The sequence below is a fragment of the Syntrophaceae bacterium genome, assembly GCA_013177795.1.
Lineage (GTDB): Bacteria > Desulfobacterota > Syntrophia > Syntrophales > UBA2192 > UBA2192.
This window is the reverse complement of record JABLXY010000001.1, coordinates 1-230,686: the sequence shown is the minus strand read 5'-3', so window position 1 is coordinate 230,686 and position 230,686 is coordinate 1. Positions and strand designations below refer to the sequence as shown.

201 protein-coding genes, 2 pseudogenes and 1 riboswitch (1 of these 204 cut by a window edge) are annotated in these 230,686 nt (G+C 60.7%); of the genes and pseudogenes, 64 read left to right on the top strand and 139 right to left on the bottom strand.

Annotated features, from left to right (window positions below):
* The 17 genes from pssA to HPY67_00935 all read right to left on the bottom strand — a co-directional run.
* Nucleotides 1–634, bottom strand: the 5' portion of a protein-coding gene (gene pssA / locus HPY67_01015; GenBank protein ID NPV03306.1) for a CDP-diacylglycerol--serine O-phosphatidyltransferase. Its footprint begins 206 nt before the window's first position; 634 of the gene's 840 nt are visible here — the first part of the coding sequence; the start codon lies at nt 632–634; the stop codon falls past the left edge of the window.
* Nucleotides 634–1,275 (bottom strand): phosphatidylserine decarboxylase family protein, encoded by a 642-nt coding sequence (locus HPY67_01010; protein NPV03305.1) that lies wholly within the window; start codon nt 1,273–1,275, stop codon nt 634–636. The genes pssA and HPY67_01010 overlap by 1 nt, the downstream gene beginning before the upstream one ends.
* Nucleotides 1,276–1,296: 21 nt before the next feature.
* Nucleotides 1,297–1,524 (bottom strand): DUF465 domain-containing protein, encoded by a 228-nt coding sequence (locus tag HPY67_01005; protein ID NPV03304.1) that lies wholly within the window; start codon nt 1,522–1,524, stop codon nt 1,297–1,299.
* Nucleotides 1,525–1,623: 99 nt separating this feature from the next.
* Nucleotides 1,624–2,316 (bottom strand): tRNA (adenosine(37)-N6)-threonylcarbamoyltransferase complex dimerization subunit type 1 TsaB, encoded by a 693-nt coding sequence (gene tsaB, locus HPY67_01000; GenBank protein ID NPV03303.1) that lies wholly within the window; start codon nt 2,314–2,316, stop codon nt 1,624–1,626.
* A 9-nt stretch (nt 2,317–2,325) separates the two neighbouring features.
* Nucleotides 2,326–3,390 (bottom strand): RIP metalloprotease RseP, encoded by a 1,065-nt coding sequence (rseP, locus tag HPY67_00995; protein ID NPV03302.1) that lies wholly within the window; start codon nt 3,388–3,390, stop codon nt 2,326–2,328.
* A 7-nt stretch (nt 3,391–3,397) separates the two neighbouring features.
* Entirely contained in the window at nt 3,398–4,561 is a 1,164-nt protein-coding gene (locus HPY67_00990) for a 1-deoxy-D-xylulose-5-phosphate reductoisomerase (protein ID NPV03301.1), read from the bottom strand.
* A complete protein-coding gene (locus HPY67_00985; GenBank protein NPV03300.1) occupies nt 4,558–5,367 on the bottom strand; it encodes a phosphatidate cytidylyltransferase in 810 nt (269 codons plus the stop codon). Before HPY67_00985 ends, HPY67_00990 begins: the two co-directional genes overlap by 4 nt.
* Nucleotides 5,364–6,107, bottom strand: a complete 744-nt coding sequence (locus tag HPY67_00980; GenBank protein NPV03299.1) for an isoprenyl transferase — start codon at nt 6,105–6,107, stop codon at nt 5,364–5,366. Before HPY67_00980 ends, HPY67_00985 begins: the two co-directional genes overlap by 4 nt.
* Before the next feature lie 216 nt (nt 6,108–6,323).
* Nucleotides 6,324–6,881 (bottom strand): ribosome recycling factor, encoded by a 558-nt coding sequence (gene frr / locus HPY67_00975; GenBank protein ID NPV03298.1) that lies wholly within the window; start codon nt 6,879–6,881, stop codon nt 6,324–6,326.
* Nucleotides 6,882–6,891: 10 nt separating this feature from the next.
* Entirely contained in the window at nt 6,892–7,617 is a 726-nt protein-coding gene (locus tag HPY67_00970; protein ID NPV03297.1) for a UMP kinase, read from the bottom strand.
* A gap of 43 nt (nt 7,618–7,660) precedes the next feature.
* Nucleotides 7,661–8,278 (bottom strand): translation elongation factor Ts, encoded by a 618-nt coding sequence (gene tsf, locus HPY67_00965; protein NPV03296.1) that lies wholly within the window; start codon nt 8,276–8,278, stop codon nt 7,661–7,663.
* A gap of 45 nt (nt 8,279–8,323) precedes the next feature.
* On the bottom strand, nt 8,324–9,130 hold the full coding sequence (rpsB, locus tag HPY67_00960) for a 30S ribosomal protein S2 (protein NPV03295.1): 807 nt from the start codon (nt 9,128–9,130) through the stop codon (nt 8,324–8,326).
* Nucleotides 9,131–9,362: 232 nt separating this feature from the next.
* Complete coding sequence (argJ, locus tag HPY67_00955; protein ID NPV03294.1) at nt 9,363–10,556, bottom strand: bifunctional glutamate N-acetyltransferase/amino-acid acetyltransferase ArgJ; 1,194 nt, start codon at nt 10,554–10,556, stop codon at nt 9,363–9,365.
* A gap of 209 nt (nt 10,557–10,765) precedes the next feature.
* Nucleotides 10,766–13,288 carry a preprotein translocase subunit SecA gene (gene secA, locus HPY67_00950; GenBank protein NPV03293.1) on the bottom strand — a complete coding sequence of 841 codons (2,523 nt, stop codon included), beginning with the start codon at nt 13,286–13,288 and terminating at the stop codon, nt 10,766–10,768.
* Between the two features lie 76 nt (nt 13,289–13,364).
* Nucleotides 13,365–14,282 carry a peptidoglycan DD-metalloendopeptidase family protein gene (locus HPY67_00945; protein ID NPV03292.1) on the bottom strand — a complete coding sequence of 306 codons (918 nt, stop codon included), beginning with the start codon at nt 14,280–14,282 and terminating at the stop codon, nt 13,365–13,367.
* A gap of 281 nt (nt 14,283–14,563) precedes the next feature.
* Nucleotides 14,564–16,555, bottom strand: coding sequence for a biotin/lipoyl-binding protein (locus HPY67_00940; GenBank protein ID NPV03291.1), 1,992 nt, complete (start codon nt 16,553–16,555; stop codon nt 14,564–14,566).
* Between the two features lie 132 nt (nt 16,556–16,687).
* A complete protein-coding gene (locus HPY67_00935) occupies nt 16,688–18,157 on the bottom strand; it encodes an acetyl-CoA carboxylase biotin carboxylase subunit (protein NPV03290.1) in 1,470 nt (489 codons plus the stop codon).
* A gap of 206 nt (nt 18,158–18,363) precedes the next feature.
* Between HPY67_00935 and fusA the strand changes: the two genes are divergently transcribed.
* Nucleotides 18,364–20,451 (top strand): elongation factor G, encoded by a 2,088-nt coding sequence (gene fusA, locus HPY67_00930; protein ID NPV03289.1) that lies wholly within the window; start codon nt 18,364–18,366, stop codon nt 20,449–20,451.
* Entirely contained in the window at nt 20,451–20,936 is a 486-nt protein-coding gene (locus HPY67_00925) for a MogA/MoaB family molybdenum cofactor biosynthesis protein (protein ID NPV03288.1), read from the top strand. The genes fusA and HPY67_00925 overlap by 1 nt, the downstream gene beginning before the upstream one ends.
* A gap of 71 nt (nt 20,937–21,007) precedes the next feature.
* Here HPY67_00925 and HPY67_00920 read toward each other — a convergent pair whose 3' ends face one another.
* The 4 genes from HPY67_00920 to HPY67_00905 are packed head-to-tail and all read right to left on the bottom strand — an operon-like array spanning nt 21,008 to nt 22,870.
* Complete coding sequence (locus HPY67_00920) at nt 21,008–21,520, bottom strand: hypothetical protein (GenBank protein NPV03287.1); 513 nt, start codon at nt 21,518–21,520, stop codon at nt 21,008–21,010.
* A gap of 31 nt (nt 21,521–21,551) precedes the next feature.
* Entirely contained in the window at nt 21,552–21,869 is a 318-nt protein-coding gene (locus HPY67_00915; protein ID NPV03286.1) for a LapA family protein, read from the bottom strand.
* Complete coding sequence (locus HPY67_00910) at nt 21,866–22,357, bottom strand: HIT domain-containing protein (GenBank protein NPV03285.1); 492 nt, start codon at nt 22,355–22,357, stop codon at nt 21,866–21,868. The genes HPY67_00915 and HPY67_00910 overlap by 4 nt, the downstream gene beginning before the upstream one ends.
* Before the next feature lie 3 nt (nt 22,358–22,360).
* Nucleotides 22,361–22,870 carry a metallophosphoesterase family protein gene (locus HPY67_00905; protein NPV03284.1) on the bottom strand — a complete coding sequence of 170 codons (510 nt, stop codon included), beginning with the start codon at nt 22,868–22,870 and terminating at the stop codon, nt 22,361–22,363.
* A gap of 148 nt (nt 22,871–23,018) precedes the next feature.
* On the opposite strand from HPY67_00905, the gene HPY67_00900 reads away from it, so the two are divergent.
* The 4 genes from HPY67_00900 (at nt 23,019) to HPY67_00885 (ending at nt 26,592) form a co-directional block, all read left to right on the top strand.
* Nucleotides 23,019–23,294, top strand: a complete 276-nt coding sequence (locus HPY67_00900; protein ID NPV03283.1) for a hypothetical protein — start codon at nt 23,019–23,021, stop codon at nt 23,292–23,294.
* Nucleotides 23,295–25,319 (top strand): NAD-dependent DNA ligase LigA, encoded by a 2,025-nt coding sequence (gene ligA, locus HPY67_00895; GenBank protein ID NPV03282.1) that lies wholly within the window; start codon nt 23,295–23,297, stop codon nt 25,317–25,319.
* Nucleotides 25,320–25,383: 64 nt separating this feature from the next.
* Entirely contained in the window at nt 25,384–25,662 is a 279-nt protein-coding gene (locus tag HPY67_00890) for an acylphosphatase (GenBank protein NPV03281.1), read from the top strand.
* A gap of 63 nt (nt 25,663–25,725) precedes the next feature.
* Nucleotides 25,726–26,592, top strand: a complete 867-nt coding sequence (locus HPY67_00885; protein NPV03280.1) for a hydratase — start codon at nt 25,726–25,728, stop codon at nt 26,590–26,592.
* Between the two features lie 133 nt (nt 26,593–26,725).
* Here HPY67_00885 and HPY67_00880 read toward each other — a convergent pair whose 3' ends face one another.
* Both HPY67_00880 and HPY67_00875 read right to left on the bottom strand, forming a co-directional pair.
* Entirely contained in the window at nt 26,726–27,730 is a 1,005-nt protein-coding gene (locus tag HPY67_00880) for an IS256 family transposase (protein ID NPV03279.1), read from the bottom strand.
* Nucleotides 27,727–27,867 (bottom strand): hypothetical protein, encoded by a 141-nt coding sequence (locus HPY67_00875; GenBank protein NPV03278.1) that lies wholly within the window; start codon nt 27,865–27,867, stop codon nt 27,727–27,729. The genes HPY67_00880 and HPY67_00875 overlap by 4 nt, the downstream gene beginning before the upstream one ends.
* A gap of 321 nt (nt 27,868–28,188) precedes the next feature.
* On the opposite strand from HPY67_00875, the gene HPY67_00870 reads away from it, so the two are divergent.
* From HPY67_00870 to HPY67_00860, 3 genes are all read left to right on the top strand, one after another.
* Nucleotides 28,189–29,343 (top strand): PAS domain S-box protein, encoded by a 1,155-nt coding sequence (locus tag HPY67_00870; GenBank protein NPV03277.1) that lies wholly within the window; start codon nt 28,189–28,191, stop codon nt 29,341–29,343.
* 532 nt (nt 29,344–29,875) lie between these two features.
* Entirely contained in the window at nt 29,876–31,018 is a 1,143-nt protein-coding gene (locus tag HPY67_00865; GenBank protein ID NPV03276.1) for an acyl-CoA dehydrogenase, read from the top strand.
* 13 nt (nt 31,019–31,031) lie between these two features.
* Complete coding sequence (locus HPY67_00860; GenBank protein NPV03275.1) at nt 31,032–32,402, top strand: butyryl-CoA:acetate CoA-transferase; 1,371 nt, start codon at nt 31,032–31,034, stop codon at nt 32,400–32,402.
* Between the two features lie 272 nt (nt 32,403–32,674).
* On the opposite strand, the gene HPY67_00855 is transcribed toward HPY67_00860, so the two are convergent.
* Nucleotides 32,675–33,052: a reactive intermediate/imine deaminase gene (locus HPY67_00855; GenBank protein NPV03274.1), complete on the bottom strand. Its 378-nt coding sequence runs from the start codon at nt 33,050–33,052 to the stop codon at nt 32,675–32,677.
* A gap of 164 nt (nt 33,053–33,216) precedes the next feature.
* Between HPY67_00855 and HPY67_00850 the strand changes: the two genes are divergently transcribed.
* From HPY67_00850 to HPY67_00830, 5 genes are all read left to right on the top strand, one after another.
* A complete protein-coding gene (locus HPY67_00850) occupies nt 33,217–34,335 on the top strand; it encodes an ABC transporter substrate-binding protein (GenBank protein NPV03273.1) in 1,119 nt (372 codons plus the stop codon).
* A gap of 75 nt (nt 34,336–34,410) precedes the next feature.
* Complete coding sequence (locus HPY67_00845) at nt 34,411–35,286, top strand: branched-chain amino acid ABC transporter permease (protein ID NPV03272.1); 876 nt, start codon at nt 34,411–34,413, stop codon at nt 35,284–35,286.
* Between the two features lies 1 nt (nt 35,287).
* A complete protein-coding gene (locus HPY67_00840; protein ID NPV03271.1) occupies nt 35,288–36,172 on the top strand; it encodes a branched-chain amino acid ABC transporter permease in 885 nt (294 codons plus the stop codon).
* On the top strand, nt 36,165–36,914 hold the full coding sequence (locus tag HPY67_00835; protein ID NPV03270.1) for an ABC transporter ATP-binding protein: 750 nt from the start codon (nt 36,165–36,167) through the stop codon (nt 36,912–36,914). Before HPY67_00840 ends, HPY67_00835 begins: the two co-directional genes overlap by 8 nt.
* Nucleotides 36,908–37,618, top strand: a complete 711-nt coding sequence (locus tag HPY67_00830; GenBank protein NPV03269.1) for an ABC transporter ATP-binding protein — start codon at nt 36,908–36,910, stop codon at nt 37,616–37,618. Before HPY67_00835 ends, HPY67_00830 begins: the two co-directional genes overlap by 7 nt.
* A gap of 145 nt (nt 37,619–37,763) precedes the next feature.
* Here HPY67_00830 and HPY67_00825 read toward each other — a convergent pair whose 3' ends face one another.
* From HPY67_00825 to HPY67_00815, 3 genes are all read right to left on the bottom strand, one after another.
* On the bottom strand, nt 37,764–38,543 hold the full coding sequence (locus HPY67_00825; protein NPV03268.1) for a SagB/ThcOx family dehydrogenase: 780 nt from the start codon (nt 38,541–38,543) through the stop codon (nt 37,764–37,766).
* 64 nt (nt 38,544–38,607) lie between these two features.
* A complete protein-coding gene (locus HPY67_00820; GenBank protein NPV03267.1) occupies nt 38,608–40,488 on the bottom strand; it encodes a tetratricopeptide repeat protein in 1,881 nt (626 codons plus the stop codon).
* A 33-nt stretch (nt 40,489–40,521) separates the two neighbouring features.
* The gene (locus HPY67_00815; GenBank protein ID NPV03266.1) at nt 40,522–41,703 is read right to left on the bottom strand and encodes a pyridoxal phosphate-dependent aminotransferase; all 1,182 of its coding nucleotides are present in this window, start codon (nt 41,701–41,703) and stop codon (nt 40,522–40,524) included.
* A gap of 220 nt (nt 41,704–41,923) precedes the next feature.
* On the opposite strand from HPY67_00815, the gene HPY67_00810 reads away from it, so the two are divergent.
* The 6 genes from HPY67_00810 to HPY67_00785 all read left to right on the top strand — a co-directional run bounded on the left by HPY67_00810 (nt 41,924) and on the right by HPY67_00785 (nt 48,861).
* A complete protein-coding gene (locus tag HPY67_00810) occupies nt 41,924–42,817 on the top strand; it encodes an MBL fold metallo-hydrolase (protein ID NPV03265.1) in 894 nt (297 codons plus the stop codon).
* A 43-nt stretch (nt 42,818–42,860) separates the two neighbouring features.
* Nucleotides 42,861–43,535, top strand: a complete 675-nt coding sequence (locus tag HPY67_00805) for an adenylate kinase (GenBank protein ID NPV03264.1) — start codon at nt 42,861–42,863, stop codon at nt 43,533–43,535.
* A gap of 328 nt (nt 43,536–43,863) precedes the next feature.
* Complete coding sequence (gene lepA / locus HPY67_00800; GenBank protein ID NPV03263.1) at nt 43,864–45,660, top strand: elongation factor 4; 1,797 nt, start codon at nt 43,864–43,866, stop codon at nt 45,658–45,660.
* Between the two features lie 136 nt (nt 45,661–45,796).
* Nucleotides 45,797–46,954, top strand: coding sequence for a radical SAM family heme chaperone HemW (hemW, locus tag HPY67_00795; protein NPV03262.1), 1,158 nt, complete (start codon nt 45,797–45,799; stop codon nt 46,952–46,954).
* 89 nt (nt 46,955–47,043) lie between these two features.
* Complete coding sequence (locus HPY67_00790; protein NPV03261.1) at nt 47,044–47,133, top strand: AURKAIP1/COX24 domain-containing protein; 90 nt, start codon at nt 47,044–47,046, stop codon at nt 47,131–47,133.
* 210 nt (nt 47,134–47,343) lie between these two features.
* Nucleotides 47,344–48,861 carry a glycosyltransferase family 39 protein gene (locus HPY67_00785; GenBank protein ID NPV03260.1) on the top strand — a complete coding sequence of 506 codons (1,518 nt, stop codon included), beginning with the start codon at nt 47,344–47,346 and terminating at the stop codon, nt 48,859–48,861.
* 27 nt (nt 48,862–48,888) lie between these two features.
* On the opposite strand, the gene HPY67_00780 is transcribed toward HPY67_00785, so the two are convergent.
* From HPY67_00780 to HPY67_00770, 3 genes are all read right to left on the bottom strand, one after another.
* On the bottom strand, nt 48,889–49,401 hold the full coding sequence (locus HPY67_00780; GenBank protein ID NPV03259.1) for a GtrA family protein: 513 nt from the start codon (nt 49,399–49,401) through the stop codon (nt 48,889–48,891).
* A complete protein-coding gene (locus HPY67_00775; protein ID NPV03258.1) occupies nt 49,398–50,603 on the bottom strand; it encodes a glycosyltransferase family 9 protein in 1,206 nt (401 codons plus the stop codon). The genes HPY67_00780 and HPY67_00775 overlap by 4 nt, the downstream gene beginning before the upstream one ends.
* Before the next feature lie 79 nt (nt 50,604–50,682).
* Nucleotides 50,683–51,378: a phosphatase PAP2 family protein gene (locus HPY67_00770; protein NPV03257.1), complete on the bottom strand. Its 696-nt coding sequence runs from the start codon at nt 51,376–51,378 to the stop codon at nt 50,683–50,685.
* Between the two features lie 261 nt (nt 51,379–51,639).
* Between HPY67_00770 and ydiK the strand changes: the two genes are divergently transcribed.
* Entirely contained in the window at nt 51,640–52,722 is a 1,083-nt protein-coding gene (gene ydiK / locus HPY67_00765; protein NPV03256.1) for an AI-2E family transporter YdiK, read from the top strand.
* Nucleotides 52,723–52,846: 124 nt separating this feature from the next.
* Nucleotides 52,847–54,301, top strand: coding sequence for an IS1182 family transposase (locus tag HPY67_00760; GenBank protein ID NPV03255.1), 1,455 nt, complete (start codon nt 52,847–52,849; stop codon nt 54,299–54,301).
* A 298-nt stretch (nt 54,302–54,599) separates the two neighbouring features.
* On the opposite strand, the gene HPY67_00755 is transcribed toward HPY67_00760, so the two are convergent.
* From HPY67_00755 to coaBC, 6 genes are read right to left on the bottom strand one after another with little or no spacing between them, the layout of a single operon-like run.
* Nucleotides 54,600–55,253 (bottom strand): MtnX-like HAD-IB family phosphatase, encoded by a 654-nt coding sequence (locus HPY67_00755; protein NPV03254.1) that lies wholly within the window; start codon nt 55,251–55,253, stop codon nt 54,600–54,602.
* Nucleotides 55,254–55,289: 36 nt separating this feature from the next.
* Nucleotides 55,290–55,613 carry a hypothetical protein gene (locus HPY67_00750; GenBank protein NPV03253.1) on the bottom strand — a complete coding sequence of 108 codons (324 nt, stop codon included), beginning with the start codon at nt 55,611–55,613 and terminating at the stop codon, nt 55,290–55,292.
* A 37-nt stretch (nt 55,614–55,650) separates the two neighbouring features.
* Nucleotides 55,651–56,406 (bottom strand): slipin family protein, encoded by a 756-nt coding sequence (locus tag HPY67_00745; protein NPV03252.1) that lies wholly within the window; start codon nt 56,404–56,406, stop codon nt 55,651–55,653.
* Nucleotides 56,407–56,420: 14 nt separating this feature from the next.
* Nucleotides 56,421–57,731 (bottom strand): nodulation protein NfeD, encoded by a 1,311-nt coding sequence (locus HPY67_00740; GenBank protein NPV03251.1) that lies wholly within the window; start codon nt 57,729–57,731, stop codon nt 56,421–56,423.
* Between the two features lie 12 nt (nt 57,732–57,743).
* Nucleotides 57,744–58,412, bottom strand: coding sequence for a uracil-DNA glycosylase (locus HPY67_00735; GenBank protein NPV03250.1), 669 nt, complete (start codon nt 58,410–58,412; stop codon nt 57,744–57,746).
* Between the two features lie 58 nt (nt 58,413–58,470).
* Nucleotides 58,471–59,691 (bottom strand): bifunctional phosphopantothenoylcysteine decarboxylase/phosphopantothenate--cysteine ligase CoaBC, encoded by a 1,221-nt coding sequence (gene coaBC / locus HPY67_00730; protein ID NPV03249.1) that lies wholly within the window; start codon nt 59,689–59,691, stop codon nt 58,471–58,473.
* 274 nt (nt 59,692–59,965) lie between these two features.
* Here coaBC and HPY67_00725 point away from each other — a divergent pair, with 274 nt between their 5' ends.
* The gene (locus HPY67_00725; GenBank protein ID NPV03248.1) at nt 59,966–61,363 is read left to right on the top strand and encodes a M23 family metallopeptidase; all 1,398 of its coding nucleotides are present in this window, start codon (nt 59,966–59,968) and stop codon (nt 61,361–61,363) included.
* 51 nt (nt 61,364–61,414) lie between these two features.
* Here the strand turns inward: HPY67_00725 and rapZ are convergent, their stop codons facing one another.
* The 18 genes from rapZ to HPY67_00635 all read right to left on the bottom strand — a co-directional run bounded on the left by rapZ (nt 61,415) and on the right by HPY67_00635 (nt 81,103).
* Entirely contained in the window at nt 61,415–62,281 is an 867-nt protein-coding gene (gene rapZ / locus HPY67_00720; protein ID NPV03247.1) for an RNase adapter RapZ, read from the bottom strand.
* Between the two features lie 179 nt (nt 62,282–62,460).
* On the bottom strand, nt 62,461–62,922 hold the full coding sequence (locus HPY67_00715) for a PTS transporter subunit EIIA (GenBank protein ID NPV03246.1): 462 nt from the start codon (nt 62,920–62,922) through the stop codon (nt 62,461–62,463).
* Nucleotides 62,923–62,939: 17 nt separating this feature from the next.
* Entirely contained in the window at nt 62,940–63,479 is a 540-nt protein-coding gene (gene raiA / locus HPY67_00710) for a ribosome-associated translation inhibitor RaiA (GenBank protein NPV03245.1), read from the bottom strand.
* Nucleotides 63,480–63,702: 223 nt separating this feature from the next.
* Nucleotides 63,703–65,163: an RNA polymerase factor sigma-54 gene (gene rpoN / locus HPY67_00705; GenBank protein NPV03244.1), complete on the bottom strand. Its 1,461-nt coding sequence runs from the start codon at nt 65,161–65,163 to the stop codon at nt 63,703–63,705.
* Nucleotides 65,164–65,184: 21 nt separating this feature from the next.
* Nucleotides 65,185–65,907: an LPS export ABC transporter ATP-binding protein gene (lptB, locus tag HPY67_00700; GenBank protein ID NPV03243.1), complete on the bottom strand. Its 723-nt coding sequence runs from the start codon at nt 65,905–65,907 to the stop codon at nt 65,185–65,187.
* A 38-nt stretch (nt 65,908–65,945) separates the two neighbouring features.
* Entirely contained in the window at nt 65,946–66,515 is a 570-nt protein-coding gene (locus HPY67_00695; GenBank protein NPV03242.1) for a hypothetical protein, read from the bottom strand.
* Between the two features lie 22 nt (nt 66,516–66,537).
* Nucleotides 66,538–67,041 (bottom strand): LPS export ABC transporter periplasmic protein LptC, encoded by a 504-nt coding sequence (gene lptC, locus HPY67_00690; protein NPV03241.1) that lies wholly within the window; start codon nt 67,039–67,041, stop codon nt 66,538–66,540.
* Between the two features lie 148 nt (nt 67,042–67,189).
* The gene (locus HPY67_00685; GenBank protein ID NPV03240.1) at nt 67,190–67,735 is read right to left on the bottom strand and encodes an HAD hydrolase family protein; all 546 of its coding nucleotides are present in this window, start codon (nt 67,733–67,735) and stop codon (nt 67,190–67,192) included.
* On the bottom strand, nt 67,735–68,571 hold the full coding sequence (gene kdsA / locus HPY67_00680) for a 3-deoxy-8-phosphooctulonate synthase (protein ID NPV03239.1): 837 nt from the start codon (nt 68,569–68,571) through the stop codon (nt 67,735–67,737). The genes HPY67_00685 and kdsA overlap by 1 nt, the downstream gene beginning before the upstream one ends.
* A gap of 134 nt (nt 68,572–68,705) precedes the next feature.
* Complete coding sequence (locus tag HPY67_00675) at nt 68,706–70,718, bottom strand: tetratricopeptide repeat protein (protein NPV03238.1); 2,013 nt, start codon at nt 70,716–70,718, stop codon at nt 68,706–68,708.
* Nucleotides 70,719–70,766: 48 nt separating this feature from the next.
* Nucleotides 70,767–71,675: a site-specific tyrosine recombinase XerD gene (gene xerD / locus HPY67_00670; protein ID NPV03237.1), complete on the bottom strand. Its 909-nt coding sequence runs from the start codon at nt 71,673–71,675 to the stop codon at nt 70,767–70,769.
* Nucleotides 71,676–71,862: 187 nt separating this feature from the next.
* Nucleotides 71,863–72,627, bottom strand: coding sequence for a glycosyltransferase family 2 protein (locus HPY67_00665; protein ID NPV03236.1), 765 nt, complete (start codon nt 72,625–72,627; stop codon nt 71,863–71,865).
* Between the two features lie 40 nt (nt 72,628–72,667).
* Nucleotides 72,668–74,278, bottom strand: a complete 1,611-nt coding sequence (locus tag HPY67_00660; protein ID NPV03235.1) for a phospholipid carrier-dependent glycosyltransferase — start codon at nt 74,276–74,278, stop codon at nt 72,668–72,670.
* A 127-nt stretch (nt 74,279–74,405) separates the two neighbouring features.
* Nucleotides 74,406–76,229: a tetratricopeptide repeat protein gene (locus tag HPY67_00655; GenBank protein ID NPV03234.1), complete on the bottom strand. Its 1,824-nt coding sequence runs from the start codon at nt 76,227–76,229 to the stop codon at nt 74,406–74,408.
* Nucleotides 76,230–76,536: 307 nt separating this feature from the next.
* The gene (locus HPY67_00650; protein NPV03233.1) at nt 76,537–76,908 is read right to left on the bottom strand and encodes a prepilin-type N-terminal cleavage/methylation domain-containing protein; all 372 of its coding nucleotides are present in this window, start codon (nt 76,906–76,908) and stop codon (nt 76,537–76,539) included.
* A gap of 370 nt (nt 76,909–77,278) precedes the next feature.
* Nucleotides 77,279–77,650, bottom strand: a complete 372-nt coding sequence (locus tag HPY67_00645; GenBank protein NPV03232.1) for a prepilin-type N-terminal cleavage/methylation domain-containing protein — start codon at nt 77,648–77,650, stop codon at nt 77,279–77,281.
* Between the two features lie 296 nt (nt 77,651–77,946).
* Complete coding sequence (locus HPY67_00640; protein NPV03231.1) at nt 77,947–79,341, bottom strand: sigma-54-dependent Fis family transcriptional regulator; 1,395 nt, start codon at nt 79,339–79,341, stop codon at nt 77,947–77,949.
* The gene (locus HPY67_00635; protein NPV03230.1) at nt 79,316–81,103 is read right to left on the bottom strand and encodes a PAS domain S-box protein; all 1,788 of its coding nucleotides are present in this window, start codon (nt 81,101–81,103) and stop codon (nt 79,316–79,318) included. The genes HPY67_00640 and HPY67_00635 overlap by 26 nt, the downstream gene beginning before the upstream one ends.
* Nucleotides 81,104–81,365: 262 nt before the next feature.
* Here HPY67_00635 and HPY67_00630 point away from each other — a divergent pair, with 262 nt between their 5' ends.
* From HPY67_00630 to HPY67_00610, 5 genes are all read left to right on the top strand, one after another.
* Nucleotides 81,366–83,840, top strand: coding sequence for a DNA internalization-related competence protein ComEC/Rec2 (locus HPY67_00630; GenBank protein NPV03229.1), 2,475 nt, complete (start codon nt 81,366–81,368; stop codon nt 83,838–83,840).
* Nucleotides 83,841–83,912: 72 nt separating this feature from the next.
* The gene (locus tag HPY67_00625; protein ID NPV03228.1) at nt 83,913–85,178 is read left to right on the top strand and encodes a histidine--tRNA ligase; all 1,266 of its coding nucleotides are present in this window, start codon (nt 83,913–83,915) and stop codon (nt 85,176–85,178) included.
* Nucleotides 85,179–85,351: 173 nt separating this feature from the next.
* Entirely contained in the window at nt 85,352–87,130 is a 1,779-nt protein-coding gene (gene aspS, locus HPY67_00620) for an aspartate--tRNA ligase (GenBank protein NPV03227.1), read from the top strand.
* Between the two features lie 334 nt (nt 87,131–87,464).
* Nucleotides 87,465–89,354 (top strand): histone-lysine N-methyltransferase, encoded by a 1,890-nt coding sequence (locus tag HPY67_00615; GenBank protein ID NPV03226.1) that lies wholly within the window; start codon nt 87,465–87,467, stop codon nt 89,352–89,354.
* 563 nt (nt 89,355–89,917) lie between these two features.
* Complete coding sequence (locus tag HPY67_00610) at nt 89,918–90,784, top strand: hypothetical protein (protein ID NPV03225.1); 867 nt, start codon at nt 89,918–89,920, stop codon at nt 90,782–90,784.
* A 116-nt stretch (nt 90,785–90,900) separates the two neighbouring features.
* Here the strand turns inward: HPY67_00610 and HPY67_00605 are convergent, their stop codons facing one another.
* A complete protein-coding gene (locus HPY67_00605) occupies nt 90,901–92,796 on the bottom strand; it encodes an ATP-dependent helicase (protein NPV03224.1) in 1,896 nt (631 codons plus the stop codon).
* A gap of 202 nt (nt 92,797–92,998) precedes the next feature.
* A complete protein-coding gene (locus tag HPY67_00600) occupies nt 92,999–93,649 on the bottom strand; it encodes an adenylate kinase (protein ID NPV03223.1) in 651 nt (216 codons plus the stop codon).
* 294 nt (nt 93,650–93,943) lie between these two features.
* Between HPY67_00600 and HPY67_00595 the strand changes: the two genes are divergently transcribed.
* A complete protein-coding gene (locus HPY67_00595; protein NPV03222.1) occupies nt 93,944–94,444 on the top strand; it encodes a purine-binding chemotaxis protein CheW in 501 nt (166 codons plus the stop codon).
* Nucleotides 94,445–94,508: 64 nt separating this feature from the next.
* A complete protein-coding gene (locus tag HPY67_00590) occupies nt 94,509–96,419 on the top strand; it encodes a methyl-accepting chemotaxis protein (protein NPV03221.1) in 1,911 nt (636 codons plus the stop codon).
* A gap of 141 nt (nt 96,420–96,560) precedes the next feature.
* Here HPY67_00590 and HPY67_00585 read toward each other — a convergent pair whose 3' ends face one another.
* The gene (locus HPY67_00585) at nt 96,561–97,274 is read right to left on the bottom strand and encodes a cytidylate kinase-like family protein (protein ID NPV03220.1); all 714 of its coding nucleotides are present in this window, start codon (nt 97,272–97,274) and stop codon (nt 96,561–96,563) included.
* Between the two features lie 225 nt (nt 97,275–97,499).
* Here HPY67_00585 and HPY67_00580 point away from each other — a divergent pair, with 225 nt between their 5' ends.
* Nucleotides 97,500–99,392: a GNAT family N-acetyltransferase gene (locus tag HPY67_00580; protein NPV03219.1), complete on the top strand. Its 1,893-nt coding sequence runs from the start codon at nt 97,500–97,502 to the stop codon at nt 99,390–99,392.
* Between the two features lie 182 nt (nt 99,393–99,574).
* On the opposite strand, the gene HPY67_00575 is transcribed toward HPY67_00580, so the two are convergent.
* On the bottom strand, nt 99,575–100,609 hold the full coding sequence (locus tag HPY67_00575) for a LysM peptidoglycan-binding domain-containing protein (GenBank protein ID NPV03218.1): 1,035 nt from the start codon (nt 100,607–100,609) through the stop codon (nt 99,575–99,577).
* A gap of 533 nt (nt 100,610–101,142) precedes the next feature.
* Between HPY67_00575 and HPY67_00570 the strand changes: the two genes are divergently transcribed.
* Nucleotides 101,143–102,474, top strand: a complete 1,332-nt coding sequence (locus HPY67_00570) for an acyl-CoA dehydrogenase (protein NPV03217.1) — start codon at nt 101,143–101,145, stop codon at nt 102,472–102,474.
* 64 nt (nt 102,475–102,538) lie between these two features.
* Here the strand turns inward: HPY67_00570 and HPY67_00565 are convergent, their stop codons facing one another.
* On the bottom strand, nt 102,539–102,838 hold the full coding sequence (locus tag HPY67_00565; protein NPV03216.1) for a hypothetical protein: 300 nt from the start codon (nt 102,836–102,838) through the stop codon (nt 102,539–102,541).
* Nucleotides 102,839–103,613: 775 nt separating this feature from the next.
* On the opposite strand from HPY67_00565, the gene HPY67_00560 reads away from it, so the two are divergent.
* Together HPY67_00560 and HPY67_00555 are read left to right on the top strand one after the other, a co-directional pair.
* A complete protein-coding gene (locus tag HPY67_00560; protein NPV03215.1) occupies nt 103,614–103,865 on the top strand; it encodes a hypothetical protein in 252 nt (83 codons plus the stop codon).
* Between the two features lie 315 nt (nt 103,866–104,180).
* Entirely contained in the window at nt 104,181–104,345 is a 165-nt protein-coding gene (locus tag HPY67_00555) for a zinc ribbon domain-containing protein (protein NPV03214.1), read from the top strand.
* A gap of 35 nt (nt 104,346–104,380) precedes the next feature.
* Here the strand turns inward: HPY67_00555 and HPY67_00550 are convergent, their stop codons facing one another.
* The 9 genes from HPY67_00550 to HPY67_00510 all read right to left on the bottom strand — a co-directional run bounded on the left by HPY67_00550 (nt 104,381) and on the right by HPY67_00510 (nt 111,451).
* A complete protein-coding gene (locus HPY67_00550) occupies nt 104,381–104,938 on the bottom strand; it encodes an NUDIX hydrolase (protein NPV03213.1) in 558 nt (185 codons plus the stop codon).
* Between the two features lie 10 nt (nt 104,939–104,948).
* On the bottom strand, nt 104,949–105,395 hold the full coding sequence (locus tag HPY67_00545) for a universal stress protein (GenBank protein NPV03212.1): 447 nt from the start codon (nt 105,393–105,395) through the stop codon (nt 104,949–104,951).
* A gap of 162 nt (nt 105,396–105,557) precedes the next feature.
* Nucleotides 105,558–106,337, bottom strand: a complete 780-nt coding sequence (locus tag HPY67_00540; protein NPV03211.1) for a hypothetical protein — start codon at nt 106,335–106,337, stop codon at nt 105,558–105,560.
* A 70-nt stretch (nt 106,338–106,407) separates the two neighbouring features.
* The gene (locus tag HPY67_00535; GenBank protein ID NPV03210.1) at nt 106,408–107,751 is read right to left on the bottom strand and encodes a VWA domain-containing protein; all 1,344 of its coding nucleotides are present in this window, start codon (nt 107,749–107,751) and stop codon (nt 106,408–106,410) included.
* On the bottom strand, nt 107,751–108,695 hold the full coding sequence (locus tag HPY67_00530) for a MoxR family ATPase (protein ID NPV03209.1): 945 nt from the start codon (nt 108,693–108,695) through the stop codon (nt 107,751–107,753). Before HPY67_00530 ends, HPY67_00535 begins: the two co-directional genes overlap by 1 nt.
* Nucleotides 108,692–109,828, bottom strand: coding sequence for a hypothetical protein (locus HPY67_00525; GenBank protein ID NPV03208.1), 1,137 nt, complete (start codon nt 109,826–109,828; stop codon nt 108,692–108,694). Before HPY67_00525 ends, HPY67_00530 begins: the two co-directional genes overlap by 4 nt.
* A gap of 18 nt (nt 109,829–109,846) precedes the next feature.
* Nucleotides 109,847–110,332 carry a MarR family transcriptional regulator gene (locus HPY67_00520; protein NPV03207.1) on the bottom strand — a complete coding sequence of 162 codons (486 nt, stop codon included), beginning with the start codon at nt 110,330–110,332 and terminating at the stop codon, nt 109,847–109,849.
* Between the two features lie 207 nt (nt 110,333–110,539).
* Nucleotides 110,540–110,962, bottom strand: coding sequence for a ferritin (locus HPY67_00515; protein ID NPV03206.1), 423 nt, complete (start codon nt 110,960–110,962; stop codon nt 110,540–110,542).
* A gap of 222 nt (nt 110,963–111,184) precedes the next feature.
* Complete coding sequence (locus tag HPY67_00510; GenBank protein ID NPV03205.1) at nt 111,185–111,451, bottom strand: hypothetical protein; 267 nt, start codon at nt 111,449–111,451, stop codon at nt 111,185–111,187.
* 426 nt (nt 111,452–111,877) lie between these two features.
* Between HPY67_00510 and HPY67_00505 the strand changes: the two genes are divergently transcribed.
* Complete coding sequence (locus tag HPY67_00505) at nt 111,878–114,838, top strand: DUF748 domain-containing protein (protein ID NPV03204.1); 2,961 nt, start codon at nt 111,878–111,880, stop codon at nt 114,836–114,838.
* A gap of 21 nt (nt 114,839–114,859) precedes the next feature.
* Here the strand turns inward: HPY67_00505 and HPY67_00500 are convergent, their stop codons facing one another.
* The 3 genes from HPY67_00500 to HPY67_00490 form a co-directional block, all read right to left on the bottom strand.
* Nucleotides 114,860–115,270, bottom strand: coding sequence for a hypothetical protein (locus HPY67_00500; GenBank protein NPV03203.1), 411 nt, complete (start codon nt 115,268–115,270; stop codon nt 114,860–114,862).
* A 147-nt stretch (nt 115,271–115,417) separates the two neighbouring features.
* Nucleotides 115,418–116,986 (bottom strand): fused MFS/spermidine synthase, encoded by a 1,569-nt coding sequence (locus HPY67_00495; GenBank protein ID NPV03202.1) that lies wholly within the window; start codon nt 116,984–116,986, stop codon nt 115,418–115,420.
* Between the two features lie 97 nt (nt 116,987–117,083).
* Nucleotides 117,084–117,434, bottom strand: coding sequence for a molybdenum cofactor biosynthesis protein MoaE (locus tag HPY67_00490; protein ID NPV03201.1), 351 nt, complete (start codon nt 117,432–117,434; stop codon nt 117,084–117,086).
* 90 nt (nt 117,435–117,524) lie between these two features.
* On the opposite strand from HPY67_00490, the gene HPY67_00485 reads away from it, so the two are divergent.
* Nucleotides 117,525–118,013, top strand: a complete 489-nt coding sequence (locus HPY67_00485; protein ID NPV03200.1) for a DUF721 domain-containing protein — start codon at nt 117,525–117,527, stop codon at nt 118,011–118,013.
* Here HPY67_00485 and HPY67_00480 read toward each other — a convergent pair.
* Together HPY67_00480 and HPY67_00475 are read right to left on the bottom strand one after the other, a co-directional pair.
* Nucleotides 117,985–118,746, bottom strand: coding sequence for a tRNA1(Val) (adenine(37)-N6)-methyltransferase (locus HPY67_00480; protein ID NPV03199.1), 762 nt, complete (start codon nt 118,744–118,746; stop codon nt 117,985–117,987). The genes HPY67_00485 and HPY67_00480 overlap by 29 nt on opposite strands.
* A 102-nt stretch (nt 118,747–118,848) precedes the next feature.
* The gene (locus HPY67_00475; protein ID NPV03198.1) at nt 118,849–120,096 is read right to left on the bottom strand and encodes a DUF1015 domain-containing protein; all 1,248 of its coding nucleotides are present in this window, start codon (nt 120,094–120,096) and stop codon (nt 118,849–118,851) included.
* Between the two features lie 205 nt (nt 120,097–120,301).
* Here HPY67_00475 and HPY67_00470 point away from each other — a divergent pair, with 205 nt between their 5' ends.
* Both HPY67_00470 and HPY67_00465 read left to right on the top strand, forming a co-directional pair.
* Nucleotides 120,302–120,793: an alpha/beta fold hydrolase gene (locus HPY67_00470; GenBank protein NPV03197.1), complete on the top strand. Its 492-nt coding sequence runs from the start codon at nt 120,302–120,304 to the stop codon at nt 120,791–120,793.
* A 57-nt stretch (nt 120,794–120,850) separates the two neighbouring features.
* The gene (locus tag HPY67_00465; GenBank protein ID NPV03196.1) at nt 120,851–121,261 is read left to right on the top strand and encodes a 4Fe-4S binding protein; all 411 of its coding nucleotides are present in this window, start codon (nt 120,851–120,853) and stop codon (nt 121,259–121,261) included.
* Between the two features lie 90 nt (nt 121,262–121,351).
* Here HPY67_00465 and HPY67_00460 read toward each other — a convergent pair whose 3' ends face one another.
* Nucleotides 121,352–121,696, bottom strand: a complete 345-nt coding sequence (locus tag HPY67_00460) for a hypothetical protein (protein NPV03195.1) — start codon at nt 121,694–121,696, stop codon at nt 121,352–121,354.
* Between the two features lie 185 nt (nt 121,697–121,881).
* On the opposite strand from HPY67_00460, the gene mtaB reads away from it, so the two are divergent.
* The 10 genes from mtaB (at nt 121,882) to HPY67_00410 (ending at nt 132,440) form a co-directional block, all read left to right on the top strand.
* Nucleotides 121,882–123,249 (top strand): tRNA (N(6)-L-threonylcarbamoyladenosine(37)-C(2))-methylthiotransferase MtaB, encoded by a 1,368-nt coding sequence (gene mtaB, locus HPY67_00455; protein ID NPV03194.1) that lies wholly within the window; start codon nt 121,882–121,884, stop codon nt 123,247–123,249.
* Nucleotides 123,239–123,979, top strand: coding sequence for a ribonuclease III (gene rnc, locus HPY67_00450; protein NPV03193.1), 741 nt, complete (start codon nt 123,239–123,241; stop codon nt 123,977–123,979). The genes mtaB and rnc overlap by 11 nt, the downstream gene beginning before the upstream one ends.
* A 112-nt stretch (nt 123,980–124,091) precedes the next feature.
* The gene (locus HPY67_00445; protein NPV03192.1) at nt 124,092–125,162 is read left to right on the top strand and encodes a radical SAM protein; all 1,071 of its coding nucleotides are present in this window, start codon (nt 124,092–124,094) and stop codon (nt 125,160–125,162) included.
* A complete protein-coding gene (gene era, locus HPY67_00440; protein ID NPV03191.1) occupies nt 125,155–126,042 on the top strand; it encodes a GTPase Era in 888 nt (295 codons plus the stop codon). Before HPY67_00445 ends, era begins: the two co-directional genes overlap by 8 nt.
* Nucleotides 126,039–127,388, top strand: coding sequence for a ribosome biogenesis GTPase Der (gene der / locus HPY67_00435; protein ID NPV03190.1), 1,350 nt, complete (start codon nt 126,039–126,041; stop codon nt 127,386–127,388). The genes era and der overlap by 4 nt, the downstream gene beginning before the upstream one ends.
* Nucleotides 127,389–127,531: 143 nt before the next feature.
* Complete coding sequence (locus HPY67_00430; GenBank protein ID NPV03189.1) at nt 127,532–128,710, top strand: ABC transporter substrate-binding protein; 1,179 nt, start codon at nt 127,532–127,534, stop codon at nt 128,708–128,710.
* Between the two features lie 39 nt (nt 128,711–128,749).
* Nucleotides 128,750–129,688: a branched-chain amino acid ABC transporter permease gene (locus tag HPY67_00425; GenBank protein NPV03188.1), complete on the top strand. Its 939-nt coding sequence runs from the start codon at nt 128,750–128,752 to the stop codon at nt 129,686–129,688.
* Nucleotides 129,689–129,923: 235 nt separating this feature from the next.
* Nucleotides 129,924–130,973: a branched-chain amino acid ABC transporter permease gene (locus HPY67_00420; protein NPV03187.1), complete on the top strand. Its 1,050-nt coding sequence runs from the start codon at nt 129,924–129,926 to the stop codon at nt 130,971–130,973.
* Entirely contained in the window at nt 130,970–131,740 is a 771-nt protein-coding gene (locus HPY67_00415) for an ABC transporter ATP-binding protein (protein NPV03186.1), read from the top strand. The genes HPY67_00420 and HPY67_00415 overlap by 4 nt, the downstream gene beginning before the upstream one ends.
* Nucleotides 131,733–132,440, top strand: coding sequence for an ABC transporter ATP-binding protein (locus HPY67_00410; GenBank protein ID NPV03185.1), 708 nt, complete (start codon nt 131,733–131,735; stop codon nt 132,438–132,440). The genes HPY67_00415 and HPY67_00410 overlap by 8 nt, the downstream gene beginning before the upstream one ends.
* Before the next feature lie 28 nt (nt 132,441–132,468).
* On the opposite strand, the gene miaA is transcribed toward HPY67_00410, so the two are convergent.
* On the bottom strand, nt 132,469–133,401 hold the full coding sequence (gene miaA, locus HPY67_00405) for a tRNA (adenosine(37)-N6)-dimethylallyltransferase MiaA (protein ID NPV03184.1): 933 nt from the start codon (nt 133,399–133,401) through the stop codon (nt 132,469–132,471).
* A gap of 242 nt (nt 133,402–133,643) precedes the next feature.
* On the opposite strand from miaA, the gene HPY67_00400 reads away from it, so the two are divergent.
* The 3 genes from HPY67_00400 (at nt 133,644) to HPY67_00390 (ending at nt 138,144) form a co-directional block, all read left to right on the top strand.
* Nucleotides 133,644–134,996, top strand: coding sequence for an MATE family efflux transporter (locus HPY67_00400; GenBank protein NPV03183.1), 1,353 nt, complete (start codon nt 133,644–133,646; stop codon nt 134,994–134,996).
* Nucleotides 134,997–135,107: 111 nt separating this feature from the next.
* A complete protein-coding gene (locus HPY67_00395) occupies nt 135,108–137,111 on the top strand; it encodes an FAD-dependent oxidoreductase (GenBank protein ID NPV03182.1) in 2,004 nt (667 codons plus the stop codon).
* A 115-nt stretch (nt 137,112–137,226) separates the two neighbouring features.
* Entirely contained in the window at nt 137,227–138,144 is a 918-nt protein-coding gene (locus HPY67_00390; GenBank protein NPV03181.1) for a thiamine-monophosphate kinase, read from the top strand.
* An 8-nt stretch (nt 138,145–138,152) separates the two neighbouring features.
* Here HPY67_00390 and HPY67_00385 read toward each other — a convergent pair whose 3' ends face one another.
* The 5 genes from HPY67_00385 to HPY67_00365 form a co-directional block, all read right to left on the bottom strand.
* A complete protein-coding gene (locus HPY67_00385) occupies nt 138,153–138,692 on the bottom strand; it encodes a hypothetical protein (protein ID NPV03180.1) in 540 nt (179 codons plus the stop codon).
* 73 nt (nt 138,693–138,765) lie between these two features.
* Nucleotides 138,766–139,254 carry a hypothetical protein gene (locus tag HPY67_00380; protein NPV03179.1) on the bottom strand — a complete coding sequence of 163 codons (489 nt, stop codon included), beginning with the start codon at nt 139,252–139,254 and terminating at the stop codon, nt 138,766–138,768.
* 139 nt (nt 139,255–139,393) lie between these two features.
* Nucleotides 139,394–140,362, bottom strand: a complete 969-nt coding sequence (locus HPY67_00375; protein ID NPV03178.1) for a dipeptide ABC transporter ATP-binding protein — start codon at nt 140,360–140,362, stop codon at nt 139,394–139,396.
* A gap of 3 nt (nt 140,363–140,365) precedes the next feature.
* Nucleotides 140,366–141,340 carry an ABC transporter ATP-binding protein gene (locus HPY67_00370; protein NPV03177.1) on the bottom strand — a complete coding sequence of 325 codons (975 nt, stop codon included), beginning with the start codon at nt 141,338–141,340 and terminating at the stop codon, nt 140,366–140,368.
* Between the two features lie 314 nt (nt 141,341–141,654).
* A complete protein-coding gene (locus tag HPY67_00365) occupies nt 141,655–143,169 on the bottom strand; it encodes a leucyl aminopeptidase (protein ID NPV03176.1) in 1,515 nt (504 codons plus the stop codon).
* Nucleotides 143,170–143,456: 287 nt separating this feature from the next.
* On the opposite strand from HPY67_00365, the gene HPY67_00360 reads away from it, so the two are divergent.
* From HPY67_00360 to polX, 6 genes are all read left to right on the top strand, one after another.
* Nucleotides 143,457–143,798 carry a hypothetical protein gene (locus HPY67_00360; protein NPV03175.1) on the top strand — a complete coding sequence of 114 codons (342 nt, stop codon included), beginning with the start codon at nt 143,457–143,459 and terminating at the stop codon, nt 143,796–143,798.
* 257 nt (nt 143,799–144,055) lie between these two features.
* Nucleotides 144,056–144,727: a response regulator transcription factor gene (locus HPY67_00355; GenBank protein NPV03174.1), complete on the top strand. Its 672-nt coding sequence runs from the start codon at nt 144,056–144,058 to the stop codon at nt 144,725–144,727.
* Nucleotides 144,728–144,872: 145 nt separating this feature from the next.
* Nucleotides 144,873–146,078, top strand: a complete 1,206-nt coding sequence (locus HPY67_00350) for a methanogenesis marker 1 protein (GenBank protein NPV03173.1) — start codon at nt 144,873–144,875, stop codon at nt 146,076–146,078.
* 13 nt (nt 146,079–146,091) lie between these two features.
* Complete coding sequence (locus tag HPY67_00345; protein NPV03172.1) at nt 146,092–146,448, top strand: hypothetical protein; 357 nt, start codon at nt 146,092–146,094, stop codon at nt 146,446–146,448.
* 260 nt (nt 146,449–146,708) lie between these two features.
* The gene (locus HPY67_00340) at nt 146,709–148,163 is read left to right on the top strand and encodes an IS1182 family transposase (protein NPV03171.1); all 1,455 of its coding nucleotides are present in this window, start codon (nt 146,709–146,711) and stop codon (nt 148,161–148,163) included.
* A gap of 324 nt (nt 148,164–148,487) precedes the next feature.
* Entirely contained in the window at nt 148,488–150,206 is a 1,719-nt protein-coding gene (gene polX / locus HPY67_00335) for a DNA polymerase/3'-5' exonuclease PolX (GenBank protein ID NPV03170.1), read from the top strand.
* Between the two features lie 54 nt (nt 150,207–150,260).
* On the opposite strand, the gene HPY67_00330 is transcribed toward polX, so the two are convergent.
* The gene (locus HPY67_00330; GenBank protein ID NPV03169.1) at nt 150,261–150,749 is read right to left on the bottom strand and encodes a response regulator; all 489 of its coding nucleotides are present in this window, start codon (nt 150,747–150,749) and stop codon (nt 150,261–150,263) included.
* A gap of 229 nt (nt 150,750–150,978) precedes the next feature.
* On the bottom strand, nt 150,979–151,644 hold the full coding sequence (locus tag HPY67_00325; protein NPV03168.1) for a fibronectin type III domain-containing protein: 666 nt from the start codon (nt 151,642–151,644) through the stop codon (nt 150,979–150,981).
* Nucleotides 151,645–151,792: 148 nt separating this feature from the next.
* A riboswitch (cyclic di-GMP riboswitch) is annotated at nt 151,793–151,887 on the bottom strand.
* A 426-nt stretch (nt 151,888–152,313) separates the two neighbouring features.
* On the opposite strand from HPY67_00325, the gene HPY67_00320 reads away from it, so the two are divergent.
* Nucleotides 152,314–153,231, top strand: a complete 918-nt coding sequence (locus HPY67_00320; protein NPV03167.1) for a class I SAM-dependent methyltransferase — start codon at nt 152,314–152,316, stop codon at nt 153,229–153,231.
* A gap of 132 nt (nt 153,232–153,363) precedes the next feature.
* Here the strand turns inward: HPY67_00320 and galE are convergent, their stop codons facing one another.
* The 4 genes from galE to HPY67_00300 all read right to left on the bottom strand — a co-directional run bounded on the left by galE (nt 153,364) and on the right by HPY67_00300 (nt 158,854).
* Entirely contained in the window at nt 153,364–154,353 is a 990-nt protein-coding gene (gene galE, locus HPY67_00315) for a UDP-glucose 4-epimerase GalE (GenBank protein ID NPV03166.1), read from the bottom strand.
* A 265-nt stretch (nt 154,354–154,618) separates the two neighbouring features.
* Entirely contained in the window at nt 154,619–156,073 is a 1,455-nt protein-coding gene (locus HPY67_00310) for an IS1182 family transposase (protein NPV03165.1), read from the bottom strand.
* Nucleotides 156,074–156,358: 285 nt separating this feature from the next.
* Nucleotides 156,359–157,738, bottom strand: a complete 1,380-nt coding sequence (locus HPY67_00305; protein ID NPV03164.1) for a nucleotide sugar dehydrogenase — start codon at nt 157,736–157,738, stop codon at nt 156,359–156,361.
* A 108-nt stretch (nt 157,739–157,846) separates the two neighbouring features.
* Nucleotides 157,847–158,854, bottom strand: coding sequence for an NAD-dependent epimerase (locus HPY67_00300; GenBank protein NPV03163.1), 1,008 nt, complete (start codon nt 158,852–158,854; stop codon nt 157,847–157,849).
* Between the two features lie 197 nt (nt 158,855–159,051).
* Here HPY67_00300 and HPY67_00295 point away from each other — a divergent pair, with 197 nt between their 5' ends.
* On the top strand, nt 159,052–160,269 hold the full coding sequence (locus tag HPY67_00295; protein ID NPV03162.1) for an ISL3 family transposase: 1,218 nt from the start codon (nt 159,052–159,054) through the stop codon (nt 160,267–160,269).
* Between the two features lie 102 nt (nt 160,270–160,371).
* Here the strand turns inward: HPY67_00295 and HPY67_00290 are convergent, their stop codons facing one another.
* The 6 genes from HPY67_00290 to prsK form a co-directional block, all read right to left on the bottom strand.
* Nucleotides 160,372–161,070, bottom strand: a complete 699-nt coding sequence (locus tag HPY67_00290) for a fibronectin type III domain-containing protein (GenBank protein ID NPV03161.1) — start codon at nt 161,068–161,070, stop codon at nt 160,372–160,374.
* Between the two features lie 251 nt (nt 161,071–161,321).
* Nucleotides 161,322–161,966, bottom strand: a complete 645-nt coding sequence (locus tag HPY67_00285; GenBank protein NPV03160.1) for a PEP-CTERM sorting domain-containing protein — start codon at nt 161,964–161,966, stop codon at nt 161,322–161,324.
* A 424-nt stretch (nt 161,967–162,390) separates the two neighbouring features.
* On the bottom strand, nt 162,391–162,639 hold the full coding sequence (locus tag HPY67_00280; GenBank protein NPV03159.1) for a PEP-CTERM sorting domain-containing protein: 249 nt from the start codon (nt 162,637–162,639) through the stop codon (nt 162,391–162,393).
* Between the two features lie 592 nt (nt 162,640–163,231).
* Entirely contained in the window at nt 163,232–163,867 is a 636-nt protein-coding gene (locus HPY67_00275; GenBank protein ID NPV03158.1) for a PEP-CTERM sorting domain-containing protein, read from the bottom strand.
* 433 nt (nt 163,868–164,300) lie between these two features.
* Complete coding sequence (prsR, locus tag HPY67_00270) at nt 164,301–165,602, bottom strand: PEP-CTERM-box response regulator transcription factor (GenBank protein ID NPV03157.1); 1,302 nt, start codon at nt 165,600–165,602, stop codon at nt 164,301–164,303.
* A 257-nt stretch (nt 165,603–165,859) separates the two neighbouring features.
* Nucleotides 165,860–167,947, bottom strand: a complete 2,088-nt coding sequence (gene prsK, locus HPY67_00265) for a PEP-CTERM system histidine kinase PrsK (protein ID NPV03156.1) — start codon at nt 167,945–167,947, stop codon at nt 165,860–165,862.
* Nucleotides 167,948–168,175: 228 nt separating this feature from the next.
* On the opposite strand from prsK, the gene HPY67_00260 reads away from it, so the two are divergent.
* Nucleotides 168,176–169,342, top strand: a complete 1,167-nt coding sequence (locus HPY67_00260; GenBank protein NPV03155.1) for an IS4 family transposase — start codon at nt 168,176–168,178, stop codon at nt 169,340–169,342.
* A 344-nt stretch (nt 169,343–169,686) separates the two neighbouring features.
* Here the strand turns inward: HPY67_00260 and HPY67_00255 are convergent, their stop codons facing one another.
* The 6 genes and pseudogenes from HPY67_00255 to HPY67_00230 all read right to left on the bottom strand — a co-directional run bounded on the left by HPY67_00255 (nt 169,687) and on the right by HPY67_00230 (nt 176,004).
* A complete protein-coding gene (locus HPY67_00255) occupies nt 169,687–170,907 on the bottom strand; it encodes a hypothetical protein (protein NPV03154.1) in 1,221 nt (406 codons plus the stop codon).
* A gap of 827 nt (nt 170,908–171,734) precedes the next feature.
* The gene (locus HPY67_00250; GenBank protein NPV03153.1) at nt 171,735–171,962 is read right to left on the bottom strand and encodes a hypothetical protein; all 228 of its coding nucleotides are present in this window, start codon (nt 171,960–171,962) and stop codon (nt 171,735–171,737) included.
* Nucleotides 171,963–173,072, bottom strand: coding sequence for a glycosyltransferase family 4 protein (locus HPY67_00245; protein ID NPV03152.1), 1,110 nt, complete (start codon nt 173,070–173,072; stop codon nt 171,963–171,965).
* Nucleotides 173,073–173,280: 208 nt separating this feature from the next.
* On the bottom strand, nt 173,281–173,457 hold the full coding sequence (locus tag HPY67_00240; protein ID NPV03151.1) for a hypothetical protein: 177 nt from the start codon (nt 173,455–173,457) through the stop codon (nt 173,281–173,283).
* A 546-nt stretch (nt 173,458–174,003) separates the two neighbouring features.
* Nucleotides 174,004–174,972, bottom strand: a complete 969-nt coding sequence (locus tag HPY67_00235; protein ID NPV03150.1) for a hypothetical protein — start codon at nt 174,970–174,972, stop codon at nt 174,004–174,006.
* A gap of 225 nt (nt 174,973–175,197) precedes the next feature.
* Nucleotides 175,198–176,004, bottom strand: a pseudogene (locus tag HPY67_00230) (IS481 family transposase).
* A 182-nt stretch (nt 176,005–176,186) separates the two neighbouring features.
* Here HPY67_00230 and HPY67_00225 point away from each other — a divergent pair.
* Nucleotides 176,187–177,217: pseudogene (locus tag HPY67_00225) on the top strand (IS630 family transposase).
* A gap of 186 nt (nt 177,218–177,403) precedes the next feature.
* Here the strand turns inward: HPY67_00225 and HPY67_00220 are convergent.
* From HPY67_00220 to HPY67_00050, 35 genes are all read right to left on the bottom strand, one after another.
* A complete protein-coding gene (locus HPY67_00220) occupies nt 177,404–178,588 on the bottom strand; it encodes a hypothetical protein (protein ID NPV03149.1) in 1,185 nt (394 codons plus the stop codon).
* Nucleotides 178,589–179,032: 444 nt separating this feature from the next.
* Complete coding sequence (locus tag HPY67_00215; protein NPV03148.1) at nt 179,033–179,962, bottom strand: glycosyltransferase family 2 protein; 930 nt, start codon at nt 179,960–179,962, stop codon at nt 179,033–179,035.
* Nucleotides 179,963–180,014: 52 nt separating this feature from the next.
* Complete coding sequence (locus HPY67_00210; protein ID NPV03147.1) at nt 180,015–181,187, bottom strand: glycosyltransferase family 4 protein; 1,173 nt, start codon at nt 181,185–181,187, stop codon at nt 180,015–180,017.
* Nucleotides 181,184–182,416, bottom strand: coding sequence for an O-antigen ligase family protein (locus tag HPY67_00205; GenBank protein ID NPV03146.1), 1,233 nt, complete (start codon nt 182,414–182,416; stop codon nt 181,184–181,186). Before HPY67_00205 ends, HPY67_00210 begins: the two co-directional genes overlap by 4 nt.
* A 39-nt stretch (nt 182,417–182,455) precedes the next feature.
* Complete coding sequence (locus tag HPY67_00200; GenBank protein ID NPV03145.1) at nt 182,456–183,811, bottom strand: phenylacetate--CoA ligase family protein; 1,356 nt, start codon at nt 183,809–183,811, stop codon at nt 182,456–182,458.
* A gap of 16 nt (nt 183,812–183,827) precedes the next feature.
* On the bottom strand, nt 183,828–185,291 hold the full coding sequence (locus tag HPY67_00195; protein NPV03144.1) for a lipopolysaccharide biosynthesis protein: 1,464 nt from the start codon (nt 185,289–185,291) through the stop codon (nt 183,828–183,830).
* A gap of 3 nt (nt 185,292–185,294) precedes the next feature.
* On the bottom strand, nt 185,295–185,849 hold the full coding sequence (locus HPY67_00190) for a GNAT family N-acetyltransferase (protein NPV03143.1): 555 nt from the start codon (nt 185,847–185,849) through the stop codon (nt 185,295–185,297).
* 661 nt (nt 185,850–186,510) lie between these two features.
* The gene (locus tag HPY67_00185) at nt 186,511–187,611 is read right to left on the bottom strand and encodes a GNAT family N-acetyltransferase (protein ID NPV03142.1); all 1,101 of its coding nucleotides are present in this window, start codon (nt 187,609–187,611) and stop codon (nt 186,511–186,513) included.
* Between the two features lie 76 nt (nt 187,612–187,687).
* Nucleotides 187,688–188,788, bottom strand: a complete 1,101-nt coding sequence (locus HPY67_00180) for a GNAT family N-acetyltransferase (GenBank protein ID NPV03141.1) — start codon at nt 188,786–188,788, stop codon at nt 187,688–187,690.
* A 63-nt stretch (nt 188,789–188,851) separates the two neighbouring features.
* Complete coding sequence (locus HPY67_00175) at nt 188,852–189,955, bottom strand: glycosyltransferase (protein NPV03140.1); 1,104 nt, start codon at nt 189,953–189,955, stop codon at nt 188,852–188,854.
* A 33-nt stretch (nt 189,956–189,988) separates the two neighbouring features.
* A complete protein-coding gene (locus tag HPY67_00170; GenBank protein NPV03139.1) occupies nt 189,989–190,963 on the bottom strand; it encodes a polysaccharide deacetylase family protein in 975 nt (324 codons plus the stop codon).
* Between the two features lie 198 nt (nt 190,964–191,161).
* Entirely contained in the window at nt 191,162–192,205 is a 1,044-nt protein-coding gene (locus HPY67_00165) for a glycosyltransferase family 2 protein (protein ID NPV03138.1), read from the bottom strand.
* Nucleotides 192,206–192,258: 53 nt separating this feature from the next.
* Nucleotides 192,259–193,302: a hypothetical protein gene (locus HPY67_00160; protein ID NPV03137.1), complete on the bottom strand. Its 1,044-nt coding sequence runs from the start codon at nt 193,300–193,302 to the stop codon at nt 192,259–192,261.
* Nucleotides 193,303–193,421: 119 nt separating this feature from the next.
* Entirely contained in the window at nt 193,422–195,326 is a 1,905-nt protein-coding gene (asnB, locus tag HPY67_00155; GenBank protein NPV03136.1) for an asparagine synthase (glutamine-hydrolyzing), read from the bottom strand.
* A 79-nt stretch (nt 195,327–195,405) separates the two neighbouring features.
* The gene (locus HPY67_00150) at nt 195,406–196,548 is read right to left on the bottom strand and encodes a glycosyltransferase family 2 protein (protein ID NPV03135.1); all 1,143 of its coding nucleotides are present in this window, start codon (nt 196,546–196,548) and stop codon (nt 195,406–195,408) included.
* A gap of 24 nt (nt 196,549–196,572) precedes the next feature.
* A complete protein-coding gene (locus HPY67_00145) occupies nt 196,573–197,148 on the bottom strand; it encodes a serine acetyltransferase (protein ID NPV03134.1) in 576 nt (191 codons plus the stop codon).
* A 45-nt stretch (nt 197,149–197,193) separates the two neighbouring features.
* Entirely contained in the window at nt 197,194–197,775 is a 582-nt protein-coding gene (locus tag HPY67_00140) for an acyltransferase (GenBank protein ID NPV03133.1), read from the bottom strand.
* A complete protein-coding gene (locus HPY67_00135) occupies nt 197,772–198,344 on the bottom strand; it encodes an acyltransferase (protein ID NPV03132.1) in 573 nt (190 codons plus the stop codon). Before HPY67_00135 ends, HPY67_00140 begins: the two co-directional genes overlap by 4 nt.
* A gap of 77 nt (nt 198,345–198,421) precedes the next feature.
* Nucleotides 198,422–199,969, bottom strand: coding sequence for an EpsI family protein (epsI, locus tag HPY67_00130; protein ID NPV03131.1), 1,548 nt, complete (start codon nt 199,967–199,969; stop codon nt 198,422–198,424).
* A 46-nt stretch (nt 199,970–200,015) separates the two neighbouring features.
* A complete protein-coding gene (locus HPY67_00125; GenBank protein NPV03130.1) occupies nt 200,016–200,639 on the bottom strand; it encodes a hypothetical protein in 624 nt (207 codons plus the stop codon).
* Nucleotides 200,640–200,810: 171 nt separating this feature from the next.
* A complete protein-coding gene (locus HPY67_00120) occupies nt 200,811–201,749 on the bottom strand; it encodes a DUF3473 domain-containing protein (GenBank protein ID NPV03129.1) in 939 nt (312 codons plus the stop codon).
* Between the two features lie 23 nt (nt 201,750–201,772).
* On the bottom strand, nt 201,773–202,624 hold the full coding sequence (prmC, locus tag HPY67_00115) for a peptide chain release factor N(5)-glutamine methyltransferase (protein ID NPV03128.1): 852 nt from the start codon (nt 202,622–202,624) through the stop codon (nt 201,773–201,775).
* Nucleotides 202,625–202,627: 3 nt separating this feature from the next.
* A complete protein-coding gene (asnB, locus tag HPY67_00110; GenBank protein NPV03127.1) occupies nt 202,628–204,643 on the bottom strand; it encodes an asparagine synthase (glutamine-hydrolyzing) in 2,016 nt (671 codons plus the stop codon).
* Between the two features lie 120 nt (nt 204,644–204,763).
* Nucleotides 204,764–206,200, bottom strand: coding sequence for a hypothetical protein (locus tag HPY67_00105; protein NPV03126.1), 1,437 nt, complete (start codon nt 206,198–206,200; stop codon nt 204,764–204,766).
* A gap of 70 nt (nt 206,201–206,270) precedes the next feature.
* Entirely contained in the window at nt 206,271–207,266 is a 996-nt protein-coding gene (locus tag HPY67_00100; GenBank protein NPV03125.1) for a hypothetical protein, read from the bottom strand.
* Between the two features lie 63 nt (nt 207,267–207,329).
* A complete protein-coding gene (locus HPY67_00095; protein NPV03124.1) occupies nt 207,330–208,895 on the bottom strand; it encodes an AMP-binding protein in 1,566 nt (521 codons plus the stop codon).
* 143 nt (nt 208,896–209,038) lie between these two features.
* Nucleotides 209,039–209,326: an acyl carrier protein gene (locus HPY67_00090; GenBank protein ID NPV03123.1), complete on the bottom strand. Its 288-nt coding sequence runs from the start codon at nt 209,324–209,326 to the stop codon at nt 209,039–209,041.
* Nucleotides 209,327–209,438: 112 nt separating this feature from the next.
* Nucleotides 209,439–210,266 carry a TIGR03013 family PEP-CTERM/XrtA system glycosyltransferase gene (locus tag HPY67_00085; protein NPV03122.1) on the bottom strand — a complete coding sequence of 276 codons (828 nt, stop codon included), beginning with the start codon at nt 210,264–210,266 and terminating at the stop codon, nt 209,439–209,441.
* The gene (locus HPY67_00080; protein NPV03121.1) at nt 210,211–210,783 is read right to left on the bottom strand and encodes a hypothetical protein; all 573 of its coding nucleotides are present in this window, start codon (nt 210,781–210,783) and stop codon (nt 210,211–210,213) included. Before HPY67_00080 ends, HPY67_00085 begins: the two co-directional genes overlap by 56 nt.
* Nucleotides 210,784–211,342: 559 nt before the next feature.
* A complete protein-coding gene (locus HPY67_00075; protein NPV03120.1) occupies nt 211,343–212,452 on the bottom strand; it encodes a polysaccharide biosynthesis tyrosine autokinase in 1,110 nt (369 codons plus the stop codon).
* Between the two features lie 65 nt (nt 212,453–212,517).
* Nucleotides 212,518–213,606, bottom strand: a complete 1,089-nt coding sequence (locus HPY67_00070) for an AAA family ATPase (protein NPV03119.1) — start codon at nt 213,604–213,606, stop codon at nt 212,518–212,520.
* A gap of 2 nt (nt 213,607–213,608) precedes the next feature.
* On the bottom strand, nt 213,609–215,030 hold the full coding sequence (locus HPY67_00065) for a hypothetical protein (GenBank protein ID NPV03118.1): 1,422 nt from the start codon (nt 215,028–215,030) through the stop codon (nt 213,609–213,611).
* Between the two features lie 95 nt (nt 215,031–215,125).
* A complete protein-coding gene (locus tag HPY67_00060) occupies nt 215,126–216,538 on the bottom strand; it encodes an outer membrane beta-barrel protein (GenBank protein ID NPV03117.1) in 1,413 nt (470 codons plus the stop codon).
* Between the two features lie 162 nt (nt 216,539–216,700).
* Nucleotides 216,701–217,540: a sugar transporter gene (locus HPY67_00055; GenBank protein ID NPV03116.1), complete on the bottom strand. Its 840-nt coding sequence runs from the start codon at nt 217,538–217,540 to the stop codon at nt 216,701–216,703.
* Nucleotides 217,541–218,100: 560 nt separating this feature from the next.
* Nucleotides 218,101–220,380 carry a tetratricopeptide repeat protein gene (locus tag HPY67_00050; protein NPV03115.1) on the bottom strand — a complete coding sequence of 760 codons (2,280 nt, stop codon included), beginning with the start codon at nt 220,378–220,380 and terminating at the stop codon, nt 218,101–218,103.
* A gap of 705 nt (nt 220,381–221,085) precedes the next feature.
* Between HPY67_00050 and HPY67_00045 the strand changes: the two genes are divergently transcribed.
* The 3 genes from HPY67_00045 to HPY67_00035 all read left to right on the top strand — a co-directional run bounded on the left by HPY67_00045 (nt 221,086) and on the right by HPY67_00035 (nt 224,434).
* Nucleotides 221,086–222,141, top strand: a complete 1,056-nt coding sequence (locus HPY67_00045; GenBank protein NPV03114.1) for a CoA transferase subunit A — start codon at nt 221,086–221,088, stop codon at nt 222,139–222,141.
* A gap of 44 nt (nt 222,142–222,185) precedes the next feature.
* The gene (locus HPY67_00040; protein NPV03113.1) at nt 222,186–223,061 is read left to right on the top strand and encodes an acyl CoA--acetate/3-ketoacid CoA transferase subunit beta; all 876 of its coding nucleotides are present in this window, start codon (nt 222,186–222,188) and stop codon (nt 223,059–223,061) included.
* A 215-nt stretch (nt 223,062–223,276) separates the two neighbouring features.
* Complete coding sequence (locus HPY67_00035; GenBank protein ID NPV03112.1) at nt 223,277–224,434, top strand: acyl-CoA dehydrogenase; 1,158 nt, start codon at nt 223,277–223,279, stop codon at nt 224,432–224,434.
* A gap of 83 nt (nt 224,435–224,517) precedes the next feature.
* Here HPY67_00035 and HPY67_00030 read toward each other — a convergent pair whose 3' ends face one another.
* The 6 genes from HPY67_00030 to HPY67_00005 all read right to left on the bottom strand — a co-directional run bounded on the left by HPY67_00030 (nt 224,518) and on the right by HPY67_00005 (nt 230,496).
* Entirely contained in the window at nt 224,518–225,249 is a 732-nt protein-coding gene (locus HPY67_00030) for an enoyl-CoA hydratase/isomerase family protein (protein ID NPV03111.1), read from the bottom strand.
* A gap of 111 nt (nt 225,250–225,360) precedes the next feature.
* Nucleotides 225,361–225,693, bottom strand: coding sequence for a hypothetical protein (locus tag HPY67_00025; GenBank protein NPV03110.1), 333 nt, complete (start codon nt 225,691–225,693; stop codon nt 225,361–225,363).
* The gene (locus HPY67_00020) at nt 225,590–226,153 is read right to left on the bottom strand and encodes an enoyl-CoA hydratase/isomerase family protein (GenBank protein NPV03109.1); all 564 of its coding nucleotides are present in this window, start codon (nt 226,151–226,153) and stop codon (nt 225,590–225,592) included. The genes HPY67_00025 and HPY67_00020 overlap by 104 nt, the downstream gene beginning before the upstream one ends.
* Before the next feature lie 111 nt (nt 226,154–226,264).
* Entirely contained in the window at nt 226,265–227,905 is a 1,641-nt protein-coding gene (locus HPY67_00015) for a fatty acid--CoA ligase (protein ID NPV03108.1), read from the bottom strand.
* An 88-nt stretch (nt 227,906–227,993) separates the two neighbouring features.
* Nucleotides 227,994–228,770 carry an alpha/beta hydrolase gene (locus HPY67_00010; protein ID NPV03107.1) on the bottom strand — a complete coding sequence of 259 codons (777 nt, stop codon included), beginning with the start codon at nt 228,768–228,770 and terminating at the stop codon, nt 227,994–227,996.
* Nucleotides 228,771–229,044: 274 nt separating this feature from the next.
* A complete protein-coding gene (locus HPY67_00005) occupies nt 229,045–230,496 on the bottom strand; it encodes a B12-binding domain-containing radical SAM protein (GenBank protein ID NPV03106.1) in 1,452 nt (483 codons plus the stop codon).
* Between the last annotated feature and the right edge of the window lie 190 nt (nt 230,497–230,686).

Genomic DNA, 230,686 nt, shown 5'->3' with positions numbered 1-230,686 from the left:
TCATGAACGGCTCCCGGGATAGGAAATGCAGGTCCTTGAAGCTGTAGAACTTGATGCTGCTCACCATCAGGAGCGAAAGCACGATCATCCCGACCAGGATCGCCATGTGCGGGAATGTCCCCTCCCCGCCCAGGTAGTCGTAGAGCATCACCGTCGATGACACGACGATGGCCGCCGCCGGAATGGCCAGGCCGTTGAAGTAGCGGCTGTCGATGACGCCGATCTGCACGTTGAACCGGGCCAGCCGCAGGGCCCCGCAGGTCGTGAACAGGGCCGCCGCGAGCCACCCCCACTTCCCGAAGGCGCTCAGAGACCAGGTGTAGGCCAGCACGGACGGCGCCACACCGAAGGCCACCAGGTCCGACAGCGAGTCGTACTCTACGCCGAACCGCGACGTCGTGTGGGTCATGCGGGCGATCCGCCCGTCGAGGCCGTCGAGGATGAGCGAGATCGGGATGGCGACGGCCGCGTGGATGAAGTTTCCCTGGATCGAGGCGATGATCGCGTAGATCCCGGCAAAAAGGCTGGCCGTCGTGAAGAGGTTGGGCAGGATGTAGATCCCCTTCCTCATCTGGTCTTTCCGAAAGAATTTCTCCCGCCGGATGAAGCGTTCCCTCCTGACGTTCTTGTTCATCACAGGACCCCCAACGGTGTTTCCCCGGCACGCACCTTCTGTCCCGGCTGCACGAGAATCCTCGAATCGAGCGGCAGGACCACCTCGAGCCTCGAGCCGAAGCAGATGAGCCCGAACCGCTGACCCCTGGCCACATCCATGCCCTCGCTGATCCAGCAGACGATCCGGCGCGCGATGAGCCCCGCGATCTGGATCGTGAGAAACGCCTTGCCCTCCGCCGTCCGGATCAGGACGGTGTTCTTTTCGTTGTCGGCGGAGGCCTTGTCGAGGTCGGCCGACAGGAATTTCCCGGCGCGGTACTCGATCGTCTCGACGCGCCCGGCATAGGGAACGCGGTTGACGTGCACGTTGAAGACATTCATGAAGATGCTGACCTTGCGGTGCGGCCCCTGCAGCAGGCCGTCGAGCTGCACCTCCTCGATCTTCAGGACCCTCCCGTCGGCTGGGGAGACGACCAGCCCCTTCTCCCCGGGGACCGACCGCTCCGGGTTGCGGAAGAAGAAGGCGACGAACAGCATGGCCGCACAGGCGACGGCGGCGAGCCCCTTGAGCCCGATCCAGAACAGGGCGGCCGAGAGGAGCCCGAGCCCGACGATGAACGGGAGCCCCTCCCGCACGATGGTTCCGTCGTGTCTGTCCATGAACGTGTCGTCTCCCGCCGATCAGGCGCTCTGCCTGTACTTCGCGAGAATCGCGTAGATCCGGTCCTTGCTGGCCAGCTTCATCTTCTGCAGCGTTTTCTTCTCCATCTCCTCTTGCGCGGTGAGGTAGATCCGCCTGTTGAAATCCTCGAGCGCGGCCTCGAGCCTCCGGTGATCCTCCACGTGCTTTCTCAACTCGCCGTCCTGCCCGATGTGCCGTTCGATGAGCAGTTCGTCGGTTCGCTCCATACGCGCCTCCCCGTGTCGTGAAAGAGTCCTGCTTATACCACAAACGCCCCCGTCGATGTAGCGAAAATTGCATCGCCGCAGGCCCGGGGCCCCCCGGTGTCAAGGCTTTCCCCCGAACCGGATCTCGGCTTCGGAGCGCCGGAGGTAACGGGGAACGAAGGTCACCGGATCGAGGGTCTCGCCCCGTTGCCTGCTCCTTCGGCCGAGCAGCGCCACGCTCGAGGGCCTTACCGCCTGGAGGTTCGGGGGGAGGAAATGGCTGAGTCCTACCGGTCTGGCCGCGATGCATGCTGCCGCCGCCGCCAGCCCATCGCCCAGAAAGAGGGTGTCCCCGTCTGCGCGCGCGACGATTCCGGCGGGGGCGCCGACCCTCTCCTCCGCCACCGCCTCGAGAAGCCCCTGACCGTCGGAGCGGTACAGTGCCCCGTAGACCTCGCCCTTGCGAGCGTCGAGCAGGGGGCAGACGAGCCCGGTGAAGCCCGCGGCATTGTAGGCCAGCGCCTCGAGGGTGGAGACGCCGACGACGGGCGTCCCCGTTGCGAGGGCCAGTCCCTTCACCGTGCTCGCGCCGATGCGCAGACCCGTGAAGGAGCCGGGCCCCATGGTCAGCGCAATCAGGTCCACGTCCCCGATGCCGATCCCCGCCAGCCGGAGGCCCCATTGCAGGGCGGGCAGCACCGTTTCGGAATGATGAACGGACAGCTCGAAGAAATACTCGGCGAGAACCCGCTCATCCCGCAGCAGGGCCACCCCCGCCGCTCTCGTCGCCGTGTCGATGGCCAGAGTGATCATCCGAGGCTCTCACTCCCCGAAGATCCGCATGATGTCGTTGTAGAACACGAAGATCATGAGCATCACCAGGATGAAGAACCCCACCTGCTGGGCGCGCTCCCTCCACCGGATGTTGACCTCCTTCCCGGTCACGAGCTCGATGAGGAAGAACAGCAGGTGCCCGCCGTCCAGCACGGGGATGGGCAGCAGGTTGAGCACGGCCAGGTTGATGCTCAGGAGGGCCATGAAGAAGACGAAGTTCATGATGCCCTTCTTGACGTGCGCCCCCGCCATCTGGGCGATCGCGATGGGACCGCCGAGGGAGTCCGGCGAGACGATGCCCTGGATCATCTTGACGATGCTGATGACGGTGAGCTCCGTGATGTTCCAGGTCTGCTCGATCCCGGACCACAGCGCCCGGAGGGGGTTCTGGCGGTCGATGAACACGTTCTTCGAAGCCCCGACGCCGATCTTCCACGTGTCCACGTCTTCGCCGAAGAGGCTCTTTCCCCGGGTCATCTCCGGCCTGACGCGCAGCTCCTGCAGCACCCCGTCCCGCTGCACCCGGACGACGAGTTCCCGGCCCTTGCTGTTCGCGATGGTCTCGGCCAGATCGCCCCAGCGGGTCACGGCCCTGCCGTCTATGGCGACGACGGTGTCCCCGGCCCGGATCCCGGCGGCCTCCGCAGGCGACCCCGCCTGGACGCTGCCGATCTCCGCGGTGAGGCTCGGCACGCCCACCATGTAGAGGCCCGTGAAGGCCAAAACGGCGAAAAGGAAGTTGAACAGGGGGCCGGCGATCACGATCGCGATCTTCTTGAGCACATGCTGCTTGACGAACGAGCGCCTCTCGTCCGCGGGTTCCACGTCGTCGGTGTCCGACTCGCCCAGCAGCTTGACGTATCCCCCCAGCGGCACGAGCGAGATCATGTACTCCGTTTCGCCGACCTTTTTCCCGATGAGCTTGGGGCCGAACCCGAGCGAGAACTTCAGCACGCCCACCCCGAGGGACTTGGCCAGCAGGAAATGGCCCAGCTCGTGGACGAAGATGAGGACACCCAGCAAGATGATGACCGATACGACGTTGACACCCATGGCAATGTCACCTTGTTCCTTTTTTCATGATTTCCTCCGCCTGCCTTCGGGCCCAGGCATCGGCCGACAGGACGGCCTGCACGGAGGAAAGGGCCACGGGCGCATGCCGGGACATGACGTCCTCGATGACCTGCGCGATGGCCGGAAACGGGATCCGTCCTTCCAAAAACGCATGGACGGCGGCCTCGTTGGCAGCGTTCATGACCGCCGTCATGGTCCCGCCCGCCCGTCCCGCCTCGTACCCCAGCCTCAGGCAGGGGAACCGCTCGACATCGGGAGGCAGGAACTCCAGAGGGCCCGCGGCGGCCGGATCGAAAGGGGGGAATCCCCCCGGCGCCCTCTCCGGGTAAAACAGGGCATAGGAGATGGGCCCCCGCATGTCCGGCACACCGAGCTGAGCCAGGACGGACCCGTCGACGAACTCCACGAGGGAGTGCACGATGCTCTGCGGGTGCACGACCACGTCGATCCGTTCATAGTCGATCCCGAAGAGCCACCTCGCCTCGATCACCTCGAGCCCCTTGTTCATCATGGTCGCCGAGTCGATCGTGATCTTCTTCCCCATGGACCAGTTCGGATGCCTGAGCGCGTCCGCCACGGTCACCTGCTCCATCTCTTCCCGGGTTGCCCGGAGGAAAGGCCCGCCCGAGGCGGTGAGGATCACGCGGCGCACGTTTCCGGGCGGGTTCCCCTCGATGCACTGGAAAACGGCGCTGTGCTCGCTGTCGACCGGGATGAGCCGGACGCCCTTTGCCCGCGCCCGTTCCACGACAAGAGGCCCGGCCGTGACCAGGGTCTCCTTGTTGGCCAGGGCCACATCCTTGCCCGAATCGATCGCCTCCAGGGTGGGGACCAGGCCTGCCGCACCGACGATAGCCGAGAGAACGAGCTCGGCCGCGGGTGCCGCCGCGACGCGGCGGCTGCCCTCCTCGCCCCACAGGACAGTGGTCTTGTCGCCCGGGCCGAGCCTCTCCCGGAGCCTGCGGGCATGGTCCTCGTCCATGACGGACACGAGCTCCGGCCGGAAACGGCGGACCTGCGCGCACAACCGATCGATGTTGCGGCCGGCGGCCATGGCGACGACTTCGAGGCGATCCGGGTTCTTCGACACCACGTCGAGGGCGCTCTCGCCGATCGACCCTGTCGAGCCCAGAATGGCGATTTTCTTCACGCGAGCACGTACGTCCTGTAGTAGTATACCCAGGGCACGATGAACAGCAGGCAGTCCAGCCGATCGAGGATTCCGCCGTGGCCCGGCAGGATCGTGCCGGAGTCTTTCGCGCCCGACGCCCTCTTGATCAGCGATTCGAACAGGTCCCCGAGCTGACCGATCACCCCCCCCGCAAGGGCGACGAGGGCGATGTGAGCCGCGGGCACCTCGGGCAGCAGGAAATGCCGGTAGACCAGGCATCCCGCCACACTGCCCGCGGCAAGGCCCAGGAGGCCCTCCACGGTCTTGCCCGGGCTGACGTGGGGCATGAGCTTGCGCCTGCCGAAGGTCCGTCCCACGTAGAAGGCGGCGATATCTCCCGAGAAAGCCAGGACGATCACGAAAAAGATCCAGATCACCCCCCTGTCGCCCACCCGCAGCAGGATGAAGTGGGAGAGCATGAGGGGCAGGTACAGGTAGCCCAGCGCGTACCGGGCCAGCGGGTCGAGATCGAGCGCGCCGTCCCGCGCCCCGAAGAGGTACAGGATAAAGACCGCCAGGGTCGAGACGACGGAGACGGCCAGGAGGGCCGCCGGGCCGCCGAGGGCGGCGGCAAGCGGCGCCAGGAGTCCGGACCCCATGAGGGCGCGCTGCAGGGCCCCGCCCGTCTCCCCGTGGACGAGGCGGTTGTACTCGAGAACGGCGACCGCGGTGACCAGCAGGATGAAACCGGCGAACACCGCCTCCGTGCCGAAATAGATGACGGCGAAGAGAATCGGGACGGCGACGATGCCCGTGACCCACCGCTTGGCGTGAGAACCGGTCATGACCGCCTCTTCGGCAGCTGGTCGCTGGTCAGCCCGAACCGCCGCTCCCGTTTCTGATACTCGACGATGGCCTCGATGAGGTGCTCTTCGCGGAAATCGGGCCACAGGGTTTCCGTGAAATAAAATTCCGTGTAGGCCATCTGCCAGAGGAGGAAATTGCTCAGGCGGTACTCGCCGCTCGTCCGGATCAGCAGATCGGGATCCGGGATCCCCTTGGTGTGCAGATAGTCCGCGAACCGCTCTTCCGTGACGTCCGAGGGGTCGACGGTGCCCTGCCGCGCCTCCTCGGCGATCCTGCGCACCGCCTGCAGGATCTCGTCGTGACTGCCGTAGTTCAAGGCGAGAATCAGGGTCATGGCCGTGTTGCCCGCCGTCTCCGCGATGACCCCGTTGAGGGACTCCAGGACCCTGGCGGGCAGCTCTTCCGTCCGGCCGATGGTGAGCAGGCGGATGTCGTTTTCCATCATGGCCTTGCGTTCGGAGCGGAGGTAGCGGTCGAGCAGATTCATCAGGGCCCGGACCTCCCGCTCGGGGCGGCTCCGGTTTTCAGAGGAGAACGCATACAGGGTGAGATAGGGGATCCCGAGCTTGCGGCACGACTCGACGACGCTCCGCACCGATTCCGACCCTTTCCGGTGTCCGGCGATGCGCCCCAGGGAGTGTTTCCGGGCCCACCGGCCGTTGCCGTCCATGATGATGGCGATGTGGCGCGGGAGATTGGTTTTGTCGAGCTGCTCCATGCGGGCTCTATTTATCGATTATCAATGACGAATTTTCGATTCAGTACCACAGCCTGCCGACATTTTCAAGGCATGTTTCAGCCGCCTGCCGCGAGGCAAAAAAGAAGGAGCCCGGAGGCTCCTTTCCTTGTCTTCAATCCCTTGTGACCAGGCCAAGACGATTCTCCCGACAGGTCGGTCGGCCCTGCCTGCATGCAGGGCCCGAGGCATCCCTCGTCAGATTTCCATGATTTCCTTTTCCTTGGCCTGCAGAACCCGTTCGGCCTTCTCGATGTATTCGTCGGTGATCTTCTGGACGTCGGCCTGCAGCTTGAAGAGCTCGTCCTCGGAGATGTCGCCTTCCTTCTTGAGCTTCTTCAGCTCCTCGTTGGCGTCGCGGCGGAGGTTCCGCAGTTTCACCTTGCCCTCTTCGGCCATTTTCCTGACCACCTTGACCAGCTCCTTTCGCCGCTCCTCGGTGAGGGCGGGGATGCTGATCCGGACGATCTTGCCGTCATTGACGGGGTTGAGGCCGAGCTCGGATTTCTGGATGGCCTTTTCGATGTTGGGGATCACGCTCGCGTCCCAGGGCGAGATCTGGATCAGCCGGCTCTCGGGAACGGACAGCGAGGCGACCTGATTCAGCGGCGTGGGAACCCCGTAGTAGTCCACCTTGATCCCGTCCAGGAGGGCCAGTGAGGCGCGACCCGTCCTGAGTTTCCCGAAGGACTTTTCGAGAAACTTGATGCTCTTTTCCATGTTGTCTTTCATCTCGGAAAAGACCAGGTCGGTCATCTCGCTCATGTCACCCTCCCACGGTGGTTCCGACGGATTTGCCGCAGATCACGGACTTGATGTTGCCCCTCTTCGCGATGTTGAAGACCCGGATCGGGATCCCGTTCTCCCTGCAGAGGGATATGGCGGTCGCGTCCATGACCCGGAGGTCTCTTGCCAGCGCCTCGGTGTAGCTGATGGTTTTGTACATCTTCGCGCCCGCGTGCTTCACGGGGTCTTTGTCGTAGACCCCGTCGACCTTGGTCGCCTTGAGAATGACGTCCGCCTGGATTTCCGCGGCTCTCAGCGCCGCCGCCGTATCCGTTGTGAAATAGGGGTTGCCCGTCCCGGCGGCGAAGATGACGACCCTGCCCTTTTCCAGGTGCCGGGAGGCCCTGCGCCGGATGAAGGGCTCGGCCACCTCGCGCATCTCGATGGCCGTCTGCACCCTGCACTTCACGCCCATGCTCTCGAGAACGCTCTGCAGGGCAAGGCTGTTGATCACCGTCGCGAGCATGCCCATGTAATCGGCCTGGGTTCGCTCCATCCCCCGGGCGCTGCCCTCGACGCCGCGGAAGATGTTGCCGCCGCCGATCACAACCCCCATTTCGACGCCCATCCGGACCGCATCCCGGATCTCGCCGGCGATGTTCCTGACGACCGCCGGGTCGATGCCGAAGGACCGCCCTCCCATGAGCGCCTCGCCGCTCAGCTTCAGGAGCACCCTCTTGTATGCAGCCTCGCCTCTCGCCGCCATGATGCCGAAGTCCCCGCCCGAAGGGCGCGCGGAAGGGGTCGCCTTACAGCGCGTTGTCCGCCGCCTCGTCTCCGCCCAGCTGGTAGCGGACGAAGCGCTTCACGATGATGTTTTCCCCCGTCGCGGCGATCGCGGCCTTGATGAGGTCCTCGACGGTCATGTTCGTGTCCTTGATGAACTTCTGCTTCATGAGGCAGACTTCCTCGTAGAACTTCTTGAGCTTCCCCTCGACGATCTTGTCGGCGATCTTTTCGGGCTTGCCCTCGGCGATGACCTGCTTGCGGTAGATGTCCTTCTCCCTCTGCAGCACGGTCTCGGGCACATCCTCGGGCCTGACGTAGAGCGGGTTCATGGCGGCGACGTGCATCGCAAGGTCACGGGTGAGGTTCTTGAAGTTTTCCGTCTTGGCGACGAAGTCCGTCTCGCAGTTCACCTCGATCATGACACCGACCTTTCCGCCCATGTGGATGTAGGACGTGATCAGGCCGTCCTTCGTGGCGCGGGACGACTTCTTCGTTGCGGCCGAGAGGCCCTTCTCACGGAGAAAATCGACCGCCTTGTCGAAATTGCCGTTCGATGCCTTCAGGGCCTCCTTGCAGTCCATGATGCCGGCGCCCGTTTTCACTCTCAGCTCTTTTACGAGATCCGCTGCGATTTCCAATGGTCCTGTACCTCCTCGTCATCGGGGTGTGTCTTCGTTTCGGTTTCAGCTTGCGGGCTGCTCCGCGCCCTTGAACTCGACGCTTTCGGGCACGTCGGTCTCGACCGCCTCCTCCGCCTTTGCCTCGGGAGCCGGCGTCTTGTCGTTCTGCGCCTGGATCTTCTCCTCGAATTTCTGCTTGCCCTCCAGGACGGCATCGGCGATCCGCGCCGCGAAGAGCTTGATCGCCCGGATGGCGTCGTCGTTGCCGGGGATGATGTAATCCACCACGTCGGGGTCGCAGTTGGTGTCCACGATGGCCACGACGGGGATCCCGAGCTTGCGGGCCTCGTGGACGGCAATGTCCTCCTTCTTCGGGTCGACGACGAAGATGGCCGCCGGGGCGCCCTTCATCCGGCGGATCCCGCCCAGCACCCGGTCGAGCTTCTCCCGTTCCTTCTGGTAAAGAAGGATCTCCTTCTTGGGGAACACGTTCACGGACTCGTTGCTGAACATCGCGTCGAGCTCGTTCAGCCGGTCGATCCGCTTCTTGATGGTTGCGAAATTGGTGAGCATGCCGCCCAGCCAGCGGTAGTTCACGTAGGGCATTCCGCAGCGTTCGGCTTCCTCGCGGATCGATTCCTGGGCCTGCTTCTTCGTGCCCACGAAGAGGATCTCGCCGCCGTCGGCAACGGTGTTGACCACGAACGCGTAGGCTCCCTTGAACATCTCGACCGTCTGCTGGAGGTCGATGATGTAAATCCCGTTGCGGGCGCCGAAAATGTAGGGTTTCATCTTGGGGTTCCACTTGTTGGTCTGGTGACCGAAGTGGACGCCGGACTCGAGCAGCAGCTTCATCGATACGGTGGACATGGGGTTCTCCTTCCTGTTTGATTCCTCCACCCCTTCAACCCGGCGGGAAACTCTTCTCGCGAAGAGCAACAGGCCCGCCGGTCCGAGGGTGTGAGTGATAGAACGGGTTTAGTTATCACAATCAAAAATATTTGGCAAATAAAAAATGCCGAATGGCCAAGGGCAATCGGCAAGGACGAAGACGGTTCTTCCGGGTCCCTTGTGCCTTTCGCCGTTCGCCTTTTGCCTGTTTTTATGTCGTGTAGTGCGCGTTGATCCTGACGTAGTCGAGGGTCAGGTCGGAGCTGTACACCCGGAAGCCCTTCTCTCCCTGGCCGAGCTTCAGGACCACCCGGATGTGGTCCTTCTTCATCAACTCCGCGAGTTCCTGCAGCCGGCCCGCGACGCCCTGGCCCTGCCGGAACAGCGGCAGGCCGTCGAAGGTCAGCTCCACGGCGTTGGGGTCGAGCGCGACCCCCGCCGCACCCGCGGCGGAGATGATGCGCCCCCAGTTCGGGTCGCCCCCGTAAAACGCCGTCTTGACCAGGTTGGAGCGGGCGATCTGGTAGGCGATCGTCTTTGCGTCCCCCGCCGTTTTCGCCCCCTCGACGACGATCTCGATGAGCTTCGTCGCCCCCTCGCCGTCGCGGACGATCATCTTGGCCAGCTCCGTCATCACATCCGTGAGCATGTCCGAGAACACGGCGTAGTCCCGCGTCGATGTTCGGATCCTGCGGTTTCCGGCCAGGCCGTTGGCCAGAAGGAGGACCGTGTCGTTGGTGCTCATGCACCCGTCGACGCTGATGGCGTTGAAGCTTCGGTCGGCCGCTTCCCGGAGCGCCCGCTTCAGGGCCGCGTCGTCGACGTCGGCGTCGGTCAGGACGAAGGACAGCAGCGTCGCCATCCCGGGCTCGATCATGCCGGCACCCTTGGCGATCCCGCAGACGCAGACATCGCTTCCGCCGACGGTCCCCTCGCGGTACTGGATCTTCGGGTATCGATCCGTCGTCATGATGGCCTCGGCCGCCGCGGGGATTCCCCCGGGGGAGAGCCCCTTGACGAGCCTGCTCACGCTTCCCGCGACCTTGTCGATGGGGAGCTTTCGGCCGATGACCCCCGTGGAGGCCACGAGGACCTGGGACTCGTCGATCGAGAGAGCCCCGGCGCAGTAGCGGGCCATCTTCACGGCATCCTGATAGCCTTCTTCCCCGGTGGCGGCGTTGGCATTGCCGCTGTTGACGATGACGGCCCTCGCGGAGCCGCTCTTGATGCGCTCGATGTCCAGCAGCACCGGGGCGGCCTTGAAGACGTTCGTCGTGAAGATGCCTGCCGCCTTTGCCGGCACCTCGGAGTACAGCAGGGCCAGGTCCTTCCGGCCCTCCTCCTTGATCCCGGCCGCGATCCCGCTGGCCTGGAACCCGGGAACCTCGAATCTCTGTTCACTCATTCTCGTTCCACCCTTCTTCCATGCTGGAGGCCATGCCCTTTACTCGGAGCGCGAGTTTGAGTTTTTTCGGTAACAGGTCTAATCGAAGCGGAACGTCCGCAGCGCAAACTGTTTGAGCCCGAAGGGCGAGTTTTTGCGTCTGCAGTGAAGCGAGATGTAGACCTGTCGAAAACGCTCAATCGCGCGATGGGTATAAGGCATGGCCGACATCACTTCCCGCAGCACTTCTTGTACTTCTTCCCGCTGCCGCAGGGGCACGGGTCGTTGCGGCCGACCTTTTGCGCCGCCTCTTTTCGTACCTGCTTCACCGGGGCCCCCGCCGTGCCGTGCGTCATGACCACGTCGCGCTGCGTCCGGTCCCGAAGCCCCTCGACCTCCTCCTCCCGCTGGATCTGCACGAGCGAGAGCTTCTGCAGGGTGTCCTGGCGGATGCGGTACAGCATCTCCAGGTACATCTCGTAGCCTTCCTTCTGGTACTCCCGGACGGGGTCCTTCTGGCCGTAGCCCCGCAGGCCGATGCCCTCCCGGAGGTGATCCATCCCCAGCAGGTGATCCTTCCAGAAGGTGTCGATGGACTGCAGCATGATCACCTTCATCAGGTAATCCCAGAGGGGCTTGCCGAAAGCGGCCTCTTTCCGGCGCAGGTGCTCCAGGACCGCACGGCGGATCTCCTCCCGGATCTGCTCCGGACCGCCTGTTTCGCGGCCCGCCTCGCTGAAGCGGAGCCTGAGCGAAAAGAGCTGGTAGAGGATGTCGTCGAGGCCCTTGAGGTTCCACTCTTCAGGGTGCTGCTTCTCGTCGACGTACTCGGCGACGGTGGTCTCGACGACCTCGTCGAGCATCTCCTCGAGCATGCCCCAGGGGTCCTCGCCCTTCAGGACGGCCTTGCGCTGCTCGTAGATGGCCTCGCGCTGCACGTTCATCACGTTGTCGTACTCGAGGAGGTGCTTGCGGATATCGAAGTTGTGGGCCTCCACCCTCCTCTGGGCGGCCTCGATCTGCCGGGTCAGCAGATTCGACTCGATCGGCTGGCCTTCCTCCATCCCGATCCTGTCCATGATCGCACTCATGCGCTCGCCGCCGAAGATCCGAAGCAGGTCGTCCTCCATGGACAGGTAAAACCGCGACGAGCCCGCGTCGCCCTGCCGTCCCGACCGGCCGCGAAGCTGGTTGTCGATCCGGCGGCTCTCGTGTCGCTCCGTGCCGAGGATGTGCAGGCCGCCGAGCTGGGCAACCCCCTCTCCGAGCTTGATGTCGGTGCCGCGTCCCGCCATGTTCGTCGAGATCGTCACGGCGCCGCGCTGCCCCGCCTGCGCGATGATCTCCGCCTCCCGCTCATGATGCTTCGCGTTGAGGACATGGTGCTTCACCCCCTGCCGGGAGAGCATGGCGCTCAGTTTTTCGGATTTCTCGATGGAGATGGTCCCGACGAGAACCGGCCGGCCCTGCCTGTGCAGCTCCTTGATCTCCTCGATGACGGCCTCGAACTTCTCGCGCTCCGTCCGGTAGATCACGTCCGGGTAGTCGGTCCGGATCATCGGCATGTTCGTGGGGATCACCACGACCTCGAGGTTGTAGATCTCCTTGAACTCGGCCGCCTCCGTGTCGGCCGTCCCCGTCATGCCCGCGAGCTTTTCGTACATCCGGAAGAAGTTCTGGAACGTGACCGAGGCCAGCGTCTGGTTCTCCCGTTCGATCTTGACGCCTTCCTTGGCCTCGAGGGCCTGGTGGAGGCCCTCGCTGTATCGGCGGCCGGGCATGAGGCGGCCCGTGAACTCGTCGACGATGATCACCTCGCCGTTTTTCACGACGTAGTCCACGTCCCGCTTGAACAGGGTGTGCGCCTTGAGGGCCTGGTTGACGTGGTGCAGCAGCTCGATGTTGCGCGGGTCGTAGAGGTTCTGGACCTTCAGGGCCTTCTCCACCCTCGCCACGCCCTCCTCGGTCAGGACGACGGTGCGCGCCTTCTCGTCGACCGTGAAGTCCTTCTCGCGCCGGAGCCCCGGGATGATCTGGTTGATGCGGTAGTATTTGTCCGTCGACTCCTCGGAGGGGCCCGAGATGATGAGCGGGGTCCTCGCCTCGTCGATGAGGATGCTGTCGACCTCGTCGACGATGGCATAGTGGAAATCCCTCTGGACGTAGTCCTCGAGGGCGAATTTCATGTTGTCGCGGAGGTAGTCGAACCCGAACTCGTTGTTCGTCCCGTAGGTGATGTCCGACGCGTAGGCCCGGCGCCGCTCCTCGTCGGTGAGGCCGTGGACGATGACCCCGACGGAGAGGCCCAGGAAGTTGTAAATGGGGCCCATCCACGCCGCGTCGCGCCTTGCCAGGTAGTCGTTCACCGTGACGAGGTGACAGCCCCTGCCGGTCAGGGCGTTGAGGTACAGGGGCATGGTCGCCGCGAGCGTCTTGCCCTCCCCCGTTTTCATCTCGGCGATCTTGCCCTCGTGCAGCACGATGCCCCCGATGAGCTGGACGTCGAAGGGCCGCATCCCGACAGTGCGCCGTGCGGCCTCCCGCACGACGGCAAAGGCCTCCGTCAGAATGTCGTCGAGGGTTTGACCGTCCGCGAGCCTTCGCTTGAACTCGGCCGTCTTCGCCTTCAGCTGCTCGTCGCTCAGCGGCCGAATGTCCTCCTCGAAGCGGTTGATCTCGTCCACGAGGGGCGCGATGCGCTTCAGCTCCCGTTCGTTCTTGGTTCCGAAGAGTTTCTGGAAGAATTGCAGCATAACTCCGCCTAAAAAAAACCCGGTAAGTCCTTACCGGATTTTCCGAGAATATACCCTATTTTTTTCCAAAAGGGAATCAGCGCAGATACTTCCTGGGGTTTACGTAGACGCCGTTGAGGCTCACGGAATAGTGCAGGTGTGCGCCGGTGCTGCGGCCCGAGTTGCCCACGTACCCGATGACCTCGCCCCGCCTGACCACCTGCCCCTTGCTCACCGCGGCGCGGAAGAGGTGGGCATAGAGGGTCGAGATGCCCCTTCCGTGCTCGATCTGGATGAGCAGGCCCAGGTCGGGCCTCTTCTCCACGCTGGTCACGATCCCGTCTGCCGGGGCCTGTATGGGGGCGCCGAGCTTGGTTGCGATGTCGATTCCCGTGTGAAACTCCCGCCTGCTGCCGAAGGGGTTGGTCCTGGGACCGAATTCTGAGGTCACCCAACCGGTGACAGGCCATGTCGAGGGCGTCACCGCCGCTATGGACCTTTGGGCACGTAGAAACTCCTGCAGCTCGGCGAGACTCCGCTCCCGTGCCGCGGCGTCCTCGAGCAGGCGGTCCATGTGGCGGTTGAGGTTCGTCAGCTTGTCGGCCCCGGCCTCCCCTGCCGGCATCGGCCCTCCGACCCCGAGGAGCTGTTCGCGGGATGCAGCCGCCTGATCTTTCGTCTGCTTGCGGGACTTCCCGGTCACCTCGCTCGCCATGGCGCGGATCTTTTCGTCCACCTGCTTGAGTTCCGCGAGTTTCCGCTCGAAGAAGGAAACCTTCTCCTGCAGGGTGTCTATCTGCTCCTGCTGGGTCGATGTGAGCTGCCGCAGATTGGCAAGTTCCCACTGTTCCAGCTTGATCGTCAGGTAATCGACTGCGCAGTAGCCGAGGAAAAAGAACAGGACCGCCGAAACGGCCGTTGCGAGGCGGAAATGACGAGGCGTGGCGAGGAACTTCTTGACGGAGTCTTTCTTCTTATGCGGAATGATTAAGAGGGTGTAAAAATGCTTCGGCATTGCTCATCCTCATCCTTTCTTTGTACTCGAAAACCGGATCGAAACGCCTCTCCGCTTTTCCCCTACAAATATGGGAAGAAAGAACTCGCGTGATGCCGAGGGACCTTTCACATCCCCCAAATCAGCGCGTCGCAAACCTGTCGCATCCCGAACCGCAGGCCGGCCGGATCGCGCGCAGGGGTCCTTCATACCTTCAAAAGAACAGCCTGTCAAGCCGAAAGTGCCGTTTTTCGGATAAATGAAACAAATACAACAGGTTGTTGATAACTCAAGGTCAGTTTTCAGCCCTTATCCCGGCGGGCGCCGTGGCTCCCCATCTCGCCTTCGGGGGCTTTCTTGACGACGAGCAGCGGGTCGCCCACCTCGACCGGGTCCCCGGGGTTCTTCAGGATTTCCTGGACCTTGCCGTTGATGGCCGACACGACGTTGTTGAGCATCTTCATGGCCTCGAGCACAATGAGAACCTGACCGGCGGATACCTCGTCGCCCTCGGAGACGGGGACCTCGTTGACGGTCCCCTTGATCGGCGAGCGGATATCGCCGTCCTTGGCCAGGGCCTCGATCTCCTTGGCCGTCAGGGTCACCTTCCTGGCCTCTGCCTTGGCGCCTTCCGGCTCGAGCTCCGTCAGGATGGGCTCGGGGTGATGGTCGATGACGAGATAGGTCACCGCATCACCGCTCGACGTCCTGCGCTGGGGCCCGATGACGATGGAGTGCAGCTTTCCGTAGGCATCGGCAAACTCGATGGAGTCCCCGAGGTTGAACCCGCCCTTCTTGAACCAGACTTTCGGCGGCAGGACCCATACCTTGCCGTATTTTTCCTCGAACTTGAAAAAGCTCACCGCGTCGTTGGGATGCTGGAGATAGAGGACCAGCTCCTCCTCCGAGGCCTTGCGTTCGAGCCTCTTTTCCAGAACGCGTTTCTCGATGGCCAGATCGATGTCCTCGATTTTCTGGTAGCCGTAGTCACGCTCGACGATCTTCTTCCAGTTCGGGCCGAAGACGGCCTCGTAGATCCAGTCGGCGGGCTTGTAGAAGGGTAGCTCGCCGTAGCGGCCCAGCATGAGGTTCTTGAGGTCGTCGTTGGCGTCCTTGTAGCGCGCGCGCTTCAGGACGTTGTTGACCGCCGTGGTCCAGAGGATCTGGGAGCCCGGCGTCACGCTCCACCAGTTGCCGAGCTCGACCTGCACCTTGGGGAGCTCGTGCTGGAGGATCTCCGGCATGAGGTGCAGGAAGTTGCCCTTGACGGCCTGTTCGAAACTCGATCCCGTGGCCCCGCCCGGCAGCTTGTGGATCTGGACGGTGGGGTCGAAGCCGAGAAACTGCGACTCGAAGTCCTTGTAATACTCGCGCTCGGGCCTCAGCTTGTTCGAGGTGTCGATGACGGCCTGCTTGTTGATCCCGACGCAGGGGTACCCGTAGTCCTCGAGGGTCTCGATGATGGTCAGAAGCGGCGGGGGCCCGTAGAAACCCGTGAAGGCATGATCGCCGCCGTTGACGATCTTCGCCCCGTTGCGGACGGCCTCGACGGTCCGCCCGATGTCGTTGCCGTCTGTGTTGTGCCCGTGGTAGTGGATCAGCAGTCCCGGGAACCTGTCGAGGATGGCCTTCACGAGGTCCCCGATCCGCTTCTGCGTCCCAAGCCCCCCGTGGTTCTTGATGCACAGGATGATATCCTCGCCGGTCACATCGAGGATCTCGCCCACCTTCTTCACGTAGTAGGCGTCCGTGTGCTCGGGGCCCGTGGAAAAGCAGATGGCGGGCTCCAGGATCCGGCCGGCGCGCTTCACCTCCTCGAAGACGGGGATCATGTTCCGCACGTAATTGAGGAAGTCGAAGACGCGGAACACGTCGATCACCTCGGCGAAGTGCTGGATGGTCAGGCGCACGACGTTGTCCGGGTAGGGCCGGTAGCCGAAGAGATTGATTCCCCGCACCAGCGTCTGGAACAGGGTGTCGGGCATCATGGACTTGAGCACCCGCAGCTTCTCGAAGGGGTTGACCTGCTTGCGGAGCATGTCCACGTGGATCGAGGCCCCGCCGGAGATCTCGATGGAGAAGTAGCCGCAGGCATTGCGCTCCTCGGCCACGAGCATCTGCGTGTGGGGCAGGACCCGGTTCTTGAAGTCCGACTGGGAGAGGTCCCTCTCCGTGTTCGTCATGAAGTAGCCCTTCGACCGTCGGATCTTGTCCAGTACGTATCGGACCCCGTGCTCCTTGAGCTCCCGGGGTGTGATTCTCTCGTCGATCGGGTGCGTTGACTTTTTCGCCATGGTCTCTTCTTCGTTCCTCTTTCTGCTGATCCGATGCTTCCAACGTTGCGGCGAGAGGCTTACGGCTTCAGGCGAGAGGAGACTCTTTCCTCTTTTCTTTCCTGTGCCTTACGCCCGTTGCCTTGTGCCGATTCAGTACGCGTACGGGTTGATCTTCTTCACGTGGATCTCGGCGATCAGCTTCGCGAGCTTTGCCACCTCCCGTTCCGTCTCCGGGTAATCGAAGATTTCCGGGTGCGTTTCGAGGTAGCTTGTGTCGAAACGGCCGGAGCGGAAGTCCGGCTCGTCGCAGATCGCCAGGTAGAAGGGGATCGTCGTCTTCGGCCCCACGATGTTGAAGCCCAGCAGGGCCCTCTTGAGCCGGTCGATCGTCTCGTTCCAGTCGTATCCGCGGCAGGTGAGTTTCACCATGAGCGAATCGTACTCCGTGGGGATCTTGTAGCCCTGGTAGACGATCCCGTCGAGCCGGATCCCTGGGCCTCCCGGGGACTGGTAGACCTCGACGGTCTTGCCGCCCTCGGGCATGAAGTTGTTCTTGGGGTCCTCCGCGTTGATCCGGACCTGGACCGCCTTTCCCATCATGTGCACGCGCTCCGCGGGGATGTCGATCGCCTCCCCGCGGGCGATCCGGATCTGCTGCCGGACGATGTCCACGCCCGTCAGTTCCTCCGTCACGGTGTGCTCCACCTGCAGGCGCGTGTTGACCTCCATGAACCAGAAGTCGTTCGTCTTCGAGTCCACCAGGAACTCGACCGTCCCGGCGTTGACGTAGTTCGAGCCCTTCGCCGCGGCGATGGCCGCCTCGTACATCCTCTCCAGGACGTCCTTCGGCAGGTCCGCCGGGGCGATCTCGAGGAGTTTCTGGTGCCGGCGCTGGATCGAGCAGTCGCGCGTGCCCAGGTGGATGACGTTGCCGTGCGTGTCGGCCAGGATCTGGACCTCCACGTGGCGGGGCGCCTCGATGCACTTCTCCACGTAGATGCTGTCGTCGTTGAAGGCGCTCTTGGCCTCGGTCCGCGCCACGGGGAGCTGCATGAGCAGGTCCGACTCGTTCTCGACCCTCCGGATCCCCCGACCGCCTCCGCCGAGGGAGGCCTTGAGCATGATCGGGTATCCCGCCTTCTTGCCGAACGCGATGGCCTGCCTGACCCCTTCCTCCCCGGGTGCCAGCGTTCCCGTTCCGGGGACAAAGGGGATGCCCGCCTTTTCCATGATCTGACGGGCCACGACCTTGTTGCCCAGGTCCCGGATCACCGCGGGCGGCGGGCCGATGAAGGTGATTCCCGCTTTCTCGCAGGCCGCAGAGAAGTCCGCGTTTTCCGCCAAAAAGCCGTAGCCCGGGTGAATGGCGTCGGCGCCGCTCTTCTTGGCCGCCCAGATATGCTTCTCGATGTCGAGATAATCCCTGCGGGGACCGTTGCCGATGAGGATGGCCTCGTCGGCCAGCCGGATGAAGTAGGCCTCGCTGTCCGGCTTCTCGTAGACCGCCACGGTCTTGAGGCCCATCTCCATGGCCGTGCGGATGATCCGCAGGGCGATCTCGCCGCGGTTGGCGATCAGGATCTTGCTGATGCGTCTTTCCTTCGTCTTGCTCGCTGCCATCGGGTCCCTTCTTGTCGGGTTCGGGGCTTCTTTTCCGACCACGACATGCGCATCTGATTTTCGTGCGATTTTTGCTTATACGGGCAGACCGAATTGCTGTCAAGGTCTTAATGGCGTTTTTCCCAAAATTGTCTTGACTTTGAAACATCCGTTGGGCTAAACGGTGCGGATATCGATTGTCGAGTGCTGGCGGGAAAGGAGCTCCTATGGCAAAGCACGATACGAAATCCATTCGCAATGTCGCAATCGTGGGTCACGGCGGCACCGGGAAGACGTCGATCGCCGAATCCATGCTCTTCGTCGCCGGAAAAACGGACCGCCTGGGCCGCGTCGACGACGGTACGTCTATCATGGACTGGGAGCCGGAGGAACAGAAGCGCCGCATCTCCATCAGCGCCGCCGTCGCCTTCGTCGACTGGGACAAGCACCGCATCAACATCATGGACACCCCCGGCGACGCCAACTTTGCCATGGACACCCGAAGCTGCCTCCGCGTGGCCGACGCCGCCCTCGTCGTGATCGACGCCGTGGGCGGGGTGGAGTTCCAGACCGAAAAGGTCTGGGAGGCCGCCGACGAGTACGCCCTGCCCCGCCTCATTTTCATCAACAAGATGGACCGGGAGAGAGCCGACTTCGCGAAGGCCCTGGAGAGCATCCGGCAGAAACTGGGCAAGAAGGGCACCCCCCTGTTCATCCCCATCGGCGCCGAGGACAAGTTCAAGGGCGTCATCGACCTGATGCAGATGAAGGCCCTCTCCTTCGACGAGGCCAAGGGGAAGGTGAAGGCGGGTGACATCCCCGCCGAGTTGGCCGACGAGGCGAAGAAGTACCGCGAGGCCATGACCGAGGACATCGCCGAGTGCGACGAGGCGCTCATGGACAAATACCTCGAGAGCGGGGAGCTCAGCGCCGAGGAACTCAGGACGGGCCTCCGGAAGGGGGTTGTCTCCGGCTCCCTGTTCCCCGTGGTCTGCGGTGTTGCCGTGCGCAACATCGGGATCGCGCCCCTCATGGACCTCATCGCGGCCGCCCTCCCCTCGCCTCTCGACCGCGGGGACGCAAAGGGGATCAACCCCGCTACGGGCGCCGAGGAGAAACGCAGCCCCGACGAGAAGGCGCCCTTTTCCGCCTTTGTTTTCAAGACCATCTCCGATCCCTTTGCGGGCCGCCTGACACTCTTCCGGGTCTACTCCGGGACGGCAAGCTCCGACGGCACCTTCTTCAACCCGACCCGCAAGACGACGGAGCGGTTCGGCAACATCTTCCATCTCGACGGGAAGATCCAGCGTCCCGCGGAGATCGTCATCCCCGGCGACATCGCCGCCGTGTCGAAGCTCAAGGAAACCTTCACGGGCGACACGATGACGGACGAGAAAAACCCCATCCAGTACGAGAAGGTCCAGCCGATGCCCGCCATCATCTCCTTCGCCGTCCAGCCCAAGTCCAAGGGCGACGAGGAGAAGATCATGTCGGGCCTCAACCGCCTCGTGGAGGAGGACCCCACGCTGAATTTCCGCCGAGACGAGCAGACCCGCGAGATCATCCTCTCGGGGATGGGGCAGGTCCACATCGAGATCGCCGTCGAGAAGATGAAGCGGAAGTTCGGCGTCGACGTCACCCTGACGACCCCCAAGGTCCCCTACAAGGAGACCATCAAGGGCAAGACGACCGTCCAGGGACGCTACAAGAAACAGTCCGGCGGGCGAGGCCAGTTCGGCGACACGTGGCTCGAGATCGAGCCGCTGCCCCGGGGCGGCGGGTTCGAGTTCGTCGACAAGATCGTCGGCGGCGCGATCCCCCGGAACTTCATCCCCGCCGTCGAGAAGGGCATCGTCGAGGCGATGCTCGAAGGGGTGCTGGCGGGCTACCCCGTCGTGGACGTGAGGGTCTCCCTCTTCGACGGGTCCTTCCACACCGTCGACTCGTCGGAAATGGCCTTCAAGATCGCGGGGTCCATGGGCTTCAAGAAGGGCGTGGAGCAGTGCAACCCGACCCTGCTCGAGCCCATCGTCAACATCGACATCGAGATCCCCGAAGAGTACATGGGCGACGTCATCGGTGATTTGAACTCCCGGCGCGGCCGGGTCATCGGCATGGAGCCCAAGGGCCACAACCAGGTCATCAAGGGGCAGGTGCCGCTGGCCGAGATCCTCCGATACGCCCCGGACCTGCGATCCATCACGAGCGGCCGCGGGACCTTCACGTACACCCACTCCCACTACGAGGAGGTGCCGCCCATGATCGCCGAGAAGGTCATCGCCGCCGCGCGCAAAGAGAAGGAAGAGAAGGGTTGATCCGGGCGGGCGTTCTCACCCTGAGCGACAAGGGGTCCCGCGGGGAGCGCGAGGACCTGAGCGGTCCGGAGGCGGCCCGGATGCTCCGGGAAATCGGGATCGAGACGGTGCACAGCGAGGTCGTGCCCGACGAGGCGGACCTCATCGCGGCAAAGCTCGTCGAGTTCGCCGATGTCCGCAAGCTCGACCTGGTCGTCACGACGGGAGGCACGGGCGTGAGCCCCCGGGACGTCACACCCGACGCGACCCTGGCGATCATCGACCGGGAGATTCCCGGCATGGCAGAGGCCATGCGCCGGGAGAGCATGATGAAGACCCCCCACGCCATGATCTCGAGGGCCGTGGCCGGCATCCGCGGGACAACCCTCATCGTCAACCTGCCCGGCAGCCCCAAGGGAGTGCGTGAAAACCTCGCCGTCGTCCTCCCCGCCCTTAAGCACGCCATCGAGAAGATCAAGGGGGACCCGGCTGACTGCGCATCATGAGAAACGTGGAAGGTGAGAGGTCGAAAAGGTTGGACATCCTCTCCCTCTTACCCTCTTACCCTCTTACCCTCTTACCCTCTTACCCTCTTACCCTCTGATCCATTCCTGCCGGTAGAGCTGTCGGCATTCAATCCGAGAATCCTGCGGAGTGACCCCACGGCCCGCTCCCGGTGCGTGCCGGGCCAGTAGACCCTCCCGCATGCCGGGCAGAGCCTGAATTCCCTCTGTGTCCGGTACACGTACCCGGGAACGCGGTCGCGGATCTCGTCCGGCCGCACCCGCTGCAGGGGGACGTTGCATTCGAGGCACACCGTGAAGAAGCTCGCGGGGTCGGGCGCGAGGCCCAGTTTCCCGATGACCTCGACGAGCTGGTCCTCCACCCTGTCGCTCTCCACGAAGAGGACGGCACCGGGGTGCTGCCGGCCGATGATGTCCTTGCGACGCGTCAGGACGACCCTGCCCTCGCGCTGCGCTGCCAGCAGGAAGGGACGGCCGGCCTCTCCCCGCCAGTATGCCGCGTCGCAGCCGATTATTCTCAGCCACTTCGCAAGACGGCCCAGGGAAGGGTCGGCAAGGAACTTCATGGCGGCCCTGCATCGCGGGACAAGGGTTCGGTCACATCATGCCCGTGGCCTGGGGCGGGGGCGGCTGATAGGATGCGCCGCGCATGAGCGAGAGGTTCTTCTGCTCGAGTTCGTCGATCTTCCGGTAGAGCTTGTTCATCCGCAGCGTCATGCGGAGCCTGTCGATTGCGCCCAGCAGCGCCGCCACGAAGACACCGGTGAGGAACGCGCCGAAGACGATGAGGTAGAGGGGGACCTCCGCGTAGAGGTAACCGTAGTATTTCAGCGAGATGCTGTAGGGGTTCTCGAAGGCGAAGGTGACGAAGAAAAAGGCGAAGGCCAGGATGACGATCAGGTAGACAAACCTCATGGCTGGATCCCCTCCTCGTATTTCCGGAAATGCGGCAAGAGCGTTTCCTTCGTTTTCATGAGATCCTCGGAGATGACCCGAACCTCGCCGAAAACGGACAGGGCGTTCGTGTCCCCGATCCACCGGGGGACGATGTGCATGTGCAGGTGATCCTCCACGCCTGCGCCTGCCGCACGGCCCAGGTTCATGCCCAGGTTGAACCCCTGGGGGTTCAGCGCCTCCTTCAGCACCCGGACGCACCGGGCCGTGAGCTTGAACATCTCGCAGTGCTCCTCCAGCGTCAGGTCCTCGATGTTGTGGAGGTGCCGGTGGGGCGCCACCATGAGATGGCCCGTGATGTAGGGATAACGGTTCATGATGATGAAGGCGTGCCGGCCGTCAAAGAGCACGAATTCGCTGTCGCGGATGGAATCCCTGCAGAAAATGCACCCTTCCACTTTCTTCCCCCTGATGTACTCCATTCGCCACGGCGCGTAGATGCTCTTCATGGGTCACGTATCCCCGCTGCGCTGTCCCGCCTCGTCGAGGTTGATGATCCGCCCCTCGATGGCGTCCTGCCCGATCTCGAGGACACCGACGCATCGGTGAGGGGCATATCGCCGGTCGCAGGCCGAGCCGGGGTTGAAAAAGAGCACCCCCTCACGGACATGGTTCGCCGGGCAGTGGCTGTGGCCGTAGACGATGCAGTCGACGTTTTCGAACTCCCCCCTTAGCCTCTCCTCGAGCCCGACGGGAGAGCCCCACCCGTGAATGAGGCCGATCCGGAAGCGGCCGACTTCGACAACCCTCTTGTACGGGAAACGCACGCCGAGGTGCGGGGGGTCCATGTTGCCGCAGACGGCGATGACGTCCTTGTCCCCGAAGGCGTCGAGGACCGACGGGTCGACGAGGTCGCCCGCGTGCAGGATCATCCCGGCGTCGCAGAAGTGTTCTCGGATGATGGCGCGGAGCCTGTCGTCGGGCTCCCGGAGATGCGTGTCGGAAATGACGCCGATCTTCAACCCAGACCCTCCCGAATGGGCGTGATTATATCGCCCGTCCGCAAAAAGACAAGTGTTTTTTGGGCTGTGCAGGGCGCTTCCCCGCTTTCGGTTTGACTTTTCAGGGCTGCGGGACTAAGATCAAGCCACCTGTTCAGGGGCGCGGGACATGCTTGAAAACACCCTCGAAAAGATCGCCGAGAAGATCCTCAGCCTCGACGAGGCGTCGCTGGCCTCCCTCTGGGACCGCTACAAGCAGAGGATGGAAAAGTTTCAGCCCACCAGGGAATGGGAGCGATCGGTCATCGTGTTCTTCATCATCAACTCCGTGCGCGTCAAGAACCATATCTTCAACGAGCGGATCCTGCAGCATCGGCAACAGGTCGAACCCGGGCCGGAAGAGCCGGCGCCGAAGGGAAAACCCAACCTCAAGCTCGTCAAGTAGATGGACAGAACGCAGGCCCTCAAGCGGATCAGCGAACTCCGGGACCTCATCGATTACCACAACCGCCGCTACTATCAGCTCGACGACCCCGAGATCTCGGACGCCGAATACGACCGGCTCATGCGCGAGTTGATGGAGCTCGAGGCGCAGCACCCGGACGTCGACCGGACCGGGTCCCCCACCCAGCGCGTGGGTGCCGCCCCTCTCGAGAAGTTCCGATCCGTCACCCACCTCACCCCGATGCTCAGTCTCAACAACGCCTTCTCGGAGCAGGAGATGATCGAGTTCCACGAGCGGCTCCGGCGCCTGCTGGGCGACCGGGCGGAGCTGGACTACGTGGCGGAACCGAAAATCGACGGCGTCGCCGTCAACCTCGTTTACGAAGACGGGCGTCTCGCGGTCGGCGCCACGCGCGGCGACGGGGCGACCGGGGAGGACGTGACGCAGAACCTCCGGACGATCCGCACCCTGCCCCTGCAGATGGCCCCCGTGCCGGGCCGCCGGTTCCCGGCGCGGATCGAGATCCGCGGGGAGGTCTACCTCGAGAAAGAGGCCTTTCGGAAGCTCAACGAACGCAGGCTCTCCCAGGGGGAAAACGCCTTTGCCAACCCCCGAAACGCCGCGGCGGGGTCCCTGCGGCAGCTCGACCCCCGCATCACGGCCCGCAGGCCCCTCGGCATCTTCTGCTACGGCACAGGCCTCGTCGAGGGCGCGAGCTTCCGGAGCCACTGGGACATCCTGAAGGCTCTGCAGGAGTGGGGGTTCCCCACGAACCCGAACGCCCGGCTCGCCCGCAACATCGAGGACTGCATCGCCTACAGGCGCCACATGGAGTCCATCCGGGACAGGCTCCCGTACGAGATCGACGGGATCGTCATCAAGGTCAATTCCCTGTCCCTCCAGGAACAGCTGGGCACGGTTTCCCGGAGCCCCCGCTGGGCCGTGGCGGTCAAGTTCGCCCCCACGCAGGCCACGACGGTCATCGAGGACATCATCGTCGGCATCGGCCGAACCGGCGTTCTGACGCCCGTGGCGGTCATGAAGCCCGTGCAGGTCGGCGGGGTGACCGTCACCCACGCCACGCTCCACAACGAGGACGAGATCCTGAAAAAAGGCATCCACGTGGGGGACACCGTCATCGTCCAGCGTGCCGGCGACGTCATCCCCGAGGTGGTGAAGGTCGTCGAGTCGAAGCGCACGGGCCGCGAGAAACCCTTCCGGATGCCCGAGCGATGCCCCTTCTGCGATTCCCCCGTCGTCCGGCCCGAGGGAGAGGTCGCCTACCGCTGCGTCAACCCCGACTGCGGTGCCCAGCTGCGGGAGAGGATCAAGCACTTCGTCTCCCGCAACGGCATGGACATCGAGGGGATCGGCGACAAGATCGTCAGCCGGCTGCTGGAATCCGGCATCATTCGGGACGCGGCCGACCTCTACCGCATCACGAAGGAGCAGCTGCTCGAGCTCGAGCGCTTCGCCGACAAGTCCGCGGAGAACCTGATCGCCGCGATCGAAGGCTCGAAGCGTCCGCCGCTCGAGCGGTTCCTCTTCGCCCTGGGCATCCGGCACGTGGGCGAGTACGTGGCAAAGATCCTGGCGAGGACATTCGGCAGCCTCGCGGCGATCGAGGCGGCAAGCAAGGAGGAACTCACGGCGGTCGAAGGGATCGGGCCCACGATCGCGGAGAGCATCTACGGGTTCTTCCACGACCCGCGTCACATCCGGCTCCTCCGGAAACTGGAAGAGGCCGGCGTGAAGCCCGTGGCCCGGAAGCGGCCGGCGTCGGGTGCGCTCCGGGGAAAGACCTTTGTCTTCACGGGGGGCCTCAAGGCCTTCTCCCGGGAGAAGGCGAAGGAAGTGGTGGAATCCCTCGGGGGGAAGGCGGCATCGTCGGTGTCGAAGAACACGGACTATGTCGTCGCCGGCGAGGACCCCGGTTCGAAAGTCGACAAGGCGAAGGCCCTTGGGGTGCCGATCCTCGACGAGGAGGGTTTCCTCAAGCTCATCGCGGAGGCGGAAAAAACGTAGACGGGTACGAGGCGCGCACCCTCACGCCCTTCGCCTTTTGCCTTCGGCCTATAGCCTGGTTCTCATGAAACGCATCCACGTCACCATCTCCGGCAGGGTACAGGGCGTCTTCTTCCGGGCCAGGACCCGCGATGAGGCCGTCCGGAACAATGTGCGGGGGTGGGTGCGGAACCTTCCCGACGGGCGCGTCGAAGCGGTGTTCGAGGGAAAGCCCGAGGACGTCGACCGCGTCGTCGCGTGGTGCCGTATCGGCCCCCGCCATGCCGTGGTCGACCGCGTCGAGGCGGTCGAGGAACCCTACACCGGGGCATTCCGAAGCTTCGAGATCCGTTATGGCTCCTGAAGGGCGAACGCCCGCCGGGCGCCGAACCACGCAATAGAAAAATCCATACAGGAGGGAAATGCGATGAGGAGACTCTGTTTGTTGCGCGCAGCCGCGTTGGGCCTGCTCCTTGTCCTGGCCCCGACCGTTCAGGTCTTGGCCGCCGGCGAGGGCGCAAGGCTGGCCGATTTCCACCTCAAGAAACAGCCCGCCCCCGCCCTCGAGCCAGCCCCGACGCTCGAAGAGGCCATGAAGATCCAGGCCGAATTCATTGCCGCCATCAAGCCTGTGTACGGCGGGGTCATCGGCTACAAGGCGGGACTGACGAACCCCAGCGTCCAGAAGGTCTTCGGCGTGACGGCCCCCGTTCGCGGGACGCTGCTCGAAAAGATGATCCTCAAGTCCGGCACGGCGATCGAGGCGAACTTCGGGGCGAGGCCCCTGTACGAGGGCGACCTGATCCTGCGGGTCGGCAGCGATGCGGTCAACACGGCGAAGACCCCGATGGAGGCCCTGGCCGGGATCGACGCGGCCATCCCCTTCATCGAGCTGCCCGATCTCGTGTTCGCCAGGGACGTGAAGATCAACGGGGCGCTGCTCGCCGCCGTCAACGTCGCCGCACGCTACGGCGTCGTGGGGGAGCCCATCCCGGTGGCGGCAACACCGGAATGGATGGAGCGGCTCAAGACGTTCACGTGCCAGATCTACGACGAGAAGGGCGCGATGCTCATCGAGGCGCCGGGCTCGAGCCTCCTCGAGCACCCGATGAACGTAGTGCTGTGGATCCGGGATTCGCTCAAGGCCGACGGCATCGCCCTGAAGAAGGGGGACCTGCTGTCCCTCGGCACGATCACGAAACTCACACCCACGGCGCCCAACACGATGATCCGGGCCCGCTACGTGGGTCTCGACCCGAAAGGCCCTGTCGAGATCTCGGTGATCTTCAAGTAACCTGCCAGGCCGAAGCCGGCCGGCGGTCATGGCAGCCCCGTGCCATGGCCTCCGGCCGTTTCTTCGCGTCGATACGGTGGGTAACGTCAAGTGTTATGTGTCATGACGAGGAAAGGGGTCATGGTTTTTTCTTTCAGGTTCTCATGGGTAAAGATGGCATAGAGGATTCTCTCCATGCTGGTTCGATCGGAGAAGACGCCCATGGGCGGGTTCTCCTGCGGACCTCGCGGAATCTGCGTTCGATGAGGTTGGTGGTCCGGATCGTGGGCCAGAGCTTGGGATGGGGCAGCCGGAAGAACGCCAGGAGTTCTTCCTCGTGGCTCATGAGGCTCTTGACGGCCTTGGGATAGAGCGGGCGCCAGATGCGGCAGAAGCGCTGCAGGACGGCTTGGGCCTCGCGCAGAGAGGCGGCATGGCTGATGGCGTGCAGGTCCTTCTTCATGGCGGCCTGGTCGCTCTTGCGGGCGTAGTTGAGGACGTTGCGGGTTTTATGCACCCAGCAGCGCTGCAGGGGCACCTGCGGATAGACAAAGGGCAGGGCGGCCAGCAGGCCCCGGCCCCCGTCGGTGATGATCATCTCGAGCCCCTCGCCCGTGAGTCCCCGTCGATACAGATCCGTGAGGAAGACCTCCCAGGCGCTCTGTGACTCGGCGTGGGCGATCCGGAAGTCGATGATCTCCTTGCGGCCCTGGGCCGTCACCCCCAGGACCACCAGGACGACGCGCGTGGAGGCCCCGGCTCCGGTTCTGCGCTTGAGCACCACCCCGTCGAACAGCAGGAACCGGTAGGCTCGGCGCAGCGGCCGTCTGTGGAAGGCGCTCACGGCCGCATCGAGCCTCCGGGCCACCCGGCTCACCGTCGTGGCGCTGACGGGCTCGCCCAGAACCGGCATCAGGGCGTGGGCGATCTTGCGGGTGGAGATCCCGAGGACAAAGCACGCCAGGATCATCCGCTCCACGCAGCCGATGCGGCGGGCGTAGGCCCGGACCACCCCGATCATGCTGGTCTTGCGGCTCCGGGGCACCCGCAGCTCGATATCCCCCAGCTCGGTGAGCAGGTGACGGCAGTAGCTGCCGTTGCGCCGGTCCGCCAGCGAGCGGCCCACCTCGTCGAGATAGCGGTCCAGCCGGTCGTTCACTGGTCTTCCAAGATCCCGACCAGGGCCTGACGGGCCGCAGAGCGGTAATCCGCATCCCACTCCGGCGACAGGTTCATCTCCTTGATTATCCGGTGCGCTTGTGACAAACTCTTGATCGGCAAACCAACTGTCCTCATGGGGTACCTCCTTATGGGATGTCGCAATCTTGGGGGTACCCCTTTCCTGTCTCTGACACAAGATATGATACGCTACCATACGGTGCCTTACCTTGACAGGCCGCCGAATCTCTTTTACAGTAAGTCCGTTGCTTTTTTGAAGGACGACCAGGCCTTTTCAGGAAACGTGGCCCGGTGCGTCAACTCAATCAACCCATGAAGCCAGGCGAAAAAACGATCCCTGCCGCAGAACGCCAAACGCAGCCCGAGGCTGACCTCCCCTCACCCTCGCGACCCCGAGGCAGCGACCACATCTTCAGGACTCTCACCGAAAAGTCTTTCGTGGGGATGTACGTGGCCCAGAACGGCCTGTTCGTGCGCGTCAACCCTATCGTTGCCTCCGTTTCCGGCTACGCGATCGAAGAACTCGAGGGGCGTCGGGCCGACAGCCTCATCCACCCCGAGGACGTGGCAACGGCCCGACGGATGGCACGGGAGATGCTCCTGGGGAAGCGCATGACGGCCCACGAGTTCCGCATCGTCACCCGAGCGGGCGACGTCCGTTGGGTGATGGAGGCGGTCACGCCGATCACCTACTCGGGCAGGCCCGCCGTCTTCGGCCATTTCATGGACATCACCGACCGCAAATGCATGGAAGAGAAGCTCCGCGAATCGGAGACTCTCTACCGCACCATCTTCGAGACGACAGGCACGGCCACGATCATCATCGAGGAGGATACAACCGTTGCCCTCGTCAACTCGGAGTTCGAACGCCTCTACGGGGCGCCCAAGGAGTACTGGGAAGGAAAGCGCAGCTGGTTGGAATTTGCGGAAGAAAAGGAACGCCAACGGATGCTGCAGTACCACAATCTCAGGCGCCGGGATCCCGGCGCGGCCCCGAGCCGGTACGAGTTCCGATTCGTCAACCGGAAAGGGGAAACAAAGGACGTTCTCGTCACGATCTCCATGATCCCGGGGACCCGCCGCAGCGTCTCCTCCCACGCCGACATCACGGAGCTGAAACGACAGCAGAAGGCGTTGATCCGGCGTGAGCGGGAGATCCAGGCCAAATCGCGTACCCTCGAGGAGATGAACACGGCCCTGAGGGTCCTGCTCAAGCAGCGCGATCAGGACCAGCGCGACATGGAGGAAAAGGTGCTTGGCAACATCAAGCACCTCGTGATTCCCTATCTCGCCAAGCTCAAGACAGGCCGTCTCGGCGAGCAGGAACGCTCCTGCGTCAAGGTCCTGGAGTCGAACCTGTTGAGCATCATGTCGCCCTTCTCCCAGCGGCTCTCCTCGAAGGTTCTCAACCTCACCCCCAAGGAACTCCAGGTGGCCAATCTCGTCAAGGAAGGGCGGACGAGCAAGGAGATTGGAGAGCTGCTTGGCGTCTCGCCTGCAACGGTCGCCCTCCACCGCAACCGCATCCGAAAGAAGCTCGCCGTCACAGGCAAGAAGCTCAATCTCCGCACGTACCTCGCTTCGCTGGAATGACTGTATATTTTTCATATACACTTCATATTCGTTCGTATCCTATTGCCCTTCCCGCCGTGCTGCCTTAGATTGCACACCGTTATCGGACGTCAGGCCGTCCACCCGAACCGAAGGCCCCTTCGGCGGCTCCCCAGACGCGTTCGAGTGTCCTTCGGCCTGGCTTCCTGGCGTTGCGTTCTCACGCCCGGACGTCGAACAACGGAGGTCATCGCTTCCTAGAATCACACCAGGGATCTCTTGGCTCCCCCGGTTTGAGCCGTCTGCCGTTTCCACGGGTTGCCGAATGCCGCGATTGACGCATGCGTGCGGCTGCAGGTCCGGCGTGTTGCGACTTCAGAACATGGAGCCCGGACGACAGCGGCCGGTTTCACGCTGCTGCCGAAGCACGCAGCCTTGGTGAGCCCGTCTGGGGAACGCGGATGTCCCGATGCCCGAACAAGTCGGGCGCCGTCTCTCACGACACATGCAAATTCGAAAGCGTTACAACTCGTTCCCGGATATACGGGAAAACTACTTCAAAGGGGTATAGGTTATGAATTTCGCACTGACCGAAGAGCAACAGATGGTGAAGGACCAGGTAACCAAGTTCGCCGAGACGAAGATCAAGCCCATTGCGGCGGAGCTGGACAGGACCCACCGGCACCCGGAGGAGATCTGCCGGGCCCTGGGCGAGATGGGCGTCATGGGTGTTGCGATCCCCACGGAGTACGGCGGGGCCGGCATGGACAACGTGACCTACGTCCATGCGATGATCGCGATCTCCAAGGCCTGCGCGAGCTGCGGCGTCATCGTCTCCGTCAACAACTCGCTCTACGGCTACCCCGTGAAGACCTTCGGGACCCACGAGCAGAAGCTCAAGTACCTCACGCCCGTGGCGAGCGGCAAGGTCGAGGGCTGCTACGCCCTGACGGAGGCCAACGCGGGCTCCGACGCGGCGTCGCTGGCCTGCCGCGCCATCCTCAAGGGCGACAAGTACATCATCAACGGCACGAAGCGTTTCATCACCAACGGCAACGTGGCCCGCTACTGCGTGCTGGCCGCCACGACGGACCCGTCGCTCGGCTACAAGGGCGTCGTGAACTTCATCGTCGACCTCAAGGAGACCAAGGGCTTCTCGCTGGGCAAGATCGAGGAGAAGATGGGCATCCTGGCCTCGGGGACGGCGGAGCTGGTGTTCGAGGACGCCGAGGTCCCGGCGGAGAACCTGCTGGGCAAGGTCGGCCAGGGGTTCAAGCAGATGATGATGGGCCTCGACTGCGGCCGCATCGGGATCGGCTCCCAGGCCTGCGGTATCGGCAAGGCGGCCCTGGAGGACGCGCTGAACTACGCCAAGGAGCGCGTGCAGTTCGGCAAGCCCATCGCCTCCTTCCAGGCCATCCAGTTCAAGCTCGCCGACATGGCGACGGAGCTCGAGGCGGCGGAGCTGCTGCTGCTGAAAGCGGCCTGGATGGAGGACAACGACATGGACTACGAGAAGGAGTCCGCCATGGCGAAGATGTACGCCTCGGATGTGGCCATGCGGGCCGCCATCGAGGGCGTCCAGATCTTCGGCGGCTACGGCTACTGCAAGGAGTACCCGGCGGAGCGCCACATGCGGGACGCCAAGATCTGCCAGATCTACGAGGGCACCAACGAGATCCAGCGCGTCGTCATCGCCCGCAAGCTGCTGCGGTAGGAGGATTCGATCCATGCGCCATGCCGAGGAATACCGGAAGAAACTCGTGACGCCCGAGGAGGCCGTCCGGGTGGTCCGTTCGGGGGATTGGGTGGAATACGGGCAGTTCGCCGTATCGGCCGTCGCGCTCGACAAGGCCCTCGCGGCCCGAGTGGACGAGCTCTGGGACGTGAAGATCCGCGCCACGACCCGGGCCGTGGGGATCCCCGAGACGGTCAAGGCCGACCCGACGACGGAGCATTTCGTCTATCACAACCTCCACTTCAGCGGGCATGACCGCAAGGCCCACGACCAAGGGTTATGCTGGTTCGTTCCCATCCTCTACCACGAGGTGCCCCGCTACTACCGTGAGAACTGTCAGGTTGACGTGGCGATGTTGCCCGTGGCACCCATGGACCGCAACGGCTACTTCAACTTCAGTTTGTCGAACTCCCACGCCCGCGCCGTCTGCGACAGGGCGAAGACGATCATCGTCGAGGTCAATCCCCGGCTCCCCGTGTGCCTCGGCGGCCGCGAGGAGAATGTCCACATCTCCGAGGTGAACCAGATCGTCGAGAGCGATTGGGAGGTGCCGGAGCTCCCCCCTGTCGAGCCGAGCGAGGTGGACCGCAAGATCGCTTCGCTCATCGTGGGAGAACTGCGGGACGGCTGCTGCATCCAGCTTGGCATCGGCGGCATGCCGAATGCCGTGGGCTCCATGATCGCCCGGTCGGATCTGAAGGACCTGGGCATTCACACGGAGATGTTCTGTGACTCCATGATGGAAATGGCCTTGGCGGGCCGTGTGACGGGCGGCCGCAAAGCGACGGATCGCGGCAAGATCGCCTACACGTTCTGCCTGGGTTCGAAGGCCTGCTATGACTTCCTCGACCGCAACCCGATGTGCGCGTCCTACCCCGTGAACTACACGAACGACCCCTTCGTGATCGCACAGAACGACAATTTCGTCGCCATCAACAACTGCGTGGAGATCGATCTGTTCGGCCAGGTCTGCTCGGAGTCTTCCGGGACTCGGCACATCAGCGGCACGGGCGGCCAGGTGGATTTCACCTACGGCGCGTACCGCTCGAAGGGCGGCAAGGCGTTTCTGTGCATGAGCTCCACCTTCGAGAAGAAGGGCACAGTCGTCTCGCGTATCAAGCCGCTGCTGAGGGATGGATCCATCGTCACGGATCCACGATCGCTGGTGTCCTACGTCGTGACGGAGTACGGCATCGTGAACCTCAAGGGCAAATCGACGTGGGAACGGGCCGAGGCCCTGATATCGATCGCGCACCCGGATTTCAGGGACGAGCTTGTCCGCGAGGCGGAAAAGATGGGGATCTGGCGGCGCTCCAACAGGAAGCGAAACGAAATGGCCGCGGTCATGTCATTTCACCGCTGACCTTCTTCGTAACGGCCCCTCTGCGACTCCCCATTCCTCCCGAAAGAGGTTAGGGGAGCGGGCACGTTACACCTCCTCTCGAGAGGGTCGGCGTCTTGCCAGGGCACCCGCATCCCTTTCCGGATGGGACAACACCTCCCTCCGTCCCGCCGGAGAGGGATGCGGCCGTTCCCTGTTCACCCGGTGACGCCTGTGCGGCACACCGCATCCGTGAGGGCCTGCAAAGGGGGGCGGGTGCCGCGCCCGCCCCAGCCCTCGTGAAAACAGAGATTTCAGGCCCCGCAGATCACGGAGATCTCGACGGCGGCATCCTTGGGAAGCCGGGCCACCTGGACGGTCTCACGGGCGGGCGGGTCGGCGGGGAAATACCGCGCGTAGATCGCGTTGAAGGCCGCAAAATCGCTCATGTCCCGCAAAAACACCGTCGATTTCAGCACGTTCCCAAGTGTCATGCCGGCCGCCCCGACGATGGCCTTGAGGTTCTCCAGGGCCCGGGCGGCCTGCGCTTCAATCCCGGGTCCGGCCAGGTCACCCGTCTTCGGGTCCATCCCCAGCGTCCCCGACACGAACAGCAGGTTCCCGTACCGTACGGCCTGCGAATAGGGCCCGATCGCCGCGGGAGCCTCGGCGGATGCCACGATGGTCTTCATGGTGTCCCCTCCTTTTCGATTCGCTTTCTCGACACGGAGCGCATGATACCACGGATCAACGTGCCGGTGCAGGGGGAATGCCCCGGCGCCCGGTCCCAGTTTTCTGTTGACACTCCCGGCCTTTCCTTATATTGAAACCGGGATTTCACCCTGGAGGTCAGGTCATGAAAAAGCTCGCCGCGCTTGTTGCCGTCATCGCGGTTGTCTCCACTGCGGCCGCCCCGCCCGCCCGGGCTGCCGACACCATAAAGATCGGCGCCGCCTTCGCCCTCTCGGGCAGCATCGCCGTCTACGGCGAGGGCTTCAAGAAGTGTGTCGATCTCGCCGTCGAGGAGATCAACGCCAAGGGCGGGATCAAGGGCAAGAAAATCGAGATCGTCTACGAGGACAACAAGAGCAACCCGAAGGACTGCGTCACGGCGGTCCGCAAACTCATCACCGTGGACAAGGTCCCCGTGATCTTCGGGCCTGCGGGCAGCTCGAACTTCATGGCCACGGCCCCCGTCGCCCAGGAGAACAAGGTCGTCCTGATCTCCGCCCAGGGCGCGGCCGTGGGACTGACCCGGGCGGGCGATTACATCTTCCGGGTCTTCCCCTCCGACACCCTGCAGGGACCGCACCTGGCCAAGCTCGCCATGAGCAAGGGCTACAAGAAGGTGCCCGTGATGTATGTGAACAACGACTGGGGCCTGGGTCTGAAGAACGCCTTCGTGGACGCGTACAAGAAGATGGGCGGCACGGTGACGGACCTCATCCCCTACGACGAGAAGAAGACGGACTACCGCACGGAGCTCCTCCGTGCCAGCAAGGGCAACCCGCCCGCCATCGTCAACCTGACCTACATCAACGAGGGCGCCGTGCAGTTCAAGCAGGCCTTCGAGATGGGCATCAAGACCCAGTGGCTCTGCGGCTCGGCCGCGAGGGCCCCCAAGATGGTGGAGCTGGCCGGCAAGGCCGCCGAGGGCGTGATCGGCACATACCCCTCGGTGCCGCAGAACACGAAGGCCTACCAGGCCTTCAAGGAGGCGTACAAGAAGAAATACGGCGACGACAAGATCCCCATCTTCGGCGACTACAATTACGACATGGTCTACCTCACCGCCAAGGCCATCGAAAAGGGAGGCTACACGGCCGACGGCATCCGCAAGGCCCTGCCCCAGGTCGCCAAGGGCTACAAGGGCGTCACGGGCGACAAGACCTTCGATGACGAGCGGAGCCCGAAATACGCGGAATACGGCATCTGGACCGTCAAAGACGGCAAGATCGAGGACTACAAGAAATAACCGGGAAACAGACAGCCATCGTGTTGCGCGGGAGGGTTCCGGCCGTCGTCACGGCCGGAACCTCCTTTTTTTCGCATGGATCCCATCAGCTACTATCTCCAGACCGCTCTCAACGGCGTCCTTGCGGGCTGCGTCTATGCCCTGTTCGCCATGGGCCTCACCCTGATCTACGGGGTGCTCAACTTCGTCAATTTCGCCCACGGCGAGCTGATCATGTGGGGGGCCTACTTCCTCTTCCTGTTCATGGGCGAGCCCTTCGGACTGCCCCTCTACGCCGCGCTGCCGCCCGCGCTGGCTCTCACGGGCTGCCTCGGGATCGCGATGGACTTCTCCGTGTTCCGCCACATCCGCCGGGCCAACCGCCTGACGCTGCTCATCGCGGCGATGGGGCTGTCCGTCTTTTTGCGCAACGCGGCACAGTTCTTCTGGGGCGCCGAGGTGAGAACCTACGGCCTCGAGGTCACGGCCGGGATGCGCATCCTCGGCCTCACCCTCACGACTCCGCAGATTGCCATCATCGCCGTCACGATTCTCTGCGTGGCCGCCGTCTACGTCCTCTTTTTCAAGTCCCGCCTCGGCAAGTCGATGCGGGCCCTCTCGGACAACCTGGACCTGGCCCGGATTTCCGGCATCGACACGAAGCGGGCGATCCTCGCCGCATGGGTCATCTCGGCGGTTCTCGCGGGCATCGGGGGGATCCTCCTGGCCCTCGACACGAACCTCTCCCCCGAGATGGGCGTCATCAACCTGATCAAGGCGTTCGCGGCGACCCTCATCGGCGGCGTGGGGAACCTCTGGGGCGCGCTGCTCGGGGGGCTTCTCATCGGCCTGGCGGAAAACCTGGGCGTGCTCTTCGTCTCCCCGAGCTACAAGGACGGCATCGCCTTCGTCATCATGGTGATCATCCTGCTGGCCCGCCCCTACGTCATCATCGGGGAGAGGAGCGACTGAGATGGACCTGCTCCTGCACCTCGCCATCGTCATCGCCATCTACACGATCTTCGCGCTGAGCCTGAACGTGGAGATCGGGTACACGGGCCTGTTCAACTTCGGCCACGTGGCCTTCTTCGCCATCGGGGCCTACACGTCGGCCCTGCTGACCCTCTCCGGCATCCCCTTCGCCGTCGGTCTCCTTGCGGGCCTGGCGCTGGCCGGCCTCTGCGGGTTTTTGCTCAGCATCCCCGCCCTCAAGCTCCAGGGGGACTACTTCGGGATCGCAACCCTCGGTTTCGGCGAGATCCTCCGGATGGTGGTCAACAACGAGGTCTGGCTGACCAAGGGGCCCATGGGGCTCCCCGGCATCCCGCGCCCCTCGCTCTTCGGCGTCGTGTTCGACACCCTGCCCGGCTACCTCGCCCTCTCGGGGGGCATGGCGCTGGCGACCTTCGCCGTCCTGTCCTTCGTCGTCCTGAGCCCCTTCGGCCGGGCCCTGAAGGCCGTGCGCGACGACGAGACGGCCGCGGAGATTCTGGGGAAGAACGCCTTCCGGTTCAAGATCAAGTCCTTTGTCATCGGGTCCGTGTTCGCGGCGCTTGCAGGGGTGCTCTGGGCCCACTACACGACCTTCATCAGCCCCGGCGACTTCACCCTCACCGAGACGATCCTCGTGCTGCTCATCGTCGTCATGGGCGGCAAGGGGACCTTCCTCGGGCCTGTCGTGGGCGCCGTCGTCCTGATCTTTTTCCAGGAGTCGGTGCGGTTCCTGCGCCTCCCGCCGGAGTGGACGCGCCTGCTGGGTCCGCTGCAGCAGATGGTCTTCGGCCTGCTGCTCATCGTCTTCATGGTTTTCAGACCCGAGGGGATCATCCGCGAAAAGGGGGGCCGGCGCGGTGATTGAGATCCGCAACGTCACGAAAACCTTCGGCGGCACGCGGGCCGTATCGGACTGCACGATCAGCCTCGAGGGACTCACGATCGCCGGGCTCATCGGCCCCAACGGCAGCGGCAAGACCACCCTGTTCAACCTCATCACGGGACTGCTCAGGCCCGACAGCGGGGAGATCCGCTTCCTCGGCAACCGGATCGACGGGCGCCTGCCACACGAGATGGCGCAGTTGGGCCTCATCCGGACGTTCCAGCTCTCGCGGGTTTTCCCCCGCATGACGGTGCTGGAGAACATGCTCCTCGCGCCCCAGGGGCAGACGGGGGAGCGGCTTCTGTCGCTGTTCCTGCGGCTGCCGGCGATCCGCGACGAGGAGTCGGAGAACCGCGAGCGGGCCCTCGACCTGCTCGATTTGCTGGGTCTCACGAAGCTGCACGACCAGTTCGCCGAAAACCTCTCCTACGGACAGCAGAAGCTCCTGGAGTTGGGAAGGGCGATCATGGCCCGGCCGAAGATGATCCTCCTCGACGAGCCGACGGCGGGGATCAATCCCACGCTCATCCGGACGATGATCGAGATGATCCTCAAGATGCGCGAGCGGGGCCAGGTGTTCTTCATCATCGAGCACAACATGGACGTGGTCATCGAGGTCTGCGAAAAGGTCTTCGTTCTCGACCACGGCGAGAAGATTGCCGAGGGCCGGCCTGAGGAGATCCAGAAAGACCCCCGCGTGATCGAGGCATATCTCGGATGTTGAGACTGGAAGCCACGGACATCTACGCCGGATACGGCAAGATCGAGGTCCTGCACGGGGCGTCCATCCGCGCGGCGGCGGGCGAGATCATCTGCATCATCGGTCCCAACGGTTCCGGGAAATCGACGCTCCTCAAGAGCGTCTTCGGGCTCATCAAGCCGACGAAGGGCACCGTGCGCTTCGACGGCAGGGACGTCACCCGGCTCGACCCCGAGCAGAAGGTGCCCCTCGGGATCGCCTTCATCCCCCAGGGACGCAACGTCTTCCCGTCACTGACGGTCCGGGAGAACCTCGAGATGGGCGGCACTGCGCTCAACAGCGAAAGGGCCGTCCGCCTGGCCATCGAGGAGGCCGTCGAGGCCTTCCCCCTCCTGAAGGGCAAGATGCGCGAGCGTGCAGGGAATCTCTCTGGGGGCGAGAAGCAGATTCTCTCGCTCGCCAGGGCCGACATGGTCAAGCCCGGCCTCATCCTTATGGACGAGCCCTCCATCGGCCTCTCCCCGAAAATGATCGACGAGGTGTACGACAAGATCAACGAGATCAACCGCCGAGGGACCACGTTCGCAATCGTCGAGCAGAACGCCCGCAAGGCCCTGTCGATCGCCCACCGCGGCTACGTGCTGGACCTGGGGCAGACGCGTCTCGAGGACACGGGCGCCGGGCTTCTCGACAACGAGGAAGTCAAGAAGCTCTACCTGGGCGGCTGAACATCGTCGAAGCAAACGGCCTCCTCCGCTCCGGCACAACACGGCAATCGGGCTCCGTCGCCGCCCGCGGCCATGCTCCATCCGAAACGGGGTTGGGAATTTCCCCGGGCACGCCGTGCAACGTCGCGCCGCGTCGGGCTGACGCTCAGGCCGCATCCGTCTTCCGCCGTTTGCCGACGGATGCCAGGTAGATCGTGAACTCCTCCTTGCCGTCGACGCGCAGGAGGCGGTCCATCGCCTCCTGGTCGTATGCGGCAACCGCGCAGGTCCCCGCCCCGATGGCCTCGCAGGCCAGGTAGAGATTCTGGCAGACGTGGCCTGCATCCAGCGCGATGACCTTGGCGGCGGCCAGGCTGTAGCGCCACTCCATGCGGTAGGGGACGGCCGTCCAGACGAAGGTCACCGCCGCCTGTTCCGGGTAGGGCTGCCCGAAGATGGCGCCAACGATCTTCGACCCGATGTTCTCGTCGGCGCGCTCGAGAAGGAGCTGGTGTTCGAGGGGGAGGTAACGGTATATCCCCGCCAGAAGCCCCTTCACCCTGACCACTCCCAGGTAGGTCTCGAGGGCGTGCCGGCACCCGGCCGAAGGAACCGTCCGGTAGGCGTGGCCCTCGTCCACCTTCGTCCGAATCCCCTGCGTCGCCCAGAGCAGAAAGCTCAGCTCGTCGAGGGAGAGTTCCTGGCGGGTGTAGACGCGCCGGCTCTTGCGGTTCCGGATCGCCTTCGCCAGGTCGACGCCCGGGATGTCGCGCCACTGGCCGAACTTGGCCAGGTCGATCCGGACAGCCTCCGGGGAAAACGGCTTTTCGATCGGAGGCGGGGCAACGCCGCGGTTCTGGTCGGTCTGGGAAAAATCCACCTGCTTCCGGATGCTGTCTTTCAGAAAATACCGGAACTGCTCCAAGATCTTCCTGTCCGCTGGCATAACGGAGAAACTCCTTTTCATTCTCTCCCGGCGTTCGCCTGGGTACACGCTTCCCGCCGTCCGATCACTGCCGCTTCTGCTGTCCCTGGAGAAGGTCGAGGCTTCGCCGAGCCTCTGTGAAGTTCGGCTTGATTCGCAGGGCCTCCCGAAAATGAAAGGCTCCCTCCGTTTTTCGGCCCTGCAACACAAGGACTCGCCCCAGATCGTTATGGGCCTCGGCGTAATTCGGTCTCAAGGCCAGAGCCGCCCTGAAATGCTGCGCTGCATCTTCCAGGCGGCTCTGATTTGCGAGGACAATCCCGTAGTTGTAGTGAAAACCGGCATTGGAGGGCTCGATCCGAAGGGCTTTCTCACAGTGTGATGCCGCTTCCGCAAACCGCCCTTGCGAAGCCAGAAGAATGCCTAGGTTGTTGTGAGCCCCCGCGTACCCCGGCCGAATCCTGATCGCCTCGCGGTAATGGCGTTCCGCATCGTCCTGCATCCTCCGGGCAGCGTAGTAATTCGCAAGATTATAATGCGTGCTGGAGAAGTTGGGATTGATGCGAATCGCCTCGCGATAATGGTCCGCAGCCTCCTCGCTTCGACCCATCCGGCTCAACGCAACTCCCAGGTTTGTATGCGCCAGATAGTTGCCCTCAGTGACCCGCAGCGTGTGCTCGAAGAGCACCACGCTGTTTTGCCAGCGTGAAACCTGTTGCCAGCTCAACACGATGAGTGCCAAGAGAACCAGGCCTGCCGCCGGGGCAAGCAGGAGCCCCCGGTGCCGGGACCGTTGGGCGAGATCGCAGGCCCCCCAGGCAATAATGATAAAGAGACCGATCAGGGGGACGTAGGTATATCGGTCTGCCATGGCGTGTTTTCCCACCTGGATGATGCCGGAAACCGGTGCGAGGGTGATCAGGTACCAGAACCATCCTGTTGCAAGGTAGGAATAACGCCGCGCGAAATACAGGGCCGCCGCCGATGCCGCGGTCAGGAACGTTCCCGCCAAAAGGGCCTTGCCGATGGAGACGTCCAGCCCGGGATGGGGGTAGAACGGTGCCAGACCGATAGGCCAAATCGTCTGACCCAGATAGGCCACCGTCGAGATGCATGCATTCGAAGCCCGCACCCACAGCGGCCAATCCCTGAATAAAGACCCCTCGGCGCGTCCCTGGACGGCGATCGCCAGAATCCCGAAGATCAGTGACAGGGCAAACAAGGGGCTCTTTTCCCAGAAAAGCCGTTTTACGACGCGTCTTCCGCCTGGCGGTTCTTTCTCGATTGTCTTGGACGCTTTCTTTTTCTTTGACAGTGCTGCAGGATCTCGCCTCTGCAACATGGCCATGCGACCCAGGGGCCAGAAATCGAGAAGCAAGAGCACAAGAGGAAGTGTCACGAAGGTGGGTTTCGACATCAGGCTCAAGAGGAAGAAGGCGAGGACAGCCAGGCCGTAAGGCCATCCCGGCCTCCTCACATAACCGAGATAGGCCAGAAGAGACAGCAAAAAGAAAAACGCGCTGAGCACGTCCTTGCGTTCGGCCGCCCAGACCACGGATTCGACGTGCAGCGGGTGCAGGGCGAACAGCGCTGCCACGAACGCGCTCCTGCGGACGGCTCCCGTCATCCCTGAGAGCAACAGGAACAGAATGACCGTGTTGGCTGCGTGCAGGATCACGCTGGAAAGATGATGTCCCCCTGCCCAGGCACCGTATAACTGCCAGTCGAGCATGTGAGACAGCCATGTGAGCGGGTGCCAGAAATCAGCGTAGGTGGTCGTGAATGCCCAGAGGATTCCACGGACCGTCACTCCAGCACGAACATGGGGGTTCTGGGAGACGTAGAGCTCGTCGTCAAGATTGATGAAATCGTGGTGACGTACCTGCCAGAAAACGGCTATTGTCAGGCCGGCAAGAAGGAGGCCAAGGACGATCTTTTCCTTACGCAAGGTGAATCGAGATGCCATGGCGCCAACTGTGCCGTTTCCTTCCCGCCCGTTTTATCGATACTGCCGGATGACCTCGCCGAATCCCTTCATGGCGCTGACGATCGTCCGGTCCTCAACACAGTAAGCGATCCGGAAATAGCCGGGCGCCCCGAAACCGCTCCCGGGCACGGTGAGGATGTTCTTTTTCTGCAGGACCCGGACGAACTCCACGTCGTCCGCAATCGGAGACTTCGGGAAGAGGTAGAAGGCTCCCTCGGGCTTCGTGAATTCGTATCCGTGTGCCGCCAGGCCGTCGCACAGGAGATCCCGCTTTCTCTGGTATTCCCCCACGTTGACCTTTGACTCGAGGAGTTTCGTCAGGACCCTCTGGATGAAGGCCGGCGCGTTGACGAACCCGAGCATGCGGTTGCACATGACGAGGCCGCCCAGAAGGAGTTCGAGGCTGTCGGTTGCCGGGTTCACGGCAATGAAGCCGATCCGCTCGCCGGGAATGGAGAGGGTTTTCGAGTAGGAGTTCGCGATCAGGGTGTGCCGGTAGGCCTTGAGCAGTCTCGGGACCTCGACGCCGTCGTAGACGATCTTGTCGTAGGGCTCGTCGGAGATCAGGTAAAGGGTGCGGCCGTATTTTTTCCCCTTGTCCTCCAGGAGCGATGCCAGGGCCCGGATCGACTGCTCGTCGTAGACACGGCCCGTGGGGTTGTTGGGCGTATTGATGAGGATCGCCTTCGTTTTCTCCGTGACGGCCTCCTCGACGGCCCAGAGGTCGAGAGAAAAATCCTCCTTTGTCCTCACCAGTTTCGCCACGCCGTTGTGGTTGTCCACGTAGGCCCGGTACTCGACGAAAAACGGAACGGGGATGATGACCTCGTCGCCCGGGTCGAGCAGGGTCTTCAGGATCACGTTGAGGGCACCGGCGGCCCCGCAGGTCATGATGACATGATCCTGCCCGAGTGCAACGCCGTGCTCGCGCGAGAGTTTCTCCGCCACGGCCGCCCTCGTCTCCGGGAACCCCGCGTTGGGCATGTACCCGTGCACCCCCGGCCGTTCGTCCTTCGCCACCTCCAGCATCGCCTTCTTGAGCTCGGGGGGAGGAGGCACGTTCGGGTTGCCGAGGCTGAAGTCGAAGACGTTCTCCGCGCCGAACTGCTGCTTGAGGCGGATGCCGTCCTCGAACATCTTGCGGATCCAGGAGGATTGGGTGATCATGGCCTCGATCTTCTTCGACACCGCCATGGGGATCTCCTTTCATCAAAAAACAGGCATGAGGCTACAGGCATCGGGAATGGCCGGAGTGCCTCCTCTGTTTTCCCGACGCGCAGTGCCGGGTGCCTGATGCCTGTTTTGACTAGCACATCCGCCGAATGCCCGTCAACAGGAGAGTCCCGAAACTGCTTGACATTTCAAAGCCCTTCTTCTAACATGCCGTCCGGCTCGGAGGGGGGGTGAAGGGGCCATGATCATCCGGAAGGCCGGTAAAATCGTCGAGGGTCTTTACGCGCTGGCGGACATCGACCTGCCCGCTTGGCTCGTGACGGCCGAGACCCCTGCCCTCTTCGACGCGGGAATCACCTTCATGGGGCCGTCCTACCTCCGGGAGATCCGCCGCTACCTCGGCGACGAGAGCCGCCTGCGCTGGGTCTTCATCACCCACGCACACTTCGACCACGCCGGAACGGCCCCCTACCTCAAGCGCCGCATCCCCGGCCTCAAGGTGGCCGCGAGCCGCCTGGCGGCCGATATCCTCAAGAAACCCAACGCCGTCAACCTGATCCGGAGCCTCAGCCTGGATTACGAGCAGCAGCACAAGTCGCTGTTCGGGGAGGAGAACGTCTTCTTCGACGGGCTCGAGGTGGACCGGACACTCGAGGACGGCGAGACCGTCGACCTCGGAGGCGGCTGGAGCTTCCGGGTTATCGCCACGCCGGGCCATACCCGGGACGGTATCTCCTTTTACTTCCCGGGCATCAGGGCCCTCATCTGCGGCGAGGCCGCGGGGGTGCCCGACCGCAATTTCAGGATTCACCCGGAGTTCCTGGCCAGCTACAGGGACTACGTGTCTTCCCTCGAGAGGCTGGCCGCCCTGGATACCGAGATCATCATGCTGAGCCACCACTACGTGCTGACCGGGGAAGACGCCCGGGGCTACCTGAAGAAATCTCTCGAGAGCACCCTCGCCTTCGCGGAAAGGATCCGGAACTATCTCGCCGAATCCGGGGGCGACCAGGAGAGCGTCGTCCGGCGGATCTTCAAGGAAGACCACCAGGACACGGGCGCCATCCAGCAGGCTGAGCGGCCCTATCTGATCAACCTCGCGGCCAAGGTGAAAGCCGTGGCCGAGAACAGATAAAGGGAGAGAGTCCAACGATCACCACGAAAGGAGCGAGAGGCACATGAACATCCTGATATTCGGACCCAACGGCAGCGGCAAAGGGACCCAGGGCGCCGTCATCCAGAAGAAGTACGGCGTTCCCCACATCGAGACGGGCGTGATCTTCCGCGAGAACATCGCCAAAGGGACGGAACTCGGCAAGAAGGCGAAAGCCTACATCGACAAGGGCGACCTGGTGCCCGACGACATCACGATCCCCATGATCCTGGACCGGCTCCAGGAGCCCGACTGCGCGAAGGGCTGGCTCCTCGACGGGTTCCCCCGCAACCTCGCACAGGCCGAGGCCATGTGGAAGGCCCTGCAGGAGCGGAACATGAAGCTCGATTTCGTCGTCGAGATCCTGCTCGACCGCGACATCGCCAAGAAGCGCATCATGGGCCGGAGGCTCTGCCCCGTCGACAACAACCACCCGAACAACATCTACATCGACGCCATCAAGCCCGCCGAGAAGAACGGCAAGATGGTCTGCCGGGTCTGCGGCGCCGAGAACCTCAAGACCCGGGCCGACGACCAGGACGAGGCCGCGATCGACAAGCGCCACGGCATCTACTACGACACCAAGACGGGGTCGCTCGCCGCCGTGAACTTCTTCAAGCAGCGCGTGAAGGTCATCGAGGTGGACGGCACCCCCGGCGTGAAGGAGGTCTCTGAAACCCTCTTGAAAAAACTGGGTTGATTTCTTCGTTATTTCAACGTATAAGCATAATCCTCCCGCCGGGGTTCTCCCGACGGGAGGATTTTTTTATCTCGAAGACCGCGTGATACAGTCCGGCAAGACTCGTTACGTTGACTCGAGGCGATCGGGCGGGATTCTGGACAGCGAAGTGAGACGCGATTTGGGTAAGCGTTCTTCGCGAAGCGGAGCGGCTGCAGCGCAAACTGTTTGAGCCCGGAGGGCGATTTTTTGCGCCTGCAGCGGAGCGAGCGTGAGAACGGTCCAAAACCGTCTATTCGCGGAAGGAATGCCGCCCGAGCGCGTCCAGCAACCTCAAGAATCGAGAACGATGAAACACATCCGCAACTTCAGCATCATCGCCCACATCGACCACGGCAAGTCGACCCTGGCCGACCGGCTCATCCAGCACACGGGAATGATCGAGGAACGAAATTTCCGCGACCAGATCCTCGACAACATGGACATCGAGCGCGAGCGCGGGATCACGATCAAGAGCCAGGCCGTCACGCTGCCCTACCGGGCCAGGGACGGGCAGGACTACGTTCTCAACCTCATCGACACGCCGGGCCATGTGGATTTCACCTACGAGGTCTCGCGGTCGCTCGCCTCCTGCGAGGGGGTGCTGCTGCTCATCGACGCCTCCCAGGGCGTGCAGGCGCAGACGATCGCCAACCTCTACCTCGCCATGGAGCACAACCTGGCCGTCATCCCCGTCATCAACAAGATCGACCTACCGACGGCGGACGTGGAGCGCGTGCTCGAGCAGATCGACGGCGAGCTGGGTCTCGACCCCTTCAGCCACATCAAGTGCTCCGCCAAGCAGGGGATCGGCATAGAGGATGTCCTGGAGGCCATCGTCGAGAGAATCCCACCGCCGAACGGCGACCCCGAAAAGCCCCTCTCCGCCCTCATCTTCGACGCGCAGTACGACTCATTCCGGGGCACAGTCATCCACTGCCGCGTCTTCAACGGCGCGGTGAAGCCGGGCGACATCATCCGGTTCATGTCCACGGGCTCCACGTACAGGGTCGAGGAGGTGGGCCGCTTCGCACTGACCCGCGTGAAAAAGGACCTCCTGTCCGCGGGCGAGGTGGGGTACATCATCGCCGGCGTCAAGACCGTCTCCGACGTTCGGATCGGCGACACGATCACGGGGGATGACCGGCCTGTCGAGAAGCCCCTGCCGGGCTTCAAGGAAATCAAGCCCGTCGTCTTTTCGTCCATCTACCCGATCTCCTCGGAGGATTACGAGGACCTCGCCGTCGCGCTGGAAAAGTACAAGCTCAACGATGCCGCCCTGGTCTACACGAAGGATTCCTCCGCCGCCCTGGGGCTGGGGTTCCGCTGCGGGTTCCTGGGGCTGCTGCATCTCGAGATCGTCCAGGAGAGGCTCGAACGGGAGTTCGGCCAGTCCATCATCCTCTCCGTGCCGAGCGTCCGCTACCGCTTCACCCTCAAAAACGGCAGTGTCGTTTACGTGGACAACCCCTCGAACTACCCGGACCCCGCATCGATCGAGAAGGCAGAGGAACCGTTCATCCGTGCCACCATGATCATGCCCGAGAAGTACCTCGGGGCCGTCATGAAGCTCTGCACGGAGAAGCGGGGCGCCAATTCGACCATGAATTACCTGAGCCCGGGGCGGGTGGAGCTCGTCTACGAGATGCCGCTGGCCGAGGTCCTCTTCGACTTCTACGACCGATTCAAGACCGTGACCCAGGGCTACGGCTCCTTCGACTACGACCTGATCGACTACCGGGAGGGAAAGCTCGTCCTGCTCGACATCCTCGTCAACGGGGAAAAGGTCGATGCGCTGTCCCAGATCGTCCACCGCGACAACGCGCGCCAGCGCGGCGTGCATGCCTGCGAGAAGCTCAAGGACGAGATCCCGCGCCAGCAGTTCAAGATCGCGATCCAGGGTGCGATCGGGGGCGAGATCATCTCCCGCTCCACGATCAGCCCCTTCCGCAAGGATGTCACGGCCAAGTGCTACGGAGGCGACATCACGCGAAAGCGCAAACTCCTGGAGAAGCAGAAGAAGGGCAAGAAGCGGATGAAGATGGTGGGAACCGTGAGCATCCCCCAGAGCGCCTTTTTGGCCGTCCTGCAGTCGGACAATGACTGATCGAAAGAGGAAGTTGAGAAGTTTTGAAGTTGTGAAGTGAGGACAAAAATCGGAAACGCGACTCGAAGCTGTTGTCTCCGGCTTCCCAGCTTCTCAGCTTCTCAGCTTCCCAGCTTCGTCAGCACGAAGAGATGACATGACTCGCGCGAAAGAGGATAGCCATGGCGGACCCGAGAATGCGGGCCTCTACGTCCACGTCCCCTTCTGCCGCTCGAAGTGCGTCTACTGCGACTTCTATTCGGTCACGGATCTCTCCGGGGTGCAGGAATGGTACAAGGCGCTCCTTGTCGAGATGACGTTCCACGGAGACTTTGCCGCGGCCTTCGACACGGTCTACATCGGCGGGGGCACCCCCTCGTGCCTGCCCTCTGGCCTGCTGCCGGATCTCCTGAAACGCATCCGGTCCGCCCTGCCGGTCAGCGCCGACGCCGAGATCACGGTGGAAGTCAATCCCGGGGACGTCGATGCATCATCCCTGGCGCGCCTGCGCGAAGCCGGCTTCAACCGGGTGAGCATCGGGGTGCAGTCCTTCGATGACGGGATCCTGTCTTTCCTCGGGAGGCGTCACGGTGGGCGCGAGGCGCTCCATGCAATCGACGCGGCGCGCCGCGCCGGTTTCACGAATCTTTCCGTTGACCTCATCTACGGCATTCCAGGCCAGTCCCACGCGTTGTGGCGGCGGACCCTGGAGACCGCCCTGGGCTTCGAACCCGAGCACCTCTCCTGCTACGAGCTGACCCTCGAGCGGGGCACCCCGCTGCACTGCCGCGTCGAGACGGGCCATACACCCCCTCCTCCGGCTGAAGAGGAGGCATACCGGTTCTTTTCGTCGACCTCGATCTTCCTCGAGGCGAACGGCTTCCTCCATTACGAAGTTTCCAATTTCGCACGCGGCGAGGACCGCATTTCCCGCCACAACCACAAGTACTGGGATCACTCGCCGTACCTCGGCCTGGGTCCGGCGGCGCACTCCTTTCGCACAAACCGGCGATGGTGGAATCACCGCTCCCTGGACCGCTATATCCGCGACATTCGCCAGGGTCGGGTTCCGGCCGCGGGTCAGGAGGAACTCTCGCAGGAGGAACTGCAAACGGAGGCCCTCTACTTCGGCTTCCGGACAAGGCGGGGGATCGACGGCCCCGCGTTCAGGGAACGGTACGGTCTGGACTTGTTCGCGCAGAAAGGCGCCGTCCTGCGCCGCATGCGGGCGGAAGGTCTCATCCGGATCGACGGGGAGTTCCTCTGCCCGACGCGCAGCGGGCTGGCGGTAGCCGACCGGCTCTGCCTGCTGTAGTGGATTCAAGGAATTGCTTGATTCCTGACGAAGAATATGAGAATAAACAGCGCTTGGAAATCGGCAGGATCACTCTCGCGAGGTGAACGATGGGCAGTGTCGTCAAGAAGAGAAGAAAGAAGATCAGCAAGCACAAGTATCGCAAGCGCTTGAAGGCCAACCGGCACAAGAAGCGCTAGCGCCTTCGGGGGGATCCCGCGGCCGGGCCGTGGGCCCCCTCGCTGCCGCATCCCGCCGGAACAATGGGCATACGGATCGACGGCGCTGCGGCTTGACAGACGCAGCGAGAAACGGCGGCCCCGGCGGCAGGTCAGTGTCCCAAACCGGGGCTGTCCGGGCGCGAAGCGTCAGGCCCCCGCGGCGGCATCCGGACGATCGGGATTGGGTCCATGGTGATCACGCCCCGCGAAAAACGGATACTCTCCTTCGTCGCCGCACTCTTCGCCTACCGGCTGCTCACGATCCACACAATCCAGCTCGCCCCCGACGAGGCTTACTACTGGTATTGGGGTGTGCACCCCTCGTTGTCCTACGCCGATCACCCGCCCATGGTGGCGTGGATCATGGCGCTCTTCACGGCCTTGGGGGGCGACACGGAGCTCTTCGTCCGCCTCGGCGGATTTCTCCTCTCCGCCGCGGCCCTGTTCTTCCTCTGGGACACCGCCCGCACCCTCTTTCCTGCCCTGCGCGATCTTGCCGGCGACGTTCTTCTCGCCCTCAACGCGACCCTGCTCTTCCCCGCGGGCAGCATCGTCCAGACTCCCGACACGCCCATGCTCTTCTTCTGGGCCGCCGCCGTGTGGTGCGGAAGCCGCATCGCGGCCGGCGGATCCGCCCGGTGGTGGTACGGATGGGGGGCGGCCCTGGGCCTGGGCCTCCTGAGCAAGTACACCATGATCCTGCTCGTTCCCTGCACGTTTGGGTTTCTCGTGCTCTGCCCGTCCCTTCGGTACTGGCTCATCCGGAAGGAGCCCTGGATTGCCCTTGCGCTTGCCCTCTTGCTGTTCACGCCCGTCCTGTACTGGAACTGGCAGCACGACTGGCTCTCCTTCACGTACCAGCTCCGGCAGGGCTTCACGCCGAAGCCGAAGGCCGCCGCGCTGAAGATCCTGGAATACGTCGGCGGCCAGGCGGGCGTCGTCACCCCGGTTCTCTTCCTTGCCTTCACCGCCTACAGCGTCAAGGCCATCCGGCTCTGCATCGAAAAGGAATGCCCGGCGCACCTCTACCTCCTTTGCCTGTCGTTGCCCGTCATTCTCTTCTTCGGCATCTCCACGTCCCTGGGCAAGGTCGCCGAGGCGAACTGGCCCGCGCCGGCCTACATTTCCGGTTTCGTTCTCGCCGGGGCCGTTTTCCGCGGCTTCTGCGCATCCCGGCCCTTTCACCGGCGCATGCTCGTTGCCGGTCTCGTCCTCGGCCTTCTCGCCGGGCTCGTGGTACAGACACACCTGATGAGTCCGTTCCTCCCGATTCCGCCGGAAAAGGACCAGAGCAGACAGTTCCACGGCTGGCGGGATCTCGGGGAGCGGATAAGCCGCATCATGGTCGAGCGGCCGTCCGAACGGGGCTACATCCTCGTCTCGGACAAGGGAACCACGGCGGCTCAGGCCGTCTTCTACAGCGGGGACCGCCTGACGGGGCTCGACCTCTTCCAGCCCGAACGGTATGCCTTCCTGGGGGATCTGTCGAGCCTGCGGGGGCGTGATGCGGTCCTGGTGCTGCACGGTGCGGACGAGGCAGGCCTGAAGCGGTACGAGGGGTATTTCGACGCCCTCGAACCCGCGGGAGCGCACGATGCGGTGTTCCGCGGCGTGAGGATCGAACGCCTCAGCGTCCGGCTTTACGTCGCACGGGGCTTCGTGGGGAGCTGGGCGCCGAAAGGAGGGGGCGAGAAGGCAAGAAGGTGAAAGGGTTGGGGGAGATCCCTCTTGCCCTCACGGCTTCTCGCTGCCTTTGCCGGCGCGCACCCGGAACGTCCAGACGTGGTTGATCACGTAGTTCAGGACCGCCGAAATGCCGATGGCGAAGAGATTGGCCAGCTCCAGGAACATGTACTGCTTCAAGATGTTCGTGAAGAGGATCTGCAGCCCTATGGCAAGCGAGCAGGACATGCAGTACTGGAGGAACTGGACGAAGACGGACACCCGTCCGTGGACCTTTCTGTCGCCCCACGTCCAGGCCCGGTTCCAGAGGAAGTTGTGCAGCGTGGCGATGAAGATGGCCGTCAGCAGGGCGAGATTCTCCCGGATGTGCGGGGAAGCGATGCCCTGGTACACGAACCGGTTGGAGAAATGAAGGACACCGACGTTGACGACGGTTCCGGCAAACCCGACGGTGCCGAATTTCGCAAAGCGCTGCCTCACCAGCCACGTGCCGCCCGGCAGCCTGGAGACGGCGTCCTTGACGGCCTTCTTGACCCGCATCAGCCCGCGCATCAGTTCGCTCATCCCGCCGGCTCCTGACCCAGCATCTCCAGCGCGCAGGCCAGCACGGTCTCCGGCGAGATGACCTTGAGGCACCGGTTGTCCCCGTCGCAGGGTGAGTTGCGGTGGTTGTAGGCCGTCAGGCAGGGCGAGCAGGCGATCCCGCTGAAAAAGACCTTTGCACGCGTGCTGTTGGGACCGTACAGGGCGGGCGTCTCGGGCCCGAAGAGGAGAATCGAGCGGATCGGCGTCATGACGGCAAACTGCCCGGGGCCCCCGTCGTTGGTGACGAGCAGCGACGCGAGATGGAAGATCACCAGGAGCTCCCGGATCGTTTTCGTGTACCCGGTCATGTCGATGCAGAGGGGACTTCTGCAATGGTCCTGGATGGCTTTCGCGAGGTTCTTGTCCGCCGGCAGGCCGATGACGGAGACGACACAACCCTTCTCCACGAGCGCCTCCGCCAGGCGGAAGAAATGCCCGAGGGGCCAGGCCCGGATCGGGAGGATGCCCCCGCTCGGGTAGATCAGCACGAGTTTTCTGCCCTCGATCACCGGGTAATCGCTGCGAAGCCTTTTCTCCATGGCCTCCAGTTCGCCCGGTTTGAGCCGCAGCCCGGGGGCCTCCTTCGGGATGCGGCCGTCGGTTTCGAACTTGTTCTTCGGGACCGTCGAGGACTCCATGGCATCGACGAGCGCCAGGAACTGCTCACTGATGTGGCGGTAGGGGTTGTAGAGGACGGGGCGGTTGATGAAGCTCCCCCGGTAGAGCCCCTCCATGGTGTGGCGGTGAAAGCCGACCCGGATCGGTGCCCGTGTGAACCAGGAGAAGATGCTGCTCACCCGGGCGAAGAGCTCGCAGTCGATGACGGCGTCGAAGCGCAGCTCCCGCATGCGGCGGATTACGGCCAGGCTGTCCCCCGCGAGCCCCGCGAAAGAGCGGTCGCTGAGCGTCAAGACGTTCTCCGGCGGGATGACCTCCAGGAGGTCCAGGATCTCCCGGTTCTTCTCGAAGACCAGGGCGTAAATCGAGGCCTGGGGGTACTTCTCCCGAAGCCGCCGGAACATGGAGGCGCCGAGCACGAGGCTCCCCATCTCCGAAAGCAAAATGACCAGGATTCTCCCCGGCGGCCATGCAGGCGCCCGGCCTCCCGGGAACAGGGAGAGCAGCCGGCAGATCAGCGGCCCGAGCGCCTGGTCGATTCTTCTCTGCGATCCGACATCCATTTCAGCCTGAAATTTTTCCCTTTCCCCTGCACGAGGCCCGGCCGGCCTGCCCGACCCCGCCCGGCCTATGAGAAGGCAATCAGCAAGCCGGTGAGTGCCCCTGCAGGCCCTCCCGGTCGAGCCGGAATGCGTGACAGAGCACCACGCCCGTGAGGTAGACCAGGACGCCAGACCAGATAATGTCCGTCAGGAAATGCCCGCCCTGGATCATTCTCCCCAATCCCATGAGCCCGCCGTAGAGAACGCCCGCCGCGAGGGCCTTCAGGGCCCACCCGGGCGCCCGGCGCCTCAGCACGAAGAAAGGCGCCATCAGGAAAAACCCGATGGCCGCATGGCCCGAGGGGAAAGATCTCCCCTGCCCGGCTCGTCCCGGGTCCCATGCGTGCCGATAGACTTCCGTGCCCCCGAACTGCGCGATGTCCGCGGGCCGGGGTCGGCCCCAGTGATCCTTGAACACCGTGTTCACGATCAGGCCCGGTCCCAGGGCGAGAAAGACCACGATGAAGAGTGCCGCCCTTCTCTCCCGGCGGACCCGCTCGACGAAGAAGCTCAGCACGAAAACGGCCCCGGCGGCCGCCGCGAGGACGAGGCCGGGAATGTTGCCGTAACGGTAGAGGAAGGCCCAGGGCTGATCGTTGCCCTGCGGCCAGCCGACGCCCGGCACGTGGAAGTAGGATGCGATGGCCAGATCGGCGCCGGCCGCACCGAGGGCGACGGTGATCGCCGCGGCGGCCACGAGGGGGATGAGAAACTCGGCTGCAAGACGTTTCGGCATATCGCTGCATGAAAAAAAGGGCCTCCCGGGAGGCGCCTTGTCGTCGCGGTCAATAAACCACAGCTGCCCGGCCGAGTCAACTTCTTTACCGTTGCGTCTCGGCTCACGACCGCTCCGGGGGCCCGCCCGCGGCCGGTCTTCCCCCTTGACAGGGATTTCGATTTTCCGCAGAGTAGCTCATCCGGTCCCCATGGGGGGCCGGCACGGCGGCAGCGCGGCAGAAGGCCCGCACCCGGCATCCCCAAAGGAAGGAGGACTCCCTTGACGCCCACACCGCCCACGCAGGACCTGGCCCGCACGACACTGGCGGTTCTCTTCATCGGGGTGCTGATCGCAGCCAACGTGTGGATTCTGAAGCCCTTCCTCCCGCCGCTCTTCTGGGCGGTCATCATCGTCGTGGCGAGCTGGCCGATCCTGCTGAGACTGCAGTCGCTCTGCGGCGGCAGACGGGGAATCGCCGCGGCCGCGATGACGTTGGGGCTGCTCACCCTGCTGATTGTCCCGATCCTCCTGGCCGTCGTCACCATCCTGGACAACGTGGAGCGGGCAGCGGCCCTCTTGAAGACGCTCGAGAGGGAGGGTTTGCCCCCGATGCCCGGATGGGTGACGGGAATTCCCGTCGCCGGCCCCAGGATAGCAGAGTGGTGGAACGAACTCGCCTCAACCGGGCGGGAGGGTCTTGCGGCGCAGCTGGCCCCCCATCTCAAGGAGATCGTCAGCTGGTTCGTCGATCAGGCAGGCGGGATGGGCTTGATGATCGTCCAGTTCCTTCTCACCGTCGTCATCGCCGCCATCCTCTATTCCGGCGGGGAATCGGCGGCGGAGGCCGTTCGGCTCTTTGCCCGCCGCCTGGCCGGGCGGAGGGGCGACGAGGTTGTTCTCCTTGCCGGGAAGGCCATCCGCGGGGTGGCGCTCGGGGTGGGGTTGACCGCCCTGGTCCAGTCCGTCCTGGGCGGCATCGGCCTGGCGGTGGCCGGCGTTCCCGCCGCGACGGTTCTAACGGCGGTCATGTTCCTGCTGTGCATCGCGCAGCTGGGGCCCGCACCCGTCCTGGTCCCTGCCGTCATCTGGCTCTTCTGGAGCGGTGAGACGCTCTGGGGCAGCGTCCTCCTCATCTGGACACTGATCGTGGTCACCCTGGACAACGTCCTGCGGCCCCTTCTCATCAAGCGAGGCGCCGATTTGCCCCTGCTGCTGATCTTTGTCGGCGTGATCGGGGGGCTCGTCGCCTTCGGCATCATCGGCATCTTCATCGGGCCCGTCGTGCTGGCCGTGACATACACGCTGTTGAGCGCATGGGTCTCGCAGAACGGTTCGGAGAGCGACCGGGAACCCGGCGGCTGAGAGGCTGTGTCGCAATAGGGAGTAGGGGCTGAGTTCTTTGACAAAAAAATATCCGTAACGCACCTCGAAGGATCGCCAACCCCGGCCCGGTGTGCTAGAGTGCTCCGCGAAAGGAGATGCGCTCATGGCCTATCGAACCGGCGACCGTCTGCAACTGGGGCTGCTGCCCGCCAGCATCGAGGACTACGTGTCCCCCGAGGACCCGGTACGGGCCTACGATGCCTTCGTGGAGGCCTTGGATCTGCCGCAACTGGGCATCGAGGTGGACCCCAACCAGGTCGGCAACGCCGCCTACGATCCGCGCGCGATGCTCAAGCTGCTGGTCTACGGCTACTCCTACGGGGTACGCAGTTCCCGCAAGCTCGAACGGGAGTGCCACCACAACCTGGCCTTTGTGTGGCTGATGGCCGGGCTGAGGCCCGACCACAAGACCATCGCGGAGTTTAGGCGCAACCACAAGGCGGCCCTCAAGCAGGTGCTCCGGCACTGCGCCCGGCTCTGCATCAAGCTCGACCTAATCGCGGGCAACGTGCTGTTTGTCGACGGCACAAAGATCCGGGCCAATGCCTCACGCTACCGCAGCCATGACCGGGCCTGGTACGAGAAGAAGCTGGCCGATCTGGATCGGCGCATCGAGCAGCTGTTGCAGGACTGCGAGGCCATCGACCGCCGGGAGCGGCACATGGACTCGTACGTGGCGATGCGAAAGGACCTTGCCCAGACGAACACGCTCAAGGACCGGGTCCAGGAGGCCCTGCGGGGCTTCGAGGGAGGCAGCCACCGGCACGTCAACCTCACCGACCCGGACTGCGCCCTGATGAAGAGCGTCCAGGGCAGCCACGCGGCCTACAACGTCCAGTTGGTGGTGGATGACAAGCAGGGGCTTCTGCTGCAGGCCGATGCCGTCGAAGAGACCAGTGATGTCAACCAGTTCGCCCGGCAGATCGAGGCCGCCAACGCGCTGCTGGAGAGTCCCTGCGAGACGGCCTGCGCCGATGCCGGCTATGCCGACACGGCGGAGCTCGAGAAGATCGACCGCCAGGGGATCCGAGTGATCGTGCCTTCACAGCGGCAGGCGAGGAAAGAGCCGGAAAAGCCGTTCAGCAAAAGCCATTTTGCGTATGACCCAGAGCAAGATGACTACAGCTGCCCTGAAGGTCACAGGCTCCGGTATGAATCGACGGAAAAACGCACGGGCAAGCGGCACTACGTGATCACCGACGCGGCCATCTGCCACGCGTGCCGGCACTACGGGAGCTGCACCCAGGCGCGCAGGGGGCGCAAGATCATCCGGCTGCCCAACGAAGAGGTTAAGCTCAGGCTGGAGGCCCAGTACGAGGAGGCCGCCTCGCAGGCCGTCTACGAGAGGCGCAAAACCCGGGCCGAGCATCCCTTCGGGCACATCAAGCGCAACCTCAAGGTCGATGCCTTCCTGCTACGGGGGCTCGAGGGGGCGCGAGCCGAGGTCTCGATGCTGGCCAGTTGCTTCAATGTGGCTCGCCTGATCTCGCTCCTCGGGGTCAACGGGCTCATCGAGAGGCTCCGGGCCCTCGGAAGGCCCTGCTTCGCACCGGCATGAGGCTCGACGGCGCTCTTCAAGGGCCCTGAACCATCAAAACCTGCCCGACAGACCGTTCGCGGATAGACGTTACGGATATTTTGTTGTCAAAGAACGGGTAAACAACTCGTCCCTCGTCCCTTCTTGACTGTTGCGACACAGCCTCTGAGCGAGGAGGGCGACGGGGCGGGATTGCAGCCCGCCCGGCGGGACCAACGCCGGAGGCCCTGTCGAACCGGGCGCGTCCCGTCAACCCGTGAGGGGCGATCCCGGGGAGCGACGGGAAAGGAAATCCGAAAAGGGTCTCCGAGACGCGCGATCAGCCGTTGCGTGCGAAGCCGTTGCGGGACAGGAACGCCGTCACGTCCCTGAAGCTCCTGTATTTGCGGACGCCCGTGTGTGTCCTCGAGAGTCGGGTCCAGAGGATCCCCTTGGCAAAGACGAGATCCGCCTTTGCGGCGGGGCACAGGTCGGAATAGCCGTCGCCGACATAGGCGATCCGCCCGAATCCGCTCCGGCAGGATTCGAGGATGTTGCTCTTGCAGGTGCCGCACCGGTTGCAGGACTCGTTGGCGTGGGGGAACTCGATGGACCGGGGTTTCCCCTCCTCGAAGGTCATCACGTTCGAGAAGAAGGGGATGTCTTCGAGCCCGTGCCTGCGGAGAACGAAATCGATATAGAAGTCCAGGCCGTCCGAGACGACCTTCACCGCGATGTCGCGCTCCCGGCAGAAGGCATAGAATTCCTTGAAGTGCGGGTCGATCACGGCGTTTTCCGCCACGAACCGCAGCATCTCCTCCCGGGTTCCGCCCAGGATGGCCGCAATGCGGGCGTAGGCGTCCTTTGAGCCGATTCTGCCCTCGCAGTAATCCCTGTCGATGTCGTCCCACCCCCTGCCGCTGAAGTGCAGCAGGACCTCGTAGCCCACGTCAGTCAGGCTCAGCGTCCCGTCAAAATCCGTCAGGACCAGCAAGGGGGGTTTCCGGCCCGTCGCATGCGGCATGTCCCGTCACGAACCCTTCTTTACGACATACTTGTAGAGAAAGAAGGCCGCGACGATCAGGAGGCCCGAACGGATCATGTTCATGGTCGTCTTGCCCACCTGGTCGAACCAGTTCTCGAAAAAGAGAAACAGCACGCCCGCCGCTCCGATCACCCAGCCGCCCAGGTCCTTCGGGCTCTGGATCAGCGTGAACAGGGCGAATACGATGATGAGAATGGGCCAGCTCTTGTCCAGGCTGTAGATGCCGAAGGAACTCAGCATGACGAGCACACCCAGGATCAACAGGATCGCCGCACCTGACGCGATTCGCAGCTTTTCTCTCGCTTCCACCCTCGAGCCTCCTTTCCTTTCCCTGCCAGGGCGGACCTCACGCGCCGCCCTTGTCGCCCTTCTTGAGCATGAGGTTCAGCATGTCGATGGGGATCGGGAACACCGTCGTCGTGTTGTTCTCCGTCCCGATCTGGACCAGGGTCTGGAGATACCGCAGCTGCAGGGCCATGGGCTGCTGCTGCATGACGGCGGCGGCCTCTGCGAGTTTCTGCGCGGCCTGGAATTCGCCCTCCGCGCCGATGACCTTGGCGCGGCGCTCGCGCTCCGCCTCGGCCTGCTTCGCCATGGCCCGCTGCATCTCCTGCGGCAGGTCGATGTACTTCACCTCCACGTGGGTCACCTTGATTCCCCAGGGGTCGGTGGCGCGGTCCAGGATCTCCTGGATGTGGAGATTGACCTTCTCCCGCGACGCGAGGATCTCGTCGAGCTCCACCTGTCCGCAGACGCTGCGCAGCGTCGTCTGCGCGAGCTGCGAGGTGGCATAGAGGTAGTTCTCGACCTCGACGATGGCCTTCATCGAGTCGACGACGCGGAAGTAGACCACGGCGTTGACCTTGATGGATACGTTGTCCCGGGTGATGATGTCCTGCGACGGGACGTCCATCGTGACCGTGCGCGTGTCCACGCGGACCATGCGGTCTACGAGGGGGATGAGGATGATGAGCCCCGGCCCCTTCGTGGGGATGATTCGACCGAGCCGGAAGATCACGGCCCTCTCGTATTCGTTGAGGATCCGGATGGCCGCGGCCAGGAACATGACGACGAGGACGACGAGGACAAGAATGGCGTACATGGAAAACCCCCTTTTTATGAGCGTTCTTCGACTTCGAGTTGCAGTTCCTTGACGCCGACGACGGCGACCTTCTTCCCCTTCTCGATCGGGGTCCTGCTGAAGGCGTTCCAGTACTCGCCCCGGATGAGCACCTTGCCGGTTTCGTGCACGGCGGTGACGGTCTGGCCTACGGCCCCGATCATGCCCTCGCCCCCGGTCACGACACGGCGCATCTGCGCACGCAGCGCGATCGAGATGACGCCGATGAAGAACAGGGACACGATCGTCACGGCCGGCACGAGCACGCTCCAGGACACCCGCAGGGCCGGGTCGGGCGATTCGAAGAGCATGATGGAGCCCAGGATGAGCGAGACGACGCCCCCGATGGTGAGCACCCCGTGACTGACCACCTTGATCTCCGCGATGAACAGGATCACGGCAAAGAGGATGAGAAGGATGCCCGCGTAGTTGACGGGCAGTGTCTGGAAGGCGAAGAAGGCTAGGATCAGCGAGATGCCGCCGATGATGCCGGGCACGATCACGCCGGGGTTGGAAAATTCGAAGTACAGGCCGGCCAGGCCCAGCAGGAAGAGGATGAAGGCGATGTTGGGGTTCGAGATCGTGATGAGCACCTTCTCGCGGAACCCCATCTCCCTGCGGTTGATCTCGGCCCCCTTCGTCTTCAGCACCCGGGGCCCCGAGGCGAGCTTCACCTCCCGGCCGTCGATCTTCTCCAGGAGCTGCTTGAGGTCCTCGGTCACGAGGTCGATCACCTTGAGCTTGAGGGCCTCTTCTGCTGTCACGGACACGCTCTTGCGGATGGCATCCTCGATCCAGTCGGCGTTGCGTCCCTTCTGGTCCGCGATGCCCCTGCCGTAGGCGACGGCGTCGTTCTCGACCTTTTCCATCATCGTTTCATCGGCCTTCCCGATCCCCATGGCCACGGGGTGGGCCGCGCCGATGTTGGTCCCGGGCGCCATGGCCGCGACATGGGCCGAGATCGTGATGAGCACCCCCGCCGAGGCCGCCCGCGCCCCCGAGGGAGACACGTAGACCACGACGGGCACCGCGGCGTTGAGGATTTCCTTGATGATGTCCCGCATCGAGAGGTCGAGCCCGCCGGGCGTGTCGAGCTGGATCACGATCGCCTGCGCCCCCGACTCGGTGGCCTGCTTGATGCTCTTGAGGATGTACTCGCCGATGGGGGGGGTGATGGCCTCGCTGACGGTGATCACGTCGACCACGCGCCGCTCCTCCGAGGCCTGCGGAGCGGGGACGAGGGCCGCCAGAAGCCACAGGGCGGCCGCAGCCCCCATCGCGAACGCCCGGTGTCTACGGTTCTTCATCATGGTTTCGCCTCACAGGACCCTCATGATTTTCTGCACGTCTTCCCAGACCAGCTTCTTCGCATCGGGGTTGCGCAGGAGGTAAGCCGGGTGATAGGTCGGCATGAGCCTGCGCCCGTGGTAATCGTGGAACCGTCCCCGGATGGCCGAGATGGGCGCCTCGGTGCGCAGCAGGGTCTTCGCGGCAAACGTGCCGAGCGCACAGATGATCTCCGGGTCGATGGCCTCGATCTGCTTGACCAGGAACGGCTCGCAGGCGGCGATCTCGTCCTCCTTGGGGTTGCGGTTTCCCGGGGGGCGGCACTTCAGAATGTTGCAGATGTAGACCTCCTCCCGTGCGAGCCCCATGGCGTTGATGATCTTCGTGAGCAGCTGCCCCGCCCTCCCCACGAAGGGCCTGCCTTGCCTGTCTTCCTCTTCGCCCGGGGCCTCGCCGACAAAGACGAGCCTCGCCCGGGCGCTCCCCTCGCCGAAGACGAGATTCTTCCGGGAGCGGTGCAGCGGGCAGCGGGCACAGTCGCCAAGCTCCCGGCGCACCCCGTCGAGGCTCGAGGCGCCCCGGCGGCCCGCCGCCGTCACGACGGGTCGTGCCGCAGCCGCATCCACCCCGGGGAGACCCTCCTGCCGAGACGGGCCCGTGCCCTTCAGCCGCAGGCGCGACACGGGGATGCACGAGTCCATTTCGCCGGCGACGTGGCTCTTCAGGGCGCTCACGATGGCAAGCAATTCACCCCGCAGGTCATCGTTTGCGCGCACGGGGCACCCCTTTTCGCCCTGCCATGAGTTCCGTCACGCGGTCCAGGATGCGGTTGGCCACATCCATCTTGTCCATGAGGGGAAGATCCAGCGACCCCCCGTCCCGGTCGAGAATCTTCACGATGTTCGTATCCGCGGCAAAACCGGCCCCGGGCTGGCTGATGTCATTCGCCACGATGAGATCCATGTTCTTTTCCTTCATCTTCTTCACGGCATACGGGATCAGGTTCTCCGTCTCGACGGCGAACCCGACCAGGATCCGGTCCCCCTTGACCTTGCCCACCTCGGAGATGATGTCGGGGTTGCGCTCCAGTGTGAACTCGAGGGGCCGGTCCGTCTTCTTGATCTTGGACGCGGAGAACCCCGCGGGCCGGTAGTCGGCCACCGCGGCGGACTTGACGACAATGGTCGCCCCCTCGAGGTGCGCCATGACGGCATCGCGCATCTCGCGGGCCGACGAGACGGGGACAAAGGCGACCCCCCGCGGCCGCGGGAGACTCGTCGGTCCGCTGACGAGCGTCACCTTCGCACCCCGGCGCTTGGCGGCCAGGGCGACGGCGTAGCCCATCTTGCCCGTCGAGTAATTCGTGATGAACCGTACGGGGTCGAAGGCTTCCCGGGTCGGCCCCGCCGTGACGAGGACATGCTCGCCGCCGAGATCCTTGGCCGTGAGAAGATCCTCGGCGTCCTCGACGATGTCCTCCAGGGGGGCCAGTCGTCCATACCCCTCGGTCTTGCATGCCAGCTCCCCGTATCCGGCCTCGACGAACCGGTACCCCTTCGCGGCGAGCTTCCCCATGTTCTCCCGCACGATGGGGTTTTCGTACATGTTGACGTTCATGGCCGGGCAGATGAGGACCGGCGCCCGGGTCGCCATGACTGTCGTCGTCAGCAGGTCGTCCGCGATCCCGCCGGCGATCTTGCCGATCACGTTGGCCGTGGCCGGCGCCAGCAGGACCAGGTCGGCGCTCTCGGCCAGCGACACATGACCGATCTCCCACTCGCCCGTCAGCTGGAAGGTGTCGACGGCAACGGCATTGCCCGTGAGGGTCTGAAAGGTGAGCGGGGTGATGAATTTCGTGGCGTTAGGCGTCATGATGACGTGGACCCGCGCCCCGCGCCTGATGCACTCCCGTGCCAGCTCGGCCGCCTTGTATGCCGCAATGCCTCCGGTCACCCCGAGAACGATTTTTTTCCCTTGCATCCGTTGCGCCCCTGCAAATCGATGGCAAAGACGTTCACAAGGCCTTTGCCTGCTGTCACGAAAACGAATCCGATCCTCTTGTCCCCAGCCTCGATCCTTACGCCCCTTGCCTTATGCCCCCATCATCATTATACGAATCCTCGCAGATCGTCAAGAAATGAAGGAATTCGAGGGTTCTGATTGGTCTTGAAAATTCCCGAATACCGGGTATGATGGGCGGCGTTTCGGGTGCTGTTCGCATCGCCAAATCATTCCCGCGGGGGAAGAGACCGCCATGAACCGGATGTACCTGGTTGCCGCCGCCGTCGTGATCGCACTGGCAGGAGCCTGCCTCTGGGCGCTCAACACGGTGCTCGAATTCGAAAAACCCGCCATCGCCATGAAGGACGATGTTTCCACGATCGGCCAGGCCACGGCACTGGGCCTGACCGTCAGGGACGGCAAGAGCGGGATCCGGGCCGTCACCGTCACGATCAGCCAGGACGGCAAGGACGCTGTTCTGCACTCCCGGACCTACTCCAAGGGGACCGCGGAGGAGGTCCTGAGTGTCGAGGTCAACCCGCGCGGCAGGGGCCTGAAAGACGGGCCGGCGACGATCACCGTCTCCGCGGAGGATCACTCGTGGCTCAGGAACCGTCAGACGGTCTCCATCGATGCGGTCATCGACACCGTCCCCCCGCAGATCGGGCTGATCAGCACGGCCCACAACGTCAATGCGGGCGGATCAGGCGTCGCGGTCTACAGCGTCTCCGAAGAGGTGACGACGACGGGCATCCGGATGGGCGACCGCTTCTTCCGCGGCTATCCCTCCACGATCCAGGGCAAGCTCTGCCAGGTGGCGTACTTCGCCGTCCCCACCACGGCCGCCAGGGGCGGTCTGAACATCCTCATCACGGCCCGTGACAGGGCGGGGAACGAGTCTTCCGTCGCCCTTCCCCATCTCGTGCGGGACAAGAAGTTCAAGGCGGACAAGATCACGATCAGCCGGGCCTTCATCGAGAACATGGCCCCCGCGTTCCGCCAGCAGGATCCCCGCGTGCCGGCCACGCCGCTGGAGGCTTTCCTGTTCATCAACGAGAAGCTTCGGGGTGAGAACGACAAGGCCATCCGCGAGGCCTGTTCAAACACGCAGGCCAAGCCGCTCTGGGACGGCGCCTTTCTCCGGATGAAGAACGCGGCGCCCATGGCCGGGTTCGGCGAGGAGCGGACGTACTGGTTCGAGGGGATGGCCGTGAGCCGCAGCACGCACCTGGGCGTGGACCTGGCATCGACGGAGCGCGCCCCCGTCGAAGCGGCCAACCACGGCAGCGTCGTCTTCGCCGGGCCGCTCGGGATCTACGGCAACGCGGTCATCGTGGATCACGGCCTCGGCCTGTGCAGTCTCTACGCGCATCTCTCCGAAATCGGCGTGAAGCCGGGCCAGGCCGTATCCAGGGGGGAAACGATGGGGAGGAGCGGCAGCACGGGCCTCGCGAGCGGCGACCACCTGCATTTCAGCATCCTTGTCGGGGGGGAGTTCGTGAACCCGGTGGAGTGGTGGGACGCCCACTGGATCCGGGACAACGTGACAGGCAAGCTCACCGGGGCGCCTTCGCAGGCGGCGCCACCCGTCGCGAAGGCACAGCCCGCCAAGGCAAAGGGCAAGCCGAAGAAAAAGGGGGCCAGAAGATAGTCTGGGGGATTCGGGAGAAAAACCGTGAAGGCAGCGCCTGCATCCGTCCGGCTATGCCCGGTGGATGTCCCGGTGCGTCAGGTTCATCAGGTAGTTCTTGCCGGAGAAATACCGGGCCAGCTGCTTGGCGATGACGACGGAACGGTGCTTGCCGCCCGTGCAGCCCAGGGCCACGTTGAGGCTCGACTTCCCTTCCTTTTCGTACAGGGGGAGCAGGAACTCCATCATGTCCAGCAGCTGACGGAGGAAGGTCCGGCTCTCCTGCCAACCCATGACGTAGTCCTCGATCTTGCCGTCTTCCCCGTTGAGGTTCTTGAGCTCCTCGATGAAATAGGGGTTCGGCAGAAACCGCACGTCCAGCACGAGGTCCGCCTCGGGGGGCAGCCCGTACCGGTAGCCGAAGGACATGAGGTTGATCACGAGACGCTTTTCCGAGGGGGAGGCCGTGAAGTGCCGCTGGATGACCTCCTTGAGCTGGTGGACGTTGAAGGACGACGTGTCGATGACCGTGTCGGCCATCTCCCGCAGGGCCTTGAGCTTCTCCCGCTCCAGCGCGATCCCCTCCATGACGGTCCCGCGCTCGCACAGCGGGTGCGCCCGCCTCGTCTCGCGGAACCGGCGCAGGAGAGACTCGTCGCTGGCATCGAGGAAGAGGATCTCGATGCGGTGCCCCTGCGCCTTGAGCGAGGAAAAGATCTCCGCGTACCGTTCGAGGAAATAGCGTTCCCGCAGATCCATGACGAGCGCGACCTTGCTGATCTCGCTGGCCGTGTCGGTTTGGATCTCGAGGAACTTCGGCAGAAGCGCCACGGGCAGATTGTCGACGCAGAAGAACCCCACGTCCTCGAGGGCTCGGAGGGCGGTGCTCTTGCCCGAGCCGGACATCCCGGTGACGATCACGATTCTCAGGTTCTGCATGTTCCTCCCCCGGGCGCAGCATCACGCCGGTGCAAGGCATCGAGGACCATGAGGTGAAGGGGGATGTGACGCGTGGGCCCGGGAAACCGTCCGGCGGAGTCCGCCTCGAAAATCCCGTTCATGGAATCCCGCCCCGTGAACCCGCCTGCCGAGGGGCCTCCGGGACGCCGGGTCCCGGATCAATAGGCCTCGTCCTTCTCGGCGATTTTCCGGTAGATCTCCTCTGCACCCGCCGCCGTCATGAGGTCGTTGCGGAACTCCGGGTCCTTGAGCAATCGCGAGATCTTCGCAAGGGCCTTGAGGTGTTGCCCCGTCGAGCTCTCCGGCGCCATCAGCAGAAAGAAAAGGTGAACGGGCTTGCCGTCGATCGCGTCGAAGTCAATGCCCTGGCGGCTGCGTCCGAAGGAGATCATCAGGCGATCCAGGTTTTTGAGCTTCCCGTGGGGGATGGCGATCCCGTCCCCGATGCCGGTGCTGCCCAGTTTCTCGCGCTCGAGCAGCACGTCGACCATGGCCCCCGGCGGAAGGCCCTCGGTGTCGCGCCGGAGGACCTCCGAGAGCTCCGCGAGGACGGCGCGCTTGGAGGTGGCCTTCAACTCCTCGATGATGTACTCCTTCTTGAGCATGCCGGTAATCTGCATGGGAAAGTCCCGTCCGTTCAGCTGTTGGCCTCGAGCAGAGCAAAATTCCCGTCGTCCCGACGGTAGATGACGCTGATGTTCTCCGAAAGGGCATCCCGGTAGATGACGAACCGGTTCCGCGAGCCTTCCATCTCGATCATGGCCTCTTCGAGGGACATGGGCTTGAGCACGACCTTGCGCGTCTCGACGACCCGGGCCCGCGGCTCGTCCTCGAGCCCGGCGGAGGCCTCCCGGGGCACCGCCTTCTCCTCTGTCCGGTTCGTGCCGGTTTTGTGCTCCCGGCTCTTTTCCTTGTGCTTCTTGATCTGGCGTTCGATCTTGTCGATCACGTTGTCGATCGCCAGCTGCATGTCCTTGGCCTCTTCCTTGCCGACGAGGTTGACGCCCTTGGCCATGATGTTGACTTCGGCCACATTCCGGAATTTTTCGACGGAGAGGACGACGTGGGCCTCGACGGGCTTGTCGATGTATTTCTGGATCTTGCTCAACCGTTCCGTCACATAATCCTTGAACCAACTTTCCGACCCTGTATTCCGAAAGGTCACGGAAACCTGCATCTGTTCGCGCCTCCTGATCCTGAGTTCTGGGTTGCCCCGCTCCTGTTACGGTTTCCTTGCAAGAAGGACGCCTTGTGCGGTGGGGCAAGACGGACGGCGGTTCGAGTCGTGGGCGGATCGCGCAGCGGCTGTGCCCCGGCCCCGGGCGGCCGCCGCGGGAAAGGTCGCCGTTTCCGTCTGAAAACAAGCCTTGCCTTATAGGCCAAAGTCCTTAATCTGTCAATCAGTTTTTCGGCTTGATGAAAAATTTCTTGCGTTTGGACGAAGGAAGGATTCCCATCATTTCCCTGTACTTGGCGACGGTCCGTCGGGCGATCGAGATGCCCTGCGCGCCGAGGATGTCGACGATCTCGCTGTCGCTCAGGGGCTTGCGCGCATCCTCGCCGCTGATGATTTTCCGGATTTCCTCCTGGACGCTCTTCGACGCGATGGTGTCGCCGCTCGTCTTGCTGATGCTGCTGTTGAAGAAGTACTTCAGCTCGAAAATCCCGCGCGGCGTGTGCATGTACTTGTTCGTCGTCACGCGGCTGATCGTGGACTCGTGCATCTCCACGTCGTCGGCGACGTCACGCAGCACCAGCGGCTTCAGGAAGTGAATCCCGTTGTCGAAGAATTCCCGCTGGAACTTGACGATGCTCTCCGTGACCCGGAAGATCGTCCGCTGCCTCTGCTGGATGCTCTTGATGAGCCACGTGGCCGACTGGAGCCTCTCCTTGATGTATTTCTTGCAGTCGTCTGCGCTCTGGGCCCCGTCGGCCGTGCCGCCCAGGATCTCGCGGTAGAAGTTGCTGATCCGCAGCCGGGGCAGGCCCTCGTCGTTGAGGATGATCTTGTACTCGTCGCCCACCTTGAAGACGAACACGTCGGGGATGATGTACTGCGGGCCTTCGTCGCTGTACACCAGCCCCGGCTTGGGGTCCATGCGGCTGATGAGGAAGACGGCGTCGAGGACGTCGGCGATGGGGACCTTCAGTTTCTTGGCGATGTTGTTGTAGTTCTTCGTCTCCAGGTCGTGGAGATAGTCGCGGATGATCGTCTCGACGAGCCCGTGCGAGGCGCCGACGGCCCGGGCCTGGATCAGGAGGCATTCGCGGAGATCCCTCGCCGCGATCCCCGGCGGGTCGAATTCCTGGATCCGGGCCAGCACCTTCTCGACGACCTCCGGGCCGACCTTCTCCTGCTCGGCGATCTCGTCGACGGTGGCCGCCAGGTACCCGCTCGTGTCCAGGTTTCCGATGATCTGCTCGCCGATCCTGCGCTCCGCTTCCGTGAGCTTCGAAAGGCCCAGCTGCCACATGAGATGATCGGTGAGGGTCGTCTTGCGGGACAGCATGTTTTCCCACGAGGGCCCCTCGTCCTCCTCGCGGTCGTAGGTCACGCGCATGGGACCGTAGTCCTCGAGGTAGCTGTCCCAGTCGAAATCCTCCTTGCCGTCCCCCTCGCCCGTCAACTCGCCGGTCCGCTCCGCCGTCTTGACCTCGTCGATTTCCGGCGCTGGCGCCCCTTCCTCGCCGAATTCCTCTCCGGCGCGTTCCTCCAGCAGGGGGTTCTCCTCCATCTCCTGCTGGATCATGTCGATCAGCTCGATCCGGGAGAGCTGCAGCAGCTTGATCGCCTGCTGCAGCTGGGGCGTCATGATCAGCTGCTGGCTGAGCTTGAGGCTTTGCTTGAGTTCGAACGTCATGCCGTCCTGCCTGCCGCGGTCCTAAAAACGGAAGTCGTCGCCCAGGTAAAATTTCCGGGCGATTTGGCTCTGCGCGATCACGTCGGGCAAGCCCTCGATCAGCACCGAGCCCTCATTGAGGATGTAGGCCCGGTCGCACACCGAAAGGGTCTCCCGCACATTGTGGTCCGAGATGACCACCCCGATCCCCTTGGCCTTGAGCTTCTGGATGATCTTCTGGATGTCCGCCACGGCCAGGGGGTCGATTCCCGCAAACGGCTCGTCGAGCAGGATGAACCGCGGGGACGTGACCAGTGCCCGCGTGATCTCCACGCGCCGTCTCTCCCCCCCCGAGAGGGAGTAGGCCTTGCTCGAAGCCAGAGCGGTGAGATCGAGTTCGCCGAGCAATTGCTGGAGCCTATTTTTCCTCTCCTCGCGGTCGATGTCAAGGGTTTCGAGAATCGCCAGAATATTTTCCTTGACCGTCAGCTTCCGGAACACGGAAGGCTCCTGGGGCAGGTAGTTGATGCCCTTGCGGGCCCTCACGTACATGGGGTCCCGGGTGATCTCCTCGGCATCGAGGAAAATTTGGCCGTCGTCGGGCCTGATGAGGCCGACGATCATGTAGAAGGTCGTCGTCTTGCCCGCGCCGTTCGGGCCCAGCAGGCCCACGACCTCCCCCGGGCCGATCTGCAGGTCCACGCCGCTGACGACCTTGCGCCCCCCGTAGAGCTTTGTCAATGACCTGGCTTCGAGCTTGCTCATCCTGTGCCGTGGCCCGGGTTTGCGGGCACGCTGCGCGGCTACTCCTTCTTCGTTTTCCCCTTGGAGGCATCGGGGTAGATGGTCGCGGTGACCCGCTTGCCCTCCGCGGACTCGACGACGCCGCGGTTCTCGTTCAGGAGCACAGTCACGCGGTCGCCCGTGACGACATTGCTTCCCTCGCGCATGACGGGGTTGCCCGTCACGACGATCCGCTGATCGTCCGCATAGTAAACGGCCTGCTCTCCCGTGACGATCCGGTCCCCTTCGGTGATGCGCACGTTCCCCTTCGAGACGATGCGGTCGATGTCCCCGGCCTTGTCCGCAGGTCCCTTCGCGGCCCCGGGCGGATCCGCCTTCTTCTTGAAGTACAGCATGAGGGAGTCGCTCCGGATGACACGGTCGCCCTGGGTGGCGACCACGTTGCCGGAAAACTCGACCAGGTTCGTTTCCCGGTGGGCCTCGAGCCGTTCGGAAACGATCTCGATCGGCTTGTTGCCCCCTTCCTTGAGCCACTGGGGCCGGCTGTCCTGTCCGCTCAGAAGTCCCGGCGCCGCAAGGGCGAAGGCCGCGGAAATCGCAATGATGGCAAAGATGCTGCGGTTCACCATGTCCCCTCGCAACGCCGGCCTGTCACTCGATCCGGGCCCTCACGGGGCCGGTGACCGTGACACGCTCCGACTTCAGCAGCAGCGTCATGCCCCTGCCGTTGACGCTGAGTCTCGGGTTTGTCAGCGTGACGGCGTCCCTCGTTTGGATCTTCTTCTCGCCGTCCGAGTAATGCAGGCGATCCGTGGTGAACCGGTCTCCCCGGCTGGAGAGGATCACCACGTTGCCCTCGATGTCCAAATCCTTCACGTCCGTCCTGAGACGCCCCCGGTCGGCCGAGAGTTCGTACGTTCTGCCGTCCGGAAGGATGAGCTTCATGCGGACCCGCTCGAACCGGGCCAGGTTCTCCTCCTTGAGAAATGTCGCGGTGTCGGCGTTGATCTCGAGTCGGTTCCCCGAGTCGCCCACCTCGGTGTAATGGACATCCCTGATGTACAGATCGACCTTGTCGTCGATGATCTTCAGTGCCGTCTGTTTCTCCGTCTTCGTCGGTGCACCCCCGAACTGCACGGCGGCAACGAGGGCCAAGACGAAGACAACGGCTGCCGCAAGACAGAATTTACCCGACGGCCTCCCTGCGCGTTCCCGAAAAAAATCAAGCCATTTAGCCATGTTTCGTTCGCAGGGCTGCACCATACCATCCGGTGTGGGAGATGTAAAGCCCAAAAGGGGCCGCTCAGGCCCTGTAGCGCTCCATCACGTCCTGCCACTTCCCCTGCACCTTCAGGATCATCTCGCAGACCTCCCGGACGGCCCCCCGGCCCCCCGGGTTCTGCGTGACGAGGTCGACGGCGCGGAGGACTTCCTCGTGGGCATCGGCCACGGTCACGGAGAAACCCGCACGCCGCAGAACGGGCAGATCGACCACATCGTCACCCATGTAGGCCACCTGCCCGGGGGTGAGGCCCCCTGCATGCAGGATCTCCTCGAAGACGGCCAGCTTGTCCAGGGCGCCCTGGTAGACCTTCCTTACGCCGAGCTCCCGCGCGCGGTGCTCGACCACGCGGGACTTCCGCCCCGTGAGGAACATCACCTCGATACCGGCTCTCTGGATCATCTTGAGGCCGTGCCCGTCGCGGACATGGAAACTCTTGGTCTCCTGCCCGTCGTCGCCGATGACGATGCCGCCGTCGGTCAGCACGCCGTCCACATCGAGGATGAGCACGCTCACCTTCCGGATCTTTTCCTCGAGGGCCGATCCGATTCTCGTCTCGATCCCCATCACCCGCCCTTCCTCATGTCTTTCTTCACCAGCCTGTCGATTTCCTGGAGCGTCTCGAGGAGGCCCCGCAGGGAGTCCAGCGCCAGCGAGTTCGGCCCGTCGCAACGGGCCCTGTCCGGGTCGGGGTGGACTTCCACGAACAGCGCATCCACGCCGACCGCCACGGCCGCGCGCGCCAGGAAGACGGCCATGGCGCGGTCCCCGCCGGAGGCCTCCCCGGCCCCGCCGGGCAGCTGCACGCTGTGCGTCGCGTCGAAGACGACGGGGTAGCCCATCCCCCTCAGGATCGGGATCGACCGCATGTCGGAGACGAGGTTGTTGTAGCCGAAGCTCGCGCCCCGTTCGGTGATCAGGATGTTGCGGTTGCCGGCCGATTCGACCTTCCGCACCACGTTGGCCATGTCCCAGGGTGCGAGGAACTGCCCTTTTTTGATGTTGACGACCTTTGCGTGCCGTGCCAGCTCCACGACGAAATCCGTCTGGCGGCACAGAAACGCAGGGATCTGGGCCACGTCGAGGACCTCCGAGGCCGGTTCGATTTCCTCGAACCGGTGGACGTCGGACAGAACGGGGATGCCGAAATCCTCCCGGATCGCCTTCAGGATCCTCAATCCCCTGTCGAGCCCCGGCCCCCGGTAGGAGCGCAGGCTCGACCGATTGGCCTTGTCGTAGGAGGACTTGAAGATGAAGGGGATCCCCAGCTCCGTCGTGATCTCCTTGAGGTAGGCGGCGACCCTGCGGGTCACTCTCTCGCCCTCGATGACGCAGGGACCGGCAATGAGCGCGAAGGGCTCCCCTCCGCCGATCTTGATGCCTCCGACATTGATTTTACGCATGTTGCGTCACTTGCTCCCAGTTATTCCGTCCCGGACCTATTGGAATCATGGAATGCTGGAATAATGGGTCTGTCCATTTCATGATGGACTCATTCCCATCCTTCCAATATTCCATCATGCCATCATTCCCTGCCCTACTCCCGGTGCTTTTCCTCCAGCATCCGGATTCTCAACTGCGGGATCCTTTCCGCCGCGCGGGATTCGGGGTTGATCTGATAGGCGGCCTTATACGCCTCGAGGGCCTCTTTGTACAATTTCTTTTTCTCGTAGGCCTCCCCCAGGCCCAGCCAGGCCCCCTCGTCCTCCTTGTCGTACCGCACGGCGAGCCTGAAATTCTCGATGGCCTTGTCGGTCTGCCCCTTGAGGCTGTGGATGTATCCCATGTTGGCATAGGCAAGCCCCCGCTTGGGGTCGGCGGCGGCAATCTGCCGGTAGGTCTTGAGCGCCGCGTCGTACTGCTTGGCCTTCATCTGCTGTGCGCCTAGCCGCTCGAGGGCCTCCGTGGAGGCTTTCCCCGATTTGCCCCCCTTTTCGAGGGCTTTTGCCGCCTCCTTGCCGCGCCCCTGCTTCTCGTAGATGGCGGCGAGATTCAGATGGATATTGGGGTCGTTGGAGCCCAGCTGGAGGGCCTTTTTGTAGCTGGCCTCCGCCTCGGGATACCGCTTCAACTCCCCGTAGGCAAACCCGAGATCCGCATGGATCCGGGGGTTCTTCGGGGCCGTCTTCTTGATCCGGTTCAGGGCGTCGACGGCTTCCTTGTAACGCTTGCCGCGGAAATAGTGCTCCGCGATCCGTGCCGCGGCATCCGGGTCGTCGGGCTTGAGCCGCAGCACCTTCTCGTACTGCGCGAGCGCCTCCTTGTGACGCTTGGCCTTGTCATAGGCCACGCCGAGGTTGTAGTGGAGAATGGGGTCCTTCGGCTGAAGCGCGATGGCCTTCCTGTAGTTCTCGATCTCTTCCTTGACCTGCCCCTTCTTGCCGTGGGCCTGTGCAAGGCTCGCATACGCGCCCGGGTCCTTCCCGTCCTTCTTCACCAGCTTCCCGTAGATCCGCGCCGCGTCCTTCTCCCTGCCCGCCTTCCGATAGGCATCGGCGAGGGCCTGGGCGACCCGCTGGTCGTTGGGCAGCTGGTTGTACGCCGCCTCGTACTCCCTGACGGCCGATGCGAGTTTCCCCGTCTTCTCGTAGGCCCCGCCGAGGCTGAAATGGACCATGGCGTCGCCGGGCTTGAGCCGCAGCGAGGTCTCGTAGTGTTTGACGGCCTCGTTCCACTTGCCCATTTTCCCGTACAGGAACCCCCCGACGGCATGGGCGCCTGCATCCTTCGGGTTGAGCTCGGTGAGCCGTTTCGTCAACGGCAGGGCGCTGCTGTAGTCCTTCTTCTCGACGTGGCAGCGTGCCAGCCCGGAGAGGGCCGACACGTCATCGGGCGTCCGGGCCAGCACCGCACGGTACTGGGCCATGGCCAGGTCGATCTTCCCGGATTCGAGATACTGCTCGGCCAGGGTCTTTCGAAGCGCCGTGTCGTCCGGGTTCATGCTGAGGGCCTTCTCGAGCGCCTGCGCCTGCCACTTCGCATGGGCCGGGTTCCTGGCGAAGCGCAGCCAGTCCTGCGGCGTCAGATCGATGCGGACCGGCACGGTGCCGATCTCCTGTTCGCCGTAGCGGACCCTGATGGCAGAGGGCGGCAGGGGCTTGCCGCGCAGGGCCTCCCTCGCGGAAGCGCTCATCGCCGCATCCACCAGTTCGACGGCCTTGAGAAGGACCTTGAGGTCGTTTGACCCGCCCAGGCCCTCCACGTCGACGGTGATGTTCCTTTCAAAGAGGGAATCGGTGGAGACCTTCTTGACGATGAATTCGTCCCGGTAGGTGATCGCGAAGGTATCGCCGGACGCGATGCGCTCGTCGCTGCCGTTGCGCTCGATGACGAGGTAATGGAAGGCGGGCGGCCTGCCGAGGAGACTGACCCGCACGAGACCCCTGATCCCCTTGACGGTGAAGATCTCCCCGTAGAAGGCGATCAGCAAGCCCAGCCCGACGATGACCAGGACGCCAGCCAAGGCGGCCGCAACGGGCATCAGCGGGCGGCCCGTTCTCTCTTTCCGCAGCCTGCGTTCCCTCCGCTCATCCTTCTTGTAGTAATCCATGGTTGACGTTTAACCTGTGGACCGCGTTGTGATGGGTGCGCCGCGGGTTCACCCTCTCGGATGAAACCGTTTGTGGACCTCCTTGAGCCTCTCCCGCGTCACGTGGGTGTAGATCTGCGTCGTCGAGATGTCCGCATGCCCCAGCATGACCTGGACCGAACGAAGGTCCGCCCCCCCTTCGAGCAGGTGCGTCGCGAAGGAATGCCTGAAGGTGTGCGGGTGCACCTTCCGCTCGAGGCCGGCCATTCTCGCATATTTCTTGATCAGTTTCCATAGCCCCTGCCGCGTGAACCGCTCGCCGGAGCGGTTGAGGAAGAGCGCGTTCGATGTCTTTTTCTTCAGGAAGACGGGCCTGGCCTGCTCGATGTATCGCCCGAGCCACCCCAGGGCCGACTGCCCGACGGGCACGATCCGCTCCTTGCGCCCCTTGCCGACGGTGACGAGAAACCCCATCTGCCGGTTCACCCTGTTCAGGGTCAGGGTCGCCAGCTCCGAGACGCGGATCCCCGTGGCGTACAGAAGCTCCAGCATCGCCCGGTCCCGGACGCCCGCCGGGGTCGCCTCCGCGGGCTGGCCGAGCAGGGTCTCCATCTCCTCGCGGCTCAGCGCGCCGGGAAGGCGCATCCAGGTCCGTGCCGTCTCGACCCGGGCCAGCGGGTTTTCCTTCACGTGCGCCTCGCGGAGCAGGTACTTGTAGAACCCCCGGATCGCGGCCAGCTTCCGGTTCATGGTCGCCGACGAGAGTCCCTGGCCGCGAAGCGCCCCGAGAAACGCCGTGACGTGCTCCGGGCTCACGGCAAGGGGGGATGAGGCCCCGGATGCCCGGGCATGATCGAGGAATTGCCCGATATCGCGGCTGTAGGCCTCCAGGGTGTTGAGCGACGCTCCCCTCTCGACGGCAAGGAAATGGAGATACTCCTCGACCAGGGCCGATTCCGCCTTTCTGTCCGCCGGCATCCCTGCCCTCCCGACACGCAACGGCCTCCGCGGCCGATTCCATGCCGTCCCTCTTATCGCAAAGGAGGTTGGGCAGGCAACGGCTATTTTGCCGGCTCTGCGGCAACCGCTCCGGTCCTGTCGGACGGGAGCTCGTTTGGGTCTTTCATGCATGGGACCTGCGGATGCCGCCGGCGTGGCGATGCGCTCAACGTGCTTTCTGCGCTCCACGGGGAAAGAGGGGTGTCCGGGCTGCGCCCATCCGGGCCAGCCCGAAAAGAACCGCCATCCAGAGGCAGCCGAACCCGTAGCGGACACTGCGGCGGAAGTTGATGGACGAGGAGTCCGCACGGTAGCGCGTGGGGCAGCTGATCTCGGCAATCGGGTGGCCGTACCAAAGCACCTGCAGGAGCATCTGGTTGTCGAAAATGAAGTCGTCCGAGTTTCGGTCGAGCGGGAGTTCCTCCAGGACCTTTCTTGAGAAGGCCCTGTAGCCCGTGTGATACTCGGACAGCTTGCCTCCCGTGAAGAAATTCTCGAACAGGGTGAGGAACCGGTTGGCCGCATAGCGCCACAGGGGCATGCCGCCGCGCAGGGCGTGGCCCCCGAGGATGCGCGAGCCGAGAACGCACTCGTAGAGGCCGCTGCCGATGAGCGAGGCCATGGCCGGGATCAGTTTCGGGGTGTACTGGTAGTCGGGGTGCACCATGATGACGATGTCGGCGCCCTCCTCGAGGGCGAGCCGGTAGCAGGTCTTCTGGTTGGCCCCGTACCCCCGGTTCTCCGGGTGCCGGTGCACCCGCACGTTCGGCAACGTCATCGCAAGCGCGACGGTTTCGTCGCGGCTCGCATCGTCGACGACGATGACCCGGTCGACGACGCCCTGCGCCATGACCTCGTCGTAGGTCACCCGCAGGGTCTGCGCCGCATTGTACGCGGGCATCACGACGACGACTTTCTTCCCCGCGAACATGCCCACCCCCCGGCCGCGGCGGCGTCCCGCCGTGACCCCGTCAGCGGATCCAATAGACCGCGTGGCCGTTCGATTCGTAGAGTTTGACCAGGCTCTCGGCAAGCATCTGCCGCACGCCCCGCAGGGTTTCCGCGGGGATGTTGTCTTCCAAGGCCTTCGCCAGGAGCGCTTCCTGCACCAGGAGATGGCTCCCCCCGAGAGATTTCAGGAAACCCGACATAGCCGCAGGATCCGCCGAGAACCGCGCCATGGCTTTCACGATGCCTGCCTCGAGCCCCGCATGGTGGATGTAGTCCCGCTCCAGGTAGTACCCTCGCCCGCTCAGGTACAGGAGGCAGACAACGGCATCCTGGGGCAGGTTCCGATTGATGTATGCCACGGCCCGGTAGCTTCCGACCTGCCGGGACAGAAACTCGTCCCGAGATTCTTCGCCGAGAATATACGGCATGGGCCCCACGCCTGCAACCAGATTTCCCAGGTAAACCAGATTCAGGACGATCAGCACGGCAACTCCTGCGGCGGCGACCCCCGCGGCAGCGGCACCCGCCCGATGCCGCCGGGCCCGCAGCCACTCCACCGCATTGCGGATCCCCATGACGGCGAGGATCGTCATGAACGGCAACGTGGACAGGATGTATCGGATGCGCAGGTCCGCCGTCAGCGCGGTCAGGCAGAAGACGGCGGCGATGAACGCGAGAAACAGCCCCCGGTGCCCCTTGCGCCCCCCGGCGAACGCGAAGGGGGCCGCCAGGGCAAGCAGGGGGTTCAGGACGCCATCGAAGTGCTGCGGGGAGTGGTCGCGGCCCTCGAAAAAGATCCGGACAGGCAGCAGCAGGATCTGCCAGGCCTCCTCACCGTACATCATCAACCGGCTGCGGAAGATGTTGAAGCCGCCCTGCCCGGCATCGCCCGCAACCAGGAAAGCGGCCGGCTCGCGGCCCCCGTGGATGAAGGTGAACAGGCCGTCCAGCAGGGGATAGACCGGGTTTCCCTTCAGCATGAGATTCTTCAGCAGCCACGGGGAGACGACGGCAAGGGCAACGACAAAAAACAGCCCTCCCCACTGCACGGCCTGCAGTTGCCTCCCGGTGTCGCGCGCATACAGAAAGCAGACGGTCCCGTTGAGGACGACCCAGGGGATGAACGCGTTGTATTTGGTGCCTGCCGCCAGGCCCATGCAGACAGCGGAAAGAAGGAGCCATTTCGTCTGCCCATAGCCGCCGTCCCTCCAGCGGACATAGCTCAGGACGCTTGCCGTCGTGAAGAAGACCATCCCGAGATCCACATATGCCGTGACGGACAGGCGCATCACCATCGGCGTGCTCGCAAAGATCAGCAAACCGAGAAAGGCCCACATCCGACCTTCATGGCGCCTGAGATACCGGTAGACGAGATATCCCGTCCCCCACCCGAAGAGCATATGGATCAGGGCGGGCACCACGTCGCAGCCGAAGGCGAGCGGCACGAGGTACAGGAGGTCGATGTTCATCGGGAAGTAGCTCTCATTGGACCAAGGGATCTCGTAGAACCCCCCGTGCCGGATCCAGAGCTTCGGGATGGCGAGGTGGTGGATGAGGGCATCGCGCGACGCGGGCGGCAGCAGACACAGGAGAACCTCCACCGCCAGGATGCCGGCAAGGGTGCACGCCATCAGCAGGCAGAGTGCCCGCTGCAGGCCATGCCCAGGCGCTGCGGGTGATGGGCCTTTTCCGATTCCCGCGGTTCCGTTCCCGCCGGCGTCGTGTTGCGGAGATGGGTCTCGCATCGCTTCGTTCCGATCACGGCCGCTGGGCCGCACTCGTGAGGATCTGGAGATTCCGCTCGATCTGGGGATGCCCGGGCGCCAGGGCCAGGGCCTTCCGGAGGCAGTCGATCGCCTCACCCGAACGGCCCTGCGCGTTGCGGAGAAAGGCAAGGTTGTTGAGCCCCTCGGCACTCCGGGGGTTGAGGCGCAGGGCTTCGATCAGGTGCCTCTCCGCATCTCGCAGGTTGCCCTGTTGCAGGTAGATCATTCCCAGGTTCGTGTGCGCGCCGTCGAGACTCGGGTCGATTCGGAGCGCCTCCAGGAAATCCTCCCTTGCCTGATCGAAGTTTTTCTGTCCCGCCTGCAGCAGCCCCCGCTCGATCCGTGGCTTCGCGGAACCCGGTTCGAGGGCCATCGCCTGCGCGAAGTGCCGCATGGCTTCTTCCACACGGTTTTCGCGGCCTGCGCAGATGCCCAGGTTGCAGTAGGCGGATGCATAATCCCGTTTCTGTTCGATCGCCTTCAGAAAATGCGGCACAGCCTTTCCGCAGTCGTTCCGATCCAGGTAGGCGGCCCCCGCGTTGTTGTGCGCCACGGGGTTCACGCCCGTCACCGCGGCGGCATGTTCGAAGAGCGAAACGCCCGTCCGCCACGTCATGACCTGGTTTGAAGTGAGAAACAGCAGCCCCGCCAGCAGAAGAGAAACGCTGGCCGCCGCGGGCCGCCTCAGCCCGGGATGCCTCTCGACGAGCGATTTCGCCCCCCACGCCGCGGCCAGGTAGATTCCCATCAGGGGGATATAGGTGTAACGGTCCGCCATGGCCTGGGAGCCGACCTGGACGAGCCCGATCACGGGAACCAGCGTGCCCAGGTACCACAGCCAGCCCACGCCCAGGAAGGGCATTTCCCGGGCCTTCATCGCCGCGACACCGCTCAGGGCTGCAAGCAGAATCGCCGCCGACGCGATCTGCCACGCCGGCGGCATCCCCAGGTGGGGGTAGTAAACGGCAAGGTGAACGGGCCAGACAGCCTTTCCCAGGTACGCCGCGTAGGACACCAGAGCATTGGCGACCCTCTCCCCGATCGGGATTTTCTCCAGGGTCAGCAGGGCCCCCGCACTCCTCTGGGCTGCCACGGCGACGATGCAGATGGGGACGGCGAGAAGGATCAGGGGGATCTTCTCGCCCACGAGCCGCAGAGCATTTGATCTGACCGGCACAGATCCGTGCGGAACGCGCCGTTCGAAACCGGTGGCGGTCCCCGACAGCCGATTCAAGGGCCAGTAATCCAAGAGCAGCAGCACGAAAGGAAGCGTCACGACCATAGGCTTCGACAGCAGGCCCAGACCAAACGAGACCAGCACCAGAACGTACCGGTGCAGCGACGGCCGCCTGACGTAGAGGACATAGGCGCCCATCGTGAGGATCCAGAAGAGGCCGCCCAGCACATCCTTTCTCTCCGAGACCCAGGCAACCGATTCCACATGGAGGGGATGAACGGCAAAGAGCGCCGCCACGAGAGCGCTGGTCCACGTCGCGCCCGTCATGGCGGAGATCACGAAAAACAGCAGGACCGTACTGGCGAGGTGGATCAGGACATTCGTGATGTGATGGCCGCCCGCGTGCACCCCGTGGAGATCGACGTCGGCCATGTGCGAAAGCCAGGTGAGCGGGTGCCAGTTGCCGGCGTGGTATGTCGTGAAGGCCCAGCGGACGCCGTCAGACGTCAGTCCCCTCAGCACGTGGTTGTTTCTGGCAACGTAGAGATCGTCATCGTAGACAAATTCGAACGACGAGACCGGACCGTACAGGACGAGAACAGCCGCCGCAAGAAGGCCGACCAGCAGGTAGTTCCTCATCCGTCGTTCGCCCCACGGCGAAAGAAACGTTGCCGTGCCGCCATCACTCTCGTACGCGGTGCCGTTCGTATCCAACCCGACCCTTCGCAGAACTGTGCAGTTTTCTTCTGTTGTTGATGGATCGCATTTCCCCGTGGATATCGGCGATCCCGATTGCCCCTACCCATAAAGCAAGAAGCGCGCCCGCGCGCACGTCATCACCCGCCGGTGCGACCGGGACGTGCCGGATATCGGCGACGGACGAAAAAAAAACGGGTGGAAGGGACCCCCTCCACCCGGGCCGAAGAGTGCTTTGAGGTAACCTACGTTACGGACTGATCGCTCCGGAGGCGTTGATCGTGTACGTCCTGTCGCCGCTGCCGTGAACCGCCGTGAGCGAAAGGCCGGCCATCGTCCCGTCGACCACCGTCAGCGTGACGCCCGTGGACTGGGTGTATCCCGCGCCCTGCAGTCTCGCAACCGTCACCGTTGCGGTGGGCCAGTCGCTGAAGTAGGCCTGGGCCGCCGTGTAGGCGTTCTTCACGTCCGCGCGGGCCGTCGCGTTGTAGCCCCTGGTGCGGTACGAGGTGAACTGCGGGATTGCGATGGCCGCCAGGATGGCGATGATGGCCACGACGATCATGAGCTCGATCAGCGTGAAACCCCTCCTCCCTCTTTTCTTGGCAAAGTAACTCAACATAATGACCTCCTCAATGATCTTGCTGTACGTCTCTCATACCCTTTATCGACATGGGCCGGAAAACCTTGAACCCGATTGTCGACCTTCCGCCTCCGTTGCCGCGTCATGACCGCTCATCCACGACAAGGCAACTTCGGTGCCATGTTGCGATGCTAGATCAAAATAATAAAATCAGCATTGATATCGGCATCTTAGCCGATGAGCAACTTTTCTTCCGACACCACCGTGGTTCGCGAAAGCTGATGATTCTCATCACCTGCTGACGATCTTCATTACCTCCGGGCAGCGTGATGCCCCGGAGTCGAAAAAAAAACCGGGTGAAAGGGGATCCCTTCCACCCGGGCCGAAGAGTGCTTCGAGATGACCGATGTTACGGACTGATCGCTCCGGCGGCGTTGATCGTGTACGTCCTGTCACCGCTGCTGTGCGCCGCCGTGAGCGACAGGCCCGACATCGTCCCGTTGACAACCGTCAGCGTGACGCCCGTGGACTGGGTGTATCCTGCGCCCTGCAGTCTCGCGACCGTCACCGTGGCGGTGGGCCAGTCGCTGAAGTAGGCCTGAGCCGCCGTGTAGGCGTTCTTCACGTCCGCGCGGGCCGCCGTGTTGTAGCCCCTGACGCGGTACGAGGTGAACTGCGGGATTGCGATGGCCGCCAGGATGGCGATGATGGCCACGACGATCATGAGCTCGATCAGCGTGAAGCCCTTCTTGCCTCTCTTCTTCGCGAAATAACTGATCATGATAACCTCCCGTTCGATTTTCTTTTGTATGTTCTCTAACTTCTAGCTTTCATTATCGCCCGATTGCCGGAGTACTTTAGACCGATCTGCTTTTCTTTTTTCACCCTCCCTGCCGTGTTTTTCCGTTCTGACCGTGAATAAGCATTTCGTGTGCCAGCTTTCAAGCCTCTGGCAGAGTAATAATATCAACATAAATATCAATTACTTACATCGCAATGACGATCTTTTTCCCGTGACGGTCACAATGACGAGGCCTGGGGAAGCTGCTGATTCTCATCAGCCCCTGCTGCTTCCCATCACTTTCCATCCCCGTTGCCGCCCTCCATCCCGAGTTTCTCGAGACGGTGCCGCAGGCTCGGGAAACTCACGCCGAGAAGCGAGGCCGCCTTCGTCTTTGACCCCTTGGCCCTCTCGAGGGCTTTGCGGATGATCTCGCGCTCGAACCGTTCCAGCTCACGGTTCAGATCGATGCCTCCTTCCGGGAATTCCCCTGCGCATCCGGCCGCTGCGGCCGCGCTGTTTCCCTCTTCCGCGATGATCAGGTTCTCGGGCAGGATGATGCTCGAGCTCTCCAGGGCGACGCTGCGTTCAATGATGTTTTCCAATTCCCGGATATTCCCTGGAAAGGGGTAGCGCATGAGCAGTTCCAGGGCATAGGCGGAGATCCGTTTGATTTCCTTCCCGAACTCCCGGGTGTATTTCTCGATGAAGTGCTGCACGAGCAGGGGGATGTCCTCCCTGCGCTCCCGCAGCGGCGGGATGCGGACCGGGATCACGTTGAGCCGGAAGTACAGATCCTCCCTGAACTCGCCGCGCCTGACTTTTTCCTGCAGGTCTTGGTTCGTGGCGGAGATGATCCGCACGTCGGTCTTGATGTCCTCGGAGCCCCCGATACGGCGGATCGTCCGCTCCTGCAGGACACGGAGGAGCTTGACCTGGAGAACCACGGGCAGTTCGGCGATCTCGTCGAGGAAGATCGTCCCGCCCCGGGCGACCTCGAAGAGTCCTGCCCGGTCCGCAAAGGCCCCCGTGAAGGAGCCCTTCATGTACCCGAACAGCTCGCTTTCCAGGAGATTCTCAGGGATGCCCCCGCAGTTGATGGCCACGAAGGGCTTTGCCCTCCGGGCGCTGTTGCCGTGGATGGCCCGGGCCACCAGCTCCTTGCCCGTACCGCTCTCGCCCAGCAGGAGAACGTTGGCCGGCGTGTCTGCGACCTTGCTGATCAGGGCGTAGACCTTCTGCATCTCCTTGCTGCGGCCCACCATGGTGCCGAAATAGCGGGTATCGTTTCCCTCCTGCGGGGCCGCGGTCGCTTGCTTCCGCTCCGCCTCCCTCTTCTCCAGGGCGTCGCGCACGATCGTCAGCAGGTCGTCGACATTGAAGTTCTTCTCGACGTAGTCATAGGCCCCCTCGCGCATCGCGGCCAGGGCCGTCTCCCCGGACGCAAAGGCGGTCAGGAGGATGACGGCCGTCTCCGGCGCCGCCTCCTTGACGCCCCTGAGCAGGTCGATCCCGTCGACGCGCGGCATCTTCAGGTCCGTGATGACGAGGTCGAATTTCTTCTTTCGGATGATCTCCAGCGCCGCAGCCCCGTCGTCAGCCGTGGCAACCTGGTATCCCTCGCGGGAGAGCATGATGTCGAGCATGTCCTGCATGCCCCGGTCATCATCGACAACGAGAATCCGCTCCATGGTCACCTCTTATTATTGATTGCGCGGCACCCGCCGCAGCCGCATGCCGTGCCGGATGCCCTTCTTCGCCGGTACCATCCGATTCCTCCGGCGCAATCCGGGGAAATCGGACGGCGAACCGCGTTCCCCGGGAGACCTCGCTCTGCACCTCGACCGAACCGCCGTGGCTCTCCACGATCCGCCGCACGATGGCGAGGCCCAGGCCGCTGCCCCGTTCCTTGGTCGTGTAGAAGGGCTCCCAAATCTTTTCGAGCTGGTCCGGTGCGATGCCGCTTCCGGAGTCGCCGATCTCGACTCTCACGGCGCGCGACGAACCGTTCTCACCTTCGGGCGCGGCGGTCACGGTGAGGGTCCCTCCCTCCGGCATGGCCTGGATCGCGTTGATCATGAGGTTCCACAGGACCTGCCGGATCTCGGCAGGGTCGCCCATCACCTTGAGCCCCTGCCCCAGTTCTTTTCGCAGCTCTACCCTCGGGTTCCAGTCGGCTCCCACGGTGAGCGACTCGGTCACGTCCTCGACGAGCCTGCCGATGTCCGTCACCGACCGGCTGCCCCGGTTGGCGCGCGCCATGAGAAGAAAGTTTCGCACGAGGCTTTCCATCTGGTCCTTTCCCCGCAGGATGACCTGCATGAGACGCTCGTCCGTCGGTTCGAGCTTGAGGTCGCGCCGGAGGATCTGGATGGAGCCGCTGATGGACTGCAGCGGGGTGCGCAGCTCGTGGGCAAGCCCCGCCGCCATCTGCCCGATGAAGGCAAGCTGCTTGTTTCTCTCGCCCTCCCGCTCCATTGCCTTGAACGCAGTCAGGTCCTGGAAGATGAGGATACTGCCGATCTTCACGCCCCGTTCGTAGAGGGGCGACCCGGAGATGCCCAGGATCACGGACTCGCCTGACTTCCTCCGGATCACGATCTCGAAGCGCCTCCGTTGCCGAACCCCCTCGTCCGGCCCCGCCTGTGCAATCACGGCCGAAACACCCGGGAAGATCTCCTCGACGCTGCGGTTGAACACCTCCCCGAGGGTGAAGCCCGAAATCTCCTCGGCGGCACGGTTGAAGGAGCGGATCTGACCCACGAGGTTGACCGTCAGGATGCCGGTGTCGATGGATTCGATGATGCTGCGATGCAGCAGGTCGAGCCGGTCGAAGGCCGTGACCTTTTCCGCGAGCAGGCGCTTGGTCCTGCGTTCCTGCTCCACCACGAAGCTCGCCAGGAGAGCCATGATGAAAAACGAGGCCACATGGGTCGTCACCCGGGTGAGGATGTAGCCTCGGGTCAGCTCTCCCCTGGAAACGATTCCCTCGTCGTAGAGAAACTCGAAGGTCCCCGAACAATCCAGGTTGACGACCAGCACGTAGCTCAGGCTGCAAAGCGCGGCGATCGAGAGGCCTCCTTTGCGGCCCAGGAAGAGGGTCGAGTAGATGATGACCAGCGAGTACAGCACGGAATAGACGCTGTCGATGCCGCCCGTCAGAAGGACGATCCCCGTCACGAAGACCACGTCGAAGAAGGATTGGCCGGCCAGATGCAACCGGCGCCGCCGCGCCGTCCTCGGCATGGCAAGGCAGAGGGCGGAAAATGCATAGATGACGGAAATCAGGGAATAGCTGATCCAGAGGTACTCCTCGGGGAGCTTCCCGACGGCACGGAACTGGATGTAGACGATGACCCCGAGGAAATAGGACACCACGGCAAGCCGCGAAAAGACGATCCACCTCGTGTTTCGTTCTGCCTGGTCCAGCTCGGAGAGATGCGCTTCCGTCATCGCGCGAAAGGGTCCCCCTGAAGTCTCCTGCCTCCGCGGGCCGCAATTATGCGGGAAAAGGTTACACCTGTTACTTTCGTCACATTTCCCGCAATCTTTAGCCTTTCCTGTCTCTCCCCATTGACAGGAAACTTCGTTTGTGGTTTGTCCTTCCCCATCCGGTACGCACACCTCCTTCCTGTTCGGCCGGGCCGACTGCAGCTTGAGCGGCAGCAGGGCGACCGCACCACGGGCACACTCCGTCCCGGGCAAGGCAAGGCAGGTGATCAAGCGCCCCCTTCCTCTCTTACTTGTTTTTTTCATCGCCGGGATCGTGACGGCCTTCGCCTTTCCTGTCCCGAGTGCATGGGCGCTGGCCACCCTCGCCGCCGGGGGCACCCTCTCGCTGGTCTTCTTCGCCGCCCGCCGCCATACGGCTGCGTTCATCGCAGCCGCTGTCGGCTTCGTCGCCCTGGGCATCCTGGGGCTGGGCCCGATCCTCTACGGGGAGCCCGCTCCGGACCACGTCGTCCACTGGGCGGAAAAGGGGAAAATCGTCCTCGACGGCGTGGTCGCCGAAAACCCGAGACTCTCCGAGGACCGGACCTCGCTTGTTCTCGAGGTTGTGAGGGTCGAGTGCGGTGGCGTGCCGTACGGCGCAAGCGGGAGATTGCTGCTCTCCGTCGGCGATCACACGCGGGATTTCAAGTACGGGGATTACGTCCGGACGGCAGTCCGCCTGAAGCACCCGCGCAGTTTCGCCAACCCCGGGGCCTTCGACTACTCGCGTCACCTGCGGCTGCAGGGAATCCGGGTGAGGGGCCACGTGGACGATCCGCGGAAGATCGTCATCATCCGCGAGGGGGTGGGGCTGCCCTGGAGGCAAACCCTCGAGCGTTTCCGGACCCGCATCCGTGACCGCATCCGCTCGCAGGCCCCTTTTCCCGAGGGGACCCTGATCCAGGCCCTGGCCTTGGGCGAGAAGAGCGAGATGCCCCGTCAGCTTCTCGATCAGTTCGCGCGGACCGGCACGGCCCATATTCTGGCCATCTCCGGCCTTCACGTCGGGATCATCGCCCTCATCGCCTTCTTCGTTGTTCGAACCCTGCTGAAAACATCCGAGTACCTGCTGCTTCGCCTCAACATCCAGAAAGTATCCGCCCTCTTTGCCTTCCTTCCCGTCGCGGCCTATGCCTTCGTGGCCGGCCTCGGCATGTCCACGATGAGGGCCCTTCTCATGACGCTGGCCCTGCTCACGGCCGTCCTGATGGGCCGCGCGAGGGATCTCCCCAACACCCTGGCCCTTGCCGCCTTTGCCATCCTCGTGTTCTGCCCTGCGGCCCTGTTCGACATCTCCTTTCAGCTTTCCTTCGCGGCCGTCGCGGCCCTCCTGCTCCTGATGCCCGGAATCACGGAGCGCCTGGCGGCCTGGAAGAGGAGGCCGGGGGCGCACATGGTGCAGCTGATGCGGCATGCGGCGGCAAACGTAACCCTTTTCCTGTCGGTCTCTGCGGCCGCCACCCTGGGCACCCTTCCCCTCATCGTGTACTACTTCAACCGGGTCCCCAACATCACCCTCGCGGCCAACCTGGTCCTTGTGCCGCTCCTCGGTTTTGTCGTCCTGCCGCTCTCGCTGCTGCTCGTCCTCATTGCGCCCATCTCCGAGACCCTTTCGGCCCCCCTGATCGACCTCACCGTGTGGTTCGCCCGACTGGGCCTCGATTTCAACGGCCGTCTCGCCTCGCTCCCCTGGTCTTCCTCGGTCCTGACGACCCCTTCGCTCGCCGAGGTGGCGGCCTGCTACGTCATCCTCCTCACGGCGGCTTTGATGCTGGGACTCCCGGGGAGGCGTGAGGGGGGCGTTCTGTTCTTTCGAACGCCGCGCAGGGCGGCGGCCGTGCTGGCGCTGGCGGTCTTCTTCCTCGCGGGCCACGCCGCGTGGTTTTCCCTCAAGCCTGGGAACCGGGAAACACTCCGGGTGACGTTCCTGGATGTGGGACATGGATCCAGCACCCTGGTTGAGCTCCCAGGGGGGAAGAGGATGCTTATCGACGGCGGCGGGTTCTATGACGATCGATTCGACATGGGGCGTTACGTCGTTGCGCCGTTTCTCTGGCACAGCCGGATCGGGAAGATCGACACCGTCGTCCTGACCCATCCGCACCCCGACCATGTCAACGGTCTGCCGTTCATCCTGGAGCACTTCGACGTGGAGGAGGTGTGGTCAAACGGCGATGAGGCCCGGGTCCACTGGGGCGCCCCCCTGGTGGAAAAGATGGGACAGAGGGGGATTGCCCCCCGCATCCTCACGTCGAAATCCCCCCCGATAGACCTGGGCGAGGTGCGGATCCGCATCCTGAACCCCCCGGAAGCCCTTACGCCCGGCGAGGTCCCCGGCGAACGGCAAACCAACGAGCGCGCCCTCGTGCTGCAGCTGCTGTGGAGAGACGCCTCCTTTCTTCTGCCCTCCGACATCGGGGCGGCGACCGAGCCGAGCATCCTGGCCCGCGCCGGAGCGCTGCAAAGCGGGGTCCTCCTGGCGCCGCACCACGGCTCTGCCTATTCCGGCACGGGACCCTTTCTGAGGGCCGTCCGCCCCGAAGCGATCGTCATCAGCGCGGGCCGCCCCGTCCGGGAGGATGTCCTCGAGCGGTACCGCCGCACGGGGGCCGCTGTCTGGCGCACCGACCTTCACGGGGCCCTCCGGATCACCACGGACGGGCGGCGTTACGAGGTCGTGCCCTTCAAAAGCCCATGATTCCTATTGCCTTTCGGGAATCAATGTGTTAGCTAGTCAATTTCAAAATTCGCAGTCGGATGCATCAGCTTCATGAAGATCATCACCGCCGTTCGCGGGTTCAAGGACATCCTGCCGGGCGAATCGGAAAAATGGCAGCACGTCGAGGCGAAGGCCCGTGCAGTCTTCGGGGCCTTCGGCTTCAGGGAAATCATTCTGCCCATCCTCGAAAAGACGGAGCTTTTCAAGCGTTCCATCGGCGAGACGACGGACATCGTCGAGAAGGAGATGTACACCTTCACAGACCGCGGCGACGAGTCCCTGACGATGCGCCCCGAGGCGACGGCCTCGGTCATGCGCGCCTACCTCGAGCACGGCCTCTACGCATCGGAATCCCTGGTGAAGCTCTACACCATCGGGCCCATGTTCCGCCGCGAGCGGCCCCAGAAGGGCCGGTTCCGCCAGTTCAACCAGATCAACGCGGAACTCCTCGGCTCGAAGGACCCGCGCATGGATGCCGAGGTCATCCTGATGCTCATGCACTTTCTCCGATGCGTCGGCGTTGCGGACGCGCGCCTCGAGGTGAATTCCCTGGGCTGCCCGGCCTGCCGGCCGGCCTTCCGGGACGTGATCCGCTCGTATCTGGCCGAGAGGCAGGAAGGCCTCTGTGAAGACTGCCGGCGGCGCCTCTCGGCGAATCCCCTCCGCGTCTTCGACTGCAAGGTGGAAGGGTGCAAGGCGGTTGTCACCTCGGCCCCCCTGCTCATCGAATTCCTCTGCGCGGAGTGCCGGGGGCACTTTGACGAGGTCCAGTCTTGCCTCAGGCGCTTCGATACCCCCTTCGAGGTCAACGCCCGGATGGTCCGAGGCCTGGACTACTACACGAAGACGGCCTTCGAGGTCACGACGGGTGCCCTGGGGGCGCAGAACGCCATCGCGGGCGGAGGCCGGTACGATCGGCTCGTGGAGGACCTTGGCGGCCCCGAGAGCCCCGGGATCGGCTTTGCCGTCGGCCTGGAGCGGCTTGTCGCCGTGGCCCCCATCCCCGACGAGAAGGTCATCGCGGCGCCCGATCTCTTCATCGCAGCCCTCGGCAAGGAGGCGCAGGACCATGCCTTCCTGCTCTGCAACCGCCTGCGGATGAAGGGGCTCCTCGTCGAGACGGACTACGGGGCGCGGAGCCTCAAGAGCCAGATGAAGCGCTCCGACAGGCTGAAATGCCGCTACACCCTCATCCTCGGCGAGCGGGAACTCCAGGAGAGGAAGGCCCTGCTGCGGAACATGAAGGACAGCTCCCAGCAGCCTGTGGGGCTCGATGACGCCGAGAACGAGCTGCTGCGCATTCTTTCGAAGACCTGATCGGTGCATTGCACGAAAGGATCGAATGCAAGAGCCTCTTCATGAATAGAAGTGCAGAAGCCATGAAGTTAGGAAGTTCGGAGAGCATCAGCCTGCGCTGACATTCGGCTCACCCAAGTTTCACAACTTCTCAACTTCCCAACTTCTCCTAATATGAAAGGGAGGTAAAACCCTTGTCAGACTTCATCACGAAACTCAAGAGAACACACTACTGCGGCCATCTCAGGGCCGCCGATGCGGGGAAAGAAGTGGTCCTGATGGGATGGGTGCACCGCCGCCGCGACCACGGCGGTGTCATCTTCGTCGATCTGCGCGACCGTGAGGGCATCGTCCAGGTCGTCTTCAACCCCGAGGTCCAGGCCGAAGCCCACCGGGAGGCCCACCGGATCCGCAGCGAGTTCGTCCTGGCCCTGAAGGGGACGGTGCGCAGGCGCCCCGAGGGCATGGAGAACCCGGAGCTGGCCACCGGTGACGTCGAGGTCATGGTGAACAGGCTCGAGATCCTCAACGAGGCGAAAACACCTCCCTTCGTCCTCGACGCCGAGACGGACATCTCGGAGAACATCCGGCTCAAGTACCGCTACCTCGACCTGCGCAGGCCCGAGCTGCAGAAAAACATCATCCTGCGGAGCCGCGTGGCCGCCGCGACACGGGAGTATTTCATCTCGAAGGGGTTTGTCGAGGTGGAGACGCCGATGCTCGCGAAGAGCACTCCCGAGGGGGCCCGGGACTACCTCGTGCCGAGCCGCGTGAACCTTGGGACCTTCTACGCCCTGCCGCAATCGCCGCAGACCTTCAAGCAGCTGCTCATGATCGCGGGCTTCGACCGCTACTTCCAGATCGCCCGGTGCTTCCGTGACGAGGACCTCCGGGCGGACCGCCAGCCCGAGTTCACCCAGATCGACGTGGAGATGTCCTTCATCGACGAGGAGGACATCATCTCGACCATGGAGGGCCTCATGGCCCATATCTTCAGGGCCGGCACGGGCCGGGAGCTCCAGATCCCCTTCCCGCGGATCACCTACGGGGATGCCATGGAGCGCTACGGGCGGGACAACCCCGACACCCGCTTCGCCATGGAGCTGCGAGATGTGACGGAGCTCGTCAGGGGCTGCGGCTTCAAGGTGTTCAACGAGGTGGCGGCAAGCGGCGGCATCGTCAAGGCCATCAAGATCGAAGACAACCGGAGGCTCTCCCGCAAGGACATCGACGGGCTGACGAACTTCGTGGCCGACTTCGGCGCCAAGGGGCTCGCCTGGGCGCGCGTGAACGCCGACGGGTGGACCTCGCCCATCGTGAAGTTTCTCAAGCCCGAAGAGGTCGAGGCCCTCAACCGGGCCATGGAGGCCCGCGAGGGCGACCTGATCGTTTTCGTGGCGGACACCCCCGGCATCGTCAACGACGCGCTGGCCAACCTGCGAATCCACGTGGCCCGCAAGCTCGACCTCATCAAGCCTGACCAGCTCGCCTTCACGTGGGTCGTCGAGTTTCCGCTGCTGGAGTACAGCGACACGGAGAAGCGCTTCGTGGCCAAGCACCACCCCTTCACGTCGCCCGTGCCGGAGGATCTCCCGCTGCTCGACACGGACCCCGCACGGGTGCGAGCCCGGGCCTACGACCTCGTGCTGAACGGCACCGAGATCGGCGGCGGCAGCATCAGGATCCACCGCACCGACGTCCAGCGGAAACTCTTCCAGACGCTGGGGCTCACCGCCGAGGACACGCGGAGCAAGTTCGGGTTCCTGCTCGACGCCCTCGAGTTCGGCACGCCGCCGCACGGCGGCATCGCCTTCGGCTTCGACCGCCTGATCATGATCATGACCGGCGCGCCATCGATCCGGGACGTCATCGCCTTCCCCAAGACCCAGAAGGCGACCGACGCCATGACCGACGCGCCGTCGAAGGTGAGCATCGAGCAGCTCATGGAGCTGTCGCTGAAGATCGTCCAGTGAGGCAGCAAGGTTACGTTTTTACCTATTGACAAACTCCTGACGATTCTTTATGGGACTGTAACAGGAGAATTCAACTGGCATGACGCACGGGATCATGAACCGCCGTTCTGCTGACAACCCGGGCATGCAGCGCCCGACGGCGGGAGAACCGCGGCCTGCGGGCGAACCGGCACGGCATGGTCCCTCCATGACAAGTTGAATCCATTTTATCCAGGCGGAAGAGACAAGGGAGGGAACATCAAGGCGTTCCCTCCCTTTTTATTTCGGCGGCAGCGGGTTGAGGGCGCAGGCCCTTCGGCATCCATTTTTCAACGGAAGAGCAGGGAGAAGTGAAATGGCCAGGTGGAACAAGGAAAAGAGGGTTCTCGATCACGAGCATACGAAATTCTGGCGCTACGAGCTGAAGGACGTCGAGCAGCCCAACCTGCAGAAGGACGTCTTCCCCTACGACGAGGTCTGCAGGATCGTCTTCGATCACAAGCTCGTGTCGATGAGCCCCGCCGAGGAGATCTTCATCACCGACACGACCTTCCGGGACGGACAGCAGGCCCGCCCGCCCTACACGGTCAAGCAGATCGCCGATCTTTTCAAGATGCTGAGCCGCCTCGGGGGCGAGAGGGGCGTCATCCGCCAGACCGAGTTCTTCCTCTACAGCCAGCGCGACCGGGAGGCCCTGGATGCCTGCCGCAGCATGAACCTGCGATACCCCGAGATCACCGGCTGGATCCGCGCCGTCAAGGAGGACGTCCCCCTCGTGAAGGCCGCAGGCCTCAAGGAGACGGGCATCCTCACATCCGTGTCGGACTACCACATCTTCCTCAAGCTGGGCGTGACTCGCCGGCAGGCCATGGATATGTACCTCGACGTGGTGCGCTCCATCCTCGAGGCCGGAATCGTCGCCCGCTGCCACTTCGAGGACCTCACCCGCTCGGACATCTACGGGTTCGTGATCCCCTTCGCCATCGAGCTGATGAAGCTCCGGGAGCAGAGCGGCATCGACGTCAAGATCCGCCTTTGCGACACCATGGGCTACGGGGTCACCTACCCCGGGGCAGCCCTTCCCCGAAGCGTCGACAAGATCGTCCGGGCCTTCATCGAGGATGCCGGCGTCCCCGGCAGACTGCTCGAGTGGCACGGTCACAATGACTTCCACAAGGCCCTGATCAACGCCACCACGGCCTGGCTCTACGGCTGCAGCGCCGCCAACGGCACCCTGATGGGCATCGGCGAGCGGACGGGCAATCCGCCCGTGGAGGGGCTCATCTTCGAGTACATCCAGCTGCACGGCGAAAACCACGGGATCGACACGACGGTGATCACGGAGATCGCGGACTACGTCCGGCGCGAGATGAACTTCAAGATCGCGCCCAACTATCCTTTTGTCGGCTCCGAGTTCAACGTCACGCGCGCCGGCGTGCACCTCGACGGCCTCGTGAAGAACGAGGAGATCTACAACATCTTCGACACGGCCAAGATCCTCAAGCGCCCCATCATGCTCGAGATCACCGACAAGTCGGGAAAGGCGGGCATCGTCCACTGGATCAACTCCCGGCTGGACCTCAAGAACGGAGAGGCGATCGACAAGCGCCACCCCGGCATCTCGGCGATCCACAAGTGGGTCATGAAGCAGTACGAGGGGGGCCGGATGACGAGCATCTCCAACGACGAGATGGAGAAGGTCGTGCGGAAGTTCCTGCCCGAGCTCTTCATGTCCGATCTCGAGAAGATCAAGTACCGCGCGGCCCAGGCCGCCGTGGCGGTGGTGCAGCAGGTGATCGAGCACCCCGTCATGAAGGGGATGAACCCGGAGCTGCAGGAGCCGGTCATGCAGCAGTTCATCGACGAGAACCCGTCCATCCAGTTTGCCTACGTCGTGGACACCAACGGCAGGAAGATCACGCGGAACATCACCCACATCGCGGACCGGTCGAAGTACGAGAATTTCGGAGTCGGCACGGACTACTCGAACCGCGAGTGGTTCATCCGTCCCATGGAGTCAGGGAAGATCCACGTCACGGACTTTTACATCTCCAAGATGACCGGGGCCCTCTGCATCACTGTCTCGGCGCCGATCGTCGACGAGCACGACGAGATCCGGGGCGTCTTCGGCGTGGATATCCGGTTCGAGGAGTGGACAAAGAGCGTGGACCTGATCTCCGAGGCCACAGAGCGGGCCCTGAAGGCGGAGTACGAGGCGAAGAAGAAATCGGACCACTGGTTCTGATCGGCGCAACACCGGCCCGAAACCGTGCGCATCCTGCCAGAACTGGGTGACGGCGCTTTTCGAACGCACAGCCGCAAGCAGCGGAAATCAGGAGTTCGTGAAATCGAAGAGCTCCGCGCACCTTCACTTCGATACGGTCGTGAATTCGGTCTACGGGAGGGCGGCTGACGTTCAGCCGCCCTTTTTTGCGACATTTCCTGTAATATCTGTTTTGTATCATACATATTTGTATCATTAATGATATTTAGAGACAAACATGTGGCATTATTTCCGCTCCTGCAAGACTGCCGGAGTTTCTCCGGCAATCGAATTTTAATTTCATAATCAATTACTTATCATATTTTTCCCGCCTTTTCTCCCTTGTGGCACAAGCCTTGTTCTTAAGGTGATCCCGAACGCCGACGACGAGAGCACCCTCGAGCCGCCGGCCCTGCCGCCTCCCCCTTCGGCAGGGCCTGCGGCTCCCTCCTCCATCGCGCGGCTTCCGGAAAAGGCGGACGGGCACCTTTTTCGTGCCGAGACGCTCTGCCGGCTCGAAAAAACCTTGAAAGGGAGATATCTCTATGACCACGGCTCTATTGGATCGCATTGTCAGGCTGATGATCGTGTCGCTGCTCATTCTTGGGATCGCGGCAAGCGTGCTGACCGAGGCGATGGCCCAGGATGCCAAGCCCGCCGCGGCCGCAGCGGAAGAAAAGCCCACGGCCGACTTCACCGTGTCCGCCCTCAGCGCCTACATCTGGCGCGGGCAACAGCAGACCAGGGACAGCCTCGTCATCCAGCCGTCCATGACGGTCGGGTACAAGGGCTTCACCGCGAACCTGTGGGGCAACCTGGACACGAACCCCTATTCGCCGACCGACGCTTCCTATTCGAGCAACTGGACCGAGACGGATCTCACCCTGTCCTACAGCCGGGCATTCGGGCCCGTGACGGCAGGGCTGGGCTACATCTACTACTCTCTGAATTCCCCGTACTCCGGTGCCGCCGACCCGCTCGATTCCCAGGAGCTGTTCGTCAGCCTCGCCGGCAACATCCTGCTGAGCCCGACGCTCACCGTGTACAAGGAGATCGACCACTACCACCAGTGGTACATCCTGTTCGGGGTCTCCCACACCTTCGAGCTGACCAAGGCGGTCGGGCTGAAGCTCGCCGGCTCGGTGAGCTACCTCAAGAGCGAAGATGCCACCACCTATCCGAAGTTCGATGACAATGCACGGCCGACGACGGACAAGTTCAGCAATATCCATGACGGGGTCATCACGGCGTCACTGCCCATCGCGCTCTTCCAGCACATCACGGTCGCCCCGACGGTGTCCTGGGTGTTTCCTCTCTCCGATGACGCCAAGAACGAGATGAAGGGCCGCAGCAAGAACGGAAAGGAAGACAATTATCTATACGGCGGGGTGAGCCTGAGCTTCTCTTTCTGAGAGAAGGGTTCGGGGCTCCTCATCCGGGCAAGAGACAACAGGCAGCATGAAAAATCCCCCTCATCCCTCCTTTCGCAAGGAGGGATGGAAGGGGGATTTCTTTTGCTGGTCCGCGATCAGTCTTCATCGATGATCCACTGCTCGTAAGGCAGCTCCGTCGGGTGGAAGACGTCCTCCTCGAGTTCCTCGATGAACCGCGACGGGCGAAGCGGCACCATGCCCATCCCCCTCGAGTAATCGATGAGCGGGTGGCACAGGTAGAGCTGGTCCTTCGCGCGCGTCGTCGCCACGTAGAACAGCCGTCTCTCCTCCTCTTCCCCTCCCGGTTCCTCCAGGGCCCGGGCCAGGGGGATCATCCCCTCGGCGCACCAAATGATGAACACGACGGACCACTCCAGACCTTTGGCCTGGTGGATGGAACTGAGGATCACCTTGTCCCGTTCCTCGTCCCCCGCGGTCGCCTCGCTTTCCGCCGTGTTCGTCAGCAGGGCGAGTTCCGCGAGAAAGTCCGTCAGGCTCGAGAAGCGGCTGGAAAAGTTGGCCAGCTGGACCAGGTCCTCTTCACGGGAAAAGCTGTCCGTGTATCTCTCCCGCAGGTCTTCCCGGTACCCGCGGTTGAGCAGCAGGTGGATGAGATCGGCCGGCGCCTGCTCGGCAATCCTGTCGCGAAGCAGGCTGATCGTCTCGCCCAGCCTCAGGAGCCCCGGTGCGGCGGACTTTCCGACTCTCTTGACCCACGCCGGATTCCCCATCGCGGCCAGGGGATCCTTCTCGGCCGACAGGGCCTTCCAGACCCGGTCCGCCGTCACCCGGCCCACCTTCTCGCAGAGCCCGAGAACACGCTTCCATGCCGCCTCGTCCGACGGATTGACGAGCACCCGGAGGTAGGCCGTGATGTCTTTCACGTGGGCCATCTCGAAAAAGCGGATCCCGGAGCGGATCTCGAAGGGGATGCCGCGCTTCGTGAGCTCCATCTGGAGCTCCATGGAGTGGTAGTGGGCACGGTACAGGACCGCGATTTCGCGGATTGGGATCCCCTCCATCACGAGGTCCATGATCCGCCGGGCCACGAAGGCCGCCTGCAGGGCGACGTTGCGCACGGGGATGTAGACGGGCTTGAACCCTCCCTTGCGCACCGCCCTCAGCTCCTTGGGGAACTGGTCGCGGTTCCGGGCAATGGTCCGGTTTGCAAGATCCAGGATTTGCGGCGTGCTGCGGTAGTTCATCTCGAGCTTGAAGAGCTTCGCATCGGGGTACCGGTCAGGGAAGCGAAGGATGTTTTCGAAGTTCGCCCCCCGGAAGGAGTAGATGCTCTGGTGGTCGTCGCCCACGACCATGAGATTGCGGTGCCCGGAGCCCAGCAGATCGAGGATGGCGGCCTGCAGGCTGTTGGTGTCCTGGTACTCGTCGACCAGCACGTGCTCAAAACGCCCCGCGTATTCCCTGAGAATGTCCGTCTCGTGTCGAAGCAGGGTGAGCCAGTTCGCCAGCAGATCGTCGAAATCCATGAGGTTGAGCGATTTCTTCCGCCGGGCGTAAGCTGCTGCGATGTCGTGGATGTCACCGGCGAGGCCGCCGAAGTGGGGGAATTTCCGCCCAATGACCTCGTCCAGCGGGGTCAGGGTGTTGACGGAAAAGCCGATGATCTCGCCCAGGACGTCCCCCTTCGGGAAACGCCCCCCTTTCGTCTCGATGCCGGCCTCGGCAATGCAGGCGTTGAGGAGCGACTTCGTGTCGTCCTTGTCCATGATGGAGTAGTTGCGGCCGTACCCCAGCCTCTCGCCGTGCCGCCGCAGCACCCGGTTGGCGATGTGGTGGAAGGTCCCCCCCCAGAGCCTCCGGATGTCCACCCCCGTGAGAAGTTCCACGCGGCCAAGCATTTCCCGGGCGGCCTTGTTCGTGAAGGTGGCCAGGAGAATCCGTTCCGGCGGTGTGCCCGTCTCCAGCAGCCGGGCCACCCGGTACGTGAGCGTCCGCGTCTTGCCGCTCCCCGCGCCGGCGATGACGAGCATGGGCCCTCCGTCGGCCGCGACGACCCTGTATTGCTCCCGGTTCAGCTCCCTCTCGTAGTCGATCGTCAACGTCCATCCCCCTCAACGACAGCGCATTGTACCCAGACCAGGCACGAAAGCACCATAAAAAAATCCCCCTTTCATCCTCCTTTTCAAAGGGGGCAAGAGGGGGATCTCGCCTTTCGCTTTTCGCTTTTCGCCTTTAGCCTTTTTTCAACGCCTTCTTCACCGCCTCGACCGTGTCGGCACTCGAGAGCGATGTGAAGTTCCTCAGCAGCCCCTCCTTTTCGTAGAAACCGATGAGGGGCGCCGTCTTCTGGTTGTAGGTCTCGAGACGGAAGAGAATCGCCTGCTCCGTCTCGTCGTCACGCTGGACGACCTTGCTGCCGCACTTCTTGCATGTCCCGTCCGGATTCGGGGGCATGCTCTTCACGTTGTAGATCTCCTGGCATGCGGGGTTCGAGCAGGTCCGTCGCGTGGTGAGGCGGTCGAGGATCACCTCGCGCGGCACCTCGAGGTTGACCACCATGTCAAGCGTCTGGTTGAGCTTCTTCAGCAGCGCCTTGAGCGCCTCGGCCTGGGCGATGGTCCTGGGAAAGCCGTCCAGGATGAACCCCCTGGCGCAGTCCGGCTCCTGCAGTCGGACCTCCATGATTTTCATGATCAGCGAATCGGGCACCAGGTCCCCCCGGTCCATGTATGCCTTGGCCTCTTTCCCCAGGTCGGTCCCCTCACGGACGGCGGCCCGCAGGATGTCACCCGTGGAGATCTGGACGGAGCCGTCATAATCGGTCAGCAGTTTGGCCACGGTGCCCTTCCCCGCACCGGGCGCCCCCAAGAGGATGATCTTCATGTCCTTCTCCCTTCACAGACGTGTGGATGCAGTCTTTACGAGGCAGGGATCTTAGGGGAAATCGCTCGACCGGTCAAGGAAAACTTCCGGACGGCGATCTGGTACGCGCTTTGCTTGTCTTCTTCGATCTAAGAAAAAAGCATTAAATTCTTCCGAAACGGGGACGATAGTGTTCATGGATCGGGGCCTGCCGCAACGGCGGCGCTCGCCGGCGGCACACCACGATCCGGCCCGTTCAACCCGATGCGATCCATGCCCGGGGCGACGGGAAACTTCACGTTCGGGAGGCATGCAATGGATCTGCAGGCAACGGTATCACTCGATCGCGCACGGACCGTGGAGACGAAAGAAGGGAAGTACCTGACCTTTTCTCTGGCCAGCGAGGAATACGGCATCGGGATCCTGAAGGTCAAGGAGATCATCGGGATGATGAACATCACCCCGGTGCCCCGGACGCCCGATTTCGTCAAGGGTGTCATCAACCTGCGCGGGAAGGTCATTCCCGTCATCGACCTTCGGCTGCGTTTCGGCCTCGACGCCGCGGCGTACACGGAGCGCACCTGCATCATCGTCGTGGAGATTCTCGGCGATGCGGGTGCGGTGCCCATGGGGATCGTCGTGGACTCCGTTTCGGAGGTGCTCAACATCCGCGCAACCGACATCGAGAACACCCCCGCCTTCGGGGTGAAGCTCAACACGGACTTCATCCTCGGGATGGCCAAGACTGACGGGGGGGTCAAGATCCTCCTCGACATCGACAGGGTGCTCGGGACGTTCCAGTTCACGGTTCATTGACGCTGTTGCACAAACGGTTTCTTTCGCGTTTCATTCTTTCTTTGCCACGGGGAGGTAGCATCAGATGAAGAAGAGGACGCTCGGTTTCAAGTTGACCTTCGGCGGGATCATGCTGGTTCTCGTCCCGATCGCGGTCATCGGCGGCTTCGCCCTCTACAAGGCCACGGGGGCCCTGGAGGACATGGCCAGGGGCCAAGCCCTGCAGATTGCGAAGAACATGTCGGACATGGTGGAGATCGCCATCAAGGAAGAGATGAAACTCACGTCGGCGATATCCGTCCAGCCCCACATCGTCGACGCGGCATCCAAAACATCGAAAGAAGGCGTGGAACGCGCATCCTCCGAGATCGAACGGGCTTCCGCGGAACTGGCGAAAATCATCAAACAGACAGGGACGGATTACGAGAGCATTTTCGTGACGGATGCCAGCGGGACCATCATTGCCGATGGCAGCAACGGCAAGACGAAGGGCATCGCCGTCGGCGACCGCGACTACTTCAAGGAAGCAAAGGCGGGCAAGGTGTTCGTAGGTTCGGCGATCAAATCCCGGGCTTCCGGCAAGCCCGTCGCCGTCGTCAGCGCGCCGGTGTACGGCAAGGGGGGCGAGTTTGTCGGCATAGCGGGAACGATCCTCAACATTGATTTCCTGTCGACGAAGATCCAGTCCGTGAAGGTCGGAGAGACGGGATTCCCCTGGATGGTCGACAAGTCCGGCCTCGTCGTCTCCCACCCGAAGAAGGAATATATCCTGGAACTCAACATCACGGCGCAGGAGGGCATGAAGGAAATCACGGGCAAGATCCTCGCCCGGCAGGAGGGTGTTGAGAGCTATTCCCACCAGGGCGTCAGAAAAATATCCGGCTTTGCCCCGGTGGAAAACACCAACTGGAGCATCGCCTTCACCCAGAACGAGGCGGAGTTCCTCTCCTCGGCCCACATGATCCGCAACGTCATCCTTCTGATCGGCGCCATTTTCCTCGGCCTGACTGTTGTGGCCGTGACGTTCTTCGCCCGCAGCATCACGGTCCCTGTGACCCGCTCGGTCAAGCATCTCAACGACGCCGCGGACCAGGTCGCCTCGGCCTCGGGCCAGGTCTCCTCGGCGAGCCAGTCGCTGGCGGAGGGCGCCTCGGAGCAGGCCGCCTCGATCGAGGAGACCTCCTCGTCGCTCGAGGAGATGTCGTCGATGACCAAGCAGAACGCCGACAACGCCTCGACGGCCGACAAGCTCATGAAGGAGGCCAAGGGGATGGTCGAGCGGGCCAACGGCTCGATGACGGAGCTCACCCAGTCGATGGAGGACATCTCGAGGGCCAGCGACGAGACCTCGAAGATCATCAAGACGATCGACGAGATTGCGTTCCAGACCAACCTGCTGGCGCTCAACGCGGCGGTGGAGGCGGCCCGGGCGGGCGAGGCGGGCGCGGGGTTTGCCGTGGTGGCCAACGAGGTCCGCAACCTGGCGATGCGGGCGGCCGAGGCGGCCAAGAGCACCTCGGTGCTCATCGAGGGGACGGTCAAGAAGGTCAGGGAGGGCTCGGAGCTGGTGGAGCGGACCAACGCCGCCTTCGCGGAGGTCTCGAAGAGCGCCGCGAAGGTGGCGGACCTGGTGGCGGAGATTGCGGCGGCTTCCCACGAGCAGGCCCAGGGGATCGACCAGATCAACAAGGCCGTGGCGGAGATGGACAAGGTGACGCAGCAGACGGCGGCCAACGCCGAGGAGTCGGCCTCGGCCTCGGAGGAGATGAACGCCCAGGCCGAGCAGATGAAGGACATCGCGGCGGAGCTCATGATGCTCGTGGGCGGACAGGTCGAGACCAAGTCGGAGACATCGGCCGCATCGGCCCCTCCGCAGGCGGGGCTGAAGAAAGTCCTGTCCTTCAAGGGGTTCGGGAAAAAGGCCGGCGCCAAGGCCGACAGCGTGCGGCCGGAGGCGGTCATCCCCCTGGATGACAAGGACTTCAAGAACTTCTAGGCACTCACGGATCCCAACGATCAAACAAGAAAAACCCCGCCTCCCGGCGGGGTTTTTCTTTTTCATTCACCGATCTCGATCACGGCCAGGCCGTCCATGCCTTTTCCGTTCGCTTTTGCCCTGAGCCTTGCACCTTACGCCTTATTTGATGACCTTCTTTGCAGAGAAATCCTGCCAATCCTTGGACTGGTATGCCGCGATGACGATCTTCGAGGCCTCGTCGAGGTTGAAATACTGCGTGTTGATGACCAGGTCGTAGTGGCTGGGATCCAGAAGGTCAAGGTTGAAGTATTTCCGCGCAAAGGCGACCCGCTCCGCCTCCACCGTGAGGATCCGCTGCTTGGCCTCCTCCTTCGAGACCTTGAAGAAGGTCGCCACGTTGTTCACCCGCACGTCGAGCGGGGCGATGACAAAGACCCTGAGGCAGGCTTCGGGGGGGAGGATGAAACCGGCGCCGCGGCCCACAATGACCGCGTTGCCGTGGGCACCGATGGCCCCGATCACCTTCGTCAGGTGCTCCAGGAACTCGTAGGGCCACACGTGGCGCTCGCCCAAGGACTCGATCCAGTCGTCGAGCATGCTCCTGTCCTGCTCGTCCAGCGACTGGATCAGCCGCTTGCTGACCTTGGCGCTCTTGGCCACCTCGTCGATGATCTGGCGGTCCCAGTAGTCCATCTTGAGGTCCTGAGCCACCCTCTGTGCCAGGAACCATCCGCCGCTGCCGGGCAGCCGCGAGATGGCGATCACGGGCCGAATCGTCTGCTTGAACTTCTTCTTCTCGTTCAGTTCCCACTTCTTGGCCTGATCCTCGATGATCGCGGTCAGGGAACGCTTGGCGCGCGGCTTGAATTCCATGTTTCCTCCTCTCTGTCCTCTGTCACCCGAGAATGAGTGCTCTCTCTTCGCCCTATGAGCACACCTGCGGGGCCCATAAAACGGATGCTTTATACATGTTACCCTTCCAGGAATCAAGGCAAAAAAGGGGGCCGGGAAGAACGTTCCCATTTCCTTTCTTGACAGCCTTTGCGCCTCCCTTTACCTTGGTGACGACATCACACCGCAAGGAAAGGGAAGCCCGTCATGAGTGAGAATCGAAACTCCCTTGACCTCTGGAGGCAGCGTTACCCCCGCAAGTTCGCTGCGGAGAAAGAAATTTTCAGCAACATTCACCGGGGCGACACGATTTTCATCGCCTCGGCCTGCGCCGAGCCCCAGCATCTGGTCCATGCCATGATCCGCTACGTCAAGGAGAACCCGAAGGCCTTCTTCGACGCCGAAGTCCTGCACATCCGGACCCTCGGCGTGGCCCCCTACGCCGACGAGAAGTTCAAGTCCAACTTCCGGCACAATTCCTTCTTCATCGGCGACAGCACCCGCGGGGCTGTCAACAAGGGGCTGGCGGATTACACGCCGGTCAACCTCTCCCAGGTGCCGGGCCTCTTCCGCCGCGGCCTCGAGCAGGTGGACGTGGCGCTGCTGCAGACCTCGCTGCCCGACGAACACGGCTACCTCAGCGTGGGGGTCAGCGTGGACATTGTCAAGGCCGCCGCCGAGACGGCCCGGGTGGTCGTCGCACAGGTCAACCGGTACATGCCGCGGGTCCACGGCGACACCTTCATCCACGTCGACGACATCGATTTCCTCGTCCCCTACGACGAGCCGCTGCTCGAGTACTATCCCGCGGCCGACACGGAAATCGCCCAGCGGATCGGAAACTACGTGGCCCGCCTCATCGGGGACGGCGACACGATCCAGGTCGGCTACGGGACGATCCCCAACGCCGTTCTCGCAAACCTGCACGGCAAGAAGCACCTGGGCATCCACACGGAACTCATCAGCGACGGCATCGTCGAGTTGATGAAGCAGGGCGTCGTCGACAACTCCCGCAAGACCGTCAACCGGGGAAAGACCGTCGCCACGTTCTGCATGGGAAGGCGGTCCACCTACGAATTCCTGCACGACAACCCCGCCATCGACTTCCGGTCCATCGACTACACGAACAACCCCCTGCTCATCGCGCGGCAGGACAACATGGTCGCCATCAACAGCGCCCTGGAGATCGATCTCACGGGCCAGGCGACGGCCGAGTCGATCGGCAAGACCTTCTACAGCGGTGTCGGGGGGCAGGCGGACTTCATGCGGGGGGCCGCCCTGGCCCGCAACGGCAAGACGATCCTCACGATCCAGTCCACGGCGGCCTGCGACGTCGTTTCGCGGATCGTCCCCTTTCTGAAGGAGGGGGCCGGGGCGACGCTGCTCCGGGGGGACGTTCAGTACGTGGTCACCGAGTGGGGCATCGCCTACCTGCCGGGCAAGAACGTCCGCGAGCGGGCCATGGAACTCATCGCCATCGCCCACCCCAAATTCAGGCCCTGGCTCATCGAGGAAGCACGGAAGAACGGTCTCATCTACAAGGACCAGGCCTTTATTCCCGGCGAGGCGGGGATCTACCCCGAGGAGCTCGAGTGCTATCGCACCACGAAAGCGGGGCTGAACCTGCTGTTCCGGCCCGTGAAGATCAGCGACGAGCACCGTCTCAAGGATTTTTTCTACTCCCTGTCGGACAACAGCATGTACCGGCGCTTCATCTCCTACCGCCAGGACATGCCCCACGAGCGTCTCCAGGACTTCGTCGTCATCGACTACACGAAGAAGATGGAGATCCTGGCCGTGATGGGCGAGGAGGAAAAGGAGGAGATCGTCGGGCTCGGCCAGTACGAGATCGAGCAGGACAGCCACATGGCGGAGGTTGCCTTCGCGGTCAGCGACAGCCACCAGAACCAGGGCATCGGCCAGGAGCTGCTCGGCTATTTGACCTACCTGGCCAGAAGGCGGGGACTCCTGGGATTCACGGCGGAGGTCCTTCTCGAGAACCGCCCCATGCTTCACGTCTTCGAAAAGATGGGCTTCGACATGGAAAAGCGCGTCGGGGCGGGAGTGTACGAGCTCAGGATGCTGTTCCGGGAACAGTGACCGGTCGGCCGAGAGGACGTTGAACGGTTGATCTCGAACCTTGCGCCTGACGTCTTGAAAGCACGTGAATGTAAGAAGGTAAGGGGATCAGAACATTGGCCAGGCCTGCTGTTCATTCCCTCTCCGATTCCCCGACCTTCTCACCTTCTCACCTTCTCACCCTCTTCCCCTCCGGAACGTGTTCATCCCCCTGGCGGGTGCGCCGCCTCCGCCGAGGGGGTCATGGCCGGCCCGGGGACCGCAGCGGGCATGCCCGGGGCTTTCGGTGTTTTCGCCTTTGCGGACGCATCCGCCTCGATCAGCCGGACGCCGCCGATGAACCGGCTGCTGAAATAGGCCGAGTCGATGTCATCGACCTTGCCCCCGCGGTTTCTCGACGAGAGGTGGAAGAATTCGCCGCCGCCGAGAAAAATCCCCACGTGGATCCGGTTCTTTCGGGTTCGGAAGAAAACAAGATCCCCCGTGTCGAGATCGCCTCGCTCGATCCGCTTGCCGCAGCGGAGCTGCTCCCGTGCCGTTCTCGGCAGATCGATGCCGAAGACGCCGTAGATCTTTCGGGTGAAGGCCGAGCAGTCGATGCCCCGCATCGAGTTGCCGCCGAGCTTGTACGGCACGCCCTCGAAGGACTTCACCATCCTGACGAAGAGATCAGGCTCCGCAAGACCCCTCCAACGGTTCGGTGCAGGCAGGGGAAAGCCCTCCCCCGGCTCCACGGCCTCATCCCGCGCAGCCAGCTCATCGGCCTCGATGGACCCCGCTTCTTCGAGATCATCAACCTCGGCGGGATCGATGACGGACTCTTTCAGCACGAGCCGCTGCCCCGTCTTCAGCTTCGAGGAACGAAGCCCGTTCATCTTGCGTATCTCGGATGCCGGGACACCGGTCTTCGCGGCCACCCCGGCAAGCGTGTCCCCCCGCTGCACGACGTACACCTCCGGGTCTAAAGGGGAGCTCCTGTCTTTCGAGGGCTTTTCAGCCGCCCTTTTCGCCGATCTGCCGTCGGGGATCACAAGGACCTGGCCGACCTTGAGGGCGTCACCCTCGAGACCGTTGGCGCTCCGGATGGAGTCCATGCTGACGCGGAATTTTTTTGCGATCCGGTACAGGCTGTCGCCGGGTCTCACCCTGTAGCGCTCCGCATCTGCGGAAGACGGGACCAGAAGGAACAGAACGAACCCGATCAGGAAGGCCCACAGGCAGGCCCGTCGTCTCTTCATGGCTGTCCCTCCCCTCCTTTGAATCCAGACATCGGCGATGAGACCGAACCCGCGGGCGTCAGTCCTCTCCGGCAAAGGCGGACTGCGCTCCGTCCGTGCCTGCCCGCATCCCCACCCCGCGCGGGACTGCGCGGGTGTTTCACACTGTGAAAACGAAGACGGGCTGTCAATCCTCTCCCCCGCGCCCGTCTGCGCGAGCAGAAAAACGGTGCGGCAGTCTTGCGCATCCGGCGGACCCTCAGACGCAGCGGGCCGGGTCCGTCTGCTCTCTAGGACTTTTTCCCCCGGACGAGAAAGTAGATGGCGGCAACGATGATGATCCCGATCAGGATGTACATGGCGATTGTCATGGGTCGAACCCTCCTTCGAAATTCGTCACACTATAGCAGAAATCCGTGAAATGAAAAACCCGCCGATCGGGGCGGATCAAGAACGCCTTGCCAGCCGGAGCCGTTTCGTTCTATAAAGGTGCATCGCCGCCTGGATGTGTCCGTCACCGATCACCCCCGCACGACCCGCAAAGGAGGCCGCCGATGCTCAATTTCGCACTCACCCCGGAACAGATCGAACTGCGGGACAAGGCCCGCCGCTTCGCCCTGGACGAGGTTCTTCCCATCGCCTGGCATTACGACGAAAAGGACGAGCTGCCCCTCTACATTCTGAGAAGAGCCTGGGAGGAAGGGATCATGAACCTCACCATCCCCGAGAAGTACGGCGGCCGGGGCCGGGGGCTGCTGGAGAGCGCCCTGGTTGTCGAGGAAATCTCGGCGGCCTGCGCGGGGCTGGCCACTTCGATCTTCGACAACTCGCTGGGCACCGAGCCCCTGATGCTGACGAGAAACGGAAAGCTCCGGGAAAGAATCCTCCCCATCCTGGCCAGGGAATTCAAGCTCATCTGCTTCGCCACATCGGAGCCGCTGGCGGGCTCGGACGTGGCGGGCATGCGCTGCAAGGCGGAGAAATCCGGCGACGATTACATCCTCAACGGCACGAAGTACTGGATCACCAACTCGGGGGTGGCCGACTACTTCTCCATCTTCGCGACCGTCGACGCCTCGCTCGGCCACAAGGGGATCGCGGCCTTCCTCGTCGAGAGGGGCCAGGCCGGCGTCACGGTCGGCCGGACGATCCCGAAACTGGGCCAGCGCAGCTCCAACACGGCGGGCGTTCACCTGGTCAACGTCCGGGTGCCGGCGGAAAATATCCTGGCGCAGCCGGGCGAGGGGTTCGTCATGGCCATGACCACCTTTGCCCGCACGCGCCCGATCATCGGCTCCTTCGGCGTCGGGGCCGCGCGGACGGCCATGGAGCTGGCCATCGACTATGCGAAGAAGCGACGCGCCTTCGGCGCCCGGCTGGCGGACTTCCAGGCCATCGACTTCAAGATCGCCGAGATGTACCAGAAGGTGGAAACGGCCCGCCTGCTGACCTGGAAAGCAGCATGGGAGAGCGATGCGGGGATGGACCCGACCATCTCGGCCTCGATCGCCAAGTTTTACGCCACCGAGGCCGCCTTCGAGGTGGTGAGCGAGGCCCTGCAGATTTTCGGGGGTTACGGCTACACGCGCTTCTTCCCCGTCGAGAAGCTGCTGCGCGACATGCGCCTGCCGATGATCTATGAAGGCACGAGCGAGATCCAGCGTGTGGTCGTTTCCCGCTGGATGCTCGAAGGCTACAGGCCCGTCATGCCGCCCATCGAGGACTTCCCGCTGCTGGCGCAGCACGACGTGCATCTCGAGAAAGACACCGTCGCCTGGCGCTGCCGGATATGCGGGCATACCCACTACGGCCCGGAGCCCCCCGAGGAATGCCCGCACTGTTTCTTCCCGAAGGCTTCCTTCAAGAAAGTCTGGCCCCGAAGCTAGCGGCGCCCTGTGACGGATCCCGGTCGGCAAAACACGCAGGCAGGCGGCGCCGGCTGGCCCCCTGTCAATATTCCTTGATCTCTTTGATCCGCGTGTATCGGATCACGGGAGGGTCCTTCGTGAAATCGCTGCTGACCGACACGGCATCGACGACCTGGATCTTCCCCTTGATCACCTCGTAGAGGATCACGCTGTGCCTGCCGGGACCGCGGTCGCGCACTTCAACGAAGGTTCCCCTGTCGAGTGCGGCCACGTGTCCCCCGCCCGTATCGGGCTGTTTCCTCTCCTGCGCCTGCACGGGCCCCTGCGGTCCGGCGCACAGCAGGCACAATGTCAATAAGGTCCCGATCAGGATTGTCCTCATCTGCAGCCCTCTCTTTCCCCGGATCTTCATAGTTCCTTATACCACAGACTTCCTCTCCATGACGCATGGAAAACCGGCTGCAGCGGTTCTCTCTCCTCCAGGCCGGAGCCCGTTCTGCCCGCATTGTTCGTCGTCTCCTCATGCCCGATGCCTGCTGCGTGTCCTCTGCGCCTATTCCTCTTCGTGCCCGATGCCTTTTTGATGTTTCGTTCATCCCGCGTTGAACGTTCCGTTCAAAAGAGGGCCTCCCGAGGCGCCCTGCAGGCCTCGCCGCCATCGCCTGCGCATAGTCATTTCTTTCGTGAATCCATGCACTTGCAAACTATCTGCCTTCCCCTCCCCATCCTGGCACGCTCCTTTCTATGGTATCGGGCAACAAAACAAAAACACCGAGGAGGACCTGACCATGAAAAAGACGCTTTCCACCCTGATTCTTTCCGCCGTCGTCGTTCTGATCACCGCCGGATTGCCTTCGCCGAGTACGCGGCAGCCGGGGCGGGCAACTTCCCCTACTTCCACCTGGGGGCCCTGATCGTGGGCGGCATGACGATCGTATCGCTCAAGCAGAAGTACGAGAAGCTCTACCTCAGCGAGGCGGTGGGCAGCTTTGCGATGTACGCGGCGCTGGTGGCGCTCTTCACGACCCGGTGGCCGAGGCGATCAAGAATCTGCTGTAAGAGACAGGCACTAGGCATCAGGCGTCAGTCTTCAGGAAGCAGCAGGCGCAAGGCAAAAGAGGCACGGAGTCCCGAGCGCGAGACAGGAGGCAAGGGCCATGGCAGCGCAGGTGAAGGCAAGAGTTCGGCAGATCGACTTCTCGCATATTCTCGTGATCGGTTCCTGGGGGTTTGCGATCGTGATTGCCTCGATGCTGGCGCTGTACATGGGGTACCTGCTGGACGAGATGCTGCGGACGCCGCCGACGTTCATGCTGGGGCTGTTCTTCCTGGCGCTGCTGCTGTGCATCGGCCGGCTCTACAAGGATGCCTGGGACCGTGTGGGCAGGGAGAAGAAGGCTCGGGGCTAGAGGCCCGGGGAGCCGGGGGAAACGGAACCCGCGACAGACGAAACAGACAAGACAGACCGCAGAAGGTCCTCCACGCATAAAAAAAACCCGCCCGGAGAAAATCCCGGCGGGTTTTTTCGCACCCTTTCCTACCTGAACATCCGAAGGATTATCGAAACCCTCAGATCGGGCTTGACGGATTTAGAAGTGTTTGTAAAATAGAAACGGGACAATGACGGAAAATTTCTCGAATGACGAAATATTACATTATGAATACAATGAGTTAAGCATATTCTTTCATGTTGCATATGAACATGAGGAAAGGAGGAATCAGCCGTGCCGACCTATGAGTATCGATGCGAGGACTGCAAGAAGGACTTTACGGTCGTTTTGAGCATGGCAGAGCGTGACAAGGGGAAAGTCAGCTGCCCCGTCTGCAAGAAGCGAAATGTGAAACAGCAGGTTTCCACGTTTCTGACAAAGACGAGCAAAAAGAGCTAGCCGCCCCCTGCGCGGGCAACTAGATCAAAAGCCGCTCAACGCTTGCCCTTTGCGCTACGCAGATAATCGGCGGACAGCAGGATGGCGAGCGCCGTCTTGCTGTCGACGATCCGCCCGTCGCGGATCATTCGCAGGGCATCCGGCAACCGGCACGTCAGGGTTGCAATGTCTTCGTCCTCATCGGGCGGCAGGGGGTCCCTGGTGAGATCGAACGCCATGTAAAAGTGCATGAACTCGTCGGCATACCCCGGGACAAGGTACCCCCCGAAAAGCTTGACCAGTTTCCCGGCCCGATACCCCGTCTCCTCGGCCAGTTCCCGCTGCACGCAGTCTTCCGGGGAGGCATCGTCCTCGTCCATGGTGCCGGCTGGGATTTCGACCAGGGATGCACCCACTGCATGGCGGTGCTGACGGATCAGGACGATCTCGTCCCCGCTGATGAAGGGCACGACGCCGATGGTGGGGCGGTGCTCGATCCTGCTCCGTATCATCGTCCGGCCGCCCGGCAGAAGGATCTCGTCCTCGTACAGCGTGAAGACAGGGCCCCTGTAAATGAGCGTCGACCGGGCGTTTCCCGCTTTCCTTCCATTCATCCCCATGCCCTCACTTCCGGACGACGAGAACCGGCACCCGCGACTGGCCCTGGAGGACCCCGAAGGCCACACTTCCCAGAACCGATCCGATCCCGCTCTTGCCGTGTGACCCCATCACCAGCAGGTCGGCCTTTCCGCGGCGGGCTTCCTTGAGGATCTCCTCGACGGGATGTCCCATCCGGATGACCAGTTCCGGCTTCACGCCGCTCCGTTTGCATCGTCCGGCATCCTTCGCGAGATAGGCGCCTGCAACCCGCGTGAGGTAGTCCTCGACGGGCTCCGCAATCCTCGTCGAAGTGAGCCCGGCCGGCATGGTTCGGCCCACGTAGAGGCGGTTGTCGATCACCCCGACCAGGGTGAGTGCGGCCCCCATCTTCTTGGCCATTTCGATGGCAACCTTGAGTGCCCGTCCCGACGTTCTGGAACCGTCCGACGCCACGAGAATACGCTTGATCATCTTCTTGCCCCCCCGTGCTTTGCTCTCTCGAGTGATTGCCTTTTCTTCATCCGATTCTGCCGATAACATGTCCGTTTGAAGACATCGGGTGAGAGGGTCGAACCTTTTGCCTTTTGCCTTTTGCCTTTTGCCTTTTGCCTTTTGCCTTTTGCCTTTTGCCCTTCACCTTTCACCCGCTGCTGTCAGCTCCGCATAGAGCCGCCTGCCGATCTCCATTCCCCGGTCGATGAAATCGGGCCCGTACCGGCGGCCCGTGCCGCTCCGGAACGTCTCGCGGATTCTGCCAATGCCTTCCAATCCCTTGAGAAACCGGCTGAGCAGGGCGGACAGGGGCACGTCCCGCCTCGATACCATGTCCCAGAGCATATCGGAGAAATTGTCAGGTCCCCAGCGGAATTTGTCTGCGTCGTACAGCGCGTCGGAGAGAAGCTGTCCGTCCGCATCGGCCATGGGCTGGTGCGGCCGGAAGGCCTCGTGGTTTGCGATGGCCCCCGCGATCGCTTCCAGCTCGCCCCGCCGGAGATCGTAATCGCGCAGGAGCCGCCGGACCTCCTCGGCTCCCGTCCGGGCGTGTTCCCTTTCCTCCCTTCGGATGTCGTGGAGTACACCGGCCACGTGGGCCAGCGCGACGAGCCTGCGGGTCTTTCCGGCAGGGTCCGTCGCGCCGCGCTCGATGAGAATGATGGCGCCCGCATCCACGGCCACCTTGGTCGCGTGGCCGAGCCCGTGACCGATGCGGTCGGGCCGCGCGCCGAGTTCGGTGACGGCTCTCCGCACCAGTGGGTCGGCCTGGAACAGGGCGACGGAGTTCTCGACGTGGGCGGCCTGCTGACCGTAGAACAGGGGCTCACCGACCTCGCGGGCGATCCGCCGGGCGATTGTCCGGGCTTCGAGGTACTCCTGTCTCACGTCCTTTCCCGCATCGTCATAGGTCAACGGCATCTGCACGCCGCCATGGACAAGATAGCATGGAAAAGGGGCATGCGGTAGAGGAATCCCTCGATGGCCCCGATCAGGGGACCCTGACGAGGACGCGGACGAGCTGCTCGAGGTGGCGCAGCGTGCTGCACTCCATCGCGAGGTCGCAGAGCCGCATGTAGCGTCGCATCTCCGAGTCCCCCGTCCCCCACATCGAGGGCGCCTCGGGGTTGAGCCAGATGAGTCGCCGGCAGCGATCCGCGATTTTCCGCAGGAGCTCCTCCGCCGGGTCGCCGTAGTTGCTGCGCGCATCGCCCAGGATGATCACCGTGGTCTTGCCCGTGACCGCATCGAGGTGCCGTCTCGTGAAATCCCAGAACGCGCTGCCGTAATCGGTTCTCCCCATGTGGATGTCGAGGCCCTCTCCCGTTCGGAGGCGCTCCACGGCCTCGGCGACGGGACATCGTTCGAAGATGTCACTGACCTCGAGCAGGCTCGAGCAGAACACGAAGGAGCGGATCCGCGCCACGACCTCGTTGATTCCGTAGAGCATGAGCAGGCAGAACCGGACCACGGTGGACATCGAGCGGCTCACATCGCAGAGGATGACCACGTCGGGCCGGTTCACCCGCTTCTTTTTCCATGCGGTGTCGAACAGCAGTCCCCCGTGGTGCATGTTGGCCCTGAGGGTCCGCTTGAAATCGAGCGCCCCCCGCTTTGCCCGCCGGCGCCGGCGGGAATAACGGTCGTTCATCCGCTTGACGAGCTTGCGGATGAGCGCATGCATCCGTTCGTAGTGCCGCTCTTCGAGTTCCGTGAGCCTCACGTCCCAGAGGTAACGCTCGATGACCCGCTCGGTGCTCTCGCGGGCGTAGATCTCGTACTCCTGCTCGACATACCGCCGGACCATGTCGATGAGGGCATCCCTGCCCTGCTCCAGCTGGCGGGCCGTCGCCTCTGCGCCCGCGCTCCCCTCCCGGTAGAGATCGGCGACGTACCGGTCGAGCCGATCCAGTTCCAAGGCCTGAAGGATCCGGGCCGTGAACATCCCGCGCTGCGTGAAAAAGCGGATGCTCTGCAGGTCGGCCGACCGGGCGGCGTCCCGCACGGCCAGCGCAATGCCGCCGAGATCGCCCTCCTGGATCATCCCCCCGACCGCCGGCATGTCGCCGGGCAGGCCCTCGTCTCCCTCATCGGGCCCCTGCGCGAAGGCGGCGGGCAGCGGGTGAAAAGAGAAGAACCGCTCGAAGCAGTCGTCGAAAATCTCCTTCTCGGCAACGGATTTCGCGAGCGTGGCCCCGAGGCTGCTCTTGACGACCCGGCGGTCTCCGTATCCCGCGATTGCCAGGGCCTTCGCGGCGTCGATGCTCTCCGAGACCGACACGGGCACCCCTGCGCCACGCAGGGAAACGATGAAGCGGTTCAGCACGCGGTCCATCAGACCCCTTCCTTGACGGCCCGGTCGACGAGGAGGAAGAGCTTCTCGTCGACGGCGCGGATATCCTCCTCGAACTTGAGAAAGGTGTTGAGGGTCTTCCGGGCCAGGTCCCGGTTGAGACCCTCCGCATGCAAGAGCAGAAGGGCACGTGCCCAGTCGATCGTCTCGCTGATCGAGGGGACCTTCTTGAGTTCGAGCGTTCGCACCGCGTGGATGAAGGCCACGAGCTGCCGCTCCAGCCGTTCCGGGATGCCGGGCACGTGGTGCCGGACGATCTCCCTCTCGAGTTCCGGTTCCGGGAACGGGATGAAGAGGTGGAGGCATCGGCGTTTCAGCGCCTCGCTGAGCTCCCGGGTGCTGTTGCTCGTGAGGAAGACGAAGGGCCTTGTGCTCGAGCGCACTGTCCCGATCTCGGGGATCGACACCTGGAAGTCCGAGAGGATCTCGAGCAGGAAGGCCTCGAACTCCTCGTCCGCCTTGTCCACCTCGTCGATGAGCAGAACGGCCCCGCGCTCTTCCTGCAGGGCCCTGAGCAGCGGGCGGGGTTCGAGGAACTGCGGGGAAAAGAAGATGTCCTCGTAGCGGTGCAGCGTCCGGATCGACTCGCCCAGGTCGCTTTCCTTCCGGACGATCTGGTCCAGCTTGTCCCGCAGCAGCTGGGTGTAGAGCAGCTGCTTGCCGTACTTCCACTCGTAGAGCGCCTTGGACTCGTCGAGCCCCTCGTAGCACTGGAGCCGGATGAGCGGCAGCTCCATGAACGCGGCGGCCTTCTTGGCCAGCTCCGTCTTTCCCACGCCCGCAGGCCCCTCGACCAGGACGGGCTTTTCGAGGTGAGCGGCCAGGTACACCGTCGTCGCGATCTCCGTGCTGCAGATGTAGCCGGCCCGTCTGAACCCTTCGCGAACCGCCTCAACCCCCGTGAATCTTCCGTTCCGATCCGTCATGGCTTCTCCTTCCCGCTCAGCAAGGCATATCCCCACTTGCGCCTGCGGGCCCTCAGCGCAGGGTCCCCGAGCGCTATGAGCTTGTCGAGGTCTTCCCCAAACGTGCTCGTGCCCCGTCGGCGGCCGCACCCGAGCGCCTCGGATGCTCCCCGCACCGCTTCCCGCGCGTAGCCGACGAGCCGCTGGAGTGAAACGAGCCGCCGGCCAACGGCATCGCCGCCCTCCCCGGCGTCGAGCGACAGGGCGGCTTCCACGGCCACAAGCCTTGCCGCCGCAAGCAGCGATGCCGCCTCGCCGACCCGCTCTGCGGCGGCGGTGTCGTCGCCCGGGCGGTTTGGCCATTCCCCGATCCGCTGCCGCAGCAGCCGATCGAGCCCGCCGAGCACGGCCCCGCCGGCAATGAGCACGTCCTCGGCCGCGCGGAACGGCTTCGAGAGATCCTCCCACGCCCTCCCCTCCCGGCCGATGACGGCGTCGGCGGGCACGGCGCACCGCTCGAGCCGGACGGCACAGTGCAGCGCCGGCTCCAGAAACCCGAGAGGCGGCAGGGCGGCGATGGTCAGTCCCGGGGTCTCTTTAGGAACGAGAAAGGCCGTAAAGCCCTTTCTCTCCGCCCGGCGGTCCGTCACGGCGAACGCCAGGAACATGTCCGCCAGGGGCCCGTTGGTGAGCCAAGTCTTCTCCCCGTCGAGCACGTAACGATTGCCGCTTTTGACGGCCCGCGTCCTGATTTGTTTCGGGTCACTGCCCGCCCCTGGCTCCGACAGGGCGATGGCGATTGTCTTTCTCCCCGATGCCATCGCCGGCAGGATCTCCCTCCGCTGACGGCCCGTGCCGCAACCCGCGATGAGCGTCTTCGCAACGATGAGGTGCACCGCCCACGACAGGGCGAGGCCGGGCCTGCCCCCTTCGTGCGCGAAGGCATCCATGGCTGCACGCATCTCTACATACCGGGCCCCCTCACCCCCGAACTCTGGCGGGACACTCAAGCCCAAAAGGCCCCTTCTGCCCATGGATGCCCAGAGGCCCGTCAGGCTGTCCGGTTTCCCGCCCTCCGCGTACCGCGAGGCGTCAAGACGCGCAAGGGATGCCGCCCGCCGCAGTCGCACCGCATCCTGTCTCGGCACCGCCATGGCGCGCCTCCCGTTATGCTATGTCTCGAACCGCACGAAAAACGACCGCAGGATCTTCTTGAACGACTCGATCTCCCCCTCTGCGAATCCCTCCCGGATCCGATCGTTGACCCGACGGATCACGACCCGGGCCCGCTCGATCTCCTCTCTGCCGCGTTCGGTGATGAAGACGAGAGAGGCGCGGCGGTCCGCCGTGCTCGCGTTGCGCTTGACGAAGCCTGACCGCTCGAGACGGTCGACGAGCCCCGTGAGGGTCGAGTTGTCCAGGGAAAGCACCGAGGAGAGCTCCGACATGGTCTGCCCGTCCTTCTTCTTGAGCAGAAAGAGGATTCCCGATTGTGCCGGCGTGATGGAGACGCCGGCTTCGGCCATCTCGTTCTTCAGGTACGTGCGCAGTTTGTGCTGCGCGGAGAAGACGAGGTAGATCAGCCGGTCGTCTTTCGGCGCCGGCTTTTCCGCGCCGCTGCCCCGGCCCTTCGGTTCCGAACCCGCCTTGCGGGTCATTGCCGCTTGCCCCCGATCCGCCATGGGTTGTTTGTCCTCCGGACTTATCCTTGTGCGTTTCATCCCGTCTGACGTATATTTGGCATGCCAAATAACTCCCGTCAAGGATTATTTTGCAGGCCAAATTATACCGCACCGGCATGTCCCAAAAGAAAAGCCCACGGTATCGTGGGCTTTCGTTCGCTTCTCCCCGGTTCCCCGTGAGCGCTACTTCAGGCCTTCGAGGACACTCTGGAAAAAATCGTGATGTTCCTCCTCATCGGCGAGGATCTGTCTGAACAAGCGTGCCGTCGTCGGGTCGTCTTCCGCTTGTGCGGCCGCGATGGTCTGCTTGTAGAGCTTGATGGCCCCCTCCTCGTCCTTCAGGTCGTTGGTCAGCATCTCCTTCAGGGTCTTGCCGACGAAGATCGGATCCGGCTTCGTCGTCGGGATGCCGCCCAGATAGTACAGCCGCTCGGCGATGGCCTCGGCATGCTTCATCTCCGCAACGGCGATCTTCTTCAGCTCGTCCTTGATCGTATAGTGGGGAATCCCGGACCACTGAACGTGCTGCCACATGTACTGGACCGACACCTGGATCTCCCGCGCAATCCCCTTATTCAACAGCTCCAACAGTTTCTTGCTTGCCATGGCGGATCTCCTTTGCATGAGTATCGTGTTTTCAACGTAAGAGATCTTTGCGCATCCGTCAACGAATTTCAGCGCCGCGCGGGCCCGGCAGCGACCGGACAGAAAACCCCGCTCCGTCGCGGAGCGGGGTTTTTCGTCTGCACTCGATCGGGAATCCGCCCGGATCCGATCCCGCCAGGGAATCGAGCCCGGCAAATCCTCTTGCGCCGAACCTCGACAGTCCTACTTCTTCTTCGCCTTCGCCTTGGGCTTCGCCTTCGCCTTGGGCTTAGCGGCCGCTTTCTTTTTCGGGGCGGCCTTTGCCGCTTTCGCCTTTGCGGGTTTCGTCGCCTTCTTGGCGGGCTTGGCGGCCTTCTTGGCCTTCCCTTTCTCCATCGGCACGTCGCAGCAGATCAGCTCACCGACGGCACAGTCGCAGGTCTCGTCAACGGCGACGACCAGCCCGCACACGTCGCACGTGAACAGATCACCTTTCTTCGCTTTCGCCATCTCGCTCTCCTCCTTGGTTTTTGTGTCTTTGTTCTCGCGGTTCCCGCATCAGGAGTGAGTTTTTTCTATCCGTTTTTTTTCCGCATTTCAAGCACTTTCTGCATTTGCCGCCTTCCGCGCGATGCGTTTCTTCCGGCTCTGCGCGTGCCGCGGCTCCTGCTGGATCGGCGTCACTCCCCGCAAGCCGCTTCCCTGAAGGGTTTCCCGGGGTGTCGCAGAGCGATTCGTCGCCGCATCCGCTGCAGGGGATACGGCTATGGCCCCTGCCGATCCCCGGCGTGGGCCGGGTCCCCGAATTGCCTGTTGAAAAAAAACAGAGGCTGTGCAAAATTGATACTGACGAAACGTCGATCACGACACTCGCCTTTTTCAAGCTTCAACCCCCGGTAACACCGTACCCGCAACCTGCTGCTGACGGAGTGCAAGATGGGCCGATTCAAGAGATGGTTTATAGGCGCGGCCGTCGTTCTCTTCCTTTTCACGGTCATCGGGTTCTTCGTCGTTCCCCCCTTGGTGAAGTCCTTCCTGCTGGACAATCTGTCGCAGCAGCTCCACCGCAAGGTGACCCTCACCGACGTGAGCCTGAACCCCTTCACGCTGACCCTGACGCTGAAAGGTCTCGAGATCAAGGAGCCGCCGGGCGACAAGACCTTTGTCTCCCTCGGCGAGCTCGTCGTGAATCTCGACATCCGGTCGATCTTCAAGAGGGCGCCCGTCATCGAGGAACTGTCCGTCAGGCAGCCCTACATTCACCTCGTCCGGAATCCTGACAACACCTACAACGTCTCGGACCTTCTCGCTCTGATGCAGAAAGAGGAGCCGAAGGACGAGAAGAAAGAGCCGTTCCGGTTCTCGGTGAGCAACATCGTCGTCGAGAACGGCCGTGTCGAGTTCGACGACCGGCCCTTCAAGACCATGCACGAAGTCCGCGAGATTCAGCTGGGCATCCCCTTCATCTCGAACATCCCGGAGTACGTCGACGCCTACGTCCAGCCGAGATTTGCAGCGGTGATCAACGGCGACCCCTACATCCTCGAGGGGAAGACCAAAATCTTCTCGGACACGCGGGAGACCCTCTTCAACATCCTCATCGAGGACCTCGATCTGCCCTTCTACATGGCGTACCTGCCGCACGGGATGAATTTCACGATCCCCGCCGGGAAGCTCGACGTGCAATCCACGATCACCTTTTCCATGGGGCCGGCCCGGACGCCTTCCGTCAGCCTTGCCGGCAACGTGTCGCTCAAGGACTTCGCGCTGCAGGACCGTCAAAAAAATCCCGTGGCCGGGTTCAAGCGCCTCGACGTGGTTATGACGTCGCTCGAGCCGCTCGCGTCGAAGTTTCACTTCGCCAAGATCGCCCTCGACTCCCCGGATCTCAACGTCCGCAGGGGCAAGAACGGGACGATCAACCTTCTGACCCTGATGGAGAAGGAAGGCGCACGGCCTGCCGCGGCGGCAAAACCCGCCGCCCCGGCGGAGCAGAAGCCCCTGCCGACGCTGATCCTGGACGAGTTCGACCTCAAGGGCGGCCGCATCGCCTATCGCGACGACGTGCCCGCGGAACCGGTCAGCTCGCTGATCCAGGATCTCTCGATCAAGGGGGAAAAGATCTCCACCCTGAAGGACAGCCGGGGCAGGCTGTCGGTGTCGATGGACCTCAACAAGGGAAGAGGCTCCGTCGCCGTCAGCGGCCCCGTCGGCCTGAACCCGATCTTCGCCAGCCTCGACGTCGATCTCAAGAGGGTGCGCATCCGGCCCTTCCAGGAGTACTTCACGGATCGTTTCCGCGTCAACTTCACCGACGGCGACATCTCCGCCAAGGGAACCGTCTCGGCCGCCAAGCCCCCGGACAAGGACGTGACGGTCAAATACGAGGGGAATCTCCTCCTGGGCCGCGTCGCAACGGTGGACAAGGTCAACGGGGACGATTTCGTCAAATTCAAGTCGCTGTTCGTCAACAGCGTCTCCGCCGGCTACAACCCCCTGTTCGTTCGGATCAAGGACATCGCGGTTGCCGATTTCTTCGCCCGGATCATTGTCAACGAGGACGGCTCCCTGAACGTGAAGAACGTGGCCAAACCCGAGACAGCCGAGGGAGAGGAAGCCGAGGAGGCGGCCACGGCTGCGCCTGGGAAACAGGAAGAGGCCGAACCCGGCGAGAAGAAGGAATCCATCGGCGACATCCTCGCGAAGAACATCGAGATCAACCGTATCTCGCTGCAGAACGGCACCCTCGTGTTCGACGACCGCAAGATCAAGCCCAACTTTTCGTCGACGCTCACGGAACTCACGGGTCGCGTGACCGGGGTGACCTCGATCACGACCAAACCGGCCGACGTGGACATCCGCGGCAAGATCGGACGCCAGATCCCCATGGAGATCACCGGCAAGGTCCACCCCTTCAAGGACAATCTCTTCGTGGACCTCAAGGCCTCGTTGCGCGACTTCAACCTGAGTCCCCTCACGCCCTATTCCGGCACCTACGCGGGATACAAGATCGAGAAGGGCTCGCTCTCCTTCGACCTCAAGTACCTGATCTCGGGCATGAAGCTCGACGCGGAGAACAGGGTGGTCATCGACCAGCTCACCCTGGGGGACCGCGTGGAGAGCCCCCAGGCCACCAAGCTGCCCGTCGGCTTGGCCATCACGCTGCTGAGGGACAGCGAGGGCAAGATCAACCTCGACATCCCCGTGACGGGCCGCATCGACGACCCCGAGTTCAGCGTGTGGCGCATCGTCGTCCAGGTCATCGTGAACCTCCTGACCAAGGTCGCGACGGCGCCATTCGCCCTCTTGGGCTCCCTGTTCGGGGGCGGCGAGGAGTTGAGCTACATCGAGTTCGACCCGGGCAGGGCGGATCTTTCCGAGCCGAACCTGAAGAAAATCGAGACGCTGACCAAGGCCCTGAAGGCCAAGCCGTCCCTCAGGCTGGACATCGTCGGCGGCGTGGACCTCGAACGGGACCGCGAGGGGCTCATCCGCCAACAGTTCGAGAGGAAGCTCAAGGCCCAGAAGCTCAACGATCTGGTCCGGAAGGGCGAGAAGGTCGAGTCCGTGGACTCCATCACCATCGACAAGCAGGAATATGACCGCTATCTCAAGAGGGCCTACAGCGCCGAGAAGTTCCCGAAGCCGCGCAACCTCATCGGGATGGAGAAGAGCCTGCCCAACGAGGAGATGGAGAAGCTCATGATGACCCACATCACGGTCAAGGAGGATGACCTGCGCCTCCTGGCGATGAAGCGGGCCGAGACGGTGTCGGAGGCCCTCCGCGAAAAAGGCGAGTTCGAACCGGGACGGATTTTCATCCTCGAGCCCAAGACACTGGAACCCGAGGCGAAGAAGGACGTGAAGAAGAGCCGCGTCGACTTCCGGCTGAAATGAGGTTTCGGTCCGGGTCGCCGGCTATGTCTCTTCTGCGGTTTCCTGCTGCTGCCGTCTTCCCCGGAGATAGATGACGATGCCGAACAGGAGGAACAGGCCGCCCATGATGAGCTGCCTGATCTCGTCCCCCGCCATCTGGCCTTGAAGGATCCTCATCACGGCCGTGACGACGGTAACGAGCCCGTAGAAGAGAAACAGCAGCGCCGTGAAGGACCCCACGCCGCCGAGCTTCCCCAAGGGAAAGCCCGCGCGCGGCTTGTCCTCCGCCTTGGCCGATGCGGGCTTCCTCGTCCCCATCGGCTCGGCCCGCTGTGCCCTCCCCCGGGCGTCCTTGTCCTGCCCGGCCAGATACCACAGGATCCGGTCCCTCTCCTCGGACGATCCCGCGGTCTTGAGTTTCGCGATTAGTTTCTGGCGCTCCCGCTCATCCATGGCTGCACCCTGTCGTGACGGCTCCCGAAATCTTCGGCCTGTTCTTTTTCTACACCATTCAGCGACCGAAGGCAACGGCCGGGCCGGACCGTCAGCCGGAGCCCGCCTGTCCCGTCGCCGTCCTCCCCTGCTGCCTGCGGTTTGAGCCTATTTTTTCTTGTACCCGTACCGGGCCTCGAAGATGGGCGCCGTCAGGTTGTCCACGGGGACGTAGTCGTCCGTGAGGATCACCGAAGGGCGCACCCTGAGGATTTCCTGCAGCTCCTCCTGGGGGACGAGATGGGCGGTCATCCTTCCGCCTGCCCTGCCGGCGGTCACACGCGCGAAATCCTCCATGTCCCATTTCCGGGGGCTTGCCACGACCACGCAGGTGGCGATCCCCAGGCGCCGAAGCTCCGGCGCCAGGACGAGCAGGTTCACGTTCCCCTTTCCGAAGACCTCCTCGAGGGTCCGGATATAGGACGGCAGGAACAGCCCCTCCGTGACGCTGTCGATGAGGTTCGCGATCAGGAACCCGTCGGGCTTGAGCAACGCCTTGAGCTGCTCGGCGAACTCCCGGGTCGTCAGGTGGTAGGGGATGGAAAGGTCGTTGAAGGCATCGCCGAAGATGAAATCGTAACGGCCCCGATCCCGGGAATTCATGACGAACCATCGGCCGTCCTCGTTGAAAGACCGGATCGATGTGCTGCGCGGCAGGCCCAGGTACTCGTAGACCACGCGGGTGACCTCCGGGTCGATTTCCACCACATCGATCCGCGCCCCGGGGTACCGCGTCTCCATGTATCGGGGAAAGGTGTAGCCGCCCCCGCCGATGAATAGGGCGTCGACAGAACTGCGCGACCGCATCTGCCAGCTGACCAGCTCCTCGTAGATCCGGATGTAGTCGTAGTCCAGGAAGGCGGGGTCGTTGACGTCATTGATGGAATGGATCAGGTTGTCGAGGATCAGCGCCTCCCCCTCGGCCGTCCCGTTCCTGATGGGGTACTTCTTGAGCTTGATCGTGAAATAGTCGCTCTCCTTGTAGTAGTAGGTCTTCTCGTCGAGCCGGGGTTTGTAGGCGTAACCGAGGACCGTGCCGAGGAGGACCGCCACGCCGGCGACGGCGGCCGCGGTGATCACGGCGGCCTTGCGCCGCAGGAAAAAGCCGCCGAACAGGAAGGCCGACACGATCAGGGTGGCACCCGTGGTGAGCAGGATGGTGCGCGTCCCCAACCAGGAGATCAGGAAGAAGCCCGTCGCGAAGGTCCCGACGATGGAGCCGAGTGTCGAGAAGGCGTAAATCTTGCCGACGATGTTTCCCGTCCGGTCGAGGTTGTCGAGCGTGAGTTTCACGACGACCGGCGAGATCATGCCCAGCAGCGTGGAGGGCACGAAAAAGATCGCCGTCGTCAGAAGCAGGATCCGCAGCATCAGGGAGGTCTGCAGCTGGGCGGCGCCGATGAGATCCGCGAGCGGCGCGATGGTCAACGCGCCGAGCCCGGACAGGAAGAGCAGCCACCCCAGCGTGGCCGGCCGGGGGTAGCGGTCCGCCAGGATCCCCCCGATCCAGGCGCCGATGCTGATCCCCGCCAGGACGACCCCGATGATGCTCGTCCAGGTGTAGAGGGATACCCCCACGTAGGGGGCCATGATCCGCCCCGCCACGAGCTCGATGACGAGCGTGCAAAAGCTCGCGATGAAGACGACGACATTGGCCTTGACGACAACGGGGTTCATGCATACCTCGTGAAACCGGCTGAGGGCTGAGGGCATGCGGCGCACGGCGCGGAATTCCCATTTCCTGCCCGTTGCCATGAGCCGTATCCCCAAGCCGTTATTTTTCGTTTTTTGACGTGACCTCCGCCTTGATCCGGTTCACGGCCGTCATCATGGCGTCGAACACGTTCTCCCGGAAGTCGCCGGCCACGACGACGAACATCACGTCCTGGCCCACCCTGAGGGTCCCCTCGTTGACGTGGGCCAACACCTCGATGATCCCCGGCATGGCCTTGATCTCGGCAAGAACGGTCTCGAGGCGTTGCCGGTCCGCTCGGACGGTCACCTCGGAGACGGGCCTGCCGTCCCGCGACGTGCCCCGCACGACCCCGTTGTGGCAGAGGATCATCCCGGCCTTGTGAAAATCCGGGTGTTTCCGGACCTGCTCGACCAGTGCTGAAAGATTCATGTTCATTCCTTTCTCTTCATGGGTTCCGTCCCCGGAACGTCGCATCTTCCGATTCTTGACTGCCGCCCCGGCCTGTGCCATGGTTCCAGCATGAGACGGCGAAGGAAGTCATCGGCTCCCCGGCTGCTCGGGGACATCCTCCCGGACACCCTGCGGAGGAAGTCCATTCATCTCCCCGTCAAGGACCGTCGCCTGATCGACGCATGGAACCGGGCCGTCGGGCCCCAGATCGCGGCAAAGGCCCAGCCCGACAGGCTGCGTGAGGGCGTGCTGTACGTTCGCGTCTCGACGTCCGTGTGGATGCACGAGCTGCAGTTCATGAAACAGGACATCATCGAGAAGCTCAACGGCATCCTCGGCGCTGCGTCGGTTTCGCAGATCCGGTTCTTCATCGGCGACGTGGAAGCCCCGCCTGCCATGCCCCCCGCGAAGGCCGTGCCGCTCGATGCCGCCGACCTCAGGGCCGACGAAAAAGATTACATCGAAAAAACACTTGCCGGTGTCGCTGACCCCGAGCTGAAGTCGATCCTCCGGGAGACGATGACCCGGTCTATCCTGAGACGTCGGCAAGCGACCTGAAGAGGCTTACCATCTCCTCGGAGTAGCCGCCCTGCTTCCCGTAAATATAGAGCGGGGGAAGGACGGTCAGCTCCTCGCCGCCCCCTTTCAGCCCGTCCGCGAGGAAGAAATCACCCCTCGATCCCGGTTTCGAATGAACCAGGCGTATCCGTTTCGGCTCCAGCTTCAGGGCGCGCATGCCGTGGATGACCTCCGCCATCCGAGAGCAGGGGTAGATCAGGCATGCCCTTCCGCCGGTCTTCAGCGCATGGGAAGCGGCCCGGAGGAATTCGGCAGCGGAGCCAGCGATCTCGTGCCTCGAGAGAGCCTTCTCGTCCAGGGGGTTGACCCGCCCCGTCCCCAACTTCCGGTAGGGGGGGTTGAACAACACCGCATCCCAGGCCTGCGCGTCCAGAAACGCGTCGGCCTTCCGGATATCCCCCTGCAGGACCGTGACCCGGTCGTCGAGGCCGTTCAGGGAGACGCTGCGCCTTGCCATGTCCGCCAGACCGGCCTGGACTTCCACGGCCGTGACCCGCAGGCCGCGATGCCGGTGCGCCAGCAGCAGGCTGATCACGGCGCTGCCTGCGCCGAGTTCGAGGATTCGGCCCGTTTCCTTCGGTTCCACAAACCCTGCCAGCAGGAAGGAATCGATCGTGTACCGGTACCCCCGCTTCTTCTGGATGACCCTCAGGCGACCCCCGCAAAGAGTCTCGACGGTTTCATCCTCGTGAACCAGCGAATCCTCCTGCATACATGTATCCTGCCTTCGCGCAAGCCGGACGGCATCGGGTTGCTGTCATTCGGCGCCAGGCGGGCCGAGGGCCTCAGCGCCGATGGCCTGCCGCGCTTTGCCTCACACCTCGTCGATCAGGTGCACGAACAGCCCGCTTCGGAGCTTCGGCTCGAACCAGGTCGATTTCGGGGGCATGATCATGCCGGCATCGGCGATGGCGATGAGCTCCTCGATCCCCGGCGGGCACATCGAAAACGCGACGGCGTAGCCCCGCTGATCCACCATCCGTTCCAGCTCCTCCATCCCGCGGATGCCCCCGACGAACTTGATCCGCTCGTCGGTGCGCGGGTCCCGGATCCCCAGGATGGGCCCCAGGAGATGATCCTGGAGGATCGAGACGTCCAGCCTGCCGATGAGGTCGGCCTGCTCGTAGAGTTCCGGCTTCGCCTCGAGCCGGTACCACTGGCCGCCGAGGTACATGCCGAACTGATGGGGGGCGGAGGGCGATCGCTCCCTGAAGCCCGGTGAAAGGATGAACCTCTCCCGGACCTTTTCCATGAATCCCTCCACGCTCAGGCCCCGAAGATCCTTCACGACCCGGTTGTAGTCCAGGATCTTCAGCTGCTCGTGGGGGAACAGGGTCGCGACGAAAAAGTTGTATTCCTCCCTGCCGGTGTGCCCCGGATTCCGTTCCCGCCTCAGCCGGGCGACCGTCGAGGCCGACGCCGCCCGGTGGTGCCCGTCGGCGATGTAGAGGCACGGCACCTTGGCAAATTCGCTTTGCAGCGCCCTGATGGTCTCGTCGTCGCTGACGACCCACGCCGTGTGGGACACGCCGTCGGGCGTGGTGAAATCGTACTCGGGGGGGCCCTGCACGATTCGGGCGACCATCCCGTCGATCTCGCGCCTGGCCCGGTACAGCAGAAAGACGAGGCCCGTCTGGGCGCCTGCCGTGTCGATGTGGCTCACCCTCTCGTTTTCCTTGTCCAGCCGCGTGAGCTCATGCTTCCTGATGAGCCCCGCTTCGTACTCGGCCACGCTGACGCACCCCACGATCCCGACCTGCTCCCTCGCCGCGTCCTTCTGCCTGTAGACATAGAAACAGGGGCGCTCATCCTGGAACAGGATGCCCTCGCGGATGAAAGTCCGCAGGTTTTCGCGGGCCTTCTCGAAGACCCGGGGGTCGTCATCCCGGATCTCGTCCGGAATATCGACCTCGGATTTCTCCACGCGCAGGAAATTCAGCGGATTGTCCCGGATGATCGCCCGCCCCTCATCCCTGTCGAGAACGTCGTAGGGGAACGAGGCCACGTCACGGGCGAATCTCTTTTGCGGCCGCACGGCCCTGAACGGGATCACCAGCGCCATAAACACCTCCGGAAAGTGCTTGTTTAGCATAACGCATCGGGCAACGCAATGAGCGGAGGCGGCGTTTCGGCCCCGAGGTTGTCCGGCCTGCCGGGTTGCCGAAGCAAAAAGACGCCGCCACCTCTCACGAGGCTCAATGTTCCTCCCTGTTGCGATATTTCGGGGAAGAGGCTATAAGACTCCAGCCGATGCAGGGGGATGCAAGATGACGAGGGTATTCATTCACGGTCTCGAGAGCAGCAGCCGGGGGACGAAGGGGGTTTTCTTCCGGGAGCGCTATCCCGACATGATCATCGAGGATTACGGCGGTCCGCTGGAGGAGCGCATGGTAAAGCTCGACCGCCTCCTGGCCGGAAGGCAGGACCTGCTCCTCGTGGGTTCGAGCTTCGGCGGCCTGATGGCCGCCATCTATGCCTGCGAGAACGAGGCCCGGGTGCGGAAGGTCGTCCTGCTGGCGCCTGCCCTGCACGTCCCGGATTTCTCCCGCTTCCTCTGCAGGAGGGTCAAGGTCCCCGTTTTGCTCTTTCACGGGAAGCACGACGACGTCGTACCGCCGTCCGAAGTGAAAACCATCGCCGAGACGGTATTCGAGAACCTCGACTACCGCCTGGTCGATGACGACCACTCGCTGCACGCGACCTTCCCCCTCATGGACTGGGTGGCGATCCTCGGACCGGGCCGGGGAGAAGCTCCTTGACAAACCATGGGGGATCACTTAGGTTTAGCCAAACAGGCAGGGCGTACCATGTCATCCATCGTCACGAAAAAGGTGATCATCCGGTACAGCGCGGAAAACGTCGATCAGCCGATCGCGTGTCATCTCGCGAAGAAGTACGACCTCGATTTCAACATCCTCAAGGCGAGGATCTTCCCGCGCCGTGAGGGGGTCATGGTTCTCGAGCTCAGCGGGACGAAGGAGAATTTCGACGCCGGGGTCCGGTTCATGAAGGAAAAGGGGCTCCGCGTGGAACCCCTTTCGAAAAGCGTGACCCAGAATACCGACAGGTGCGTTCACTGCGGCGCCTGCATTGCCTTCTGCCCCACCGAGGCCCTGCACATGGACCCCAAGACCTCAAAGGTGATCTTCGACCCCGAGCGCTGCAACGGGTGTGAATTCTGCGTCACCGCCTGCCCGGCAAGGGCGATGTCCATCGACCTGTTCTGATTGAGCCCCGGGTCAGGGGCCTTTCAACCCCGTACGGGGAAATCCCTGCGCAATCAACCGCTCAGCAAGGGAGGGGAAGCCCTTGACGGGTCACTTTTTACTCCCCGCGCCGGCACTTTTCTTTTCATCGCTTTGCAGGGCCTCGTTCATGTGTTTCTGCAGTTTGCTCTTCTTGTCCGTGAAGAAGTCCTTCACGTTCTCCTTGACATCACCGGCCTTTGCCGTGATCTGGTTCATGACGCCCCTGAATTTCGTTTTCAGGTCCCCCGACGGGCTGAAGTGCTGAAAGGCTAGAATGGCCAGGACGACGACGGCGATGACGAGGGTGAGCTTGAAGAAGCGGCTGAGCAGCCAAAACAGGCCGACGGCGGCAAGGATGATGAGAAGGACGATGACCCCATTTTCGGACATGAACCCGGCAATGGCATCCATCATGATCCCCCTTGTGCGGTTTTGTGCTGAATAGCACGATTCCGTCGTGATATCCACTAATTATTGCATCTTGACAAAGCCTCGACCACGTTCTAGATTTCAACTTCAAAAAACGTGCCGACGATGGAGACCCCTCCGCGCCGGCAGCGCTTCGCGTGCCGCCGCGTGCGGTCTGCAAGGGTCTGATCATGGATGAAAGCCAGAGCGAAGCGCTCCGAGCCGGGAGCGCACCGGATGAGAGGCCGAAGAGGGTTTCCCTGGTGACTCTCGGCTGCAAGGTCAACCAGTGCGAGTCGGCGGGGATCGCGGAGCGCCTCCGGCAGAGGGGACACGTTCTCGTCGGCTTCGAGGACGACGCCGATGTCTGCATCGTCAACACCTGCACGGTCACGGCACGGACGGACTTCCAGTCTAGGCAGCTCATCCGCCGGGCGGCCCGGCGAAACCCCCTCTCCCCGGTCATCGTGACGGGCTGTTACGCCCAGGTTGCGCCGGATCAGCTCGTGACGCTGCCCAACGTGCGCCTCGTTGCCGGCAACGTGGAGAAGGAGACGATCCCCGACCTCGTCGGGACACTCAACGGCGGCCCCCCCGAGGTGCGGGTCGGGGACATCGGAAGGGCCCGTCGCTTTTCGGGCCCCGCCGCCGACCGGTTCACCGGGCGGACGAGGGCCTTTCTCAAGATCCAGGACGGGTGCGACGCCCGGTGCAGCTATTGCATCGTCCCGTCGGCGCGCGGCCCCAGCCGCAGCATGCCGTTCCGGGAGGTTCTGGGACGCGTCGAGGCTCTGAGCGCCGCCGGTTACCGCGAGATCGTGCTGACGGGGGTGCATCTGGGCGCATGGGGCAAGGATCTCTCCCCGGCCGCGGATCTTCCCTCCCTGATTCGGGGCATCGAGGGTGCCGGCCTGGGCGGAAGGCTCCGCCTGAGCTCCATCGAGCCCCTGGAGATCACCGCGGAGCTGCTGGCCTGCCTCAGGGAGTCGGAGGTCCTGTGCCCGCACCTGCACATCCCGCTGCAGAGCGGAGACGACGGCATCCTGTCCGCCATGGGGAGGCAGTACGACCGGCGTTTCTTCCGCGGCCTGGTCGACAGGATCGTCGCGGAGATCCCGGGCGTGGCCATCGGCGTCGATGTCATGACGGGCTTCCCCGGCGAGGGGGAACGAGAGTTCGAGAACACGGCCGAACTCCTGCGTGCGCTCCCGGTGTCTTACCTGCATGTCTTCCCCTACTCGGAGAGGCCGGGCACGGCGGCCGCGTCGCTTCCCGGGAGGGTCGAGCCGTCCGTGCGCTCGCAGCGCGCGGCAGCACTCAGGGCCCTGGGCCTCGTCAAGCGGGAGGAATTTGCAAAGCGGGCCGTCGGGTCGAGACAGACCGTGCTCGTCGAGGGCAGCCGCGACAGGAAAACGGGCCGTCTGAAGGGGTTCACCGGCAATTACATCCCGGTGCTTTTTACGGAAGGGAAAACGGCATGGATGAACCGCCTCATGGGTGTCGTCATCGAATCCGCGGAGGCCGGGACGGCGCATGCACGGGTCTGCCATGAACAGTGACCGCCGGATGCGGCTCGAAGCCCTCGAGGAGGCCCTGGGGTACCGGTTCAGGGACCCTTCCCTTCTGGATTGCGCCCTCACGCACCGCTCCTACGCGAACGAGAACCCGGAGCTTCTGAAGCAGGACAACGAGCGGCTCGAGTTTCTCGGCGACGCCGTCCTCACCCTGTGCGTCAGCGACATGCTGATGCGGAAGTACCCGGACTGCACGGAAGGGGATCTCTCCAAGATCCGCTCCTCCGTCGTCAACGAAAAGCCCCTGGCCAGGCTGGCCGGGGAGCTTCACTTGGGCGACTACCTGCTTCTCGGCCGCGGGGAGGACATCTCCGGCGGCCGGATGAAGAGCTCGCTGCTGGCGAACGCGCTCGAGGCGATTATCGCCGCCGTCTACTGCGACAGGGGCTTCGACGCCGTGTGCGATTTCGTCGGCAGGCTCTTTATGCCCCTGCTCGATGCGGGGACCGTCAAGGACCTGTACCAGGACTACAAGACCAGCCTCCAGGAGGTCGTCCAGAACCGCTTTCGGGTCATCCCCCGGTACAGCGTGATCCGGGAGTTCGGGCCGGACCACGACAAGGTCTTCCAGATCCAGGTGAGCGTCGGCGACATCGTGAGCACGGCGGGGCTCGGCCGCAACAAGAAAGAAGCCGAGCAGCGCGCGGCCAAGAAGGCACTCGAGGCGATCGAAAAGCTCCGCCCGCCGGACAACGGCGAGGACGTGCAGGAGTAAAGAAGGGTGACAGGTGTCAGGTCGCAGGTGACAGGAAAAGACCGCGGACAGGACAATCCTGTTACCTGTTACGGATGTTGACCCGGCACAGAACGAATTGAAGACAAGGTTCATGGCAGAACGTTCACGCCCGCTCATCGTGCCCTTCTTCCTCCGCAACCGCGGATGCCGCAACCGGTGCGTCTTCTGCAACGAAAGGGTCATCGCGGGCCATGCCGCCCCGGTGACGGAGGCCGGCATGCGCGAGTCGGTGCACGCAGCCCTCGCGGCGAGCGGCGGTGGGCATGACCGCTTGGAGATCGCCTTCTACGGCGGAAGCTTCACGGGAATGTCCCGGGCGGAACAGACGGAGCTTCTCCGGTGGGCGGCCGCGCTCATCGCTGAAGGCTCCGCCCGCTCCGTGCGCATTGCGACACGCCCCGATGACATCGACGGGGCCGGGTTGGACTTCCTTGCGTCGATGGGTGTCGGCGCCGTGGAAATCGGGGCCCAGTCCCTGGACGACGCCGTCCTCCAGCAGTCGGGACGGGGTCACACGGCAGACGACGTCCGCAGGGCCGTCACCCTGTGCAAGGCCCGGGGCTTCGAGACGGGCCTTCACCTCATGGCGGGCCTCCCCGGCGAGTGCCGGGGCTCGTTCGAGGCCACCGTCGCGGAGGTGATCCGTATCCGCCCGGACACGGTCCGCATCCACCCCGTGCTCGTCTTTCGCGACACGGAGCTGGCCCGCCTGTCTGCCATGGGGCGCTACAAGCCCCTCACACTGGCAGAGGCCGTATCGTGGTGTGCAACGGCGCTCGTGAGGCTCTCGGACGCCGGGATTCCCGTCATCCGCCTCGGGCTGCAGGCGACCGGCGAGATGACCAGGGGGGACGGCATACTCGCCGGCCCGTGGCACCCCTCCTTCCGAAGCCTCGTGGAGGCGCAGATCTTCCGGGCCATGGCCGCGAGGCTGATGGACAGGGCCGCAGGAGGCGCGGAGGCGGTTTTCCGGGTCGCCCCCGCTGACCTGTCGAATTTCAACGGGCCGCACGGCCAAAACCGCTCGTGGCTCCGGGCGCGCTTCGGCGGACGGGCGATCACCGTCCGGCCGGACCCCTGCATCCCGCGGGGCGCCCTGCGGCTCCAGGAGGGTCTGCGGGAATACGGGACATCGATCGCGGAGGTCGCGGGACTTGTTTAAATCGGGATTCATCGCCATCGCCGGGCGGCCCAACGTGGGCAAGTCGACGCTGCTCAACGCGATCGTGGGCGAGAAGCTGGCCATCACGAGCCGCAAGCCCCAGACGACGAGAAACCGGATCACGGGGATTCTGAACCGTGATGACGGGCAGTTCATTTTCCTCGACACGCCGGGCATCCATGAAGCCAAGACGCCCTTGAACCGCTCCATGGTGAAAGCGGCGGTGAGCGTCTTCGGCGAGGTCGACCTGATCCTGCTCCTCGTCGAGGCGGATCGCGGATACGACCCCGGAGACGGCCTCATCCTCGACAGGCTCCAGGCGGTGGCGGTACCGGTTTTCCTCGTCATCAACAAGATCGATCTCGTCGAGAAGCCGAAACTCCTGCCCCTGATCGACCGGTTCCGGGGCCTTCGCGATTTCCGGGAGATCGTCCCCGTGTCGGCCGCCACGGGCGACGGGGTGGGCCTCCTGCTCGAGCTGATCCGCGATGCAATGCCCGAAGGCCCGAAACTCTTCCCCGACGACCTGTTCACGGACCAGTCCGAACGGTTCATCGCTGCCGAGATCGTCCGGGAGAAGATCCTGCAGCTGACCCACAGGGAGATTCCCTACGCGACGGCCGTCACGGTGGATTCGTTCAAGGAGGACGAGGAGAGGAACCGGATCCGCATCACGGCCACGATCACCGTGGAGAAGGATTCCCAGAAGGCGATCCTGATCGGCAGGGGCGGGAGGATGCTGAAGGAAATCGGGACGCAGTCCCGCCTGGAGATGGAGAGGTTCTTCGCCGCGAAGGTCTTTCTCGAGCTCTTCGTCCGCGTGCGCAAGGACTGGACGAAGGACCCCCGCTGGCTCAAGGAGTTCGGTTACGACGCATGAAACCCCTCATCGCGATCATCGGCCGGCCCAATGTCGGCAAGTCGACGCTCTTCAACCGTCTCTCGGAGCAGAAGAAGGCCATTGCCATCGACCAGCCCGGCGCGACGCGGGACCGCAATTACTCCGATGCCTCCTGGCACGGCAAGGCCTTCACCGTCGTCGACACGGGCGGCTTCGAGCCCGTCTCGACGGAAACGATCCTCATGCAGATGCGCGAGCAGACCCGGCTCGCCATGGAGCAGGCCGACATCATCATCTTCCTCATGGACGGCAGGGACGGGCTGACGCCGTCCGACGAGGAGATCGTGCGGCAGCTGCGGTCCTACGGCAAGCCCGTCTTCTATGCCGTCAACAAGATCGACGGCCCCCGCCACGACGGCAACGTCCTCGATTTCTACCGCCTCGGCATCGAGCCCCTCTACACGATCTCGGCTGAGCACGGCCGGGGCGTGGACGAGCTGATGGATGCCGTGACCGCCGGGATCCCCGGTGCGGAACCCCCGGGCGAAGAAGGTCAGCAGGAGCAGCAGGGGGAGGAGCCGATCCGGATCGCCGTCGTGGGGCGCCCCAACGTGGGCAAGTCCTCCCTGGTCAACAAGATCCTGGGCTACGAGCGGACCATCGTCAACCCCCTGCCGGGCACGACGCGGGACGCCATCGACACCCCCTTCGAGCGGGGGGGGCGCAGGTACGTCCTCGTCGACACGGCAGGGATCCGGAGGAAGAGCCGGATCAGCCAGGCCCTCGAAAAGTACAGCGTCATCGAGGCCCTGAAAACGCTGGACCGCTGCGACGTGGCGCTCATCCTCATCGACGCCGTGGAGGGGGTGGCAGAGCAGGACGCCAAGATCGCCGGGCTCGCGTTCGAGAAGGGGGTTGCCTGCATCCTCGTGGTCAACAAGTGGGACCTCGTGGAAAAGGACAACAGCACCGTCGGGGTCTACGTCAACAAGCTGCGGGACGGGCTCAAGTTCCTCCAGTTCGCCCCCATCGTCTTCGTGTCGGCCCTGACCGGGCAGCGGGTGGGACGCATCTTCGAGCTCATCGACACCGTGTGGGCCGAGTACACGAAGCGGATCCCCACGGCGGAACTCAACGCCCGGGTCGAGGGGTACGTGGCCGAAAACCCCGCCCCCATGTACCGCAACAGCCCCAACAAGATCGTCTATGCCACCCAGACCCGCGTCAGGCCGCCGACCTTCGTCTTCTTCGTGCGGGAGCCGAAGGCGATCCACTTCTCCTACGAGCGGTACCTTGCGAACCGCATCCGCGAGGATTTAGGGTTCACGAGCGTCCCCATCCGCCTCATCTTCCGCAAGCGCCACCGGGACAAGGAGAGGAAATAAGCCCGGTGCAGAGCGGAGAGAATCCGGTTGACTTCAGGAAATTCCCTGTGCTAGAGAAGCGCCGTGCCGGGCGTCTTCGCCCGCTGACCGCGCTGGCCTGTCCCGAATCCTGAACCATGGATACGCCAATAAGGAGGAAAGCCATGAAGATGAGACACCTGGTGGTCGCGTTGCTGGTCCTGGGCCTGGCCGTCTCGATGCCCGCGCCCGCGTTTGCCCAGGCGAAATCGGAGACGATCAAGATCGGCGTGTTTCTGCCCATGACGGGCGGCGTCGCCGCCTACGGCCAAGGTTCCTGGCAGGGCATTCAGTTCGCCCGCGAGATGAAGCCGACCATCCTAGGCAAGAAGGTCGAACTGGTCCTCGTCGACGACAAGAGCGACAAGATCGAGGCCGCCAATGCCGTCACACGGCTCGTGGAGAAGGAAAAGGTCGTGGCCATCATCGGTTCCTCCATCAGCGGCAACACCATGGCCGGCGGGCCCATCGCCGAGAAGGCCGGCGTCCCCGTCGTCTCCCCCACGGCCACCAACCCCCTCGTGACGCAGGGCAAGAAGTACATCTTCCGCGTCTGCTTTATCGACCCCTTCCAGGGGGAGATGGCCGCCAAGTATGCCTATGAGACGCTGAAAAAGCGCAGGGCCGCCCTCATCATCGACAAGGCCCAGGACTACTGCGTGGGCCTGGCCGACTTCTTCGAGAAGAACTTCACCAAGCTCGGCGGACAGATCGTCGCCAAGACCTACTGCCAGACCGGGGACAAGGACTTCACGGCCCAGATTTCCGCCATCAAGGCGAAGAACCCCGACGTGCTCTACATGCCCAACTACTACACGGAAGTCGCCCTGGCGATGAAGCAGGCCAAGGACCTAGGCCTGAACATCCCCGTGCTCTCCGGGGACGGCGCGCAGGACAAGGCCCTCATTGACATCGGCAAGCAGTACGTCGAGGGCCTGATGTTCACGGGCCACTTCGAGAAAGAGGCGGCCAACACCCCGCTGGCCAAGAAGTTCATCCCCGCCTACGAGAAGAAATACGGCAAGGTCGGGACGTTCGACGTCATGGGCGCGGATGCCTACTTCGTGCTGGCCGACGCGATCGAGCGCGCGAAATCGACGGAGGGCGCGAAGATCCGGGCGGCCCTGGCGAACACGAAAAACTTCAAGGGCATCTCCGGCACCATGACGATCGGCGAGGACGGCAACGCGATCAAGAGCCTTGTCATCGTCCAGGTCCGCGGGGGCGACTTCCGGTACGTGGCCACCGTCGAGCCGGCCGGCGTGGCGCCCGAGCCCAAGAAGGCGGCGCCGAAAAAGAAATAACGCTGCACGATGCAATAAATTGCCGGGCGAAGAGGGGCGATGGAACGATCGCCCCTCTTTTGTAAACGGGATCGACCGGGAACGGGCCTCGTGGAACTGACTTTTTTCCTCCAGCAGATGATCAACGGGGTGGCCCTGGGAAGCCTCTACGGGCTCATCGCTATCGGCTACACCATGGTCTACGGGATCATCCGGCTCATCAACTTCGCCCACGGCGACGTCATGATGATGGGATGCTACTTCGCGTACTTCGGCATCCTGATGTTCAGCCTGCCCTGGTGGGCTTCCTTCGTCATCGCGATGGCCCTCACCGCTGTCCTTGGCGTGATGATGGACAAGGGCGCCTACGTCCCGGTCCGCAACGCCCCCCGCATCTCGGCCCTCATCACGGCCATCGGCGTGTCCTTCCTGCTGGAGAACCTCGGGCTGGTGGTCTTCGGCGGGCGCCCGAAAGGGTTCCCGACCCCGGAGATGTTCAGCGAGGTCTACGAGGTCGCCGGCCTCATGTTCCCCGCCCTGGTCGTGTGGACCCCCCTGCTCACCCTGCTGATCCTCTCGGCCGTCCTGTTCATCATCTACCGGACGAAAACGGGGCGGGCGATGCGGTGCATCAGCCACGACATGGAGACGACGCGCCTGATGGGCGTCGACGTCAACCGGATCATTTCGATCACCTTCGCGGTGGGCTCCGCCGCGGCGGCGGCAGGCGGGATCATGTGGGCGATGCGCTACCCCGAGATCAACCCGCTCATGGGCATCATCCCCGGTTTCAAGGCCTTCGTGGCGGCCGTCCTCGGAGGCATCGGCAACATCACGGGCGCGATGCTGGGAGGGCTTCTCCTCGGCGTTGCGGAGATCATGCTCGTGGCCCTGATGCCCGAGCTGGCGGGCTTCCGCGACGCCGTGGCCTTCGGCCTGCTGATCCTCATCCTGCTCTTCCGCCCGACGGGGCTGATGGGGACGAAGCTGCCCGATTGAGAACGGGGACCGGGTATCGACGCAGCGGGTGGCAGCCGGCTGGGGGCGAGAGTGCCCGAGTGATGATAAACACGATGTCCCCGCGCGCCGAGGCTCGCGAAGCGGGGCCATCAACGTTTGAGACAGGGTTCCGAAACGGGCAGGACCGGGGGATGCGGAGGATCGCCGCGGGCCTCGCCCACGCGATGACCCCGTGAACCGGGCCCGGAACCCGAGACGCCGTTTCGAATCGACCATGGACCCGAACGCCAACAGAAACCTTCTCCTCTCCGTCCTCGCGACCATGCTCGTGCTGGTCCTGGTGCAGGTTGCCGCCAGCCACGGCACGGAGTACCAGATCCGCATCCTCAACAACATCGCCATCTTCATCGTCCTTGCGGTGAGCTACAACCTCGTCAACGGCGTGACGGGGCAGTTTTCGCTCGCTCCCAACGCCTTCGTGGCCCTCGGGGCCTACACGTCGGCCCTGCTCACCCTGACGCCGGCGGAGAAGGAGATCTCCTTCATCATCGAACCCTGCATCTGGCCCCTGAGCGTGATCACGACCCCGTTCATCGTTTCGCTCCTGGCGGCGGGCCTGGTGTCGGCCGTGCTGGCGTTTGTCATGGGGTTCCCCGTGTTCCGCACGCGCGGGGACTACCTGGCCATCGTCACCTTGGGCTTCGGAGAGGTCGTCCGCGTCATCGCCAACAACACCCAGAGCATCACCAACGGGCCGCTCGGCCTGAAGGGGATCGCCGAGTACACGACGCTCTGGTGGTCGTGGGGCGCCGCCATCGTCACCGTCTTCCTCATCGCCCGGCTGATCCGCAGCAGTTACGGCATGGCCATGAAGGCCATCAAGTACGACGAGGCGGCGGCGGAGGCCGTGGGCATCAACACGTACTGGCACAAGATGCTCGCCTTCACGACGAGCGGCTTTTTCCAGGGCATCGGCGGGGGACTGCTGGCGCACCTGATCACGACGATCTCGCCCACGCTCTTCACCTTCTTCCTGACCTTCAACCTCCTCATCATCATCGTGATGGGGGGCCTCGGGAGCACGACGGGGGCCATCATCGCCGCCGTCCTCTTCACCTGGGGCGGCGAGTGGCTTCGATTCGTCGACGAGCCCATGGATCTCGGCTTCGTCGAGATCCCCGGCATCCCCGGCATGCGCATGGTCATCTTCTCGTGCATCCTGATCTTCATCATGATCTTCGCCCGCCACGGGATCATGGGGACGCGGGAATTCAACTGGAACTGGCTGTGCCGGAAACTCGGCGTCGGAGGTCGCTCCCGATGAGCGTACTCTCGGTCGAACATCTCACGATGAAGTTCGGCGGCCTCGTGGCCGTCAACGACTTCAATCTCGAGCTCGAGAAGGGCGAGATCGTCGGTCTCATCGGCCCCAACGGCGCGGGCAAAACGACCGTCTTCAACATGATCGCCGGCTACTACGTGCCGACGGAAGGGTCGATCCGCTTCCAGGGCAGGGCGATCCAGGGCCTCAAGGCCAACCGGATCACCAAGGCCGGCATCGCCCGGACCTTCCAGAATATCCGCCTCTTCTCGGAACTCTCCGTCATCGAGAACGTCATGATCGGCTATCACTGCCGCATCCGGTCCACCTTCCTCGGCGCGACCCTGCGGCTCCCGCTCTACCGGCGCGAGGAGCGCATGATGGTCGAGGGGGCCATGAGGCTCCTGCGGGAAGTGGGGCTCGAGGACGTGGCCCGGGAGAAGTCCACCTCCCTGCCCTACGGGAAGCAGCGGAGGCTGGAGATCGCGCGGGCCCTGGCCACGGGGCCCCGCCTGCTGCTGCTCGACGAGCCCGCCGCCGGCATGAACCCCAGCGAGACGCAGGAACTGCTGCAGCTCATCCTGAGGCTCCGCAAGGATTTCGACCTCACGGTGTTTCTCATCGAGCACGACATGAAATTCGTCATGGAGATCTGCGAGCGGATCAAGGTCCTCGATTACGGCACCACCATCGCCGAGGGGACCCCGCACGAGATCCAGAGCAATCCCAGGGTCATCGAGGCCTACCTGGGGGAGGTGCAGAGTGCTTAGGGTCGAGGGACTGGATGTCCACTACGGCGGGATCCACGCCCTGAAAGGCGTCACCCTCCACGTGCCGGAGGAGAAGATCGTGACCCTCGTGGGGGCCAACGGCGCCGGCAAGAGCACGCTGCTGCGGGCCGTATGCGGTCTCGTCCCCGTCACGGGCGGCTCGATCCGATACCTGGGCCGGGTCATCACCGGCCTTCCGCCGCACCGGATCGCCCGGGAAGGCATCGCCATGTCCCCCGAGGGCCGGCGCGTCTTCGTCAACCTCAGCGTGTACGAGAACCTGCTCATGGGGGCCTACGGACGCGATGACAGGGCGGGGATCGAGCGGGACGTCGAGTGGATCTTCGAGACCTTCCCCCGCCTGCTCGAGCGCCGGGACCAGCCGGCGGCGACGCTCTCGGGCGGAGAGCAGCAGATGCTCGCCCTCGGGCGCGCCCTCATGTCGAGGCCGAGGCTTCTTCTCCTGGACGAGCCCTCCCTGGGGCTCGCCCCCCTGCTGATCCGCGAGGTCTTCCGCGTGATCACGAAGATCCACCGGGAGGGCACCACGATCCTGCTCATCGAGCAGAACGCCATGGCGGCCCTGAACGTGGCCGATTACGGGTACGTGCTCGAAACGGGCGAGATCGTGCTCGAAGGCACGGGCAAGGACCTGCTCAGCGACGAGCGGGTGCGAAAGGCCTACCTGGGCGAAACGTAGTCGCAGGGACGGCATCTGTGCCGTCCGTTTACGAAAGGGGGGGGTTCGTTACGATATCCCGAAGCGCGGCCTCGTCCGCCCCCTCTATCCAGTGAATGGTGATTCCCCGGCGCTCCATCCCCCGGAACCAGGTGTCCTGGCGCTTGGCGAACTGGTGGATGCGGGTGTTGAGCGTCCGGAACATCTCCTCGTAGGTCATCTGGCCGCGCAGGTAGAGGCTCACGTACCGGTACTCGAGCCCCATCTCGTCGAGACGCTCCCAGGACACTCCCGCCTCCCGGAGCCGCTCGACCTCCCTGATCATCCCCTGCCCCAACCGGTCCTTCAGACGACGGGTGATCCTCTCGCGCAGGGCGGCCCTCTCCCAGCGGATGCCGATCACGAGCGGCACGATCCCCGGCCTGTCGATCGTGTCCCCCGAGCCGGGTCCTGCCCTCTGCACGGCGATCTCGATGGCCCGGACGAGACGCTCCCGGCCCGTGAGGTCCGTGGTGTTGTGCAGGGCGGGGTTCAACTCGCGCAGAATCGAGACGAGTTCTTCCGTGCTCTTCCCGGCCAGTTCCCCTCTCAGCACCGCGTCCTCGGGGGCAGGGGGCATGCGGTATCCCCGTAGGACCGACTCGATGTAGAGCCCCGTTCCGCCGACGAGGATCGGCATCCTGTGACGCGCCGTGATCTCGCGGAAGCACGCGTAGAACCGCTGCTGGAACTCGAAGACGCTGAAGAGATGCCCCGGATCGGCCACGTCGATGAGGTGGTACGGGACATGGATGCCGTCGACGACGTACTCGGAGAGGTCCTTGCCCGTGCCGATGTCCATGCCCCGGTAGACCTGGCGGGAGTCGGCGGAGATCAGCTCGGCCCCCATCCGTGCGGCAAGCCTCGCGGCAAGCCGCGTCTTGCCCGAAGCCGTGGGCCCGAGGATGACGATGAGATTGCAGTCTCTTTTGTCGTTACCCATACACTCGCGAGAAATGACACCCTGCACTGTCATTGCGAATCCCGACCCCTTCCTCTCCATTCCCCCCGATCCCCTCGCGTGAATGGGCAGGGGTGAGGGGTGCGTGAAACCGCTCACCCTCCCCTTGATCCCCTCCCGTCAAGGGAGGGGAGACGAAAGAGGGCCGCATTGCTTTTTGCCCGGTGCCGTGTTAGCGTGCCCCTGTCCTTATATCCGCATCGGCCCGAACCGTCAAATACCCGATGAAGAAACCGCAGCTCGATCTTCGCACCGAACCCGTCGGTCCGCTCCTCTTGAAAATGAGCCTGCCCTCCATCACGGCCATGCTGGTGATGGCCTTCTACAACTTCATCGACGTCTTCTGGCTGTCGCGCCTGGGGCCCCAGACCATCGCCGCCGTGACCATCGCCTTCCCGATCCAGATGCTCTTCAGCGGGTTCGGCGTCGGCACCGGAGTCGGGGCCGGCTCCTACGCGGCCCGGATGCTCGGCGCGGGCAACACCGAAAAGGCCAACCGGACGGCCGGGCAGGTCATCTTCCTGTCCTTTTTTATCGGCGCCGCGGTCATCGTCCCCGGGCTCGCCTTCCACGACACGATCCTGCGGCTCTTCGGCGCCACGGGGGAGATCCTCCCGCCGGCAAGGGAATATTTTATTGTCTATCTCTTCACCATCCCCTTTCTCGTCTTCATGATCTCCGCCGGCAATCTCCTCCGCGCCGAGGGCAACCCCAACTACTCCATGTACGTGCTCTCGACGGCGGCGCTGCTGGGGGCCGTGCTGGACCCTTTCCTCATCTTCGGCTGGGGGCCCTTCCCGGAGATGGGGATTCAGGGTGCGGCCTGGGCGGCGGGAATCTCGCAGTTCGCGGCCTGCGCGCTGTCGCTGCTGCTCTTCGCGAAGCCGACCTCGTCCTACCGCATCCGCAGGGGACACCTTGCGCCCGACCTTCCCGTCATCCGGTCCATCTACCGCGTGGGGGTCCCCGCGATGGTCATGAACTTCGTCATCAGCCTCGTGCTGACTTTCTACAATCACATCCTGGGCGGCTACGGGCCTGCTGCCGTTGCCACCCTGGGCATCGTCTTCCGCATACAGGGGCTCGTCGTCTGGGTGCTCGTGGGGATCGGCCACGGCGTGATGCCGCTTGTCGGCTTCAATTTCGGCGCCCGGCTCTACCGCCGGCTCATCGAGACGGTGCACGCCGCCGTGAAATACGCGGGGGCTCTCACCGTCGCGAGCTGCATCACCTTCCAGGTCTTCGCCGACCCGCTCATCCGCGTCTTCACGCAGGACCCCGCAGTCATCGCGATCGCCGTGCCGGCACTCCGCATCTTCGCCCTGTCCCTCCCCTTTGCGGGGGCGAACTTTACCTGGATCAGCATGTTCAACGGGCTCGGCAAGGGGGTCATCTCGATGTCCATGCTGCTGATGCGCGACCTGATCCTCCTCATCCCCCTTCTGCTCCTCTTCTCGATGCAGTTCGGGCTCACCGGGATCTGGGCGGCGCAGCCCGTGGCCAACGCCTGCCTCTTCCTCGGCGCGCTGGTTCTCACCCGCAGGGAGTTTCGGTCTTTCCCCGCGGCCGAGAAATAATCGTTGGGATTTTCCGCCTTTTTTGTTACATCATCGGACGGAGACGTTTCGCAAATCCCCCTCGATCCCCCTTTCTCGGGGGAGGCGACGGGCAGGACAAGGGGGCACGCCATGGACTATCTCTTTTCTCCCATCCGGGTCGGGTCGCTGACGCTCAGGAACCGCATCGTCATGCCCGCCATGCATCTCGGGTACTGCAACGACCGCGGCGAGGTGACGGACCGCCTCGTGGCTTTCTACGAGGAGCGCGCCCGGGGCGGGGCGGCCCTTCTGTTCGTCGGCGGCTGCCCGATCGACCGGTACGCCACGAGCATGCAGGAGATGATCGGCATCGGCGATGACCGATTCCTCCCGGGGCTGGCGAGGCTCACGGCGGCCGTGCACAGCCACGGCGCCCTCGTCGCGGCCCAGCTGTTCCACGGCGGACGCTACGTCCGGTCGGCCATGATCGGCCGGCAGCCCATCGCACCCTCCCCCATCGCCTCGTCCATCACCCGGGAAGTCCCCCGGGAGATGACCCTGGACGATATCCAGGACACGATCGCCAACTTCGCGCAGGCCGCCGTCCGCGCCAAGAAGGCGGGCTTCGACGCCGTAGAGGTGCTGGCGGGCACGGGCTACCTGATCTCGGAATTCTTCTCGCCCCTGACCAACCACCGCACCGACGACTACGGCGGCAGCCCCGACAGGCGCATGCGCTTCGGCATCGAGGTGGCCTGGGCGATCCGCGAGGCCGTGGGCCCCGATTACACTGTCATCTTCCGCATCGCGGGCCACGATTTCATGGCGGGCGGAAACACCAACAAGGAAGCCGCCCGGTTTGCCCACATGCTTGAGCAGCACGGCGTCGACGCCTTCAGCGTCACCGGCGGCTGGCACGAGACGGCGGTCCCCCAGATCACGATGGATGTCCCCCGGGGAGCCTTCGTCCACCTGGCAAGCGGCGTGAAGGCGGCCGTCACCCGGCCTGTCATCGCGTGCAACCGGATCAATGACCCGGCCCTGGCCGATCGCATCCTCCGGGACGGCCGCGCCGACCTCGTGGGATTGGCCAGGGCGCTGCTGGCGGACCCCGAGTTCCCCGCCAAGGCCATGACCGGACGGGCAAAGGAGATCGTCCCCTGCATCGCCTGCAACCAGGGCTGCCTCGACAGGATCTTCAACATGGAGCCCGTCGAGTGCCTCGTCAATCCCAGGGCAGGACGCGAGTTCGAAGTCCCGCCCGTGCGGAAAGCCGAAACGCCGAAAAAGGTCATGGTCGTCGGGGGCGGGCCCGCGGGGCTCTCGGCGGCCCGCACGGCCGCACAGGCAGGCCACGCGGTGACGCTCTACGAGAAGAGTCCCCGCCTCGGCGGGCAGGTGCTTCTGGCGGCCGCCGCCGAGGAGCGCCGCGAGATGGGGGCGTTCCTCGAGCCCTTCGCCGAACAGGCGAGGGCCGCCGGGGCCGTCATCCGGACGGGCGTGGAGGTCGGCGAGGATCTCGTGCGGGCCGAGAGGCCCGACGTGGTCATCCTGGCTACGGGCGGGGAGCCCCTCTGTCCCCCCATCCCCTCGACGGCGGATGAAAAGGTGGAATACGCATGGGACGTGCTGGCCGGAAAGGCCGTCACGGGCAAGAGCGTCGTGGTGATCGGCGGGGGGGCTGTCGGGATCGAGACCGCCCTGTGTCTCGCCAAGATCGGCACCATTGACGCCGAGACCCTCCTGTTCCTGTTCCTCAACAAGGCCGAGGAGCCCGACCGCCTGAGGGAATACGCCACCCGGGGCGTGAAAAGCGTCGCAATCGTCGAGATGCTCGACCGCGCAGGGGCCGACATCGGTCTGACGACGCGCTGGATCGCGCTGCGCCAGCTGCAGCAGCACGGGGTCCGCGTCATGACGCACACCAAGGCCGTGGAGATAACGCCGCAGGGCCTCTGGGTGGAGAAGAAGGAGGGCCGCGAGCTGATTCCCTGCGACACCGTCGTGATGGCCTGCGGAACCGTTCCTGTGAACCCCCTCGAGGAGAAGCTGCGGGGCGCAGTCGAACGCATTATCGTGGTGGGCGACGCGAAGAAGGCGCGCAAGGCCTACGAGGCCGTCCACGAGGCATTCTTTGCGGCGCGGGAGCTGTGATGGAAATTCCCCCTCGATCGCGAGCATCCTCCCCGTGAGGGGTCCGTGGTGCGCAACGGCCGCCCCTCCGGCTTCTGCGCTCCGCACCCCGGTCCTGAACCCGATGGCCGATGCCATGACCGAAGACGACTTCCTAGAGGCCCTGTTCAAGCGCATGCCCCACCCGCCGGGCGAGCTGGTGATCCCGCCCGGTGATGACTGCGCCGGCTTCCGCTCGGCCGACGGCAGCCTCCTGCTCATCGCCGTGGACCAGGTTGTCGAGGGGCGCCACTTCGCAGAAGAGGGGCCTTTCGCGGCATCCCCGCAACAGGTCGGCCGAAAGCTCCTGGCCCGCAACTTGAGCGACATCGCCGCCATGGGGGGTACACCCCTCTACTGCCTCAGCGCCGTGGCCCTGGGAGGCCGCCATGATGCTGCGTGGCTCGATCGTTTCTTCGACGGGATGCTCGAGCTGTGCCGCCGCTGGGACACCCACCTCGTCGGAGGCGACCTGGCCCGGGGCGCCGGGAGAACCGTGGCGAGCCTGACCATCGTCGGCCGTGCCGACGAGAGGCAGGTCGTTCGACGCACAGGCGCGAGGGACGGGGACGGTTTCTGGGCGACGGGGGTATTCGGCCGTTCCTTCCCGACGGGGCATCATCTCGATTTCGAGCCGCGGGTTCGGGAAGGCCGGTGGCTCGCCGGTCAGGGGCTTGCCGGGGCGATGATCGACGTGAGCGACGGGCTGCTGATCGACGCGGGGCGCCTCTGCCGTGCCTCGGGCGTGGCGCTCTTTCTCGATGCGCAGTCCGTCCCGAGGCGCACCGCGGAGACAACCTTGGAGGAAGCCCTCACGGACGGCGAGGATTACGAGCTGCTGTTTGCCGTGCCGAAAGAGAAGGAGGGACGACTGAGGCGGGACTGGCCTTTTCGGGACCTCCCCCTGACGAGGCTCGGCGAGTTACGGTACTCGGCATCCCCCGGCGTCTTCGATCGGGTCGGCTCCCCCCTCGCGGTGAGGGGCCCGCGGGGCTTTGATCATTTCAGCCGGTGAAACCGGGGTCAGTCCGACGAGTCCAGGATTCCCCGGCCGTCGCCGCCGCTGTCGAGATTTCTCCGATCCCTGTACTCGAGCCGCAGCACGACCGTCGATGCCCGGCCGGCGGGCGTGATGTCCCAGAGGTCCATGTCCAGCTTGATGTCCGTTACCGTGTAACCGACGACTGCGCCGCCCCTGAGGATCTCGCGGGTGACGAGCACCCTCGGGTCCGACATCCGGAGGCTGACCACCTTGGCGTAATCGGCCCCGACCTCCCGCAGGGAAAGTTTCCCGATCCTCTCGATCGACGCGCCCCCGCCCGTGACGACCTCGACGCCGTCCCGGTACAGGAAATACCCGTGAATCTGCTCCGCGTGGGGGCCGAACGTCGCAACACGGATGGCGTTGAGCTTCTCGCCGCCTGCCGGGCCTGCCGCCAACGCCGCGGCATCGACCTGGTTCCACTTCAAATAGGCGCCCGGCGCGCAGGCAAGCAGAAAAAAGAGGAAAAGGATAATCGTCAGGGCAGCCGTGTAGCCCCGGGAGCCGGTCTGAGTCCTCATGGCTGCAATCCTCCCGTTTCGGCAGCCCGATGCCCGCGCCCTGCATGAGCCGGCGCTGTCGGGTCATGGGCAGTTAAAAACCTCTTCTCTGCGGCCGCATCGGGTCAGGGCTGTCAGGCTCCCTGCGCATATCCCTGTAGACGAGACGAAGCACAGGTGGGCCGTCTGCCTGGGTGATGTCCCAGAGCTGGACATCCATGTTGAGATCGCTTGCCGTGAGAGCCACGACGGAATCGCCCCGCATGAACTCCCGGACGATGAGCCGGCTCCCTCCCGTGAACATCCTGCTCCTCATCTGCTGCTCGTGATCGGCCATGACCTCCTGAAGGGTCTTCCTCCCCAGCCTCGCAACCGGGATGCCCCCTCCCGTCACGACCTCGATCCCCTCCTTGTAGAGCACGTACCCGAAGATCTGCTCCGTTCTCGGGCCGAAGGTCTCGAACCGGATGACGTTGTACGACTGCTTTCCCGCATCGCCCTGCATGAGGGCGCCCGCATCGACCTGGTTCCACCTCAGGATGGTGCCCGTGGCGCAGGCGGCAAGGGCGATGATAACCGTCACGACTGAAACCGTCCCAAGCCATGCTGGCAATGTTGCGCGGCGCATCGGCGTTCTCCTTTCCAAGGGGTCGTTTCCGGAACTTCCGTGCCGAAGCCATAATGTGATTTGATGGTCGGAAAAAGCAAGGACAAAAAAACGGTCAGTCCAGGAGATGGCAGGCGACGAAATGCCCCTTCTCCCGCTCCACCAGGGCAGGGACGACGCTCCTGCACGCATCGCCCGCGCGGAGGCAACGGGGGTGAAAGGCGCATCCGGCCGGCGGGTCGATCGGGCTCGGGACATCGCCCCCTGTTGCGAGGCGGCGGGCCCTGCGGCCCGGATCGGGAACGGGGATGGCCGAGATGAGGACCTGGGTGTAGGGGTGCAACGGGCGGTTGTACAGATCGGCGCTCCCGGCGAGTTCGACGATCTTCCCCAGGTACATGACGGCCACACGGTCGCTCATGTGCTCCACGACGCTCAGGTCGTGGGAGATGAACAGGTAGGTCAGCTCGAATTCCCGCTGGAGGCTCCGAAGCAGGTTCAGGATCTGGGCCTGGATGGAGACGTCGAGCGCTGAGACGGGCTCGTCGGCGATGATGAGCTTCGGACGAAGGGCCAGCGCCCTGGCGATGCCGATCCGCTGCCGCTGGCCGCCGCTGAACTCGTGGGGGTACCGGCCCATCTGCTCCCGCGTGAGGCCGACCTTTTCCATGAGCCGGGCCACTTCCTCCTCCCGCTCCCGCCCGGACGCGACGCCGTGCACCAGCAGGGGCTCCCCGATCGTGCTCGCCGCGCTGCGGCGCGGGTTGAGCGAGGAGTAGGGGTCCTGGAATATCATCTGGACCTTGCGCCGGAAGGCTTTCAGCTTCCGCGCGTCGTATGCCAGGATGTCCTCGCCCTCGAACAGGATCTGCCCCTCCGTGGGGTCCTCGAGCCTGACGACGAGCCTGCCCAGGGTGGTCTTCCCGCAGCCGCTCTCGCCCACCAGGCCCAGCGTCTCCCCGCGGTACACGGCGAGATCGACTCCGTCGACGGCCTTGACGACGGACTTTCGCCCGCTGATGGGCCCGCCCCTGACGGGGAAGTGCTTTCGAATGCCCCTGATGTCAACGAGAACGTCAGCCATCGTTCACACCCACAGCCAGCAGCGCACGAAGTGCCCCGGCGTTTTCTCGACAAGCTCCGGCTTCCTCTCGGCGCAGACGGGCATGACGCGGGAGCAGCGGTCCCGGAACTTGCAGCCCGAAGGAAGCTCGAGCAGGTCGGGGATGGTGCCGGGGATGACGTTGAGATACCCGTCGCCCGCACGTCCCCGATCGATGCGTGGAATCGAATTCATGAGCCCCACGGTGTAGGGGTGAAGGGGCGATGAAAAGATCGCGCCCACGGGGCCCTGCTCGACGACCCAGCCTGCGTACATGACGGCCGCTTGCTGCGCGGCCTCGGCGATGACCCCGAGATCGTGCGTGATCAGGATCACCGATGTGCCCACTTCCTGCTTCAGGCCCTGGATCAGATCGAGGATCTGCGCCTGGATCGTCACGTCCAGGGCCGTCGTGGGTTCGTCGGCGAGCATGAGCCTCGGCCTGCACGACAGGGCCATGGCAATCATCACGCGCTGGCGCATCCCGCCGCTCATCTGGTGCGGGTAGTCCCTCACCCGCTGCTCGGGCGCGGGGATCCCGACAAGCCGCAGCATCTCCACGGCACGCTCGTGGGCGTCTTTTGCGGAAAGCCCCTCGTGGAGCCGGAGGGTTTCGGCGACCTGATCGCCGATGCGGAACACGGGGTTGAGGGATGTCATGGGCTCCTGGAAGATCATGGAGATCCGCTTGCCCCGGACCCGGCGCATCTGTTCCTCCGACAGGGCCAGGAGGTCCTCCCCCTCGAACAGGACACGGCCGGAAACGATGCGGCCCGGAGGCCTAGGCACGAGACGCATGACGGACAGCGCGAGCACCGTCTTGCCGCACCCCGACTCTCCGACGATCCCGAGGGTGTCACCCTCGTCGAGACGCAGGTCCACGCCGTCGACGGCCTTCACGCTCCCCCGCGCCGTCTCGAAATGGGTGCTCAGGCTTTCGATCTTCAGGATCGGTGGCATTCTTTCGTTTGTCTCGCCGGTTTGTCTATGTCGTTCTTTTCGTCAAATCCCCCTGTCCCCCTTTGCGAAAGGGGGATTTCCTGGGGATTCCCTTTTCAAATGCCGAACCCAGCGACCAGAAGCTGAAAACCTTTAGAACGGGTCATTGCGGGCACCCGCAGGGTGCGCGGCAATCCCGTGAAAAGGGCGAGACCGCCACGCTGCCCGTCGCGCTGCGCCCGGGGCCTCGGCTCACCGCGATGACGCGTTTTATCACTGGATCCGGGAAATGAGCGATTCCCCTTTGCAGAAGGGTGCATCTCCCCCTGCTTCCCTCATTTCTTCCGCTTCGTGGCAGCCCGGTCCCGGAGGAAACGCAGCAGGAGCCGCACACCCACGGCCGAGGCGCCGCGGGGGATGTAGGGCTTTTCCTTGCTGAGCCAGGCCGGCCCGGCGATGTCAAGGTGCACCCAGGGGGTGCCGCCCACGAACTTTCCCAGGAAGACGGCCGCCGTGATGGCCCCGCCGGCCCGACCCCCCGTGTTCTTCATGTCCGCCACGTCGCTCTTGATGAGCTCGGCGTAGTCGTCCCAGATCGGAAGTTCCCACAGCTTCTCCCCGGTCTCCCCCGCGGCTTTCCGCAGGCCGTCCTTGAGGTCCGCATCGTTGCCCATCATGCCGATGACGTCCTCGCCCAGCGCGATGACGCAGGCCCCCGTCAGGGTGGCCAGGTCGATGATGGCCCTCGGCTTGAAGCGGCCCGCATAGGTCAGCGCATCGGCAAGGATGAGCCGGCCCTCCGCATCGGTGCTGATGACCTCGATGGTCTGCCCGGACATGGAGCGCAGCACATCGCCGGGCTTGTAGGCGCGCCCGCCCGGGAGGTTTTCCGTGGCCGGGACGAGCCCCACCAGGTTGAGCGGCAAACCCAGCTCCGCCGCGGCCTTGACGACGGCCAGCACGGCGGCCCCGCCCGACATGTCGGCCTTCATCTCCTCCATCTTGTCGGGCGGTTTGAGGGAAATGCCCCCGCTGTCGAAGGTCAGGCCCTTGCCGACGATCACGTAGGGCTTCTCACCGCGGAGGCCCCCCGAGTATTCGAGAATGATGAAGCGGGCGGGCTCCATGCTGCCCCGGGCAACGGCGAGAAGCGCGTTCATCCCGAGCCTCTGCATCTCGCGGTTCCCGAGAACGGTCAGCCGAACCTTCTTCGACGCGGCTGCCTCCTTCGCACGGCGCGCCATGTCGGTGGGCGTCATCTCGTTGGACGGCGTCGATACGAGATCCCGTGCATAGCAGACGGCCCTCGAGACGATCTCGGCAGCTGACGCCGCGGCCTTCATGCGCCGCGCCTCCCGGGCATCAGGCGCGAGAAAAACAAGCTTCCGCACTTCCCCCTGCCCGTTCTCCTTGGCGGTCTTGAACTGCGTAAACCGGTACAGCCCGAGAAGCACGCCCTCAACGGCTGCCTCGGTCATGTCTTCCAGGCTGGCCCCCCCCGGGACGGGATCGAGGCAGATCGCGAATTCCTTGAGCCCCAGTTCACGGGCCGAGCGGGCCGCCTTCGAGAATCCCCTGCGCGCCTTCTCGAGGTCGAAATCCTTCCTCTTGCCGAGACCCAGCAGGAATATCCTCTGGGCGGGAAGTGCACCCCGGGTGTAGACGACGGAAACCTGGGCGTGTTTGCCGGCAAAATCCCCGCTCTTGATCAGATCCCCGAGGACGCCCCCCGACTGCCGGTCAAGTTCGAGCGCCGGCCCGTCGAGCTTTCTCTCGCCCTCGAAGTGCAAGACCACGATCGCCTCCCCCTTGAAGGAGGACGGTCTGCAAACTTTGACCTCGATCTTCATGACTCCCCCCTATGCCTGCTGCCCCCGGATCCCACAGCTTGTAACATCAGTCACAATGGTCACATCAGTCGCGACTGTCGATAACTTTCAGCCCCGCAAGAGTAGCACAAGACCGCGAAAATTGAAATCATTTTCCGTTTTGCATATATCCGGACTAATGCTCGAAGGATTAGTTCCCTCGATTTTTCTCATGATTTTTTATTAGGCAAAATCATACTTTTTTCCATCTTGCTTTTGCGCCCCTGCACGATAGACTGCTGCCATAACAGACAGCGGGGCGATCCCGGATGGTCGAACGCAGGAAATTCGAGCGCTACGATCTCGCGGTACCGGTGAAGATCGAGACCTTGGCGAGAACGGCGAAGAGGAGAAAGATTTCCCTCAAGACGGCCAACGTCTGCGCCGGCGGCGCCTACTTCCGCACGGATGCCGCCCTGACGGAAGGCACGAAGGTGCGGCTCGACCTCATGCTTTCCTACGACAGCCTCAAGACGTTCCGGAGCCCCGGGAGAACCCGCATCCGCATCCTCGGCACGGTCACCCGTGCACAGCAGGACGGAATGGCCATCCGCTTCAGCGAGGACTACGTCATCGCCCCGACGGCGACCCGCACCCCGGGAACCGCCTGACACGAGTCCTTGCCGTTTCCGGTACTCCCCTGCCCTGCGTTTCCCGTTGAGGCATGGATTCGATCCTTCCATGTCTGTCAGAGGACACGACAGTCGCCCCTCCAGCGCCCAGCCCGCCCGGGTCCATCGCAAGTATCTGTATTTGCTGTAATATCAATATATTTTGCGATCCTTGGAATTGTGGAACGGAATATGCTTGTCACTAATACCAGAGTATTAGATACACTCTAATCCCGTTCTAATCGTCCGCAGAGGCCATGAAAAGCAAGACGGCAAAGGCAGGCTCTCTCGACAAGAAGACGATCCAGATCGTCAGCGCCCGCAGGCTGCAGTGCGACCTGATGACCCACTACTTGACCGTGCACACCGGCGTGACGTGCCTCATCGCCTCCGATCCCGCCGCGATCACCGTGAACCCGGCGGAGTCCGATCACAGCACGCTCGTCCTGCTGGACTGCCCGGAACGGGACCCCGTGAAGTACTTCATGGCGCTGGCCGTGTCGGGTAAGCGAGTCCTGTCGAACTGCCTCGTGGCCCTGTTCAACGTCAGGCCCGGACTCGGCATCGAGGAGAGGGCCGTCTCCTGGGGCATCCGGGGGTTCTTCTACGAAACGGACACCGTCGACCAGCTGGTGAAGGGGATCCAGGCCCTGTTCAAGGGCGAGATGTGGCTCTCCCGGGACATCATGGCCAAGTGCATCCTGTCGCAGCGCTCCGCCGGCGAGGCCCACAACAAGGAGGTGATCTTCCTGACGCAGCGGGAACTCGAGATCCTGAGCATGGTCGTCTCGGGGGCCACGAACGAGGAGATTGCCGCCCGGATCTGCATCAGCCCGCACACCGTCAAGACCCACATCTACAACATCTTCAAGAAGATCAACGTCCCCAACCGCCTCCAGGCCGCCCTCTGGGCAGCAAAGAATCTGTAGTCCCTGTTCAACCTCCTTTTCTTTCCTCTCCTTTCGCGGGAGAGGCTTGCACTCTTCGACCCTTTGCTTCCGGGCCTGTCTTTTCTGTTGACTTTGCCCCCGGAAATGGCGTTGATTACGGCAACTTCAACAGCGAGGAGGGTCGATGGCGCCGATCACGCTCGGAAGCTGCCCGAAGGTCTACATCCGCGAGACGCACCGGTCTCGGCCGCCCGGCGACACCCTGCGATTCGTCGAGGGCATGCGGGATCTGCTCGGGATGCAGGACTTCCGCGATGCGACGGACCTGGACCGCATCGGCATCCCCGTCTTCACGTGCTGGCGGCTGCGGCCCGACGAGTCCAGGACCTTTCACACCGGCAAGGGGCTGTCTCCCGTACAGGCCCAGGTGTCCCTCACCCTCGAGTCGATCGAGCGCTACTCCTCCGAGTTCCGCGAGGAATGGGCCGACCGCCTCATCGTGGGCAGTTACAACGCCCTGCGCACGAGGCGCAACACCCTCGACCCCACGACACTCATCCTCTCCCAGTTCAGCGACTACACGCCAGACAGCGAACTGCACTGGGTGGAGGGCTACGACATCTGCCGCTGCGAGGAGATCCTCGTCCCCGCGAGGGAGGTCTACCACCCCTTCCACCGGGACGAGGGGCTTCTCTACGGCTCGCACACCAACGGCCTCGCCTCGGGCAACACCCTCGAGGAGGCCGTCTTCCACGCGCTGACGGAGATCGTCGAGCGCGACGCCTGGAGTATCGCCAAGTACAACCGCGACTACGGCGAGCCGGTGGTCATCGACGACAGGCCCGAAAACCGGTTCCTTCTCGACATCGCATCGAAATTCGAGCAGGCCGGGCTCGAGGTCATCGCCCGCGACATCACCTCCGACATCGGGATCCCCGTCGTGGCGGCCTTTTCCAAGGACCTGCGCAGCGGCGACACGCTGCCCGTCGAGGGGTTCGGCGCCCACACGGACCCGAGGGTCGCCATGGGACGGGCGCTCATGGAGGTGGCCACGACGCGGGCGCTCTTCCTCGTCAAGAACGGTCCCGACGGGCTGCGGGACGCGAGCCCCCTGTACCTCACCCACGACGAGGCGATGGAAGACCCGCGGTTCGCCGTCCGCAGCGTCAAGCGCCTCTCGGACATGGAAATCGGGTACAGCAGCGACATCACCGAGGACCTGAGAGCCTGCCTTGCGAGGCTGCGGGAGCGGGGCCTCGACCGGGTCATCGCCGTGGACCTGACCCGGCCCGAGACGGGAGTCCCGGCCGTGAGGGTCGTCATCCCCGGCATGGACGCCTTCTGCTACGACCGGACCCGCAAAGGCGACCGCCTGTACAGCGCGACATAGTGGAGGTGGACGGATGCTGAGCGAAAAAGAGGTCTGCGAGCGTGCCGAATATTGTTACCTGATCTGCCTGCAGCTCAACTGGATGCTCGCCAACGAGTCGATCCCGCCCGAGAAGTACCTCGAACAGATCCGGAAGTCCTCCCTCGGCCTGGCCGATGACGAGTTCATCGTTATGAGCATCGAGGAGGGGCTCAAGACGGGCCTCGAGGACGCCGGCGTCAATAACCTCATCCTCATGTACGAGTCCTTCGTGCACGCCTTCTGCGAGGTCATGCAGACCGACATCCAGGACCTGCGCGACAGCATCCCGCGCGAGCTCATGGCGAGACTCGCCGCCGAGATGGGCGTGGAACTGGGCGCCGAGTCCTGATCGCCATTCTGTCATTTCGAGGAGCATTTTTCTCTTCATTGCGAGGTGCGGACTCCGTCCTAGGTATGGAGTTATCATGCAATGAACACCCTCTCCCCTGGCGGGAGAGACAATTACAAGCTCCCCTCTCCCCTGGGAGGCTGTGTCGCAATAGGGAGTAGGGGCTGAGTTCTTTGACAAAAAAATATCCGTAACGCACCTCGAAGGATCGCCAACCCCGGCCCGGTGTGCTAGAGTGCTCCGCGAAAGGAGATGCGCTCATGGCCTATCGAACCGGCGACCGTCTGCAACTGGGGCTGCTGCCCGCCAGCATCGAGGACTACGTGTCCCCCGAGGACCCGGTACGGGCCTACGATGCCTTCGTGGAGGCCTTGGATCTGCCGCAACTGGGCATCGAGGTGGACCCCAACCAGGTCGGCAACGCCGCCTACGATCCGCGCGCGATGCTCAAGCTGCTGGTCTACGGCTACTCCTACGGGGTACGCAGTTCCCGCAAGCTCGAACGGGAGTGCCACCACAACCTGGCCTTTGTGTGGCTGATGGCCGGGCTGAGGCCCGACCACAAGACCATCGCGGAGTTTAGGCGCAACCACAAGGCGGCCCTCAAGCAGGTGCTCCGGCACTGCGCCCGGCTCTGCATCAAGCTCGACCTAATCGCGGGCAACGTGCTGTTTGTCGACGGCACAAAGATCCGGGCCAATGCCTCACGCTACCGCAGCCATGACCGGGCCTGGTACGAGAAGAAGCTGGCCGATCTGGATCGGCGCATCGAGCAGCTGTTGCAGGACTGCGAGGCCATCGACCGCCGGGAGCGGCACATGGACTCGTACGTGGCGATGCGAAAGGACCTTGCCCAGACGAACACGCTCAAGGACCGGGTCCAGGAGGCCCTGCGGGGCTTCGAGGGAGGCAGCCACCGGCACGTCAACCTCACCGACCCGGACTGCGCCCTGATGAAGAGCGTCCAGGGCAGCCACGCGGCCTACAACGTCCAGTTGGTGGTGGATGACAAGCAGGGGCTTCTGCTGCAGGCCGATGCCGTCGAAGAGACCAGTGATGTCAACCAGTTCGCCCGGCAGATCGAGGCCGCCAACGCGCTGCTGGAGAGTCCCTGCGAGACGGCCTGCGCCGATGCCGGCTATGCCGACACGGCGGAGCTCGAGAAGATCGACCGCCAGGGGATCCGAGTGATCGTGCCTTCACAGCGGCAGGCGAGGAAAGAGCCGGAAAAGCCGTTCAGCAAAAGCCATTTTGCGTATGACCCAGAGCAAGATGACTACAGCTGCCCTGAAGGTCACAGGCTCCGGTATGAATCGACGGAAAAACGCACGGGCAAGCGGCACTACGTGATCACCGACGCGGCCATCTGCCACGCGTGCCGGCACTACGGGAGCTGCACCCAGGCGCGCAGGGGGCGCAAGATCATCCGGCTGCCCAACGAAGAGGTTAAGCTCAGGCTGGAGGCCCAGTACGAGGAGGCCGCCTCGCAGGCCGTCTACGAGAGGCGCAAAACCCGGGCCGAGCATCCCTTCGGGCACATCAAGCGCAACCTCAAGGTCGATGCCTTCCTGCTACGGGGGCTCGAGGGGGCGCGAGCCGAGGTCTCGATGCTGGCCAGTTGCTTCAATGTGGCTCGCCTGATCTCGCTGCTCGGGGTCAACGGGCTCATCGAGAGGCTCCGGGCCCTCGGAAGGCCCTGCTTCGCACCGGCATGAGGCTCAACGGCGCTCTTCAAAGGGCCCTGAACCATCAAAACCTGCCCGACAGACCGTGCGCGGATAGACGTTACGGATATTTTGTTGTCAAAGAACGGGTAAACAACTCGTCCCCTCTTGACTGTTGCGACACAGCCTCTGGCGGGAGAGGGCAAGGGTGAGGGGGCCTGAAGTCATTCACCCTCCCCTTGATCCCCTCCCATCGAGGGAGGGGAAACGAGAGGGCTGTTCATTAGGAGGAGGCCAGCGACGAAGCAATCCCGGGCATAGAATCCAGGTTGCTTCTCCTCTTTGCCGATGCCACAATATACCATGACCGGCCCCATCTCCCCCAAAGACGTCATCCGCATCCTCCAGGAGATCAGTGTGCTCCTCGAGCTCAAGGGCGAGTCGCCCTTCAAGTCCATCGCCTACAGCAATGCGGCCAGACAGCTGGAGACCCTCGAAGACGATCTCGGCGAGCTCGTGCGGCGGGGTGGCCTGACTTCCATCAAGGGCATCGGCGACGCCCTGAGCCGCAAGATCACTGAACTGGTCACCACGGGGCGACTCGAGTACTACGAGAAGCTCAAGGCCTCCGTGCCGCCCGGGCATCTCGAGATGCTGCGCATCCCCGGCCTGGGGCCGAAGAAGATCCGCGCCCTCCACGAGAAGCTCTCCATCGAGACCCTGGGCGAGCTGGAATACGCCTGCCTGGAGAACCGCCTCGTGGAGCTGCCCGGCTTCGGGGCCCGGACGCAGCAGAAGATCCTCGCCGGCATCGAACACCTGAAGCGGTACAAGGAGCGACACCTCTGCAGCGACGCCCTCGAGGCCGCGGAACCCCTCCTGGCAAAACTCCTAGGGCACCCCGGAGTCGTATCGGCCAGCTTGGCCGGCTCGCTCAGGCGCGGAAACGAAACCGTCAAGGACATCGACCTCGTCGCCGCCACGTCCGACCCGGCAGGCCTCTCGCAGTGGTTCGCCTCGATTGCCGACGCTGAGAGCGTCATCGCCCATGGGGACACGAAGGTGAGCGTTTTCCTCAAGGCGGGGATCAACGCCGACCTGAGGATCGTCTCGCCGCAGGAATTCCCCTATGCCCTGCACCACTTCACGGGCAGCAAGGAGCACAACGTGGCCATGCGGGGCCGCGCAAAACAGATGGGCCTCAAGATGAACGAGTACGGCCTCTTCCGCGACGATGCACTCGTGTCATGCACAAGCGAGGAGGAAATTTTCGCGGCCCTGGGGCTTGCCTGGGTGCCGCCGGAGCTCCGCGAAAACATGGGCGAGATCGAAGCTGCCGAAACGGGCGTGATGCCGTCGCTGGTCAAGATGAAAGACATCCGCGGGGTCTTTCACATCCACACGACGGCAAGCGACGGCTCCAGTACGCTGGAGGCGGTCGTCAAGGCCGCAAAGCGGATGGGCCTGGAGTACATCGGCATCACCGACCACAGCGAATCGGCCTTCTACGCCGGCGGCCTCACCGCGGATGAGATCCGCCGGCAGCACAGGGCCGTAGACGCGTTGAACCGGGAGGACCCCGCCTTCCGCATCTTCAAGGGCATCGAGGCCGACATCCTGCCCGACGGCAGGCTCGATTACGACGATGCAACCCTCGAGTCCTTCGACTTCGTCATTGCCGCCGTCCACTCGCATTTCGGGATGAGCGCGGAGGAGATGACCAAACGGGTTCTAAAGGCCCTGGAGAACCGCCACACGACGATCCTGGCCCATCCCACGGGCCGGTTGCTGCTCGCCCGTGAGCCCTACGCGCTGGACCTCGAGCGCATCATCGATGCCGCCGCAGAGCGCGGCAAGGTCATCGAACTCAACGCCAACCCGCACCGCCTGGATCTGGACTGGCGCCACTGCAGGTACGCCAAGCGGCAGGGTGCGCGGATCGCCGTCAACCCGGACGCGCATCACGCGGACGGCCTGCGGGACATTCGCTACGGGCTGAACACTGCGCGGAAAGGCTGGCTCGAGGCCCCCGACATCATCAACTGCATGGGCCTTGCGGAAATGGGGGCGTTTCTCGCGAAGAGCAGGGAGTAGCGTGTCGAGGGGGGATTGCTCTTCAGCCCCGGGACAGGCAGCCCGGACTCGCCTCTACTTTATGGATCGCGCAAAGACGATGCCGAGGATGAGCCAGAGGGGGATGGAGATGATGAGGGCCCATGTGATGCCCTGGAGGTGCCGGAGCCGCATCTTCAGGCTCTTCTCCAACAGGGCCTTGTCGATCTTGTGCTTGATTTCCTCGATCTTGAAGGGCTTGCTGATGTAGTCCTGGGCGCCGCGGCGGATGGCCTCGACGGCGGAGTCGATCGACGGGTATCCCGTGATCATGATGAAGGCCGCATCGGGGTCGGCGTGCTTGACTTCCTGCAGGAATTCCAGCCCGTTCATCTCGGGCATCATGAGATCGGACAGGATGATGTCGAAGCGCCGGGTCTTGCAGAGCTCCAGCGCCGCGCGCGGGTTGTCCGTCGTCTCCACGTCGAAATTGAAGGCGCTCATGTAGCCGCCGAGCACCTGCAGCACGCTAGGGTCGTCGTCGAGCACGAGGGCCTTTTTCTTTCTCCTGCCGTTCCAAGCCATGACGCAGGATTTTCATGCAAAAAGCATACGCAACAGGACTTGCGGCCGTGCCAAGAAAAGTTATTGAATATCAGACGGTTACAATCCGTATACGGCGGTTTCACGGCGCACCGCAGGCAGGATTATTGGCAGGATGTCGGTTGGCCGACTATCGGGTTTGTGCGTTTATCTTCAATTCATTCCGTACTCTGCCGTTCAGCGGCATTGCTGTCAGTTTTGGCCGCTTACCCTATTTCTGCCGCCGTATGCGACCCACTTCGCGCAGAATCCTGCGCTGCTCACCGTAAAGGATAAATGTTAGGCCCATAAGGAGAGCGAGCACGCCGAGGTACACGGCGAGCCGGTGCTGGATACCGAAGATCAAGGGCCGCAGAGAAAGCCGCGCGGCCCGCTTGAGCAGTTCGTCTTGACTGATGAAAGCGGCAATCGGGGGCGATACCCTGTAGTAGAACTCCACAAGCAGCCTGCCCGGCTCGCTTGCCAGGAGAATGCGGTCCCGGAACTTCTGGAGCAGGATGACCTCCGGTGCCTGGTAGCTCCCGAAGGCGGCCGTGGCGATGAAACACCCCCCGCCGCCTCCGCTCGCGGCTGCCCCGGACGGGGAGGGGGCGGGAGCCGGGGCCTGCGGGACCGTGTAGCTGACCGCAGCGGAGTAGTCGCTTTCATTGCCGCTGCCGTCGTAGGCCGTCGCCGCAAAATAATAGGTCAACCCCGCCAGCAGTCCGCTGATGACGCAGCTTGTCGCGTTCCCCACGTCTATGTGCGTCGTGTAGTTTCCCGGCGCTGTGCCGTAATGCACCCGGTAGCCCGCGACGGCGGGGTCCGTGTTGGCGTCCCAGGCCACGGTCACCTGTGCCGCGTGGGCCGCGGTCATCAGGAGGCTCAGGATTGCCATCAAAAAAAGAACCAAGCCTGAGAGTACGACGATGAAAAAGGAACTCCTGCGGGAAAGAAGGGGGAAAGGATGCGCCACAGACACGGCATCACCTCCACGTGCAGATTCGCCCTGGGGGCGAATCCCGTCACGGGAAGTGCGGTTTCGCCCTGGCAGCCCTTCTGCCATACCCTTAACACAATCAAGGGTTTAGGCCAGCGGCTTTGCGCCCCACCCTTTCGGTGTGGTTTGCCTTTTTCAGGGTTCCATCCGCCCATATCATCGGCCGAATCGTATTTTTCTTTAATTGTCTTTCTGTTTCCGTCATAATCCGCACTCAAACGGAGGTATTCATTCATGTGCCCATTGACGTCAAAACGGGTTACAACGAGCATGGGGACTCAACTTCTTTCGGTTTTTTTGGAGGAAGAGGCATCCTCGCCGTTCACTGTCTGCCTGCGCGGGAGCGGCAATCTCAAATTTCCCTCTCCTCTCGCGGGAGAGGGAAAGGGTGAGGGGGCTCATCTTCATCATACACCCTCCCCTTTATCCCCTCCCGTCGAGGGAGGGGAATCGGTTGATAACCCTCACTTCGAGAGGCGGGGAAACGGGCGGGCCGTTTCTCACGGGCCTGGCACCCGTTCTGAGCCTGTCGAAGGATCGCAAGAACAGGTAACCCGCGATCCATTCATGCGAAATCGCAATTCCGCGCGGCCTATAATAAGAGCAAGGCGGTACACAACACTTCTCCCGGTCCTCATTCTATCGTCACTCATTCTGCATCTTTGCCCCATACCCACTGCCCATGCCTACATGGACACCGAGCGCAGCACAAGACTCGACGCCCCATTCCTTCCGACCCCCAACTACGTCATCGCCGAGATCCTTGCAAAGGCCCGCGTCGGGAAGGACGACATCCTGTACGACCTGGGCTCCGGTGACGGGCGCATCGTCATCGAGGCAGCAAGACAGACGGGTTGCCGGGCCGTGGGCATCGAACTCGACCCCGACCTCGTGGACGAAAGCCGTAAGGCCGCCGTGCGGGCCGGAGTCCAGGACCGCGTCCGCTTCATCGTGGCGGACATCTTCAGGGAGGATTTCAGCGAGGCCACGGTCGTGACGCTATACATGGGGGGCCATGTCAATCTCAAGATCCGACCCAGACTGCTGAGCGAGCTCAAGCCGGGTACTCGGATCGCGTCGTACACCTTCGACATGGGCGAATGGAAACCCGACGCCCTCTCGTCCTTCGGCAGGGAGGATGCCTATTTCTGGATTATCCCCGCGAATTTCTCGGGGAGATGGCAATGGGCGGAAGGCAAGGGAAAATCGAAGACCACGTGGGAACTCGAGGTGAAACAGGTCTTCCAGGAAATCACGGGTGCGGTTAAATACAGGGAAAGGAAGTGGGCTGTGCTGGATGGGAAGGTCACCGGCGAGATGATCAGCTTCATGCTGTCGGGCGAATCTTTCGGAAAGAGCGTGCCTGTCCGGTTCTCCGGCCGCATCCGGGAGCAGGCCATCGAAGGGGAGATAAACACAGGCATAGCGCGCCGGACGTGGAAGGCCACGCGCAATCCCGCAACGGTTCAACCGATCGCCAGGTGAAATCCCCCCGGAAGATCTCGAGAGGTGAGAATGATTTTCTGATCGCCCTGGATAAACTTTCCGAAACGAGCTTCGATCCCGTTGTTCGCTCAAAGGGGCAATTCACTTTGTTGTTTGTTTCGCTTTCCTCGCTCAGATCCTCGGACTTTGGCCCTGGAGCTTCTTCTCCCACTCCCATGCCGTTTTGATGATGTACTCCAAATTATTGTATTTCGGCTTCCATCCCGTCGCCTGCATAAGTTTCGTGCTGTCGGCAACCAGGGTTGGCGGATCTCCCGCGCGCCTGCCCGTCTCCTTGACGGGGAAGTCGACCCCGGTCACCTTCTTTGCCGTCTCGACGACCTCTCTGACCGAATAACCCGAGCCGTAGCCGCAGTTCATGACCGCGCTCTGTCCTGTTTTGAACAGATGATCCAGCGCCTGTACGTGTGCCTCCGCCAGGTCGTCCACGTGGATGTAGTCACGGATGCAGGTACCGTCCGGCGTGGGGTAATCCGTCCCGTAGATGTAGAGTTTGGCAAACTCGCCGTGCGCGGTCTTCAGGGCGCGGGTGATCAGGTGTGTCGCCTCCCTGTAGGCCTGGCCCAGCTCTCCGCCCGAGTCGGCGCCCGCAACATTGAAATACCGGAGGGCCACATACCGAAAATCCGCTGCCGCGGCCAGATCGGCAAGCACGCGTTCGATCATCACCTTCGTCATCCCATAGGGGTTGATGGGCAGCAGGGGCGCGGTTTCTGGCACCGGGATTTGTTCCGGGATTCCGTAGACGGCGGCCGTGGAGGAATAGATGAAGTACCCGACGCCGTTTGCCCGCATGGCTTCCAGCAGGTTGAGCGAGTTGGCCACGTTGTTGCGGTAATACTTCAGGGGTTCCCTGACGGACTCCTCAACCTGGATATAGGCCGCAAAGTGCATAACCGCCTCGGGCCTGAACTCCCTGAGAACGCTGTTGATCGCGGCGCGGTCTTCCAGGTCCCCCTTCACCAGCCTTCCCCGAAGTACGGCCCACTCGTGCCCGGTGGAGAGATTGTCGAACACGCAGATTTCGTGACCCGCCCTGCCGAGCGCCTTGACCGCGTGACTGCCGATGTACCCCGCTCCGCCTGTGACCAGTATGCGCATATGCCTGCCTGTTTCCTCCGATCCTTTGATTTGACTCTGCCGTGGAGCGCCTCCTCACCCAGTCATTGCGAGCAACAGACCCCGCCTGGGAGCGGGTTATCGTTGGAATGAACACCCTCTCCCCTGGGAGGCTGTGTCGCAACAGTCAAGAGGGGACGAGTTGTTTACCCGTTCTTTGACAACAAAATATCCGTAACGTCTATCCGCGCACGGTCTGTCGGGCAGGTTTTGATGGTTCAGGGCCCTTTGAAGACGCCGTTGAGCCTCATGCCGGTGCGAAGCAGGGCCTTCCGAGGGCCCGGAGCCTCTCGATGAGCCCGTTGACCCCGAGCAGCGAGATCAGGCGAGCCACATTGAAGCAACTGGCCAGCATCGAGACCTCGGCTCGCGCCCCCTCGAGCCCCCGTAGCAGGAAGGCATCGACCTTGAGGTTGCGCTTGATGTGCCCGAAGGGATGCTCGGCCCGGGTTTTGCGCCTCTCGTAGACGGCCTGCGAGGCGGCCTCCTCGTACTGGGCCTCCAGCCTGAGCTTAACCTCTTCGTTGGGCAGCCGGATGATCTTGCGCCCCCTGCGCGCCTGGGTGCAGCTCCCGTAGTGCCGGCACGCGTGGCAGATGGCCGCGTCGGTGATCACGTAGTGCCGCTTGCCCGTGCGTTTTTCCGTCGATTCATACCGGAGCCTGTGACCTTCAGGGCAGCTGTAGTCATCTTGCTCTGGGTCATACGCAAAATGGCTTTTGCTGAACGGCTTTTCCGGCTCTTTCCTCGCCTGCCGCTGTGAAGGCACGATCACTCGGATCCCCTGGCGGTCGATCTTCTCGAGCTCCGCCGTGTCGGCATAGCCGGCATCGGCGCAGGCCGTCTCGCAGGGACTCTCCAGCAGCGCGTTGGCGGCCTCGATCTGCCGGGCGAACTGGTTGACATCACTGGTCTCTTCGACGGCATCGGCCTGCAGCAGAAGCCCCTGCTTGTCATCCACCACCAACTGGACGTTGTAGGCCGCGTGGCTGCCCTGGACGCTCTTCATCAGGGCGCAGTCCGGGTCGGTGAGGTTGACGTGCCGGTGGCTGCCTCCCTCGAAGCCCCGCAGGGCCTCCTGGACCCGGTCCTTGAGCGTGTTCGTCTGGGCAAGGTCCTTTCGCATCGCCACGTACGAGTCCATGTGCCGCTCCCGGCGGTCGATGGCCTCGCAGTCCTGCAACAGCTGCTCGATGCGCCGATCCAGATCGGCCAGCTTCTTCTCGTACCAGGCCCGGTCATGGCTGCGGTAGCGTGAGGCATTGGCCCGGATCTTTGTGCCGTCGACAAACAGCACGTTGCCCGCGATTAGGTCGAGCTTGATGCAGAGCCGGGCGCAGTGCCGGAGCACCTGCTTGAGGGCCGCCTTGTGGTTGCGCCTAAACTCCGCGATGGTCTTGTGGTCGGGCCTCAGCCCGGCCATCAGCCACACAAAGGCCAGGTTGTGGTGGCACTCCCGTTCGAGCTTGCGGGAACTGCGTACCCCGTAGGAGTAGCCGTAGACCAGCAGCTTGAGCATCGCGCGCGGATCGTAGGCGGCGTTGCCGACCTGGTTGGGGTCCACCTCGATGCCCAGTTGCGGCAGATCCAAGGCCTCCACGAAGGCATCGTAGGCCCGTACCGGGTCCTCGGGGGACACGTAGTCCTCGATGCTGGCGGGCAGCAGCCCCAGTTGCAGACGGTCGCCGGTTCGATAGGCCATGAGCGCATCTCCTTTCGCGGAGCACTCTAGCACACCGGGCCGGGGTTGGCGATCCTTCGAGGTGCGTTACGGATATTTTTTTGTCAAAGAACTCAGCCCCTACTCCCTATTGCGACACAGCCTCTGGCGGGAGAGGGCAAGGGTGAAGGGGCCTGAAGTCCTTCACCCTCCCCTTTATCCCCTCCCGTCGAGGGAGGGGAAACGAGAGGGCTGTTCATTAGGAAGAGCGCCGTCGACAAAGCAATCCCAAACTCAAAAATCAACACCCATCACTCAAAACCGTTTCTACTTAAAATGCGTCATGCCCGGCTTGCCCACCGGGTAGACGTTGAACCCGATCGCGTGGCATCGACTGTGATCGAGAATGTTGCGGCCGTCGAAGATGAAGGCGGGCTTGACCATCTGCTTGAAGATCTTCCCGTAATCGAGGCCGCGGTACAGCCCCCACTCCGTCATCACCGCGATGGCCTGGCATCCCCGCACGGCCCTGTAGGGGTCCTTCACGAAGCGGATCTTGCCGTCTAGCCCCCTGAGATCGGCCTTCGCATTGTCCAGGGCCCTCGGGTCCGTCACGACTACCTCAGCCTTCTCCTCCAGCAGGCGCCGGGCCACGTGAATCGCGGGGGATTCCCGCGTGTCGCTCGTGTCGGCCTTGAAGGCAAAGCCGAACAGGCAGATCCGCTTGCCGGCCAGCGTGTTGAACATCGCCTCGAGCATGTTCAGCACGAAGCGCTCCTTCTGGTACTCGTTGATCCGGACGACCGACTCGATATAATCGGCCACCTCCAGAAGACCCTCGTGCCGGCACAGGTAGACCAGGTTCAGGATATCCTTCTTGAAGCATGAACCCCCGAAGCCGACGCTGGCATTGAGGAACCGCGCACCGATCCGCCCGTCCATCCCCACGATCTTCGACACCTCCGTCACGTCGGCCTCCGTCTTTTCGCAGATGGCCGACACGGCGTTGATCGTCGAGACCCGCTGGGCCAAAAAGAAATTCGCCGCCAGCTTCGCGAGCTCGCCGCTCCAGATGTTCGACGTGACGATGCGCTCCCGGGGCACCCAGTGCGCGTAAAGCTCCACGAGGACATCGCGCGCGCGGCGGCCCTCTTCGGTGTCCCGCGAACCGATGAGCACCCGGTCGGGCTGCTCCAGATCCCGCACGGCCGTCCCCTCGGCGAGAAACTCCGGGTTGGAGAGCACCTCAAACCGGATGCCGTCGCCGCCGCTATTGAGGATCCGCTCCATGGCCAAGGCCGTGCGCACGGGCAGCGTGCTCTTCTCGACAACGATCTTGGACGTGCGCGCATGCTCCCGTATCTGCCGGGCTGTCTTTTCCCAGTACTGCAGGTCGGCGGCCATTCCCGCGCCCGCACCGAAGGTCTTCGTGGGAGTGTTGACACAGACGAAGATGATCCCGCTGTCCCGGATGCCCTTTGCAATATCCGTCTCGAAGAAGAGATTCCGGCCCCGGGCCTCGCGGACAACCTCGTCGAGGCCCGGCTCGTAGACCGGCAGGTCGTTCGAGTTCCACCGGGCGATCTTCTGCCGGTCAACGTCCACCACGCTCACGCGGTACCGGGGGCACTTGCGGGCAATCACGGCCGCCGTCGGCCCGCCCACGAAGCCCGCCCCGATGAAGAGGATCTTTTTTTCGAATTTCATGACTGCCCTTTTCCCTCCAGATGATTCCCGGTCATGCCCCACGCACCACGGCACCTGCCTTCAGCAATCCCGAACTCGAGCTCCTGTTTTCTGCGACGCTCAACTCTTTCACGTTCGGTAGTATTCCCTGTACCACGCAACAAACCTGCCGATGCCGTCGTCGATCGATGTGCCCGGTCTGAAGCCAACCTCCGCCATGAGGTCGTCCACGTCAGCATAGGTCTCGGGCACATCACCCGGCTGCATGGGAAGCATGCGCATCTGCGCTTTTTTTCCGAGGTGCTTCTCGAGGACGGAAATGAAGTCCATCAATTCCACCGGCCGGTTGTTGCCGATGTTGAAAAGCCGGTAGGGGGCAAAGCTCGTCGCCGGGTCGGGCTGCGCCCCGGTCCAGGCTGGGCTGCCCGCTGGGATCTTCCCCATCACCCGCACGACACCCTCGATGATGTCGTCGATGTAGGTGAAGTCCCTCCGCATGCGGCCCTGATTGAAGACGTCCACGGGCTTCCCTTCCAGGATGGCCCGGGTGAAGAGAAACAGGGCCATGTCGGGACGGCCCCAGGGCCCGTAGACCGTGAAGAAGCGGAGGCCCGTGCAGGGCAGCTTATACAGGGCCGCGTACGTGTGGGCCATCAGCTCGTTGGCCTTCTTGGTGGCGGCATAGAGGCTGATCGGGTGGTCGACGTTGTGATGCACGGAAAAGGGCATGAGCGTGTTCGCTCCGTAGACGGAACTCGATGACGCGTAGACCAGGTGCCGCACGGAATGGTGCCTGCACCCTTCCAGGATATGCATGAAGCCCGCAAGATTGCTCTCCACGTAGACATGGGGGTTCTCAAGGGAATACCGCACGCCGGCCTGCGCCGCAAGGTGGACGACCATTTCGGGTTTTTCCGTCCCGAACAGCCCTTCCATCCCCCTCCTGTCGGCAAGATCGAGCAGATGGAAGCAAAAACGGGGGTATGGCGTCAGCAGGGCCAAGCGGTCTTTTTTGAGCCGGACGTCATAATAGGCGTTGAGGTTGTCCATCCCGACGACCTCGTGCCCGTCCCCAAGCAGCCTCTTGGCCAGGTGAAACCCGATGAACCCTGCAGCGCCCGTGACCAGTATTTTCACCTTACCTTACGACCCCTCCTGTTCAAAGCCCTTGCGTACTCCATACACGAATCGTACCGTTTTCAATGCCCTGCAGGGTGGTTCCGGTTTTCATTATTCGTCATCTATCCCGCGCGAAGGGACAAAAAAAGGTTCCTCGCTGTTTCAAGTGGGTAAATTCTTGAAGCCGGTCCGTGTCAGTGATAGAGCGTTGTCTCATGAGAGACACGGAACTTCTTCAATTGGCGTTAGGGTTGGCCCCACCGTGGACGGTGGTGAGTTGTCAGTTCGATGCCGGGCAGCGACGTCTGGACATCGGACTGGACTTCCCCCGGGGGAGCCGTTTTCCCTGTCCCTCCTGCGGGCAGGGGGACTGTCCGGTTCACGACACGGAGCCAAAGAGCTGGCGGCATCTGAACTTTTTCCAGCACGAGGCCCATCTCGTGGCCCGGGTGCCGCGGATCCGGTGTCCCCGATGCGGGGTGCTGCAAGTGGCCCTGCCCTGGGCGCGTCCGGGCAGCGGCTTCACCCTGCTGTTTGAGGCCTTCATCATGATCCTGGCCCAGGCCATGCCGGTCAAGCGGATCGCCGAGCTGATCGGGGAGCATGACACCCGTCTGTGGCGCGTGCTGGAACATTACGTCGACCGGGCCCGCGAGCAGACCGATTCCGCCGATCTGCGGCAGCTCGGGCTGGACGAAACGGCCAGCAAGCGGGGGCACCACTACGTCAGCCTCTTTGTCGATCTCGAGAAGGCCCGGACGGTCTTCGTCACCGAAGGCAAGGATGCCTCGACCCTCGAGCGGTTCAAGGCCGATCTGCTCGACCATGGCGGACGTCCCGAGGCCGTCGAGGAGATCTGCTGCGATATGTCGCCGGCCTTTATCTCGGGCGTGGAATCGCAGTTCCCGCAGGCCCGGTTGACCTTCGACAAGTTCCATGTGATGAAGCTCCTCAATGCGGCTGTCGACACCGTCCGACGTCAGGAACAGCGCGAGCGGCCCGAACTCAAGCACACCCGGTATCTGTGGCTCAAAAACCCCGAGCGCCTGTCGGCCCAACAACGGTCGACCCTGGAGACCCTCCGCCCAAAATCGTTACACCTCAAAACCGTCAAAGCGTATCAGATCCGGCTGGCCTTTCAGGAGCTCTGGGAACAGCCGCCTGCGCTGGCCGAACCCTTCCTGAAGAAATGGTACTTCTGGGCAACTCACAGCCGCCTGGAGCCCATCACGCAATGCGCAAAAACCATTAAAAAGCACTGGCAAGGCATCCTCAACTGGTTCCAGTCTCGCGTCAACAACGGCATCCTCGAAGGCATCAACAGCATGATCCAGGCGGCCAAAGCCAGGGCCCGGGGTTACCGCACCATCAAGAACTTCATCACGATGATCTATCTCATCAGCGGCAAGCTCGACTTCCGGTTACCCACTTGAAACAGCGAGGAACCCAAAAAAAGGACGCTGAAAGCACTCAGCCTTTTCAGTGTCCCTCCTGAGCGTCGATTCGCCGGCCCCGGCTCTGTCCTTCTGAACGGCTCACCCTAGGGAAATAGGCTGTCCTTGTCCTCTGCGACGCCTTCTTCTCGGTACCAAAGCAAACGTGAAGAAAACGATCAAAACCAGCGCCACCGCCGAGTATTTCACGGTGTAGACCACCGGCATCAATCCCCACCGCACGGCTCCTTTGAGCGTGTCGTGCTGCTTGATGAACGCCGCAATTGGAGGCGAGAGCCTGTAATACCAGTCAACAAAGGCCTGCCCCGGGCCATGGGTCAGCAGGTAGCGGTCCCTGAAATCCCTCAGTGCTATGACCTCAGGAGCAAGGGAACTCCCATAAGCCGCCGTGGCGATGAAGCATCCTTCGCTGCCCGAACCGGACGCAGATGATCCGCCCTCGGCCACCGTATAGGCAATCTCCCCGGAAAGGCTGCTTTCAGCTGTTGCGCTGTACGCCGTGGCGGAAAAGAAATAGGTCACCCCTGGAAGCAGTCCCGAAATGGTAAGGGTCGTCTGATTGCCCGCATCAATCACCGCGGTGTAGTAATGGCTGGCTGTGCCGTAGTAGACCCTGTAGCCGGTTACAGACGGTTCGGGGCTCGGGTTCCAGGCAAGTGTCACTTCCGCCGCATTGCCTGAAGACACGGCCGCAATCGACATGGAAATAACAGCGAGAACGGCGAGTATCGAGAGGCGAGGACAATAGAACACTCCCTTCCTGATTGAGAACCCTGCCAAGAGCCGGCCCCTCCTTGAGGATGTCACTCACCCTCATCCACAGATTCGGCAGATGTCCCTTCTCGTCAGGCGCAGCGGATCAAATCCGCCAAAACCAATCTTTGACTATAAAACTCCCTCCTGTCAAGCTGTTAAATCTCAAGGGTTTTGAATCCGATGATTTCAACCCACACCCGGTTTCCTACCTCCACACAAGAAAAGGCAGGACACCTTGGAGTCCTGCCTTCAGTCAACAATTTGCTGGATATATCCTATCTCATCTTTCTCCGGAAAGCCGCCACACCGAGCAGGCCCGTTCCCAGCAGGATGAGCGTCATCGGCTCGGGCACTAATGCCAACTGGTCCTGACGGTTGCCTCCGTTCGTACCGACCAAGTTCATCACGCCTACATCACCGGTACCGGACCATCCGTCAAGCACGCTGTAAGTCATTGCATACTTGATGAATTTATTGCTCTCGTCGCTGGATCCGTATTGCAATGCCCAAATCGCCGCCTGCAGCAGTGCGTCGTCAGCTTTTCTGTTTGCCCCGTAGTCGAATATGCCCGCAACATTCCAGCTGTTGTGCGCGAACTCATGGTAGAGATACGCTACCAGGCTGTTCAACCCGATGGGCGATGAGCCGCCGTTGTTCATAATCGTCGTGCCCATGGATTGCACGATCAATTTCTCACCAGGGGAGAAATACTCATTGGGTTCTACACAGAAGGTCGTGAAAAGGGTGGCCGACGAGCCATAGTAGGACACGGCAAATTCACCGCCCGACGACCCGGTATTCCACGGCGCCCAAGTGAGACTGATCGCATCGCCCACCTGGATGGCATCCGCAACCTGCAAGGGTGCGAGCGAAAGCATGATCAAGAGAAGCGCTGCGATCACCGTGGTCTTTCTCTTCATCATAATAGCTCCCTTCGATTATTCGTTTCACTTCTTTGCCATACAGACAGCAGATAGCATGCCACAAACAAAGATGATGTCCTCGCAGGGACAAAGTTCAAATTAACCATTTATATTTATTATGTTATTTACGTTTCCAGCCTTTCCGTGTACCGAGAGTCCCTAAAGAAGACGGCCCGAAAGTTGTCAACAATCCCGACGACGCATTTGTTACGTTTGCAACCATTATTTCATTTTTCTAATGTTTATGATTACTTATTAAAATATGGAAACCGAAACTCTACTGTAAAATTTATTTACAATACCTTTGGTACTCTTGCCTCACCTATCGTTTACGTCGGATTACAGCAAAGAGAAATTGTTCAAAAAGTGAAACAGCTCAAAAAAAACGCCGCAAATGCGGCGTTTTACGTTAGGTTAACGATCACATTTTCCTTCTCAAGCCCACTCCAACGGCCAAAAGGCCAAGGCCCAAGAGCACCATAGTGGAAGGCTCGGCTACGGAAACCGGGGCTTTATCGTAAGAGCCTCTGAAATCACTGAAGTAAACCACGAATCCGCTGATGAGGCTCTCAGCCGTGATACCCCGATCCGCGTTTACCAGGGGCTGGCGACCTGTCCATGTAGCACCGACGCTCACAGGATCAATTTCTGTCATCGCGCTGTTGGGCAACACGTATCCTGCAATGTATAATCCCGTGTCTCTGGTACACGTTGCACTTGTGTTCGTAAGACTGATGATCAGCCATGGGGTTGACGCACTCAAGCTGTCTGAACTGTAGACGATATCGATGGATCCGGTGAAACTGCCCCCATTGATGCCAGACCCCGATATGAGCAGTGCGTAGGCACCTGCCGGCATCGTCACAAGGCATATTAAAACCACAAAACCAAGGATATGATTTTTCTTCAGAGGGCCCCTCCTTCAGTCTCTCTCGGTCAACTATCTAGGCAAGCTTCGTACCACCCAAGATCGCCCGATGCCGCATCGTTTCTGGATGCAATACAAGTAATTGTTATCATTCGTTATTTTATGATTAAGCAAAATGCTGAAAGAAAGTGGTAGGAGCTTGAAAGAATTAAGACGAAAGTCTTATCCGTAAAATAAACCGACGATTTTTCGGGCTTAAAAGAATATCAACATTATTCGTTAATTTTGCTATTAAAATTCAATTCATTGCATCATTTTAGTTGCACAAAAAACACTGTAATACTATCCGACACTTCAAAAATACCGGCGGCTTTTCCCTTCTCTCCACGAATCATCAAGATCTTCGACGACTTGCGATCCCCAAACCCAAAATCCCGATACCGAGCAACAGCATCGTTCCGGGCTCCGGTACGGCGTAGGGAACTTTGTCACTGGCATCATTCTCAAATCCCCTGAAGCGAACAACAAACGAGGCTCCTTCCGTGCCGCCCCCAGTCGGTATAGATAGGGTGTTTAGAAAATCCTCTACCGTCACTCCCGATACGTCCCCTCGAAACTCGAACGAAAAAGATGCATAACTGTTCACGGGCAGACCCGCCGCGGGATTGCCTCCTCCCTCGAAACTGCCCGACGTTGCCATGAGCATGTCAAAGGTCCCATAGGGCGCAGCGTTTATGGAGTTCAAGGCATAGGTAAGGTAAAAGGCAGAGTCCGGAGGGGCCGAGTACTCATAGCTTCCATTGAATGCAAGACCTTCGGGCACGTTGAATGCGAAACCTACGAGGTACCCACCGTTTGCCACCGGGCTGGTATTTCGCAGTGAAATATTTAGATTCCCACCGGTGAAGGTCATCTCGCCGGTGAAACTGCCCCACTGACCCGACCCCGAGATGGGAATAGCATAGCTTGCGGCCGGAAGTATCAAGAGGCAAACCAACGCATACAAACTAAACATTTTTCGCTTTTTCATTCAGTTTTCCCTCCCGAAGAGCCCATATCTGCACATTATAAGGGCAAACCTTGTACCACCAGCCGAATTTTTTCCTTACTATAGTTGTTTCAAATCATAACATATTGAAATATATTGTTAATTAAATACTTCTCGCTCTCTTTTCGCCGTGGCAGCAATTTACCGAAAAGCCAAGTTTTGTAAACTATCTCGACGAAAAAAACCGCCATCGGGAATCTACCGCCCCTGCAATCTCGTAAATTATGAATGTTATCGAATAGCTGCGTATCTTCTGTAACAACCGTTGTATTTGTAAAATAAATCGACAGTCCTCATCATTTCCATGTTTCCAAGTCGGGAACTTTTTCTTCGTCCATATGAAGTCAATCAAATGAGCGCGGAAACATCATTGCTTATGTATCGTGAGTAGAACAGACCCTGCGAGATGCCTTGGCTATTTCCTCGCAATCCCTAGCTTTTCCATCAGTTCGTAGAGCGTCGGGCGGCTGATGCCCAGCTCCTCGGCGGCACGGGTGATGTTGTCTTTCTGGCGCGCCAGGACCTTCAGAATCATCTCCCGCTCGAGGGTCTCCCGCGCCGCCCGGAGGGTCATCCCCTCGAAACGGCCCGCAGGCTCCTCCAGCTCGAGATCAGAGGGCTTCACCTTTCGGCCCTCGGCCATGATGACGGCCCGTTTGACGCGGTTTTCCAGCTCGCGCACGTTGCCCGGCCAGGGGTAGGCGGCAATGGCCGCAATGGCCTGTTGCGTGAATCCCGTGATCTTCTTCCGGTTCTCCCTCACGGCGCGCTGCAGGAAGGCATTGGCGAGCAGCAGTACGTCGTCCCCTCTCTCTTTGAGGGTCGGCAGGTATATGGAAACCACGCTGAGCCGGAAAAAGAGATCCTCCCGGAACTTACCTTCCTGCATGGCCTGCCTGATGTCCTTGTTCGTCGCAGCGACGATTCTCACATCCACCCGGATCTGGTCCCGGCCCCCGACCCGCTCGATGACCTGCTCCTGAAGGAATCGCAGCAGCTTGACCTGCAGCGTCAGGGACAGCTCTCCGATCTCGTCGAGAAAGAGCGTACCCCCGTCTGCCAGCTCGAAGCGCCCTTTGCGCTGGACGTGTGCCCCTGTGTAGGCCCCCTTCTCGTGACCGAACAGCTCACTCTCCAGCAGGGTCTCCGGGATCGCGCCGCAGTTGATGACAATGAAGGGCCCCCTGCGGTACTGGCTCTGCCGATGGATCGCCTGTGCGACAAGCTCCTTCCCCGTCCCGCTCTCGCCCGTGATCAGGACGGGAACATCCGTGCCTGCCACCTTTCGCACAGTCGCAAAGACCTCCTGCATCTTCTGGCTTGTTCCCAGCATCCCCTCAAAGGCTTCATCCTGCGCCTTGCGCTGAAGCTCGGCATTCTCGCGCTCGAGCATGGACACGTGCTGGGCCCGCCGAAGGATCGTCCGCAACTCGATGATGTCGATGGGCTTGTAGAGAATATCGTAGGCCCCGCCCGAAACGGCCTTCAAGGCATGCTCCTTCTCGGCCCGGCCTGTGACGATGATGACTTTCAGAAACGGATCGATGGCGAGAGCCTCGGAAAGAACGGCAAACCCCTCTTCTACGCTCGCGGGGTGCGGCGGCAGGCCCAGGTCCAACACCATGACGGGCGGCTTTCGCTCGCGCAGCTCGGCAAGAGCGCTTGCCCGGTCCCCGACAAGCGTGACGTCGTACTCCGCCGCCAGTACCCATTTCATCTGGGTGCGGACATCCTCATCGTCTTCGACGATCAGAAGCTTCAGCCTCTGCCCTTGCAGCGCGGATCGTGAAGCATTGGGATCGTGATCAAGAAAGCTTTCTTTCGCGATTTCACCGCACACGATTCGTTTCCTCCTCTGCGATTACGTATTTCCTCGATCGGTTTCGAAACCGGCCTTACTTTTTCATGGCCGGTTCTTTCCCTTTTGTCACGGAGTAACCCTGCCGTAGCTCGTGACTCTCGTTAGTTCGGCGCTCACCGCCTGCCGGGTAGAAAAACCCGAAAGGTGCTGCCCTTCCCTTCCTCGCTTTCCACCTCGATCCGGCCTCCGTGGGCCTCCACGATCGTCTTGCAGTGAAAGAGGCCGATCCCCATGCCCTTCGGCTTGGTCGTTTGGAAGGGTTTGAACAGGCGCGTCTCGATGAATTCCCGGGACATGCCGCAACCCGTGTCGCGCACGGTGAGCTGTGCCCAGCCGTCGCTCATCGACGTCGACACGGTGATCTCCCCGCCCGCCGCAACCGCTTCGTTTGCGTTGAGCAGCAGATTCCCGACGACCTTCTGTATCTGCTCACCGTCTATCTGCAAATCGGTCACGTTCCCCAGCGCACAGTGCACGGGAACCTGGAACATCCCGTCGAGGCTCTTTATCGAATCCGTCACGATCTGGTCGAGATTGGACGCGCGGGGGATGATCCTGCTCCGCTCGCTCAAGAGCGACAGCCGGCTGCACAGGCTGTTGATCTTCTCGACGCTCTGCGTGACAGACCGAATCGCATCCCTGCGGAATTCCGGGTTCTCGAAATGAACGGGCAGATTTTGCATGACGAGGGAGAGCTTCGACCCGAGGTTCTTCAGATCGTGCACGAAGAAGGCGGACATCATCTGGAGGGCCTCCAGGGCTTTTGCCCTGTTGAGCTGTTCCGCCAGGCGCAGCCGCAGCAGGCTCGATGCGGTCTGATCGGCAATCGTCTTGAGCAACTCCTGGTCCTGCGCGGTGAGTGGCGAATCCTTGCTGCGCCCGCTCAAGGTAAGGATGCCGATCAGGCGATTTTCCGCCCGCAGGGCGACGGCGTAGCGGATGCGCGCCTCCTCCAGAGCCTCCACATGGCCTTCCCGAAAATCGGGGATCCATCCCTCACTTGCGTCGTTGAAATCCACGGGCATTTCCCGGTCCCAGAGGGCCAGCATCAATTCCGTCCCCTCCTGCCCCGCCATTCGCATATTCCTGACCCTGTCCTCCGGCAGGGCGGTCGAGGCGACGAACATGAGAGCATCCCGGCTCTCGTCGGCCGCCCACAATGTTACGGAGAGGCAATCCAGGGTTTCCGAGACCATGTTGACAACCGCAGTGCCCAGATCCTTCACGCTGGACTGACTGGATGTGGCTTCCGTGAATCGGGACCAGATCTCCCTATAGTCGTAAAGCGGCCGCTCGAACAGTCGGCTCACGAGGTTCTTTCTCTTTTGCCGCATGCTGCCCGACAACATGAGCGAGCCAAGGCCCATGATCGCGATGAACAGGAGAAAGGCCGTCAGCGGCAGGCTCTGGCTTCCGATCCAGATCTGCGCCAGCCAGGCAAGCAGACCGACGCCAATGAAGTAGGCGCCGACCAGGATGATCGTCATCGAGTTGTAGAGGAAGGTATGCGACAGGTAGATGTCGACCTTCATCCCGCGGTCCCGCAGAATGGATTTCGCGATGAAAGCATCGGCCGCGAGCAGGACACCGGCGTTCAGGGCGATGTTGTCCGTCCCGACCTGGTTGAACAGGATGGCAAGGCTGCTGTTGTAGATGCGCACCCCGAAGAGCGCGCCGACACCGATGATCATGAACTTGATCTGCCAGCGCTTGCGCCCCGTTGAATGCCGAAGCGTCTGCTCGAGGTTCATCACGATGAGGATGGCGCCGGCGATTATAGCCAGCGACCAGACATAGCCCGCCCAGCCCAGGGCGAGATACCCACCGGACGGCTGGGTCAACAGGGGCGGCCCCTCGAACCAGTTGCCCCAGAAAAATACCGCAAGGACTGTGGGAATGACAAAGAGCACAATCACGACAAACCGCCAGCGGCCAAGGATCTGGCGGTAGTTTGCCCTGCCGTAGGCCAGGCTGAACAAGAGCCAGCACCCGGGCAGCAGCGAGGCAGCGATCGTCTTTGCCTGATACCACAGCAGGAAGCCCTCAGCACGCTCGGACTGAAGGACCGCGGCGGAAAGGACCGTCTCGAGCACGAGCAAAGCTATGCCGATCACGAAGAAACGGGTAACGGGGTTCTTCGCGTCCCGCAAGACCACGTAGACAGCCAGCCCGGCCGTCACCACAGCCGCCGCATAGGTCATTAAGACAGTGATATTCATTCGTGGTTAATGAAAGAGATGTCTCGGGTGGATTTCAACCAGTTCCATCTGTTCCATCTATGCAGTATCACTACTGTTCCAACGTTTGACTGGTTAGCGGGCGGAAACCCGCCTGCCATGGCTTTTTGAGGGGCGACATGTCCGTAATCGATTTGAACTCGATTTTACTCCGGTGGCATACTTCCGCATCCTTGCGGAAGGAGACGGCGGATGAACACCGGACGGACGATCTTCCCTCAACTTATGGACTTCCTGCCGACACACGAGTTTCGCTCCTGCGTCGAGCGCTACAACGGCAACTACAAGATCAAGAGCTTCTCGTGCTGGGACCAGTACCTGTGCATGGCTTTCGCCCAGCTGACCTATCGCGAGAGCCTGCGGGACATCCAGGCATGCCTGCGCTCGGCCAACCGGAAGCTCTACCACATGGGCATCCGTGGCAAAGTCTCCCGCAACACGCTGGCGCATGCCAACCAGGTGCGAGACTGGCGCATCTACGCCGACTTCGCCCATGTCCTTATTGGCCGGGCCCGGCAACTTTACGCCGGCGACACCTTCGGAATCGAACTGGAGCAGAGCGTCTATGCCCTGGATGCCACGACGATCGACTTGTGCCTGTCGCTGTTCCCCTGGGCCACGTTCCGCCGACGCAAGGGAGCCGTCAAGCTCCATACGCTGCTCGATCTTCGGGGCAACATCCCGACGATTGCCGTCATCACCCCCGGCCGGGTTCACGAGGTCAACATCCTCGACGAGATCCCCATCGAACCGGGGGCCATCTACATCCTCGATCGAGCCTATCTGGACTTCGGCCGCCTCCACCACATCCATCAGAGCTCGACCTTCTTCGTGACCCGGGCCAAGAGCGGCTTCCGGTTCCGGCGGCTCTACTCCCAACCCGTGGACAAGGCCTCGGGCCTGCAATGCGACCAGATTGTCTCCCTTCACGGCTTCTACGCCCGGACGGACTACCCCGGGAAGCTGCGGCGGATCCGCTTTTACGATTCCGACCAGGATCGGCGGCTGGTCTTTCTGACCAACAACACCACGCTTCCGGCTCTCACGATCGCGCGCCTCTACAAATGCCGCTGGCAAATCGAACTGTTCTTCAAGTGGATCAAGCAGCACCTGCGGATCAAGGCCTTCTACGGCACCTCCGAGAATGCCGTAAAGACGCAAATCTGGATCGCCATCTCCATCTATGTCCTGGTTGCCATCGTCAAGAAGCGTCTGGGTCTAGACCAGAGCCTCTACACCATTTTACAGATTTTGAGTGTCTCCCTGTTCGAGAAAACGCCCATTTTACAGGCTCTCTCGGGCACCCGGTGCGAAAATCACGCAGACCAAAACGACAACCAACCGAATTTATTCAACTAACGTTGGGACAGTAGTGATGCAGTATAAAGGTTGAATACCCGTGATGGTAATACGAAGGACTCCGTGGCAATGTTGACGTCAACGTTAGATTGATTTTGCGGACCGACCTAAGGAAGGAACTAACCGAGCATGGTTTTACCCCCACGGGATGTGTTCCATGCTTCAGAGGGAGGAGACCTCAAATCCGACACTTGCGAGATTTTGTTTTGGGATACTTCTGCTCTGCCATCGGATCTCTTGAATATTTGTTGATGGGAATGGTGAAAATGACTCAATTACTGATCTTCTCGGTTGATTTTGACAAATGATATTTAAGAGCTCTAGAAAACGATACGATTTGCTGATCAATAAGTGTTGCCCATCGTCAATGGATAGCCTGCAGATGCTGTCCCCGATGAATTGATAACGAATAGATATACATTTTGCCCTGCCGAGAATGAACCTGATCTGACCTGCGTATTAATGGTGGTATCACTCCAGCTGGTCGGCGTGAAAACAGCAAGATTGGTGCAATCTTCGTAATTTGCCGAGTTGCCGATTTCAACTCGGGCCCTGGCGCCGGGACCCGTTGCTACGTATACATCGTCATAATAACATTGGCCGCGCGTGTCCTGCCGCGCATACGCATGCAACCTAAACCATGACCATGTATCGCTGGAATGGATCGTATTCAGATTCGCTTCGTCACATACAGGTGTTCTTGCATTCGTCGCATTAGTTTCCCACATCTGTATAATGCCATTGCCTGACCAGCTTCCAGCGTAGAAATTTTCGAATCTGTGCCAACGGCCTTTCGTCCAAGAAGTGCTCCCGTAGCCAAGTTCTGTCAAGCCCGCGGTGTCGTGCCATGGGTTTGGCAATTGAAAAGTACCCGATGCGAGGGGCAGATCGTGGAGAACAACACCGGCCGTCCAGTTGCTTGCATATTCCCCCGCGAGAATATTTCCACCGGTGATATCGGCCAGTTTCCAATTCGGACCGAAAGGCTCTCCAGTTCCGGGCACCTCCCTGTCGGATGGGAGGAATACCCAGAATGATAAGTATACAAAATACGTCCCATTAAAATTAACAACTGCCCAGTGACCACCATCCCCTGTCGACTGGTCAGCAAGAAAAGAATTGCTTCCGCTGTGGCGGTATGCCGATGAATACCTAGGGTTGTCCGGGGCATCCTCCACTGCAGTCCAATGACCTACTTGAGCGGAACCAGGGGCTGTCGAAATTGGATTTCCATTCGTGCCTTTCTCGAAATCGTCGAAAAGGACAACCGTGGGGCTGCATGAGCCGAACCCCGAACCCGTAATAGTAATCGTCTGGCCATTCGATATCGTGCCAGACACATTGCTGACGGACGGAACACCTGAAACTGTGCATATGTTTGGCAAACTGTTCTGCGCTGTTCCACTGTCACCACCGCCCCCTCCGCATCCATATCCCAGTGAAAGTAAAGCACAGAAAAACCAACGTACAAGTTCCCGCCCAATATATCGACGCATACCGCTGCTCCCTCCGCACGCGACCGTCACCATAAATTCCTTTTCATTTATATCCGAATCGACAGACATATACAATCAAGAACTCCGGCCGATGTGCAGAAAGAGTATGCACTAGCTAGTTTTTTATAGTTTTTCACATCCATCCGTGTTGATGTATCAATTCGACCGTTACAGTTGATCATTACAACTAATCCACACAATGGGGCATGATATCCCAGTTGTTTGCATTGAGGAAGATATTCGAATCGAGACCGTCAGAAATGCTTTTGACAATCAATACCTGATATTTGCTCTTTATACGTATTGGAAAATAATTTCTGAGAATTCTCCCCCGGTCTGTGTTTTCATTGAAAAAAAGTCCTGATGTAACAGGCTTGTCGGGATAACGTGGCATCCATGTATCGAAAGACATGTTCGACGAATTTGTTGTTATAATTCGTCAGTTGGAAGTCGAGAAGCAACACCTCCGATATCCCTTTTCTAATATTCCGCTGCAGGAAGAACACCGCATAGCTTCCATCCTCCTCATATGTATGCACTTCGTAATCCTTTGGATTGTCATCATATCGCCATTTTCCGTACTCCAAGTTCACTGCCGGGGTTATCCTGTCATCCTATATGAGCATGGACCCCTCGAAATACCGCGCGGTTGCACCTATGTTGCTAGGTTCCCGCCTTCTAAATGGGTGAAGAAGGCGCAATGCATATCGATACGTCTCGATCGGGCGGTAGTCTGACTTGATGAACGAGCTGTAGCTCACGGGGTTCAAAAAACCGACGAAGAAGTAGATTCCCTTTTGCAGTGCGATCTGATCGGCGTGACGAATAACATTCTTGAAAATCCCAGTTCCGCAATATGCGGCGTCTGTGGCGCTTTCGCCTGATTGACGGCCAAGTTAACTTTTCTTCATGTACGTAAACACATAGGGGATCCGCGAGCTGAAGGATACGACCTTCCCCCGGTGCTTTGCGCAAATGATGATCGGGTCGAGCCTGCCCTCGGATTCAAAGCGCCGCTTGTATATCGCTTCATCGCTTGTGCCGGGGAACGTGTAGGCATGCAGACGGATGCACTCTTCCCGGTCACTTTTCTCGTAAGCGTCAATGGCAATCTCGTCCGTCACTTATCGGGCCCCTCGCAGGCACGTCTCGTATTGCTCGCCATATCGTGCCGCCATCGTTTCCGCCGTGAAGCAACTCTCGAACCGCTTTCGCGCAAGCTTACCCGACTTGCGACGATAAGAGGGATCCGCAATGAATCGCCTCAGCGCATCAATGAGCTGTTCCAAGTTGCAAGGCGCAATTAACTGTGCTCCTGCATTTCCAGTTGTCATCTCCGGAATCGCTCCAACCGCGGATGCTACGATTGGCTTTCCATATGCCATGGCTTCTATCAGCGCTACGGGCGAGCCCTCGCTTTCCGAGGGCAGGACGAAAATGTCCGCCTGACGGAATAATATTGCCGTATCGGATACATAGCCTGGCAGGTTGACAGAATCGCCCAAGCCATATTTTCTCACCATAGATCTCAGCTCAGTTTCCAAAGGGCCGGCTCCTGCAATGGTAAGATACATGTCATCGAATTCCTTGCGTAATACGGAATACGCTCGGACAACCAAGTCGAACCGCTTCACTGGTATCAGCCTCCCGACACACAGAATACGCACGTAAGCTTCATTCTCACACTCCAAGCCTCCGTCCTCCAGCGCATGTCGAATTGGATCCTCGATGCCGTTGTGAATGACTGTAATTTTGCCTTCGGGAATGCCCCGTTTAGTCAAATCGTCTTTGATGACTTTTGAGACGGCAATAATTCGGGCTGCTTCTCTGAGAAATGGAGTTTCTATTCTCACGTACGTCGATAGTTCGGGATATTTTCCGGCTTCAGCATGATAGGTCGAAATAAACGGTACACCTGTAGCCCGTGCAACCATTCCTCCGAGTATCGTGGCTTTGTACCCGTGCACATGCAGAATGTCTGCATGGCACGATCTCAACGTCCGGTAGATGGACAGCAAACCCCTCAAGCTGATTTTTTTTTTCTCGTCCAAGTAGACAACGGGAACGCACTTTTTTTCTAATCCCCGCCCAAGGTCTGCACCTGCCGAATCAGTCGGGCTCAGACAGGCAAGCATCGCATCGATGCCGATCTTTCGCAGGCATGGAAGCAGATTATAAAGGACGTATTCTGCGCCGTACATTCCCTCGCTGTCGATCATGTGCACGACCTTCATCGAGCACGTATCCTCCTTGTGGCGGCTTTCACTTTGTGAACCGCGAACTCCTTTAAGATCAGCCAATCGTAATGCCCGTCGATCTTCATCTGAAGATCATGGATCGTATCACGGGGCCAGATGATGATTCTCCGGATCTCATAACGGTGAAAATGGTGGTTGTGACGGCCAAAATATGTCGTAACCGCCGACCGATAGCCTGCCTCTTTCACTGCCTCCATGGCCCGCGCGTCAAAATCGTTCCTACCTCCATGAAGATAGGCAAATGTTCCATTTGTTTCCCAAGCAAATCCTCAAGCATCCTTTTCGAATCACCGATCTCCTGCTGCAAGGCGACGACATCCAGTCCACGCAACCGGATATGAGACCGTGAGTGGCTGCCAATTTCGAATCCCCGACTTTAGATGTCCTGCACATCAGCCGCAGTCATGATCGTCATCAATGGCTCTGCCGACTTGTAATCCCAAGCATTGTTTCCCGAGATAACCTGTGGGAACAAAGATTACGGCAAGAGCGCGACGCTCGGAAAGCACTAGCAACGAGTGTTCCAGCAAGCTCGCGAAGGCATCGTTGAATGTAATGGCGGCTGCCGGTCGGTTCGTTTGTTCGCGTGCATTGAGGACGTCATCCAGAGACATGATGCGGCAGTGTTCATTCAGATAGGCGATATGCTCTCGAAACAGAATTGAATCGACACATGCGGGGTCTTGCGGAGCGACACCGTGATAGACGAGGACGATGCGGGGAGTCTTTCTCGTTCTTAGAGAGTGAAAGACATACCCGACAGGCGACCGTGAAATGAGCCGGTACAGTCGGATTTCACTCTTTTCTGGCATGGTAAGCCGGATGCGCGCAAGCGAGTTGTATCAGGGAGCAGTTAGATGTAGTTTTTAGGTGTTCCATGGTATTGTCTTCGTTCCATTCTGAACCGTTACGGCCTGCTGCCCCCTATTGTTACCGGATAACCCGGGGAGATGGCCCCCTTCGCGTCGATGACAAACAGGTAGGCATTGTCACCCGCTTTGAAGGAGCCTTGACGCACCGTCGCCGTAATCCTATTGTCCGTCCAAGTTGTCGGGGTGATGATTGCCAGATTCGTGCATTTCGAATAAGTTGGCTTGTTTCCTATTTCCACACGGGCCCTGGCACCAGGCCCTTTTGCAATATAGATGTCATCGTAATATGTGTGGGCATTGTTTGAATCGCCCCTTCCATATCCAGGAAAGTTAAGGTGTTCCCAGATCTCCCCTTCGTGACCGGTCGTGACATTCCTAGCATCCGCCCATTGATGATAGCCGGTGCTCTTCAGCTCCCACAGGCCGAAGTGTCCATTATTCGAAGTTCCCCATTTGAAATATTGATCAAACCTCTTCCATTCCCCTTTCCTGAACTCTACGGGGTAAATCCACCCTAGAGAAAAGCGAGGAGGTGGGGTGTTGTCGTTCTTAAGACCGAAGCCGACATAATCCGCATAACCCGGCGGAAGCGTGTCTGTAATCAACACGCAGGTGTAGTCGCTTTGGGGGAAACGGGGCCCGAAGAGCCAGAAAAACTTCCAGTTCGGTCCGTGAGGCCCACCGCCGCCGGGTACATGAGCGCCGATCGGTATGTATTGCCACCAGCTGAAAAACAGTTCGGTTGCAGCACCGAGTTTCTTTCCGGCGAGTCTGTTGCCTTCCGCCGCACCATCTGAACCCCAGTCCGAATGCAGCGAAGTCCATCCGCTGTGCGAAAAAGATGTGGAATACCTGACCGTCAGTCGCGTGTAATCCCAGTTTCCCACGGTTGCCGCCCCCGGCGCCGTGGCAATTTGAGCCCCATCACGCCCTTTTTCGAAATCATCAAAAAGCAGAACGTTCGGGCCGACGGACCCGAAACCGGATCCGGCTATGCTGATCAACTGCCCCTCCGATACGGCTCCGGAGACTACATGAATACGAGGCTCCGACTGTACTCCCGAAGGCAACAATATGGTGAATACGATAGCTACCATGATGGGGACAATATTCCGATTCATGCTCACGGATACCTTTCCAGCCCAGATGCTGCCGCCTGGGCCGCTCTTACGTGGGCTAACAAAACGACCGGGGTTCCATGCCTTAATTGTGAGAACGTCGAGCGTTGTTTACAGTTTTTCGGGATAAAAATACTCGATCAACTTCTCTTCCGGGGTTAAATCCCCAATCCCCTTGTGGGGACGAACGCCGTTGTAGTAGTTCAGGAACCGCTTGAGTTCCGTTTTCCGATGCGCCGAGGAGACAAACCGGGTCTTGTTGTGCCAGAGCTCCATGATCGTCTGGATGACCCGCTCGGCCTTGCCGTTGGTCTTGGGGTTACGGATCCGGGTGAAGCGCTGCTCGATATGATGCTCGGCACAGAGCGTCATGAACGCGTGGTGCTTCGGGTCCCCTTTATACTCCTTGCCGTTGTCGGTGTAGTACTGCTCGATCGTATAGGGACATTCCTCTAGGACCTGCTCCAGGAAGGCCTTGGCCGAGACCTGGGTCTTGTCCGGCAGGATGGCCGCGTAGAGCTCCCGGGAGAAGTCGTCGATGGCCACGAAGAGGTATTCCCGGCGCTCCGTGGCCTTCTAACCCTCAAGCAGCGGCAGGCGCTTCGTGTCGCCATGGAACATCTGCCCGGGGTAGTCCTTGTTGTAGCGCCTGGCCTGGCTCTTTAACTTCGCCTCGAGTTCCGCTTTGACCTTGGCGAGCCGCTTGATGCCGTACCGCAGGCAGCGGAATCGTTGGTTGACGCTCTTGTGTACCGTAAAGTCCCTTTGCCGACCGCGCCGGAGGATCTTGTAAATCGTGGGTCGAGAGACGTGGTACGCCTCGGCCAGGTCGCTGACCTTCTTCTTGTCCTCGTGATAGGACGTGTAAATCGCCTGTCTCTGGTACGGGGTCAGGCGCGTGCTCTTGTGTATAACCATCGGGGTCTCCTTCTGAGGTCGCTGCCTCGTCTGATTACCCCGAAACTGTAAACAACGCTAGTGTCCTGAGTTATAAATTCGTTGACAAACGAGGGTAATTCCTGTATCCAAAGGGGAAAAAGGAGGATCGACATGAGTCGTCCGCTTGCTCCCCTGACGCTGACCGAGGAAGAGAGAGAAACGTGCTTCGGTGGGCGCGAAGACCGAAAACCGCTCAAGCCCTTGCCTGCAGGGCAAGGATCGTGCTTGCCTGTGCAGCCGGCAGATCCAACGGTGAGGTGGCCGAGGCGCTTCAACTCACCCGGCAGACCATCGGCAAGTGGCGGAATCGGTTCGTCGAGAGTCGTCTGGACGGCTTGCTGGACGAACCGCGGCCCGGCGCCCCGAGAGCCATCTCGGATCAGGAGGTTGAACGGGTGATCACCATGACGTTGGAATCGTCCCCGAGAGATGCGACGCACTGGAGCACCCGTTCGATGGCAGCGGCCTCCGGGCTGAGCCAGAGTGCGATCAGTCGCATTTGGCGCGCCTTTGCCTTGCAGCCCCACCGTTGCGAGACCTTCAAGCTCTCCACGGATCCGCTCTTTATTGAGAAGGTCCGGGACATTGTGGGCTTGTACCTCAATCCGCCGGAGCGTGCGCTGGTCTTGTGCGTCGATGAGAAGTCCCAGATTCAGGCGCTGGATCGCACACAGCCCATTCTCCCGATGCGACCCGGGCAGATTGAACGGCGCACCCATGACTACCGTCGCAACGGGACGACGTCCCTCTTTGCCGCCCTGAATGTGAAAACCGGGGAGGTGATCGGGCAATGCCATCGGAGGCATCGGGCTGTCGAGTTTCGGAAGTTCCTGGATCGAATCGACAACGCGGTCCCTGAATCGTTGGATGTTCACTTGATCCTGGACAATTACAGCACGCACAAGACGCCTGCCATCCGTGCCTGGTTGGCCAAGAGGCCACGCTTCCACGTGCACTTCACCCCCACGGGCGCTTCTTGGCTCAATCTGGTCGAACGATGGTTTGCCGCCCTCACGGAAAAACAGATCCGCAGGGGGACCCATCGGAGCACGCGGCAGTTGGAGACGCGATCAAAGACTATCTCTCGATCCATAACGCAAATCCGAAACCGTTTGTGTGGACGAAAACAGCGGATGACATCTTGGCATCCCTCTCACGCTTTTGTAAGCGGATTAATGACTCGCGACACTAGCTTAACTCACACCTTAATCAAGAAACTGGAACGGCATTCCGGCCAGCCGCAGAGGCGAACGCGGAATCATGCGAATCCATTACTCGTGAAGAGAAAATGAATTGTGGGATTAAAAGAGGTGGTTCGCGATGCCGACACCGTACTGTCAACGGAGCCGGCATCCCGATTGATTACTCATGTTGCCTGTCAGTTCGTTACAATCCGCAAACCCGATGGGGGGGACACAGCGGCCGGTGCCGGTGCGGGACCGCCGCTTCCGATTGTGACGGGGTAACCCGCCGACGCTGCCCCGGTTGAATCGATGACGAACAGGTAAGCCGGGAAACCTGCCGCAAACCCGCCTTGCCTTACCGTCGCTGTGATCGAATTACTGCTCCAAGAGGTGGGCGTAATGACGGCAAGGTTGGTGCAATTTGAGTAGATTGAACTGTTTCCAATTTCCACTCGTGCCCTTGCTCCCGTCCCTGTTGCCACATAAATATCATCATAATATGTTTGACTATTATTGTCGCCCCTGCCATATCCCGGAAAATGTAATTTATCCCAAGTACCTCCAAAGTCCGTAGTCTTACCCGAATTCGTCCCTAGTTGACGACGGGACTGGGTTGAATTCAGTTCCCACAATGTCAATGACCCACTCGTTCCCCCAGCTACGTAATATGCTTCAAAACGATGCCATTGCCCTTTGCTAAACGCTGTAACAGTACTTCCACTTTGATTGTTAATATCAATTCTCCCGTCCTGCGAATCATCCGCAAAACCAGTAAGAAATAATCCAGATCCACCTACTGTTACCGGAAGGGTATTTGTAAGAATAACAGATACAAAATCATCATTCGGCCAGGGTTGTCTGTATAGCCAATATAGTTTCCAGTTTGCTCCGGCTCCTCCGGATGTTCCTGGCACAACTCTGTTTGTTGGAAGATATTGCCACCAGGAAAAGTACACCTGCGTTACGCTATCGAGTGTTGCCTGAACTAACCTGCCGCCTTCCTGCGCCCCATTATCAGACCAATCCGACTTCATGCTGAGGCTACCACTGTGTGCATAGGTGTTCGAGTAGGTCGGATATAGCGGTCCCATCGTTGAAAGGTTATCCCAGAACCCGACCTGTGCGGCCCTCTGCACGCTGGAGAGTGTTGTGCCGTTGGACCCTCTCTCGAAATCGTCGAAGACTACAATAGTGGGACCCGTCGAGCCGAAACCGGTGCCCGTGATTGTGATCGTCTCCCCGTTCCCGACTATTCCGGCGACACCCGTTATTGCCGGAGCAGCTGATACATCGGCCGGTGAACACAAGAAATGCCCGATCGCAATGAGCGATGCAATTAATTTGAATTTATTGAGGGTTACCCTAAAAAACGCATTCATTTGTCTCCCCTTCTCCCAATTACGGTTTTCACGCCACCGGTATTTCCCTTGAAGAATTTGTCTTTCTGCGGGTCACGGGCAACTCGATGCTCTGCCTTCAGTCTGGAAATCGATTCCAGAAGCTTGGAGAAAAGGCGATACGATAATATCAATTAAATCTGTCGAATCTTTTTACTCCTTAATCGGTGAAATCATCAAATTTCTTAAGCCATCGGCGTCGATATCACGCCCAACTTCGATAGCAATGAACGTACCACGCATCAAAATAATCTATAACCCTATGATTATTAATGATATATTTTAAAGAAAGCCTGTCCGTGAGAGATAGCATCACCGCCTAACCGGAGGGTTTTTCATACATTCCTGGCAGATAGATTTGAACAAACCCATGTGAACGCACAAATCTAAGTGAAGGGTTTAACCTTCACTTACAACTTTCATGGCTTAAAGCCTTGCACTCTTCTGAAATAGGCGTTTTTTCATATAGTACATCATGTCCGGCCTACCCTCGTCGATTCGTGCCATTGCCCGCATCGTTTCAGGGCGCAACACCTTTCGCTTCTTCGCCGCCCGTCTAATGCCGGCAATCCCGTCACGGACACCCCTCAACCAGTATATTAAGAAACGGTCGCGAAGCGAGTAGAGCAACATAGCGAAAACGCCACGCGATACGTAACGGATCGCATAAGGCACGGGCAGATTCCTCGCCGCTAGCCAGAAGAGATTTCGCGTATCATAATAATAATTATACCATGCCTGTCTGCCTGTATTCTCGTGCCGATGACGCACTATCACCTTCCCGCAATAAAAAATATCGTATCCTTCGTCCATGATCCTGTATGCCAGATCAGGCCCTTCGTGGCTGAGGAAAAAATCATCGGCGTAATATCCTGCCTTCTCGATCGCTGCTCTGCGGAACGCCACAGCGCCTTCCGTTATCTCGTAAGTCGGGAACTCCGTGTCCGCATAAACCTCTTCTATCTTGTGGTGCACCCAGTTGCAACGCTCGCCCGTAGAATAATCCCGGATCTGAAAATTGACCGCTCCCAAGCGGGGATTGCATTCGAAAAGCACAATCAGCCTCGCGACGGCACCGCAATCAAGGCCGATAATGTCGTCATCCAGTGTCACGACGATATCCGAAGTCGCCATCTTTAGCCCGTGGTTTCTGGCGGCTGTGCCGATATTGCGGTCAAGGCGGATGTATGTCGGACGGACACCGTGCGAAACTACCATCTCCCCAGTATCATCGTCGGAACAGTTGTCGACGACGATCACCTCTTGAACCATATGACTCAACCCTGTCAGGGAATCGAGAAGCTGCCGGAGCACGGGCGCCCTGTTGAAGGTCAGTATCGAGATTGCGACGCTCAATGCCATATGTCTCGTAAGGTGTTGGAGACGATTCGGCGTGACAGCGCGCCTGTCATCGCCGGCCTCTTCTATTTATCGTCTCATCATACAGGGCGTCCAGCTGCGCCGCAGTCTTTCTGGAATCGTAACGTATCCTGGCTTCCGGCAGATATCTTTCAGTTTCCATCCTGACTTTCGCCGGATCGTCCATGAATCGCCTCATGGCATCCGCCAGGCTCTTCGCGTCTTTCATCCTGACCGTCAGGGCCGGCGTGCCCCGGTTGACCTCCCGGAGGCCGATGCAGTCCGATGCAATTAGGGGACAATTAGCGATAAATGCTTCCATTGGCTGCAATGGACATGCTTCCCACAACGATGGCATTACCAGGGCGTCAATTCCCGTCAGGATACTTCTGACATCGGGCACAAAACCATGGAACAAGAAGTAATCGGACAGTCTTTTCGAATCGATGAGTGCCTTGTATTCCCTGATATATGCCCCGTCATTGACCGCCAGAATTTTAATCCTCTTTCCATATTTATCATGCGTTGAAAGCATCTCCACGGCATCCACGAGGTACTCGAATCCCTTCTGCGGCATGAACCTCCCGAGAAAGCCAAAGAGAATGATCCCCTCCCCGATCCCGAGAGCACTACGCAACTCCCCGTTACCTCCTATGCCTGCGATCGAAGTGAATGCGTCAACGTCGATGCCACTCATGATGACCCTTAGCTGGGTCTTACTGCCTGACAGGCCCGGGAAATATTCCAGCAGGTTCGCCTCAGCGTCGTGGCTGACAGACTGGATTACGTCCACCCGGCTAAGTAGCTGACGGAGTAGCAGTTTCCCGATGCCGCCCTCGAATGTCTTCCCGAACTGGTCCTCCCGCAGGACATCGTGGGAGGTGAGGACATGGGGAATCCCGAAGCAGATGTTTCCCACAACCGAGAGCACTCCTGCCGTGAAGCCCTGAGAATGAATGAGGTCGAATGTCCCTTCCGATAGCAGTCTTACCATTGCGAGAACCAAGTTCATCTCTGCGTGCCCATTCTGGACCTCAACCATTCGAATATCGAACCCGTCCAAGTCACGCACGATGTGGCTGGCCTCCGGGTTCAGGACGGTCAGGATTGTGAAATGGTACTTTCCTGGGTCGAGGTATTTATAGGTGTACTTCATATAGGTTCGGATCCCGCCGACTGGGTGCCGTATTACAATGAGCAGGTTAATTCTGTTTCCTTTCATGCTGGAAACGCCCCGTTTCTTGCCTCTTTCTCCTGACGTTCCGACAGCCTCATAAGAACGGAGGACAACCCAACGAAGAGATACCAGGAATAGGATGACAGACCGTAGCTGAAAACGCCGAAGATCAGGTTCAGGACAAGCCAAGCCCTGACACCTTTCGCCAGGCCGAGAAGCGTCTTGTCTGCCTCTTGCCCGATTCGTTTCAATGCGCGCATGAGGTCCCGAATGCCCGTCGCGACGAAAGAGAAAAAAATGAGAAGCCCGATGAGTCCGATTTCCTGCCAGACCTCCATGACAAGGTTGTGCGACCTGAATACGGTCCCTCCGATATTGTAATTTGCTTCCAGCGATGTGCCGAGCCCGTGCCCGAATATGGGGCTGTTCATCGCAACCTCGATATCTCTGACAATGCCGTCGATTCTACCCTGCGCTGTTGAGGCGCCTCTCACATCGTCCCGATATATGGACAGATATCTTTCCTGCTGCATCTCACCTAGGTTCTGGAATGTGAACACCGCTACGATGCCCGCAGCGACAAGCAGGATCGCCTTTCTTCGAGACGTCAGGATAATCACTGCAGCCACGCCTGCCAGGGCGATCATTCCCGAGCGTGAACCCGTCAGCACAAGGGCGTACACCATCACGGGAAGCGCCGCATACCCAACTACCTTCAGCGCACCGGGCAGGAGCGGACATAGATGGTACAGGTAGGCAATGACGGTCACGGCTACGTAGGCCAGGCCGTTGGGGTTTATCACATCGTAGGGCGAGCCCGCCAGGCGGTTCATTATCTCCCCGTCGCCCATAAACGCATTGTCGCCCCAATAGCCCGTCGTCCAGTGCAGATACATCGGCTCGAGCACCCGAAAAACCTGGCATGCGACAAAGACCATGATGAACGTTTTCAGTCTGCTTTCGCGCGTGACGGTCATCACCGTGAAAAAGTAGAAGACGATGACCTTGAAGTAATTCTCGAGCCCGAACCGCAGGACTGAACCCGGCCATTGAACGAAAGGCAACGAGGCGACGATGTACAGCAAGAGGCCCAGCAAAAATACGCCGGATCTGTCGAGTCGAAACTCTGCATCTTTCTCCTTCAGAAGGATGATGCTTGCTGTCGTGAGGAGAACCAGGATCAGATCAAAACGGATGCTGCCCAGTACGGGCATCCTCTCCCCGAAACGGAGGAAATAGCTTGTCACGTACAGGAGATAAAACAAAAATGCCAAGGTTTGATCATCCGTTGTGTCTTGCAGTGAGCGCGCGATTCAATTGTAGGGGATTCTGCAAATCGAGAAGCGGTACTTGCCGTTCGGTTCGGGCAGGATTTCATTCACGAAATTAAAGTGTATATCTAGATCAGATCCGAACACATCGCGCATGGAGCGCTCCAAACTCCTGATACTGTCCTCCCCGAAGCGGCTATCCCGCACGATATTCAAGGTCATGCGATCCAAGTCGTCCTGTATAATCTGCATCTGCTCGATTCCGTGATATTTTGTGAGCGTGTTCTCTATCAGCGAGATTCCTGCAACCCGAGCTCCGTCTTTCCGGACCAGAAAATCGGCTATTCGACCGGACACTTCCTTCATGAGTGGCAACGTCCGGCCGCAGGGACATTCCCCGTCACATGGTACAGCCATGTCTTCGATCCGGTAACGTATGAAAGGCATCGCCCAGTTCGTCAAGTCGGTGACAACAATTTTTCCATACTGCCCGGATGCTGTAGGATTTCCATCTTCGTTGAGGTATTCGACGTACAGATTGTCTGTGTTAATGTGCATTCCCCTATGCATTTCGCATTCGCTCGCAATCAGACCGACCTCCTCGCATCCGTATCGGTCAAATACCTTGAGCCCGAATGTACTCTCGATCAGGATCCTTTCATGGGGCAGAAGCGCCATGGACGATGAGATGATTGCCTTTGGCCTGATCTCATCGATGCCGTGTTCGATCACTGCCTTTGCAAGGATATAAAGCGAGTGCGCATGCCCGAAGAGAAGCGTAGGCTTCGCTGTTTTCCAATCCTGGGCAAACTTGCACACGCTGTCTTTCGTGACGGCCATCGTATCCAGATACAGAACGGGAGAAAGCAGAAAGGACCGCAAGCGATTTTTCATGCCGGTCTGGTATTTCGGGTTTCCCCAGACGTACGCTTTCGGTTCGCCGACTTCCCAGCCAGACCACCGGTCATGGCGCCTGGCACAGGCATTTCTCCACTCACTGCATTGTTCCGTAAAATAGACGTGGAGGTATTTTCCCGTTGAGCCCCCGGTCTTCGCCTCCATCAATCGTTTTTTTTCATATCCTTTCGAGATGAGGAGTTCCTGATGTTGCCGAATGTCCCTCTTTGTGAGAACGGGGATCCTCTGAAAGTCTTCTGGATACCGCATATTATCCGGATTGATCTGCGCTTCGTTGAAGCGCATCCGGTAATATGCATTGTTCTCGTAGACATAGCGAACGATGGCGGCCAGCCTGTCCAACTGACGTTGCTGGATTTCGTCCTTAGGCAAATACTGTGTCCGCTCTAACTCGCGCCAGTACTGCAGAAAGGGACTGCCGCACCAAACAGCCCAGACCGGTTCAAAAATCCTCCGCCGAACCGCATTCAAGAAATACACGTTCTCCGTTCCCCCCTCATATGGCGTGTTCCATCCGCCTTCTCACTTGTCTGAACAGAGACTGTGCTTTGCTTACGATTTCCGTAACATCTTCACGTTGCACCACTCCCATTGCGATTAATGCGGCCGGGTACGATACGAGCATTGCCGCTTTCAGGCTGATAGTCAACCACGTGGTCGCCTGCAGATACGCATGAGCCATATAATGCAGTGCGCCCGCATACCCGATGACGAATGCGGCTTTGCCGTACGGATATTCCACGGGGTAAGTACGCTGTGATACGAAATAGGTCAGGATGCTGAAAAAAAGAAAGCCCGCAGCGGCTGCGTATGCCCCGCCCATAACGCCGTGGGACGGGATGAGGTACCAGTAAAGACCGCATATCAACGCAGCTGCAGTTCCCATGATGAAGGGTTTGTAGTACGTTTTCTCCGTGATGTAGAAACCGCTGTCGAAAAAAGCAGCTGCACTCCAGCACAAGTAGGCAAACAGCACGTACGGCACGATGTGCCTTGCTTCCCAGTAACCTGGCGCTGATATGAGCCTGATGAGCTCAGCCGTGAATAACGACACGGCCAGCGCTGCCGTGCAGTAGGCGATGAGGAAATATAGAAAGTACTTTCCAATCGCTTTCCTTCGATCCTGACGTCTGTCGACTTGGAACATAAACGGCCCCCATACTCTCAGGTAAGGCCCGAGAACAAAAATGCCCGCGATAGTACCCAGCTTGTATCCTAGCGTGTAGATGCCCACTGACGACGAGTCTACGAACTTCTGCAAAAACAAGCGGTCTGCGCTGTTTAGCACAAAGAGGCATAGCCCACTCGGAATGAACGGTAGGCCGAAACGCAAGAGTCTAGTGAAAAAGTTCACATTGAACGACCATCCCACCGACTGTATTATCCACGCGTTAAGTCCGATCGAAAAGATTGCAGTTCCGATTAGTGTCGATACCAATATTCCCTGAACTCTCCAGTCTAAGATGACCACAGCAATAATGTTCATCGAAAGGATAACAAACGATTGAAGTGAGGATACAGCGATAAAAGCCTTGGACGCCATGCGTGCTTGGAGATACGCCATGGGAATAGCGCAGAGTATCTGCACGAGCATCAGGAATCCGGCAACTCGGAACAAAACGAGGTTTTCTTTTGAACCGAAGAAATAATTATTCAACATCTCACTCAGCGACAGGAATAGAAGAGATCCCAGCGAAGCGATGCAAAGAGACGCAATTACGGCTGTAGAAATCGCCTCACGCTTCTTTGTCTCGTCCGTCTCCTTGCTGTAGATGCTAAGGCTGGCAATGCCGAGACCGGCGGAAAAGATGATGTTGAAAATGTCGATACAATTATATACGATTTCCAGTACACCATACTCCGCCGGCATCAGGTGCGTGGCATATATCGGAATCAGCAGGAAGCCGGCGCCGTTGACCAGGACTATGCCGAGCAGATAAATGAGGTAGTGTCTGAGCATCTACTAAATGACCACACAATCCCCGGGTTCTCTGGTAATAAACTGCACCGCCATTTTTCCGTCTTCGTAATCATACACATAGCGGACTCCCACCTTGTGATAACGCACGCAGTGAATGTTGGATTTGATTCTGAATCCGCTCCTCAGGAAGACCTGCTTCATTATGTGATTGTCTTTCTCGATCATTGTATAGATTCTCGTCACCTGCCGTTTTTTGTAATATCGGAAGAACTCTTTTTGTATGGCATCATAGATGCCCCGTCTTCTCACCTCCTCCAACGTGTAGACGCTGTACAGGTATACACTGTGCGGCTCGAGAGTCAGTTTCGTGGCAGCGCCTCGGATATAGCAGTCTCCAGTATGTCCCCAAGTAAAGCCCAGGCACCTTATGCCGTCATGAACGTAAAAGCACAGGTCGCCGTTCTCGAAGCGCCGGTCGATGTCTCGCGGATCGATCACGGCTATCGTATTAATTATTGGCGTGCGTCTTTGCTCGATCTCAACAGTCCACAATCCGTCGCGTTGCTGGCTTTCACTTGGCCTGTCGCACACCATCATGAGATAATTTGTCCTAGCGTACATAACCGTTGCCTTTGCCGTTGGGTCGGAATCTTTTATGCTCGAATCGGCACCCGGCCATTGCATTCATTTTACTTTGTTTATGCACCAAATGCATTCTGTCGTATGCTCTCACCGCGGCCATTATCAAAATGATCACGCAGCCTATCGGTTCTTTCGCAGCTATTTTTATACCGATCATTTTCCTTTTGTAGTCAAAATCTCTGCACCAACCGCATCACCGCATACTTCACATACCTGATGTATTCCTTTTGCAGCTAGCAGCTGTCAGCTTGGTCGATTTCTAGCAATTTGCTTACTTCCCGGATATTACATCTCTCCGCATGTCACCAAACACCACGAACATGCTGTCTATGCTCTCCCATCGCAAAGCGTGGGAATCTCGCTGAAAGCGTTTATTGACCTCATTGCTCATGTCTCTGGCTTTTTCCAATAATTGCTCATCCGCCGCCCTAATAATGTATGTATCCTAATGACAAGCCATGCTCATATGTATCTGCATTTCATCGTATTGTAACAATACTGACAATATCTCATTGTCATTCACCTCTCTTTCCGATGATCATGCCTTTGAGCATTCATCACTTTGGCAACATACGCATGTACTGAATTCGTTGAACTTGCGATTCTACCACAAGGGTCATTTCATGGCGCTCATTATCCGCTTGATCTTTTGCGCCAATCTGGGGTGCTTTGATATCTTCTCCTTTATTCTGTCCAGCGCATATAAGTATCGTCCCCCGATAGTGTTATTGTAGATGACAATCTCAGCAAACTGCTGCTCTTCGTTCGCATAACGCTTCTTATAACCCGTATCGTCATATGGAAATAAATGGATCCTTTTTATTTGCCGATAATTTTCTTGTATATCTTTTACCAGATGCATGAATAGCATGTTTGATGGAGACAGGGCAGAATACTCTTCATCATATCCGATTTTTAAATATTGAAAAACATCGCCTGACGTGTAGCCAAATACAGCGGCAATATTTTTTTTGTCTAGTTCCAGGAAATATAGATGCAAATCACCTGACAAAGCTAGAATCCGAATCAATCCATCATAAAATCTTCGATATTCAGGAACTGTCTTCAATATAGAACTTCCGTTCTTTCCCTTCCAGCCACTGTCTTCAATTCTTAGTAATTCCTGCCACATAGCGATGGCTTGATTTCTTTCATAGTGAAGGTAATTGTGCGGACCGGCTTTCTTCAATCTGCTCTTAGACAGTTTGAGGCTCTTTCTCATGCTCGAGGACAGATCGTTTTGAAAGTACTCGTCGAAGGTTTTGTCTAGCACAATAGAATAAGTCGGCTGTACTTTTATTGTCCAGCGCCGGTTCCCTTCAGCTAGCAACGATTCCGTGAACAGCGGATAAATTGCGGAGAAGGAATAGCCGAACATATGATGAAGCACATCCCAGCCGTTGTCGTCGAGGATCTCGTCTAGCAGTTTTTTTCTGAATATTTTTTCGTAACCCTGCCTGACCAACACTTCCCCGTAAAAGCAGTGGTCGTTGGTCTGATTCGTCAATATGCGAACGCCGTTTTTCGACCTGACGACCATGGGAAGAAACCCTATCGACTTGTCCGCATCCATGACTCTAAACACCCTGATGTCTTTCGGCTTGGAAAAACATTCATACCAATGCTTGACGTACTCATAGGACATAACAGGTGATTTCATGCCGCTGTCATTGTACACGTCATTCCATTGCTCTTGGGCCCGCTCCAACTCGTCCATGCTCCGTATGTGACTGCCTGGCATCGTTCCCTTATGTCTCCTCAGTTCCTGTTGTCGTTTCTGGAGTATGCGTCCGTCAGCCTTTCACCCACCGTTTGGCCAGTGCCCGCATCTTTCCAGATTTTCGAATCATCTGCCCCGTGACGGAACTGTTATAGATATTTGCTGTGTACTGAGACCTGGCATGCTCCGTCCAGCTGCCCTTGTACTCTTCACCGCCGCGCAAAAAATCAAACTCGATGCATTTACGCTGGAACGCTTCCTCCACCATGTTGTATAGAACCGCCGAGCCGATTCCCTTTGGTTCCCACGCTGGATCAATCCCCAACTGATAGGCGAACACCCTGCCCGCGAACGTAAAGCAATAAAGCGATGCCAATACCTTATCTCCCCTCTTCATTACCCGTAAGGTCAGCCACCCTTTGTCCTGAAAGATACCCGCTATCTCTTCATGAAAAGCCTGCAGCGCCTGCCCTGAAAACGTCGTCACTATTCCCTTGCTGTCTGCCCGCATCTTATGCAGCGTGAACAGCGTGCGGATGCAATCAGGATTTTTCTTCGGATCATCCGCTGCATACAGGACACCGTCTTCCAATATCAATTTTTTATTTCTTCTGCGCAGATCGTGTCTCTTGTTTCTGCTCAGCGACATCATGTACTTCTCATAATTGCCATCAAATGCATCACGGATTGGTATATATGGCGCGAGGGATACGTGCGGGATTTCGGGCTCCGGGCAGCTCGACCGGATGTATTCCAGCAGCGCTGCATCGTCCGACAAATGCGAGAAATGCATAACGTCCCAGGATCTGAATTCGACCGAAAGGTAATGCATGGCTGCGTGCAGGCATTCCCAAGCGTCTTCTGCTGAAGCAATGATGTCCATATGATCAGGGTACAACTCGCGGCTTCCACAAAAGGTGATGATCCGGCCCGGGATAACCCCGTCTTCGATGCGCATGGTTTTCACCGCAAGAGGAAGAGCGCCCACCAGAGTGTTGCCTTTATATGCGAAAAGGATGAGGGGTTGATAAGACTGGCCTAGAATTCTCAGCCATGCGTGAATCCATTCCCATGTGCAGAACACTGACGGTCGGTTCATCGATAGTACGAGAGCGTTCCATGCCTCTCTGCTGTTGTTGAATAGACTCTCGTCGGCCGCCTGTATTCTCAGCATCGCACAGTTCCCTGCCCTTTGATCACCCTACAAAGTCTCAGGTTCCGGTTTGACTCGATCTCTTTATTGTTGGGTAGGCCCGTTCAGGACCTCATCATACATCTCCATATGCGCCGCTGTCATCCGATCGCTTGTGAACTCACGATAATATCGATTCTTACCGTTGTGGCCGAGCGCATACTTCAACGATTCGTTGTGCAGGATGTCTTGAATCTTGTTCGCCAGCGCCCTCACATCCCCGACATTTACGAGAAATCCGTTTACCCCGTCCTTTACCAGTTCAGGATTACCGCCTGCTGCCGTGCAAACGACCGGTTTTCCGCAACCCATGTACTCGATGATGGAATTCGACAGCCCTTCGGATTCCGAACATGACACACATACGTCGAAATGCTTGATAATCGGGATCGCGTCCGCTACCCTCCCGAGAAAATGCACCTTTCCTGTCATCCCAACATCCCTAACAAATTCTTTTAAAGGCTCGATCTCTATCGGCCCGCCGCCGACGAAAACGAGATGGACATTACCGATCCGCTCCCGGATCAACGCGACCGCGCGTATCAAATCTTTGGGTCTCTTGACTGCATAGAGATTAGATACAGTTCCGACGATATGTTCGGCCGATCCAATACCAAGCCGATTCCTGAATCCGGGGTCTTTTTCCGATTCGAAGCGGGCAACGTTCATGCCATTGCGGAGTACTTTGATCCTATTTGCCGGGTATCCCTCCATAATTGCGACATTTCTCTTCACCGCCAGGCTGTTTACTGCGATCCTGTCTACGAATCGATTCGACATTCTCAAGAGCCGAAGAATGCGCGGCGTGTACCAATAACCCATGTCACGCCTGGAAGAGATTACCCTTGCACCCCCAATTTTTGAAAAAATAGGCGCCAAGATTGCCGCGTCGTTGAAATAGACATGTACGAGATCAATGTCGGATCTTCTGATCTCCATGGCGAACGCCGACATCTTCACGATTGCCGAAGGCATAGTCACGCTGCGGATGTTCAACACCCGAACCCTGCATGGAAATTCGCCTCGCTCAATATAATTTGACGTTTGAAGAACTGCGAACGTCGGCAGATATCGCTTCTGGTCAAGGCCCGTAACCAGCTCCAGCACCTGTCTTTCCGTACCGCCCTCGGTGCCGAAGAAGTAGTCCATTATGTATAATACGCGACGCGGCTTACTTTCCATCTACTTCGTTTGGGCTAACTTCCTTTTGAAACGGGATAAAGAGTCGTAACGGCCGATAGCAATTCTCGGTATGGCATAAATATCGTCCGTATGTCTCCATGCTCTCTCTTCCGTGCATACCGCAGCCAGGAATCCGGCGCGTTTCACGGCACGCATCAATGGCGGCGAGAAATCCCCGTTTGGGTATGAAAAGTATTTGATACTCTTGCCTGTCCATGCCTCCAGTTTATTTTTGGAGCGAAGTATACTGTCCTCAGCTTCCTCCGGTCTGAGCTGCGTCAGGATATCATGCGTGTGGGAGTGGGCGCCGACCGTCACCAGCGAGGTGCTCGCTAGCTCCCTTACTTGCAGCGGTGTCATCGGCCGGAGATGTCCGTGTTGCTTCGAGGCATCGACCTGGCATTCAATGCTGTGCACGATCTGCCTGCGCCTTTCACCACCCATGCGTTTCAAGTCTGTCAACAGCCGCTGAATCTCCTTCCACCGGGACTCCCTGCGCATGCCTTTACTGAAGTCGTACGTGCCCAGACGCATATCCGTTAGCGTGACCTTTTTTCTATTGGCCAGTGCATAATGGATGACCCTATCCCACCAGTACAGCGCACCCTGCTCTGCGGCCTCCGTTGCGCAGAATACGGTGAAGGATAGGTTCAGCGACGCCATTATGGGCAATACCGTGCTGAGGTTGCCCGCATACCCGTCGTCGAATGTCACCACTGTGTATTTCCCCTTACTCCTTTCCCCGTTCTTTATGAGATCTCTTGCCGCATCAAGGTTGATGACATCATAATTGCTCTTCAGGTACACCATTTGCTTTCTGAACTCACTCGCACGTACAACCGTCCACGCATCGACGTCGTGCTCGTCTTCGAGCACCTCATGATACATCAGCACAGCAATACTTGGACTTCTGTTTTCTGACGAAAATGCCTGTGAAAGGACATGTTGCACCAACGCGCCGACCTTAGTGCGCATTAAATATTTCACCTTGTGAATCATGCAGATCGACTAACCAACAGTACCGCTCGTCCCCGTAGTGACGTGAACCATCCTGAAACGCAATCCCATTTCTTGCCAATAATCACACGAAGGTGCTACAGGTGACTTCATCGTCAGGCCGGTTACGTATCTGCGGCAGATACAGTCTCGTTGGCTCTGCGTCTGGCGCTAGCGTCAACAGCCTATAATACGCCTTTTCGCACTTACCAGATGACTGACGACGTTGAAAGGCAGGTAGCTGATCAGCCTGTACAGCCAATCCGCCGCGTTGGAAGGTACGCCACCCATTTCACTGATTGCGATCCTTGCTTGCTTTGCTGCGGTCAGATCTCCTTTTTTCAGATACTCTCTGAGCAGCCAGGTGTGTATTTGTACGCACTTCGCCAAGATCGCTTGATCATCCGGCTTGTAAGGGCTTTTCGACATCATGAAAATATGTTTTATGATCTCGCAGTGACAGAGCAAAGGATCAATAAAGTCGGTTCTTGTTGTTAAGCGTAGCCCTTTATGACCCCTGTTTTCTGCGGTCGCTACATCGACAAAAACAATGTCGTTGCATTCGGCCAATTTGCACAAGAACCAGTAATCTTCCCATGTCGGGAAGTTTGCCGCAAAACGTATATGCTCCTTCAAACAACTCCGATGAATGAGCATCGTCCAGCAAGCTCCATATGATGCATGAAGCAAAGAGGCGAAGATGTTGCCCGAATAGATGTCAAAGTCTTTTCCGTAGAGATTAATGCCGAATTCAGATGCACGATACTTTCTCGAGTATGCATCTGACCAATCTATTGTTTTTCCGCCCCTGATCGAGGTAACCCAATAGTCCAGACCCCGAGGGATGATGATGCGATCCCCATCGAATGTATAAAAATTCGAGTGAATGACATTGATTCCCGGGAAATGCTCGAGCACCTTGAATTGAAGGGACAACTTATACGAAAGCCATCTATCATCGGAGTCCAGAAATGCGATCCACTCCCCGCGTGCCTCCTCAATACCACGGTTCCTCGCCACACCGGCCCCCTGATTCTCTTGGCGAATATACCGTACGTGCGTTCCGTAGCTGCGAACAATTTCCGCCGTGTTGTCCTTCGACCCATCATCGACCACGATGATCTCCAACTCACAATCGACGATATCCTGCCGCAAAATGCTGTCTATGGCCTCTCCCAGGTAATGGGCCCTGTTATAGGTGGGGACAACGACAGAGACCAATTTTGTATTCCGTTTCATTTGAATAAAAAATGCGCGATTTCGCCGCTCACTGACTATAAGCCCACGGATCCCCTCAATCGACGAAAATACTCGTATGCGCGTTTCTGCATGTTCAGGTAGACGGGCAACACCCTGATGAATGGCACTGCAATCCCGGATTGATAGGCAAGTCGCTCAAGCGAAGCCCTCGATGTCCCCGAATGCTTCGAACACTCGCGTTCAAGCAATTTCATACCCTCGTCCCGCGATATTTTACCGATGCTGATGGCCGCGTTGACTTCCATAGCGAGGAATGACTTTTTGTAGGTACGATAGAACAGATACCCTGCAGCATCGTGGACAACACAATCGGCATGTGATAGTCTGACGCGCTCCTGCGGAGATTTCCAGCCTGAGTTACGTTCCAAATAGGACATGATTTCGAATTCATCGTGAGGTTCATAGAGAAAAAATGCGAGCAGTTCTGGAAAGTGCTGTTCGTGTTCCCTTTCCTTGACGTTTAGATTAAGTAATTGATTGGATTCATCCCCTTCTTTCGGTCCTCGAAGAAGCCAACGCCTGACGACGCTCATTCTTTCGAGGTTCTGCAGTGCGACTTCCTTTATCCGAGCCTGATCGTATTCTGCGAAATTATCGTGCAGTATCGACAGAGGCGATGTGAACATATCTTCCGAAAGATTCCGGAATATCTGCTCCGGGGTCCTGCCGTTCACAATGAATGGAATCTTATGTTCATAGGCTAGTTGCCATCCGGATGCTTCCAGTAAATAAAAGCACGCAGTACAGGGCCATCCTTCCGCCAACATGCTCCCCCTGTACAACCTTCTCAGAAAGTCATCAGGTAGCTTGACCCATAGATGGTCAACGCCCAAGTCATTGACAACAGTCCTGATGTTTTGCAGCGCATAGTCATTCAGAAACCCGTTGTCGCACGTGTACGCCAATACGTTTGCTCCGTAGTGGTTCTTCAGGCGGTGAATGATGTACGAACTGTCTTTTCCGCCACTCAAACCTACCACGCAGTCGTATCGGTACTTTCCGCGGACTGCAAGAAGCCTATCGAAAAGTATATTTTCCTGTTTTCCTATCCTTTCCACGACATGCCAATGCCGCCGGACGATCAAGCATCGCTCGCACAATTCTCCGCCAATCGCGGTGCCATTTTTCTGCCCTAGGTCCTGCAGGCACTGTCTGCACAAGATGCCGCAGTTTGCTATCATATCGACCCCTTATTCTTCTCGCACCATCTTTGATACATGATCAGTGCGAATATTCTTTTATCGTTTAGTTCCCGGCATTGCATATGATCGGCAATCATTTCCCTGATAACACTTCTCCTCAGGACGTCTTCAATGCTTTTTCCTCCAGCCGATATGAGAGCCTCGCTGAATGATTTCAAATCTGATTTCAACCACTGCGCCATGGGTGAAGCGAACCCCTGTTTTCGGTGCGCCAGTACAGGTCGCGGCAGTTTCGCGGCCGCGATTTGCTTCAGCATGGCTTTCTTCTGCATCCGCTTCATTTTCATCTCGGCCGGTATAGTCGCGCAGAATTCCATCAGGACATGATCGGTAAAAGGTACTCTCAACTCCATGGAGTGACGCATTCCGATCCTGTCCGTTAGTGCCAGGATATCGTCCGGCAGATAGGTCTTGATATCCTGGTAAAACATCTTATCCAGCGGGTTCGTCGCGTTCTCATCTGAGTTAAAGTAGCCCGTCATCAACTCTTCCGTTGCCCGGAAATCTATCGATGCGGAAATATCGGGGTGATACAGGCGTGAACGCTCGTCTGGGTTCAGCATCGTCACGTACCTTGCGTATCTCTCCGGCAGGGCCAGGTGTGATGCCCGAACAAAGCGCTTGAGATGATTGACCGTGTAGTGCCCATTGCTCAATTCGGGTAACCACTCGATGAACGGCGCGAAGATACCTTTCGCCAGAACCGATGGCATGTAGTCGTACAGCAGACTGATTCGAAAACCCAGGTAACGCTCATAGCCGGCAAACAACTCATCGCCACCAAGCCCCGTGAGCGCGACCGTCAGGTCGTGACTTGACGCTTCGCAGATGTAATAGGACGGGATCACGGAATCATCGGCAAACGGCTCGTCGAAGGCGTCAACAATGTCATCGAGAATTGTTTCGACACGCGGCTCTATGAGCAACTCGCGGTGCTCACAGCGATATCTCTCCGCGACCATCCGGGCATAAGGCCTTTCGTCCAGGTAGCCCCCTACATTGCCCGAAAAACCGACGGAGAATGTATGAGGTGCGCTGTTCATGGCATCAGCCATGTAGGCAACCACGAGACCGGAATCAACGCCCCCGCTTAGGAAAGCTCCCAGGGGCACTTCACTGATCAGCCGCATTTTCACGGCTTCGGAAAAGATTTCCTCGAATTTGCCCTCAAAGTAGGATTGAGGCTTGCCATGCTCCGGCCTGAAATACAGATCCCAGTATTTCCTGATTGACAAACCCGATTGCCTGATTTTCATGAGATGGCCGGCGGGCAGCTTCCGGATCGACTTATAAATGCTCAAGGGGGCGGGGATATACCCATAGGCGAAGTATGCATCGAGGCCTTGATGATCCATGTCTCGCGGCACCTTCGGAGATGCCAGAAGGGCCTTCGGCTCCGATGAGAAAAGCAGCTCTCCCTTTCCAGTGTCGCAATAGAATAGGGGTTTAATCCCGACGCGATCCCGGGCGAGGAGAAGCGACCGGGTGGGACTGTCCCACAGTGCGAAGGCAAACATGCCCCTCAGGTAGTTGACACAGTCATCCCCGTGCTCTTCATAAAGATGAACGATTGTCTCAGTATCGCTCTGGGTGCAAAACGTATGGCCTTTGCCCTCCAGGTATCTTTTCAGTTCCGAATAGTTGAAGATCTCACCGTTAAAAACGATCCAGATCGACCTATCCTCGTTGTGGATGGGCTGCTTCCCGCCCCCGATGTCGATGATGGAGAGCCTTCGCATCGCAAGGCCAAGATTCCCGTCGATATGCTGGCCCTCATCGTTCGGCCCGCGGTGGCGCAGTGTATCGTTCATCGCACGGAGGAGCCCTGTCCCGACAGGTTCGTGAGTGCCGTAATTAAAAATTCCGCATATCCCGCACATTACTGTGATCCCGGCCTGAAGTACAGTTCATTACCGCCCGCGGAGGGGTTCCCCGTGCAGGTCGATCGGTTCTCTGCTTCTATCCTTTCCTGGGTGTCCAGACGACTTGCTTTCGGCCTAATGCGAATTTCAAAAAGGCGTGCAGGGCCGCTACGTTGATAAGTACGAAATAATGAATCATGAGGACGAAGCGAAACCCTCTGTTCGCGATATAGGGGGCCGCTAGACCCGCAACATAGAAAAGACTTTGCATGGCGAAGAAGCCTGCGTAATAAAATTCCTTTGAGACCAGAAACGCGTTCCCGATGTACGCCCCGGCAAGGAACACAAAGGAGAAGTACCGCAACAGCTTGTGTGACCATAGTTGCCAAGTGAAAAGAGCGTCCCTCCCGAAGTTGAGTAGGTGGCGCATGTCTTTAAGCGCCCATAAGGCTCGCAGGGTTACTCGTACTCTCATCCGGTATTCATCTGATGATTTTGCAAGCGCCGTCTCTCTCAAGATCGCCCCGGGCTCATAGACCACACGATAACCCTGCGCGACTACGGCCAAAGGGAGAACAAAATCAGGCAGTTGGTCCGCCCTCATGGGCCTGTACAATGCCTTGCGGACTGCGTCAATCCCTCCGTCTACTCCCACAATAGACCCGACGGCAGTTTCCAGAGAACGGAGGCGGTTTTCATACTTCATGTAGGCGGAGCAGCCGTCGCCGATTACGCTCCCGTCGGGGTTCACATAGATCATTTTTCCAGTCACGTAGCCTACGCTTGGGTCCTTGAAATTAGAAAGCAATTTACGAAGCGCGTCACGTTCATAGAGGGAATTCGCATCGGAAAAAACGATGATTTCTCCCTTAGCGCTGGGGATCGCGAGATTCAACGCAGAGGTCTTGCCGGCCCTCGGCTCCTGCCTGATCAGCTTCACGCCCCGTCCCGCATATTTCCGCACAATCTCATCCGTCCCATCATCGGAACCATCAGAAATTACAATGATTTCCGTCTTGCCAGCAGGATAGTCTAGCATGAGTTTGTTCTCGATGGTCTTGCCTATGCATGATGCTTCATTATGCGCTGCGATCAGAATCGAGACGGTGGGCTTGTATTCCCCCTTGCGAACGGGTATTGGCGTCCATTTCGCGAGGATCATGAGTACTATAGGGTAACCCAAGTAGATGTAAAATATGGCAAGGAGTGATCCCGTAAATAGCCACTCTGCCAACGACATTTTCCGCTGCCTCGCTCCTGCCTTTCAGTAATCCGTGTTGACGATATATTCCTTCGATCCCTGATATGATATTATCTTACAAGGGTTGCCGATCACGACGCCGTTGTCGGGCACGTCGATGTTTACCACGCAGTTTGCACCGACTGCGACGTTGTTGCCCAGCGTAATACCTCCGATAATTTTGGAGCCCGGACCGAGATACACATTGTCTCCGATTACGGGTATCCCCGGGTACTTGCCTCCGTAGGTCGCCCCAATAGAAACGTCCTGATTGATGTTGCAGTTCTTGCCGATTTTCACCTCATGGTTCACAAATATGCCGCCGAAATGCCCTATGTACAACCCTTCACCTATTCGCGTATTGTAAGGTATGCAAATACCGTATTTATATTGATAGCGGTTCATCATCAAGCGGCTCATCACATAGAGGGGCATAAACAGGATGCCGTTCTGCTTCGAATAGTACGCCGTCCGCATCCAAAACGTGTATTTATACCCAGGCAGAAGGCACAGACCCCTCAAAAATGCCGTTACATTCGTTGCTGCAAAATACCTGTGCAGATCTGTCAAGATCTTGTTCTTGTATTCCCTGAAACGCACTGCAATCCGAAGCTACACTATAGAATTATTGGTCGTATCCAATCGTCATGACCTGCTGTTCGTCATGACCTGCTGTTGCGTGCTTATCACTCTTGCGGGATTTCCAAGTGCAAAGCACGAATCAGGAATGGTCCGCGTTACAACCGATCCGGGACCGATTACTGCCTTGTTTCCGATTTTAGCCCCTTTCGTCACCAGACACCTGGCGCCGATTCTTACCCCGTCTCCTATTGTTACTGCGCATGAGTCCAAATTCTCGTTCAAAGGTGCCCCTCGGTCACGTTCTATGGAATGAAAATCCGTATCCATTATGCCCGATTCTTCTATGTGCACATCATGCCCCACTTTAATCAAATATCTTGAAGAGAGCCTGGCGGCATACAATTCGGCGTTGTTACCAATTTCGATTCGCGCATCACGATGCAGCGTATACAAAGTCACAAACTGTTTTCTGTCGCCTTTGATGCCGCCTATTATGCAGTTGTCGCCTATTATCAACGCCCCCTCACCTCTTACATCAAGCCTCTTGTAGAGCCTCAGCCCCTTGCCGATGTTGATGTTCTTCTTAAGCAGCCGACACCTGAGCAAAAAAAACTTCCCTCTAATGACGGCTATGAGATCTTTCATCTGTGCATATCCTGCATTCGCATCAGCCTCGATATCGAGACCGGTCGAAGACTCGGGTTCCCCGAGGCTAATCGATATTCCTCGATGACGTTACCAAAACAAACTGTTCCCAGAGAAACGACACTGTCATCACCGATTGTCGTTCCCCCGAGTATGCACGTCTGTGCACCGATCCAAACGTTGTTGCCTATCCTAATGGGACGCGGGAGCATTTCTTGTGGCATCGCCTTTTCTGATGTGCCTTGACATTCGGTAAACATGCTGTCCTGAATCAATGACTGACCTGCCATGACCCTGTCACCGATCTCGATTTTTTTCCGGCAACGAATCGTCACGCCGCCGAGCGAGCAGTGCCTGCCGATGCGGATTTCAGATTCCCGATCCAGGGTCACGATGCTAACCCCGTCAAATATGTTCGGATAAATGGAACACTGGCTTCCTATGAACACTCTCCCAGGTCCATTCACTCGGAATATCTCGTACATGAAAAAAGGGAATTCAATCTTCACCCTGGGTTTCGCAATCTTGCAATAGAGTGCGGTGAGAGTGCCACGAACCAGCGCCTTCACTAGACCGGCAAACCCTAGCGGGTTTGCTATGGATAGCTGTATACCTCTCGATATAACGGACATTTCTGCAAAATGAATCAGTTCAAGTGCTTCTTGACAATTGGGATTATTTCCTCAACATAGGTATGCGCATGTTCCACATCATCTCCGGCAATCGTCGCCTTCTCCGATGACACAATGACAATCGCCGCAGCCGTTTTTCTTTTTTTGAAGGCCTCAATCAGAGATACCCATTTCGCCTGGGCTCTCTCCGCAACGATCTGGTTGCCGATGACATACCAATAATAAACGGTTCTATGCACACCAGCGTCGCTCAAGACCGCCCACCTAATTCTTACGGGTTCACCGCCGCTCAACAGATCGAGGTTAATCGATCTCGCAAGCAGAGCTTCGGAAGGATAATTTGTGATTTTCCTTTCATAGTTCTGAATGGGCATATACCCTACGTAGAGATAGATCGCGGCCCCGGAATCAGCGTCCTCGTACCGTCTGAACAACTCGGTCCCCAGATCCATGCCCTTGAACGATCCGGACTTATTTGTTGCGTCCCTCCCTTCATAGGTCCCTATGGTAAAGGGAATAGTGTCCAGGGGCGACGCAAGAGCAGCAGGCTGGGGATTCCAAAACACAAGGCCCAGTCCCACGCTCGCAACCGTGCCCATGGCAAGGCTCAGGGCCGTAATTTCCTTTTTAGTCCATTCGCTACCGGAGCGATCTCCATCGCGCTCAGCACGCATGTGAATGTGCTTTTCAGACTCTGCCGCGTCCCTGCCAATCATGTGACTGATGAGGAATTGGATGAGCAAACCGGAGAAGAAGATGAACGACACATAGAATACATCCGATGGTCCGTGCAGTGGTCCCTCCTTTTGGAACGAGGTTATGACTCCAATCGATGCAACCCGGATTCCATTCAAGACGATGCCGATCACAACGGCGGACACGACGAGTGTTGCGCGTTTGTACCACGATCTGTGCACGAAGTATGAGAAGGGAATCGTGATCGCCAGCAGTGCCGTAATGTGGTTTATCCCGTTGCAGGCTTTGGCGACCTCCAGATTTATGTGAGGAAGGGTAATGTACTGATCCGACAAGAGTGCCGGCATGCCAACCACTCTCAGCATGTTTGACGCGATCCAAGCCGTGATGAGCTGCAGAGGGATACTGATGCCTCCCAGCAATTCATCAAAAAAAGGGAACATGAAAATCGTGTATCCCACCGGCAGGGCGAAAAAGAAAAGAATCTTCTTCCCGCCGAGCAGAAGCACCATCCCGAGGATCGTCACAATAAGCGATATTCCTTCCAGGGACCATGTCCCTGTGAACCTGCCAGCCAGATATCCCAGCCCGCCCAGCAACGACAGCGCAGTCCCGGACCATGGGGACGGCTCCACAGTGAGTTGGGCGACTTCATGCCTCTTAACCCAGAAGATGTACACCCCAAACGCAAAAATGAGCAGCCCGTGCGAACCATCGTAAGTAAACCATCCCCTGACTAGCCTGATGATCGTTTCGAAAAAAACAATCGCCAGCGCAGAGAAAGGGAGAATATAGTATAAATGTCGCTGTATTAACACGGTTGAGGGTATGACGGACGAGTTGTAACGCTCGACAAGATGGTGCACTGACCTACTTTTGCGGCCACAGTGTTTGTTCTGCGATGACTCCAGTTCATTTGCGCTTAAAAGCCTGATCGAGCACCGGAACGACTATCGAATCCAAAATCCGGTACGCCTCCACATTGAGATGCAGGCCGTCCCCGCTGTGGAGGTCCGTCCGTAGACTTCGGTCCTCCGCGCTTATTCGGACGGCCGCCTCGAGATCAAGCACCGTGAGGTTCTCGCCGGCGGCGTAACTTCTTATCCAATCATTGTATTGTCCGATTTTTTCGAGTTGCATACCCGAGGTCGGTCTACCCATGACGTGTTTCACCGCATCTTTCATTCTTGTCGTCAAGCTCTGCTGCCTGATGACCGGAACGACCGTCGTCGGTACGGGGATCACACCGGCATGCCGGCACTTTTTTATCCAGCTTTTCATCAACTCCTGGTATCGATTCAGGTCCCCGGGAAAGTATGCCGCACACTCCTTTAATAATATTGCATCTGGGCGATTCTGCTTTCGCTGCAGTATCTTTTGCAACGTTAGTGTCTTGTCGAATTGATAATCCCCTACGAATTCAAATCCGTACCTGTTGGCACCGCTGTTCTGCGCAAGCCTCTCCGGCAGTGAATCAATTTTCCAGTCATGCCCGACGGACGCACCGAGCAAGACAACATGCTTCTTTTTTGTCATCCCATATACCTCATTACAGAATGGACTCATTGAAACTGCCACAAACGCAATAGCAGCCATTATGGAAAGAATCAGAAGACGTTTTGACTTCTTTTGCCTCGCAATAAGAACCGTGAACTTACCAATCAACGCGAACTTTCGGTTATGCATTCGGATCGTTTGCCCCCGTTTTTATCGAATGCCGATCACATCGGCCATGTAAGAAAACTTGAAATCATGCAACAATTTTTTTAGCTTGTATGCCGTTTCGGCCAGATTGACGTAGTGTCTGAACCGGCTCAGGGCAGATATACTCGTCATCCGAGGCTGCTCCGGGTCCAGTTCCCATGGGTGCATGTAAAAGACAAAGGGCTTGTTTTCATCGCAGTTGATTCTCGAAAGGCCTCGCCGGATGAGCCCATATGGAAGCAGGCGCATATACCCACCGCCACTTATGGGGATATTGAGGCCCATCACTCTGACCGTGGAAATCGGGTACTCCATAATGCAATCGTCACGCGGTTCACATGGCTTCAATTCCCATAGAGGCAGTCGCTCGAAATCGATAGGTGCACACGCTTCGTCCCCACCATTACCATCGAGTTTGACCAGGAACGGGAATCTCGGCGCAGCCGGTATGCCGTAACGGTCATGGTGAATGGGAAAAATGCTGGAATCGTAGCGGTACCCTTCCTCACCCAGGATTTCGAGCGCCCAGAGAGACTGCTGAGTGATGGAGTAGCTGGGCGCGCGGTATCCGATCACCTTTTTCCCCGATGCGTCCTCCAGGATGCGCTTCGAGATCAGAACGTCCTTGCGGAATTGCTCAGGGGTCATGCGGTAAACGAGCTGGTGATCGTAACCGTGGCAGGCGATCTCGTGGCCCCGGCGGTCGATTTCCCGGATGAGGGATGGATATCTCTCGCCGACCCAGCCCAGACAGAAGAAGGTGGCCTTGACGCCGGTATTCCCATCTTCCCCATCCAGAATATCGAGGACCTTCCGTGTATTGGGCTCAATCCTGGACTCGTAGAGATGCCAGCTGTCCCTCTTCACGGCAGATTCGAATGCGGAGACCATGAAGTAGTCTTCGAGGTCGATGGTCAAGGCATTGACGATGGGATGGTGCATATTGATGGGACTATAATGCGAGATTATTTTTTTGTGGCTCTGACGACTCGGACTTTGCCTTCGTACTCGAAGAAGTCAATTTCCTTATATGCGCCATTCCTAGCCAGAAGCCGCTCGATTAACTTCTCCTGACCTTCCCCGATTTCAAAAACCAGGACGCCTTCCTTTTTCAGGAATGCCGGCGCTCCGTTCAGGAGTCTCCTGAAGATACCCAGCCCATAGGGCCCGCCGTCAAGGGCTATGACAGGTTCGTGGTCTATGATTTCGTGCGCCATTTTTTTTAAGGATGTCGTCGGAATGTATGGCGGATTGCAGACCACCATGTCCACACCGCCCTGATATCTGCTGAACGGCTCATAGAGGTCGCCGCAGAAGAGCGAGACCTTCCTGTCTGCCTCGTATTTTTGCACGTTCAGCCGGGCTACTTCCACCGCGGCGGGGCTGATGTCTGACGCCAGTATCCGCACATCCTCACCGCAGAGCAGAGCAAGCGATACGGCGATGTTCCCGCAACCCGTACCGATCTCTATGACCGTTTGTTCCGCACAGCCGTTTTTTCTTCTTTTCTCGAGATAATCGTATGCCACTTGCACCAGCAGGCTCGTCTCGGGTCTCGGGATCAACGTATCGCACGTGCAGTAAAACGTGTTGCCCATGAAAACGGCCCTGCCCAGAATGTACTGCGGGGGCACGCATCGCATGCGCTGCTCGAGCACGTTTGCAACTGCGACAGCCTGGGAGTCTTCGATAGCCAGCGTCTCGCGCGGCTCGCGGCCGGCGATCGTGTCAAGATAATGCAATAGCTTTAATAGCTTTTTCCTCCCCTCTGCCGTTGCGAAAACCGAGTGCCCCCGCCAATGCCCGTCCGGTTTCACCGCTTAAATCTCCTTGCCTGCGTTCATTGATGTGCTGATCTTGCCATCGGAATAGATTTGTACGTTATCGGCTTCCAGGATTGATCTCGAGGTATATCTGCGGACGAAGAGATGATCCAGCAGCTGCGTTGAGATGATGCCGACCACTGCCATATTCTCCCGCTCACTCAGGAGGGCACCATCCTGCTTTCTGCACTTTTCGACGAGCCGGCTGACTTTTTCGGGGTTGAAGTATCCCGCGGCGTTCAACGCTTCGGCAGAAAGAAGCTCTTCCACGTAATCCGGGGCCTGCCTGTCCATGAAACAGCGGCTGATGGGTGCCCGGTAAGGCTGTTTCGGCCGCAAAGCCAGTTCCGGGGGGATCAGCCCATTGGCGGCTTTCCTGAGAATGTACTTGTCCTTGAGCACATTCAGGCGATGCTGCGGAGGGAGGCAGCAGGCGAATTCCACAACCCGGTAATCCAGGAAGGGAAACCGGCCTTCGACGGAGTGTCCCATGGCGACACGATCCCCCTGCGACGACAGAAGGTAGTTGGAAAGAAAGATCGAGATCTCCGTGTACTGGGCCCGTGACAGGGGATCCCACCGCGTGTACTCTTCCGGCAGCATGGCCGTGTATCGGTTTACAAACTCTTCGACCGTGCCCGCCTGCGCCTGCAGCGCGTCGGAAAAGAATGCCTTGATCTGGGCCGTGTTCTCCCACCGGATCAGGTGGGAATAGACGTGAGAGCCCACCCGCGAGAGGCCTCTCTTGAAAAAGCCTGTCAGGAAGGCTCCCGCCCTGTCGGTATCGGAAGAAAAGATATCGGGGTACAACCGCCTCAGCAACAGGGGGCGCAGGGCCGATTCGGGCTGACGGGCCCAGAAGCGCCTCACCCGGTCTTCCTTGAAGATGTCATAGCCTGCAAAGATCTCGTCGGATCCCTCCCCCGTCAGAACAACCTTGAAGTTGTTTTCACGGACCAGCCCCGAGAGCATGTACAGGGGAACCGGGGCCGTTCTCGTCATGGGCACCTCGGTGTGCCAGATGACGTCGGGCAGATTTTCACCGATGTCTCTCTCAGTGCACCGGATCATCCGATGATCCGTTTGCAGGGCATCCACGGCTCTGAGCTGAAACGGCGCCTCGTCGAACTTCTCATCGGAGAAGCTGACGGAAAATGTGCGCAGCCGGTTGTTGAAATGCTTCTTGACCAGCGCCGTGACATAGGTGCTGTCCAACCCCCCGCTCAGGTAGGCTCCGACAGGAACATCGGCACGGAGGCGGATTTCCGTCGCATCATAGAGGAGCGCGCTTAACTCCTCCCGGTACGCTTCGAACGGGCGTTCACCATTGTCCGTGCCGGAAAAAGACAAACGCCAGTATGGCCGCGTCTTCATTCGGCCTTCACGGTATAGGGCATAGTGGCCCGGTAGGAGCTGGCGAACGCCTCTGAATGCAGTCGCATCGCCAAGAGGCGACCAGCAGGTAAAGATGTCCGAGAGGGTCTGTAAATCAATCTCTCTCGAGACCGAGGGCTCCGCGAAGATCGTCTTGATTTCCGATCCGAACAGCAGGCGGCCGTTATGCAGGTGATAGAAAAGAGGCCGGATGCCCATGCGGTCACGGGCCAGCATCAGCCGTTGCTCGCGGCTGTCCCAAATGGCAAAAGCAAACTGGCCGTTGAGCTTACTCAAAAATTCAGGGCCCAAGTCCTCGTAGAGATGCACCAAAACCTCGGTGTCCGTCTTCGTGTAGAATCGGTGCCCGTTCCGCTCCAATTCCGCTCGAAGGTCGGGATAATTGAAGACCTCGCCGTTGTATACGATCCAGACGGTTCTGTCTTCGTTGTGAATCGGTTGATCCCCGCCGGCGAGATCCAGGATGCTCAGTCTCGCTGAGCCGAGTCCCGCCTTCTCATCAATATAGATGCCGAAGGCATCCGGCCCCCGGTGACGGATAAGTCCGAGCATTCGGCGAAGGAGATGCACCTTCTCGTCTGCAGCTCTATGATCAATGACTCCGGCTATGCCGCACATGATGTCTGTTCCGGCTATTCGGTCTATTCCGCCTATATCGTCAAGAAAAGAAGATATTCCTTCGTTCTGTCTATTCTGTCTGATCCGTCCGGAGGAATAGACCGTCCAGACAATTCGTGGTTATTCGAGGCGGATGTTGTCGATGTGAAATGTTCTCTTCCTGTCGTTACTGGGGATAAAAAACATGAGTCGCTCTATGTTCTTTAAATCCAGGGACCGAAGGGTGATGTTTGCTTTCAGAGAATCAAGCGGGATGGAGATTTCGCAATTTCCGTTCTTGATTCTAAAGTCACGGTCAAAACGCTCCCCGTAGTCCCATCCGCTTTTCCTGTCATCAATCCGGATGTGCAGGGTCAACGGTTCCGTTTCCGGATTGAACACGTCCACTTTGAATCGCCGGTAGGCCGACCAGTCTTTCTCTATTTCAAGAAATTTGATCCCTGGATACTCGCCGGCAGGCAACGTGACCTCGAGGCTGTACTCTCCCGATGTGGCATGGTTGCGAGAGCGCTCAAACCATTTGTGGCACTCCCAATTGAGGAACTGCAGTTCCGCATCAGACTCGAAGTCGAAGAGTTTCCCGGAAGGGCCGATGCGGTGTTTCTTTCGACCCGATCGCAGGAGTCCATTTGAGAGCCCCATGAGATCCAAAAGATTCTCTGTCGAAAACGAAGCGGTGCGACGCTCCTCGCTTATCGAGGACACCGTTTGAGAATGATGTGCCGCGTCTCCGGTCTCATGGACAAACTGAAAAAACGCGACTTCTGGCCGCACGCCGAGCCGGAACGGGAAAAAACTCGTCCCAATGCCCCTGCCGACATACATCAGGGTGCGTCCCTTATGGAAGAACCCGTCGAGGTACTCAAAAGCCGGATCCACAAGCATCTGTCCTTTCAGGTATCTTGCCAGGAATACTTGCCCCCCGTGATTATGTCCTGCGAGCACGAAATCAATCCCCCGTGCAGCCGCCTCCTCGAACACATCGGGCGAATGTGTGACAAGGATGGACGGGTGAGAGGAGTCGGTACTGCGCATGGCCTCTGCGATCTTGCCCCTTTTATTGACCGGGTCATCCAGGCCGACCAGGTTCACCCGCCCCCCGGCGTTGTGGAGAAGGGTCGATCCGTTCCGCAGGAAAAGAATGTTCGGGTCGGACTTCAACTCTCGGGAATTCGGTTTATGGCAGAGGATGCACGACCCGTTTTCGTTGTAATAATCCGAGTTTCCCATCACGGCATATGCCTGCGGCAATTCTTGAAAAAACGCCATGACCGGATCGTAGGAACCCTGGAAGGAGATGTAATCCCCTCCGAGCAGGATGACCTCCGGTTTTTCCTCCTTGAGTATGCCGATGATCTCCTGCTCGCGCGGCCCGAATCTCCTCATGTGCAGATCGGAGAGGAAGACCACCTTCGCGTTGCGCAAGGCCTCGGCCAGCCGATTGTGTGCGATCCGATAATGGCGGACTTCGATGGAGTAGGTGTCATTATAGATTTTCGCAAATATGACGAGTGCGAGGCAAACAATGACAGCAGCGAGGAATCGAAGAGATTTCAAGTGAAATCAATCCGGATGATCTGTCGTCTGTTTCGCCTGTTTTGTTTATTTTGTTCGTTTCGCCGAGAGATCAGGTAAGGCCGAGTCTTTTTTTGACTGCCCGGATCACCTCTTCGTTCCCTGGTTTGTTGAGCCTTGCCAATCCCTCCTCACGTGACATCACGCCCATCCGCACCAAACCGCCCACCTCGAATGCATAGGGGTGAAAGCCATGCTGCTGCAGGTGTACGTGGTTGGCGAAGGCGTTCATCAAACAATTGGTCGAGTTGGGATCCGTATCCTGAGGGGGCTGCCAGCCCAGTTCCCGAATCCGGCTGTAGATCTTTTCCTCGTCGTATTCAAGGAATGCCAGGGGATGGATATTGTAGGGAAACCTCTCTGAGTCGCTGAAATGCTCGTCGGACAGAAAATAGGGGTTGATCTCGTTTCCCAGTTTTGCGTGAAGAGGATCGTAAAGGACCTTCTGGGTTGCCTTCGCGAAGGCTGCGCTGTTCTTCATAACAGAGGATTGGACAGGGGCTTGCCCGGGAGACCAGCCATACCCGATAAAGGGGATCTCCTTCTCGAGCGTTATTTTGAGTGCAATGAACTTCACCATGTTCATACAGGATGAGCAGATCGTGCTTGCCCTTTCCAGAGACTTTTTCGAATAGAGGTTTTCGCCGATGGACAAGAGGAAGAGTTTCTTCATCAGCTCGAAGTTCGGCTTGAAAATGACGTGGTCAATTCCAAGCCTCTCGACGACCGCGGCAATGTTCTTCATCGCATAGGGGGACATGAATCCGTGATCAAAGCTGAGGGCAAGCACGCGCAGCCCGTAATGATTCTTGAAGATATCCAGGGTGTAGGTGCTGTCCTTTCCACCGCTGTATGCCATCAGGACATCGTAATCCTTCTTCCCTCTGTGCGTTTCCAACAGCCTTTCAAATTTCGCCCGATGCCTGTTTTTCACCTCTTGCGGATTCTTTTCCTTCTCGAACGTCCGGCAGTAGTTGCACAAACCGTTTTCGTCGAAGTCGATGGTAGGAAAGTTCTCGGGGAGCACGCAACGATTGCAGTATTTCATAATGATCTCTTTCGTCTGTTCGGGCGTTCGGTCTGTCCGGCTCTATCGAACGGTCCGTTCCGCCTAAGGCTGTTTATTCTCGAGTTCGGCTTTGAGGGCGAGTTTGTCGATCTTGCCGGAGGCGTTCTTGGGGAGAGCACCCCTGAATTCGAAGTACTTCGGGATGGCAAACTCCTCCAGCATTCTCTTGCAGTGGAGAAGAAGCTGCTTATCGGTGAGGTCGGCTCCCTCCTTCCGTACGATGTAGGCCTTGATGGCGCTGCCCAGGAGATCGTCTGGAACGGGAAGAACGGCAGCTTCCGCAACTCCTGCTGCCGCGTAAAGGGCGTCCTCGACCTCCTTGGGACTGACACGCTCTCCACGGGTCTTGATCATATCGTCCTTCCGGCCAACGAAATAGATGAAGCCCTCCTCGTCCATACGGAAAAGGTCACCGGTGTAGAGAACCCTTTCGCCCGGCAGAGGGCCTGGTTTCAAGACGCGGTCCGTTGCCTCAATGTCACCCCAGTAGCCCTTCATCACGTTTGAGCCCCGCACGACCAGTTCGCCCACGACGCCAGGTCCCAGGCGGTTTCCACTCTCATCGACGATCCAGACTTCCTCGTTCGGCATTCCACGCCCGACAGAATCTGGCCTGCGGTCAAGTTCCTCCGGAGGCAGGTAGGAGACCCGCTTGCACTCGGTCAGACCGTACATGGAATAAAGTTTGGCCTGTGGAAAGGTCTCCCGAATCTGCTTGATGTGGGTCACCGGGAGAGCGGCAGCCGTGTTGGTGATATACCGCAGGGAACTCAAGTCGTACTTCTTGAGATCTTTCATTTGCAGAAGGATGGCAAAGATCGTCGGCACGCCCGGAAATCCTGTCACGCGCTCCTCAGACATCCTTTTCACAATCTCGTACGGAAAGACGAAGGATTTTTCCAGGACCAGCGTCCCGCCGAATTTGAACGTCATGAGGACCTGGTACAGGCCGTAGTCGAATGACAGCGGCAGGACATTGATAACGACATCCTCGGGCACATTCTCGAGATAAGTCGTGATGGAGGTTGCCGCCGAAACCATGTTGAGGTGCGTCAGCATGACCCCCTTGGGATTGCCCGTGGAACCGGACGTGTAGATGATGGATGCAAGGTCGATGTCGATGTTTGCATTCCTGATGCCGGCCTGGGAATCCGGCAGTTGCTCTGTTTCCGACCATGCAATCACGTTTCGATGCAGTCCGGGATCAATATGTTTACGATTGCCTGTCAGGACGACAGCCTCAAGGGCTTGGCTTGAAGGAATGACGTCAGAAACACCTTTGAGCTTGCCGGTGTCGGAAATAAATGCTTTCGCCCCGCAGTTGTCCAGGATGTAAGCCAGTTTCGGAGCTTTTAACTGGGGATTGAGCATTAAGAAGACGGCATCGGCTTTCAGGATGCCAAAGAGCGAGATGACGGCTTCTATGCAATTGTCGAGGAAGACGGCGACACGGTCGCCCCTGCGAATCCCCTCAGACCGGAGAAGGGCCGCAACCTGGTTTGCCCTACGGTTGATTGCATCGTACGTCAGCCTTTCGCCGCGGTGGATGAGGGCCACTTTGTCAGGGTACCTGCGGGAGCTGTCTTCGAGGAATTGCTGGAGAAGCATGGAGGTCTGTTCCGTCTAGTGATGGCCCGTTCGGTCTTACCGCCTGTTCCGTCAATCCGTCTGAGCCAGGACGAACAAAAGTCTTTCTATGTTTATCCAAATCGAAAGATAGAAAGATATTGAGAGGCGGGGGCCTGCATGAATCAGGCCTGGGAGGCGGGGGCTTGTTCTTCTTGCGGTCTTGATGCCTGGGCCAGCTTTCTCTCGAGGTAGCTGACGATGCTCTTGATCGAGTCCAGGTTTTCCGGAATCAATTCCTCGTCCTCTACCTTGATCTCGTACGTACTCTCCAAAAAGGCAACGAGCTCGAGCACACCCGTTGAATCCATGATTCCCTTTTCCAGCATGGATTCATCGTCTTTCAGATCATCCGGCTTTTCCAGGATGAAATTTTCGAGAATGAAGGCTCGAATTTGATCTCTTAATGGCATGCTTTCACCATCCATCCAACGAAGGTCCGTTCCGTCTATTCTGTCAATTCAGTCTGTTCTGTCCGTCTCATCGGAGAGGGGCTTTGAAGTCATTTTCCGCATCACTCGTCGGTCAGCGGGCACCGCGGCCGAAAAGCACGATTTTCGCCGTGTCCGCAATGATCCGTAGGTCCATAATGGGTGACAGGTGCTTGATGTAGTACAGGTCGTATTTCAATTTCTCCTTTGCGTCCTCCATGGTCGCTCCATAAGGATACAAAATCTGTGCCCAACCCGTAATACCGGGCTTGACCGCATGTCTATGGCAATAGAAAGGAATCTCCTTCTCCAGCTTTCGCACAAAATACGGTCTTTCCGGCCGTGGCCCGACGAGGCTCATTTCACCCCGAATGACGTTGATGATCTGGGCAATCTCATCCAAACGCAGTTTTCGCAGCCATCTTCCGACTCGGGTTACTCGCTTATCGTTCACTAGGGCCCACACAGGCCCGTCTTTTTCCGCGTCCACCGTCATGGAGCGGAATTTGATCAGGCTGAACAGCCTGCCGTCTTGGCCAACCCTCTCCTGCGTGTAAAACACGGGACCCCGGGAATCCAGCTTTATGGCCAGCGCGATCAGCAGGCACAGGGGCAGAAAAAGGAAAAGGGCGAAAATCGAAACAGCGAGATCAAATGCGCGCTTGATTCCCTTGTAGACCATTACCCCTCGGAACCCGTTTGAGAAGATAATGGCGCTCGGCGGCAGATGTTCGATGGATAGTTTCCCCAACAGGCTCTCGCGGAAGGAGATACCGTCGTCGACATGAATCCCCTTGAGCCGGCACTGCAGAAGCTCGTTCAAGGGAAGACTCCCGCGCCGCTCGTCAAGGGCCACGATCACGCGGTCAATTTGACAGGTTCTGCAGATGGAAGAGATTTGCTTGAAATCCCCGATGATCATCGGGTGCGATTTTCTCTCCGACTCTCTTTCCATTCTCGTCCACAAAACCCACGACTTCGTAAGCGTCCAGTCCATTTTCTCCTATTTCCTTATAGATCTGCCTGGCCAAATCCCCCGTACCGACGATCAAGACCCTCTCCTTAAAAAGGCCATTGCTCGCGATCCATGGATATATCAACCTCCAGAAGAACGTCAGCCCAAAGATCAGGGCCAAACACACAAATAGTGCTCTGTGGCTCATGGCTATATTCGGTAACATGAAGTAAATGACCACCAGAGCCAGTAAACTCAGCCCGACTGCCTTCGCCAGTTGGACCGACATCCGGATTCTGTGCCGAAGCAATTTCAAATCCATCAAATCCAAGTAATAGAGTGTTACCTCAGCGACAACCACGACGATCATGACCTTGAGAACCGGATATGGCTCGGCGAGAAACGGGCCACACCTGCCCATAGGATATATCGATACCGCCACGAGCACCGATCCCAAAATCAAAATGCCGTCGACGAAGGCCAAAATATAGCTCATTGACGACCGATGGTTAAAACTTACCATTTCAGACATTTCTCAGACCATTTCTGACTGTGCGGTTAAAACGATGCTGACTTTTCAGCGCGGGACCCGTTGCCGTTCTGGGTCGGAAAAGACATCATGTGCGAATGACCTTCCACCCTCAACCCTGCCCTTACCACCGAGGGGGTGAGTGGGGGAGATTTCAGGGACATAGCAAGAAGGCGCGCTTTCGCCCCGTCGGTTACATGGGAATGCCGATGAATCTTTCATATCGTTTCTTTCAGGAGTGCACACTCTCGTGGAACGCAACTCCCGGTCAAGTTGACGGCCACGGGGGTGGGGGACCCGCTCCGTTGAGGCCATCTATATATTTTCGCTTTTCTTGCCCATGCGCGGCACCGTTCATTGTCTTCACAAGAATGATGGGCTTCGTCAATTGTCTCCGCTCAATTCCATCTCGTGTGTCACCACGCCAGGCGTGCGATACGCCTTCGAAGCAGCCAGGATCTCTCTACGTCAATCGGGATTCGGGACTTGGAATGCTTCGACTTTACGTCAGGGCTCAACTGTCTTTTTTGAAAAACCGAAACACATTTTTCATGATCCTGTCCGCTACCGTTGCATCGTCGCCGCGCTCCTTCGAGCTACCATACCCATAACGGTAGTAATAGCGGGATGAGCCGAAATACCGAGCATTGAGTTCTTTCGACTCCAGGGCCAAGTCGTTCAGGACAACACCGAGAACTTTGGAAGGGTCGATTGTCGTGAGTGCCTGCTTCACGGTTTCGCGCGGCGTCGAACCAGCCCTGACCACCAGGATGATGCCGTCGACGAGCTTGGTAAGCACGCTGGGCTCCGTCGTGGCCAGCAGGGGCGATGAGTCGAAGATGATATATCTGTCACTGTAGCGGCTCTTGAGTTCATTGACGAGAGCTTCCATCCGTTTGGAGCCGATCAACTCGACAGGGTTCTCCCTAGTACTCCCACTCGAGAGGATCGTGAGCTTTGCGATTTTTGTCTTCAAGAGCAGCTGCGGAATGTCTGCACCTCCGGTCAGGTAATCGGAGAGCCCGCGGCCGTTGGTCAACCCAAACCAGCGGGAAAGAGCGGGATTCCGGAGATCGGCATCCACGAGCAGCGCATAGGAGTGCAGGTCATGGGCGAGGATGGTGGCCAGGTTGGTAGAGACGAGCGTTTTTCCCTCCCCTTCCGCGGCACTGGTGACCATGATCGTCTTGGGCTGATTGGGAAGCTTCAGCGTAAGGAGCTGCGTCCGCAGCTTTCGAAACTGCTCGGACACAACGGAGCCGGGCTCGCGGTATGCCACCAGTTTCTCGTCGAAATCGGGGAAGACGATCTCATCCGGTACCGGCAGGGAAATGGGCGGATAAACCCTTGCCGGCTGCGGCTCCGTGTTCTTCGCCGAATATGCTTCGACTTCTTCGGAAACCGGGATCGAAACGGGTGGGATAGCCCTTGCCGGCTGCGGCTCCGGGATCTTCGCAGGGGTTGCTTCAATTTCCTCGGGCACCGTCAAGGGCACCGGCGCTGCTGCCCCTGTGAATGTCGGCTCCGGAATCTGTGCGATCGTCTCCCCTTGAGCCCCCCCCAGGCCCTTTGCCTGGCTGCGCTCCTTTTCAGCTTTCTCGAGAGCCTTGTACAACTTCCCCATGTGACCGCCCGTTTCTCCTTTTCAGTGTATTCGGTTTATCCGGTCTGTTGCGCCATACCGTGTTTTCACTGTGCCCTCTCGTTCCTCTGCCCCGGGTCAGCGGAGGGAATAGCCTGCTCAACGGAAAAACCAGCCGTGCGTACCGCTTCGGCGGCTTTATCAAAGCGTTCGAGGGAGGTGATCTCGAGGACTCTAGAAATCTTGCTGCGAAAGACCTTCTGTACACTTTCCCCTGCGTAAGGGCGATTGCCGAAGCTGAGATCTCCCCACCAGGCAACGAGGATCCCCGCAATGGCAAGGATGACGATTGCGGGCAGAAAGATGGCCTTCCAGCCTTTTCTCACAGCAGGCCCTTCCATGTCCTTGATGACCTCGCGCACGATGTTTTTGTCTATTCGATGTTTCTCATAGACAAAGCCCGTCATCAGGCTGTTGTCGCATATGACATTGATGAGCCGGGGAATCCCCTTGGAATACTTGTAAATCTCCTTGATGGCATCGTCGTCGAAGAGATCTGTGTTTCTTGCCCCCGCCGCCTTGAGCCTTCGAACGATGTACTCTCCTGTTTCCTGCCTGTTCAAGGGCTTGAGGTTGAAGCGCAGCGAAATGCGCTGCTTGAGCTGGCGGAATTCGTTTTGTGCCAGCGTTCTGTCAAGCTCCGGCTGGCCCAGAAGGACCACCTGCAGCAGCTTCGCCTTAGGCGTCTCAAGGTTGGTGAGTAGCCGTACCTCCTCAAGGAGGGCAGGCGACAGCGTCTGGGCCTCGTCGATGATGAGGACCACCCGTTCCCGTCGGGCATAGCATTCCATGAGGAAGGTGTGGAGCAGGGAAAGGAATTCCCCCTTGGTGGAAAACCCATCTGTTTTCAGCCCGAAGTCCTGGCAGATGTACTTGAAAAAGTCGCGAGTGCCGAGCTTCGGGTTGAACAGGTGGGCAATGCGCGTGTGACTGTCGAGCCGGGACAGGAGCATTTGCACAAGGGTCGTCTTACCCGTGCCGACCTCTCCTGTGATGACCGTGAAGCCCTTTGACTCGTTAAGAGCGTAGGTCAGGTGGGCCAGCGCCTCCCGGTGGCTCTCACTCAGGTAGAGATACCTGGGGTCCGGCGTGATCTCGAACGGCTTGTCTTTCAATCCGTAAAATTTGTTGTACATAGTTACGATGCCTTGCTGATGATTTTGGGGATGTTGGCGAGCACCTTGAGGCCTAGGGTGGCCTCCACATCCTCTGGGTCATGAAAGGAGCGATCGATTTGCTCACGGGCGAAAATGCCCCCCAGGCCGCAGGCCAAACCAGCAATGAGACCCATAAGTAAAATCTTTGGGATGTCAGGCTGGAAAGGCTTGTCAGGCACCCTGGCCGGGTCCACCACGCGGAACTGCTCCCCCTTCTGACGCCTCTCAAGATTTTCTGCTTGCTGGGCCTCTTCGCTCTTCTTCAATAATGACTCATAGAGCCTCTTGGTGTTTTCATACTCCTGTACGAGCGAGGACATCTGCTGTTCCCGTACGGTGGCCCCCTCGATCCTGGCCCGATACTGTCCGATTTGTGCTCGCAGCTTGCCGCTTTCTTCCTGAAGGCGCCTGATCTCCATCTCTGTCGCTGTCATATTATTCGCGAGTTCCCGATAGCGCGGATCGTTTTTGATGTTAAAGACCTCCTTGCGCTTTTCCATTTCGGCGATCTTGCGCTTCAGGGTCACAACATCGGGATGTCGATCGGTGTATCGCGACTGCAGCTCCGCCAGATTTTTCTTCATATCGTCAAGTTGGGTCTCGAAACTCCCCCGGGACCTCGTCCCTGAAGCTCCTTCAGCAGGTTGCGCAGAAGGGTTTTCCAGCTCTCTCATCTGCCTACCGATCAGCAGCTGCCGGTCTTGCGCCGCTCTCAGGCTCTCTTCGTTGCGCTGGTATAGCTGCTGAAGCTGCTCCAAGAGCCGGATGTTTGTATCCCTCTGTTCCGGCAATTCCCCCAGATGCTTCCGTTTGTAGTCCGCCAGTTCTTTTCCCTGAGCCTCGAGTTTCTCCTTCGTCGTCTTGAGCTCGTTCGAAAGGAACTCCGAAGTGCCGACGGCCTGCTGTTCTCGTTGTTTCAGATTCTCCTCGATGAAGAGCGAAGATATCTTGTTTGCCACGGCGGCCGCCATGACAGGATCTTTCGAAGTGTATTTGACTGCGAAATAGCCAACGTTTTCCGATGCTCTTTGAGGGATTTCCACTTTGATATTCTGCCTCATCATTGCGACGAGAGCCTCACGGTCCATCTTCTTCGACTCTTCTGGGAAGAGCTTCAGCTCGTCGATGACCGCCTCCAGCCTCGTGCGGCTCATGATCTCCTGGCTGATGGAGTTGAGCCGCTCCGTGATGCCGCTGGTTACCGTGGACCGGACCAGTTCGGCCGGGATTCGCGGAGGCGTGACAAGGACAAGTGTAGACGCCATGTATTTTCTCGGAGTCAAAGCTGCAACGAGGCAAGCGCCCAGGAAAACGACCACGAGAGGGATAATAAAGTAGAGCTTCCTGCGCAGGAAGATTTCCTTGTAGTCGTCGAGGTTGTAGGAGCGGCCGGGGTTGATCATATTCGGCACCCGTCTAGTCAGTCTATTGCGTCCATTCAGGCTGTTCGGTCATTCGACCAGATCATCAACGTTGTGTTCGAAGACGTACGGAAAGGCTAGAATACGTTGTAGCTTGCTGTCAGCGTCAGGAAGGCATGCCACTCGTCGTAGCTCGAGGTCGGGATATTCGAGTCACACTCCGCATAGCCGACCCGCACACCGATGCTGAGCCACCGCAGAACCCGGTAGTCTGCCGTGACATCTGCCGTATAGAGCCAGTCCTTTCGCGGGTTCTGGGCAAAGTCCGTCCGCTCGACGATTCCGACCAATCCCGCGGAGAACCGCTCTGTCAAGCGATGACTCACTACAGCCGAAGCACGGTAGTACTGAGTGAAACCCAAGTTTTCCGCAGAGAACAAATCTTCGCGGTAGCCTCCTTCGAGGATCAGGGTGTACGTTGTCAGCCTGTCCCTCTGCGTGAGGCTGAGCAATCCGTTGAACCCGTCCTCGGCATCCCCCCGGTCGGGGTCCCACCGGAAGTAACCCGCCCTTGCTGTACCGGTCAGCGTTGGACTGAAGCAATAATCGATCCCAACGGCGGGAGCATGCACGATGTAGTCGTTGCCCGAGTCGTCGTAGTCACGGGACAAGAATTCGTAATCCACGAAAAGCGTCGTTGTGGCGCTTGTGCGATGGTTGTAACGCGCGTAGGCCCTGTGTCCGGTTAAATCGGGTGACCGCTGGAACTCCCCGTCCGTGTATCCGTACTCGAGGACGACCCCGTTTCTCTGGTCGAACCAGTACGTGAGACGAGGGCTGACATAGTGCTCCGTGCTGTCCTCGTATGCGCTGCTGTCATTTCGAAGAATATTGTTTCGATAGTACAGGCCGATTGTGCTCTCCCGAGCGAACTGCCAGTCAACGGCCGGTTCGACCACGTTGCGCCAGTATCGCTGCCTGCCCGCAAACGACGTCAGGAGATGGCCGGTTTCACCTGCCCCGAAAAGCTGCTGACGAGGCTCGTCGGAACGCTGGAGAAAATTTCGGAGCCGGAAGGTCAGACGCGGGTCGGGATTGTATCGAAGGTTCACAAGGCCGTCGTGGCTGACGTAGTTCCTTTCGCTTTCGTGGGCGTAGAAGTTGAAACCGGCCCGGTAATTCAACTCCGCGCCGAGGCGCGCATCGTTGCTGATGAACGAGATCCCCGGGAAGATGGTGGTGATCCAGTCCTCCTTCTTGCCTGGGCCGTCGGGCGAAAGATCCACGTTGCTTGTGTACCGCGCCTGGACGCTCACGAAGGGCCGCAATTCCAGACGAGCCCCACCGGGCAGAGGCACAGGACCGGCAGGTCCCCTTTCTCCGGTTATCGTAAACGGCGCCAACCGTTCAGTCGTCGCCGAAGTCCCCGGGGGCGCGGTTGACCCGGACGGGCCGGATGTACCTGCTGCACTGTCCTGTCCGGCCGCATGGTTTGCCAGGATAAGTAGAAAAAACAGACACGCCAGCGCGATCGATTGCTTTCGTCTCACAAAGAGCCCCTCCTTTTTGGTTGAATCCGTCTGTGCTGTCTATTCTATCTATCAGGGAAAATGACCGGTCTCGGCGAGTCGCAGAAAATACAATCTCTGTGTACGATTGGGATTGCCGAGTCGACCTCAAGGCCTTCTCGCAATGACATTCTGCTGGTCGGATTAGTTTGGAACGATGATGATGTCGCCGGACTTGAGGATGACGTCCGGATGACCCGCATCGCCGTCGATGATCTTGTTGTAGTTGACCCGGATACGGGATTCCTTGCCCCCCTCCTTGCGGAGGATCGTGATCTTCTTCTTGTCTGCCCAGTCGGTAAAGCCGCCTGCAAGGACAATGGCCTGCACGAGGGATGTTTCCGTGCGGAGACGGATCACCCCCGGTGTTCTCACTTCGCCTTGGACATAAATTTTGTAGCTGTTTGCCTCCGTCACGATGACGGTGACATCGGGGGTGTCTACGTACTCCCGGAGCTTGGCCAGCAGCACTTCCTTGAGCTGAAGAGGCGTGAGGCCTGCCGCCTTCACGTCGTCCACAAGGGGAATGGAGATCATCCCGTCCATGCGGACGGGAACGGTGCGGGACAGGTTGTCCTCTTTCCAGACATAAATATAGAGGACATCCTCGGGGCCGATGACGTAGGTTCCGCTGTCGGCTGCCACGGCAGCCTTTGCCTGCTTCTTCTGTAGTTCGTCCCTTGCCGTGGATTCCTTCTTCTCTGGTTTACCGGAGTCGGGGGCCGTTTGTTGAGCCAAACCCGGGATGGGATTTAACAGGAGACAATACACCAGCAGAAACAGACCTGCGATCTGAAGCCTTCTCATCCTCTCTCTCCAAAAATCAGGTAACCAGGCCGGTCCGGCCCCGCTGAGATACGCGTTTCCGATGCCGTAAGCAGCACCGACAGTGGCTGGCGACGTGTAACACATTATAAAAGGCCGCTTCAGACTTGGCAATAAATAATTGTAAAAAAATTTTACGATAATTATCCCCTTGCTCATCGTACTTACAGGTATTCTACGCAACCGACTGTGGAAAGCAATACGACGAAAGTATGAATTATTCGTTTGCCCGAAATAACAAAATTTCCTTTCCTGGATACAGCTTCGCCCCCTCGATTACAAATTTTCAAAAAATGAATCGAATCAGACCGATGCATCGACTCCTCAAAACCCGTATCCATACAGATCTTGGATTAAAGGGAGAGGAGAGGAACAGACCCGGCCAGGCGACGTCAGTGAAAGACTTCCGCAGTGCGAGCTTTCAGGCGAACGTGCTGATCGGTATTGCATTATGATGGTGCAACTATCATTCCAAACACGGCTTCTAAAAAACTTGATAATCTATAACAATATTAAAGTATTACATTGAAAACGCCCTCTGATGCGGGTTCCAGGGCTTAAGATTTTCTAGATTTGTCGGTTATTTTTACATCAAATTTGCGGAATAACTTGAAAACATTGGCGATTTATATTTTTCCGCGTTAGTAGCGGAGAGAGCAAAAAAGAAGGCCGGCTGAAAAAACCGACCTCCTTTTTTTGTAGATTGCCCCTTTGCGGCCTTACTTTTTTTGTAGGATTGCCCTCGCCTCCTCGTTTCCCTTGAATTTCGGATCGAGTTCGAGGGCCTTCGTGAGCTCTTTCCGGGCGAGGTCGGCATTGCCGTTCTTGTGATAGGCCATGCCGAGGTGGTAGCGGACCATGGGCTGGTTGGGAAGCTTTTCTGCCGCTTCCTTCAGGTAGACGATGGCCCTTGTGTAGACGTTCTTTCGGTAGTAGACCCACCCCAGGGTGTCGGCCATGTAGGGGTTGTCGGGAAGGGCCTCCTTGGCAGCCTGGGCCAGTGTGAGGGCCTCGTCGAGATTTGTGTTCTCGTCGGCGTAAATGTAGGCCAGGTTGTTTGCCGCCGGCGGGAATTTGGGGTTGATTTTCAGGATCTTCCTATAGTTCTCCTTCGCAAGGTCGTTCTTGTTCTGGCCCTGGTAGATGCCGGCCAGTGCCATGAGGGCTGAAATCGAGTTTGGGTTCTTCTGCAGGGCAGTGTTGAGTTCGCCTACGGCCTTGTCGGCCATGTTCTGCCTCACGTAGAAGCTGGCAATCGACACATAGAGATCGGGCGCGCCGGGGTCGGACTCGATGGATTTACGGTAGTATTGCTCGGCCGATGCCGTATCCTTCTTCGTTTCGTAAAGTGCCCCGAGGAGATTATAAAAATAGGGGTTGCCCGGGGAGGCCTTGAGCTGTGTCTCGACCCGTTCGATGGCCTTCTGAGTCTCGCCCTGGGCCATGTGGGAGTTGACGATGTAACGCATGGGCTCGACGGCGCCGGGCTGAAGCATAAGGGCCTTCTCGAAGCGGGCGAGGGCCTCCTTCTCCTGCTTGCGGGCAAGGTAGACTCGCCCCGACTGGACATAGGCCGCGGCGTTCTGGGGGTTGATCTTGATGAGTTCCTCGAAGGTGCTCCCCGCCCGCCCCCAGTCACCCCTTACGACATAGGCATTGCCTAGCCCCATCAGCGCGCGGGTGTTCTTCGGGTCTTCCTTGAGAACAGCCTGCAGGGTCTCGATGGCCGTCTTGCTGTCGCCCGTCGAAAGGGCCATGTCGGCCAGGACGAGCCTCGGCTCGAGCCAGCGGGGGTTGAGGTTGATGGCCTCGGTGATCCGGGCCTTGGCCTGCTGCACGTCACGGTTGCCGAACTGGGCAAGACCCAGATAGTAGTGTCCCGCGGCCGACTTGGGGTTGTCCTTCAGGTAGCCCTGAAGCAGCGTGATGGCCTCCGCGAACTCGTTTTTCGCCACGTGGATCTGGCCCTGGATGATCGTCGCCTCGTGGCTCTTGGGGTTGATCTTCCGTATCTTCTCGAGGGCCTTGGAGGCCTCGTCGGTCTTGCGGTCGGCCAAGTAGTGCTCGGCCAGCTTCACCTGCGGCGCGACGCTGTCGGGTTCGCTGTCGGCTGCTTTTTTGTATGCCTCGAGGGCCTTGTCGCGCTTGTTCCACGCCATGTAGAAGTCGCCCAGGTAGACGAGGGCTGCGGCCTTCTTGTGGGCGACCTCTGCGGCCTGTACGAATTGCCTCTCGGCATCCTCGAGGCGCCTCTGCGAGATGTAGAAGTTCCCGAGGGCAACCCAGGCCGTCGTCTCCTTGCCGGCGAGCCTCGTCGTCTCGATATAGGCCTCCTCGGCCTCCTTCTGCCTGCCCGATCGCGCGTAAAAGCCCGCAAGGGCCAGCCGTGCTTGAACGGAGCCGGGCTCGGCAGCCACGGCGGCCTTGAAGGCCTCCTCGGCCTTGGGCAGGTCCTTGTTCAGGATGTAGAGCCCGGCAAGGTTCAGATGGGACTCCGCCTTCTTCGGGTCGGCCTCGACGGCCTTTACGGCCGCGGCGATGGCTTCGGGAAGCTTGCGGTCACCAAGGTGTACCATGCTCATCAGCTGGTGCCCCTGGGCGTTTTTCGGGTCCCTTTCGAGAATCAGCCTTGCCTGCTCGCGGGCCTTCTCGGGCTCCCGTGCCATGAGGTAGAGACGTCCCAGTTGCAGGCGGGGCTCGAGGAAATTCGGGTCGAGCTCGACCGCCTTGCTGAATGCGGCATGGGCCTCGCGGGGGTCTCCCGCCCCGAGTTGGGCCATGCCGAGTTTGTGCTGGGCCTTCGAGTCGTTGGGATCGATTTGCAGGACGTTCTTGAATTCGATGACGGCCTCCCGGAACTTGCTCTCCGCCAGGTAGGCCTCGCCCTTCTTGAAATGGCTCTCCTTCTTGCTCTCCTTGCTGCAGCCTGCCATACCCGCCGGAAGGACCATGCAGAGAACCGCCACGAGGGCCCACGTCCAACGATTCCGATAATGCATTCAAGTACCTCCGTCACGGGTCTGTCTATTCGACCTGTCCGGGCCCGCTGTCGGGACAGGCAGTGTTTCATCACAGGTTTTGAGTTTATACCACTATCGACCCCGAATTGAAACAAAAGACCGGGGGTCCGACGATTGGGGTTGGGGCAGTCGGCCGGGGCGGTGCTCCTGGACTGTTTTTTCCGGGGAAAAGGCCAATTTTTTCTTGACAGTGCGGCCGCGATTAATATAAAGCCGATGTAGCGTTACAATCATGGCAACACCCGGGATTCACGGTTCCGGGTGCCTCATATCCTCCGCTCACCCGATGACCAGTTTCCCCGCCCAGCGGGGATATCGATAGGGAACGCAGTCAACCAGAGGCGGGGCCGCTGAAACAGGCATTCCGCGAGGCAAACCCCATCGATAAACCGGTATCGTATCCAGGGGCCCACAGGAGAGACGGCATTGCCCCTGGTTTCACCCGTTCCCACAAATAGTCAAGCACAGTGGAGTTGCGCCCGCGCCGGGCAGGACGACCCTGAGGGGGATTTACCGCGTCGCAATCGGGCCAGAGCAAAGCGTCAGCGTCCGCGAGACTGAGCTTTTCTCATATTCGACCGGAAAGGAGGTGAACCGCCGGATTTCAGGATTATTGGGGGAGTCTTTCGTGCTCATTATCATTACTGATCGTGGGGCTCTACGAGTACCGAAAAGGAGGTAACAATGCCACGGCTTCGCACACAGACCAAAAAGGCACAGATCATGTCCCTCGAGGAAGCCTGCAAGGCTTTCATGCACGACGGGGCCATGGTCGCCTGGAGTGGTTTCACGGGCTTCAACCGGAACCCCTTCGCCTTTGCCTGGCAGACGGTGCGCCAGGGGGTGAAGAACCTGCACGTCATTGACCGTCACGGGAGCTGCTGCACCTGGCTGCTGAATGCGGCCGGCGCCATGAAGATCTACGAGACGGACTGGATGGGCTGGGGCGAGATGGCCGGAAAGCTGGACGTCAACCTCGAGAGGCGCTACAAGAAGGGGGAGATGATTCTCGAGGATTACTCGCACGGCGCAATGGCCATGCGTTTCCTGGCCGGTGCGATCGGCGCGCCGTTCATTCCCTACAACGCGCCGCTCGGCTCCGACCTCTACAACCCCAAGTACGACGCGCTCGGCAGGGCCGGCATGCGCGACGGCAAGAACCCGAAGATCCCCAAGAAGAAGTTCATCCAGTTCGAAGAGCCTTTCTGGGGCGAGGGTGAGACGATCCTGCTGCCCGCCGCACGGCCCGAGCTGGCCGTCATCCACGTCGCCCAGGCGGGCGACAAGGGTACGGCGCGCTGGCGCGGCGTCGGCACGATCGACAAGGAAATCGCCTACGCGGCCGACAAGGTCGTCATCCTGGCCGAGGAAATCGTCCCCGAGTCCGAAATGAGAAAGGTGCCCGAGGCCAACCAGATCCCCTACTTCGTGGTGGATGCCATCGTGGAATGCCCCTGGGGCGCCTTCCCGAGCTCCGTTCCCTTCTACTACGACTACGACGCACCCTTCATGAGGGGCATGGACGCCGCGTCCAGGAACCCCGAAGACATGAAGAAGTGGCTCGACGAGTGGGTCTACGGGCCCAAGAACTGGGAGGAATTCATCGTGAAACTGGGCGCCAAGCGGCTCCTCGACCTCAAGGCCGACAGCGTCACCGGCTACAGCACGAGGATGATGAGAGGCAAGAAACCGGCACCCAGGATGAAGATGCCTCTGTCCGTCGCCATGAGCGGATACTAAAGAAAGGGGGGAACACGACTATGGCAAAAACAATGGAACAGTTGATGGAATTGATCGACAAGATTCCCGATGAGCCGGCGAAGCCAGGCGAGTTCATCCTCCCGGAGCTGATGGCCATCCAGATCGCTCACCAGGTTCGCAACGACGACATCGTGTTCGCGGGCACGGGCCTTCCCATGGTCGGCATCATGACGGCGAACTTCATCAACGCGCCCAACGCGCTGCTGATCTACGAGTCCGGGATCTGCGACGGCAAGACGATGCACGTCCCCATGTCCGTCTGTGACCAGCGGGCGGCCAACATGAGCTCCACCCTGGGCGGCCTCGTAGACACGTTCGGCTACTACCTGCAGAACGGCTACGTCACCCTGGGGTTCCTCGGCGGCGCGGCCATCGACAAGTACGGCGGCGTCAACGTCACCTCCATCGGGGACTACTACAGCCCGGCCCACCGCTTCACGGGCTCCGGCGGGAACTCCGACATCGGGACGATGGCGCACCGCACGGCGTTCATCATCCTCCAGGAGAAGCGCCGTTTCATCGAGCGCAACGACTACACCACGACCCCCGGGTGGTGGTGCTGGGACTTCAAGACCAACGAGTGGAAACCCAAGAAGGAGGTCTGGAAGGGCACGGCGTACGCCAATTCGGGCCCCGTGGCCGTCGTGACCAACATGGGCAACTACGCCTTCGACGAGAAGGGCGAGATCTACCTCAAGTCCTTCCACCCCGGCGTCACCATTGAGCAGATCAAGGAGAACTGCGGGTTCAACCTCAATGTCTCCCGCGTCGAGGGCGAGACGAAGAAGCCCACGTACAAGGAACTGTTCGTGCTGAGAGAGTTCGTTGACCCCGAGCTGATCTTCCTGCCGCAGAAGGTGGAATACCCTGCGCACATCCAGAAGATCATCAACGGCTGATCGAAACAGGAAAACCTGGGGGAGGTCAGGGAGCCGGGTTCGACGGCGAACCCCTCCTTGACCTCCCCGTCACAACCTGATATGGGCAATCATCCATCCATCGCCGGGGGTGCGCCCGCGGGTGGGTGGTTTTATATTGATTGGGAAAAGAAGATCGTCGTCGCGCAGGCGATGACCGTCTCGCTTTAATTCTGGAGAGGGGAGGCAAGAGATTTATGAATCTGGAACTGACAGAAACCCAGAAAATGATCCAGGACACGGCCCGCAACTTCGCCAAGGCGGAGCTGGAGCCCGTCGCCGCCAAGCTGGACCAGCAGGGAGACCGGGAGACCTTCCTGAAGAACCTCAGGAAACTCGGCGAGCTGGGCCTCATGGCCATCAACGTCAAGGAGCAGTACGGCGGCTCCGAGGCCGGCGTCATCGCCTTCAGCCTGGCCGTCACGGAGATCGGCAGGGCCTGCGCTTCGACGGGCGTGACCATGTCCGTCAACAACATGGTCTGCGAGGTCATCCAGGCCATCGGCAGCGAGGAGCAGAAGAAGGCCTACATCCCGAAGATCGCCTCGGGCGAGTACTACGCCGGCGGTTTCGGCCTCACGGAAACGATGGCGGGCTCCGACCCCTCGGGAATGAAGACCACGGCCGTCCTCGACGGCGACTCCTGGGTCCTCAACGGCTCGAAGATCTTCATCACCAGCGCGGAGTACGCCGGCGTCTTCGTCGTCTGGGCCGTCACCGACCCCAAGGCCCCCAAGGGCAAGGGCATCAGCACGTTCCTGATCGAAAACGGGACCAAGGGGTTCACGATCGGCCGGGCCGAGCACAAGATGGGCCAGCACGCCTCGGCCACCAACGAGCTGCTCTTCGAAGACTGCCGCGTCCCGAAGACAGCCCTCATGGGTAAGGTGAATGACGGGTTCCGCACGGCAGTCGGCGAGCTGGCCGGCGGCCGCATCGGCATCGGGTCCCTCGCGCTCGGCATCGGGCAGGCGGCCATCGAGTATGCCACCAAGTACGCCATGAACCGCTTCCAGTTCGACCAGCCCATCACCAACTTCCAGGCCATCCAGTGGATGATCGCCGAGAGCTACACGGAGCTCGAGGCGGCGCGGCTGCTCCTGATGAACGCGGCCTTCAAGAAGGAACAGGGCAAGTTCTTCGCCCGCGAGGCCTCCATGGCCAAGTACTACGCCACGGAAGCGGCCGAGAGGGCATGCCACGCGGCGATCCAGATGCTGGGCGGCTACGGCTACACCAACGAGTTCCCCGTGGAGCGATACTACCGCGACGCCCGGATCACCTCGATCTACGAGGGCACGAACCAGATCCAGCGCCTCATCATCGCAAGGGACATCCTGAGCAGCCTGAAGTAGGCTTCATCAAGCGGCAAGCAGAAGAAGAGGCAGCCCGTAAAAAGGCTGCCTCTTTTTTCTCAGCAGGAAAAGAGGGGACCCCCTCACTTCCTTGCGCTCTCCGAGGCCTTCTTCAGCAGGTACTCCTGGAAGATTCGGTCGTGTTCCTTGCAGAAGGATTCCTCGAAGCCGAGGCCCGAGGTGTCGATCATCAGCTGCTTGGTCCTTTTCAGGGCATCCAGGGGCGTCTCCAGGATCTCCGTGGCGATCTTCACGGCCCTCTCGAGGAGCTTCTCCGTGTCCACGACCTCGCTCACGAGACCGATCCGGCAGGCCTCCATGGCATCCACCCGTTTTCCCGTCAGGCAGAGGTGCCTCGCCAGACCCTCGCCGATGATCCAGCGCAGGGGCGTCACAAGCGGCGGGATGCCGAACTTGATCTCGGGGTGACCGAAGACGGCCTTCGGGGAGCAGATCCGGATGTCGCAGAGCTTGGCCAGGTCGAACCCGCCCGCCAGCGCGGGGCCGTTTACCGCGGCGATGGTGGGCTTGGGGAAATTCCAGAGTTCCCGATGATACGCCGATGACGTCTCGAAGAGCTCGCCGTACAGCTCGGGCCGGCCGAATTCCGTCAGGTCGAACCCGGCGGTGAATGCTTCGCCGGCACCCGTAATGATCATCACGCCGACCGCAGGGGAATCCCTCCACTTGCCCATGCATGCCATGATCTCCCGGCGCATCTCGATGGAAAGGGCGTTTCTGCGCTCGGGACGATTGAGGGTGAGGATTCCGACCCCTCCCGCCAGCTCGACGGCCTGTATGGTCTTGAAGTCCATAGGTGCCTCCGGCATATCTGGCCAGTATTCCTTGGCTGCACTATCTCTCACCGATCACCCAAGGTGTCAGGTATCAGGAAAAGGCACAGGAAGAGGGAAATCGGTCACCTGTCACCTGCCACTGAAAACGGCCGCGCGCTTGTCGAAAAACGCCGTGAGGCCCTCGCGGTAGTCGCTGGATTTGGCCGCGGCGATCATTCCCGAGCGCTCCAGCTCCAGCTGCCGGTACAGGAGGCCAAGCATGGCGTTGTTGAGGTTCTCCTTGGCGATCGCGAAGGCACGCGTCGGGCCGGCGGCAAGCTTCGCGATGATCTCGCCGGCCTCCCTCCAGAGATCGGCGTCATCGACCACCCGGTTCACCAGGCCCCATTCCATCGCCTCCTGCGCCGAGAGAACGGGATCGAGGAGGACGAGCTCCGTGGCTTTTCCGAACCCGATCAGCATGGGCACCACAAGGGTCCATGCACCGTCGGGGACGAGACTGATGCTCGTGTAAGCCTGGCGGAATATGGCCGAGCGGGCCGCGACCCGGATGTCGCAGGCCGCTGCCAGGCTGAACCCCCCCTCCCCCGACGGGCCCGTTGACGACGGCCACGACGGGCTTCGGCATCTGCCGGATGCCCATGATGATCACGTTGAAGACCTTGATGAGCTGCCGGACGATGTCCTGCGGGTGGGGATCCATCTTCTCGCGAAAGAGCTTCAGATCGCCTCCCGAGCAGAAGGCCTTGCCCTCCCCCGTGATTGCGACGACGCGGATGCCGTCGTCATCGTGGCACATCTCGAGGGCCCGCGCCAGATCATTCCCCAGGCCGAAGTCTATGGCGTTGAAGTTCTTCGGCCTGTTGAGCCGGATCGTGGCCACGGCCCCATCGCGTTCGAATCGGATGTTCTGGAAATCCATCGGCGTCCCTCGCGTTTCTTTCAGGCCCAGCCCGCCCGGCCGGGCTGTCTTGAGTCTTGGATTGCGTCTTTGGGATGCGGGCGGAACAATCTCCTTGCCGTCTCTCCGTGTCTACTTCGCATACATCTCGCGCAGCCTGACCTTGTTGATCTTGCCGACGCTGGTCTTGGGGATCTCCGCCACGATCTCGTAGCGGTCGGGCAGGCCGTACCGGGGAATCTTGCCCGTCTCGACGAAGGACTGCATGAAGGCCTTCAGATCACCGGGGGAAGCCTTGGCATCAGGTTTCAGGACAACCAGCATCATCGGGCGCTCGCCCCATTTTTCGTCGGGGACCCCGATGGCGGCCGTCTCGGATACCGCCGGGTGCTGGCTCAGGAGATTCTCGAGTTCAAGCGACGAGATCCACTCGCCGCCGGTCTTGATGACATCCTTGAGCCTGTCGGTGATCTGGATGTAGCCCTCGGGGTCGACGTTGGCGATGTCGCCGCCGTGGAGCCAGCCGTCAGGCCACAGCAGCTTCGACTGCTCCGGGTCCTTGACATACCCCGCCGTCAGCCAAGGGGCCCGCATCACGAGTTCCCCCGTTGTCTTTCCGTCGTGGGGAAGCGGCTTGCCCGCAGGGTCGACGATCTCCATCTCCACGAGCGGGATGGGCAACCCCGTCTTGATCAGGACGTCGACCTGCTTTTCCTTCGGCCACCCGAGCATGCCCGGTTTCAGCGTCGCCAGGCTGATGATCGGACACGTTTCGGACATCCCGAACCCCGACATGACCTCGATCCCGAGTTCCATCGCAGCCTGGGCCAGCCCCTTCGGGAACCGCGCGCCGCCGATCACGACACGCCAGCGCGAGAGGTCGAGCTTCTTCACGGCGGGGCTCGAAACGAGCATGTGGAGGATCGTGGGCACGCAGTGCGAGAGGGTGACCTTCTCGGTCAGGATGAGCTTCAGGAGCATCTCCGGCTCGTAGCGGCCCGGGTAGACCTGCTTGACGCCCAGCAGCGTGGCGATGTAGGGGATCCCCCAGGCGTGGACGTGGAACATCGGCGTCATGGGCATGTAGACGTCGCTGGAGCGGAACCGGCAGGCCGAGTCGTAGGCGCCCAGCGCGATGCAGCCGCACAGGGTGTGCATGACGAGCTGCCGGTGTGTAAAATAGACCCCCTTCGGCAGGCCCGTCGTCCCCGTCGTGTAAAACGTTGTGGCCCGCGTGTTCTCGTCGAAATCAGGGAAGTCGAAGGAAGCCGAGCTCTCCTTCAGCAAAACTTCGTACTCGGCGTCGAAGGCGCCTTTCGCAGCGGCCCCGGCAGCGTCGTCGGCCAGGAGGATGATCTTCCTGACCGTCCTGAGCCTGTCCCGGATCGCCTCGAGGATGGGCAGGAAGTCGGTGTGCACGAGCAGGATATCGTCCTCGGCGTGGTTGATCGTGTAGAGGATCTGGTCCGGCGAAAGGCGCCAGTTCAGGGTGTGCAGCACCGAACCCATCATGGGGATCGCGAAGAAGCACTCGAGGTAGCGGTGGCTGTCGTAGTCGAGGACGCCCACCGTGCCGCCGGGTTTCAGGCCGAGCCCGTCGAGTGCGTTGGCGAGCCTGTGGACCCTTTCGTGGAAGGTCCGGTAGCTCATGCGCAGCTTGTCCCTGTAGACGATCTCCTGGTCCGGGGCGTACAGCAGGGGCGTCACGAGGAGCTTCTTGATGATCAGGGGATAGTTGTAACTTTCGCCGGGCTGGAATTTGCGTCCGCTCATGGTCCCTCCTTTCGGCGTCGATTCGGTTTCTCTCTCCGGTCTCTTCCGTGTCCCGACACCCGGGCTTACGGCACCGTGAATCTCCTCCTCAGGGCAATTGACGCACGAACGCGGTCAGGACGTCATTGAACTCCGCCGGTTTCTCCCTCATCACGTAGTGGCCTGCCCCCTCGACGAGGGCCAGCTTAGCGCCCGGGACGGCACCGGCGATGAAGCGCGAGAGGTCCGGCGGCGTCATCTTGTCTTCGTCCCCGCAGACGGCCAGCACCGGGATGCCGATCTTCGAGACCGTCGATGCGATGTCCATCCTGTCGCAGGCGTAGAGATCGCCGTACAGCACATCGGGGTTTACCTTTTCGAGCCCGGCCTGCAGCCAGGGACCGACGGCATCGCGGTTCGGCTTGGAGACGGCGAATTTGACAATCATGGCGATCACCCCGGGAAGATCGGTGTGGATCTTTTCGAGGATGGCGGGGTTGACGGGCATTTTCACGCCGCCCCCGACGGGGACGATGGCCGACAGCAGACTGCCCTCGTGGATCGCGAAATTCATGCTGATCGCCGCCCCAAGGGAGTGACCCACGAGGACGGGCCCCTTCAGGCCCAGGGCACCGATCGTCCTTTTCACCCATTGCACGTAGCGCATCACGTCGCGCTCGCCCGCTCCGCCGGACAGGCCGTGGCCGGGGAGGTTGACGGACGCCACGTTGAACTCGGCCTGAAGGGCCTCGTACTGGTGCTCCCAGAGCGTGTGGTCGCCACCGGAGCCGTGCACGAACACGATGCCCCTGCGACCTGCTGCGAACCCGCCGTCGTTGACCCAGCAGGCGATGGGCGTGCCGTCGATCATAAATTCCTGTATCATGGGTCCCCCTTCCGAATCGTCGTTTTTCTCTCTCGTGTTTATCTGGGACTGTTCTGTGCGCCCGGCGAGACGGTCATGCGTCTTGCGTGTCAAGTTGCGCAAGACGGCTCCACGCGATCTTACCGACCCGTACCGGAAGAAAATCCCCCCGATCCCCCTTTTGTAAAGGGGGAAGTCCGGAAGCATCCCCTCTGCAAGTGAAGACGCTCTTCAACCCCCTCCTTTGGAAAAGGCGGGCCGGGGAGGATTTTGCAGGACCGGTTCCCGCATGGACTCAGGGCCGCTCGACCTGCCCGGCCAAGCGGACGGCCTCCCTGCGGAGCTGCTCCGCCTCCCGCCTTCCCGGTGACCCTCCGTCCAAACCGGCAAGGTACGCATCGAGGCCCTCGGGCACCCTGCCGGCGAGGAGTTCGTCCATGAAGCCGAATTCACGGTAAACCCTCCTGTCCTGCGCAAAGGGCTCGTTGCGGTACAGAAGCGCCGCGAGCCTGCGGGCGAGGGCAAACAGGCCCAGAACGTGGTCCGTGTCGAGGCCGCTGTACGGCTCGAAGTAGTACACGGCACCCGATTCCCTGAAGCGCCCGTCTTTTGCCAGCCTCGCCTGGATCGGCGTGCCGGGGTACGGGATCAGCATCTCCGTGTAGGCGATCTCGGCCCCGTTCTCGAAGAGGCGCCTCGCCAGCGCGAGGGTCTCGCGGATCGTCGCAACCGTGTCCCGCGGCCCGAAGAGGATGAAGCTCACCACGGGTGTCAGGTTCTGCTCCACGCAGAGCGCAACGCAGCGCTCGACGGCGGCCGGCGTGATCCCCTTGCGGTAGTAGTCCAGGATCCTCTGTGAGCCCGATTCCGCCCCGAAGTACAGGGCCCCGAACCCGGCGTCGGCGAGGATGCCGGGCAGCATGGGGTGTTCGCAGATGTCGTCTATACGCCCCTCGGCGAAGAACCGGATGCGGCGGTGAAACCCCTCACCGGCGATCGCGCGACACAGGGCACCCACCCTTCCGGCGTCGGCGGTGAAATTGTCGTCCGAGAAAAATACCCTCCGCGCCCCAGCCACGTCAAGGACGCGGATCTCATCGATCACCCCCTCGGTCCGCCGGGCACGGACGGCCCCCCCGTAGAGGGTGCGGATCGAGCAGAAGGTGCAACGGCGCGCGCAGCCGCGGCTCGAGGCGATCCCCCGCGCCCAGTAGCGCTTGCCGTCGACCAGGTGATGCGCCGGGGCCGGGAGGCCGTCCAGGTCTTCCCCTTCCCTGCGGGGGTTGCGGATCACCCTCCCCCCCTGCCGGAAGGACACGCCGGCAATCCCGTCGAAGCGGCTCCCCGCCCGGTATGCGCGCAGGATCTCGCGGATCGCGGTCTCGCCCTCCCCGCGGACGACGAGGTCCACGTCCCCGTGGTCCCGGAGAATGCGGTCGCCGAGGATCGTGGCGTGTATCCCCCCGAGGACGGTGAGGACCCCGGGCAGACGGGACTTCACCCTCCCGCAGACCGACAGGGCGGACGGGAAGCTGTCCGACGTGGCCGTGACGCCCACGATGCCCGGATGCAGCCTCGTGAGCGCCTCGCCGAGCCTTGCCGGCGGATCTGCTGCATCGCTCACGTCGAGATCGAGGACCTCGACCGCGGCACCATCCTGCAGAAGGGCCCCCGCCAGGCACAGCAGGCCCAGCGGGGGAAGATCCGTCCGGCCCCCGAAGGGGGGATTGACGAGGAGGACATTCACGAATGCATCTGCTCTCTCTTCCCGCCGATCAGACCGGAATCCCCCCTCTGCCCCCTTTGCAAAGAGGCTGTGTCGCAATAGGGAGTAGGGGCTGAGTTCTTTGACAAAAAAATATCCGTAACGCACCTCGAAGGATCGCCAACCCCGGCCCGGTGTGCTAGAGTGCTCCGCGAAAGGAGATGCGCTCATG

Excerpts from the sequence above, each read along its gene's own strand:
- hemW (NPV03262.1), top strand. The coding sequence starts at position 45,797 with ATGACTCGCGCGAAAGAGGATAGCCATGGCGGACCCGAGAATGCGGGC.
- frr (NPV03298.1), bottom strand. The coding sequence starts at position 6,881 with ATGACCGACCTGGTCTTTTCCGAGATGAAAGACAACATGGAAAAGAGC.
- HPY67_00025 (NPV03110.1), bottom strand. The coding sequence starts at position 225,693 with ATGCTGATCGGGTTCGGAAAAGCCACGGAGCTCGTCCTCCTCGATCCC.
- HPY67_00275 (NPV03158.1), bottom strand. The coding sequence starts at position 163,867 with ATGAAAAAGCGAAAAATGTTTAGTTTGTATGCGTTGGTTTGCCTCTTG.
- HPY67_00020 (NPV03109.1), bottom strand. The coding sequence starts at position 226,153 with ATGGATTTCCAGAACATCCGATTCGAACGCGATGGGGCCGTGGCCACG.
- HPY67_00945 (NPV03292.1), bottom strand. The coding sequence starts at position 14,282 with ATGCCGAAGCATTTTTACACCCTCTTAATCATTCCGCATAAGAAGAAA.
- tsaB (NPV03303.1), bottom strand. The coding sequence starts at position 2,316 with ATGATCACTCTGGCCATCGACACGGCGACGAGAGCGGCGGGGGTGGCC.
- HPY67_00695 (NPV03242.1), bottom strand. The coding sequence starts at position 66,515 with ATGGTGAACCGCAGCATCTTTGCCATCATTGCGATTTCCGCGGCCTTC.
- HPY67_00400 (NPV03183.1), top strand. The coding sequence starts at position 133,644 with ATGAAGAAACCGCAGCTCGATCTTCGCACCGAACCCGTCGGTCCGCTC.
- HPY67_00055 (NPV03116.1), bottom strand. The coding sequence starts at position 217,540 with ATGAGCAAGGGGATAATTATCGTAAAATTTTTTTACAATTATTTATTG.
- HPY67_00395 (NPV03182.1), top strand. The coding sequence starts at position 135,108 with ATGGACTATCTCTTTTCTCCCATCCGGGTCGGGTCGCTGACGCTCAGG.
- HPY67_00520 (NPV03207.1), bottom strand. The coding sequence starts at position 110,332 with ATGACCCGCAAGGCGGGTTCGGAACCGAAGGGCCGGGGCAGCGGCGCG.
- HPY67_00790 (NPV03261.1), top strand. The coding sequence starts at position 47,044 with ATGGGCAGTGTCGTCAAGAAGAGAAGAAAGAAGATCAGCAAGCACAAG.
- HPY67_00805 (NPV03264.1), top strand. The coding sequence starts at position 42,861 with ATGAACATCCTGATATTCGGACCCAACGGCAGCGGCAAAGGGACCCAG.
- coaBC (NPV03249.1), bottom strand. The coding sequence starts at position 59,691 with ATGCAAGGGAAAAAAATCGTTCTCGGGGTGACCGGAGGCATTGCGGCA.
- HPY67_00860 (NPV03275.1), top strand. The coding sequence starts at position 31,032 with ATGCGCCATGCCGAGGAATACCGGAAGAAACTCGTGACGCCCGAGGAG.
- HPY67_00260 (NPV03155.1), top strand. The coding sequence starts at position 168,176 with ATGAACACCGGACGGACGATCTTCCCTCAACTTATGGACTTCCTGCCG.
- argJ (NPV03294.1), bottom strand. The coding sequence starts at position 10,556 with ATGAGTGAACAGAGATTCGAGGTTCCCGGGTTCCAGGCCAGCGGGATC.
- HPY67_00550 (NPV03213.1), bottom strand. The coding sequence starts at position 104,938 with ATGAATGGAAGGAAAGCGGGAAACGCCCGGTCGACGCTCATTTACAGG.
- HPY67_00040 (NPV03113.1), top strand. The coding sequence starts at position 222,186 with ATGGAATTGATCGACAAGATTCCCGATGAGCCGGCGAAGCCAGGCGAG.
- HPY67_00470 (NPV03197.1), top strand. The coding sequence starts at position 120,302 with ATGACGAGGGTATTCATTCACGGTCTCGAGAGCAGCAGCCGGGGGACG.
- HPY67_00360 (NPV03175.1), top strand. The coding sequence starts at position 143,457 with ATGGTCGAACGCAGGAAATTCGAGCGCTACGATCTCGCGGTACCGGTG.
- HPY67_00445 (NPV03192.1), top strand. The coding sequence starts at position 124,092 with ATGGCAGAACGTTCACGCCCGCTCATCGTGCCCTTCTTCCTCCGCAAC.
- HPY67_00120 (NPV03129.1), bottom strand. The coding sequence starts at position 201,749 with ATGCACCATCCCATCGTCAATGCCTTGACCATCGACCTCGAAGACTAC.
- HPY67_00285 (NPV03160.1), bottom strand. The coding sequence starts at position 161,966 with ATGAAGAGAAAGACCACGGTGATCGCAGCGCTTCTCTTGATCATGCTT.
- HPY67_00865 (NPV03276.1), top strand. The coding sequence starts at position 29,876 with ATGAATTTCGCACTGACCGAAGAGCAACAGATGGTGAAGGACCAGGTA.
- HPY67_00815 (NPV03266.1), bottom strand. The coding sequence starts at position 41,703 with ATGGCGGTGTCGAAGAAGATCGAGGCCATGATCACCCAATCCTCCTGG.
- fusA (NPV03289.1), top strand. The coding sequence starts at position 18,364 with ATGGCAAAGCACGATACGAAATCCATTCGCAATGTCGCAATCGTGGGT.
- HPY67_00585 (NPV03220.1), bottom strand. The coding sequence starts at position 97,274 with ATGGAATTCAAGCCGCGCGCCAAGCGTTCCCTGACCGCGATCATCGAG.
- HPY67_00665 (NPV03236.1), bottom strand. The coding sequence starts at position 72,627 with ATGTTCGCGGGGAAGAAAGTCGTCGTCGTGATGCCCGCGTACAATGCG.
- HPY67_00075 (NPV03120.1), bottom strand. The coding sequence starts at position 212,452 with ATGGGGAAGTTGTACAAGGCTCTCGAGAAAGCTGAAAAGGAGCGCAGC.
- secA (NPV03293.1), bottom strand. The coding sequence starts at position 13,288 with ATGCTGCAATTCTTCCAGAAACTCTTCGGAACCAAGAACGAACGGGAG.
- HPY67_00535 (NPV03210.1), bottom strand. The coding sequence starts at position 107,751 with ATGGACCGCGTGCTGAACCGCTTCATCGTTTCCCTGCGTGGCGCAGGG.
- HPY67_01005 (NPV03304.1), bottom strand. The coding sequence starts at position 1,524 with ATGGAGCGAACCGACGAACTGCTCATCGAACGGCACATCGGGCAGGAC.
- HPY67_00190 (NPV03143.1), bottom strand. The coding sequence starts at position 185,849 with ATGATGGTGTGCGACAGGCCAAGTGAAAGCCAGCAACGCGACGGATTG.
- HPY67_00910 (NPV03285.1), bottom strand. The coding sequence starts at position 22,357 with ATGAAGAGCATCTACGCGCCGTGGCGAATGGAGTACATCAGGGGGAAG.
- HPY67_00425 (NPV03188.1), top strand. The coding sequence starts at position 128,750 with ATGGAACGATCGCCCCTCTTTTGTAAACGGGATCGACCGGGAACGGGC.
- HPY67_00760 (NPV03255.1), top strand. The coding sequence starts at position 52,847 with ATGGCCTATCGAACCGGCGACCGTCTGCAACTGGGGCTGCTGCCCGCC.
- HPY67_00140 (NPV03133.1), bottom strand. The coding sequence starts at position 197,775 with ATGAAAGATCTCATAGCCGTCATTAGAGGGAAGTTTTTTTTGCTCAGG.
- HPY67_00370 (NPV03177.1), bottom strand. The coding sequence starts at position 141,340 with ATGCCACCGATCCTGAAGATCGAAAGCCTGAGCACCCATTTCGAGACG.
- HPY67_00385 (NPV03180.1), bottom strand. The coding sequence starts at position 138,692 with ATGAGGACTCAGACCGGCTCCCGGGGCTACACGGCTGCCCTGACGATT.
- HPY67_00565 (NPV03216.1), bottom strand. The coding sequence starts at position 102,838 with ATGAGGACAATCCTGATCGGGACCTTATTGACATTGTGCCTGCTGTGC.
- rseP (NPV03302.1), bottom strand. The coding sequence starts at position 3,390 with ATGGGTGTCAACGTCGTATCGGTCATCATCTTGCTGGGTGTCCTCATC.
- raiA (NPV03245.1), bottom strand. The coding sequence starts at position 63,479 with ATGCAGGTTTCCGTGACCTTTCGGAATACAGGGTCGGAAAGTTGGTTC.
- HPY67_00605 (NPV03224.1), bottom strand. The coding sequence starts at position 92,796 with ATGCTCGTCATCGCCGGCGCGGGGAGCGGCAAGACGCGGACGCTCACG.
- HPY67_00560 (NPV03215.1), top strand. The coding sequence starts at position 103,614 with ATGGCAGCGCAGGTGAAGGCAAGAGTTCGGCAGATCGACTTCTCGCAT.
- HPY67_00540 (NPV03211.1), bottom strand. The coding sequence starts at position 106,337 with ATGCCGTTGACCTATGACGATGCGGGAAAGGACGTGAGACAGGAGTAC.
- HPY67_00845 (NPV03272.1), top strand. The coding sequence starts at position 34,411 with ATGGATCCCATCAGCTACTATCTCCAGACCGCTCTCAACGGCGTCCTT.
- HPY67_00195 (NPV03144.1), bottom strand. The coding sequence starts at position 185,291 with ATGCTCAGACACTACCTCATTTATCTGCTCGGCATAGTCCTGGTCAAC.
- HPY67_00010 (NPV03107.1), bottom strand. The coding sequence starts at position 228,770 with ATGATACAGGAATTTATGATCGACGGCACGCCCATCGCCTGCTGGGTC.
- HPY67_00325 (NPV03168.1), bottom strand. The coding sequence starts at position 151,644 with ATGGCAATCCTGAGCCTCCTGATGACCGCGGCCCACGCGGCACAGGTG.
- HPY67_00495 (NPV03202.1), bottom strand. The coding sequence starts at position 116,986 with ATGAACCCCGTTGTCGTCAAGGCCAATGTCGTCGTCTTCATCGCGAGC.
- HPY67_00785 (NPV03260.1), top strand. The coding sequence starts at position 47,344 with ATGGTGATCACGCCCCGCGAAAAACGGATACTCTCCTTCGTCGCCGCA.
- HPY67_00500 (NPV03203.1), bottom strand. The coding sequence starts at position 115,270 with ATGGATGAGCGGGAGCGCCAGAAACTAATCGCGAAACTCAAGACCGCG.
- HPY67_00855 (NPV03274.1), bottom strand. The coding sequence starts at position 33,052 with ATGAAGACCATCGTGGCATCCGCCGAGGCTCCCGCGGCGATCGGGCCC.
- lptB (NPV03243.1), bottom strand. The coding sequence starts at position 65,907 with ATGAGCAAGCTCGAAGCCAGGTCATTGACAAAGCTCTACGGGGGGCGC.
- HPY67_00645 (NPV03232.1), bottom strand. The coding sequence starts at position 77,650 with ATGATCAGTTATTTCGCGAAGAAGAGAGGCAAGAAGGGCTTCACGCTG.
- HPY67_00065 (NPV03118.1), bottom strand. The coding sequence starts at position 215,030 with ATGATCAACCCCGGCCGCTCCTACAACCTCGACGACTACAAGGAAATC.
- prsK (NPV03156.1), bottom strand. The coding sequence starts at position 167,947 with ATGACCTATGCGGCGGCTGTGGTGACGGCCGGGCTGGCTGTCTACGTG.
- HPY67_00185 (NPV03142.1), bottom strand. The coding sequence starts at position 187,611 with ATGGACGAGTTGGAGCGGGCCCAAGAGCAATGGAATGACGTGTACAAT.
- HPY67_00980 (NPV03299.1), bottom strand. The coding sequence starts at position 6,107 with ATGGAGCAGCTCGACAAAACCAATCTCCCGCGCCACATCGCCATCATC.
- HPY67_00220 (NPV03149.1), bottom strand. The coding sequence starts at position 178,588 with ATGAATGCGTTTTTTAGGGTAACCCTCAATAAATTCAAATTAATTGCA.
- HPY67_00890 (NPV03281.1), top strand. The coding sequence starts at position 25,384 with ATGAAACGCATCCACGTCACCATCTCCGGCAGGGTACAGGGCGTCTTC.
- HPY67_00580 (NPV03219.1), top strand. The coding sequence starts at position 97,500 with ATGAGTGAGAATCGAAACTCCCTTGACCTCTGGAGGCAGCGTTACCCC.
- HPY67_00685 (NPV03240.1), bottom strand. The coding sequence starts at position 67,735 with ATGGGGATCGAGACGAGAATCGGATCGGCCCTCGAGGAAAAGATCCGG.
- HPY67_00900 (NPV03283.1), top strand. The coding sequence starts at position 23,019 with ATGCTTGAAAACACCCTCGAAAAGATCGCCGAGAAGATCCTCAGCCTC.
- HPY67_00475 (NPV03198.1), bottom strand. The coding sequence starts at position 120,096 with ATGGCGCTGGTGATCCCGTTCAGGGCCGTGCGGCCGCAAAAGAGATTC.
- HPY67_00615 (NPV03226.1), top strand. The coding sequence starts at position 87,465 with ATGGCCAGGTGGAACAAGGAAAAGAGGGTTCTCGATCACGAGCATACG.
- HPY67_00365 (NPV03176.1), bottom strand. The coding sequence starts at position 143,169 with ATGAAGATCGAGGTCAAAGTTTGCAGACCGTCCTCCTTCAAGGGGGAG.
- HPY67_00970 (NPV03297.1), bottom strand. The coding sequence starts at position 7,617 with ATGGCGGCGAGAGGCGAGGCTGCATACAAGAGGGTGCTCCTGAAGCTG.
- HPY67_00840 (NPV03271.1), top strand. The coding sequence starts at position 35,288 with ATGGACCTGCTCCTGCACCTCGCCATCGTCATCGCCATCTACACGATC.
- HPY67_00775 (NPV03258.1), bottom strand. The coding sequence starts at position 50,603 with ATGGATGTCGGATCGCAGAGAAGAATCGACCAGGCGCTCGGGCCGCTG.
- HPY67_00415 (NPV03186.1), top strand. The coding sequence starts at position 130,970 with ATGAGCGTACTCTCGGTCGAACATCTCACGATGAAGTTCGGCGGCCTC.
- HPY67_00650 (NPV03233.1), bottom strand. The coding sequence starts at position 76,908 with ATGTTGAGTTACTTTGCCAAGAAAAGAGGGAGGAGGGGTTTCACGCTG.
- HPY67_00920 (NPV03287.1), bottom strand. The coding sequence starts at position 21,520 with ATGAAGTTCCTTGCCGACCCTTCCCTGGGCCGTCTTGCGAAGTGGCTG.
- HPY67_00575 (NPV03218.1), bottom strand. The coding sequence starts at position 100,609 with ATGAAGAGACGACGGGCCTGCCTGTGGGCCTTCCTGATCGGGTTCGTT.
- HPY67_00350 (NPV03173.1), top strand. The coding sequence starts at position 144,873 with ATGGCGCCGATCACGCTCGGAAGCTGCCCGAAGGTCTACATCCGCGAG.
- HPY67_00330 (NPV03169.1), bottom strand. The coding sequence starts at position 150,749 with ATGGCTTGGAACGGCAGGAGAAAGAAAAAGGCCCTCGTGCTCGACGAC.
- HPY67_00735 (NPV03250.1), bottom strand. The coding sequence starts at position 58,412 with ATGGACTCGTGCATCCCCGTGTCGCGCCTGCGGCTGAAGGGCACGGGC.
- ligA (NPV03282.1), top strand. The coding sequence starts at position 23,295 with ATGGACAGAACGCAGGCCCTCAAGCGGATCAGCGAACTCCGGGACCTC.
- HPY67_00885 (NPV03280.1), top strand. The coding sequence starts at position 25,726 with ATGAGGAGACTCTGTTTGTTGCGCGCAGCCGCGTTGGGCCTGCTCCTT.
- prsR (NPV03157.1), bottom strand. The coding sequence starts at position 165,602 with ATGAAATGGGTACTGGCGGCGGAGTACGACGTCACGCTTGTCGGGGAC.
- HPY67_00810 (NPV03265.1), top strand. The coding sequence starts at position 41,924 with ATGATCATCCGGAAGGCCGGTAAAATCGTCGAGGGTCTTTACGCGCTG.
- HPY67_00090 (NPV03123.1), bottom strand. The coding sequence starts at position 209,326 with ATGCCATTAAGAGATCAAATTCGAGCCTTCATTCTCGAAAATTTCATC.
- HPY67_00515 (NPV03206.1), bottom strand. The coding sequence starts at position 110,962 with ATGGCAAGCAAGAAACTGTTGGAGCTGTTGAATAAGGGGATTGCGCGG.
- HPY67_00985 (NPV03300.1), bottom strand. The coding sequence starts at position 5,367 with ATGACCGGTTCTCACGCCAAGCGGTGGGTCACGGGCATCGTCGCCGTC.
- der (NPV03190.1), top strand. The coding sequence starts at position 126,039 with ATGAAACCCCTCATCGCGATCATCGGCCGGCCCAATGTCGGCAAGTCG.
- HPY67_00310 (NPV03165.1), bottom strand. The coding sequence starts at position 156,073 with ATGGCCTATCGAACCGGCGACCGTCTGCAACTGGGGCTGCTGCCCGCC.
- HPY67_00180 (NPV03141.1), bottom strand. The coding sequence starts at position 188,788 with ATGCTGAGAATACAGGCGGCCGACGAGAGTCTATTCAACAACAGCAGA.
- mtaB (NPV03194.1), top strand. The coding sequence starts at position 121,882 with ATGGATGAAAGCCAGAGCGAAGCGCTCCGAGCCGGGAGCGCACCGGAT.
- HPY67_00740 (NPV03251.1), bottom strand. The coding sequence starts at position 57,731 with ATGAAGAACCGTAGACACCGGGCGTTCGCGATGGGGGCTGCGGCCGCC.
- HPY67_00660 (NPV03235.1), bottom strand. The coding sequence starts at position 74,278 with ATGGCGTGCACCCTTGCCGGCATCCTGGCGGTGGAGGTTCTCCTGTGT.
- xerD (NPV03237.1), bottom strand. The coding sequence starts at position 71,675 with ATGCCGGCGGACAGAAAGGCGGAATCGGCCCTGGTCGAGGAGTATCTC.
- HPY67_00590 (NPV03221.1), top strand. The coding sequence starts at position 94,509 with ATGAAGAAGAGGACGCTCGGTTTCAAGTTGACCTTCGGCGGGATCATG.
- HPY67_00715 (NPV03246.1), bottom strand. The coding sequence starts at position 62,922 with ATGCAGATTACCGGCATGCTCAAGAAGGAGTACATCATCGAGGAGTTG.
- HPY67_00100 (NPV03125.1), bottom strand. The coding sequence starts at position 207,266 with ATGAAATACTGCAATCGTTGCGTGCTCCCCGAGAACTTTCCTACCATC.
- HPY67_00320 (NPV03167.1), top strand. The coding sequence starts at position 152,314 with ATGCGAAATCGCAATTCCGCGCGGCCTATAATAAGAGCAAGGCGGTAC.
- HPY67_00595 (NPV03222.1), top strand. The coding sequence starts at position 93,944 with ATGGATCTGCAGGCAACGGTATCACTCGATCGCGCACGGACCGTGGAG.
- HPY67_00050 (NPV03115.1), bottom strand. The coding sequence starts at position 220,380 with ATGCATTATCGGAATCGTTGGACGTGGGCCCTCGTGGCGGTTCTCTGC.
- HPY67_00210 (NPV03147.1), bottom strand. The coding sequence starts at position 181,187 with ATGAAAGGAAACAGAATTAACCTGCTCATTGTAATACGGCACCCAGTC.
- HPY67_00725 (NPV03248.1), top strand. The coding sequence starts at position 59,966 with ATGAACCGGATGTACCTGGTTGCCGCCGCCGTCGTGATCGCACTGGCA.
- HPY67_00125 (NPV03130.1), bottom strand. The coding sequence starts at position 200,639 with ATGACAAAAAAGAAGCATGTTGTCTTGCTCGGTGCGTCCGTCGGGCAT.
- HPY67_00255 (NPV03154.1), bottom strand. The coding sequence starts at position 170,907 with ATGTCTGTCGATTCGGATATAAATGAAAAGGAATTTATGGTGACGGTC.
- HPY67_00095 (NPV03124.1), bottom strand. The coding sequence starts at position 208,895 with ATGCTTCTCCAGCAATTCCTCGAAGACAGCTCCCGCAGGTACCCTGAC.
- HPY67_00295 (NPV03162.1), top strand. The coding sequence starts at position 159,052 with ATGAGAGACACGGAACTTCTTCAATTGGCGTTAGGGTTGGCCCCACCG.
- HPY67_00505 (NPV03204.1), top strand. The coding sequence starts at position 111,878 with ATGGGCCGATTCAAGAGATGGTTTATAGGCGCGGCCGTCGTTCTCTTC.
- HPY67_00820 (NPV03267.1), bottom strand. The coding sequence starts at position 40,488 with ATGGCATCTCGATTCACCTTGCGTAAGGAAAAGATCGTCCTTGGCCTC.
- HPY67_00655 (NPV03234.1), bottom strand. The coding sequence starts at position 76,229 with ATGAGGAACTACCTGCTGGTCGGCCTTCTTGCGGCGGCTGTTCTCGTC.
- kdsA (NPV03239.1), bottom strand. The coding sequence starts at position 68,571 with ATGCGTAAAATCAATGTCGGAGGCATCAAGATCGGCGGAGGGGAGCCC.
- HPY67_00640 (NPV03231.1), bottom strand. The coding sequence starts at position 79,341 with ATGGAGCGGATTCTCGTTGTCGATGATGACCGGGGCATGCAGGACATG.
- HPY67_00430 (NPV03189.1), top strand. The coding sequence starts at position 127,532 with ATGAAGATGAGACACCTGGTGGTCGCGTTGCTGGTCCTGGGCCTGGCC.
- HPY67_00015 (NPV03108.1), bottom strand. The coding sequence starts at position 227,905 with ATGAGCGGACGCAAATTCCAGCCCGGCGAAAGTTACAACTATCCCCTG.
- lepA (NPV03263.1), top strand. The coding sequence starts at position 43,864 with ATGAAACACATCCGCAACTTCAGCATCATCGCCCACATCGACCACGGC.
- rpsB (NPV03295.1), bottom strand. The coding sequence starts at position 9,130 with ATGTCCACCGTATCGATGAAGCTGCTGCTCGAGTCCGGCGTCCACTTC.
- HPY67_00825 (NPV03268.1), bottom strand. The coding sequence starts at position 38,543 with ATGCCAGCGGACAGGAAGATCTTGGAGCAGTTCCGGTATTTTCTGAAA.
- HPY67_00355 (NPV03174.1), top strand. The coding sequence starts at position 144,056 with ATGAAAAGCAAGACGGCAAAGGCAGGCTCTCTCGACAAGAAGACGATC.
- HPY67_00390 (NPV03181.1), top strand. The coding sequence starts at position 137,227 with ATGACCGAAGACGACTTCCTAGAGGCCCTGTTCAAGCGCATGCCCCAC.
- HPY67_00745 (NPV03252.1), bottom strand. The coding sequence starts at position 56,406 with ATGTACGCCATTCTTGTCCTCGTCGTCCTCGTCGTCATGTTCCTGGCC.
- HPY67_00245 (NPV03152.1), bottom strand. The coding sequence starts at position 173,072 with ATGAAGGTCGTGCACATGATCGACAGCGAGGGAATGTACGGCGCAGAA.
- HPY67_00675 (NPV03238.1), bottom strand. The coding sequence starts at position 70,718 with ATGGATTACTACAAGAAGGATGAGCGGAGGGAACGCAGGCTGCGGAAA.
- rpoN (NPV03244.1), bottom strand. The coding sequence starts at position 65,163 with ATGACGTTCGAACTCAAGCAAAGCCTCAAGCTCAGCCAGCAGCTGATC.
- rnc (NPV03193.1), top strand. The coding sequence starts at position 123,239 with ATGAACAGTGACCGCCGGATGCGGCTCGAAGCCCTCGAGGAGGCCCTG.
- miaA (NPV03184.1), bottom strand. The coding sequence starts at position 133,401 with ATGGGTAACGACAAAAGAGACTGCAATCTCATCGTCATCCTCGGGCCC.
- HPY67_00875 (NPV03278.1), bottom strand. The coding sequence starts at position 27,867 with ATGAGGACAGTTGGTTTGCCGATCAAGAGTTTGTCACAAGCGCACCGG.
- HPY67_00940 (NPV03291.1), bottom strand. The coding sequence starts at position 16,555 with ATGGCGAAAAAGTCAACGCACCCGATCGACGAGAGAATCACACCCCGG.
- HPY67_00530 (NPV03209.1), bottom strand. The coding sequence starts at position 108,695 with ATGACGGATCGGAACGGAAGATTCACGGGGGTTGAGGCGGTTCGCGAA.
- HPY67_00420 (NPV03187.1), top strand. The coding sequence starts at position 129,924 with ATGGACCCGAACGCCAACAGAAACCTTCTCCTCTCCGTCCTCGCGACC.
- HPY67_00600 (NPV03223.1), bottom strand. The coding sequence starts at position 93,649 with ATGAAGATCATCCTCTTGGGGGCGCCCGGTGCGGGGAAGGGCACCGTG.
- HPY67_00770 (NPV03257.1), bottom strand. The coding sequence starts at position 51,378 with ATGCCGAAACGTCTTGCAGCCGAGTTTCTCATCCCCCTCGTGGCCGCC.
- HPY67_00340 (NPV03171.1), top strand. The coding sequence starts at position 146,709 with ATGGCCTATCGAACCGGCGACCGTCTGCAACTGGGGCTGCTGCCCGCC.
- HPY67_00460 (NPV03195.1), bottom strand. The coding sequence starts at position 121,696 with ATGATGGATGCCATTGCCGGGTTCATGTCCGAAAATGGGGTCATCGTC.
- HPY67_00045 (NPV03114.1), top strand. The coding sequence starts at position 221,086 with ATGCCACGGCTTCGCACACAGACCAAAAAGGCACAGATCATGTCCCTC.
- asnB (NPV03127.1), bottom strand. The coding sequence starts at position 204,643 with ATGTGCGGCATAGCCGGAGTCATTGATCATAGAGCTGCAGACGAGAAG.
- HPY67_00480 (NPV03199.1), bottom strand. The coding sequence starts at position 118,746 with ATGCAGGAGGATTCGCTGGTTCACGAGGATGAAACCGTCGAGACTCTT.
- HPY67_00635 (NPV03230.1), bottom strand. The coding sequence starts at position 81,103 with ATGACGGAAGCGCATCTCTCCGAGCTGGACCAGGCAGAACGAAACACG.
- HPY67_00150 (NPV03135.1), bottom strand. The coding sequence starts at position 196,548 with ATGTCGTTGGCAGAGTGGCTATTTACGGGATCACTCCTTGCCATATTT.
- HPY67_00915 (NPV03286.1), bottom strand. The coding sequence starts at position 21,869 with ATGAGGTTTGTCTACCTGATCGTCATCCTGGCCTTCGCCTTTTTCTTC.
- HPY67_00170 (NPV03139.1), bottom strand. The coding sequence starts at position 190,963 with ATGCGCACTAAGGTCGGCGCGTTGGTGCAACATGTCCTTTCACAGGCA.
- HPY67_00085 (NPV03122.1), bottom strand. The coding sequence starts at position 210,266 with ATGATCATCGGGGATTTCAAGCAAATCTCTTCCATCTGCAGAACCTGT.
- HPY67_00175 (NPV03140.1), bottom strand. The coding sequence starts at position 189,955 with ATGGACTACTTCTTCGGCACCGAGGGCGGTACGGAAAGACAGGTGCTG.
- HPY67_00610 (NPV03225.1), top strand. The coding sequence starts at position 89,918 with ATGACCACGGCTCTATTGGATCGCATTGTCAGGCTGATGATCGTGTCG.
- HPY67_00490 (NPV03201.1), bottom strand. The coding sequence starts at position 117,434 with ATGAATCTTTCAGCACTGGTCGAGCAGGTCCGGAAACACCCGGATTTT.
- HPY67_00780 (NPV03259.1), bottom strand. The coding sequence starts at position 49,401 with ATGAGCGAACTGATGCGCGGGCTGATGCGGGTCAAGAAGGCCGTCAAG.
- HPY67_00510 (NPV03205.1), bottom strand. The coding sequence starts at position 111,451 with ATGGCGAAAGCGAAGAAAGGTGATCTGTTCACGTGCGACGTGTGCGGG.
- asnB (NPV03136.1), bottom strand. The coding sequence starts at position 195,326 with ATGTGCGGGATATGCGGAATTTTTAATTACGGCACTCACGAACCTGTC.
- HPY67_00375 (NPV03178.1), bottom strand. The coding sequence starts at position 140,362 with ATGGCTGACGTTCTCGTTGACATCAGGGGCATTCGAAAGCACTTCCCC.
- HPY67_00305 (NPV03164.1), bottom strand. The coding sequence starts at position 157,738 with ATGAAATTCGAAAAAAAGATCCTCTTCATCGGGGCGGGCTTCGTGGGC.
- HPY67_01010 (NPV03305.1), bottom strand. The coding sequence starts at position 1,275 with ATGGACAGACACGACGGAACCATCGTGCGGGAGGGGCTCCCGTTCATC.
- HPY67_00525 (NPV03208.1), bottom strand. The coding sequence starts at position 109,828 with ATGGCGGTGCCGAGACAGGATGCGGTGCGACTGCGGCGGGCGGCATCC.
- HPY67_00345 (NPV03172.1), top strand. The coding sequence starts at position 146,092 with ATGCTGAGCGAAAAAGAGGTCTGCGAGCGTGCCGAATATTGTTACCTG.
- rapZ (NPV03247.1), bottom strand. The coding sequence starts at position 62,281 with ATGCAGAACCTGAGAATCGTGATCGTCACCGGGATGTCCGGCTCGGGC.
- HPY67_00070 (NPV03119.1), bottom strand. The coding sequence starts at position 213,606 with ATGTACAACAAATTTTACGGATTGAAAGACAAGCCGTTCGAGATCACG.
- HPY67_00485 (NPV03200.1), top strand. The coding sequence starts at position 117,525 with ATGAGACGGCGAAGGAAGTCATCGGCTCCCCGGCTGCTCGGGGACATC.
- HPY67_00625 (NPV03228.1), top strand. The coding sequence starts at position 83,913 with ATGAAGATCATCACCGCCGTTCGCGGGTTCAAGGACATCCTGCCGGGC.
- HPY67_00935 (NPV03290.1), bottom strand. The coding sequence starts at position 18,157 with ATGGCAGCGAGCAAGACGAAGGAAAGACGCATCAGCAAGATCCTGATC.
- HPY67_00850 (NPV03273.1), top strand. The coding sequence starts at position 33,217 with ATGAAAAAGCTCGCCGCGCTTGTTGCCGTCATCGCGGTTGTCTCCACT.
- galE (NPV03166.1), bottom strand. The coding sequence starts at position 154,353 with ATGCGCATACTGGTCACAGGCGGAGCGGGGTACATCGGCAGTCACGCG.
- HPY67_00545 (NPV03212.1), bottom strand. The coding sequence starts at position 105,395 with ATGATCAAGCGTATTCTCGTGGCGTCGGACGGTTCCAGAACGTCGGGA.
- HPY67_00830 (NPV03269.1), top strand. The coding sequence starts at position 36,908 with ATGTTGAGACTGGAAGCCACGGACATCTACGCCGGATACGGCAAGATC.
- HPY67_00030 (NPV03111.1), bottom strand. The coding sequence starts at position 225,249 with ATGGACTTCAAGACCATACAGGCCGTCGAGCTGGCGGGAGGGGTCGGA.
- HPY67_00570 (NPV03217.1), top strand. The coding sequence starts at position 101,143 with ATGCTCAATTTCGCACTCACCCCGGAACAGATCGAACTGCGGGACAAG.
- HPY67_00035 (NPV03112.1), top strand. The coding sequence starts at position 223,277 with ATGAATCTGGAACTGACAGAAACCCAGAAAATGATCCAGGACACGGCC.